This window comes from Janthinobacterium lividum, from assembly GCF_011601275.1.
GTDB lineage: Bacteria > Pseudomonadota > Gammaproteobacteria > Burkholderiales > Burkholderiaceae_D > Janthinobacterium > Janthinobacterium lividum_E.
Genome location: NZ_JAAOLY010000006.1, coordinates 171,942 through 334,466 on the forward strand (window position 1 = coordinate 171,942; position 162,525 = coordinate 334,466).

The 162,525-nt window shown below is 62.5% G+C and carries 162 protein-coding genes and 1 other RNA gene (1 of these 163 cut by a window edge); 66 read left to right on the plus strand and 97 right to left on the minus strand.

All coding sequences use genetic code 11. From position 1 onward, the window contains the following. The 3 genes from GYK42_RS11420 to GYK42_RS11430 all read left to right on the plus strand — a co-directional run. A protein-coding gene (locus tag GYK42_RS11420) for a transglutaminase TgpA family protein (protein ID WP_166447608.1) crosses the window boundary here: on the plus strand, window positions 1-873 show its 3' end. Its footprint begins 1,149 nt before the window's first position; only the last 873 of its 2,022 coding nucleotides appear in the window; its start codon lies beyond the left edge, outside the window; the stop codon is at window positions 871-873. After that, the gene (gene mltB / locus GYK42_RS11425) at window positions 864-2,027 is read left to right on the plus strand and encodes a lytic murein transglycosylase B (RefSeq protein WP_431190169.1); all 1,164 of its coding nucleotides are present in this window, start codon (window positions 864-866) and stop codon (window positions 2,025-2,027) included. The genes GYK42_RS11420 and mltB overlap by 10 nt, the downstream gene beginning before the upstream one ends. 438 nt (window positions 2,028-2,465) lie before the next feature. Further along, window positions 2,466-2,798: a hypothetical protein gene (locus GYK42_RS11430; protein ID WP_034751784.1), complete on the plus strand. Its 333-nt coding sequence runs from the start codon at window positions 2,466-2,468 to the stop codon at window positions 2,796-2,798. 88 nt (window positions 2,799-2,886) lie between these two features. On the opposite strand, the gene cysM is transcribed toward GYK42_RS11430, so the two are convergent. Further along, a complete protein-coding gene (gene cysM / locus GYK42_RS11435) occupies window positions 2,887-3,789 on the minus strand; it encodes a cysteine synthase CysM (RefSeq protein WP_034751785.1) in 903 nt (300 codons plus the stop codon). A 252-nt stretch (window positions 3,790-4,041) separates the two neighbouring features. On the opposite strand from cysM, the gene GYK42_RS11440 reads away from it, so the two are divergent. After that, the gene (locus tag GYK42_RS11440; RefSeq protein WP_166447610.1) at window positions 4,042-5,799 is read left to right on the plus strand and encodes an FAD-dependent oxidoreductase; all 1,758 of its coding nucleotides are present in this window, start codon (window positions 4,042-4,044) and stop codon (window positions 5,797-5,799) included. Here the strand turns inward: GYK42_RS11440 and GYK42_RS11445 are convergent. Further along, window positions 5,796-7,151 (minus strand): M20/M25/M40 family metallo-hydrolase, encoded by a 1,356-nt coding sequence (locus GYK42_RS11445; RefSeq protein ID WP_166447611.1) that lies wholly within the window; start codon window positions 7,149-7,151, stop codon window positions 5,796-5,798. The genes GYK42_RS11440 and GYK42_RS11445 overlap by 4 nt on opposite strands. 206 nt (window positions 7,152-7,357) lie before the next feature. Here GYK42_RS11445 and GYK42_RS11450 point away from each other — a divergent pair, with 206 nt between their 5' ends. The 3 genes from GYK42_RS11450 to GYK42_RS11460 all read left to right on the plus strand — a co-directional run bounded on the left by GYK42_RS11450 (window position 7,358) and on the right by GYK42_RS11460 (window position 10,792). Further along, the gene (locus tag GYK42_RS11450; protein ID WP_166447612.1) at window positions 7,358-8,923 is read left to right on the plus strand and encodes a phospholipase D family protein; all 1,566 of its coding nucleotides are present in this window, start codon (window positions 7,358-7,360) and stop codon (window positions 8,921-8,923) included. Window positions 8,924-9,153: 230 nt separating this feature from the next. Beyond that, a complete protein-coding gene (locus tag GYK42_RS11455; RefSeq protein ID WP_166447613.1) occupies window positions 9,154-9,912 on the plus strand; it encodes a PEPxxWA-CTERM sorting domain-containing protein in 759 nt (252 codons plus the stop codon). Between the two features lie 34 nt (window positions 9,913-9,946). Continuing rightward, entirely contained in the window at window positions 9,947-10,792 is an 846-nt protein-coding gene (locus GYK42_RS11460; RefSeq protein ID WP_166447614.1) for a sterol desaturase family protein, read from the plus strand. 86 nt (window positions 10,793-10,878) lie between these two features. Here GYK42_RS11460 and GYK42_RS11465 read toward each other — a convergent pair whose 3' ends face one another. The 15 genes from GYK42_RS11465 to gyrA form a co-directional block, all read right to left on the minus strand. Then, window positions 10,879-11,583: a ComEA family DNA-binding protein gene (locus tag GYK42_RS11465; protein WP_166447615.1), complete on the minus strand. Its 705-nt coding sequence runs from the start codon at window positions 11,581-11,583 to the stop codon at window positions 10,879-10,881. Window positions 11,584-11,761: 178 nt separating this feature from the next. Next, window positions 11,762-12,715 (minus strand): D-glycero-beta-D-manno-heptose-7-phosphate kinase, encoded by a 954-nt coding sequence (gene rfaE1 / locus GYK42_RS11470; protein ID WP_166447616.1) that lies wholly within the window; start codon window positions 12,713-12,715, stop codon window positions 11,762-11,764. Then, window positions 12,712-14,079, minus strand: a complete 1,368-nt coding sequence (locus GYK42_RS11475; protein ID WP_166447617.1) for a UDP-glucose dehydrogenase family protein — start codon at window positions 14,077-14,079, stop codon at window positions 12,712-12,714. The genes rfaE1 and GYK42_RS11475 overlap by 4 nt, the downstream gene beginning before the upstream one ends. A 79-nt stretch (window positions 14,080-14,158) precedes the next feature. Next, window positions 14,159-15,334 carry a lipopolysaccharide assembly protein LapB gene (gene lapB / locus GYK42_RS11480; RefSeq protein WP_034751794.1) on the minus strand — a complete coding sequence of 392 codons (1,176 nt, stop codon included), beginning with the start codon at window positions 15,332-15,334 and terminating at the stop codon, window positions 14,159-14,161. Between the two features lie 46 nt (window positions 15,335-15,380). Continuing rightward, window positions 15,381-15,683 (minus strand): LapA family protein, encoded by a 303-nt coding sequence (locus GYK42_RS11485; RefSeq protein ID WP_034751796.1) that lies wholly within the window; start codon window positions 15,681-15,683, stop codon window positions 15,381-15,383. A 247-nt stretch (window positions 15,684-15,930) separates the two neighbouring features. Continuing rightward, window positions 15,931-16,236, minus strand: a complete 306-nt coding sequence (locus tag GYK42_RS11490; protein ID WP_008446215.1) for an integration host factor subunit beta — start codon at window positions 16,234-16,236, stop codon at window positions 15,931-15,933. A 17-nt stretch (window positions 16,237-16,253) separates the two neighbouring features. After that, entirely contained in the window at window positions 16,254-17,966 is a 1,713-nt protein-coding gene (gene rpsA, locus GYK42_RS11495; RefSeq protein ID WP_071650172.1) for a 30S ribosomal protein S1, read from the minus strand. Window positions 17,967-18,085: 119 nt separating this feature from the next. Continuing rightward, the gene (gene cmk / locus GYK42_RS11500) at window positions 18,086-18,754 is read right to left on the minus strand and encodes a (d)CMP kinase (protein WP_046682679.1); all 669 of its coding nucleotides are present in this window, start codon (window positions 18,752-18,754) and stop codon (window positions 18,086-18,088) included. 83 nt (window positions 18,755-18,837) lie between these two features. After that, entirely contained in the window at window positions 18,838-20,193 is a 1,356-nt protein-coding gene (aroA, locus tag GYK42_RS11505; RefSeq protein WP_166447618.1) for a 3-phosphoshikimate 1-carboxyvinyltransferase, read from the minus strand. A gap of 18 nt (window positions 20,194-20,211) precedes the next feature. Further along, window positions 20,212-21,120 (minus strand): prephenate dehydrogenase, encoded by a 909-nt coding sequence (locus tag GYK42_RS11510; RefSeq protein WP_205711362.1) that lies wholly within the window; start codon window positions 21,118-21,120, stop codon window positions 20,212-20,214. Window positions 21,121-21,124: 4 nt separating this feature from the next. Next, entirely contained in the window at window positions 21,125-22,231 is a 1,107-nt protein-coding gene (hisC, locus tag GYK42_RS11515; protein ID WP_166447619.1) for a histidinol-phosphate transaminase, read from the minus strand. A gap of 143 nt (window positions 22,232-22,374) precedes the next feature. Next, complete coding sequence (pheA, locus tag GYK42_RS11520) at window positions 22,375-23,445, minus strand: prephenate dehydratase (protein ID WP_072454545.1); 1,071 nt, start codon at window positions 23,443-23,445, stop codon at window positions 22,375-22,377. An 82-nt stretch (window positions 23,446-23,527) separates the two neighbouring features. Continuing rightward, window positions 23,528-24,619: a 3-phosphoserine/phosphohydroxythreonine transaminase gene (gene serC, locus GYK42_RS11525; protein ID WP_166447620.1), complete on the minus strand. Its 1,092-nt coding sequence runs from the start codon at window positions 24,617-24,619 to the stop codon at window positions 23,528-23,530. Window positions 24,620-24,646: 27 nt separating this feature from the next. Beyond that, window positions 24,647-25,231, minus strand: a complete 585-nt coding sequence (locus GYK42_RS11530) for a DUF2059 domain-containing protein (protein ID WP_070219422.1) — start codon at window positions 25,229-25,231, stop codon at window positions 24,647-24,649. Window positions 25,232-25,336: 105 nt separating this feature from the next. Continuing rightward, window positions 25,337-28,015 (minus strand): DNA gyrase subunit A, encoded by a 2,679-nt coding sequence (gene gyrA, locus GYK42_RS11535; protein ID WP_166447621.1) that lies wholly within the window; start codon window positions 28,013-28,015, stop codon window positions 25,337-25,339. A gap of 51 nt (window positions 28,016-28,066) precedes the next feature. On the opposite strand from gyrA, the gene GYK42_RS11540 reads away from it, so the two are divergent. From GYK42_RS11540 to ssrA, 5 genes are all read left to right on the plus strand, one after another. Next, a complete protein-coding gene (locus tag GYK42_RS11540) occupies window positions 28,067-28,507 on the plus strand; it encodes a hypothetical protein (RefSeq protein WP_166447622.1) in 441 nt (146 codons plus the stop codon). Window positions 28,508-28,671: 164 nt separating this feature from the next. Next, the gene (gene ompA / locus GYK42_RS11545) at window positions 28,672-29,382 is read left to right on the plus strand and encodes an outer membrane protein OmpA (protein ID WP_046682685.1); all 711 of its coding nucleotides are present in this window, start codon (window positions 28,672-28,674) and stop codon (window positions 29,380-29,382) included. Between the two features lie 127 nt (window positions 29,383-29,509). Beyond that, window positions 29,510-30,205, plus strand: a complete 696-nt coding sequence (ubiG, locus tag GYK42_RS11550) for a bifunctional 2-polyprenyl-6-hydroxyphenol methylase/3-demethylubiquinol 3-O-methyltransferase UbiG (RefSeq protein WP_166447623.1) — start codon at window positions 29,510-29,512, stop codon at window positions 30,203-30,205. Window positions 30,206-30,273: 68 nt separating this feature from the next. After that, entirely contained in the window at window positions 30,274-30,978 is a 705-nt protein-coding gene (locus tag GYK42_RS11555) for an HAD family hydrolase (RefSeq protein WP_166447624.1), read from the plus strand. 91 nt (window positions 30,979-31,069) lie between these two features. After that, window positions 31,070-31,430, plus strand: a transfer-messenger RNA (tmRNA) gene (ssrA, locus tag GYK42_RS11560). A gap of 308 nt (window positions 31,431-31,738) precedes the next feature. Here ssrA and GYK42_RS11565 read toward each other — a convergent pair. From GYK42_RS11565 to GYK42_RS11580, 4 genes are all read right to left on the minus strand, one after another. Then, window positions 31,739-33,382: a DUF6119 family protein gene (locus tag GYK42_RS11565; RefSeq protein ID WP_240943559.1), complete on the minus strand. Its 1,644-nt coding sequence runs from the start codon at window positions 33,380-33,382 to the stop codon at window positions 31,739-31,741. 426 nt (window positions 33,383-33,808) lie between these two features. After that, window positions 33,809-34,252, minus strand: coding sequence for a GTP pyrophosphokinase (locus GYK42_RS29560; protein ID WP_166447625.1), 444 nt, complete (start codon window positions 34,250-34,252; stop codon window positions 33,809-33,811). 2 nt (window positions 34,253-34,254) lie between these two features. Beyond that, on the minus strand, window positions 34,255-35,094 hold the full coding sequence (locus tag GYK42_RS11575) for a hypothetical protein (protein ID WP_166447626.1): 840 nt from the start codon (window positions 35,092-35,094) through the stop codon (window positions 34,255-34,257). A gap of 134 nt (window positions 35,095-35,228) precedes the next feature. Next, window positions 35,229-36,830: a sensor domain-containing diguanylate cyclase gene (locus GYK42_RS11580; protein WP_166447627.1), complete on the minus strand. Its 1,602-nt coding sequence runs from the start codon at window positions 36,828-36,830 to the stop codon at window positions 35,229-35,231. A 330-nt stretch (window positions 36,831-37,160) separates the two neighbouring features. On the opposite strand from GYK42_RS11580, the gene GYK42_RS11585 reads away from it, so the two are divergent. Further along, on the plus strand, window positions 37,161-38,315 hold the full coding sequence (locus GYK42_RS11585) for a sensor histidine kinase (RefSeq protein ID WP_092714925.1): 1,155 nt from the start codon (window positions 37,161-37,163) through the stop codon (window positions 38,313-38,315). Between the two features lie 47 nt (window positions 38,316-38,362). On the opposite strand, the gene GYK42_RS11590 is transcribed toward GYK42_RS11585, so the two are convergent. Then, window positions 38,363-38,605 carry a hypothetical protein gene (locus tag GYK42_RS11590; protein ID WP_034759639.1) on the minus strand — a complete coding sequence of 81 codons (243 nt, stop codon included), beginning with the start codon at window positions 38,603-38,605 and terminating at the stop codon, window positions 38,363-38,365. A 249-nt stretch (window positions 38,606-38,854) separates the two neighbouring features. On the opposite strand from GYK42_RS11590, the gene GYK42_RS11595 reads away from it, so the two are divergent. The 3 genes from GYK42_RS11595 to GYK42_RS11605 all read left to right on the plus strand — a co-directional run bounded on the left by GYK42_RS11595 (window position 38,855) and on the right by GYK42_RS11605 (window position 40,916). Next, window positions 38,855-39,604 (plus strand): hypothetical protein, encoded by a 750-nt coding sequence (locus tag GYK42_RS11595; protein ID WP_166447628.1) that lies wholly within the window; start codon window positions 38,855-38,857, stop codon window positions 39,602-39,604. Between the two features lie 5 nt (window positions 39,605-39,609). Then, a complete protein-coding gene (locus GYK42_RS11600; protein ID WP_166447629.1) occupies window positions 39,610-39,852 on the plus strand; it encodes an Imm32 family immunity protein in 243 nt (80 codons plus the stop codon). 119 nt (window positions 39,853-39,971) lie between these two features. After that, window positions 39,972-40,916, plus strand: coding sequence for an SMP-30/gluconolactonase/LRE family protein (locus tag GYK42_RS11605; RefSeq protein ID WP_205711363.1), 945 nt, complete (start codon window positions 39,972-39,974; stop codon window positions 40,914-40,916). A gap of 88 nt (window positions 40,917-41,004) precedes the next feature. Here the strand turns inward: GYK42_RS11605 and GYK42_RS11610 are convergent, their stop codons facing one another. Further along, window positions 41,005-42,072, minus strand: coding sequence for an SDR family oxidoreductase (locus GYK42_RS11610; protein WP_166447630.1), 1,068 nt, complete (start codon window positions 42,070-42,072; stop codon window positions 41,005-41,007). 98 nt (window positions 42,073-42,170) lie between these two features. Between GYK42_RS11610 and GYK42_RS11615 the strand changes: the two genes are divergently transcribed. After that, on the plus strand, window positions 42,171-43,070 hold the full coding sequence (locus GYK42_RS11615; protein ID WP_166447631.1) for a LysR family transcriptional regulator: 900 nt from the start codon (window positions 42,171-42,173) through the stop codon (window positions 43,068-43,070). Window positions 43,071-43,074: 4 nt separating this feature from the next. Here GYK42_RS11615 and GYK42_RS11620 read toward each other — a convergent pair whose 3' ends face one another. From GYK42_RS11620 to GYK42_RS11680, 13 genes are all read right to left on the minus strand, one after another. Next, window positions 43,075-44,028, minus strand: a complete 954-nt coding sequence (locus GYK42_RS11620) for an ABC transporter substrate-binding protein (protein ID WP_166447632.1) — start codon at window positions 44,026-44,028, stop codon at window positions 43,075-43,077. Between the two features lie 62 nt (window positions 44,029-44,090). Continuing rightward, on the minus strand, window positions 44,091-45,065 hold the full coding sequence (locus GYK42_RS11625) for an ABC transporter permease (RefSeq protein ID WP_092714916.1): 975 nt from the start codon (window positions 45,063-45,065) through the stop codon (window positions 44,091-44,093). Window positions 45,066-45,085: 20 nt separating this feature from the next. After that, complete coding sequence (locus GYK42_RS11630; protein ID WP_166447633.1) at window positions 45,086-46,624, minus strand: sugar ABC transporter ATP-binding protein; 1,539 nt, start codon at window positions 46,622-46,624, stop codon at window positions 45,086-45,088. Between the two features lie 54 nt (window positions 46,625-46,678). Further along, entirely contained in the window at window positions 46,679-47,545 is an 867-nt protein-coding gene (locus tag GYK42_RS11635) for a fumarylacetoacetate hydrolase family protein (protein WP_166447634.1), read from the minus strand. A gap of 21 nt (window positions 47,546-47,566) precedes the next feature. After that, the gene (locus GYK42_RS11640) at window positions 47,567-48,322 is read right to left on the minus strand and encodes an SDR family oxidoreductase (RefSeq protein ID WP_166447635.1); all 756 of its coding nucleotides are present in this window, start codon (window positions 48,320-48,322) and stop codon (window positions 47,567-47,569) included. 97 nt (window positions 48,323-48,419) lie between these two features. Continuing rightward, window positions 48,420-48,749 (minus strand): L-rhamnose mutarotase, encoded by a 330-nt coding sequence (locus tag GYK42_RS11645; protein ID WP_166447636.1) that lies wholly within the window; start codon window positions 48,747-48,749, stop codon window positions 48,420-48,422. An 89-nt stretch (window positions 48,750-48,838) separates the two neighbouring features. Further along, complete coding sequence (locus tag GYK42_RS11650) at window positions 48,839-49,669, minus strand: amidohydrolase family protein (protein WP_205711364.1); 831 nt, start codon at window positions 49,667-49,669, stop codon at window positions 48,839-48,841. After that, a complete protein-coding gene (locus GYK42_RS11655; protein WP_166447637.1) occupies window positions 49,666-50,685 on the minus strand; it encodes an aldo/keto reductase in 1,020 nt (339 codons plus the stop codon). Before GYK42_RS11655 ends, GYK42_RS11650 begins: the two co-directional genes overlap by 4 nt. A gap of 11 nt (window positions 50,686-50,696) precedes the next feature. Further along, window positions 50,697-51,926 carry a UxaA family hydrolase gene (locus GYK42_RS11660; RefSeq protein ID WP_166447638.1) on the minus strand — a complete coding sequence of 410 codons (1,230 nt, stop codon included), beginning with the start codon at window positions 51,924-51,926 and terminating at the stop codon, window positions 50,697-50,699. Next, window positions 51,923-52,258, minus strand: coding sequence for a UxaA family hydrolase (locus GYK42_RS11665; protein WP_166447639.1), 336 nt, complete (start codon window positions 52,256-52,258; stop codon window positions 51,923-51,925). The genes GYK42_RS11660 and GYK42_RS11665 overlap by 4 nt, the downstream gene beginning before the upstream one ends. Window positions 52,259-52,283: 25 nt before the next feature. Continuing rightward, the gene (locus GYK42_RS11670) at window positions 52,284-53,201 is read right to left on the minus strand and encodes a GntR family transcriptional regulator (protein WP_166447640.1); all 918 of its coding nucleotides are present in this window, start codon (window positions 53,199-53,201) and stop codon (window positions 52,284-52,286) included. A 114-nt stretch (window positions 53,202-53,315) separates the two neighbouring features. Further along, complete coding sequence (locus GYK42_RS11675) at window positions 53,316-54,452, minus strand: mannitol dehydrogenase family protein (protein ID WP_166447641.1); 1,137 nt, start codon at window positions 54,450-54,452, stop codon at window positions 53,316-53,318. 1 nt (window position 54,453) lies between these two features. After that, on the minus strand, window positions 54,454-55,464 hold the full coding sequence (locus GYK42_RS11680) for a zinc-binding alcohol dehydrogenase family protein (RefSeq protein ID WP_166447726.1): 1,011 nt from the start codon (window positions 55,462-55,464) through the stop codon (window positions 54,454-54,456). 339 nt (window positions 55,465-55,803) lie between these two features. Between GYK42_RS11680 and GYK42_RS11685 the strand changes: the two genes are divergently transcribed. After that, window positions 55,804-56,838, plus strand: coding sequence for a MerR family transcriptional regulator (locus tag GYK42_RS11685; protein WP_166447642.1), 1,035 nt, complete (start codon window positions 55,804-55,806; stop codon window positions 56,836-56,838). Window positions 56,839-56,903: 65 nt separating this feature from the next. Further along, window positions 56,904-57,983 carry a hypothetical protein gene (locus GYK42_RS11690; RefSeq protein WP_166447643.1) on the plus strand — a complete coding sequence of 360 codons (1,080 nt, stop codon included), beginning with the start codon at window positions 56,904-56,906 and terminating at the stop codon, window positions 57,981-57,983. On the opposite strand, the gene GYK42_RS11695 is transcribed toward GYK42_RS11690, so the two are convergent. Next, on the minus strand, window positions 57,980-59,188 hold the full coding sequence (locus GYK42_RS11695) for a D-amino acid dehydrogenase (protein WP_166447644.1): 1,209 nt from the start codon (window positions 59,186-59,188) through the stop codon (window positions 57,980-57,982). The genes GYK42_RS11690 and GYK42_RS11695 overlap by 4 nt on opposite strands. Next, on the minus strand, window positions 59,185-59,637 hold the full coding sequence (locus tag GYK42_RS11700; RefSeq protein WP_166447645.1) for a winged helix-turn-helix transcriptional regulator: 453 nt from the start codon (window positions 59,635-59,637) through the stop codon (window positions 59,185-59,187). Before GYK42_RS11700 ends, GYK42_RS11695 begins: the two co-directional genes overlap by 4 nt. A 91-nt stretch (window positions 59,638-59,728) precedes the next feature. On the opposite strand from GYK42_RS11700, the gene GYK42_RS11705 reads away from it, so the two are divergent. Next, window positions 59,729-60,919: an MFS transporter gene (locus tag GYK42_RS11705; protein ID WP_166447646.1), complete on the plus strand. Its 1,191-nt coding sequence runs from the start codon at window positions 59,729-59,731 to the stop codon at window positions 60,917-60,919. Between the two features lie 10 nt (window positions 60,920-60,929). Here the strand turns inward: GYK42_RS11705 and GYK42_RS11710 are convergent, their stop codons facing one another. From GYK42_RS11710 to GYK42_RS11725, 4 genes are all read right to left on the minus strand, one after another. Beyond that, window positions 60,930-61,628, minus strand: coding sequence for a Crp/Fnr family transcriptional regulator (locus tag GYK42_RS11710; protein WP_046685278.1), 699 nt, complete (start codon window positions 61,626-61,628; stop codon window positions 60,930-60,932). A 155-nt stretch (window positions 61,629-61,783) separates the two neighbouring features. Next, a complete protein-coding gene (locus tag GYK42_RS11715; RefSeq protein WP_166447647.1) occupies window positions 61,784-62,431 on the minus strand; it encodes a response regulator in 648 nt (215 codons plus the stop codon). 32 nt (window positions 62,432-62,463) lie between these two features. After that, on the minus strand, window positions 62,464-63,696 hold the full coding sequence (locus GYK42_RS11720; protein ID WP_166447648.1) for a GAF domain-containing sensor histidine kinase: 1,233 nt from the start codon (window positions 63,694-63,696) through the stop codon (window positions 62,464-62,466). Window positions 63,697-63,760: 64 nt separating this feature from the next. Then, a complete protein-coding gene (locus GYK42_RS11725; protein WP_166447649.1) occupies window positions 63,761-64,342 on the minus strand; it encodes a DJ-1/PfpI family protein in 582 nt (193 codons plus the stop codon). A 171-nt stretch (window positions 64,343-64,513) separates the two neighbouring features. Here GYK42_RS11725 and GYK42_RS11730 point away from each other — a divergent pair, with 171 nt between their 5' ends. The 3 genes from GYK42_RS11730 (at window position 64,514) to GYK42_RS11740 (ending at window position 65,816) form a co-directional block, all read left to right on the plus strand. Next, the gene (locus tag GYK42_RS11730) at window positions 64,514-64,933 is read left to right on the plus strand and encodes a hypothetical protein (RefSeq protein ID WP_166447650.1); all 420 of its coding nucleotides are present in this window, start codon (window positions 64,514-64,516) and stop codon (window positions 64,931-64,933) included. 26 nt (window positions 64,934-64,959) lie between these two features. Next, window positions 64,960-65,433: a host attachment protein gene (locus GYK42_RS11735; protein ID WP_166447651.1), complete on the plus strand. Its 474-nt coding sequence runs from the start codon at window positions 64,960-64,962 to the stop codon at window positions 65,431-65,433. 83 nt (window positions 65,434-65,516) lie between these two features. Further along, entirely contained in the window at window positions 65,517-65,816 is a 300-nt protein-coding gene (locus GYK42_RS11740; RefSeq protein ID WP_166447652.1) for an antibiotic biosynthesis monooxygenase family protein, read from the plus strand. 42 nt (window positions 65,817-65,858) lie between these two features. Here the strand turns inward: GYK42_RS11740 and pncB are convergent, their stop codons facing one another. Beyond that, on the minus strand, window positions 65,859-67,049 hold the full coding sequence (pncB, locus tag GYK42_RS11745; protein WP_166447653.1) for a nicotinate phosphoribosyltransferase: 1,191 nt from the start codon (window positions 67,047-67,049) through the stop codon (window positions 65,859-65,861). 79 nt (window positions 67,050-67,128) lie between these two features. Further along, window positions 67,129-67,992, minus strand: coding sequence for a cysteine hydrolase (locus GYK42_RS11750; protein WP_166447654.1), 864 nt, complete (start codon window positions 67,990-67,992; stop codon window positions 67,129-67,131). A 72-nt stretch (window positions 67,993-68,064) separates the two neighbouring features. On the opposite strand from GYK42_RS11750, the gene GYK42_RS11755 reads away from it, so the two are divergent. After that, the gene (locus tag GYK42_RS11755) at window positions 68,065-68,304 is read left to right on the plus strand and encodes a TIGR02450 family Trp-rich protein (protein WP_046685287.1); all 240 of its coding nucleotides are present in this window, start codon (window positions 68,065-68,067) and stop codon (window positions 68,302-68,304) included. Here GYK42_RS11755 and GYK42_RS11760 read toward each other — a convergent pair. The 3 genes from GYK42_RS11760 to GYK42_RS11770 form a co-directional block, all read right to left on the minus strand. Beyond that, window positions 68,286-68,489 (minus strand): hypothetical protein, encoded by a 204-nt coding sequence (locus GYK42_RS11760; RefSeq protein WP_205711366.1) that lies wholly within the window; start codon window positions 68,487-68,489, stop codon window positions 68,286-68,288. The two genes, GYK42_RS11755 and GYK42_RS11760, sit on opposite strands and share 19 nt — an antisense overlap. Before the next feature lie 300 nt (window positions 68,490-68,789). Next, window positions 68,790-69,296: a nuclear transport factor 2 family protein gene (locus tag GYK42_RS11765; RefSeq protein ID WP_166447655.1), complete on the minus strand. Its 507-nt coding sequence runs from the start codon at window positions 69,294-69,296 to the stop codon at window positions 68,790-68,792. A 141-nt stretch (window positions 69,297-69,437) separates the two neighbouring features. Continuing rightward, window positions 69,438-70,043 (minus strand): FMN-dependent NADH-azoreductase, encoded by a 606-nt coding sequence (locus GYK42_RS11770; RefSeq protein WP_166447656.1) that lies wholly within the window; start codon window positions 70,041-70,043, stop codon window positions 69,438-69,440. A 134-nt stretch (window positions 70,044-70,177) separates the two neighbouring features. Between GYK42_RS11770 and GYK42_RS11775 the strand changes: the two genes are divergently transcribed. Both GYK42_RS11775 and GYK42_RS11780 read left to right on the plus strand, forming a co-directional pair. Beyond that, window positions 70,178-71,095: a LysR family transcriptional regulator gene (locus tag GYK42_RS11775; RefSeq protein WP_099410583.1), complete on the plus strand. Its 918-nt coding sequence runs from the start codon at window positions 70,178-70,180 to the stop codon at window positions 71,093-71,095. A 188-nt stretch (window positions 71,096-71,283) separates the two neighbouring features. Then, a complete protein-coding gene (locus GYK42_RS11780; RefSeq protein WP_034759733.1) occupies window positions 71,284-71,511 on the plus strand; it encodes a hypothetical protein in 228 nt (75 codons plus the stop codon). A 3-nt stretch (window positions 71,512-71,514) separates the two neighbouring features. Here GYK42_RS11780 and GYK42_RS11785 read toward each other — a convergent pair whose 3' ends face one another. From GYK42_RS11785 to GYK42_RS11805, 5 genes are all read right to left on the minus strand, one after another. Beyond that, a complete protein-coding gene (locus GYK42_RS11785) occupies window positions 71,515-71,826 on the minus strand; it encodes a MerR family transcriptional regulator (protein WP_102121661.1) in 312 nt (103 codons plus the stop codon). Between the two features lie 3 nt (window positions 71,827-71,829). Then, window positions 71,830-72,750, minus strand: a complete 921-nt coding sequence (locus GYK42_RS11790; protein ID WP_166447657.1) for a DnaJ C-terminal domain-containing protein — start codon at window positions 72,748-72,750, stop codon at window positions 71,830-71,832. A gap of 97 nt (window positions 72,751-72,847) precedes the next feature. After that, entirely contained in the window at window positions 72,848-73,528 is a 681-nt protein-coding gene (locus tag GYK42_RS11795; RefSeq protein ID WP_166447658.1) for a beta/gamma crystallin-related protein, read from the minus strand. Window positions 73,529-73,688: 160 nt separating this feature from the next. Then, window positions 73,689-74,681: a beta/gamma crystallin-related protein gene (locus GYK42_RS11800; RefSeq protein ID WP_052755878.1), complete on the minus strand. Its 993-nt coding sequence runs from the start codon at window positions 74,679-74,681 to the stop codon at window positions 73,689-73,691. Window positions 74,682-74,957: 276 nt separating this feature from the next. Then, a complete protein-coding gene (locus tag GYK42_RS11805) occupies window positions 74,958-75,623 on the minus strand; it encodes a beta/gamma crystallin family protein (RefSeq protein ID WP_166447659.1) in 666 nt (221 codons plus the stop codon). Window positions 75,624-75,811: 188 nt separating this feature from the next. Between GYK42_RS11805 and GYK42_RS11810 the strand changes: the two genes are divergently transcribed. From GYK42_RS11810 to GYK42_RS11820, 3 genes are all read left to right on the plus strand, one after another. Beyond that, entirely contained in the window at window positions 75,812-77,206 is a 1,395-nt protein-coding gene (locus tag GYK42_RS11810) for an MATE family efflux transporter (RefSeq protein ID WP_166447660.1), read from the plus strand. 18 nt (window positions 77,207-77,224) lie between these two features. Further along, window positions 77,225-78,064 carry a PhzF family phenazine biosynthesis protein gene (locus tag GYK42_RS11815; protein WP_166447661.1) on the plus strand — a complete coding sequence of 280 codons (840 nt, stop codon included), beginning with the start codon at window positions 77,225-77,227 and terminating at the stop codon, window positions 78,062-78,064. 191 nt (window positions 78,065-78,255) lie between these two features. Continuing rightward, a complete protein-coding gene (locus tag GYK42_RS11820) occupies window positions 78,256-80,463 on the plus strand; it encodes a S9 family peptidase (RefSeq protein WP_166447662.1) in 2,208 nt (735 codons plus the stop codon). Window positions 80,464-80,532: 69 nt separating this feature from the next. On the opposite strand, the gene GYK42_RS11825 is transcribed toward GYK42_RS11820, so the two are convergent. From GYK42_RS11825 to GYK42_RS11835, 3 genes are all read right to left on the minus strand, one after another. Next, window positions 80,533-80,718 carry a CsbD family protein gene (locus GYK42_RS11825; protein ID WP_034759763.1) on the minus strand — a complete coding sequence of 62 codons (186 nt, stop codon included), beginning with the start codon at window positions 80,716-80,718 and terminating at the stop codon, window positions 80,533-80,535. Between the two features lie 175 nt (window positions 80,719-80,893). After that, window positions 80,894-81,538, minus strand: a complete 645-nt coding sequence (locus tag GYK42_RS11830) for a class I SAM-dependent methyltransferase (protein WP_166447663.1) — start codon at window positions 81,536-81,538, stop codon at window positions 80,894-80,896. A gap of 70 nt (window positions 81,539-81,608) precedes the next feature. Next, window positions 81,609-83,684: a M13 family metallopeptidase gene (locus GYK42_RS11835; RefSeq protein ID WP_166447664.1), complete on the minus strand. Its 2,076-nt coding sequence runs from the start codon at window positions 83,682-83,684 to the stop codon at window positions 81,609-81,611. A 138-nt stretch (window positions 83,685-83,822) separates the two neighbouring features. Between GYK42_RS11835 and GYK42_RS11840 the strand changes: the two genes are divergently transcribed. The 3 genes from GYK42_RS11840 (at window position 83,823) to GYK42_RS11850 (ending at window position 85,364) form a co-directional block, all read left to right on the plus strand. Then, window positions 83,823-84,650: an HDOD domain-containing protein gene (locus GYK42_RS11840; RefSeq protein ID WP_166447665.1), complete on the plus strand. Its 828-nt coding sequence runs from the start codon at window positions 83,823-83,825 to the stop codon at window positions 84,648-84,650. Window positions 84,651-84,874: 224 nt separating this feature from the next. Beyond that, window positions 84,875-85,126 carry a flagellar protein FliT gene (locus tag GYK42_RS11845; RefSeq protein WP_240943561.1) on the plus strand — a complete coding sequence of 84 codons (252 nt, stop codon included), beginning with the start codon at window positions 84,875-84,877 and terminating at the stop codon, window positions 85,124-85,126. A gap of 85 nt (window positions 85,127-85,211) precedes the next feature. Then, entirely contained in the window at window positions 85,212-85,364 is a 153-nt protein-coding gene (locus GYK42_RS11850; protein WP_161911801.1) for a hypothetical protein, read from the plus strand. Window positions 85,365-85,519: 155 nt separating this feature from the next. On the opposite strand, the gene GYK42_RS11855 is transcribed toward GYK42_RS11850, so the two are convergent. Further along, window positions 85,520-86,650 (minus strand): type IV pilus assembly protein FimV, encoded by a 1,131-nt coding sequence (locus GYK42_RS11855; RefSeq protein WP_166447667.1) that lies wholly within the window; start codon window positions 86,648-86,650, stop codon window positions 85,520-85,522. A 172-nt stretch (window positions 86,651-86,822) separates the two neighbouring features. Here GYK42_RS11855 and fumC point away from each other — a divergent pair, with 172 nt between their 5' ends. The 3 genes from fumC (at window position 86,823) to GYK42_RS11870 (ending at window position 88,924) form a co-directional block, all read left to right on the plus strand. Continuing rightward, a complete protein-coding gene (gene fumC, locus GYK42_RS11860; protein ID WP_058051170.1) occupies window positions 86,823-88,217 on the plus strand; it encodes a class II fumarate hydratase in 1,395 nt (464 codons plus the stop codon). 95 nt (window positions 88,218-88,312) lie between these two features. Further along, window positions 88,313-88,534 carry an RNA-binding S4 domain-containing protein gene (locus GYK42_RS11865; protein ID WP_166447668.1) on the plus strand — a complete coding sequence of 74 codons (222 nt, stop codon included), beginning with the start codon at window positions 88,313-88,315 and terminating at the stop codon, window positions 88,532-88,534. A 105-nt stretch (window positions 88,535-88,639) separates the two neighbouring features. Continuing rightward, entirely contained in the window at window positions 88,640-88,924 is a 285-nt protein-coding gene (locus tag GYK42_RS11870; RefSeq protein ID WP_034759786.1) for a hypothetical protein, read from the plus strand. Window positions 88,925-88,928: 4 nt separating this feature from the next. Here the strand turns inward: GYK42_RS11870 and bufB are convergent, their stop codons facing one another. The 8 genes from bufB to GYK42_RS11910 form a co-directional block, all read right to left on the minus strand. Beyond that, window positions 88,929-90,566, minus strand: a complete 1,638-nt coding sequence (gene bufB, locus GYK42_RS11875; RefSeq protein WP_166447669.1) for an MNIO family bufferin maturase — start codon at window positions 90,564-90,566, stop codon at window positions 88,929-88,931. Window positions 90,567-90,583: 17 nt separating this feature from the next. Further along, window positions 90,584-90,886: a BufA1 family periplasmic bufferin-type metallophore gene (locus GYK42_RS11880; RefSeq protein ID WP_166447670.1), complete on the minus strand. Its 303-nt coding sequence runs from the start codon at window positions 90,884-90,886 to the stop codon at window positions 90,584-90,586. Between the two features lie 255 nt (window positions 90,887-91,141). Further along, the gene (locus GYK42_RS11885) at window positions 91,142-91,342 is read right to left on the minus strand and encodes a YjfB family protein (RefSeq protein WP_034781856.1); all 201 of its coding nucleotides are present in this window, start codon (window positions 91,340-91,342) and stop codon (window positions 91,142-91,144) included. A 57-nt stretch (window positions 91,343-91,399) separates the two neighbouring features. Further along, window positions 91,400-91,936, minus strand: coding sequence for a molybdopterin-guanine dinucleotide biosynthesis protein B (gene mobB / locus GYK42_RS11890; protein WP_166447671.1), 537 nt, complete (start codon window positions 91,934-91,936; stop codon window positions 91,400-91,402). 83 nt (window positions 91,937-92,019) lie between these two features. Further along, window positions 92,020-93,492 carry an alkaline phosphatase family protein gene (locus GYK42_RS11895; protein WP_166447672.1) on the minus strand — a complete coding sequence of 491 codons (1,473 nt, stop codon included), beginning with the start codon at window positions 93,490-93,492 and terminating at the stop codon, window positions 92,020-92,022. Between the two features lie 100 nt (window positions 93,493-93,592). After that, window positions 93,593-94,267 (minus strand): general secretion pathway protein GspB, encoded by a 675-nt coding sequence (locus GYK42_RS29565; protein WP_166447673.1) that lies wholly within the window; start codon window positions 94,265-94,267, stop codon window positions 93,593-93,595. 1 nt (window position 94,268) lies between these two features. After that, the gene (locus GYK42_RS11905) at window positions 94,269-95,912 is read right to left on the minus strand and encodes an ExeA family protein (RefSeq protein ID WP_166447674.1); all 1,644 of its coding nucleotides are present in this window, start codon (window positions 95,910-95,912) and stop codon (window positions 94,269-94,271) included. Window positions 95,913-95,963: 51 nt separating this feature from the next. Continuing rightward, window positions 95,964-96,488 carry a hypothetical protein gene (locus GYK42_RS11910; protein ID WP_166447675.1) on the minus strand — a complete coding sequence of 175 codons (525 nt, stop codon included), beginning with the start codon at window positions 96,486-96,488 and terminating at the stop codon, window positions 95,964-95,966. 413 nt (window positions 96,489-96,901) lie between these two features. Between GYK42_RS11910 and GYK42_RS11915 the strand changes: the two genes are divergently transcribed. Further along, the gene (locus GYK42_RS11915) at window positions 96,902-97,180 is read left to right on the plus strand and encodes a hypothetical protein (protein WP_166447676.1); all 279 of its coding nucleotides are present in this window, start codon (window positions 96,902-96,904) and stop codon (window positions 97,178-97,180) included. Window positions 97,181-97,231: 51 nt separating this feature from the next. Here the strand turns inward: GYK42_RS11915 and GYK42_RS11920 are convergent, their stop codons facing one another. Continuing rightward, entirely contained in the window at window positions 97,232-97,519 is a 288-nt protein-coding gene (locus tag GYK42_RS11920) for a hypothetical protein (protein ID WP_230492017.1), read from the minus strand. A 348-nt stretch (window positions 97,520-97,867) separates the two neighbouring features. Here GYK42_RS11920 and GYK42_RS11925 point away from each other — a divergent pair, with 348 nt between their 5' ends. The 11 genes from GYK42_RS11925 (at window position 97,868) to GYK42_RS11975 (ending at window position 109,979) form a co-directional block, all read left to right on the plus strand. After that, the gene (locus GYK42_RS11925; RefSeq protein ID WP_166447677.1) at window positions 97,868-98,740 is read left to right on the plus strand and encodes a BadF/BadG/BcrA/BcrD ATPase family protein; all 873 of its coding nucleotides are present in this window, start codon (window positions 97,868-97,870) and stop codon (window positions 98,738-98,740) included. Window positions 98,741-98,742: 2 nt separating this feature from the next. Continuing rightward, window positions 98,743-99,477 (plus strand): GntR family transcriptional regulator, encoded by a 735-nt coding sequence (locus GYK42_RS11930; RefSeq protein WP_046685618.1) that lies wholly within the window; start codon window positions 98,743-98,745, stop codon window positions 99,475-99,477. Next, window positions 99,474-100,586 (plus strand): N-acetylglucosamine-6-phosphate deacetylase, encoded by a 1,113-nt coding sequence (nagA, locus tag GYK42_RS11935; protein WP_166447678.1) that lies wholly within the window; start codon window positions 99,474-99,476, stop codon window positions 100,584-100,586. The genes GYK42_RS11930 and nagA overlap by 4 nt, the downstream gene beginning before the upstream one ends. Then, complete coding sequence (locus GYK42_RS11940) at window positions 100,576-101,589, plus strand: SIS domain-containing protein (protein WP_046685311.1); 1,014 nt, start codon at window positions 100,576-100,578, stop codon at window positions 101,587-101,589. Before nagA ends, GYK42_RS11940 begins: the two co-directional genes overlap by 11 nt. 132 nt (window positions 101,590-101,721) lie before the next feature. Continuing rightward, the gene (locus GYK42_RS11945) at window positions 101,722-102,981 is read left to right on the plus strand and encodes an ABC transporter substrate-binding protein (protein WP_166447679.1); all 1,260 of its coding nucleotides are present in this window, start codon (window positions 101,722-101,724) and stop codon (window positions 102,979-102,981) included. A 15-nt stretch (window positions 102,982-102,996) separates the two neighbouring features. Then, window positions 102,997-103,866 carry a carbohydrate ABC transporter permease gene (locus GYK42_RS11950; RefSeq protein ID WP_166447680.1) on the plus strand — a complete coding sequence of 290 codons (870 nt, stop codon included), beginning with the start codon at window positions 102,997-102,999 and terminating at the stop codon, window positions 103,864-103,866. A gap of 13 nt (window positions 103,867-103,879) precedes the next feature. Next, window positions 103,880-104,716, plus strand: a complete 837-nt coding sequence (locus GYK42_RS11955; RefSeq protein ID WP_166447681.1) for a carbohydrate ABC transporter permease — start codon at window positions 103,880-103,882, stop codon at window positions 104,714-104,716. Between the two features lie 26 nt (window positions 104,717-104,742). After that, entirely contained in the window at window positions 104,743-106,071 is a 1,329-nt protein-coding gene (locus GYK42_RS11960; RefSeq protein ID WP_166447682.1) for an MFS transporter, read from the plus strand. Between the two features lie 14 nt (window positions 106,072-106,085). Continuing rightward, window positions 106,086-107,219, plus strand: coding sequence for an ABC transporter ATP-binding protein (locus tag GYK42_RS11965; protein ID WP_166447683.1), 1,134 nt, complete (start codon window positions 106,086-106,088; stop codon window positions 107,217-107,219). A 160-nt stretch (window positions 107,220-107,379) separates the two neighbouring features. Then, window positions 107,380-108,696, plus strand: coding sequence for a tetratricopeptide repeat protein (locus GYK42_RS11970; protein WP_046685317.1), 1,317 nt, complete (start codon window positions 107,380-107,382; stop codon window positions 108,694-108,696). 80 nt (window positions 108,697-108,776) lie between these two features. Beyond that, window positions 108,777-109,979 (plus strand): DUF5009 domain-containing protein, encoded by a 1,203-nt coding sequence (locus tag GYK42_RS11975; protein WP_166447684.1) that lies wholly within the window; start codon window positions 108,777-108,779, stop codon window positions 109,977-109,979. On the opposite strand, the gene GYK42_RS11980 is transcribed toward GYK42_RS11975, so the two are convergent. From GYK42_RS11980 to GYK42_RS11990, 3 genes are all read right to left on the minus strand, one after another. Continuing rightward, window positions 109,976-111,097, minus strand: a complete 1,122-nt coding sequence (locus GYK42_RS11980) for an acyltransferase family protein (RefSeq protein WP_166447685.1) — start codon at window positions 111,095-111,097, stop codon at window positions 109,976-109,978. The genes GYK42_RS11975 and GYK42_RS11980 overlap by 4 nt on opposite strands. Window positions 111,098-111,160: 63 nt before the next feature. Then, on the minus strand, window positions 111,161-113,875 hold the full coding sequence (locus GYK42_RS11985) for a TonB-dependent receptor (RefSeq protein WP_166447686.1): 2,715 nt from the start codon (window positions 113,873-113,875) through the stop codon (window positions 111,161-111,163). A gap of 177 nt (window positions 113,876-114,052) precedes the next feature. Beyond that, entirely contained in the window at window positions 114,053-116,737 is a 2,685-nt protein-coding gene (locus tag GYK42_RS11990) for a TonB-dependent receptor (protein WP_052755880.1), read from the minus strand. A gap of 387 nt (window positions 116,738-117,124) precedes the next feature. On the opposite strand from GYK42_RS11990, the gene GYK42_RS11995 reads away from it, so the two are divergent. Beyond that, window positions 117,125-117,865 (plus strand): GntR family transcriptional regulator, encoded by a 741-nt coding sequence (locus GYK42_RS11995; RefSeq protein WP_046685321.1) that lies wholly within the window; start codon window positions 117,125-117,127, stop codon window positions 117,863-117,865. A 167-nt stretch (window positions 117,866-118,032) separates the two neighbouring features. Here GYK42_RS11995 and GYK42_RS12000 read toward each other — a convergent pair whose 3' ends face one another. The 10 genes from GYK42_RS12000 to rpsP all read right to left on the minus strand — a co-directional run bounded on the left by GYK42_RS12000 (window position 118,033) and on the right by rpsP (window position 125,421). Then, the gene (locus GYK42_RS12000) at window positions 118,033-119,493 is read right to left on the minus strand and encodes a carbon-nitrogen hydrolase family protein (RefSeq protein WP_166447687.1); all 1,461 of its coding nucleotides are present in this window, start codon (window positions 119,491-119,493) and stop codon (window positions 118,033-118,035) included. Further along, the gene (locus tag GYK42_RS12005) at window positions 119,490-120,308 is read right to left on the minus strand and encodes an AraC family transcriptional regulator (protein ID WP_166447688.1); all 819 of its coding nucleotides are present in this window, start codon (window positions 120,306-120,308) and stop codon (window positions 119,490-119,492) included. Before GYK42_RS12005 ends, GYK42_RS12000 begins: the two co-directional genes overlap by 4 nt. A gap of 87 nt (window positions 120,309-120,395) precedes the next feature. Beyond that, window positions 120,396-120,845 carry a CBS domain-containing protein gene (locus GYK42_RS12010; protein WP_166447689.1) on the minus strand — a complete coding sequence of 150 codons (450 nt, stop codon included), beginning with the start codon at window positions 120,843-120,845 and terminating at the stop codon, window positions 120,396-120,398. Window positions 120,846-120,926: 81 nt separating this feature from the next. Next, the gene (locus tag GYK42_RS12015; RefSeq protein WP_029496213.1) at window positions 120,927-121,262 is read right to left on the minus strand and encodes a DUF3579 domain-containing protein; all 336 of its coding nucleotides are present in this window, start codon (window positions 121,260-121,262) and stop codon (window positions 120,927-120,929) included. 224 nt (window positions 121,263-121,486) lie between these two features. Then, complete coding sequence (locus GYK42_RS12020; RefSeq protein ID WP_166447690.1) at window positions 121,487-122,446, minus strand: CobD/CbiB family protein; 960 nt, start codon at window positions 122,444-122,446, stop codon at window positions 121,487-121,489. 97 nt (window positions 122,447-122,543) lie between these two features. Beyond that, entirely contained in the window at window positions 122,544-123,203 is a 660-nt protein-coding gene (locus tag GYK42_RS12025; RefSeq protein ID WP_034759862.1) for a CoA pyrophosphatase, read from the minus strand. Between the two features lie 81 nt (window positions 123,204-123,284). Continuing rightward, window positions 123,285-123,668, minus strand: coding sequence for a 50S ribosomal protein L19 (gene rplS, locus GYK42_RS12030; RefSeq protein ID WP_010395528.1), 384 nt, complete (start codon window positions 123,666-123,668; stop codon window positions 123,285-123,287). Window positions 123,669-123,801: 133 nt separating this feature from the next. Further along, a complete protein-coding gene (gene trmD, locus GYK42_RS12035; RefSeq protein ID WP_166447691.1) occupies window positions 123,802-124,548 on the minus strand; it encodes a tRNA (guanosine(37)-N1)-methyltransferase TrmD in 747 nt (248 codons plus the stop codon). Between the two features lie 50 nt (window positions 124,549-124,598). After that, the gene (rimM, locus tag GYK42_RS12040; protein WP_058051091.1) at window positions 124,599-125,156 is read right to left on the minus strand and encodes a ribosome maturation factor RimM; all 558 of its coding nucleotides are present in this window, start codon (window positions 125,154-125,156) and stop codon (window positions 124,599-124,601) included. Between the two features lie 13 nt (window positions 125,157-125,169). After that, complete coding sequence (gene rpsP / locus GYK42_RS12045) at window positions 125,170-125,421, minus strand: 30S ribosomal protein S16 (protein WP_010395524.1); 252 nt, start codon at window positions 125,419-125,421, stop codon at window positions 125,170-125,172. 278 nt (window positions 125,422-125,699) lie between these two features. On the opposite strand from rpsP, the gene GYK42_RS12050 reads away from it, so the two are divergent. Continuing rightward, the gene (locus GYK42_RS12050; protein ID WP_046685328.1) at window positions 125,700-126,134 is read left to right on the plus strand and encodes an NINE protein; all 435 of its coding nucleotides are present in this window, start codon (window positions 125,700-125,702) and stop codon (window positions 126,132-126,134) included. A 137-nt stretch (window positions 126,135-126,271) separates the two neighbouring features. Then, window positions 126,272-126,898 carry a glycine zipper 2TM domain-containing protein gene (locus GYK42_RS12055; protein ID WP_138828906.1) on the plus strand — a complete coding sequence of 209 codons (627 nt, stop codon included), beginning with the start codon at window positions 126,272-126,274 and terminating at the stop codon, window positions 126,896-126,898. A gap of 86 nt (window positions 126,899-126,984) precedes the next feature. Here GYK42_RS12055 and GYK42_RS12060 read toward each other — a convergent pair whose 3' ends face one another. From GYK42_RS12060 to GYK42_RS12085, 6 genes are all read right to left on the minus strand, one after another. Beyond that, entirely contained in the window at window positions 126,985-128,775 is a 1,791-nt protein-coding gene (locus GYK42_RS12060; RefSeq protein WP_166447692.1) for an acyl-CoA dehydrogenase, read from the minus strand. A gap of 92 nt (window positions 128,776-128,867) precedes the next feature. After that, on the minus strand, window positions 128,868-129,800 hold the full coding sequence (locus tag GYK42_RS12065) for an electron transfer flavoprotein subunit alpha/FixB family protein (protein ID WP_034781780.1): 933 nt from the start codon (window positions 129,798-129,800) through the stop codon (window positions 128,868-128,870). 42 nt (window positions 129,801-129,842) lie between these two features. Continuing rightward, window positions 129,843-130,592, minus strand: coding sequence for an electron transfer flavoprotein subunit beta/FixA family protein (locus GYK42_RS12070; RefSeq protein ID WP_034759884.1), 750 nt, complete (start codon window positions 130,590-130,592; stop codon window positions 129,843-129,845). 243 nt (window positions 130,593-130,835) lie between these two features. Next, window positions 130,836-131,063, minus strand: coding sequence for a sulfurtransferase TusA family protein (locus GYK42_RS12075; protein ID WP_010395510.1), 228 nt, complete (start codon window positions 131,061-131,063; stop codon window positions 130,836-130,838). A 237-nt stretch (window positions 131,064-131,300) separates the two neighbouring features. Further along, window positions 131,301-133,913: an alanine--tRNA ligase gene (gene alaS / locus GYK42_RS12080; protein ID WP_166447693.1), complete on the minus strand. Its 2,613-nt coding sequence runs from the start codon at window positions 133,911-133,913 to the stop codon at window positions 131,301-131,303. A gap of 119 nt (window positions 133,914-134,032) precedes the next feature. Next, window positions 134,033-134,473 (minus strand): Fur family transcriptional regulator, encoded by a 441-nt coding sequence (locus GYK42_RS12085; RefSeq protein WP_046685331.1) that lies wholly within the window; start codon window positions 134,471-134,473, stop codon window positions 134,033-134,035. A 157-nt stretch (window positions 134,474-134,630) separates the two neighbouring features. Between GYK42_RS12085 and GYK42_RS12090 the strand changes: the two genes are divergently transcribed. Continuing rightward, window positions 134,631-136,688 (plus strand): TonB-dependent receptor domain-containing protein, encoded by a 2,058-nt coding sequence (locus GYK42_RS12090; RefSeq protein WP_166447694.1) that lies wholly within the window; start codon window positions 134,631-134,633, stop codon window positions 136,686-136,688. A gap of 103 nt (window positions 136,689-136,791) precedes the next feature. On the opposite strand, the gene ugpQ is transcribed toward GYK42_RS12090, so the two are convergent. Further along, the gene (gene ugpQ, locus GYK42_RS12095; RefSeq protein ID WP_166447695.1) at window positions 136,792-137,535 is read right to left on the minus strand and encodes a glycerophosphodiester phosphodiesterase; all 744 of its coding nucleotides are present in this window, start codon (window positions 137,533-137,535) and stop codon (window positions 136,792-136,794) included. A 196-nt stretch (window positions 137,536-137,731) separates the two neighbouring features. Between ugpQ and GYK42_RS12100 the strand changes: the two genes are divergently transcribed. Beyond that, window positions 137,732-138,847 carry a sensor histidine kinase gene (locus tag GYK42_RS12100; protein ID WP_166447696.1) on the plus strand — a complete coding sequence of 372 codons (1,116 nt, stop codon included), beginning with the start codon at window positions 137,732-137,734 and terminating at the stop codon, window positions 138,845-138,847. Next, complete coding sequence (locus GYK42_RS12105; protein ID WP_205711367.1) at window positions 138,844-139,731, plus strand: LytR/AlgR family response regulator transcription factor; 888 nt, start codon at window positions 138,844-138,846, stop codon at window positions 139,729-139,731. Before GYK42_RS12100 ends, GYK42_RS12105 begins: the two co-directional genes overlap by 4 nt. 19 nt (window positions 139,732-139,750) lie before the next feature. Here the strand turns inward: GYK42_RS12105 and GYK42_RS12110 are convergent, their stop codons facing one another. After that, window positions 139,751-140,077: a hypothetical protein gene (locus GYK42_RS12110; protein ID WP_166447697.1), complete on the minus strand. Its 327-nt coding sequence runs from the start codon at window positions 140,075-140,077 to the stop codon at window positions 139,751-139,753. Between the two features lie 173 nt (window positions 140,078-140,250). Here GYK42_RS12110 and GYK42_RS12115 point away from each other — a divergent pair, with 173 nt between their 5' ends. Next, window positions 140,251-140,889 carry a hypothetical protein gene (locus GYK42_RS12115; protein WP_166447698.1) on the plus strand — a complete coding sequence of 213 codons (639 nt, stop codon included), beginning with the start codon at window positions 140,251-140,253 and terminating at the stop codon, window positions 140,887-140,889. Between the two features lie 6 nt (window positions 140,890-140,895). Here the strand turns inward: GYK42_RS12115 and GYK42_RS12120 are convergent, their stop codons facing one another. Then, window positions 140,896-142,185, minus strand: coding sequence for an MFS transporter (locus GYK42_RS12120; RefSeq protein WP_166447699.1), 1,290 nt, complete (start codon window positions 142,183-142,185; stop codon window positions 140,896-140,898). Window positions 142,186-142,288: 103 nt separating this feature from the next. On the opposite strand from GYK42_RS12120, the gene GYK42_RS12125 reads away from it, so the two are divergent. Further along, complete coding sequence (locus GYK42_RS12125; RefSeq protein ID WP_166447700.1) at window positions 142,289-143,191, plus strand: LysR substrate-binding domain-containing protein; 903 nt, start codon at window positions 142,289-142,291, stop codon at window positions 143,189-143,191. A gap of 67 nt (window positions 143,192-143,258) precedes the next feature. Here GYK42_RS12125 and GYK42_RS12130 read toward each other — a convergent pair whose 3' ends face one another. From GYK42_RS12130 to GYK42_RS12145, 4 genes are all read right to left on the minus strand, one after another. Then, complete coding sequence (locus GYK42_RS12130; RefSeq protein WP_166447701.1) at window positions 143,259-144,131, minus strand: hypothetical protein; 873 nt, start codon at window positions 144,129-144,131, stop codon at window positions 143,259-143,261. A 19-nt stretch (window positions 144,132-144,150) separates the two neighbouring features. Then, window positions 144,151-144,939, minus strand: coding sequence for a hypothetical protein (locus GYK42_RS12135; RefSeq protein WP_046685338.1), 789 nt, complete (start codon window positions 144,937-144,939; stop codon window positions 144,151-144,153). Next, a complete protein-coding gene (locus GYK42_RS12140; RefSeq protein WP_035828715.1) occupies window positions 144,929-145,441 on the minus strand; it encodes a hypothetical protein in 513 nt (170 codons plus the stop codon). The genes GYK42_RS12135 and GYK42_RS12140 overlap by 11 nt, the downstream gene beginning before the upstream one ends. Before the next feature lie 94 nt (window positions 145,442-145,535). Then, window positions 145,536-145,829 carry a DnaJ domain-containing protein gene (locus GYK42_RS12145; protein ID WP_010395442.1) on the minus strand — a complete coding sequence of 98 codons (294 nt, stop codon included), beginning with the start codon at window positions 145,827-145,829 and terminating at the stop codon, window positions 145,536-145,538. Between the two features lie 161 nt (window positions 145,830-145,990). On the opposite strand from GYK42_RS12145, the gene GYK42_RS12150 reads away from it, so the two are divergent. The 3 genes from GYK42_RS12150 (at window position 145,991) to GYK42_RS12160 (ending at window position 150,695) form a co-directional block, all read left to right on the plus strand. After that, on the plus strand, window positions 145,991-147,757 hold the full coding sequence (locus GYK42_RS12150; protein WP_166447702.1) for a glutamine--tRNA ligase/YqeY domain fusion protein: 1,767 nt from the start codon (window positions 145,991-145,993) through the stop codon (window positions 147,755-147,757). A gap of 189 nt (window positions 147,758-147,946) precedes the next feature. After that, window positions 147,947-149,794, plus strand: a complete 1,848-nt coding sequence (locus GYK42_RS12155; protein WP_240943562.1) for a CHASE domain-containing protein — start codon at window positions 147,947-147,949, stop codon at window positions 149,792-149,794. A 187-nt stretch (window positions 149,795-149,981) separates the two neighbouring features. Then, the gene (locus GYK42_RS12160) at window positions 149,982-150,695 is read left to right on the plus strand and encodes a glycine-rich domain-containing protein (RefSeq protein ID WP_099410537.1); all 714 of its coding nucleotides are present in this window, start codon (window positions 149,982-149,984) and stop codon (window positions 150,693-150,695) included. A gap of 87 nt (window positions 150,696-150,782) precedes the next feature. On the opposite strand, the gene GYK42_RS12165 is transcribed toward GYK42_RS12160, so the two are convergent. The 4 genes from GYK42_RS12165 to GYK42_RS12180 all read right to left on the minus strand — a co-directional run bounded on the left by GYK42_RS12165 (window position 150,783) and on the right by GYK42_RS12180 (window position 152,983). Continuing rightward, a complete protein-coding gene (locus tag GYK42_RS12165; RefSeq protein ID WP_029496207.1) occupies window positions 150,783-151,022 on the minus strand; it encodes a hypothetical protein in 240 nt (79 codons plus the stop codon). Between the two features lie 242 nt (window positions 151,023-151,264). Further along, window positions 151,265-151,534: a hypothetical protein gene (locus GYK42_RS12170; RefSeq protein WP_166447499.1), complete on the minus strand. Its 270-nt coding sequence runs from the start codon at window positions 151,532-151,534 to the stop codon at window positions 151,265-151,267. A gap of 187 nt (window positions 151,535-151,721) precedes the next feature. Continuing rightward, window positions 151,722-151,982 (minus strand): hypothetical protein, encoded by a 261-nt coding sequence (locus tag GYK42_RS12175; protein WP_046685342.1) that lies wholly within the window; start codon window positions 151,980-151,982, stop codon window positions 151,722-151,724. A gap of 83 nt (window positions 151,983-152,065) precedes the next feature. After that, window positions 152,066-152,983, minus strand: a complete 918-nt coding sequence (locus tag GYK42_RS12180) for an SDR family oxidoreductase (protein WP_166447703.1) — start codon at window positions 152,981-152,983, stop codon at window positions 152,066-152,068. Window positions 152,984-152,995: 12 nt separating this feature from the next. Here GYK42_RS12180 and GYK42_RS12185 point away from each other — a divergent pair, with 12 nt between their 5' ends. The 5 genes from GYK42_RS12185 to GYK42_RS12205 all read left to right on the plus strand — a co-directional run bounded on the left by GYK42_RS12185 (window position 152,996) and on the right by GYK42_RS12205 (window position 157,850). Continuing rightward, the gene (locus GYK42_RS12185) at window positions 152,996-154,021 is read left to right on the plus strand and encodes a CDP-6-deoxy-delta-3,4-glucoseen reductase (RefSeq protein WP_166447704.1); all 1,026 of its coding nucleotides are present in this window, start codon (window positions 152,996-152,998) and stop codon (window positions 154,019-154,021) included. Between the two features lie 80 nt (window positions 154,022-154,101). Beyond that, on the plus strand, window positions 154,102-155,352 hold the full coding sequence (locus tag GYK42_RS12190; RefSeq protein WP_058050631.1) for an MFS transporter: 1,251 nt from the start codon (window positions 154,102-154,104) through the stop codon (window positions 155,350-155,352). A gap of 40 nt (window positions 155,353-155,392) precedes the next feature. Continuing rightward, window positions 155,393-156,058: a DUF1345 domain-containing protein gene (locus GYK42_RS12195; RefSeq protein ID WP_166447705.1), complete on the plus strand. Its 666-nt coding sequence runs from the start codon at window positions 155,393-155,395 to the stop codon at window positions 156,056-156,058. A gap of 187 nt (window positions 156,059-156,245) precedes the next feature. Then, complete coding sequence (locus GYK42_RS12200; RefSeq protein WP_166447706.1) at window positions 156,246-156,623, plus strand: HPF/RaiA family ribosome-associated protein; 378 nt, start codon at window positions 156,246-156,248, stop codon at window positions 156,621-156,623. A 261-nt stretch (window positions 156,624-156,884) separates the two neighbouring features. After that, on the plus strand, window positions 156,885-157,850 hold the full coding sequence (locus GYK42_RS12205) for a diguanylate cyclase (RefSeq protein ID WP_166447707.1): 966 nt from the start codon (window positions 156,885-156,887) through the stop codon (window positions 157,848-157,850). 1 nt (window position 157,851) lies between these two features. Here GYK42_RS12205 and GYK42_RS12210 read toward each other — a convergent pair whose 3' ends face one another. Beyond that, window positions 157,852-158,466 carry a DUF5610 domain-containing protein gene (locus GYK42_RS12210; RefSeq protein ID WP_346768084.1) on the minus strand — a complete coding sequence of 205 codons (615 nt, stop codon included), beginning with the start codon at window positions 158,464-158,466 and terminating at the stop codon, window positions 157,852-157,854. 156 nt (window positions 158,467-158,622) lie between these two features. Here GYK42_RS12210 and sbcB point away from each other — a divergent pair, with 156 nt between their 5' ends. Continuing rightward, complete coding sequence (gene sbcB / locus GYK42_RS12215) at window positions 158,623-160,071, plus strand: exodeoxyribonuclease I (protein ID WP_166447709.1); 1,449 nt, start codon at window positions 158,623-158,625, stop codon at window positions 160,069-160,071. Window positions 160,072-160,182: 111 nt separating this feature from the next. Here the strand turns inward: sbcB and pyrF are convergent, their stop codons facing one another. Continuing rightward, on the minus strand, window positions 160,183-161,007 hold the full coding sequence (gene pyrF / locus GYK42_RS12220; protein ID WP_166447710.1) for an orotidine-5'-phosphate decarboxylase: 825 nt from the start codon (window positions 161,005-161,007) through the stop codon (window positions 160,183-160,185). A 157-nt stretch (window positions 161,008-161,164) separates the two neighbouring features. Here pyrF and GYK42_RS12225 point away from each other — a divergent pair, with 157 nt between their 5' ends. Both GYK42_RS12225 and GYK42_RS12230 read left to right on the plus strand, forming a co-directional pair. Then, the gene (locus tag GYK42_RS12225) at window positions 161,165-161,779 is read left to right on the plus strand and encodes a LemA family protein (RefSeq protein ID WP_034759964.1); all 615 of its coding nucleotides are present in this window, start codon (window positions 161,165-161,167) and stop codon (window positions 161,777-161,779) included. A gap of 1 nt (window position 161,780) precedes the next feature. Next, window positions 161,781-162,525 (plus strand): TPM domain-containing protein (locus GYK42_RS12230; RefSeq protein ID WP_166447711.1); only part of this gene is annotated, 745 nt, incomplete at its 3' end.

The window sequence follows — 162,525 nt, forward strand, 5'->3', positions numbered from 1 at the left end:
ATCGCCGCCGTGCTTGAGCACTTCCGCCACGCGCCGTTCCGCTACACCCTGCAGCCCCCGTTGCTGGGCAAGCAGGGCGTCGACGACTTCCTGTTCACCACGCAAGCGGGTTTTTGCGAACATTACGCGGGCAGCTTTGTCGTGCTGATGCGCGCCATGGGCATACCCGCGCGCGTCGTCACCGGTTACCAGGGCGGCTTGCGCAACGGTACGGACAACAGCTTGACGGTGCGCCAGTCCGACGCCCATGCCTGGAGCGAAGTGTGGCTGGCGGGCCGGGGCTGGGTGCGCGTCGATCCCACCAGCGCCGTTGCGCCCCTGCGCACGCAGCGCAACCTCGACGCCGCCCTGCCGCCGGCCCCGTCGCCGCTGACGGCGTGGCGCGCCCTGGCCGGCCTCGATGGCGGCGCGCAAGGGGCGGTTGCCGCTTGGCGCCAGCAATGGCAGCAGGCCGAGCACGCCTGGAGCAGCTGGGTACTCGACGCCACGCCGCAGCGCCAGCGCGCCATGCTCGACGGCTTGAAAAACGTGCCAGCGACAAAGCTGGCAATCGCTTGCGCCGTGCTGGCCCTGCTGTCGGGCGTGGCCGGTGGACTTGTCTGGTGGCGGCAAGCGCGGCGAGGCGATCCGCTCGACCGCCTGTACGCGCGGTTTTGCCAGCTACAGGCGCGGCGCGGCTACAGCCGTGCGCCGCACGAAGGCCCGCACGGTTATGCTGCCCGGTTGGCCGCAGGCAAGGCCACACAAGAGGCGCACGCCGCCATCGCACAGTTTCTGGCAATCTATGCCGCGATGAAGTATGGTAATGCCAACCCAGATGAACAATTCCGCGCGCGGCGCAGCTTGCGCCGCCTGTTAACCCAATGCCGATGAGACGCTCCTTGTTACCGATCAAATACCCCGCCCTGTCCCTGCTCCTCTCCCTCCCCCTGTGCCTGGCCACGGCGCACGCTGGCGAAAACAGCAACATTTCCGCTGCCGACCGCGCCCGTGCCGTGCGCGCGGCCAAGGCGCCTCCCGCCAAGACAGCAGCAAAAAAAGCACCGGCGAAATTCGACTTCGAAGGCGAATTTGTCGACTATGCCAACTGGAAAGAAGTACGCGCCTTCCTCGATGACATGTCTGCCAAACACGGCTTTGACCGCGCCGAGCTCGACACCCTGATCGGCAAGGTGCGCTATGTCGAATCGACCGTGCAACTGATGAAGCCGGCGCCACCGGGCAAGCCGAAGAACTGGCAAGCGTACAGCTCCCGCTTCATCGAGCCGGTGCGCATCAATGCGGGCGTGAAATTCTGGGATGAGAATGCGGAAGCGCTGGCGCGCGCCGAACGCGAATATGGCGTGCCGGCCGAGATCATCGTCGGCATCATCGGCGTGGAAACCGTGTACGGACGCAACACAGGCCGCTTCCGCGTGCTCGACGCGCTGACGACTCTGGCGTTTTCCTATCCGGAAAGCCCGACCCGCGCCGCGCGCATGGAGTTTTTCAAGGGAGAACTGGAAAACGCGCTGTTGTATGCACGCAAGGATGGCATCGATCCCTTGACCCTTCTCGGCTCGTATGCGGGCGCCATCGGCCTGCCCCAGTTCATGCCCAGCAGCATCATGAAATATGCGGTGGACTTCGATGGCGATAGTCACATCGACCTGCGCAATTCCACGGCCGACGCCATCGGCAGCGTCGCGCATTTCCTCGTCGAGCACGGCTGGCGGCGCGATGACCCGGCCGTCAGCACCTACCCCGTCACCGTGTCGGCCAGCCGCACGTGGGAAAAATTCATCGGCCAGGGCTTGCAAGCCAAGTACCGGCTGGCGGAATTGCAGGAAGCCGGCGTCAGTGCCGCGCCATCCACGCCCCAGAACATATTGTTCGGCCTGATCGACTTGCAAAATGGTTCAGAAGCAACTGAGTATCACTTGGCAACCAATAACTTCTTTGCTATAACTCAGTACAACAGAAGTTATTTTTATGCCATGTCAGTGCTTGACTTGGGCAAGGCCATCAGTCAAGTGCGCGCACGCTAACCGAAAGTCAGTGTAAAGTTATAATATTACTTGTAAGAAAGCGTAAGCGATATTGAATCGACCAGCAAACAGGTCTATGGTAGGGCCGATAACATGTGCCAGCCTCGCTCGCCAGCCTTTGTGCGGCACGGAATGCAGTAATGGTTTTATACTTAACTTTTGTCAAAGTACAATTTTTGTTCTATCATAGAGCATAATAAAGAATAAATAGGTGTTGCAGCTAGACAACACCGATTCTGTACCAAGCAAGATTATCGGGCTTTCCAGCTTGAAATTGAATCCTGTTGTACAATTGTGTATATATCATGAAAAACTGTATCCCGGATCGTACCGTGTGTGAATTCGTTCCTTTTAGTAAAGAATGAACATGAACGCAGCAAGAGCGAGCTCCGAGTGTTTTTTACTTTGCAGTGCAACTACAGAAGGAACAATAACATCATGACAAACCAAGTCGGCATTGATATGAACAGCGATTCGGACTCCGACGATCTGCTTCAGTACAACCCAAACAGACTGCTCGATACCCTGATCGAAAACCTGCGCCTGAAAAACGACGCAGCCTTGTCCCGCGCGCTGGAAGTGGCGCCACCGGTCATCAGTAAAATCCGCCACCATCGCCTGCCGGTCGGCGCATCGCTGCTGATCCGCATGCACGAAGTCAGCGACCTGAGCATCCGCGACCTGCGTTACCTGATGGGTGACCGTCGTAACAAATTCCGCATCAGCGACAAGCAATTCAAGCCAAAAGAAGGCGAAACGCCACAAGGCTGATCCTGCCAGTTTCGCAGGTTTTCCCTCCCCGCCATGGGGAGGGGGTATTTCCAGCAGTTCTCAGGCCGTTCTGGTCGACATTAAACTATCAAGCAGGAAACACACCAGTAGATAAGTAGCGGTCGCCACGGTCGCACACGACGAACACGATCGTCGCGTTTTCCACCGTTTGCGAGATGCGCAGCGCGATTTCGCAGGCGCCGGCAGCCGAGATGCCGCAGAACAAGCCTTCTTCCGCCGCCAGGCTGCGCGCCATGCGTTCGGCCACGCCCTGGCTCACATATTCCACCTGGTCCACGCGCGACTTGTCGTATATTTTCGGCAAGTACGCTTCCGGCCACTTGCGAATGCCGGGAATCTGCGAACCTTCCTCGGGCTGGGCGCCGATGATCTGGATGGCGGGATTCTGTTCCTTCAAATAGCGCGACACGCCCATGATGGTGCCCGTCGTGCCCATGGCGCTGACGAAATGCGTGACGCGCCCTTCCGTGTCGCGCCAGATTTCCGGTCCCGTGCTTTCATAGTGGGCGCGCGAATTGTCTTCGTTGGCGAACTGGTCGAGGATCACGCCGCGGCCATCCTTCTGCATCTGCTCGGCCAGGTCGCGCGCATATTCCATGCCGCCCGTCTTCGGCGTCAATAAAATGTCGGCGCCGTAAGCGGCCATGCTCTGGCGGCGCTCCACGCTGAGGTTGTCGGGCATCAGCAGCAGCATCTTGTAGCCGCGCAAGGCGGCCGCCATGGCCAGCGCGATGCCCGTATTGCCACTGGTCGCCTCGATCAGGGTATCGCCCGGCTTGATGACGCCGCGCTCTTCAGCGCGCTTGAGCATCGACATGGCCGCGCGGTCCTTCACGGAGCCAGCCGGATTATTGCCCTCCAGCTTGCCCAGGATGACGTTGTTGCGCGCAAGCGCATCGGCACCCGGCAAGCGCGTCAGCTGCACCAGCGGGGTATTGCCTATCGTATCTTCAAGTGTCTTGTAAGCCATCGTGTCTGTTTGAGTAGATTCAACAAAGACCCATTCTAATATGAGATGCTGGACGGCGTATCGCCGATCGGCGGCGGCATCCGGGCTTGCGTGCGCGTCCGGCTGCGCCGCCCCATGCCGCATGGCGCCTGCCGCGCCGCCATTTCCGGGCGTGCACAAGGGGTATTGCGGCAGGCGCGCGCCGCATGCGCTAGACTCGTCACTGTTAGTTATTTTTGTTATTTGCTTATTCAGCCTCCGAACGGACTCGCCATGGCCAGCAGCACACCTGAATTCATTCCCGAAACGACGCAGGACGATCCCGTCCAGTTCGCCACGCTCGACTTGCATGGCCGCAGCCACCAGATCTCGCCCGTCTTCAATGCGCCCGAACTGCAGCGCTTGCAGCGCTATGGCACGCGCCATCACTTTGCCGATGGCGAGACGCTGTTCGAGGCGGGCAGCAGCAGCTTCGGCATGCTGGTGATACTGTCCGGACGGGTCAGCATCAAGCGCCACGAGGTCATGGGACAGGCGTCCGTACTGCGTGAAGTGGGCGTCGGCCACTTCATTGCCGAGGTAGCGCAATTGTCCGGCCGCCCCACCCTCGTCAACGGCAGCGCCGTGGGCGCCGTGGAGTTGCTCGACATCAGCTCGGAATCCTTGCGCGCGCTGATCGTGGCCGAGGCGGAAATGGGCGAACGCATCGTGCGCGCCCTGATCCTGCGCCGCGTGGCGCTGATCGAATCGAATTCGGGCGGCCCCGTGCTGGTGGGGCCGCGCGGCAATGGCAATCTGTTCCACTTGCAAAGTTTTCTGTCGAGCAATGGCCACCCGCACACGGTGCTCGATCCGGCCACCGATGCGGCCGCCGCCGCGCTGGCCGAGCGCTACCGGCCCACGCCGCAGGAATGGCCGCTGGTCGTCTGCCCTGACGGCAAGATCATGAAAAATCCCGGCAATGCGGAACTGGGACGCTGCCTGGGCATGCTGCCCGATTTGTCCGGCGACAAGATCTTCGACGTGCTGGTGGTGGGCGCCGGACCGGCCGGACTGGCCACGGCCGTGTATGCGGCATCCGAAGGTTTATCGGTCCTGGCGCTGGAGCAACGCGCGTACGGCGGCCAGGCGGGCGCCAGTGCGCGCATCGAAAATTACCTGGGCTTTCCTACCGGGATTTCCGGCCGCGCCCTGGCGGGGCGCGCCTATGTGCAGGCGCAAAAGTTCGGCGTCGAGATCGCCACCCCGGCCAGCGCCGCCAACCTGCTGTGCGATACGTGGCCGCTGCGCGTCAATCTGTGCGACGGCACGCAGGTGCGCGCCCGCACGGTGGTACTGTCGTGCGGCGCGCGCTACCGCCGCCCGTCGCTGGCCAACCTGAAAACGTATGAGGGACGGGGCGTGTATTACTGGGCCTCGCCCATCGAAGCCAAGCTGTGCCGGCAGGAAGAGATCATCCTCGTTGGCGGCGGCAATTCGGCCGGCCAGGCGGCCGTGTTTCTGTCCGGCCACGCCGCAAAAGTCCACATGGTGATCCGCGGCGACGGACTGGCGGCCAGCATGTCGAGCTACCTGATCGAACGCATCGCCGCCACGCCCAACATCACCTTGCACACGCACACGGAAATCATCGCCCTCGAAGGCGACGACGATGGCTTGACGGAAGTGCGCTGGCGTAACAACCGCACGGGCGAGGAAGCCGATTGCGCCGTGCGCCGCGTGTTTCTTTTCGTCGGCGCCGATCCGAACACGGACTGGCTGCACGACTGCGCCGTGGCGGTCGACGAACAGGGCTTTATCCGCACGGGCTTCGAGGTCACGCGCGCCGAATGCCGCGCCCATGGCCACGGAGTGTATCCACCCGACTTGCCCGACCGGGCCGCGCTGGAAACGAGCGTGCCGGGCGTGTTCGCCATCGGCGACGTGCGGGCCGGCTCCACCAAGCGCGTGGCCGCCGCCGTCGGCGAAGGGGCGGCCGTCGTTTCCCAGATTCACGGCTTTCTTGCGCGCCTGCCCGTCAACAGCGCCTAACGCAAGGGCATGGGATACGTGGCCACGCTGACATTGCCGTCACGGTCGATGGCCTGGACGCCAAAGAAATAGTTGTCTTTCGACAGCTTGACCCTGGCTTCGGTGACATTGCCCACGTCTTGCGCGCCCTGCCACTGGTCGGCCGTCGTGGCGCGCCAGACGATGCGGTAGCCGGCCAGGTCCGGTTCCGTATTCGGCTGCCACACCAGTGAGGTGGCGTTTTCCAGCTGGGCCGTGCGCACCTGCACGCCGGCGGGCGCGGCCGGCGCCAGGGCCAGCGACGCGAGCGCCGCCGCATTCACACGCGCCACTTTCGCCACATACTCATAGTCGACGAATTGCGGCAGGTCGCCATACTGCACGCCATTCTCCACGCGCACGTCCTGGTGCTGATGGGCAAAATCCTCGTGCGGCTCCGTGAAGCGCAGCGCCGCATAGCCTTGCGCGAGGAAGGGCATGTGGTCGCCGCCGCGCAGGTAGCGGTCGGCGCGCTGGATGACGTTGACCGTAAAGCCGGGCACATAGCGCTCGCCCACCTGTTTCACGTGACGCGCCAGCTGGCGCGAGATGGAATCGTTTTCGCCGCCCGTCGCCACCAGGGCGCGCACGCCGTCGCTCATTTCCTTCACGGCCGGGATGCCTTCGGCAAACAGGCGCACCTGGCCGCCATCGACCGTGCCGTCTTCCGCGCGCGAACTGCCGATGATGTCGTTGTTGAGCATGCCGGCGATGTTGAGCTTGTTCAACTTAGCCTGCTGCGCCCAGTGACCGGAACCCAGCAAACCCTGCTCCTCGGCCGCCACGGCCATGAAAACGATGGTGGCGTCGAAGCGGTGGCGCGCCATCGCGCAAGCCATTTCGATCACGGCCGCCGTGCCGGACGCGTCGTCGTTGGCGCCGGGCGCGTCGCCCTGCGCATCCATCACGTCGGTGGCGCGCGAATCGTAATGGCCGCTGACGACATAGATGCGCCCGGCCGACTGCGGCTGGCTGCCCGGCAAGGTCGCCACCACGTTGACGATGTCCGTCGGCCGCGCAATGCGCTTCGACACAGGCGCGACATGGCTGTCGAACGCCACTTGCAGACGCCCGCCCGCCTGCGCGCCGCAGCGCTCCAGCTCGGCCTTGATCCAGCGCCGGGCCGCGCCGATGCCGCGCGTGTCGGACACGGTATCGGACATCGTGTGGCGCGTCTGAAAGCCCACCAGCTTGCGCACATACGCCTCGATGCGCTGCGGCGAAATATCAGCCAGCACCTGCCGTATCTGCTGCTGCGCCGGTTCGGCGCCGGGCGCCGCCGCCACGCTCGCCGACAGCATGGCTGCCGTCATTGCCGTCAAAATCCGTACCATGCCTGCATCCCCCGATGAGTGATTGAGCTGGCCATTCTCGCATTTTTGACGACGGGCAAGGATGTTCCAGGATGAAAATCGTGCATTATAGAAACTGCTACAATCGGCCACTGCCCCGCTCACGAAAGACACCGCATGCGCCTGACCGCCCTTCATCCCGTACGCCGCAGCCTCAACCTGCGCGCGGTCCGCTGACGGTGCGCCGCATGCTCGTCAAATTGCTGTTGCTGGCCACCTTGTTTGCCGTGCTCAGCATTGCCGCCCTGTACAGCTACGGGCGTTTCGCCGAACGCTCGCTGGGGGCGCCAGGCACGGCCTTGCCCGTGGCGCTGGACGCCACCCTGCTCGACCGCGTACTGGCGCCGCAACTGGCGCAACGTCCCGGCCACAGCGGCACGGCCCTGATCGATGACAATCTGGAAGCGTTCGCCCTGCGCGCCCTGAGCGCGCGCGAAGCGGGCCGCAGCCTCGACCTGCAATACTACATCTGGCATAACGACGTGACGGGACGCCTGCTGGTGCGCGAATTGCTGCGCGCGGCCGACCGCGGCGTACGCGTGCGCGTGCTGCTCGACGATATCAACGCGCGCGGCCAAGACGCCGCCATCCTCGCGCTCGACAGCCATCCGCTGATCGACGTGCGCATCTTCAATCCGGGCCGCAACCGCGACGGCATCTGGATGCGCGCCGTGGAAATGGCCTTGCGCGCCGTCAGCCTGAACCGGCGCATGCACAACAAGGCCTGGATCGTCGACGGCCGGGTCGCCCTCGTCGGCGGGCGCAATATCGGCGATGAATACTTCGATGCCGCCGAGCAAGTCAATTTCCAGGATGCCGACCTGCTGCTGGTGGGTCCGGCCGTGCGGCAGACGAGCGACATCTTCGACCGCTTCTGGAACAGCCGCGCCGTCATCCCCATCGGCGCCTTGCACGAAGGCAAGGACGCGGGCGCGGCTGAACTGCAGGCCGTGCGCGCCCGCCTCGACGCGCTCACGGGCGAACTGGGCGCCTCGCCCTACCTGCGCCAGCTGACCGATGCGGGCCAGCTGCAGGCCCACCTCGATGGCCGCGTGCGCCTGCACTGGAGCGACCAGGTGCAGGTGCTGTCGGACCCGCCGGAAAAAGCCGCGCCCGTGGCCAGTTTGCAGCGCAGCGAGCACTGGCTGATGCACAGCTTGCTGCCCCTGCTGACGGACGCCCGCGCGGAAGCGCTGCTGACCTCACCCTATTTTGTTCCCGGCACGGAACTGACACACACCCTGGGCGACAAGGTCGCGGCCGGCGTCAAGGTCCAGGTGCTGACCAACTCGCTGGCCGCCACCGACGTGGCCCTCGTGCATGCGGGCTACGCGCGCTACCGCGAGGCGCTGCTGGGCGGCGGTGTCGAACTGTTTGAATTGAAGACCCAGCACCGCAAGCGCATCAGCCTGATGGGGTCGAGCCGCGCCAGCCTGCACACCAAGGCCGTAGTGGTGGATGGCAAGCGGGGCTTCGTTGGCTCTTTCAACCTCGACCCGCGCTCGGCCCAGCTGAACACGGAAATGGGCGTGCTGTTCGACGACGCCGCGCTGGCGGCCGACATGCGCACGCTATTCCTGCACTCGACGGCGAGCGACACCAGCTACCGCTTGTTCCTCGATAATGGCGCCCTGCGCTGGTCCGACGCCACTGAAGTACCCGCCAAAGTGTGGACGCAAGACCCGGAAACGGGCTTCTGGCGCCGCATGCTGGTGTCCGTGATGCGCCGGCTGCCGATCGAGTCGCAGCTGTAAGCGTGCATGGCATATAAAAACTTTAATCCTGACAAGATTACCATTTAAAAATATTTGTTGTTTTCGAGACATGTTAGATGCCGTTTTGCCAAACGCTGCTATAATCGCGTCAACAAGACACCACCGCTGTCTCTGAAGTACCTTCTCGCCCCTTCCGCGATTGAATCGAACGTTGGCCAAAAGCTCGCCGACAGACTGCAACACTACCCTGTCACTTTTGGAGCTTTATCATGCGTAAAACATCTGCATTGCTGGCGCTGGCCGCCGCTTCCCTGTGCGTCACTGCCGCCCAGGCCGCCACCACCAACCTGGTCAAGAATGGCGATTTCGAACTGACCAGCAATGGCACTTCGAAACAGCTGAACGAAGGCAACTACGCCCGCGACGACCGCACCTACCTGACCGACTGGTCCAGCAAGGGCTACAACTTCGTCTTGAACGGCAACAACATCGACGACACCAACGCCAAGACGGCGCTGGCCTTGTGGGGCCCGAACTCCTACAGCGGCCGCGGCCCGCAAAACGGCCTGGGCGTCAGTCCCACGGGCGGCAATGTGCTGGCGGCCGACTGGGATTATTTCCCGGGTCCCGTCACGCAACTGGTCAGCGGCCTCGTCGCAGGCCAGGCGTACACCCTGAGCTTTTCGTATGGCGCAGGCCAGCAAGTGGGCTTCCGCGGCGACAACCTGGTCAATTACTGGGACGTTGCGCTGGGCAACAGCAAGCAGCAAACGGCCTCGCTCGCCAACGTCAGCCAGGGTTTCACGGGCTGGCACCAGACCAGCATGACCTTCACGGCCGCGAACAGCAGCGAATTGCTGTCGTTCATGGCCAAGGGCAGCCCGACGGGCGCGCCACCGTTCATGCTGCTCGATGGCGTGTCGCTGGTGTCGGCCGTGCCGGAACCGTCGACCTGGGGCATGCTGATCGGCGGCCTGGGCTTGCTGGGCTTTATGGCGCGCCGTCGCAAGGCTGCCGTCGCGGCCTGAGACAGCAACACTGCTTACTGCTTGATGGAATAAAATGAGCCTGCTGCACACCTTGCAAACCCAGCTGCCCGGCATCGTCATCGACGTGCTGCGCCTGAGCCTGTGGCTGGTGTTGCTGGCTGTGCTCTTCGTACCGCTCGAGCGCTTCTTTGGCAAACGCCATGCGGGGCGCTCGCGTGCGGAACTGTTCAGCGACCTGGGCTTTTATTTCATCAGCAGCCTGCTGCCGGCCGCCTTGCTGGCCGTGCCGCTGGCCCTGGTCGCCATCGCTGGCCAGCGCTTGCTGCCGGACGCCATACCCGCCACCCTGTCTGCCCTGCCCCTTTGGGGCAAGCTGCTGCTGGGCTTGCTGATCGGCGAAGTCGGCACTTACTGGGGACATCGACTCAGCCATGAAATTCCATGGCTGTGGCGCTACCACGCAGTACACCACAGCACGGAACAGCTGTATTTCCTCGCCAATACCCGCACCCATCCGGTCGACATGGTCGTCACGCGCCTGTTCGGCCTGACACCTTTGTATCTGCTGGGCCTGGCAGGACCCGGTGCGGCGGGCAGCGCCGCACCCGTGCTGCTGTTGCTGATCGCTACCTTCTGGGGCTTCTTCATCCACGCCAACCTGCGCTGGCGCTTCGGCCCGCTGGAATGGCTGGTGGCCACGCCCGCCTTCCACCACTGGCACCACAGCAAGTTCGAGCACATCAACCGCAACTACGCTTCCACCTTACCCGTGCTGGACCGGCTGTTCGGCACCTATCACCTGCCGCGCGCCTGGCCGGCCGCCTGCGGCATCGAAGCGCCCATGCCGAAGACGCTGACGGGCCAACTGGCGGCGCCGTTCCGGCGTACCGGCAAGCGGGAAGTCCAGGCTGCAGAATAAAAAAAAACCCGCGCGGCCGGTACCGCGCGGGGTTTTCTTCTCGTGCTGCGCGGCACCACCACGCAGTACACCTTACAGCAACACGTTTACTTTTTCTCGGCTTCGGCCTTCTTCGCATCGGCCGCAGCCAGCTTGGCTTCCTTCTTCGCAGCCGCTTCCGCAGCCTTGGCTTCTTTCTTGGCGGCCGTTGCCGCTTTCTTTGCAGCAGCGGCTTCCTTCTTCGTTTCGGCCGCCGTTTTCACGGGGACGGCATCGGCGGCGGCTGGCGCGGTAGCGGCGGCAGGCACGACCTTGGCGGCTGCTGCTTCTTTCTTGGCGGCGGCAGCGGCGGCCTTGGCTTCTTTCTTGGCAGCAGCAGCTTCTTTCTTCGTTTCAGCGGCTGTCTTGGCTGGCGCCGCAGCGGTGTCGGTCACAGCAGCTGGCTTCGGTGCGGCTTCTTTCGCTGCAACTTCCTTCACAGCAGCTTCCTTTTTTGCCGGAGCGGCTTTCGGCGCCGGAGCGGGCGCCGCCGGCGCGCCGGACTTGGCCTGGCCGTTCACTTGCAAGCCCGCTTCCGACAGCTTCACGGAACTTTTCGGACCGATGCCCTTCACGCGGGTTTCGAAATCGGCCCAATCCTTGAAGGCGCCGCCCTTGGCACGTTCATCGATGATGGCTTTCGACGTGACGGGGCCGATGCCCTTGACGCTGTCGAGTGCCGCCTGGTCCGCCTTGTTGACGTCGACCTGGGCAAAGGCAAAGCCCATCGTCGCGATCAAGGTGGCGATGGCCAGCAGTATTTTTTTGAACATGGGTATCTCTCCGTGATGTGGTTTCAAGATGACTCGAACGCAAGGGAAGAGCAGCGCCTTAACGGCTTTAACGGCTGTGGCGTGATACGGTTGACAAGACTGGACAGCGGAAGAACGGGAAGACCTGCGCCAGATCAAACGTTCTGACGCAGGTGAGATGCGGAATACAACGGCATAGTTACTGCGGGAACAGCTCGTCGCGGGTGACGGTGGCCGTGCCCAGCTTGCCGACGACGATGCCGCCGGCCCGGTTGGCCGTGCGCACGGCTTCGCCCAGGCCCATGCCGGCGCCCAGCATGGCCGCCATGGTGGCGATCACCGTGTCGCCGGCGCCCGAGACGTCGAACACTTCGCGCGCATCGGTGGGCATGTGCAGCACTTCATCGGCAGTGTACAAGCTCATGCCTTCTTCGGAACGGGTCAGCAGCAAGGCATCGAGGCCCAGCTGGGCACGCATCTGCTGCGCGCGTTCCGTGAGTTGCTCTTCCGTGTTCCAGTTACCGATCACGCGGCGCAGTTCCGATTTATTCGGAGTGAGCACTGACGCGCCCGTATAGCGGCTGAAATCATCGCCTTTCGGATCGACCATGACGATCTTGCCGGCGGCACGGGCCGCCTTGATCATCTCGGCCACGTTCACCAGGCTGCCCTTGGCGTAATCCGACAGGATCACCACATCGTAGTGCGGCAACAGGGCATTGAATTGCTTGAGCTTGTCGCGCAGCACCGTATCGCTGGGCGCATCCTCGAAATCGATGCGCAGCATCTGCTGCTGGCGGCCGATCACGCGCAACTTGATGATGGTGGAAATGGCCGCATCGCGCTGCAGATAGCTGTGAATGCCGCCGCCCTCGAGCAGGCGTTCGACCTGGCTGCCGGCCTCGTCGTCGCCGACCACGCCCAGCAAGCTCGTCTTCGCTCCCAGCGCGGCCGCGTTGCGCGCCACGTTGGCCGCGCCGCCCAGGCGCTCCTCGCGCTTCTCGATGCGCACGATGGGCACGGGCGCTTCCGGCGAAATACGGCTGACGTCGCCGAACCAGTAGCGGTCCAGCATCACATCGCCCACCACCAGCAGGCGTACCTGGGCCAATGCGGCCGGCGCCGTCAAGGCGACCACCTCTTGGGCGCTCATGCGCGCGTCAGGATCGAGCGACCGATCCCGTGGTATTCGATGCCGTTCTCGGCCATGACGGCCGGCTCGAACAAATTGCGTCCGTCAAAGATCACGGCCTGCTTCAGGCGCGCCTTGACCTGTTCGAAGTCGGGGCTGCGGAAGGCTTTCCATTCGGTCACAATGACCAGTGCGTCGGCGTCCTGCAGCGCATCCTTCGAACTGTCGGCAAAACGCACCTTCGCCAATTGCTCCGGCGTCAAGTCCAGCTGCAGCACCCGCTTGGCTTCAGGCATGGCGACGGGATCGTACACGGCCACCGTGGCGCCGCGCGCCAGCAAGTCGGCCAGCAGCACGCGGGCCGACGCTTCGCGCATGTCGTCCGTATTCGGCTTGAAGGCCAGTCCCCACACGGCGAAATGCCGGCCCGTCAGATCTTCGCCGAAGCGAGTGACCACTTTGCGTCCCAGCACCTGCTTCTGCTGGTCGTTGACGGCTTCGACGGCGCGCAGGATCAGCAATTCCTGGCCGTGGCCGCGCGCGGTGCGCTCGAGCGCCTGCACGTCTTTCGGGAAACATGAACCGCCATAGCCGCAACCGGCGTACAGGAAGCTGTAGCCGATGCGCGGGTCGGAGCCGATGCCGTGGCGCACGGCTTCGATGTCGACGCCGACCTTGTCGGCCAGGTTCGCCAGTTCATTCATGAACGAGATGCGCGTGGCCAGCATGGCGTTCGCCGCATACTTCGTGAATTCGGCCGAGCGCACGTCCATCCAGTAAGTGCGTTCGTGGTTGCGGTTGAACGGCGCGTACAGGCTTTTCAGCAGTTCGCGCGCGCGCTCGCCATCCGGCGTGGCGTCGACGCCGATGACGATGCGGTCGGGGCGCATGAAGTCTTCGACGGCCGCGCCTTCCTTGAGGAATTCCGGGTTCGACGCGACCGAGAACGTGGCGGCCACGCCGCGCGCATCGAGTTCGCCCTGGATGGCGGCGCGCACTTTTTCAGCCGTGCCGACGGGCACGGTGGACTTGTCGACGATGACCTTGAAGTCCGTCATGTACTTGCCGATGCCGCGCGCGGCGGCCAGCACGTATTGCAGGTCGGCCGAGCCGTCTTCATCGGGCGGCGTGCCGACGGCGATGAATTGCATCACGCCGTGCGCGGCCGCCGCTTCAATGTCGGTGGAAAAGGTCATGCGCCCGGCGGCGCGGTTGCGCGCCACGACTTCTTCCAGGCCCGGTTCATGGATGGGAATGCCGCCGCTGTTGAGCAAGGCGACCTTCTGTGCGTCCAGGTCGAGGCAAAAGACGTCGTTGCCCAGTTCCGCCAGGCAGGCGCCGGTCACGAGGCCAACATAGCCGGTGCCGATAATAGTGATTTTCATGGATGTACCGTATGGATAAAAAGCAGGTCTTACATAGAAGTACACGCCACATTGCTCAGGACAAGGTGACGTGTACGAATCAGTTCATGACATTGAGTTCTTCTGTGCGGCGTGGTGGGTAAGTCTCCCACTTGTTGCAGCCAGGGCAGTGCCAGTAGAACTGGCGCGCCTTGAAGCCGCAGTGGCTGCACTGGTAGCGGGCCAGCTTCTGCGTGTAGCCGTGCACGAGGTTTTTCACCATCGACAGCTCCGACCAGATGGCGGCCGGCGCATCCATCATGCGCGCTTCCAGCAGTTTATCGAGGCCCAGCAGGGTCGGCGTGCGGCGCAGCTCGGCGCTGACCAGCTGCTTAGCCGCTTCCACGCCGTCGAGTTCGATGACGGCCTTGAAGACGACCTCGATCAGGTCGATCGACGACGCCTCTTCCAGGTAGGAGCGCAGCAGGTTGACGCCTTCCTGTGGACGGCCCAGCTTGGTGTAGCCATCCATCAGGCGCTGCGCCACCAGGGCCACGTGGGGCACGCTTTGCTGCTCCACGCGGCGCCACGTGGTCAGCGCGCCTTCCACGTCGCCGCGCGCCAGCAGCACGTCGCCCGTCAGGATGGTGGCGCGCACGCTCTTGCGGTCCGTCTGCAGGGCTTTTTCCAGCAGCGGCATGGCGTCGTCCGGCTTCATGTGCACCAGCGCGTCATGCGCCAGTTCGCAATAGAACTGGGCGATTTCCTTCTGGCGCGCGCCGGCGCCCGACTCCTGCAAGCCCACTGCCGCTTCGATGGCGCGTGGCCATTCCTTTTCGCGCTGGTAGATTTCCAGCAGCGCGCGGCGCGCCTGGGCCGCATATTGTGTGTCGATCAGGCTGTTGAAGGTTTCTTCGGCGCGGTCCAGCAAGCCCGCCTTCAGGTAATCCATGCCCAGCTCATAGGCGGCGTGGCCCTGCTGCTCCAGCGGCAGGTCCGGGCGCGCCAGCAAGTTCTGGTGCACGCGGATGGCACGCTCCGTTTCGCCGCGGCGGCGGAACAAATTGCCCAGCGCAAAGTGCATATCGGCCGATTCCGGGTCCAGCTTGACGACTTCGATGAAGGCGTCGATGGCCTTGTCATGCTGCTCATTGAGCAGAAAATTCAAGCCCTTGAAATAATTGCGCGGCAGGCTGCGCGATTCGGACACCAGTTGATGAATGTCCACACGCGCGGCAATCCAGCCCAGCGCGAAAAACATCGGGATACCCAAGAGCCACCAGAGTTCAAAATCCATGCGATTGTTTTTATTCGAGTAAGAGAGATAGGAGCGACGGCGGCGCTTACTGCGCGCTCACGCTGTCCGGTTGCGGCTGGACATTGCTGGCCACGCCAACGGTCTGCAGCGCGGCAATGGTGGTTTTTTGCTTGGTCGCTTCGCGGCGGTGACGGAACACGGTCGGCGTCAGGGCCAATACGCCCAGGCTTGCGCCAGCGACAAAAAAGCCCAGCAGCATCAGGACCAGGGGGCCGCGAATTTCATAATTGAGGAAAACATGCAGGTCGACAACCTGCGCATTCTTCAGCGCAAAACTGAAGAACAGGACGAAAAGAACACAGCCAACGATGGTGGAGATGATTTTCATCGATACGCCCAGAAAGTACAAAAAATGCCGTATGGCACAACCTCGGAATGCCTGGCAGAAGCGTAGCGAGCGTCAGTGAGGCTCGGCGCCCCCTTGTGGCCAAGAAGCGCAACCGTACTGAAGTACGGTGAGCATCGCAGGCCGCAAAGCGCGACGCGCAGTAGCTTATGTCAGGTATTCTCAGCATATTAACAAAAAAAAGCGGCATCCAAGGACGCCGCTTTCTATGTCGCCTTCCAGCAGACGATTAATCCTCGATGATCGGTTGCCCGACCATCGCGTCCACGCGCTCGCGCAACTGTTTGCCCGGTTTGAAGTGGGGCACCCGTTTTTCGGGAACCATCACCTTGTCGCCGGATTTCGGGTTGCGGCCGATGCGCGGGGGCCTGCTGTTCAGGGCAAAACTGCCAAAACCGCGGATCTCGATACGCTGACCGGTCGCCAGGGCGTTGGTCATCGCATCGAGAATGGTCTTGACGGCATACTCCGCATCTTTCGCCACCAGCTGAGAATAACGCTCAGCGAGGCGGTTGATCAGCTCGGACTTTGTCATCTGCCGTATCCGCAGTCTTAGTTCTTGTTATCGAACTTGGCTTTCAACAAGGCGCCCAGGCTGGTGGTGCCCGAAGCTGCGTTGTTGTCGGTAGCTGCCATCTTCTGCATGGCTTCCTGGGTTTCAACGTTGTCTTTCGCTTTGATCGACAGTTGGATGCCACGGGCTTTGCGGTCGATGTTCAGCACCATTGCTTCAACGGTGTCGCCGACTTTCAGGTGCGTACCAGCATCTTCAACGCGGTCGCGCGAGATTTCGGAAGCGCGCAGGTAGCCTTCAACTTCTTCGGACAGTTGGATCACGGCGCCTTTAGGCTCAACCGATTTAACGGTACCGGTTACCAGCGAGCCTTTGTCGTTCATGGCTGCGAAGTTGTTGAATGGGTCACCTTCCAGTTGCTTGACGCCCAGGGAAACGCGCTCGCGCTCAACGTCGATGGCCAGAACGATGGCTTCCAGTTCGTCACCTTTCTTGAAGCGACGCACGGCTTCTTCGCCGGTTTCGGTCCAGGACAGGTCGGACAGGTGCACCAGACCGTCGATGTTGCCGGCCAGGCCGATGAACACGCCGAAGTCGGTGATCGATTTGATCGCGCCGCGGACTTTATCGCCCTTCTTGTGGGTAACGCCAAAGTCATCCCAAGGGTTGGCTTTGCACTGTTTCATACCCAGCGAGATACGACGACGCTCTTCGTCGATTTCCAGAACCATTACTTCTACTTCGTCGCCCAGTTGGACAACTTTGTTAGGAGCAACGTTTTTGTTCGTCCAGTCCATTTCGGAAACGTGTACCAGACCTTCGATACCCTGTTCCACTTCAACGAACGCGCCGTAGTCGGTCAGGTTCGTTACTTTACCGAACAGACGGGTGCTTTGTGGGTAACGACGGGACAGACCGGTCCAAGGATCGTCGCCCAGTTGTTTCACGCCCAGCGAAACACGGTTTTTCTCTTGATCGTATTTCAAGACTTTGGCGGTGATTTCCTGGCCAACCGTCAGTACTTCCGACGGGTGACGTACACGGCGCCATGCCAGGTCGGTGATGTGCAGCAGGCCATCGATACCGCCCAGATCCACGAACGCGCCGTAGTCGGTGATATTTTTGACGACGCCGGTCACGACCGTGCCTTCTTTCAGCGTTTCCATCAGTTTCTGACGCTCTTCGCCCATCGAAGCTTCGATGACGGCGCGGCGGGACAGAACCACGTTGTTACGCTTGCGATCCAGCTTGATCACTTTGAATTCGAGGGTTTTGCCTTCGAATGGGGTCGTGTCTTTGACAGGACGGGTATCAACCAGCGAGCCCGGCAGGAATGCGCGGATGCCGTTGGTCAACACGGTCAGACCGCCTTTGACTTTACCATTGACGGTACCGACGACGATTTCGCCCGATTCCATCGCTTTTTCCAGAGCCAGCCACGAAGCCAGACGCTTGGCTTTATCGCGCGACAGGATGGTATCGCCGAAACCGTTTTCCAGCGATTCGATCGCCACGGAAACGAAGTCACCAACTTTGACTTCCAGTTCGCCGTGGTCGTTCTTGAATTCTTCGACAGGGATGAATGCTTCGGATTTGAGGCCAGCGTTCACGATCACGAAATTGTGGTCGAGGCGCACGACTTCAGCGGAAATAACTTCGCCGGAGCGCATATCTTGACGCGACAACGATTCCTCGAAGAGCGCAGCAAAACTTTCCATACCGGTAGATTCGTTAGTTGTAACAGTAGACATAGGGTTCACACAGGTTATCCAGCAGAGATCGCACGATGCGACTTAAACTGGGTTAGGTTTTTGACACACCCGGACAGGCCAGGAGCCGTCAACGGGCACCACATAGCATAGAAATCACACTATTTTGCTGCGGCGGCATACCATTTCAACACGGTTTCGACGGCAACATCTGCCGTCATTTCCGACGTATCGAGGACATGCGCCCCTTCCGCAGGGACCAGCGGCGCAATCGCACGGTGAGTATCACGTTCGTCCCGCGCCTGCAAATCCATCAGAAGGTCTTCCATATTAGCAGAAAAACCCTTGTCTATCAATTGCTTGTAGCGCCGTTGCGCGCGCGCCTCGACACTGGCCGTCAGGAACACCTTCAATTGGGCGTGCGGGAAGATCACCGTGCCCATGTCGCGCCCGTCGGCCACCAGGCCCGGCGTCTTGCGAAAGCCCAGCTGCAAGCTGACCAGGGCCTGGCGCACCGTTGGCAACACGGCAATTTTCGACGCCGTATTGCCCACTTCTTCGGCACGGATCTGCTCGGTGACGTTTTCCTGCGCCAGCAGAATCTCGCCATTGGCAAAGTGGCAAGGCAAGTGTTCGGCCAGCTTGGCCAGCGCGTGCTCGTCGCGCAAGTCCGTGCCGCGGCGCAGCGCGCTCAAGGCCGTCAGGCGGTACAGCGCGCCCGAGTCCAGGTAATGAAAGCCCAGCTTGTCGGCCACGCGGTGCGCCACCGTGCCCTTGCCGGAAGCGGTGGGGCCGTCGATGGCGATGACTGGGATGTGGGAGGTCGGCATTATTTTGTCACTTTAAAAAAACTAAACCCAAAAACAAGAGCTGGGGTCAGACCCGACGGGTCTGACCCCAAATTTGCCTTCGGTCAAATAAGACTATCTTTGGCAATCCCCGCAAACGCGGCGAAATACTCGGGGAAGGTCTTGGCCACGCATTTCGGGTCGTTGATGCGCATTTCGTTGCCGCGGCGCGCGGCGCCGTCCAGCGAGGCCAGCGAGAAGCACATGGCCATGCGGTGGTCGTCATACGTGTCGATGGTGGCGGCGGCAATTTCGGCCGGCGGCGTCACGCGCAGGTAATCCGCGCCCTCTTCCACTTCGGCGCCGAGTTTGCGCAGCTCCGTCGCCATGGCAGCCAGGCGGTCCGTTTCCTTCACACGCCAGCTGGCGATATTGCGCAAGGTCGAGGTGCCGTCCGCGTACAGGGCGGCGACGGCGATCGTCATGGCCGCGTCGGGAATGTGATTGAAATCCATGTCGACGGCCTTCAGGACGCCGTTCGACCGCGCCTCGATCCAGTTCTCGCCCATGGTGATGGTCGCGCCCATCTGCTGCAAGGCTTCGACGAAGCGCACGTCGCCCTGGATGCTGTCGCGCCCCACGCCTTCCACGCGCACGGGACCGCCGCCGATGGCGCCGGCCGCCAGGAAGTACGAGGCCGACGACGCATCGCCTTCCACGTGGATCGTGCCCGGGCTTTGATATTGCTGGCCCGGCTGCACGGTGAACGACTGCCAGCCGTCATGCTCGACCGTCACGCCGAAGCGGCGCATCAGGTTCAGGGTGATCTCGATGTACGGCTTCGAAATCAGCTCGCCCGTCACGTCGATGGTGACCGCATGGTCGCGCGCCATCAGCGGCGCCACCATCAGGAGGGCCGTCAAGAACTGGCTCGACACGTTGCCGCGCACGGCGATGCGCTGCGCGTGGATGTGGCCGCGGCGGATGCGCAGCGGCGGGAAGCCCTGCTCGCCCGTGTATTCGATCTGCGTGCCGACGGCGTTCAGCGCGTCGACCAGGTCGCCGATCGGACGCTCGTGCATGCGCGACACACCGTGCAGGGTGTAGTCGCCGCCGATGACGGCCAGGGCCGCCGTCAGCGGACGGATGGCCGTGCCGGCGTTGCCCATGAACAGGTCCGCCTCGTGGTGCGGGAACACGCCGCCGCAGCCTTCCACATGGTGCACCTGGTGGGCCGTGGCCGGGTCGCCCGTCAATTCATCCTGCGTCCATTTCACGCCCAGCGACGTCAAGGCCGTCAGCATGACGAAGGTGTCGTCGGAGGCAAGCAGGTCGATGATCTTCGTCGTGCCCTTGGCCAGCGCGGCCAGCAGCAGCACGCGGTTGGAAATGCTTTTCGAGCCGGGCAGGCGCACCGTGCCCTGGGCGTGCATCACCGGCTTCAGATCGATATGGTGGGGGTAGTGCTTGGTCTGGGTCATGCTGGAATCCTTGAGTATTTATCGTGTGGGCGCGGCCGGTATTTCCGCCGTTTCAATCGCCTCGATCCATTGCTGCCGCGCGTGCTGGGCGTTCGCGTACACGCCTTCGATGGCGGCGCCGTCGTTCGCGGCCAGGTGGGCGCGCAAGGTCGTCAACTGCGCCAGGTAGGCGTCCAGTTCGTGCAGCAGCGCCGGCTGGTTGGCCAGGCTGATGTCGCGCCACATTTCCGGCGATGAGCCGGCGATGCGCGTAAAGTCGCGAAAGCCGCTGGCCGCGTATTGGAACAGCAGGCCCGCGTGCGGTTTGTTGGCGATGTCGTCGACCAGCGCAAAGGCCAGCAGATGCGGCAGATGGCTGACGGCGGCAAACACCTTGTCATGTTCTTCGGGGTTCAAGGTATGCAGGATGGCGCCGCAGGCGCGCCACGCGTCCGCCACCCGTTCCACATCAGCCGCGGCGTTTTCCGCCAGCGGCGTGAGCACCACTTTCTTGCCTTGATACAGGTCGATGATGGCGGCGTCGGGACCATTCGTCTCGCGCCCCGCGATCGGGTGGCCGGGCACGAATTGCGCCACCTTGCCACCGAGCGCCGCGCGCGCGGCCGCCACCACGTCGCTTTTCGTGCTGCCCGCATCGGTGACGATGGTGCCCGGCTGCAGATGCGGCGCGATGGACGCCAGGATGGCGCCCGTCTGCGCCACGGGGGCGGCCAGCAGCACCAGGTCGGCGCCATGCAAGGCTTGCGCCAGGTCGCCGCCGATCTCGTCGATGATGCCCAATTCGAGCGCACGCGCCATCGAGGCCGGCGAGCGGCCCATGCCGACCACGGCTCGAACCGCGCCCGCATGTTTCAGGGCGCGCGCGAACGAGCCCCCGATCAGGCCCACGCCAAAGATCACTACCTTGTTCAGTGCAGGCGTCGTCATATCGTCAGGCCAGCGCTTTCGTCAGCGCGGCGATGAAGATGGCGTTTTCCTGCGGCAGACCGATGGAAATGCGCAGCCATTGCGGCAAGCCATAGCTGCCGACGGGACGCACGATCACGCCCTGTTTCAGCAGCGCCAGGTTCACGCGCGCGCCTGCTTCATCGTCGTCGCCCACCTTGACCAGCACGAAATTGCCGTGCGATGGCACGTATTCCAGGCCCAGTTGCGCAAACGCTTCCGTGAACTGCTGGTAGCCGGCCGCGTTGTTGCGCGCGCTTTGCTCGAGGAAGGCCTTGTCGTTCAGGGCGGCAATCGCGGCGGCCTGCGCCAGCGAATTGACGTTGAACGGCTGGCGGATGCGGTTCATCAGGTCCGTCAGCACGGGCTGGGCGATGGCAAAGCCGATGCGCAGGCCGGCCAGGCCGTAGGCCTTCGACAAGGTGCGCGACACCACCAGGTTCGGATACTGGCGCACCCATGCCGTCGACTCGTACTGGTCGTCGGCCGACAGGAATTCGTTGTACGCTTCATCCAGCACGACGACGACGTGCGCCGGCACTTTTTGCAGGAACGCCTCCAGCTGCGCGGCCGTCAGGAAGGTGCCGGTCGGGTTGTTCGGGTTGGCGATGAAGACCAGGCGCGTATCTTCGGCAATCGCCGCCGCCATGGCGTCCAGGTCATGGCCGTAGGCTTGCGCCGGCACGACGATGTGGCGCGCGCCCAGGCCTTGCGTGGCCAGCGCGTACACGGCGAACGAATACTGCGAGTAGACGACGGATTGGCCATGCTGCACGAAGGCGTGCGCGGCGATTTCCAGGATGTCGTTGCTGCCATTGCCCAGGGTGATCCAGTCGGCCGGCACGTCGTAGCGCTTGGACAGCACGGCTTTCAAGTCGAAGCCATTGGCGTCCGGATAGCGGCCCAGGTCGTCGATGGCGGCGATCATCGCCTGCTTCGCCGATTCCGGCATGCCGTACGGGTTTTCATTCGACGCCAGCTTGACGATGGCTGCCTCGTCGAGGCCAAATTCGCGCGCGACTTCCGCGATCGGTTTGCCGCTCTGGTAAGGGGCGATGGAGCGGACGTATTCTGGACCGATATTTTTAGACATGGTGTTCTTTAAAAGTTGGTGAATGATTAGGCTGGTGGCTGTTGTTGGGTTACGCTGCGCTAACCCAAGCTACAGCTTACCGTATGTCGGGTAGGTCGGATTAGCGCAGCGTAATCCGACACCACCACAGGCATCAATCGAAGTCACAGACTGACCGGATACGATCCCAGCACCTTGAAAAACGCCGCATTGCTCTGCAGCTCGGCCAGCGCCTGGGCGACGGCGGCGTCGTGCACGTGGCCCTCCACGTCGACATAGAAATAATACTCCCAGCTGCCCATGCGCGCCGGGCGCGACTCGAAGCGCGTCATCGACACGCCGTGCTTGGCCAGGGGCGCCAGCAACTGGTACACGGCGCCCGCCTTGTTCGGCACGGCCAGCACCAGCGATGTCTGGTCCTTGCCCGACGGCGCCGTCTGCAAGGTGCCCACGACGGCAAAGCGCGTGCGGTTGTGCGGGTCGTCCTGGATATGGCCCTTGACCACGCCCAGCTTGTACTGCGCGCCGGCCAGTTCGCTGGCAATCGCCGCCACCGTGCCATCTTCGCCGGCCATGCGGGCCGCTTCCGCGTTCGAAGCGACGGCATGGCGCGCGATGTGCGGGTAATTCTGGTTCAGCCACACCTGGCATTGGGCCAGCGCCTGAGAATGGGCGCAGATGGACGTGACGCCCTCCATGTTGCCGCTCTTTGTCATCAGGCTGTGGTGCACGGCAATGGCCACCTCGCCGCTGATGATGAGGCTAGTCTGCAGCATCATGTCGAGCGTGCGGTTGACGGCGCCTTCCGAGGAATTCTCGATCGGCACGACGCCGAAGTCCGCCGTGCCCGCCTCGGCGGAACGGAATACTTCATCGATGGACGCGCACGGCAAGCCTTCGACGGCGCTGCCGAACTGCTGATACACGGCTTGTTCGCTGAAAGTGCCGGCCGGGCCCAGATACGCCACGGTCACGCGCTTTTCCAGCGAGCGGCACGACGACATGATTTCGCGGAAGATGGTCTGCACTTCGCGGTCGCCCATGGGGCCGGGATTGCGCTCGGCCACGCCGCGCAGCACTTGCGCTTCGCGCTCGGGGCGGAACACGGGCGCCTGCGTTTCGGCCTTCACATGGCCCACCTGCTGGGCGATTTGCGCGCGGCGGTTCAGCAGCTCGAGGATTTGCGCGTCGATCGCATCGATCTGTTCGCGCAGCGGTTTCAATTTATCGGTCATGGTGGTTTGTTTCGTCAGCTGTACTTCAATCATGGCCGCGCGGCCTGCGCCGGCGGCGGGCCGGCGCGGTCGGTTAAGCGACTCAGCGTCCGGCAAACTCGTTCAGATAATTCACAAGGGCTTGCACGCCCTCGATCGGCATCGCGTTATAGATCGATGCACGCATGCCGCCGACGGACTTGTGGCCCTTCAGTTGCAGCAGGCCGCGCTGCTTGGCGCCGGCCAGGAATGCGTCGTTCAGACTTTCATCGCGCAGATAGAACGGGATGGTCATGCGCGAGCGGTATGCGGGCTCGACCCGGTTCTGGTAGAAATCGTCCGCATCGAGCGCTGCGTACAGCAGAGCCGCTTTCTCAATATTACGCTGTTCCATGGCCGCAACGCCACCCTGGCGTTTGAGCCACTGGAAAACCAGGCCGGCGATATAGATGCCATAGGTGGGCGGCGTGTTGTACATCGACTCATGTTCGGCCACGATGGTCCAGTCGAAAGCGGACGGGCAGATCGGCAGCGCCTTGCCCAGCAAGTCTTCGCGCACGATGACGAGGGTCAGGCCGGCCGGGCCGATATTTTTCTGCGCGCCGCCAAAGATCACGCCGTATTGCGACACGTCGATCACGCGCGACAGAATGTGCGAGGACATGTCGGCCACGATGGTGGTCCCTGCCGGCACGTTCGGCGCCTGCTGGAATTCCACGCCGTCGATGGTTTCATTGGTGCAGATGTGCAGGTAGGCGGCGCCTGGCGTCAGCTTCCATTCGGAGACGGGCGGCACGCCCGTGAAATGGGCGGCCTTCGACGACGCGGCCACGTTGACATTGGCGTACTTGGCCGCTTCCTGGATCGACTTTCCCGACCACGAACCCGTGTGCACGAAGTCGACGGTGGCCGGCTGCTGCGCGGCCAGGCCCGCCAGGTTCATCGGGATGATGGCGTTCTCGCCCAGGCCACCGCCCTGCAGGAACAGGATCTTGTAGTTGTCGGGCACGGCCAGCAGTTCGCGCAGATCGGCCACGGCTTGCTTGTAGATGGACATGAATTCGGGACCACGGTGGCTCATTTCCATCACCGACATGCCGCTGCCATGCCAGTCCTGCATCTCGGCGGCCGCTTGCGCCAGCACTTCCTTGGGCAGGACGGCGGGGCCGGCTGAAAAATTGTAGATATGGGTCACGATATGGTCCTTGGCAAAATGGGAATCTTATTGGGGCGACTGCGTGGCCGCCCGCATGACCTGGTCAAGCACGGCATTCACGCGGGGGATCAGCACGCGCTGGCTGATGGCCATCGATTCGGCCGACAGTTGCGGCATGGTGGCCAGCATCTTGCGGCCCAGCGGCGTCTTGTAGAAGGCCGTCAGCTGCTCGACTTCCGGCACCGTGTAAAAACGCGCGTACAGGGGGACCATTTCGTCGCCCAGCTCGTCGATCAGGGTCGGGTCGGCCAGTACCTGCGTCAGGGTGGCGATGGCCAGGGGGATTTCTTCCTCGGCGCTGGCCAGCGCGCGCGCCTTGCGCTGCTCGTCCAGTTTCGGGTTGCTGTTGATTTGCTGCTGCGCCGACTGGCGGATCATGGCGGGCACCGATTGCAGCATCTGGTCGAAGATGCTGCGCGTCAGTTGCGGGAACTGCATCGCGTCGAGCATGCGCCGCACGGCCACTTTCATGGCGGGGCTGGGCGCCGCCTGGCGGGCCGGCGTGGCTTGCGTGCTCTGGGCCAGAGCCGGCAGGGTCGCGAGAAAGGCCAGCGAAAACGCGGCGAAGAAGGTGGCGACGATTTTTCTCATGGCATGCGGGACTTTATAAAAGCGGGGAACAAGTGGGACATGCAGGCTGGCGCCGCAACTGGCGCGCCAATAGCAATTGGGGCTCCCGAAAGAGCCCCAATCATCTTACTCCGGCTGGGCCGGATCGACAGGATCGGCCGGTTCAGCCGCCGCCGGCGCAGGCGCGGCGTCCGCCTCCGTCGTCAGCTCGACTTCGTCGATATCCGTTTCCACCACGCGCTGCAGGCCGGACAGCTTGGTGCCGTCTTCCACGGCGATCAGGGTCACGCCCTGCGTCGCGCGGCCCATCTCGCGGATTTCCGACACGCGGGTGCGGATCAATACGCCACCGGTGGTGATCAGCATGATTTCATCGCTGGTATCGACCAGGGTCGCGGCAACCACTTTACCGTTGCGCTCGCTGGTCTGGATGGCGATCATGCCTTTCGTGCCACGGCCATGGCGCGTGTACTCGGTGATCGGCGTACGCTTGCCGTAGCCGTTTTCCGTGGCCGTCAGCACCGACTGCTGCTCGTTCTCGGCCACCAGCAGCGCGATCACGTGCTGGCCTTCTTCCAGGTTCATGCCGCGCACGCCGCGCGCCGTACGGCCCATCGGACGCACGTCGTTTTCGTCGAAGCGCACTGCCTTGCCCGAATCGGAGAACAGCATCACGTCGTGCTGGCCGTCGGTCAGCGCCGCGCCGATCAGGAAGTCGCCGTCGTCCAGGTCGACCGCGATGATGCCGGCCTTGCGTGGATTGCTGAAGTCCTTCAGCGGCGTCTTTTTCACGGTACCGAGGCTGGTCGACATGAAGACGTAATGGTCTTCCGGGAACGTGCGGTTCTCGCCCGACAGCGGCAGGATCACGGTGATCTTTTCGTTGTCCTGCAGCGGGAACATGTTGACGATCGGCTTGCCGCGCGAATTGCGCGAGCCTTGCGGCACTTCCCACACCTTCAGCCAGTACATGCGGCCACGATCCGAGAAGCACAGGATGTAGTCGTGCGTGTTGGCAATGAACAGCTGGTCGATCCAGTCTTCCTCTTTCGTCGCCATCGCCTGCTTGCCGCGGCCGCCGCGCTTCTGCGCGCGGTATTCGGTGATCGGCTGGGCCTTCATGTAGCCGGTGTGCGACAGGGTCACGACCATGTCCTGCGGCGTGATCAGGTCTTCCGTTTCCAGGTCGGTGGCGTTCAACTCGATCTGCGAGCGGCGCACGTCCTTATTGCCGGCGCCGTATTCGTTCTTCGCCGCCGTCATTTCATCGGTGATGATGACGGTGACGCGTTCCGGCTTGGCCAGGATGTCGAGCAAGTCGGCGATATGTTCCATCACGTCCTTGTACTCGTTGACGATCTTGTCCTGTTCCAGGCCGGTCAGGCGCTGCAGGCGCATCTGCAGAATTTCCTGCGCCTGGTCGTCCGACAGCTTGTACAGGCCATCCGTCTGCATGCCGTAGTGCTTCGGCAGGTTTTCCGGACGGTAGGCGTCCACGCCGCCCGGCGTCGTGCCGTCGCCCGTGCGGGCTAGCATTTCACGCACGACGGACGAATCCCAGGCCTTGGCCATCAGCTCGACCTTGGCGATCGGCGGCGTCGGCGCGGCCTTGATGATGGCGATGAAGTCATCGATGTTGGCCAGCGCGACCGCCAGGCCTTCGAGCACGTGGCCGCGTTCGCGCGCCTTGCGCAGTTCGAACACGGTACGGCGCGTAACCACTTCGCGGCGGTGCGACAGGAAGCATTGCAGCATCTGCTTGAGGTTCAGCAGCTTGGGCTGGCCATCGACCAGGGCCACCATGTTCATGCCGAAGGTGTCTTGCAACTGGGTCTGCTTGTACAGGTTGTTGAGCACCACTTCCGGCACTTCGCCCCGCTTCAGCTCGATCACAACGCGCATGCCCGACTTGTCGGACTCGTCGCGGATGTCGGAAATGCCGTCGAGCTTCTTGTCGCGCACGTTTTCAGCGATGCGTTCCAGCAAGGATTTCTTGTTGACCTGGAATGGCAGCTCGTCGACGATGATGGCGATGCGGCCGCCATCCTTGCCGTATTCTTCGAAGTGGGTCTTGGCGCGCATGACGACGCGGCCGCGGCCCGTGCGGTAGCCGTCGCGCACGCCGGACACGCCATAGATGATGCCGGCCGTCGGGAAGTCCGGCGCCGGAATCAGCTCGATCAATTCATCGATCGTGCAATCGGGATTGCGCAGCACGTGCAGCGCGCCGTCGATGACTTCGGTGATGTTATGTGGCGGAATGTTCGTCGCCATGCCGACGGCGATACCGGACGAGCCATTGATCAGCAGGTTCGGGATACGCGTCGGCAAGACCGTCGGTTCCTTTTCCTTGCCGTCGTAGTTGGGCTGGAAGTCGACGGTATCCTTGTCGATATCGGCCAGCAGCTCGCTGGCGATCTTGTCCAGGCGGCACTCGGTGTAACGCATCGCCGCGGCGCCGTCGCCGTCGACGGAACCGAAGTTGCCCTGGCCATCGACGAGCATGTAGCGCAGCGAAAAATCCTGCGCCATGCGCACCAGCGTGTCGTAGATCGAGGCATCGCCGTGGGGATGGTATTTACCCATGGTTTCGCCGACCACGCGGGCGCACTTGACGTAAGGGCGGTTCCACACGTTATTCATTTCATGCATCGCGAACAAGACGCGGCGGTGCACTGGCTTCAAGCCATCGCGCGCATCGGGCAAGGCGCGACCGACGATCACGCTCATGGCGTAATCGAGGTAGCTCTTGCGCATCTCTTCTTCGAGGGAAATAGGAATTGTTTCTTTTGCGAATTGATCCATTGGCGGTTCGACTGATCTCAGGCTGTGGTTAACTTATCTGTTACGCAATGTATGACGCAATACTGCATATCCTGGGTGGCTGTCGGCGTGGACGCCGCGCCGCGCGCTGCTGGCGTGGCCCGGCTTCCATGTCGCAGAGTGCCTGAACAAATCGGCGGGCTGGCGGCGCGGCCAGTACGGGTACCGCAAGGGTACGTGCTGGCCATGCCGTGCCGCCGTGCGCATTTGCTCGACACTCTTAACAGTCAAGCGCACGATTTTAGCATGCGCGCCCAGCTACCTGTACAAATTGGCCATACCGGCAAGATTGGCAGTTTGCACCGGAGCCGTGCATGTTGCACTGTCGATAATGCACAATGGCAATGTCAGTTCAAGACACCTGCCCTTAAAAGAGGCAAAAAAAGCGATCAATTGTTACAGACGCGTTACAAATGGGCATTTTCGTTGCGCAAAAACAACGCACGGTCTAAAATCGGGCAAGCTTTGATTTAACCACGGTCGTGTGCCCCTGATGCGTGTGGCAAAATGACTGGGAAGTTAATTGCTAGTTTCGCAATCTGAAACGAGCGCATATGGTCTACATGATAAAATCTTGGCACGTAGCACCAGTAGCGCAGTGTTGTTCTGCGGATATCACCCCCCGAAAGGAAAAAAGAATGAATAAATTTGTAACGCTGTTTTTCGCTGCATCCGCAGTGATTGCTGGCTCGGCTTCGGCCCAAACCCCAACCTCCCCACCATTCGCGCCAGTTACCACTGACATCAAAGCACCAAGCCCAAAAAGCGCTTACGTGCAAGATGCCCGCGGCGTCATCGTGCGTGACCCATTCGGCCTGTGCTGGCGTACCGGCTACTGGACACCTGCTGACGCAGTGCCAGGTTGCGACGTACCACTGTGCGTAGAGCCAGAAACCCTGCAAGACGGCAAATGCGTGGCTCCTCCAGCACCAGTCGTACCTGCTCCAGCACCAGCACCAGTCGTGCCAGTGCCAGTCGTAGTTGCTCCTACCTCGGAAAAAGTCAGCTTCGCTGCTGATGCATTCTTCGATTTCGACAAAGCTACGCTGAAGCCAGAAGGCAAAGCCAAGCTGGACGAGCTGGCCGCGCAACTGGGTGGCATCAACCTGGAAGTCATCATCGCTGTGGGTCACACCGACTCCGTCGGCACCGATGCTTACAACCAAAAACTGTCGGTACGTCGTGCTGATGCTGTCAAAGCCTACCTGGTCAACAAAGGCGTTGAAAGCAACCGCGTGTACACCGAAGGCAAAGGCGAAAAACAACCTGTTGCTGATAACAAAACTGCCGAAGGCCGTGCGAAAAACCGTCGCGTGGAAATCGAAGTTGTTGGTACCCGCAACAAGTAATTGCTGAACCCCTGGACTTGCCGCAAGTCATCGCGCAAGTCAAGACCAGCATGAAAAACCCCGCCACGGCGGGGTTTTTTTTCGTCCGTGGCTGCCCAATTGTAAAATTGCCGCTATTATTCGACCTATGAACGCCGACCCTCTCGAAATCCAAAAATTCAGTGAGCTGGCCCACCGCTGGTGGGACCCCACTTCCGAGTTTCGTCCCCTGCACGAAATTAACCCCCTGCGCCTGGAATGGATCAATGCGAAAGTGCCGCTGGCCGGCAAGCGCGTGATCGACATCGGCTGCGGCGGCGGCATCCTGGCCGAGTCGATGGCCCGCAAGGGCGCCGACGTGACGGGCATCGACCTGTCCGACAAGGCCTTGAAAGTTGCCGACCTGCACAGTCTGGAATCAGGTGCCAAGGTGCGCTACAAGCTGATCGCCGCCGAAGCCATGGCCGAGGAAGAGCCGGGCCAGTACGACGTCGTGACCTGCATGGAAATGCTCGAGCACGTGCCGGACCCCGCCGCCATCGTCAAGGCTTGCGCCGCGCTGGTCAAACCGGGCGGACACGTGTTCCTGTCGACCCTGAACCGCAATCCGAAAGCGTATCTGTTCGCCATCCTGGGCGCCGAATACCTGTTGCGTCTGTTGCCGAAAGGCACGCACGACTATGACAAATTCATTACCCCGGCCGAACTGTCGCAATACCTGCGCAGCGCTGGCCTGGACATCAACGGCATGCGCGGCATGGGCTACAATCCGCTGACCAAGATTTACTCACTTAATAGCGATACCAGCGTCAATTACCTGGTGGCCTGCACCCGGCCGCTGTAACCATCACGCACAATACAAGGCGGCTGCGGCCGCCATTTTTCATTCCCACTTGACACACTTTGCCCGCCATGATCACTGACCATCTGCCAGCCCCGCGCGCCATCCTGTTCGACCTCGACGGCACCCTGGCCGACACCGCGCCCGACCTGGCAGCGGCCATCAACCTGCTGCGCGCGCGCGCCGGCCTGGCGCCGACCCCGTATGAAGTGCTGCGCCCCACGGCCTCGGCCGGCGCGCGCGGCATGATAGGCGCGTCGTATGGGATAGCTCCTGGCGAAAGCGGTTACGAAGCCCTGAAAGACGGTTTCCTGAACAATTACGAAGCGGCCCTGGCCGTGGAAAGTCGCTTGTTCGACGGCATCCCCGCCATGCTGGAAGGCCTGCAAGCTCTGGGCCTGGCCTGGGGCGTCGTCACCAACAAAGCCGCCCGCTTCACCGACCCGCTGGTCGGCCAGATCGGCCTGGGCGCCGCCGGCTGCGTGATCTCGGGCGACACCATGTCCCACCCGAAACCGCACCCCGCCCCCCTGCTGGAAGCGGCACGCCGCCTGGACCTGGCGCCGGAAGACTGCTGGTACGTGGGCGACGACCTGCGCGACATCCAGGCCGGCCGCGCCGCCGGCATGCGCACGGTCGCCTGCGCCTGGGGCTACTGCGGCCCCGTCGAACCGCAGCACTGGAACGCGGACCATTTGCTCGATACGCCTCTGGCGTTGCTGGAACTGGTGACCGGCGCGGTGAAGGCGGCACAGGAGCGGCAGTTGGCGGCTTGATGGCTTGAAACTGCGTCTGACAGGCTGTATATCCATTACTGCGAATGCATCATGCAAGAGTAGGCAGATTGCGCTACAATGAAGGTTCTGTGGGGACGACCTGGTTTCGACGTGGGTTGCAAAGCAGCGCAGGGCATACCGAGGGCGGGCTACCTCGTAAATACAACCTGAAAAAACTTAACTGCAAACGATAACTCGTACGCACTGGCAGCTTAATCGCTGTTAGCTCTAGAACACCTCGTCCCTGGGGTGGGCCGTCAAAAGCTCTAGAGTCATTTACAGGGACTCGTCGTATGCTGGGTTACTTAGCGTCCGACTAAATAATAGGTAACTCGCTTGCCCATAACGTGCACATCCGTGCTGGCTGAGTTAAATTAAATGATAGTGCTAAGTATGTAGAACTGTCTGTAGAGTGCTTGCGGACGCGGGTTCGATTCCCGCCGTCTCCACCACCGAATAAATAAAAAGGGCTTCCCCGTTTTGGCGGGGAGGCCCTTTTTATTTATTCAACGTATGCAGAGCGCGGGCGTCGTATCCGCGTCCGGTACGGGCGCGGGGGTTTTGCGGGGCCTTCGGCGAGCGCAGCTCGACACCGCAAAACCGGGTTGCGCTTGCAAGCGCAACCCTCTCCGATTCGTCTGACTGGCTCTTGCGCCGCAGGCGGTTTTCCTAACAACAACATTAGCTGATCAAGCTGTGTGCGAATGCTGGACCAGCCCCCGCCCTATGCCCCTCGCCCTGATAGCTGTCAATATTTTGGCTACGCGGGAATATGCTTTGATATATAAATCTTCGGCTTTAATCCGAAGCTTTTTACAAGTGCTTGCCAAGACTCAATTGCCAATAAAAATTGAATTGAATTCACATCAATTATCTCTTTGACATTATTATCAAAAACAAACCATAATGCTGCCCCAGTCAACTCATGGGGAAATTCTATTTCATTTCTCTTAATAAGAATAAGAGAATCTTTAGATTGCTCTATATTATAAATCAACTCATGATTTGCCTCTGATATTTTTACTGATATTATCTCATTATCCTTATATAAGTCTGCTATTTCTACCTTATACTTAGATTTTCCTGCTTTCAATGTTTTAATTTGTGTAAGCTGACGATCCAATAATAAATAACCATGATCTTCGCATAGCTTCTTATTGAAGTAGCTCTCCCTATAAAGCAGCTTATCATCGACATCTACACCAGCAGCAATTGCTAATTCCTTATCAGATTTCCACTTTATAAAATCTTTCTCAATTAAATTTTGCTGCAAAGATATCTCTATACTACCAATAGAACGTTTCAAATAATCCATAAAAGTCTGATTAAACCTATACCAACTTCCATTTCGCAAGAAATAATGTGATTTATTGTAATCTATTGGCGAATCTATTACTTCCTTTATCCCCTTAGTAAATGAACCTCTTTCCTCATTAGAAAATTGAATTCGAATAGAATTGACGTTATCAACTCCTGGATTTTCAACAAGGAATTCAGTGATATCACTAATATCAAAGCTATTCCCAAGATTTTTACTACACGAAAAACCTTTTCCGGGTAATCTAGCAGAAATACGATAACTGTAGTCATGAAATGCAAAGCAAATTGCGATGCCGTAAACTGTAAATTCGTCTATTACTACTTTCCCGCCTTTATTTTTAAGAGAATTAAATAGTATAACATCAAGATCATCAACGATATTATCATCGACTTTTTCGAGTTTTGGGAGCTGTATTATTTCATTTTGCTTTAGATGTGCTTCAATATTATCAAAAATCTCTGCCAAATCCTTGGGAGACTTATCGATATCCATTTGAATGGAATCTGCAAAAATAATGTTTCGACTCCCCCAAATTTTTTCATTAGATGCTTTTAACTTAAGATGATCTACCGACTCTCCAGGTTCGTAACTATTAATTTGAAAATTCTCATACGATGATACGTCTTGACGCTTTATCCCAGAAAAGTGGCGGCTTTTCTTTAAAAGAATAGTTTTTTCTTTTGCCATTCGCACAGCCAACGTAATTCCAAAATCTGGCTGTATAAATTTTGATAAATAAAAGTGTGACTTCCCCAAACTAACTGCATATATAGTATTTTTATTTTTTTTATTGCAGCAAAGCAAAACTGCGAAATGGAAGAAATTTTCAGGTTCTTTTATCTCTCCCAAGAAAAAATCCTTATAAGTCTGCCACCACCAAATCTTATTCCCTTCGACTTTTGATGAAAAATAAAAAGTCATAATGTAATTTCCTGAAGTGCAAGTTTTTTGCTCTTTCAATCCAACATTTTCAAGTTTTATTTTTAATAAATCTATTTTTGATTCTTGGATTTTATATATGTTGTACGTATTAGACATAGCTTCCTTATTTTTAAATACTGATTTTTTATTGTGCATTCTCATGACGGAGTATTAGTCGCAATAAATCCCCAGCAAATCCTGCTTAAAAAATTTTATTTTCTAGCAAAACAAACTTTACATTGAGAACTGAAGCTTAAAATACACCAATTGTCACAGAACACACTTTCAGAAATAGCTGTGTCTATTTTTCTACAATTTTAGGGGAATAAATGAAATTATCAGTATGGGAGATGCTTTCGCAAAGATTGAGTTTTACGTAACTTGAACTGAGATAATTTGTCACATACAATGTTGTATTACGCTTAAGAACCTGCGGAAAAGGGATCAAGTCTGCCATTTGGGACACGAATCTAGGCCTTTATCTGCCATCAAACATGCAGCGGCATAAAGTACAAATTAGGGTGGCGTTTGGGTACTGCGAGGATCAAGTCCGCCATTCGGACACGATTCACCACTCAAGAATCATTCCTACGACATTAGCCGTTTAACAGCCCTCCGATACTTCTCTATCCTCTCCAGATCCTTCTGCGTCGGCTCCCCTATCCTCGACAAATCGCTATTCTCAGCCAGATCAGCCAGCTTGACGGCCTTGCCCACCGGATTCAAGGCCGCGCGGGCGATGAACGCCTCATACGACTCGCCTTCGATCTTGGTCACGGCGCGCACGCCGTCGATGACTTCCTGGGAAAATCCTTCACTCGCCAGGTCGTCGAAGGTGACTTTGCCGTCGCTGTCTTCCACCACGTCATGCAGTACGGCGACGATCTGCTGGGCGCCGGGGGCGACGCGCAGCATGACGCGCAAGGGGTGCAATATGTATGGCGCGCCGCCCTTGTCCGACTGGCCGGCATGGGTGGCGGCGGCGATTTCAATCGCGCGCTCGAGGGTGCCGCGTCTTGCGTGTTGACTCATGTTCACTCCACTTTGATTAATGCATGCGTTGCGCGCCAGCCGCGGCGCTGCAAATGGCAAACGCTGGTGCACAGCAGGGCTGGCAACAGTAAATTGAGGACCGGTACGAGCATCAGCAAGCACAGCAGCAGGCCCAGAGCAAAAATCGCCGGGCGCTGTTCGCGGCGCAACGCCGCTTGCTGTTCCGCGCCGAGCCCCTCTTCGGCCGCCGCGCCGTAGACCATCTGGACGTTCCAGGCCAGCAAGTACGAGATCAGCACGCACATGGCCCACACCGGAATCAAGAGGGAAAGCAGCAGCAACAGATGACGCCGCCAGGCGGGGCGCGCGGAGGATGCATCCAGGCCGGCCGGAGGCTGCCACGCGGCATAGCGTCGCGCCGCCACCGCCTTGGCGCGATCCAGCAGCAGCCAGCGCAGCGGCAGGCGCGCCGTGCCGATGGCGCCGACGATAAAGACCATCACATAGAAAAAAGCAGCCAGCGCCAGCAACGCCAGGGCAATCTGGCCGATCGACAGCATGGCTTTGGCTGCGCTGCCCAGGCCGCCGGCGATATTGCCCATCTGCGACACGGTGGCCGGCCCGCTGGCCAGTGTCCCGACGCCATCCATCACGCCCAGGCCCAGCAAGCCGGTGACGGACACCAGCGCCAGCATGGCGCTCAGCTCGACAAAAAAACGGCCGAAGTAACCATACAGTCCCAGCCACAGCGCCACGACCGCCATGCACCACAGCGCGGAACGCCACCACAGCCCCGCATGACGCGCATCGCGCAGCCCCAGGCCGACGCATGTGAAGGCTTCCCGCCAGGCCAGCAGCCAGGTTTGCAATGTTTGTGTCACGCTTGAACGTACTCCGCAATGAAGGGGCGGATACGCCGATCCGTATGTTGCCGATTGTACATGGACAGGGCTGGCGCACGCGCCACCGAGAACGCAGCACAAAGCCGCCCCGGCTCATGCACCGTCAACAACGGTTATCGAAACGCCAAAGCAGTCGCGGCCTGCTCGGCACTTTTGCCAGAAGATTCATAACAAACCTGATTTCTCCCCGATGCCTTGGCCTTGTACAGTGCCTTATCAGCAAGCTCAACCAACTCGACCGGCAGGTTTTCCAGGTGCATCGGCATAAAAGCCGCCACGCCGACGCTGGCCGTCACCACGCCGAGAGGATTGCCACTATGCTCGATTCCCAGCGATTGCACGGCCTGGCGAACGCCTTCCGCCACCGCCAGTGCCCCCGGCAACTCCGTACCGGGCAATAAAACGACCATTTCCTCGCCGCCGTAGCGCGCCGCAAGGTCGCCCGGCCTGCGCATGCTGTAGCCGACCACTTTGCCGATTTTTCTCAGGCACTCGTCGCCGGCCACATGGCCATAGATATCGTTGTATTGCTTGAAGAAGTCGACATCGATCAACACCAGCCCAAGTGAGCTGTCCTCACGCTGCGCACGGCTGAACTCGGCAAGCAGCGACTGATCGAAGTGGCGCCGGTTCGCCAGCCCCGTCAATCCATCCTGGTTGGCAAGGCGGGCCAGGGTTTCATTGATCATTTCCAGTTCATTGCGCGCCTCGACCAGTCCCGCCTCGCTCTTGACCCGCAAATCGATCTGCCGCACCACGCGGTATCCGATGAAGGCGATCAGCAATACCAGCACGCCGCCCACCGCATTTTGCATCACCGCATCGACACGCCACGCCGCGAGCACTTCATCCTGCGACAGCGCGGCGGAGACCACCAGCGGGTATTCCTCGACTCTACGATAGCTATTGATACGCGTCACGCCATCGACTCGCGACTTGATCACAGCCGTCCCAACGGGACTTTTGGGCAAATAATCATGAAATAAGGGAAACTGCGAAAGATCGCGTCCCAGCAAACTTTCGTCGAACGGCCGTCTCAATAACAGAATACCGTTTCCATTTGCAATGAAAATGGCGCCTTTTTTTCCTATCGAAAAGCGCTCATAAAACAGCCTGAAATAATTCATATCGATGGTCGCCAGCGCCACGCCGCCGAAACTGCCGTCAGGCATATTGATACGCCGCGACACGGTGACTATCCAGTGTCCAGTCGATTTGCTGCGCACGGGAGGCCCGACATAGGGACCTCGATCTGCATGCGTTCGATGGTAGTTGAAGTAATCGCGATCGGAATTATTCAGATTGCTCAACAGCGTTTGCTGCGAGTTCACGAGCCAGCTGCCATCCCTGGCATAGATGAAGATGCCATGCAACTGGCGCAGCTCGGCGACACGCGTGACCAGCAACTTGTGCATGCGGGCCAGTTCAGGATCGGAAACACCGTCTGTTTGCACCCGCTCCACCAGTCCGACCAGCACCGTATCGGCTTCCTTGATGGTGTCATAGGCATGCTGCGCAACAGATTGCGCCAGGTTGGCGCTTTCGCGCCCCGCTTCATCGAGTTGCACTTCGCGGGCGCGCAAGGTCATCCATAGCTGGATCGCCAGCAGCGACAGGCATACCAGCACGACAAATGAAATGGCCAGCGGCAGCAGGGAAAAGCCACGGAAGCGTGCTCCCAGCAATCGTGGCGGCAAGCTGCGTGACCTGGTCATGGCGGCACTCCCGGATTTATATCCGGCAAAGTGTGCACCAAATAGGCGGCAACATACTCACACATCGTCACAAACACGATATAAAAAAGTCACTACCATGGCATCGATGAATCCGATTCATGCTTGCCATTGTTTGCGATACCGCAATTCCAGCCACCTGCACAGCATGAACGCAAGATTTCTTTCATGGTCAAGGGGCCGTTGGCAAGGACATGTTTGACGCCATGGCGCCGGGTTACACGTAGATAACACCCGGCACAGGGAAGCAATCCCCCATCCCCGCCTCGACAGCGTACACTGGCTCCTCTTCCATCAACGCATTGGTCCTCCGTGAAACTATCGCGCTTTATTACCGGCCATCTGGAGCCGATCCTGGAAGAGTGGGAACTCTTCGCCAGGTCGCTGCCCATTCCGGGAGCCGCCATCTCGAAAGTGGAGTTGCGCGATCATGCCAAGCAGATGCTGCAAACCATCGTGCGCGACATGGACGTCATCGAGAACGCGGCGCAGCGAAAAAAGAAATCGACCACGGGCGTATCAGAAATAACGGGCAAGGAAACGGCAGCCGCCACGCATGGCTCGCTGCGCCAGCAGATCGGCTTCACGCTGCCGCAACTGACGGCGGAATTTCGCGCGATGCGGGCCAGCGTGCTGCGCCTGTGGATGGCACAGGTGCCGGTAACGTCGAAAACGGCAACGGACGACATCTTGCGCTTCAATGAAGCGATAGACCAGGCGCTGCAGGAATCGGCCATACGCTACTCGCAGCAGAGCGACCGCACCCGCAATACCTTTCTCGCCATCCTCAGCCACGATCTGCGCAGTCCGCTGAGCACGATGACGATGGCCGGTGCGCTGCTGAGCAGGCCAAGCGCGACCTCCGCTTCCACGGTGCAGATAGGTGCGCGGGTCGCCCGCAGCGCGGCCACCATGACAACCATGGTGAACGATTTGCTGGAATTTGCCAGGACGCAGCTGGGGGGACACATGCCCATTTCACCCGCCTTGGGCGACCTGGGGGAAATCTGCAAGACGGCCGTCGAGGATGCATCGGCCGCTCACCCGCAATGCAAGTTTGAACTGAGCACCACGGGCGAGATGATTGGCGACTTCGATGCGGCCCGCCTGTCCCAGCTTTTTTCCAATTTGCTCAACAATGCCGCGCAATACCGCACCGACGACCAGCCGGTGACCATCACGGCTTTCGGCGATGCCGATACGACCGTGGTGCAAGTGAAGAATTTCGGCCGCCAGATCCCGGAAGCGTCGCTGAAAAGCATTTTCGATCCGCTGGTCCAGCTGGCCATTTCCGACGATCACAAAGCGCCCAATGCCACCAGCATCGGCCTGGGTCTGTTTATCGCGCGTGAGATCGCCAGCGCGCACGGCGGCACCATCGGCGCCGAGTCCAGCCTGGAAAGCGGCACGATATTTACCGTGCGCCTGCCCAGGGTATCGCTGAACGACAGAGGGAACGGCGGCTAGGGACTATCCCGGCAGATATCTGCGTCCCCTGCCGGGACAGGCTCGCCCTACCTGCGGTTGAGCGGCACATATTCCCCCGGCAAGCTGGCCGCTTCCAGCGCATCGGCAAAGGCCAATAAAAACTTTGCAGGCCCATGCTCGGACACGAGCAGGGAGGCGCCCTTGTGGCGCAGCAGTTTCAGCACTTCCTGCTGGTGCGCCTGGTATTCGCTGGAGTGGCCGTAAAACGTTTGATACATTTCCAGCGTTTCCATGGCCTTGGCGGCCAGGATGAATTCGGGTTTGTCCATGATGTCTCCTCGTTGTCATTGCTGCCAAAAACACGAAAAAAACCTGCAAGATGTGCGGCCCATGCCGGTCGCACTGCCTTGCGGCAACCACATCCGTATTTCCATCATACGCCTCAAGCCTGCCATTGCGCCGTCCTGCAGTGGATCTTTTTCTCTCCCGCCCGTCCGGCGCCATCCCTGCGGTGCGCACGCTAGCCGTGTGGTCCCGCGCATGGCATCATGCGCGTTGCCCATCCCTAATAACGACATATGGACCAATATCACTTCCTCGTTGGCGAATTCAAGAAAAATAGCCCCTTTATTCCCGCCACGGCCAGCGCGCAGCTGTTCGCCTGGTTCGCGCACATCGGCGAACCCGTCGAGCGTTACGGCAGCAAGACCGGCAAGGTCGTCAAGTTCTCGCTGAGAAACTACGAGAAGTCCCTGTTTGCGCCCGATGCCACCGGCATCGAGCTGTTTTCACCGCGCATCGTGCCGGCCGACGAGGCCGACGAGATCACAAACTGCGATGCGCTGGCCGTGTATGAACCGAGCGTTTCGCTGCTGCTGGCGATGCGCGCCAGCAAGTTGCCGTTACAACAGCTGTTCGACGGCGCGCAGACCATTCCTGGCCTGTTTGAACATTGCGATTATATGTACGGCTACAGCGAAACCCTGGGCTATGGCAGCGGCTACGCACGCGCCTACCGGCAGCTCGATGCGGCCCATCCGATAACCTTTGGCACGCCTTGCCCGGCAAATAACTGGGCCGCCATCAAGCGGCGCGGGCTGCAAGATGCGCACCTGCGCGATGTATATGCCATCAATGGTTTCACGCAAGCCAGACTGGATGCGCTGCCGCCAGAGCGCCGGCAAGCGCTGCGCGGTGCGATGCAAGCCCATGGCCGCTGCGAAGAACATGCCGGCTGGATCTTCTGGTACCTGCAGCCCGGGGAACTGGAGACGGCCCGCGCCGTACTGAACACGCATGCCATGCTCGGTGCGTACATCAACAATTGATATCCATGAACCCACACCTTTCCCTGCACTGCTATCTGCAAGACGCGCCGTCCGAACGTCCGCAACGCTGCTCCGACGTGACCATCCAGGCCGACCCGGCCACCCTGCGCGCCATCGCCCATTTTCTGCTGGCCAGCGCGGACACCTTCGATCAGGCGCAAGAGCGCGCCGGCATGCACGCCCATCTGCAAGACGAGTGGGACGGCTGGCAGGACGACTTCCCCGACCTGGTCGTCGTGGCGGCCTAGCCAGGCGCCCCGGCTGGCAGGACGACTTCCCCGACCTGGTCGTCGTGGCGGCCTAGCCAGGCGCCCCGGCTGGCGCGCGTCGGGTAACATACGCCACCTTTGCCATACAGAGAACACCGATGCACCAATCCCGATATGCCCTGCCGTCGCTGCGCACGGCCGTAATGGCCGCCGCGCTGGCCAGCCTGTCCGCCTGCGCCAGCCAGCCCGCGCACGAGGCGCTGTTCCTCGCCACCACGCTCACGCCTGCGCATTCCTTCACCAAGGGCATCGAAGGCCCGGCCGTGGATGCGGATGGCAATATCTATGCCGTCAACTTTGCGCGCCAGCAAACAATCGGCAAGGTCAGCCCCGGCGGCGCCGGCGAGGTGTACCTGACCCTGCCCGGCACCAGCATCGCCAACGGCATCCGCTTCGGCAGCCGGGGCCAGATGTATCTGGCCGACTACATGGAACACACGATCTACCTGGTCGACCCGGCCACGCGCGCGCTGACCATCCACGCGCGCGAGCCGCGCATGACGCAGCCGAACGACATCGCCATCACGGCCGACGACGTGCTGTATGCGAGCGACCCGAACTGGAAGGAAAACACGGGCCGCGTGTGGCGCATCGCGACCGACGGCACGGTGACCCTGGCGCTCGACACCATGGGCACGGCCAACGGCATCGAGGTCAGCCCCGACGGCAAGATTTTGTACGTGAATGAAAGCGTGCAGCGCAATATCTGGATGTACGACATCGCCGCTGACGGCAGCCTGAGCGGCAAGCGATTGCTGATCAAGTTCGACGATTTCGGCATGGACGGCATGCGCGTGGACGTGGACGGCAACCTGTACGTGACGCGCTACGGCAAGGGCACGGTGGTCAAATTGTCGCCGCAAGGGCGCATCCTGCGCGAAATCAGCGTGCCCGGTGCCAAGCCCAGCAACATCACCTTCGGCGGCCCCGATGGCCGCACGGCCTACGTGACGGAAGTGGTGCAGGGACGGCTGCTGCAGTTTCGCGTCGACCGCCCGGGCCTCGAATGGCAGCGGGCGCAAGAGCGGCGCAAGCCCGAATAGCGTGTGGGGATGTCGGCTTACCACGATGGCCCGGTAGGTCGGCTTAGCCGGAACGGCGTAAGCCGACAACATGGTTAGCGCGACCGGGTCAGCGGGGAATGACGCGCTCCGCCTTCAGCCTGTCGAACAGATTGACGAAGGCATCCTGCGTATCCTGGTAGTTGAGAAAGCCCGCCTTGCGGCTCTTGCCCATGTCCGTCATCACTTCCATCGGCCGCCCCAGGTCCGCATCCGTATGCCACCAGGAAGCAAGGCGGCTGATGTCCGCCTCCACCAGGCCATGCTGCTCGGCGATGGCGCGCCACTGCGCAGGCGCATCCTGCATGCGGCCGGCCAGCGGTGCCATAACCTCCGGCAGATCCGCCGCCTCGACGCCGAAGTAGGCGGCCAGGCGCGGCCACAGCCACTTCCAGCGGAACACGTCGCCGTTGACGATATTGAAGTCCTCGTTGCGCGCGGCGGGGCTGTCGGCCGCCCACGCCAGGTGGCGCGCGATCTGGCCCGCGTCCGTCATGTCGGAGAGGCCGTGCCATTGCGCGGGCGAGCCCGGAAAGACGAAGGGCTGGCCGCTGGCCTTGCACAAATTCGCATACACGGCCAGGGTCAGGCCCATGTTCATGGCATTGCCCAGCGCGTAGCCAATGATGGTGTGCGGGCGGTGCACGCTCCACGTAAAACCGTGCCGCGCGGCCGCGTCGAACAGCCGGTCTTCCTGCTCATAATAAAAATTCTCGACGTCCTGGCGACCCTGCTCTTCGCGGAACGGCGTGACGGGCACGCTGCCCTTGCCATAGGCGTCGAACGGCCCCAGGTAATGCTTGAGACCAGTGACCAGCGCAGCATGGCGCAAGTGGCCGGTGGGGCCCAGCGCGGCCAGCACATTGGCGACCATGGCGCCATTGACGCGGATGTTTTCCCGCTCGTTTTCCTGGCGTGCCCAGGCCGTGAAGAAGACGTGGCTGGCGTCCAGGCCAGCTAGCGCGGCGGCGACGGCAGTGCCATCCGTCGCGTCGAGCCGCAGGGCCGCGCAGCCGGCAGGCACGAGGGTGCGGCCGCGCGAGACGCCCGTCACCTGCCAGCCCTGCGCCAGCAAGTGCGTGGCCAGGTTACTGCCGATAACGCCGCTGGCGCCGATAATCAATGCGTGCTTGTTCATGGATGCTCCAGTGCCTGTGTAAAAAGCCATGATATAGCGGACAGGAATTCTTATCTGCGATAGTATTTCACCTTATTCGTGAAAAATATTCTGCAATCATGTCCGAACATTTGAAAGGCATCGCGCCCTTTCTTGCCACCGCCGACGCCGGCAGTTTCACCAAAGCTGCCGCGCGGCTGCACCTGAGCAGCTCGGCCGTGAGCAAGAGCGTGGCGCGACTGGAAGCGCGCCTGGGCGTGATTCTGTTCGAGCGCAGCACGCGGCGTTTGCAGTTGAGCAGCGCCGGGCATGCTTATTACGCCACCTGCAAGCGCGTGCTGCAGGAACTGGTCGATGCGGAAAACGTGCTGGCCGAGCAAGATGGGGAACTGGCAGGCAAGGTGCGCATCGGCGTGCCCGCTTCGTATGGCCGCATGCGCGTGATGCCGGCGCTGATTGCACTGTGCGAAAAGTATCCGCAGCTGCAGCCGTCGATCAGCTTCAGCGACCGCTTTGCCGACCTGTTCGAAGAGCGCATCGATATCGCCGTGCGCATCGGCGCGCCGGGCAGCTGGCCTCCAACGCTGGGACAGATGCCCTTGGGCGAAGAGCGCCTGATCTTTTGCGCGGCGCCCGCCTACCTGGCGCGGCGCGGCACGCCGCTCGCCATCGCGGACCTCGATGGCCACGACTGCATCGCCTACGGCCGCGGCGACGGCACGGCGGCGCCATGGCTGTCTGCCGGCGAGGACGGAGTGCAACGGAGGGCCGTCCATCCGCGCCTGACCGTGGGGGACGCCGAAGCGCAGACGGCCGCCGTGCTGGCCGGCCTGGGCATCGCGCAGCAGGCGACCTGGCTGGTGCACGAGCACCTGGCCAGCGGCGCCATCGTCGAAGTACTGCCGGCCTGCGCCACGCCAGGCTTGCCGCTCTCGCTGGCCTGGCCGCTGGCGCGCCAGCTCACCGCCAAGACGGGCACGCTGCTCAAGGAATTGAAGCAGCGCCTGACGATCAGCTGATCACTCAATACAAAACGTTCTTCGCTTCCGGCAGGTCGACATTGGCCTTGGTGACAATCACCACGCCCGTGTTGACGAACGGTGCGACCTTCTTGCCTTCGATCAGGCTGACGAGGGTTTTCACGCCCAGCGCGCCCATCGAGTACGAACCCTGCACGGCGGTCGCATACAGGGTGCCGTCCTTGACGAAGTTTTTCAGGTCTTCATTGCCGTCGAAGCCCACGGCGATCACCTTGCCGGCCTTGCCCGCCTGCGCGATGGCGCGGCCCATGCCCACGGCCGTCGGCTCATTGGCGCCGAAGATGCCCTTCAGGTCCGGATTCGAGGCCAGCACGTCGGTCGTCTGGTTCAGCGCCGTGGCCATCTGCGACTGCGAGTAATACGTGCCGACGATCTGCAGCTGCGAGTTCTTTTCGATATAGCGCTTGAAGCCGCCCACCCTGCCCGTCTCGGAACCGGCGCCCGCCACGTACGACATCACGGCGATCTTGCCCGTCTTGCCCACTTGCGAGATCAGCGCCTTGGCGCTTTGCTCGCCGGCCGCTTCATTGTCGGTCGACAGGAAGGACTGGTAATAGCGCTTGCCGCTGTCGGCCACCAGGGAATCGATCAGCACGACGGGAATCTTCGCCTCCCACGCTTTTTTCAGCGCCGGCACCAGCGCGTCCGGGTCCGAGGCGGCCAGCACGATGCCAGCCACCTTGCGCGTGACGGCGTTTTCCACCATGCTGACCTGATCGGCGATGGCCGATTCCGAGGCCGGTCCCTGGAAGGTCAGGCTGTAGCCCTTGGCGTCTGCCGCGCTGGCCGTGGCGCCTTTTTTTACGTTTTGCCAGTAGTTGGAATTGGTCGTCTTGACGATCACGGCGATTTCGCCCGGGGCGGCGAAGGCGGCGCTGGAGCTCAGGGCAAATGCTGCGGTCAACAGACCCAGCGACATGGCTTTGATGGTGTTCATTGTCGTCCTCATTTAATAATTATAGATTTGGTGGATTGACTTCATGCGTGCTGCTTGCTGCTTCAGGCGCGGTTGCGCTTCTGATCGATCCAGACGGTCAGCAAGATGACCAGTCCGATAATGATTTGCTGGATAAAGCTCGATACCCCGTTCATGTTCAAGCCGTTGCGCAGGATGCCGATGACGAAGGAGCCGATGACGGTACCGGAAATGGTGCCGATGCCGCCGATCAGCGAAGCGCCGCCGATCACGGCGCTGGCGATCGCATCAAGTTCGTACATCACGCCTTCGTTCGGCTGCGCCGTCACCAGGCGCGACATCAGCACGCAGCCCGTCAGGCCCGACAAGGCGCCGGACAGGGTGTACACGAGCAGGGTCACGCGGCCCACCTTCACGCCCGACAGGCGCGCCGCTTCCGCATTCGAGCCCACGGCATAGATATGCCGGCCAAAGGTGGTGCGACTGAGCATGATGGAGACGGCCACGGCGATCACCACCATCAACACCACCGGATACGGAATGCCGGGAAACACGACTTCGGGAAAGGTGCCGCCCGTGTCGCGCTCGATGCGCCACAACACGCCGTTACCGAGTTCGCCGAACGATTCGCCCAGGCCGGAAATGGCGCGCGCGCCCGTCACCTGCAGCGCCAGGCCACGTGCGATCAGCATCATGCCCAAGGTGGCGATGAAGGGCGGCAGCTTCAGTTGCGTGATGCAAAAGCCGTTGACGGCGCCACACATGGCGCCCACCACGACGCCGCCCAGCATGGCGGCCGGCACGGGCACGCCGCTTTTCACCAGCAGCGCGGCGGCCACGCCGGCCAGCGCCAGCACGGAGCCGGAACTCAAGTCAATGCCGCCCGTGATGATGACGCAGGTGGCGGCAATGCCCAGGTAGGCGATCGACGTCACTTGCAAGGCCACGCTCATGCCGTTGCTGACGGAGAAAAAGGCGTTGCTGGTCAGCGAAAACACGAGCAGCAACAGCGACAGGCTGCCCAGCGCGGCGAATTTTTGTATCAGTTCTTTATTCATTTTCTTGTGGCTTTCTGATGTTAATGCATTGCTGCCTGGCGGCCCGATGCGAGCTGCATGATCTCTTCCTGCGACGACTCGCGCGTGTTGACGATGCCGCTGATGCGCCCTTCATGAAACACGGCCACCCGGTCCGTCATGCCCATGATCTCGGGCAGCTCGGACGTGATCAGCACCACGCCGATGCCTTCCGACGCCAGCTTGTCGAGCAGCTGGTAGATGGCGAACTTGGCGCCCACGTCGATGCCGCGCGTGGGTTCGTCGAAGAAGATGATTTTCGATTCGCGGTACAGCCATTTGCTGATGACGATCTTTTGCTGGTTGCCGCCCGACAGATTGCGCGCGATCTGCTTCGACGTCGGCGTCTTGATGCCCAGCGTCGCAATGTACTGCTGCGCCACCGCCTCTTCCCTGGCGAAGTCGATGAAGCCGAAACGGTTCGCCAGCCCCGATACATTCGTCAAGGTGAGATTGGCCGCCACCGACATGCGGATCGCCAGCCCGTGGCTCTTGCGGTCTTCCGACAGGTAGGCGATGCCGTGGCCGATGGCGTCGATGGGGCTGTCGATCGTCACCGCCACGTCGCCCAGGTGGATGGCGCCGCTGGTAAGCGGATCGGCGCCGAAGATGGCGCGCGCCACTTCCGTGCGCCCCGCCCCCATCAGGCCGGAAAAGCCGAGGATTTCACCGCGCCGCAAATCAAAGCTCAGCGGGCCGAAGACATCCTTGCGGTGCAAATCGGTCACGCGCAGCAGCACGTCAGCCGTTGGCTTTGATACGCGGTCGGGGAATTTTTCATCGAGGGTGCGGCCCACCATCTTCGCCACGATGGCGTCCAGGCTCGTGCTGGCAAAATCGTCGGTGCAGACGAATTTACCGTCGCGCAGCACCGTCACTCTGTCGATGATGTGCTGCATCTCTTCGAGCCGGTGCGAAATGTAGACCACGCTCACGCCGTTGCGCTTGAGTTCATTGATGATGTCGAACAGCTGGCCTGTCTCGCTTTCCGTCAGCGACGACGTGGGCTCGTCCATGATCAGCACTTCCGTATTGAGCGACAGCGCCTTGGCGATTTCCACCATTTGCTGCTGCGCGCAGGACAGGTTTTTCACCAACTGGCGCGGGTCGATGCGCAGCTTCAACCGGTCCAGCAGCGCCTGCGCATCGGCGCGCATTTTCTTGCGGTCGATGAAGATGCCGCGCACCGGTTCGCGTGCGAGAAAAATATTCTCGGCCACGCTCAGGTGCGGGATCAGGTTCAGTTCCTGGTGGATGATGGCGATGCCGGCCGCCTCCGCATCCACGCTGCAGGAAAAACTGCACACCTTGCCCTTGTAGACGAGTTCTCCCTCGTCGGCCTGGTACACGCCGCTCATCACCTTCATCAGGGTGGACTTGCCGGCGCCGTTTTCGCCGCACAGCGCATGCGCTTCGCCGCGGCGCAAACTGAAACTGACGTTGTCCAGCGCCAGCACGCCGGGAAAGCGCTTGCTGACCTTGTTCAGCGCCAGTATCTCTTCGGATTGATTCATGGTGTGTCTCCTCCACTCCGCTGCCATAGGCCGGCGCGCCGATGTCTGAGCATCTTGGCGGCGCGCCGGTCTGCTACTGGTTTAACCGTCGATCAGTTCCGGATTCCAGGCATGCACGGTCTGCCGCTGTTCACCAAGTCCGCTGATCCCCAGGCGCATGGTGTCGCCCGGCTTCAGATACACGGCCGATGGCTTCTGCCCCATGCCCACGCCCGGCGGCGTGCCGGTGCTGATGATGTCGCCCGGGTACAAGGTCATGAAGCGGCTGATGTAGCTGACCAGATTGGCCACGCCGAAGACCATGGTTCTGGTATTGCCATCCTGGACGCGCTTGCCGTTCACTTCCAGCCACAGGCCCAGGTTTTGCGGGTCCGCCACTTCGTCGCTTGTGACCAGCCAGGGGCCGATCGGGCCGAAGGTGTCGCAGCCCTTGCCCTTGTCCCACTGGCCGCCGCGTTCAAGCTGGTATTCGCGTTCGGACAAATCGTTCACCACGCAGTAGCCAGCCACGTGCGACAGCGCATCGGCTTCGCTCACATAGCGCGCGGTGGTGCCGATCACCACGCCCAGTTCCACTTCCCAGTCGCTTTTCTTCGAATCCTGCGGCATCACCACGGCGTCGTTGGCGCCGATGATGGCGCTGGTCGCTTTCATGAACAGCACCGGTTCAGCCGGCACGGCCATACCCGATTCGGCAGCATGGTCGGCATAGTTCAAGCCCACGCACAAAAACTTGCCCACGCCCTTCCACGGCGGCGCGATGCGGCCAGGATTCGCCACCACCGGCAGGCTGGCGATATCGAGGGCGGCCAGGGTCGCCAGGCCATCCTTGCCCAAGGTCGCGCCCGTGATATCGGGCAGTACGCCGGACAGGTCGCGCACGGCGCCGTCAGCATCGATCAGTGCAGGTTTTTCAGCGCCCTTGGCGCCATAACGCATCAGTTTCATGTGTGTCTCTCGTTGTTGTAATTAATTTGACCAACCGCCATCGATGACGTGGACCATACCGGTGGTGAAGGCGGATTCGTCGGAAGCCAGGTAGACGGCCAGGGCGGCGATTTCCTCTGCCCTGCCCACTCTGCCCATCGGCTGGCGGGCGACAAACGCCGCCAGCACTTCATCGATGCTCACGCCCGTCGCTGCCGCCTGGGCCGCAATGCGTTCCTTCAGCGACGGCGACTCGATGGTGCCGGGGCAGATCGCATTGCAGCGGATGCCGCGCGTGACGAAGTCCGCCGCCACCGATTTGGTCATGCCCACCACGGCCGCCTTCGAGGTGCCGTAGATAAAGCGGTTCGGCGCGCCCTTCACGCTCGACGCCACCGACGACATATTGACGATGGAGCCGGCGCCCCTGGCCAGCATGCCGGGCAGGACGGCGCGCATCAGCCGGTACATGGAGCGCGCGTTGATGTCGAAGGAACGGTCCCAGGCCGCATCGTCACAGTCGAGGATGGTGCCGCCATCGACGAAGCCGGCGCAATTGAACAGGATATCGACGGGGCCGATCTCGTCGGCCAGCGCGGTGATGGCGGCGCCATCGGTCACGTCGAGCCGGCGGATGGCGCAGCCCGTCGCCTCTTTCAACGCGTCGAGCTGGGCCTGGTTGATATCGGTGGCGATCACGGTGGCGCCTTCGCGCACGAACGCTTCGGCCGTGGCCCGGCCGATGCCCTGGCCGGCGGCGGTGAGCAGGGCGATTTTGCCTTGTAGTCTGGCGGTCATTTTTTGTCTCCTGGTTTTATATTTTTTAACCCAACACCTTAACGGCTGGGGTCAGACGGGGACGCCGAGTTCCGGCGGGTCTGACCCCGGATTTTTGCTAACTCACGTGGAAGACCTGTTCCATCATCGCCCAGTGCTCACCCTCGGCGCGCGAAGCCAGGGGTTCCTGGCACGGTGCGCAAAAAGTCCACCAGCGCTGCGTTTCCGGGTCGGCGGCAATGGCCGCCATGTCGGCTGAAAAATCCTCGCCGTGGTATTCCCAGTAGCCGAACAGCAGGTTTTCCGGCTCGCGCAGGAAGATCGAATAATTGCGGACATGCGCGGCCGCCAGCCTTGCCAGCACCTGCGGCCAGACGTCGGCGTGCAGGGCTTTGTATTCAACGATGTGGTCCGGCGCGATGCCGATGACCATGCCCATTCTTTGCATTGCGACTCCTTTTTGTTGGCATCGCGGTGATCCGTAGGTTGGCTTAGACGGCCTTGGCCGACGTAAGCCAACAAGCGCACCACCAGCGTTTAATCAAAACCATAAAACCGGCAGGCATTGCGTCCGAAAATATCGTCCCTATCCTCTTGCCCCAGATGCGCCAGCAACGCCTCGCTGGCGGCCAGCCACGCCGCATAGCCGCCGGCCAGGTTCACCACGGGCCAGTCGCTGCCCCAGATCACGCGCCGGGGGCCGAACACGTCCAGCACATATGCGGCATAAGGGCGCAGGTCGTCCACGTTCCAGCCGGGCCGCGCTTCCGTCACCAGCCCGGACAGCTTGCAGTGCACGTTCGGCAGCGCGGCCAGCAGCGCCATGTCTGCACGCCAGGTGCCGAAGCCGGCATCGGCGATCGGCGGCTTGGCCGCATGGTCGATCACGATGGGGAGCAGCGGATAGTCGCGGGCACAATGCAGCAGCGCGGGCAAGTGGCGCGGCAGCACCAGCGCGTCCAGCCGCAAGCCGTGTTCCACCATGGCGGCCAGGGCTGGCGCCAGCGCGGGATTGGCGATCCACTGATCGTCGTCGATATCCTGCAGCATGGGCCGCAAGCCTTTGAGCTTGCCGTGCGACGCCAGACGGGCGATAGTGGCCGGCGCGTCAGGCGCCAGCAGATCGGTCCAGCCCACGACGGCCCGAATAAAGCTGTTCTGTTCCGCCAGCGCCAGCAGGTAGTCGGTATCGGCAGCCGACGGCAGCGACTGCACCAGCACGGTGCCGGCGATGCCGTGCGCGGCCAGCAGCGGCGCCAGGTCGGCGGGCGCAAAATCGCGGTGGATGGCGGCCAGCGATGGCGGTGGCCAGCTGCCGGTGCGCGCCGCCAGTTGCCAGAAGTGCTGGTGGGCGTCGATGCGCATCATGCGGCCACTCCCGCAGGCAGCGGTGCGCGCGCATCGATCAAGTCCGCGTCCCGCAGCGCCAGCCACAGGGCGTCAGGCAGCGGCGTGGCGAACCAGTCCAGGTTTTGCCGCAGCTGCGCCACGTCCTCGCCGCCCGGAATGCAGGACACCACGGCCGGATGGGCGAGCGGAAACTGCAGGGCCGCGGCCTGCAGCGGCACGCCGAATTCACGGCAGACGGCGTCCAGGCGCGCCACGCGCTGGAGTATCGCGGCTGGTGCATCGGCGTAGTTGAACTTGCCGTTCCCGGCCAGCACGCCCGAGTTGAACGGGCCGCCAATCACGATGGCGTTGCCGCGTTCCACGCAGGCGTCCAGCAATGGCGACAGCGAAGCCTGCTCCAGCAAGGTATAGCGGCCGGCCAGCAAGGTGCAATCGAGATCGAATTCCGCCATTGCCCGCAGCACGATTTCGCATTCGTTGACGCCGAGGCCTACGGCTTTCACCTGGCCGCTGGCGCGCAATTGGTCCAGCGCGCGAAAACCGCCGCCGGCCGTCAGCTGGCGCCAGTAGTGCTGATCCTGTTCGCCATGCGTGGCCTTGCCGATATCGTGCACGAACAGGATATCGATGCGCTCGAGTCCCAGCCGCTGCAGGCTGTCCTCGTGCGAACGCAGCACGCCGTCATACGTGTAGTCGTAATGGGGGCGGAACGGCAGCGGCGCGGCAAAGCCGTCGTCGCCGGGGCGCACGGAGGCATCGGGCCGCATCAGCCGTCCCACCTTGGTGCTGACAACAAAATGTTCGCGGGGCCGCTCGCGCAGCGCCGCACCGAGACGGCGTTCGGACTGGGTATAGCCATAGAACGGCGCCGTATCGAAGAAACGCACGCCGGCATCCCAGGCGCCATCGAGCGTGGCGCGCGCCTGCGCGTCGCTGACGGGCTGGTACAAGCCGCCTACCGGGGCGCAACCCATGCCGATGCAGGGCAGCGACAGGCCGCCACGCGGCAGGGTGCGCAATTGTGTGACATCCATGAACCCGGTCCTCAAGCAGCGCGCAAGGGGAAACAGCCTGGCCCCACCGCGTCGAATTGTTTATAGGTGAGCACGAATTCCTGGTGGCCCAGGTCTTCCGAGCGGCTCAGTTCTCCGTTGGCGACGTTCAGCACCGCGGCGACGATTTCCGCGCCTACTTCTTCCAGGGTGGCTTCGCCCGTGAGGATCTTGCCGGCATTGATATCCATGTCGTCGGCCAGGCGCTCGAAGGTTTGCGGATTGGCGCACACCTTGATGACGGGCGAAATCGCCGAGCCGACGACGGAACCGCGTCCGGTCGTGAACAAGGTGATATGGGCGCCGCAGGAAATGAGTTCGACGATTTCCGCGTTGTCCGACACGTTCGGGAAACCGAAGCGCGGCTCGCCGTCCGGCACCACGTCGAGCAGGTACAGGCCGCCGCCGGCCGGCTGGTCGCCCGGCTTCAAAATGCCGACGATGGGCGAGGAACCGCTCTTGGCGTAGGCGCCCAGCGACTTTTCTTCCTGCGTGGTGAGGCCGCCATCGGCGTTGCCCGGCGAGAAACTGCCATGGCCCATGATGGTGTAGTAGCGCGCCGCCTTGGCCACGGTTTCGACGATGGCATTGCCCAGGTCCGGACTGACGGCGCGCCGCTGCATGTGGTATTCGCAGCCCACCAGTTCGCCCGTCTCTTCGAAGATGCAGGGGCTGCCGGCCGCGATCAGGGTGTCGAACGCCACGCCGACGGCCGGGTTGGCGCTGATGCCGCTGGTGCTGTCGGAGCCGCCGCAGATGGTGGCCACCACCAGTTCGTCGATCCCCATCGGCACACGTACCTGCTGCGCCAGGTGTTCCAGCGCCCAGCCGATCCACTCGACGCCGCTGCTCACGCTGGGGCGGGTGCCGCTGTTTTCCTGGATGGTAATCGTGTGCACGGGACGGTCGCTGTCGGCCACGGCGCTGGAGAGGCCATATTTGTTGAAACCTTCGCAGCCCAGGGACACCAGCAGCACGGCGCCCACGTTCGGGTGCGTCAGCAGGCGGCGCATCACCTGGTCCGCGTATTCGTTGGGGAAGCAGCCCGTAAAGCCGATCAGGTGCACGGGCTGGCCGGGAAAGGCGTTGACCATCAGGCGCGCCACGTGGTGCGCGCATTCGACCATATAGGCCACCACCACGATATTGCGGATGCCCTTGCGGCCATCGGCGCGCAGATAGCCCGAGAGGGCCGAGGCCGGTGTCGTTACGGGAGCGTTCATGCTTGGTCGTCCTTGTCCAGGAAATGGTGGCCGTCCTGGCCCAGGGTAAACGTGGGGATGTAATCGCTTGCCAGGTTGTGCGTATGGATATGCTCGCCGATGGCGACGGGGGCCGTGATGCTGCCGATCAGGGCGCCGTAGCGCAGCACCTTGTCGCCCACGGCCAGCGCGCGGCGCGCCACCTTGTGGCCGATCTGGATGTTTTGCGCCAGGATGACGGGCACGCCGTCGATGGCGACCACGTCGCCGCAGGCCAATTCCGTCCTGGCGATCAGGCAGTTATCCTCGGGCGACATCAGCAGCAGGCTGCTAGGCTGGGAAGCGAGGCTCATGGCGCGCCCTCCCCGGCAAAGACGGCTAGGCGCCCGGCTGGCTCAGTTTTTCCCGCGTGCCGATCGACGACAGCATGGTGCTGCGCGAGGAATCGAGGTGCGAGCGCATGGCACCGAGCGCCTTCGGCACGTCGTGCTCGGCCAGCGCGCGCAGGATCGCCAAATGCTCCTGCAGCGCGTACTGGTTGCGGCCCTTTTCCTCGCCCTTGTCCCACTGGTAGTGATAGTGGAACACGAACGAGACGATATCGTAGAAACCCTGCGCGAAGCGGTTGTTCAAGAGGCCGATCAGGAAGGTGTGGAACTCGCGGTCCAGCGCCGGAAACGCATTGTGGCGCGTGTCTATCCTGGCGGCCAGCTTCTCGTGCTGCTTGATCAGCCGCGCCAGTTCCGCATACGCCGGATCGCCATGCGGCAGGCGCGCAAACTGCTCCACGGCCGCCATCTCGAACATGCGCCGCATGTCCGCCAGCTCGGTGGCGAACGAGCGGTCGAACGCGCACAGGCGCCAGCCGCCGCGCGGCTTCTTTTCGATCAGGCCGAAGCGCGAAAAGCCGATCAGGAATTCGCGCACGCTGACGGTACTGGCGCCCGCCTCGCGCGCCAGCTCCGCTTCCGAAAACTCCGCGCCGGGCGGCATGTCGCGCTGGTACACGCGTTCCATCAGCACTTGCTGGATGCGCTCCGCCCCCGACTGCAATTCGGAGATATCGAAGTAGTCGCCCGGTATGGGTTTGCGCAGCAGGCGCCGGTCCGCCGGACTGGCGATCAGCCGCCGCGTCGACAGATACGCGATCGCGCTGCGGATGGCAGTACGGCTGCCCTGGCAGATCGTGGTCAGGAACTGCTCCGTCGGCAGCATCTCGCCCACTGCGACATTCTCGGCGAGAAATTGCAACAGCAGATTGGTACTGCGCTTGAAGACGGTGGCGGGTTTGGACATGGATGAATGAACGCGCTATGCCAGCGAAAGGGAAAGTGGATGAGTGGGCCATTTTAGTCGATATCGGATTGGATCGGCATGCCAGAAAAGAAACAACTGCGCTGAGCGGGGCGTTCACGGCTGCGCTCCCGGTGCCAGCATGGCGTCCAGGCGCGGCTGCGCCAGGGCGGGACAAAGCTGCCGCGCCAGCGCCGCCACGGGCGCCATGCGGCGCTCGATCTTGCCGGCGTGGTGCTGGGCGATGTCGGCCAGGCGGTGCGCGAGAAAGGGATTGCCAAAGCGCTCCCTGACCTGCCCCACGTAGGCCAGCGCGGCGTCGCCGTGCCGCGCGCCCATGGCGGCAAACACGGGCAGCACTTCCTCGTGCCACAGGGCTTCCAGCGCGGCGCGCATGGCGCCATCGTCCATCGCCTCGCGCACCGTCATGCCGGCCGGGCTGCCCCGTTCCATCCACAGCTGCGCCAGATAGGTGTGGCCCAGGTTGAGCAGGAACAGCTTGCGCTGCTCATACTCGCGCAGATTGCCCGTCACCACCAGCTGCGGGTGGCGGCACGGCAGCAGCATGCCTTCCTGCGCCTCGACGGCCCACAGCGCATAGGGTTCGGCCACCGCGCCCACCGGTTCGATCGGTTCGGAAACGATGCGGTCGACGAGGGAATTGATCCACAGGCAGCCCGTTTGCAGGTAGGCGATGAACGCGGCATCGCAGCGCCACTGCCGCGCCAGGGTCACGACCACCTGGCGCAGTACATGACCGTTGTCGGCCACCAGTTCGCATGGAAAAATCGAGATGGGCGCGGCGCCGGCCAGGAAGCGGTCGTGCAGCAGCACCAGCAGCTTGGCGGGAAAGCTGGCGGGGACAAGCGCGCCACCGAGCATGCCGGCGTGGTCGGCGTCATCGAGCTGGTAGCCCGTGTCGCCCGTATTCGAGACGATCACGCGCGCGGCCACGGCCGCATCGCGCACCTGCCGCCAGTCGCTGCCGACCTGCCACGCTTGCGTGACGGCGTCGGCGCGGCGCTCTTCATCGACTTGCGCGCCGTCCTGCCAGCCGCGGATGCGCACGGGGTAGCCGCCGGCCTGGCGAAACGCCGCCACCCGCGCCGCGCCCTGCGCGCTGCCGGTCGTTTGCACGATGGTGATATGGCCGAGCGCCTGGCCTGCCTTGGCCGCTTCGCTGACGAACAGGTCGGCGTGCGCCTGCAGGAAGCGGCTGGTGCCGAACTGCAGTATGGGATTGAGATCGCTCATCTCAGACCTCGACGATGGCCTTGATGACACCGGCCTCGGGCTGCATCCAGCGATCGAGCACGCCCGTAAATTCATCGAGCGTGGTGCGGTGGGTATTGAGCAGCGCGGTGGGGACTTTGCCCGCCTTCATGGCCGCCACCACTTCCTCGAAATCATCGGCGGTGGCGTTGCGGCTGCCCAGCAAGGTCGTTTCGCGCTTGTGGAATTCCGGGTCGGAAAAGGACAGGCGGTCGCGCACGATGGAGACCAGCACATAGGAGCCGCCGTGGGCGACGAAATCGAGGCCCCGTTCCATGGCGGCGATATTGCCAGTGGCGTCAAACACCACGTCGAAGAACTCGCCGCCGGTGGCGTCCGACAACTGCTCCTTGTCGCCGTCGCCCAGCTGCACCGTGCGGGTGATACCCAGCGCGTCGCGGCAGAACTGCAAACGGTCGGCGCGGCCGTCGAGCACCGTCACGTCGGCGCCTTTCAAGGACGCGAACAGCATCACGGCCATGCCGATCGGACCGGCGCCCACCACCAGCACGCGCTTGCCGGCGTCCACCGCGCCGCGCTTGACGGCGTGCGCGCCGATGGCGAGAAATTCGATCATGGCCGCGTCGTCGAGCGAGATGCCTTCCGTCTTGAAGACGAAGCGTTCGGGCAGCGCCAGGTATTCCGTCATGCCGCCGTCGCGGTGCACGCCCAGCACTTCGATGCGGGTGCAGCAGTTGGTCTTGCCCTGGCGGCAGGCCACGCAAGTACCGCACGACAGGTAGGGCATCACGTAGACCTGATCGCCCGCGGCCAGGCGCGAGCCGGCTGGCGCGCTGTGGATATGACCGGACAATTCATGGCCCATCACGCGCGGATAGCTGAGGAAAGGCTGGGTGCCGCGGAAGATATGCATGTCGGTGCCGCAGATGCCGACGCGGCGTATGCGCAGCAGCACTTCGCCCTCGGCGGGCACAGGCACGGGGCGCTGCTCCATGCGCAAACTGCCGGGTGTATCGCAAACGATACTTTTCATCATGGTTGTCTCTCTCGCCGCCCGGGTCTTGCCGGTGGCATATTATATTTAACGTACAAACCAACTGTGAAAAAAATCCGTCTGCGCGGATTGTCTTTCCAGTCCTGCCAACGGCGCGTCTTGCTGCGCCACACAACGATTTTGTCGTCATTCCATGTGGCTCGAACGCGCTGCTCATGCTGCAATCGTCGTTCGGTTTTATAAATATACCGTACAAAAAAATGAAGGTCAACGGATTCTTTTACAGGTTTTTTCGAGGCCTCTGCTACATTCCTGCTTGACCCTGACGTTACGTCAGGCGCCATCGTGGCGACACGCACTGAAGATAAGGAGAAGACGATGCTGTTGAAAATCGGGGAACTGGCCAGGCTCACGGGCCTGACTGTCCGCACCCTGCACCACTACGACAGCATCGGCCTGCTCTCGCCTTCGGCGCGCACGCAAGCTGGCTACCGCCTGTACCAGCACGGCGACATGGACCGGCTGCACCGGATCATGGCGCTGCGCAAGTTCGGGCTGTCGCTGGCCGATATCGCCAACGCCCTCGCCGGCCCGGACCTGCCGCTCTCCTCCATCGTGGCGCGGCAGATCGCCATGCTGGAGCGCCAGATCGCGCAGGCTTCCACCCTGCGTGACCGCCTGCGCAGCCTGCAAACGCAGCTGACGCAGGGGCAGGCGCCGGAACTGGCCGAGTGGCTCACCACTATGGAGTTGATGACCATGTACGACAAATACTTTAGTCACGAAGAACTGCAACAGCTGCCGCTGCTGACGGATAGCGGCGTGGAACAGGAATGGAAAGCACTGGTAATGAGAGTGCGCGCTGCCAAAGACGCGGGCGCGGGCCCCGCCGATGCGCCAGCACAGGCGCTGGCCACGGAATGGATGGTCAAGCTGGTGCGCGACACGGGCGCCCACCCTGGCCTGTTCGCGCGCCTGAACGACATGCATGCGCAGGAACCATCGATGCAGGCGACGACCAGCATCGATGCGGACCTGATGCAATTCATTCTCGCCGCCTTCAACGCCTCGCGCATGGCGCTGTACAAACCTTTCCTCGATGAGCAGGAATACGCGCACCTGGTGGCCAACTACGGCAAGCGCTCGGGCGAGTGGCCGGCCCTGATCGCCGCCGTGCGCGCCGCCATCGATGCGCGCACGCCGCCCACCGATCCGGCCGTGCTGCAACTGGCGCGGCAGTGGCTGGAACTGTTCCGCTCCTATGCGGGCACGGACCCGGCCACGCAGCTGAAATTCCGCCAGGCGCACCAGCAGGAACCGCGTCTGATGGAGGGCAGCTTCGTCGACGCGGCCATGCTGCAGTATCTGGGCGCGGCGATGGCGATCGTGGCGCAGGAGCGTCCCGGCGCATAGCAGAGTGTGGCATCTCGTGGGCGGGGCCATGTAGAATCGGCCTTCGCCCACGAAAGGATTAACCGATGCGCCGCTTTCTGTTTGCTTGCCTGACCCTGCCCGCCCTGAACCTCGCCATGGCTGGCGATGCGCCCGTGCAAGGGGTGTGGCAGGGCACCGTGGGCAAGGCCAATATCGTGGCGTGCTTCAACCAGCCCAGCCCCACGCAAGGGTCTGACCGCAGCGGCAGCTATTACTACACGCGCTACAAGACGCCGATCATGCTGGCCAAGCCGAACGGCAAGACCTTGTGGCAGGAACTCGACGCCAAAGGCAATACGACGGGCACGTGGTCGCTGAACGCGCCGCAAGGCGGAAAACTCGTCGGCACCTGGACGGACCCGAAAAGCGGCAAGACCCTGCCCCTGGCCTTGACCCTGCTGGAAGCGGCGGGCGACCGCGAACACCCGTCATGCGCCAGCGACGCCTACAACCTGGCGCTGGAAGACTTTCCCGCCACCAAGGTGAGCAAACCCGTCACCTTCGAAGGCAAGCAATACCGCAACCTGCAAGTGGGCGACACCATCACCGTGGAATTGATGGCGCCCGGCGATGGCGTCGCGAAAATCAATGCGCAGCTGCGCGGCGTGCTGGCGAAGAACAAGAAGGATTTGGAAGACTTCTATGCCACGCGCCGCGAATACCTGGGCCGCAACGGTTTCACGACGGAAGATGAAGTGTATGCGGATCCCACCTACTGGTCGCCGCGCTGGGTGACGGTCAAGTTCTACCGCTGGGCGGCCGGCTATGGCGCCAGCGGCATCTCCATCAAGTTCCGCACCTGGGACGTGAAAACGGGCCAGGAAACGGACGTATGGAACTGGTTTGGCGCCAGCGCCAGCGATGGCGACGACAAGGCCGCATTGCCGGACCGCCTGCGCCAGGCCCTGTTCAAGGACGTCAAGATCGACGCCGAATGCAAGGGCACGGATTACGACGGCCGCGGCCGCTTCCACCTGTCATTGAAGCCGGAAGGCGTATCGTTCTGGGAAGACCCGAACGGCAGCGGCTGCGAAAACGACTTCCTGCTGCCCTACAGCAAGGTCGGCCCCTTCCTCACCGTCAAGGGCCGCGCCGCACTCAGCGATTTGCTGCCGAAGAACTAGCCACCCGCCTTGTCCACCGCCTCTGCCACCATCTCCGCCGTGGCGGCCGCCAGGGTCCAGCCCAGGTGGCCGTGGCCCGTGTTGTAGTACACGCCCGGCGCCTTGCCCGGCCCCACTTTCGGCAGCATGTCGGGCAGCATGGGGCGCAAGCCCGCCCACGGGATCACCTTGCGCGTATTCACGCCAGGAAAACACTGCTCCACCCATTGCAACAGGGGGCGGATGCGGTCGGCGCGGATATCGTGGTTGACGCCGTTGAATTCCGCCGTGCCCGCCACCCTGAGCCGGTCTTCACCGAGGCGACTGCTGACCAGCTTGGTCGCGTCGTCGAGCAGGCTGACGCACGGTGCGGCCGCGCGGCTGGCGGCATCGTCGAGCTGCACGGTAATCGAATAGCCTTTCACGGGATACACGTTGACATGGTCGCCCAGGCTGGCCGCCATGGCCCGGCTGGCCGTGCCCGCGCAGATGACGACGGCGTCGAACAGGCTGCTGTCTTCGCCCATGGCGACGCGCACCTTGCCGTGCTCGCGCGCCAGCGCCGCGACTTCCTCGCCATAGCGGCAGGCCACGCCCAGGCGGGCGCAGGCGTCGGCCAGGGCGCTGGTGAATTTGTGGATGTCGCCCGTGGAGTCGCTGTCCGTGTAGTAGCCGCCGTAAAAGTGGCCGGCCAGGGCCGGTTCGATGGCGCGCATTTCCTGCGGCGTGACGGCGCGCCGCTGCAAGCCGCCCTGCGCCAGCAGGCGCGACACCTCGGCCGCCCGCTCGAAGCCGCGCTGGTCGCGGTAGACGTGCAGGATGCCGGCGCGGCGGTGATCGAAGTCGATGTTTTCCGCTTCGGCCCACGCAAACAGATGTTCACGCGCGGCGATCGCCATACGGGCCGTGGCGATGGTGTTGCGCTCGTAACCCGGCATGGCGGCGAGAAACTGCGCAAACCAGCTCAGCTTGTGCCAGCTGGGCCAGGGATGCAGCAGCAGAGGCGCATCGCGCCGCGCCATCCATTTCAGGGCGTTCAAAATCGTTGCCTTGTGGTTCCACACTTCCGCGTGCGAGGCCGACAATTGCCCGCCGTTCGCATACGACGTTTCCATGGCCGCGTAGCGGTGGCGCTCGATCAGGGTCACGTCCACGCCCCGTTTCGCCAATGCATAGGCTGTCGTCACGCCCGTGATCCCTGCGCCCAGCACGGCCACGCGCTTCATTGCGGCAACACCTTGTGCACGACCGTATCGCCCGCCTGCAAGACGCGGCCATCGGGCGCCAGCACGTCCATCCTGCGCACGGGCAAGCCTGAGCCACGCTGCAGCAAGGTCGAATGCGCCTCGCCCGCTTCAAACAATTGCGCCTCGCTCCACTGGCGCAAGCCGACGACGACGGGAAACAGCGCCAGCCCCTTTTGCGTCAGCACGTATTCCTGGTAAGCCGTGCCGTCCGAGGCGGGCGCAACCGTGAAGATGCCCTCTTCCACCAGGGTGTGCAGGCGGTCGGCCAGGATGTTCTTCGCCACGCCCAGGCTTTTCTGGAATTCGCCGAACCTGCGCATGCCGTCGAAGGCGTCGCGCACGATCAGGAGCGACCAGCGCTCGCCGATCACGTCGAGCGCGCGCGCCACGGGACAGGAATCGGTTTTCAGGCTCTTGCGCTTGGCCACGGGCATTCTCCAGGATTGAGTGGTTGCATTTTAAAACTTCTCGGCGTAGACTCCAACTGGTTTTAATTTGAAACCACTTACATACAAGCCCATGCGCGACACAACGACTCCCATCACGACAGCACTTCCCCCCACCCTCGTCTGGCTGTTTGCCACGGCGGCCGGCCTCAGCGTGGCCAATGTGTATTACGCCCAGCCCTTGCTCGCCACCCTGGCGCACGAGTTCGGCATGACGGAGGCGGCCAGCGGCATGGTCATCACGGCCACGCAGATCGGCTGCGCGCTGGCCCTGCTGCTGCTCGTTCCCCTCGGCGACATGCTGAACCGGCGACGTTTGACCCTGTTCCAGCTGGGCATGCTGGTCATCACCCTGGCGGCGCTGGCTTGCGCCCGTTCCACGGCCGCCTTGCTGGGCGGCATGCTGCTGGTGGGTTTGCTGGGCACTGCCATGACGCAGGGCTTGATCGCCTACGCGGCCAGCGCGGCGGCCAGCCATGAGCGGGGGAGAGTCGTCGGCATGGCGCAAGGCGGCGTGGTGATCGGCTTGCTGCTGGCGCGCACCCTGTCAGGCGTGGTGGCCGATGTGGCTGACTGGCGCGCCGTGTATTTTGTTTCGGCGGCCATCGCTTGCGCCCTGTTGCTGCTGCTGTGGCGCATGCTGCCGCCGCCGGCGCTGTCGAGCAAAAAGCTCGCGTATGGCGCCCTGCTCGCCTCGATGCTGGACATGCTGCTGCACAACAAGGTGCTGCGCGTGCGGGGCATGCTGGCCTTGCTGATGTTTGCCGTCTTCAATATTTTCTGGAGCGCCCTGGTGCTGCCCTTGACGGCGCAAGGTTATTCCCACGCGGCCATCGGCGCGTTTGGCCTGGTAGGCGTGATCGGCGCGCTGGGCGCGGCGCGCGCGGGCGCCATGGCGGACAAGGGGCGCGCGCAGTGGACGACGGGCGCGGCCCTGCTGCTGCTGCTGGCCGCATGGCTGCCGCTCAGTTTTGCGGGCGCGGCCCTGTGGCCGTTAATCGTTGGCATCATCGCGCTGGACCTGGCGGGCCAGGCCATCCACGTGACGAATCAGAGCCTGATTTTCAAGCAGGACAGCGACGCGCACAGCCGCCTGGTGGCGTGCTACATGCTGTTTTATGCGGTGGGAAGCGGACTCGGTGCGATTGCCGCCACCAGCGTGTATGCGCTGGCGGGCTGGCATGGGGTATGCGCGCTGGGCGCGGCGGTCAGCTTGCTCGCCCTGCTGTTCTGGCGGCTGACCTTGCCTGCTGAAAAAACCTAGCGATAAACGCTTAGTTCAACATGGCCGCGGTGGCGGAACCATGGCGGTAGGTTTTCAAGGCATCGGGCTGGATCTGGATCAGCGAGCCGCTGACTTTAATCAGATGCAAGTCCGTCAGTTGGTGCAGCACGCGCGACAGGGTGGCGGGCGCCAGGTTCAGGAACGATGCCAACAGACTTTTCTTCAGGTCCAGCTTGACCTCGTTCGAGCGCTGCTGGTCCGATGCCTGCAGCAAATACTCGACCACGCGCTGGGTGGCGTTCTGCACGGAGCAGCGCTCCACGTTGCGGATGAAACCCATCAGGTGGTGCGACAGGCTGTTCATCATCTGGCGCGCGATGCGGGGCGACTGGTCCAGCAGGCGCAGCAGCGCGTGCGGCGGGATGCGCAGCAGCAAACAGTGCTCAAGCGCTTCGGCGCAGAATGGATACGGTTCATCGAGGAAAATCATGGCTTCGCCGAAACTCTGGCCCGGACGAATCAGTTCCAGTACCTTGTCGGTCCCTTCCATGGAAAACACGCTCAGCTTGACGAGGCCGAAGACCACCACATAGGCGCCTTCCGCCACTTCGCCCTTGCGGAACAGCACTTTGCCTTTTTCCACTTCGACACGCACGACATCCTGGCGCAATTGCTCTAATTGCGAAGGGGAAATATGGCGGAACAGAGCCTGGCTCGATAGCAAGCCATCGACGTTGACCTTATGCATGACACTCTCTTATTAGATTAGCGAATGACTAAGAGTGTAATGGGCCGGCACGGTCAAGGCCATACGTCAAAGGAACTAGGGTTGTCTAGGCCGGAACGCCATGCAGATCAAACAATCGCGGATTCCTTGCGCACTAATTTCGCTTTGTTTGATCTTTATTTGCTCAACTCGCGCTCGACGGCGTAGACGGCAATCTGCACGCGGCTGCTGAGCTTAAGCTTTTTGAGGATGTTTTGCACGTGGATTTTCACCGTGCTTTCGGCAACGTCGAGCTGGCGCGCGATTTCCTTGTTGCTCAGCCCTTGCGCCAGGCAAGCCATGGCTTCGCGTTCGCGCGGCGTCAGTTTGTCATAGTCTTGCTGGGGCGCGTTCTGCCCTGCGCGGAACTGCGACACGAGCTTGGCCGTCATGGCGTCGGCAATCACGGATTCGCCGGCGGCGGCGCGGCAAATGGCCTGGCCCAGCTGCTCGGCCTCGATATTTTTCAGTAAATAGCCGCGTGCGCCCGCGCGCAAAGCCGCACCCAGGTCGGCCGCGTTTTCCGACACGGTCAGCATCAGCACCACCATCTGCGGCAGGTCCTGCAAGATCAGCTGCAGCGCCTCGACACCGGACACGCCGGGCATGTTCAAGTCCATCAGCACCACGTCGGGCTGCAGTTCGGCCGTCAGGCGTACGCCGTCCAGCCCGTTCGATGCCTCGCCCACCACCTGGAATTGAGGATTGCGCTGCAGCAGCAGCTTGACGCCGCTGCGCAGCAAGGTGTGGTCGTCGACCAGCAGGATTTTGATTGGTGCGTTCACGTGTTTGTTGCCTGATAGAGATGATTCATTTGTTACGCGGCCTGGCGCCGGGCTGACGGCAAGGCCAGCGAGATCGTCGTGCCGCCGCCGGGCGTGCTGTCGATGGCAAATTGCGCACCTAGCCGCTCGGCCCGTTCCTGCATGATACGCAAGCCGATCTGCAATTCCGTTTTCTTGTCGCGCAGGTTGGCGGCGAAACCTTCGCCATCGTCGCGCACTTGCAGCGCAAAATCGCGCCCATTGTCCACGCGCAGCGCCACGTTGCTCGCCTGCGCGTGCTTGCGGATATTCGACAGCGCTTCCTGCACGATGAACAGGATCTGCAACTGCTGCTCGGGCGCCAGCGGCGCGCCGTTGCCGCTCATCTCCAGCATGCCCACCACGCCCGTCTGCAGCTCGAACTTGGCCAGCACTTCCGACAGCTTGCTTTCCAGGTCGCTGCCATGCCAGCGCGTGCGGAAATTGACGAGCAATTCACGCACGTCCTGGTAGCTTTGCTCGACGCCCATGCGCATCAGCGGCAACACTTCAGCCGCTTCGTCGAGCTGGCCTCGGCGCACGGAATCGTCGAGCATCTGCACTTGCAGGCTGATGAAGTTCAAGCTTTGCGCGATGCTGTCGTGCAAGCCTTCGGCCAGCAGGCTGCGTTCGCGCGCCACGGCGAATTCCTTTTCGCGCGCGATCAGGCGCTGGTTTTCAATGGCGATGCCCAGGCTCTGGCCCAGGGTTTCCAGCCAGCCCTGCTGCTGCGCATGCACGGCTTGCGGACGCGCAAAGTGCAGCGAAAAACTGCCGACCACCTGCTCGCGCGCAAGGATGGGAAAGACGGCGATGGCGATGAACCCTTCTTCCTGGCAACGGTAGCGCTGCAGGGCATCGACCTGGCGAAAATCGCGGATCTGGATCACGCCCTGCGCCACGGCCGCGCCGCACAGGCAATCGTTGTTGCGGATGCAGTGCTCCTCTTCCACCATGGCATCGGAAATGCCTTCATGCACGATGATATGCACGGTGTCCTGCTGCGGGTCGAGGATGCGCACGGTGCCGCCTTCGGCCTGCGCGAACTCCATCACGTGGCGCAAAAAGCCGCGGCACAGCGCATCGATGGCGTGCTGTCCCGCCAGCAAGGTGGAAATCTCGTGCAGGGTGGCCAGCTGGCGTTCCTGCGCGGCGCTCAGGCCCGATGCGGCTTGCGCCAGGCGGCGCTGGCGCCAGCGCGACGCTGGTAGTTGTTTGCGGGAAGGTTGACTGCGCGGCGCATGCATGAAGAACTCGAATCTGAAAAGTGATGCGCCCGGCAAGCGCTGCGGCTTGCCGGGCTGGTGAAAGTTACAAATGAATCTCGGTACCGAGCAGCTTGACGAACTGCGCCAGCCAGGCCGGATGCGCGGGCCAGGCGGGCGCCGTGACCAACTGGCCATCCGTGACGGCGTCCGTGACGGCGATGTCGGCATACGTGCCGCCCGCCAGTGTCACTTCCGGCGCGCAGGCGGAATAGGCGGAAATGCGCTTGCCGCGGATGACGTCGGCGGCAGCCAGCAATTGCGCGCCGTGGCAGACGGCAGCGACGGGCTTGCCCGCTTCGGCGAAATGGCGCACGGCGGCGATGACTTTCTCGTTCAGGCGCAGGTATTCGGGGGCACGGCCGCCGGCGATCATCACGGCGTCATAGTCGGCCGGGTCGATCTCGTCGAAGCTGGCGTTCAGGGTGAACAGATGGCCCGGCTTTTCCGTGTAGGTCTGGTCGCCCTCGAAATCGTGGATGGCCGTCTTGATCGTCTCGCCGCTTTTCTTGCCGGGACAAACTGCATGCACGGTATGGCCGAGCATCAGCAGGGCCTGGAACGGCACCATCGTTTCATAATCTTCCGCAAAATCGCCGGTCAAAAACAGAATTTTTTTCGCTGCCATTTGATTCTCCTATGAAAGATTGATTCCCCAAGACGTATCTTAGCGCGACTTGGCAGCCATACTGGATATTTATCAAACTTTTACCTCTTGATCGAGGATTTTACAGGCTGAGGCAGAATTATTTACAGCCTCGCCGGTCCAATCAGGCATACCTACTTGAAAGGCCGGGCCATGGACAGCAACAGCGGCAGCACCCTGATACGTATCTTCGACCATTTGCCCGATGCCGAGCGCGCCCGCAACAGGCTGCTGGCCGAGGGCCTTCCCCCTCACGCCGTGCAGCTGGACGCGGGCGACGACGAGGCCGGCCCCGCGCAGGGCAATTTCACGGTCGGCAATCGCGACACCCTCAGCGGCTGGCTGGAACGGGCCGTCCATGCTTTGTTTGGCGGCGACAACGATCCGTACCGGCGCAACTACGGCAAGACGGCGTTTCGCGGCATGGTCCGCCTGGTGGTGGCCACGCGCCACGCCAATGAACAGGAGCGCGCACACGCCATCGTGCAAGCTTGCGGCGGCAGCGATATCGAACAGCGCACGGCCCGCTGCGGACAGGACAGGCACTGCGGCGTGGCGGCCCTGTCCCACTAGCCGGGGCGCACAGCAAGGAGAACGAGATGGACGTCACGTGGGTGGTAGTGGCCGACAGTAGCCGGGCGCGGCTGTTTGCGCTGGGACAGCAAAACCAGCTGGGCGAGCTGCAAGATTTTGTCAACCCGGCGGGCCGCGAAACGGAGAACGCCTTGAACAGCGACGCCAGCGGACGCTTCGGCAGCGGCATGCGCGCCGGTACCCAGGCGGGCACGCAGGCGCACACGACCGAGCCCAGGGTGACGCCGGTCGAGCATACGAACGAACAGTTTGCCCGGCAGATCGCGCAAGTGCTGCAGCAGGGCTTGCAGCAACGGCGCTACAACAAGCTGTGCCTCGTCGCCGCGCCCAAGTTCCTGGGGCAGTTGCGTCTAAGCCTGGACGCCCAGGTGGAAAAGCGGCTCAGCCATGCCCTGGCCAGAGATGTCGCCAGCATGAACGTGCCCCAGCTGGAAGCCTATTTGCAGCAAGCGCTGGACAGGGACGGCGGAGGCAACTGAACGGCAGGTGGCCCGGCGCCACCCGCAAGCGGGCACAATCTGTGGCAAGATCTGCGTTCTTTCTTTCAAAACCGGAACTTGCCATGATTTTTGAAATTGCCCACATCCAGATCAAATCGGCCACGCACAGTGCCTTCGAAGCGGCCGTGGCGAAAGCCGTCCCCCTGTTCCAGCGCGCGCGCGGCTGCGAGTCGATGCGCCTGGAGCGCTCGATCGAAAACGGCGATGCCTACCGCCTGGTCGTGGGCTGGACAACCCTGGAAGACCATACCGTGCATTTCCGCGGCAGCGACGACTTCCAGGCATGGCGCGGCCTGGTCGGTGAATTTTTCGCCGCACCGCCGCAGGTGGAGCACATGGATACGGTGGTGACGGGGTTTTAATACGCAGTGGCAGCACGGGCGTCAGACGCCCGCGCCAGCGCCTTACACGGCAGGATGGTGAAACACTTGCCGCAAGTAAGCGAGGAAGGTCTCATCCTTGCACAAGGTCTTGCCCGGCGAATCGGACAGTTTCGCCACGGACTGGCCATTGCAGCGCACCAGTTTCATGACGATGTTGAGCGGCGTCAAGCCGACGTCGTTGGTGAGATTGGTGCCGATGCCAAAGCCTGTCATGATGCGGTCGGCGAAGTGCTGGTACAGGGCAAACGCCTTGTCCAGGTCCAGGCCGTCGGAAAACACGAGGCGCTTGGTATTGGCGTCGATGCGCAAGGCCGCGTAGTGGGCCAGCGCCTTCTCTCCCCACTCGACAGGATCGCCCGAATCGTGGCGCAAGCCGTCGAACAGCTTGGCGAAATACAGGTCGAAGTCGGCCAGGAAAGCATCCATGCCAACCACGTCCGTCAGGGCGATACCCAGGTCGCCCCGGTATTCCTGCACCCAGTCTTCCAATGCCGCCTTTTGAAAATCGCGCAAGCGCACGCCGAAGGACTGGAACGATTGCATGTATTCATGCGCCATGGTGCCGATCGGCACGATGCCCAGCTTTTTCGCCAGGTAGACATTCGACGTGCCCTTGAAATACTCGGGCACCTCGCGCGCCAGGCGCAGCACCACCTCGTCGTGCCAGGCGCCGGAAAAACGCCGGCGCACGCCGAAGTCGGAAAATTCAAACGGGTGCTTGCGCCGCGGCAGCTTGCCGAATTCCTTGACGGCTTCCACTTTCAAGCCCAGGCGGTGGCGTCCTTCGCGCATGGCCGCGTCCAGGTCGAAGCGGCGGAAATACAGTTCGTTGATGATGTACAGCACGAAAATCTCGAAGCCCATCACGTGCACCTGCGGCCCGGCCGCGTGCACGAGCAAGGTGTCGCCATCCGTGCTGACGTCGATGAACTTGCGTTGGAAACGGAACACCGTCAGAAAGTCGACAAAGTCGCTCTTCATGAAGCGCAGGGTGCGCAGATAAGCCAGCTCGTCGTCCGCAAACGACATCGAGCACAGGTGGTCGAGCTGTTCTTCCAGCTCGCCCTTCAGTTCGGCCAGGGGAAAGGCCGTGGCGTTGCGGCAGACAAATTCGTATTCGGTATGGGTATTCGGATGACCGTGCAGCAAGGCTTGCCACATTGTAAATTTATACAGATCGGTTTCCAGCAAACTGCGCACTATCGGGGTCATGTGTGTTTTCTCCAACTTCCTGAAGCCAGAATAGTACGCCACTGCAAGCATTTCAGCAGAGTCCGCTTGCAGGACAGCCTCAATCGCCTGCGTTGGCCAGCAATTCAGGCAAGACGTCGGCCGACGTGGCCAGCCGCGCGCCGCGCTCGTGCATGGCGGCAAGGAAGTCGCGCTGCTGCGTTGCAAAGCCCGTGACGGGGCTCATGCAGTCCGTCAGCAGGACGAGGCGCGACAGGGCCTGCTTGCCTTGCTGCCCTTCCAGGTAATCAGCGATGTGCTCGGTGCTGGCTTTCACGCAATGACTGCCCGCTTCGCCGGTGACGTAAATCTGCTGCGCCGGCAGCAGGGTGGCGAGGAAATCCAGGTTGAGCTGGGTGGCCGCATCCTGCGCGTCGGGCACTTCCGCCATGACGGCCGAATAATGCTCGGTCCACGGATTGGAACCCTTGCTCAGCTTGGTCACCACTTGCAGATGATCCACTTCCCAGGCGTTGTAGGCGGCGCGCACGGCCGCGTGGATATTCTGGCCCCAGCTGCCGATCTCGCAATGCACGGGCCACACCATCAATTGATAGCGCCCCGCTTGCTCCAGCGCGTCGAGGTAGGCCAGCGCGCGCGGCAAGGCGCCGCTGGCGGCGGGCAGGAACAATCGGTCGCGCACTTGCCGGGCGCTGATCTGCGTAAATGGCGCGACCGGGCCGCCGTCGCCCGTGCGCCAGAAGGCGGGGTGGGCAATGTCGTAGCGATGGTGGGCGTCAAGGGTCACGCTGATCTGCGTCAAGCCGTTGCCCCCTTCGCGTATCAGCTGGGCCACGCGCAGCATGTCGGCGTGGGCGCCGGGCACGGGCAGGGCCGGTGCGGCACTTGGCGGCAGCCATTCGGCGGGCAGGTCGCAAAAATCATTTTGCGGGTCGATGACAAGCAGGTGCAGCTGGCGTTTCATGGCGGTCCTCGTGCGTGGCGGTAACTTGCATGATAATGGCAAGATCGCCATCACGCCAATCCGGGGCCTGCCATGCACCTTCCACATCGCAATAACTTGCGCCCAAACAAATTACTCAACAGCAAATGGACGGCGGTGACACCGGCCAACAAGGAAAAGCATTTTCTCGTCATCAAGGTGTGCGCCGCGGCCACACCGGATGAACCCGTCACGCACGTGGAACTGGAAGCCGTGCATTCCGGCCGCGTGCAAATCCTGCCCTGGCGCGCGCTGCAGGACGCGGCGCAGTGGCATCAGGGGTGGAAGACGTAACGGCGCTGGCGCCGCTCGACCAGCTTCAATGCTACCTCGGCCGCCTCGCTGACGGCTTCGGCTTCCGTCGCGAACGGATGGTCGGCCAGCACGCGGTGCTTTTTGACGATATTGTTCCTGTGCATGGGGTTGCTCGATGGGGTGTACAGGGACACATAAGCGCCCCACAGTTTGCAACCGCGCAAGGGTTCCGCCGTGTAATTTATTTCATACGTATCAACGTACTTTATCGGCACGATGTTTGCTCCAAAAATGACATCCCCGGGTAGCCTGTCTCAACGGCCCTGCCCGGCGTAGGGTTGGAATACATGCAATCGCGCTTGCTCAGGATACTGACTCACTTATCTGCTTTTTATTACGCGGCACAGGGAAAAACTTGAACACCTGCCTGATTTCCAGGCATGGCGGCACGCCCACTGAAAGTATAGACGATGCGAAAAAATTATGAGAAGGCAACTCTGTACTGAACGCCGCTGGCGCCTGCCCTATTTCACCGCCTCGGCTGCGGCATGCATGGACCAGACGACGCTGAGGATTCTCCACTGACCATCGCGCTTGACCATCTGCCACGCTTCGACGCCATAGTTCGACAGTTTGTCGCCGACGAGGAATTCGTAGTCGAAGTTGACCCACGCCACATGGCGGTCCTGGGTGATCTTGACGTTGTAGAATTTTTCTTCCGTGCGCAGGGGTTCGCGCTTGATGTAGTTGGCAAAACCGACGTAGCCGGCCGCCGGGACGCCGTCGAAGTGGACGTCCGTCGTGTCGCGCATTTTCTCGATGAAAGCGTCATCGGCCGGCGAGGCGAACAGGATGTTCGTGTGCAGCATCAGCGACGACAGCAGCTTGACATCCTTGGCGATCAGGGCCGCCTGGAAGTCGGCGACGACTTTTTCAATGGCGCGGATATCCTCGGGCGTGGAGGCGTGGCGGCCTACGTGGGACGGCGCCGGGGGCACAGTCTGCGCCGGCGCAATGCCTGCTGAAAACAAGGAACATCCGAACAATACTGCGCTGGCCAACTTGTGCATGAGGGACTTTCATGGCGAACGGCTCGCCGGGCTGGCACGCGGCGTGCCGCCGGCAAGCTTATGCCAAGCATGCCAGCTTGGCAATCCCTCGAAAGGCGTATATCAGGCAGCCAGGGCCTCGATCGACGCGCGACCCTTGGCGATCGCGCTGGTGACGGCGTCCTCGCCCATGGCCACGCCTTCCGCTTGCACGAACTCGATGTCGGTGATGCCGATAAAGCCCAGCGCCGTGCGCAGATAGGTGCTCAGGTAGTCATACGAAGCGCCCGGGCCTTCGCTGTAGACGCCGCCGCTGGCCGTGAAAATAACGGCTTTCTTGCCCGTGGCCAGGCCAACGGGGCCATTGGCCGTGTACTGGAAAGTGCGGCCAGCACGCGCCACGTGGTCGATCCACGCCTTTAGGGTCGAAGGCACGGAAAAATTGTACATGGGCGCGGCCAGCACCAGCACGTCGGCGGCCAGCAATTCATCGACCAGGGTATCGGACAATTGCACGGCCGCTGCCGCCTGCGCGCTGCGCTGTTCCGCCGGCGTGAAGAACGCGCCCATGACTTCTTCCGTCAGGTGCGGCACCGGTTGCGCCGCCAGGTCGCGCACGACGATCGCGTCGCCTTGCGCGGCCAGTTTGGCGACGAATTCGCCCGACAACTGGCGCGACAGGGAACCGTTGTTGCGTACGCTGCTATTGATGTGTAGTACGTTTGCCATGATGCACTCCTTCAAGAACGATAGATGGGGGTGCGGCGTTTGCTGCACTTGCACACATCATAGTTCGGGTCTACTATCGATGAAACCGTGTAAAAATAAATGGTTAGCATCGAATTTTTAGATAGGAAATCATCATGAGAGAACCGGGCCAGCCTTCGCTCGACCAGTTGCGCGTCTTTGTCGCCGTCATCGACGCGGGCGGCTTCGCCCACGCGGCGCGCCAGCTGCACCGCACGCAATCGGTGATCAGCTACACCATCGCCAACCTGGAAGAACAACTGAACGTCGTGCTGCTCGACCGCGGCAAGCGCAAGCCCACCCTGACGGATGCGGGCAAGGCCCTGCTGGCCGACGCGCGCGCCGTGGCCCTGAAGGTCGACGGCATGCGCGCGCGGGCCAAGGCGCTGGCCGGCGGGCTGGAGGCGGAAGTATCGGTGGTGGTCGACGTGATGTTTCCCACCTGCGTGCTGGTGCGCGTGCTCGAAGCGTTCCAGGCGCAGTTCCCCACCGTCGCCCTGCGCCTGCGCATCGAAGCCATGGGCGCCGTGGCGCAGCTGGTGATGGATGGCAGCTGCCACATCGGCCTCGGCGGCTGGATGACGGCCACGGCCAGCGTCTTCGAGCGCCTGGCCGTCGGCCACGTGCGCCTGATTCCCGTGGCCGCGCCCAGCCACGCGCTGGCGCAGCTGGCCGGCCCGATTCCTTCCAGCGTGGCGCGCGAACACGTGCAGCTGGTGCTCAGCGACCGCAGCGTGCTGACGGAGGGGCAGGATTTCGGCGTGCTGGGATTGCGCAACTGGCGCCTGGGCGACCTCGGTTCCAAGCACGCGCTGCTGCGCGCCGGCCTGGGCTGGGGCAACATGCCCGAAGCGATGGTGCGCGAGGATTTGACGGAGGGACGGCTGGTGCACCTGCCGCTGGCCGTCGACAACGGCGAGAATTACCCGATTTATTTGATCCAGCGCGCCGACACGCCGCCGGGGCAGGCGGGCAAGTGGTTGACGGAGCGGTTTGCGGAGCAGTTGCCGCTGCTGCCAGAAGCGGGGTTCTAGATAAGTGAGCGCGAAGGTATGATAGTGGCCCGCGGCGGAAGTCTGGGGTCAGACGGGGACGCCGAGTCCCTCAACACCGCCAACGCAAGGCTCAGTGCCAACGTATCCGGGGGTCTGACCCCGGCCGTTAACGGGGTCAACCCGAAGTGGGGTCAACCCGGAGTCAACTTTCAATTACAAGGATTCATATGGCCGGCATCGACGACTTCGTCAACAAACAGAAACCTGGCGCGCGCTTCGTCATCACGGCGCAGATGCTGCGCATGACGCCGCAGCAGTTCGACTCGCTGGCGCAGGAATGGATGGAAGACGGCGGCCCCGGCTTCGACGTGGCCGGCATCCCGCACCGCGTGGTCGTGGACGGGCAGTTTTATATTGGCAGGATCACCGTGCAGCGGCACGGCGACCCTGCTTGAGGGTTACTCGACGCCCAGCACGTGCAGGCGCCGGCGCAGGCGCGCCACTTCTTCCGATAAATCGACCACCAGCGCGGCCAGTTCGGCGTTCGCGTCGAACACGGATTCGATTTCATGCAGGCGGCGCGCGCGCACCAGATCCAGGCTGGTGAAGCGCCAGGCCGTCAGCTGGCCCGCCGGCGGACCATTTTGCAGCAGCACGCCCGTCTGCACATGCTGCACCACCCAGTCCGGTTCCACGGCGCAGGCGCGCGCCAGTTCTTCCAGGCTCAGGGCACGGTCTTCGAGCAATTCGCCAATGATCTTGTTTGTCATGATTTACCCTCCCAGCTTCTGGCGCGGATTGAAAGCCATCTCGCGCGCCATGGTTGCATACAGTTCGCGCGCCTTGTCATCGTTCGCCGGCGGCAGCACCACTTCCAGCAGCAGATACAGATCGCCCGGCTGGGCGGCGGGAATGCCGCGCCCCTTCAAGCGCAGCTTGCGCCCTGTCTGCGAATTGGGCGGCACCGTGACGGACACCGTGCCCGATGGCGTGGGCACGTCGATGTCGCCGCCCAGCGCCGCCTCCCACGGCGTGACGGGCACCGTCTCGAACACGTCGCGCCCTTCCACCTTGTAGCGCGCATCGGCCCGGAAGCGGATTTCCAGGTACAAGTCGCCGGCGGGCGCGCCGCCGCTGCCGGGATTGCCCTGTCCCTTCATGCGCAGCTGCTGTCCTTCCGTGACGCCTTTCGGTATCGTCACTTCCAAGGTGCGCTCGCGCGTCACCACGTGGCCTTGCGCATCCGCTTCGGGCACGCGCATGACAATGTGGCGCCTGGCGCCCTGGTAGCTGTCCTGCAGGTCGATGGTGATGGCGGCGTGGCTATCCTCGCCCTGCATCTGGAATGTGCTGTTGGTGCGGCGACGCCCGCCCACGTGGGCGAACAGGTCGGCAAAGAAGTCGCTGTCGTCGACGCCCGAGGATTCGTAGCCGGAACCCCAGTCCGGCGGTGGCCTGAACGGCTGGCCCTGCGCGCCCTGGTTACGGCCCAGTTCATCGTAGGCGGCGCGCTTTTCCGCGTCGCCCAGCACGCCATAGGCCTCGTTGAGGGCCTTGGTGCGCTTGTCGGCGTCAGGCTCCTTGCTCACGTCGGGATGGTATTTGCGCACCAGCTTGCGGTACGCCTTCTTGATATCGGCCTCGGACGCCGTCTTCTCGACGCCAAGCTCCTTGTAGTAGTCCTTGTATTCCACCGTGCCTGCTCCCCATAGTTGAAGTGCCTATGGGAAGAGTACACGAATTGGTCAAAGGACAGCGTGCGCACAATACGGCGCCCGCCCGACGGCGCGATCAGCGCACGCGGCGCACCGAAGAAATGCGGCGGTCGAGCCCACCGTGCAAACGGCCATAGCTGCCGGGTCCCATCACCACGCAGCGGCCGCGGAAGTTGGCGTCGACGCAGAATTCCCAGCGGCCGTAATTGACGACGACCGATTCGGCGCGGTCATTGAAGCCATAGCGGCTCAAGTCGTGCACTTCGCGGTCCAGGCGCACGGGGCGGCCGCGCATGCCGGCGTCGGGAAACAGCAGCACGGCGCCATTCGCGTCGGGACGGTGGCCGCCGCCGTGGCCGGGATAGCCGGGATAAGGACGCTCCGGCTCCGGACGCGGCGGGCGCGGTGGATACGGGCGGTGATCGCCGCCGCCATGGCCCGGACGGCCCACTTCGCGCACGGAGGAAACGGCGTCGTTCATGCCCGGCATGCTGCCGTAGCGGCCAGGTCCGAAGGTACGGCAGTTGCCACGGTAATTGGCGTCCTTGCACACTTCCCAAGTGCCCGAGCGCACGATGATGCTTGAGGTCTTGTCGTTAAATCCGATGCGCGACAGGTCGCCCGTGTCGGAACGCAGGGTCACGGGACGGCCGCGGAAACCGGCGTCCTCGAACAGGGTGATTTCGCCCGCGGATGCGGCAAGGGGGGCGAGGAAGGTGGCGGCGCACAACAGCGCGGGCCGGAAAGATCGAACCATGACAACTCCAATACTGATGACATTTTCGCCAGTGTAGACCAGGCGGCAGGCGGCGAGTGTAACAAAGGGCAAGCAAATGTCAGCGCACGGCAGCGAATGTAAAAACCGCCTGGCGGGATCAACCCGGCAGGCGGCCTGTCAACACTGGGTCAGGAAGGAATCAGCGTACGCGTCGCAGCGAGGAAATCTGGTTTTCCATGGCGTTCAGGCGGCCGTATTCGCCCGGCCCGATCACTTCGCAGCGGCCATGGAAGTTCGAATCGCTGCACACTTCCCACTGGCCCTCGTTGACGACGATGGACGAGGCGCGGTCGTTGAAGTTATAGCGCACCAGGTCTTCGGCATTGCGGTCCAGCGCCAGCGGTTCGCCGCGCATGCCCGCTTCGGGGAACAGCAGCACGGCGCCGCGCTGCTGGTACTGCGGCTGCTGGTATTGCGGATATTGCGGCTGGTCGTATTGCGGCCTCTGGTACTGGTTATCGTACTGCTGCTGGCGGCGTGCTTCGCGCTCGTCGACCATGCGCGCCGACGAGACGCGCCCATCGAGGCCGCGTCCCAGGTCATCGTGGCGGCCAGGGCCGAAGATGCGGCACACGCCGTTGTAGTTCGAATCGCTGCACAGCTGCCAGTAGCCGTTATAGACGACGATGCTGCTGGTGCGGTCGTTGAAACCGATATTGACGAAATCGTCCGTGTCGCGGTTCAGGCGCGCCGAGCCGCCATTCTGGCCTGCTCCCGAATACACTTCCAGGGTGCCGCCACGGCCATAGCCGCCATGACCCCGGTCGGGATCGCGCCCAGGGCGTCCCGGATTGTTGCCATCGCCGCGGCCCGACTCCCGCACCGAACTGATGGCGTCGTTCATGCCGGGCATCGAACGGTATTCGCCTGGCCCCAGGGTGCGGCAATTGCCGCGAAAACCGGCATCGGTACACACATCCCACGTGCCCGAGCGCACCAGGATGCTCGACACCTTGTCGTTGAAGCCCATGCGCGACAGATCATCCGTCGTCTCGCGCAGGTTCACTGCGCGGCCACGCAGATCAACGTCTTCGAACAAGGTGATATCGCCCGCATGGGCGGCCGCATGGGCCCCCAGCGAGAGCAGCAAGGTGGCCGCGCATGCCAGCGTATGTTTGAAAGGGCCCGTCATGATTAACTCCATTCTTCATTCTTTGGTGATGATTTGCCTGGCCAAAACGCCAGGATGCCATTGTAACAAGTGCCAGCCCGCGCGAAAGGTCGTCAACGCTATCCAAGGTCGGTCAAGGTAAATGCATGATCGACATGACAACTGATGTCAGTGTAGCCATCCGCAGAAAAAACGGTGTAACAAAGTATGGGAAAAGCACAATAAATTGTTACTAAAAGCAATAAGCGGCTCCTGCGGGAGCCGCTTATTGCCACTTGGCGTACTAGCTGCCCCGCATCAGCGCACTTCGCGCACCGACGAGATGCGGTTGCTCATGCGCTCCAGGCTCGCGTACTCGCCCGGTTGCAAGGTGCGGCAACGGCCGCGGAAGCCCACGTCCTCGCACACTTCCCAATAGCCGGAGCGCACGCGCACGCTTTGCACCGTGTCGTTGAAGTCGCGCTCGCGCAAGTCGGCTGAAGCGTTGCGCACGCTCAAGCTGCGGCCGGCGAAATCGTCGCGCGTATAGAAGGTCAGTTCGCCGCCCAGCGAGCGCCCTGGCAAATGGCCGTGCTCCCGGTCACGGTCCCAGTGACGATCCCGATCCCTATCCCGGTCACGATCGCGGCCCGGATGACCATCCCAGCCGCCGCGTACTTCGCGCAGCGATGTGATTTTGTTGGCATGGCCATCGAGCGACGGGTACTCTCCCGTCGAGAGCAGGAAGCAATCGCCGCGGAAATCGGCTTCCTCGCACGCTTCCCAGCGGCCCGAGCGCACGCGGATGCTTTGCGTCGTGTCGTTGAAATTGACGTCTTCCAGGTCGGCGACGGCATCGCGCACGGTGTGCGAGCGGCCGTGATAATCGTCGCGCGAATACAGGGTCAGTTCGCCGGCGCCGGCCAGTTCGGCCGTCATGGCGGCGCCCAGCAACAGGGCGCAGTTCAAGGCTTTCTTCAACATGGTCTTACTCCATAGTCAGGGTACTGCGGTTGACTATTTGGTCATTTTGCCAAATAGAACGCGCAGTCTATCCGCGACTGGCCCACTTAGCTGTAACAAATGATTACCGTGCCCGAGCGCCCTGGGCGCCACGGCGGACAAGCACGGCGAATGCCGGTAGAATCTTGTGTTTAGTCAAGCTTGCCGCCATGCCACACACTACCTCGTTCACCCTGCCCGCCATCCGCACTGAAGTCTCGTCGCTGTGGAAGCTGGCCTGGCCCATTCTGATCGGCCAGCTGGCCACCGTCGGCATGGGCGCGGCCGACGTGGCGATGACGGGCCACACGAACCCCGAGGAACTGGCGGCCGTGTCGCTGGGCGCGGCCATCTGGTCCATCGTGCTCGTCACCGTGAGCGGCATCATGATGGCGATCAATACCCTGGTGGCGCATGAAATCGGCGCCGCGCGCCACGACAAGGTGCCGCACATCGTGCGCCAGTCGCTGTGGAAGGCGCTGCTCGTGGGCCTGGTGGCCTGCCTGCTGACGAACATGGCGGCGCTGGTGTTCGACCACCTGATGCTCGAACCCGCTGTAGCGGCCAAGGCCAAGCTCTTCGTGCACATCATCAGCTGCGCGCTGCCGCCGTTCGCCGCCTACCGCGCGCTGTACGGCTACAGCACCAGCATCAACCAGACCAAGCCCGTGATGGTGATCGCGCTGGCCGCGCTGGCGCTGAATATTTTCGTCAACTACCTGCTGATCTACGGCCACTGGGGCATGCCGAAACTGGGCGGCGTGGGCTGCGCCGTAGCCACCACCTGCTGCGTGTGGATGATGCTGCTGGCCATGCTGGCCTGGATCAAGATCGCGCCCGTCTACCGCGCCACGTATCCGTTCACGCACTGGGAATGGCCGCAGCGCTCGTCCATCGGTCCCATGCTGCGCCTGGGCCTGCCCATCGGCGTCACCTACTTTGCCGAAGTGAGCGCCTTTGGCGTCATCAGCCTGCTGGTAGCCCGCTTCGGCGTGATCCAGGTGTCGGCGCACCAGATCGCCCTGAACTTCTCGTCCGTCGTCTTCATGGTGCCGCTCACGTTCGGCATCGCGCTCGTCACGCGCGTGGGCCACGCCGTGGGCGAAGCCAATCTGCGCCGCGCGCGCTTCATCTCGTGGGTGGGCGTGGCCATGTCGCTGACGGCGGCCATCGTCTCGGCCGCCGTCATCACCATCTTCCGCCACCAGATCGCGCAAGCCTACACGTCCGACCCGCAGGTGCAGGCGCTGTGCGCGCAGCTGCTGCTGTTCGCCGCCCTGTTCCAGCTGTCCGACGCGACGCAGGTGGCCACGTCCTGCGCCATCCGCGGCTACAAGGTGACGCGCCAGCCGATGCTGATACAGCTGCTGGCGTTCTGGGGCTTCTCGCTGCCGATCGGCTATGTGCTGGGCCTCGCGCCGGCTGGCTTCATCTGGTCGCCGGCCGAGCCGATGGCCGCCGCCGGTTTCTGGATCGGCCTCGTCACGGGCTTGACGGTGGCCGCTGTACTGCTGACCTGGTATTTGAACCGGCTGTCGCTGCAGCGCCTGCGCGCGGCCCGATAAGCCAACAAGGAAGCCACCATGCCGCAACAACGCCCCTTCAGGCAAGTCGATGTCTTCAGCACGGTGCCCTTCTCGGGCAATCCGCTGGCCGTGGTGCTCGACGCCGACGGTCTCGATACCGCGCAGATGCAGGCGATTGCGCGCTGGACGGGCCTGTCGGAAACCACCTTCGTGCTGGCGCCGCGCGACCGGGCAGCCGACTACCGCGTGCGGATCTTTTCGCCCGAGATGGAATTCCCGTTCGCCGGCCATCCGACCCTGGGCACGGCGCACGCCCTGCTCGATGCGGGCATGCAGCCGAAAGGCGCACGCATCGTGCAGGAATGCGGCGTCGGCCTGGTGCAGATCGAGCGGCAGGCGGGCGGCGTGCTGGCGTTCCAGGCGCCGCCGTGCACCACGCACGCGCTCGAACCCACTCTGCTGCCGCTGCTGCAAACCGCGCTGGGCGGCACGCCCGCCGCTGCCGGCACCGTCGTCGAAATGGGCATACGCTGGCTGTGCGTGCCGCTGGCGAGCGCCGCCGACTGCCTGGCCGTGCATGCCGATATCGCCGCGCTGACGGCCTTGCTGGCCGCAGCCGGAGCGGACGGCCTGGCGCTGTATGGCCCGCACGCCGGGGGCAGGCCAGCCGATTACGAAGTGCGCGCGCTGCTCAGCGAGCATGGCGCGCTGGTGGAAGATCCCGTCACGGGCAGCGCCAACGCCTGCATCGCGCAGTTGCTGGCGGGCGGCGACTACACGGTGCGGCAGGGCACTTGTCTGCAGCGCGACGGCCGCGTGTCCATCAGCTTCCGCGATGGCCACGCCTGGATAGGCGGCGCGTGCCTGACCGTCATCGCAGGGTCGATATTAGCCTGAACTAGGTATAGCGCCATGGAATGGGTGGCTGTTAGATACTTTTGACGAAGGAAATGCGGCCAGAAACGTTTTATTCCGTGGCAGGAGCTATCGCATAAAGAGGCACGCTCTGGTATCGTCTTACGCTTAGGCAACGCTCAAGTTCGCCTATGCATGCAGTGCCCTTCACTCTTCCAACTACCGAGACATCCATGCGTTTTATTCTTTGTTTTCTGGCCGCGATGGCCAGCGTTCCCGCATCGGCTGAAAAGCTGACCCTGGAACGCATCCACGCCGATCCGGCGCTGGCCGGCCCCGGCGTGCGCAACCTGAAGGTCTCGCCCGATGGCGAGCGCGTCACGTTCCTGCGCGGCCGCGCCGACAACCAGTTCCAGCTCGACCTGTGGGAATTCAAGCTGAAGGACAAGAGCACGCACCGCCTGGTCGACTCGAAGGCGCTGGTGCCGAATGAAACGATTTCGCCCGAAGAGCAGGCGCGCCGCGAACGCGAGCGCACGGCCAGCCTGAACGGCATTCTCAGCTACAGCTGGTCGCCCGATGGCAAGCAGCTGCTGGTGCCGCTGGCCGGCAATCTGTACCTGGTCGACGCGGCCCACCCGGACAAGGCGCGCCTGGTCGCCAAGGGCAATGTGCTCGATCCGAAAATCTCGCCGAAAGGCCGCTACGTGTCCTTCGTGCGCGATCAAAACATCTATGTGATCGACCTGAAGTCGGGCCAGGAACGCCAGCTGACGACCGATGGCAAGGGCACGATCCGCAACGGCGAAGCCGAATTCGTGGCGCAGGAAGAAATGGGCCAGCGCACCGGCTACTACTGGGCGCCCGACGATTCCGCCATCGCCTATAAACGCTATGACGAAGCGCCCGTGCCCGTCGTGCGCCGCTTTGAAATCTTCGCCGACCGCACCGACGTCGTCGAGCAGCGCTACCCTGCCGCCGGCGACCCGAACGTGCTGGTGCAGCTGCTGATCGTCTCGCCGGAAACGGGCGCGCAGCGCCAGGTGGACCTGGGTGCGAACCCGGACATCTACCTGGTGCGCGCCGACTGGAGCGCGGACAGCAAGTCCCTGGTGTACCAGCGCCAATCGCGCGACCAGAAGACCCTCGACCTGGTCGCCGTCGATGCCGGTACTTTGGCGCAGCGCACCTTGCTGACGGAAACGTCAAAGACCTGGGTCAGCATTCATGACGACCTGCGCTTCCTGTCGAACGGCACCTTCCTGTGGTCGTCCGAGCGCACGGGCCGCAATCATCTGTATTTGTACGACATGAGTGGCAAGCTGCTGCACCCGGTCACTTCCGGCGAATGGGGCATCGACAGCGTGCTGGCCGTGAACCAGAAAACCGGTAAAGTGTTTGTCGCGTCGAACCGCGACGCCGTGATCGACAAGCAGACCTACGCCCTGGCGCTGGACGGCAGCACGGCCGACAAGCCGCAGCGCGTGACGAAAGCCGACGGCTGGCACGACACGACGTTCTCGCGCAATGGCGAAGTCTTCGTTGACACATATTCCGACCCTGCCACGCCGCCGCAAGTGAGCATCCGCCGCCCGGACGGCGCCATGGTGGGCTGGCTGGAAGAAAACGCGCTGAACGCCAGCCACCCGTATTTCAAGTACAAGGCGGACCACCTGCCGACCGAGTACGGCACACTGAAGGCCAACGATGGTCAGACCTTGCATTACTCGCTGGTGAAACCGTCGAACTTCGACGCGGGCAAACGCTATCCCGTCTACCTGTCGACGTATGGCGGCCCGCACTCGCAGCACGTGGCTCGCCGCTGGGGCAACAACTTCGACCAGTACATGGCGCAGCAGGGCTTTGTCGTCTTCCGCCTCGATAACCGCGGTTCGTCGCGCCGCGAGCGCGCGTTCACGGACGCCATCTATCACAACCTGGGCGCGGCCGAAGTGGCCGACCAGCTGGTGGGCATCGACTGGTTGGGCAAGCAAAGCTTCGTCGATGCCAAACGCATCGGCGTATTCGGCTGGAGCTACGGCGGTTTCATGACCCTGCGTTTGCTGTCGGCAGCATCGGACAAGATCGCCATGGGCGTCTCGGTGGCGCCCGTGACCGACTGGTCGCTGTACGACACCCACTACACGGAGCAATTCCTCGGCATGCCGAAGGAAAACGTGGAAGGCTACAAGGCCAGCACCGTGTTCGCCCACCTCGACGGCTTGAAGTCGCCGCTGCTGCTGGTGCACGGCATGGCCGACGACAACGTCTTGTTCAGCAACAGCACGCGCTTGATCGACGCGCTGGTGAACCGCGGCGTGCAGTTCGACCTGATGACTTACCCGGGCGCCAAACACGGCATCTCGTCGCGCGCAGGCCAGCGCCACGTGTACAAGAAAATCGAGATGTTCTTCAAGCAGAACCTGGGCGCAGCGAAGTAAAGCGCGCCCGCAAATAAAAACCGCCGCCTGTCTCGCGACAGGCGGCGGTTTTTATTTGCGTGCGTCAGATTACGGCTTGCGCGTGACGGTTTCCACCGCGTCTTTCACATCGCCAACCTTCTTCTGCACTTTGCCTTCGACCTGGTTTGCCAGGCCCTTGGCTTGCTGTTCTTCGCTGCCGACGACCTTGCCAGCGGCTTCCTGGATTTTACCGCCGACTTCCTTCAGTTTACCTTCGACTTGATCTTTGTTCATGATAAATCCTCACTGTAGTTGGTACATCTGTTGTCCTGCCCCGAAGGGCCGGTACTGCGGCTCACACGCTGTTGCAAACTGCTTGCTGCGTGTCGATGTATCCATACTACGCTTGAGGTTGCAAAAACTATGTACGGTCCCTAACACATGCCAAAAATCAGCTAATTACGCGCAATCAACCCGCTTTGCGCCATACCGTCGCCAGCCACGGCTGCTGCTCGCGCGGCAAGCCGGGGGGACGATAGTATTGCTCGACCAGGGTAAAACCGGCCGCCTGCACGTACGCGGCCCACCTCGCTTCGTCGTGGTAGCTGCCGTAGCGCGCGCCGTTCCAGCCCTCCTGGTTCTGCCCGCGCGGATTCGAGCTGAACAACACGCCGCCCGGCTTCAGACAGGCATACAAGGCGCGCAGCACGCCGGGCAGAACGGCGCTGGGCACGTGGAACAGCACGGCATTGGCGAACACGCCGTCGAAGTGGGCGGCGGGCAAATCGAGGTTGACGAAATCCTGCTGCCATACGCTGCAGCCGCTGTAGGCGCGCGCCATCTCGACGAAGCGGGGGCAGCCATCGACACCGGTGGCGTGGTGGCCCATGGCCGTGAACGCCTTCAGATCGCGGCCAGGGCCGCAACCGAGGTCGAGAATCGCCAAAGGCGCCGGCTTGCCGATGGCGTTCAGCAGCGCGCTGATGTTCTGGCTGACGTCGTGGTCGCGCGTGCCTTCGAAAAACTGCTCGGCGCTGGCGTCGTAATGGGCCAGGGTGCGCCCGGTGATGGCGTGGATGGGGTCTTGCTGATCTTGCGGTGGGGTCGGCTTCATGGCGGTCCTGTCGATATGTTCCGCCATTTTACGGTGCCGGCGCGCTGCGTGCCGGCACCGTCATCATCTGCTACCAGACGCGCACGCGCTGTTCCGGCGCCAGGTACAGCTGCTGCCCCGGCTTGACGTCGAAGGCCGGGTACCAGGCGTCGAGGTTGCGCACGGTGGCGGCGCGGTATTGCGCCGGCGCGTGGCCATCCGTGAGGATTTGCTGGCGCGCCGCCGCTTCGCGCGCCTTGCTGCGCCAGCTGACGCCGTAACCGATGAAGAAATCGCGGTCCACGCCCGGCTGCGCCGGCTTGCCCTGCTGCGACAGGGTGAACGCGTCATGCGCGGCCGCCACGCCAGCCAGGTCGGCCAGATTTTCACTCAGGGTCAGCTGGCCACTCACGGCCAGATCGGGAAATGGTTTGTAGGCCGCGAACTGCGCCACCAGTTGCTTGGAGGCGGCCTGGAAATGCGCCAGGTCGGCTGGCGTCCACCAGTCGCGCAGCTTGCCCTGGGCGTCGAACTGCGCGCCCTGGTCGTCAAAACTATGGCTGATCTCGTGGCCGATGGTGGCGCCGATGCCGCCATAGTTGGCCGCGTCGGACGCTGTAGGATCGAAGAACGGCGGCTGCAGGATGGCGGCCGGGAAATTCAGCGCATTTTGCAGCGGCAGGTTGACGGCATTGACCAGCTGCGCCGGCATGGCCCAGGCCTTGCGGTCGGGAGACTGGCCCAGCTTGGCCAGTTCCTGCTGGTAATGGAACTGCTCCGCCCGCTGCACATTGCCCAGCGCGTCGCCGCGCACGACGCGCAAGCCCGCATAATTTTCCCAGCGTTCCGGATAGCCGACACCCACGTACAGGGTCTTGAGTTTTTCCTGCGCCTGCGCTTTGGTGGCCGGCGCCATCCAGTCCAGCTTGTCGATGCGGCGCGAGAAGGCGGCGACGATATTCGTCACCATGTCTTGCACGCGGGCCTTCGACTCAGGCGGGAAATAGCGCTCCACGTACAGCTTGCCGACGGCGTCGCTCAAGGCCGCATTCGTCGCGGCCAGCGCGCGCTTGCTGCGGAGCGACTGCTGCGGCGTGCCGCTCAGGGCGCTGCCATAGAAAGCAAAGCGCAGGTCGGCGGCCGCCTTCGGCAAGGTAGTGCTGAAATGGTTGATCGCGTGGAAAGCCAGGAAATCCTTCCACGTGGCCAGCGGCACGCTAACCACCAGTGCGGCGCTGCCCGTCATGGCGGACGGATGCCAGACGATGAAATCCGTCTGCTTGCCGAGGCCGGCCGCCTGGAAGAAGGCTTTCCAGTCCAGCCCAGGCGCCTTGCTGGCGAAGTCGGCGGCGCGCCACGCGTTATTGCCCTTGGCGACATCGGCCGAATCCTCGCGGCTGGCGTGGCTGGCGGCAATTTGCTGCTCCAGCGCAAACACGCGCGCGGCGCGGGCCGGCGCATCGCTGTAGCCGGCCTGCTTGAGCATGGCGGCGATATGCCCCTGGTAGCCCGTGCGCAAGCCCTGCATGCGGGCGCTGTCGCTCTGGTAAAAGGCGCGGTCGGGCAAGCCCAGTCCGCCCTGCAGCAGATAGGCCACATTGCGCGTGGTGTCGTTCAAGTCTTGCGCCACCCATAGGCCGAACAGGTTTTCCGTATAAAAATTGGTGGCGTTGAGCGGATCGACATCGGCGCGCAGGCTCTCGCCCAGCGCGCGGGCCAGTCCAGCCTGGTCGCGTATGCCATCGATCTTCTTCAGCAGCGGCTTGATCGGCGTCCAGCCTTTCGCTTCGATAGCCGCTTCATCCATCCAGGAACGGTAAAAATCGCTGACCTGGCGCGCCGAGGCATCGGCCTGCGGCGCCGCCGCCAGGCCTTCGACGAGAGCAATGATGCGCTCGTTGGTGGCGTTGGCGAGGATGGCAAACGAGCCCCAGCTGCTGCGGTCGGCGGGAATCTCCGTATTACGCAGCCAGTCGCCATTCACGTAATCATAGAAATCGTCGCCAGGCAAGACCGTGGCGGCAGCGGGGACAGCAGGCACAGCGGCGGCCGCCGCTTGCTGGCCATGCGCCTGGACTGGCAAACCGGTCAGCGAGACGCCGGCCAGGGCGAGGACGATGGCAGCCTGGACTGGTGTCCGGGCCCAGGAAAAACGCAAACCGTGCATGGCGATCCTTTCGATGGAATAGTCAAAATCATAGCCTGTTTCCCATGAAAAGAGCGTCCCGCAATTTTTTTGCATGCACACAAAAAATCGGCATATAGTTTCACGACCCCATGCCGCGCGAACGCCAAGGAGATTGCCATGCAACTGGAAGCGCTGTTCCAGCAACCCCATGCCCTGCCTGCCGCCCCGAAGATCGTCGATGAACTGGTGCGCAGTTTCGACAACCCCGCCAGCTCCACCGAAGACATCGCGCGCCAGCTGGGAGCGGACCCGGCCTTGAGCGCCAAGCTGCTGCGGCTGGCCAACTCGGCCTATTACCACGTCTCGCGCAGCATCGGCACGGTGGAAGACGCCGTGCTGATGCTCGGCTTTGTAACCGTGCGCACGCTCGTCATCAGTTCGGGCCTGGTCAGCGGCTACAAGACCGTGCCCGGATTGAACCTGCCCCAGTTCTGGCGCTACAGCCTGCACAGCGCCGTGTCGGCCCGCTGGATCGCCAGACAGACGGGCGACAACCAGGACCTGGCGTTCACCATCGGCATGATGCATGCGATCGGACAACTGGTGATCCATGCCGCCATGCCCGAGCAAGCCATGCAGCTTGACAAGATCGCCCCGCCGCTTGACGCGCGCCGGCTCGACGCGGAGCGGGTATCGCTGGGCTATGACTTTGCGCAAGTGGGCGCCGAACTGGCGCGCCGGTGGAAGTTCCCTGCCGTCTTTGCCGACGCCATCGCCGCCTTTCCCGATCCGCTGGCCAAGGCGCCGTTGAACCGCCTGGCCGCCATCATCCACCTGGCCGCCTGGCGCGCCCGCATCGAAGAAAACGCGCTGAGCCATGAAGAAATCATCGCCTGCTACCCCGGCAACGTGGCCGAAGCGCTCGGTTTGCCGCCCTCGGTGCTGGTCGACAAGATGCCCCCGCCAGCCGAACTGAGCGCTGGACTGGAAGAACTCGTCAAATAAGTCCACCGCTGCCGGAATCGTCAACCCGGCATCCATGCGGCTTGGCGGGCGATTCCGGCAGCAGCTAAGCAATCATCTAAATTATTTTCACTTTTTTTTCAAAAACACCCTCAAGTTCCCCTAGGACCTGCCGTTAATCTGGACAAGCGGTAATCCATTCACTAGTTACGGGTGTGCTCATGACTTCCAACGACGTTCTTTCGATGTATGAAAATATTGCAGGAATGACCAATAAAATGGTCGTGGCCGCACGTTCGAATGATTGGGATGGCTTGGATACCCTGGAAAACCAGTGCGCCAGCGCCGCCAGCGCGACCATGACAGGCAAGGTGCCCGCCCTGGCCGGCGCCTCGCGCCTGCGCAAGATCGAATTGCTCAAGCAAATCCTGGCCAATGACCGCGAAATTCGCGCCATCACGGAACCATGGATGACGCAGCTGCCGAACGCCATGCAGGGTTCGCGCGCACGCATGTAAAGCTTGCCGCGCCAGAAACGACAAAAGCACCCGCGGGTGCTTTTTTTACGTCTGCCGCCATGCCCGGAAGCAAGGAGGCGGGAATGTGGAAGGCGAGCCCCAGGTATCTCCTGGCGTCGCCTCGCTGCCGGTTGCATCCGGCGTTCGCGAGCACATCGTCGGCATCGCGAACCGCTTCCAGACCCAGGCGTTTATGCAACGCTACACCTGGTTTGCCGCGCCACACTATCGTTGGTGACTGCGCCAGGCTGGGGCTGTTTTGTCGTAGAGCAAGTCCACTGAATTAATCATATCACCATCTTTAAGAAATAGGCAACGCGATTGGCCAGCGTTTCCATGTATTTTTTCAATATCTTTTTTTATATCAAATTTCGGCGCCGCCTTGCCATCTCTTTAACGCGAGAACGGCTCCGGTTCCGGCTCGGCCGCCCCTCCCTCTTCCACGGCCTCCGTCAGCACGGGCACATCCTTCTTCTTGCGGCCGAATGGTTTTCGCAGCAAGACCCAGTATTTCGACGGCGCGCCAGGACCCGTCGCCTGCCTGCGTTTGCGCACGACATACACGATGACTGCCGTCAACAGCAGGAAGAGCAAGGTGCCGATACCGAGCCACAACAGGCCGTTGCCGCCCGCCTTCTTGTCCTTGTCAGCGGCGGGCGCCGCGTGCAGAGGCTTGGGCTTGGCATGGGGCGCCTGCGCTTCGGCCGGCGCGGCGGCTGGCGCAATGGCGGCGGCAGCCGGCAGCGCCAGCGCCTTTTGCAAGGCGCCGATCTTGCCTTCCAATTCGCCGAGCTTTGCATTGAGGGCCGTGTTTTTCTCATCGAGCGCCACGCACGCTTGCGCCTGCTCCATATCAGCTTGCGGCGCACAGGCGGCCACGGGCGCCGTGGCGCGGTGCACCGGCGCCGGACGCAACACGGGAGCCGCCGGCGCGGGCGCGGCGGGCGGCGGCACGAACACGCGCGCCGGACGCACGAGGCCCTCGGCCCGCGCGCGGGCCGCCAGTGCGGCGGCGTCGGGCGACGGCGCCAAGGGGACAGGACGTGGTAACGGCAACGACGTTGGCACGGGCGTCTGAACGGCAGCCCGGACTGGCGCACTGACGGGAACGGCGGCGGGCGGCGCCGGTGTCAGCCACAAGGTAGCCAGGCGCACGACGGCGCCATTGCCATTGCCCAACAATAAGTACAAATGCACGTGACCCGCCTGGATCGCTTGCCGCGTAGCCACACGCACATACTGGCGTCCACCGCGCTCCAGCGGACTGATCGTCAAGGTTTGCAAGGCCTGGTCCATGCCGATGCCGCCGCCCCGGTACACATCGGGCGAAGCCAGGCGCACGGCCACGCCCTTAACTTCCTCGGGCGCCAGGGCCGTCAGTTCGATCTCGGCCAGCAGGGGCTGGCCCACATGCGACAGCACGGCCATCTCACCCAGTTCGGCCGCGCCCACCACAGGCGGCAAGGCCAGGCTGGCGGCGGCGCACGCGATCACGGACCAACGGGGAAAGATGCTGCTCTGCATGGACTGATCGCTTTGATAACAGGATAGATAATCGGGACTCGTCTGTCTTTAACGGCAGGAAATCGCAAAAATATAGATGGGCCAGGGCAAAAATGATGCAATACAGCATCATCCTGTGTCTTTTTGACGCCTGGAGTACACTCGATCCACCTCTATCGATGAAAGGGATGTCATGAGTAGCAGAATCGAACGCGACAGTTTCGGCCCGATCGACGTACCCGCCGACCGGCTGTGGGGAGCGCAAACGCAGCGCTCGCTTGAGCACTTCCATATCTCCACGGAAAAGATGCCGCCTGAACTGATCGCCGCCCTGGCCACCGTCAAGCGCGCGGCCGCCCACGTCAACCTGGACCTGGGCCTATTGGATGGCAAGAAAGCCGTGGCCATCACGCAGGCGGCCGACGAAGTACTGGCCGGCAAACACGACGCGGAATTCCCGCTGGCGGTCTGGCAGACGGGCTCTGGCACGCAAAGCAATATGAACATGAACGAAGTGCTGGCCAACCGCGGCTCCGAGCTGATCGGCGGCTTGCGCGGCGCCGAGCGCCTGCTGCACCCGAACGACGACGTCAACCTGGGCCAGTCCTCGAACGACATCTTTCCGACCGCAATCCACGTGGCGGCCGCCCTGGCCGTCGCCAACACGGTCTTGCCGCCGCTGCGCCAGCTGCGCGCCACCCTGGACGCGAAGGCGACGGAATTTGCCGACATCGTCAAGATCGGCCGCACCCATTTGCAGGATGCGACGCCGCTGACCCTGGGCCAGGAGTTTTCCGGCTACGTGGCGCAGCTGGACTTTGCCGAGCACATCATCACGGCATCGTTGCCGCCGCTGCTGCAGCTGGCCGCAGGCGGCACGGCCGTCGGCACGGGATTGAATGCCCACGTGGAATTTGCCGGCCGCATCGCGCAAGAACTGGCGCGCCTGACGGGCCAGCCGTTCGAAACGGCAAGCAACAAGTTTGCCGCGCTGGCCGCCCACGATGCCCTCGTCGCCGCCCATGGGGCGCTGAAAACCCTGGCCACGGCCCTGATGAAGATCGCCAACGACGTGCGCTGGATGGCGTCCGGCCCCCGCTCCGGCCTCGGTGAAATCACGATCCCCGAAAACGAGCCGGGCAGCTCCATCATGCCGGGCAAGGTCAACCCCACCCAGTGCGAAGCGCTGACCATGCTGTGCTGCCAGGTCTTCGGCAACGACGTGGCCATCACGGTGGGGGGCGCCTCGGGCAATTTCGAGCTGAACGTCTTCAAGCCTTTGATTGCACACAACTTCCTGCAAAGCGCGCGCCTGCTGGGCGACGGCATGCGCAGCTTCGACGAGCATTGCGCCCACGGCATCGCGCCGAACCGTGAGCGCATCGCCGAACTGATGGAGCGTTCCTTAATGCTGGTCACGGCGCTGGCGCCGCACATCGGCTACGACAAGGCGGCGCAAATCGCCAAGCAGGCCCAGCACGAAGGCACGACCTTGAAGGAAGCGGCGCTGGCCCTGGGCTTTGTAACGGAGGAGCAATTCAGCGCGTGGATCGTGCCTCTGGAGATGACGCGGCCCAACAAAAGCTGACTTCCACCCTGCATTGCTGGCGGCTTCAGGTAAACTACGAGTTAGTTGAGGTCGTCATCAAGTGTTGAAAACACATCATTGCAATAAGGGATACAATGCAAAAAGTAAGCTTTGATTTAACATCCGAGTTCGTCGAGCTGAACCAGCTGTTGAAGCTGGTCGGCCTGTGCGACAGCGGTGGCGCAGGCAAGGTCATGGTCGATAGCGGCGTGGTGAAGGTCGATGCCAAGAAGGAATTGCGCAAGACCGCCAAGATCCGCGCCGGCCAGGTCGTCAGCGTGGGCGATATCCGTATCACGGTCGTCGCTCCAGTGTGACCCCGGCATGGGGCGCGAAAGCAGCCCCATGCCAGCCGGGTGTCTGGATCAAGCTGCAACACGTCGTTATTGCCAGATGAATATCGATTGCAGAAGGGAAGCGCCATGGACCATCCCGAACAAGGTACGCGCAGCCAGGAACGCCTGATTGGCGACTTGCGCCAGGTAATAGAAAACGCGGAAGAATTGCTGCGTAACACAGACAAATACACCAGCAGTCTGTACCAGAGCGCGCGCGCCAGGCTGGAACTGGCCCTCGTCGCGGCCACGGCCGAGCTGGCCCGCTTTGAAGAAGAGCAAGTGACGCGCATGATGGACGCCACCCTGGCCGCGAATGCCCTGTACCGCGATCAGACGGGCGAAGCGCGCCTGCTGCGGGCCTTCGAATAAACAGTCACGCCGTCAACACCGCATGCGCCAGCCACTGGCGCAAGTGTGCGGCCAGGTCGAATGCCGGGTCCAGTTCGAACGCCGCATCGAGCGCGGCGCCAAACGCCTGTCCCTGCTGCAGCATTACCAAGGCTGCATGCGCAGCCGCATCCAGTATCAGCACCTGCGCTTTCCAGCGCGGCCGGCATACCAGCGCATAGCTGGCCACCTGCATATCCTGCGGAAACATTCCCTGCCCTTCACCATCCTGATGCGCCTGCCACAGGGGCGCCACTTGCCAGTTGGAGGCCAGCAAGACGCAAGCAGGATGCAAGGTAAAACAGCGCGCTTCCAGTTGATCGGGATGCAGGGCGGCCAGCGACTCGGCCGCCAGGCCCTGCGCATCGGCCGCGTAATGGGCCAGGTGCACGGCCCATTCCAGGCGCGCCATGTCCGGCAGATAAGGCAACTGCGTCACGGGCGGGAATATAGCGAGAAAATCGGCGAAACGCTCGCCAAACTGATTCAAATCGGCGCTATCTGACGGATACTGGCGGCCATACGCGCGCGCCAGGCCGCCAAAGAATGCCTCGCCCACCAGCGCCAGCACGACGGGGTAGGCGTGGCCCAGGGTACGGCGCCACGTGGCGCCCAAGTTGCCGCGGTATAGTGAAAAACGCTGCGCCACCGATTCTCCCGCGAACGATGGCAGGGGCACCACGGTATCGAGCAAGGCCGTGGCAAACGATTGCTGGCAGGCCGCCAGCGCAGCATGGGGCGCAGGCGGCGACACGGGTGGTGGCGGGGACGGCGGCGCTGCTGCCTGCCATGATGGCGTTTGCGGCGCATGGCGCGCCAGCATGGCCTGCGCCCTGTCCGCTTCGCCCAGCAGGATATCGAGCGGCGGCAAATCCGTGTCCCATTCGACCAGGGTGGGAATGGCGCCAAAGCGCAGCAAGGCGGCCGCATATAACTCCCAGACGGGCTCGGCAACGGTAGCGCCATGGTGGTCGATCACGGCGTGCGGCGTCAGCAAATGGCCACCCAGGTGCAGCTCGCCCACGCTGCCCGGCGCGATGGACTGCATGGCAAGCATGGCGTCCTCGCCGTGATTGCACTGGTTCACATACAGGTTGTTGATATCGAGCAGCAACCCACAGCCGCTGCGGCGCGCCAGCTCGGCCAGGAATTGTGCCTCGCTCATGGCATCGTCGGCAAAACGCAGGCAAGTGGAGACATTCTCCAGCAAGATCGGCCTTTTCAGCACATCCTGCACTCGCCCCACCCGCGCGCACAGTAAATCGAGGGCGGCGCCATTCAAGGCCAGCGGCAACAGATCGTTGAGTTGCTGCTGCGCCACCGCGCTCCAGCACAGGTGTTCCGACACGAGGACCGGCTCGATGCGCTCGACCACGGCGCGCACGCGCTGCAAATGGGCTTCCGAAAAGCCGCGCGCGGAACCCAGGCCCAGGCCTACTCCATGCAGGCTGATCGGGTAATCCTCGCGCAGGGTCCGCAGCACGTGACTATCCCAGCCCGACGGCTGCAGATAATTTTCAGTGTGCACTTCGAGCCAGCCGACCTTGGGCCGGCGCGTCAGGAAGTCGCGGTAATGCGCGGCGCGCAGGCCGACGCCGGCAAGGGCCTGGATGGGCGGCGGCATGGGCAGGCGGCGGACGCTTAGGGCTGGGTGGCCGGTTTGGCAGCCTTGCCGGCCTTGATGGGTTTGACGGAACCGCCCGCCTGTTCGCACGTGCCCTTGGCAACATAGGTCCATTCCGTGGGCAGCTTGTCCGCCTCGGCCTGGCCAGCGCAGGAATGCGCGCCATCGGACGAGGCGCAATCGTTCTGCCCCGCCTTGGCCACGCCATAGCATTTTTCCTTGTCACCGGGAGCGGGGCCATCATGCGCGGCCGCGTTGATGGTGGTGCCGGCACAGATGCCAGCGAGGGCGGCGGCGATGAGAGCTTGACGTTTATTCATGTGGATTCCTCTTGCTTGGGTCAAAGTAATCGTAAATCACGGCACGGCACGGGCTGCACGATGAGCAACGCGAGACGATGGACGTCATTCTACTGAATCGGCCGTGTCATGGCGAACCATGTTCAATCAGTCAAGCTGGCAGTGATGGGAAGGAAGGCGGAAGGAAGACAGACAAAAACGCCCACGCGCCACCGCCGATGACGGTAGTGTGGGCATCGATATAGCGGGCGCCAGGCTGGCGCCGCGGGACTGCGCTCAGGCTGTCGTATTGATGCGGTTACCGAGGTGAGCAGGCAGGCTTGGCGCCGACTGTACCGGTGGCAACGCTGCCAGCAAGGCAGTGGCAGTCGAGCTTTGGATATCCTGGGCTTTTTTCAGGACAGTCAAGCCGACGGCTTGCCGCGTGCCTGTCTCCGCCATCGTGGTTGACAGTTGAGCAATGCTTCCGACGTCCATACGTTTCTCCAATGAGGTTCTACCCTTGTTAACGGATGCCGCCGGCAAACCTTTAGCTTATTTTTCCAGCTTATTTTCCATCTGCAGCAGCAACCAGGCCAGCAAGTGCTCGCGCGCATTCAAGTCCAGCCATTGCACGCCCTCGCGCAGGTCGGCCGGCGCCGGGCTGTCGGAGGCGACGGCGATCACATGCGGGTCATGCGGATACAGGGGCGCCTGCCCCACTTCCGGGCGGAACACTTCCAGCTTGGGGATGGGGTCCGTCTTGAAACCTTCAACCAGGGTCAGGTCTGCCGGCCCCATGCGGGCCAATTGCTGCGCCAGGCTCGGCTCGGGCGCGCCACGCAGCTCATGCACGATGGCAAAACGATACGGCGACGCCACCAGCACTTCCGCCGCCCCGGCCATGCGCAGGCGGGCACTGTCCTTTTGCGGCGGTTCCAGCGCCAGGTCATGGTGGCTGTGCTTGACCAGGTTGACGCGCAAGCCGCGCGCCGCCAGTTCCTTCACCACAAATTCCAGCAGGGTCGTCTTGCCGCTACCGGAACGGCCGATCACACCGAGTACAGGGTGTGCGGGCATCGCATCGTGCATGGTCACTCCTTGATTGAGAAGGAATGATTATACGCAGCCATACGGACGCGACCGCCGGCGCATCGTCCAGCGCCTCACCCAAGTCAAGCGCCCGTGGATTTCCCGCCATCCCTGGCGCCGGCGGGCGCCGGCTTGCCGCCCTGCCGCCGGCGCCTGCCCGCCGGCTTCGGCGCTGCCGCGCCCGCCGTTTTGCCCGCCGTTTTACTATTCGCCGCTTGCGCATTCCTGGCCGTGCGCGACAATTGCCGGTGGGCGGCGATCGCGCCCGCCTCGGCATCGGACTGGAACGGTACGGCGGCAACGGCGGCCACCTCGCCATCAGGCTGGCAAGCGGGCGCCAGCGGAGTAAAATCCCGCGCCCGCACATCCGCCTCCCATGCGGCGCGCTGCGCCAGCACAGCAGCGGGCACGGCAGGCGCCGCGCGCGCTTGCGCCAGGGTCAGCACGGCGCCCAGGCCGCTGGCGGCCGCCACGCGCGCGCCCATCTGGGGCAAGGCGCCATCGGCGGCGCGGCAAAAGCGCTGCAGGATGGTTTTGATGATCGACGTGTGGTCGACCACCACGTGGCTGACGCTGCCTGGCGCAATCAGCGGCGACACGAGCAGCATGGGCACGCGCACGCCGTACTGGCGAAACGCGGGGTCGTCGTCGATGGCGGGGCCAGGCGGTACATGGTCGAAAAAGCCACCGTGCTCGTCATAACTGAGGATCAGCAAGGTGCGTGCCCAGGCCGGTCCGCGCGACAGGGCCTGATAGACCTGCGCCACCAGCGCCTGGCCGGCGCGGATATCGGCCGGCGGGTGGTCGTCATTCTCAAAAAAATGCGGATCGATCCAGCTGACCGAGGGCAAGGCGCCCGCCAGCGCATCGCCGATGAAACCATAGCGGCGCGCACTGGAGCCGAACGGTTCGTACAGCTCGGATGAACGATAATGGTCGTCCGTCAGCGCCAGGCTCCAGGGCTTCCAGGCAGAATAAAATTTCCAACTGACTTGGGCGCGGTCCAAGTGGCGCACGAAGGATTTGTTCGTATACAGGGGCACGCGCTTGCTGTCTCGGCTGCCGGCCGCCTTGCCGCTGACCGCATACAGGCGGTTGGGCCAGGTGGCGCCCGGAACGGAGCTGTAGCAGCGGTCGCAGACGCAAAACTGCTGCGCCAGGAAATCGTACATGGGCAAGTCGGATGCATTGTAATAACCCATCACCAGATCGATGTCGGAGTCACCTGGATGCGTTTGCGCATAGTCGTCGACAAAGCCGCCATTATTGTTTTGCAATTGCTGCGCCACCGACATGCCCGTATGCGACGGGTCTTGCTGTGGGCCAAAGGCCGTGCGCCGCAAATGATGCACGGGATAGCTCACGCCCGCATGCACGTTCGCATGGCTGGCCTGCAAGCCATCGATGTCGGTGCGCCCGCCTTCCAGGCTCAGGTAGCCGAGCATGTGATCAAATGAACGGTTTTCCATCATCAGCACGACGATATGGTCGATGCGCGCCAGGTTTCCCAAGCCATGCACATCAAGGACACCCTCACCAGCTGCGGCAGCAATCATCAGAACTCCCCGGCCGCGCACACGGTCGCAGCGACCCTGGTTCGACCAGGCCAGGCCAGTATGGTTCAGCTATGGCGGCCCGGCCTTGATGCGCAACAACTCAATACGGCACGCGGTAGCGATAGCCCTTGAAACTGAAGATGGCCGCCTTCGGCTGCAACTTTTCCAGCACCAGGCCGGGCGCCAGTTCCTCGCCTTCGTGGCGCAGGACCTTGTCGATCAGCAGCAAGCGGTCGGCCGGATTCTTCGAATAGATATAGCCGCCGATGGCGACGGGGGGAATTTGACGCTGTATCGGCTCGGGCAAGTCGCGCATGCCGGGCACGGTCTCTTCGGCTGCGGCCGCCGGCGCGGGTACGGGCACGGCCGGCGCCGGAGCGGGGATTGGCGACTCCTGCCTGGGTTCCGGCACGGGCCTGGCATGGTGCACGGGCGCGGCGATGGCCGCCGGCGGCACGGCCACGGCCACAGGCGCCGGCACAGGAACTGCTGGCGGGACGACTACCTGCACAGGCGCGGGCGCGGGCATGGCCTGGGCCGGCACGGCAGGAGCGGCCGCAGGCGCAGTAGCTGCCGCCTGCCAAGGCTGCCACAGCAGCAGTGCGGCAGCCACGGCCACCGCCACGCCGCCCAGCGCCAGCCAGACGGGAGTGCGCCGCGCCGCGCCGGACGCTGCGCCATCGTGCAGTTGCACTTGCGGTGCGTGGATCGACGGCAACTCACCCAGTTGGCGCTCGGCTTGCGATTTTTTCAGTGCTTCAAGTATGTAGGACATCTTATTTCCCCGCCACCATCGCCGTCGCAGCGGGCGCTGCCACGACAGGAGCCGCGCTGCTCAGGCGCGGCTCCGCGTTATCGCCCAGCTGCATCAGGCGTATGTACGTTTTCGGGCCCGCCAGACCATCGGCCCGCAGCTTCTGGCTTAGCTGGAACGCGCGCAACTGGCCTTGCATCTCGGCATCGAGCGGCAGATTGGCGACCGGCGCCGGCAAACCCCGCTGTTGCGCCAGACGCTGCGCCAGCCAGTCCACGTCGGCGCCGCGCGCGCCCAGCGGCACTTCGTCGCGCCAGCTGCGCGGAGCGCGCCAGAAGGTCGTGAAACTGCCATCGCTGCGCTGCGCCAGCTGGGCCAACGGCAGGCTTTGCTGTTTTCCATCGAGCATCAAGGTAGCGCTCTCGTCCTGCACGCGCGTCAGCAGCGCCAGCTGTTCCGTACCATCCGCATCGCGCAAGGCCAGCATGGCGGGACGGTCCAGCACGCGCAGCTCGGCGATGCCGCCCCGGCTGTGCAGGCAGCGCAGGCCGGCGCGGGCGCCCGCCTGACAAGCATCGCCGGCCGGCAACTGCTCGCCCCACAGGCTGGCCAGCTGGCGCAGCACGGCGTTGCGGTCCGGCACCTTGGCGGGCGCGGGCGTGGATGCGGATGCGGCGGCAGCCGCCACGGCGGAGGCGGAGGCCGGCACAGAGGCGGCCACGGCAGGTACAGCGGGCACAGCGGACGGGCGCGGCATGAAATGCCAGGCCAGCGCGGCCGTGACGACGGCGCCGGCCAAGACGCCGCCCGCCACATGGGGCCAGCGCAGGCCCCGTCCAGTAGCCGGCTTGCCCTCTTCCGCAAACACTTCCTCGGCGGCACGGCGCAATATCTGGCGCGTCACCTGCGGCTGGTTTTCCACGTAGGCGCCCAGCAGCGCGCGGTCGCACAGCAGGTTGATGCGGCGCGGCACTCCCTTGCTCAAGCCATGGATTTGCGCCATCAGGCGAGGCGCGAACGGCGTCTGCGCCGTGCTGCCCGCCACGGCCAGGCGGTGGCGGATGTAGCTGGCCGTCTCGTCCGCCGTCAGCGACCCCAGATGATAGCGGGCGATCACGCGCTGCGCCAGCTGCTCGAGTTCCGGCCGAGCCAGCATGGCGCGCAATTCCGGCTGGCCGATGAGGATGATCTGCAGCAACTTGCGCTCGCTCGTTTCCAGGTTCGTCAGCAAGCGCAACTGTTCCAGCACGGCGGCGGACAGGTTTTGCGCTTCGTCGATGATCAGCACATTGTTCTTGCCCTGCGCATGGCTGGCCAGCAGGTGCGCATTGATGGCGTCGACATAGCCTTTCACGCTGGCCACGCCGGGCGCCAGGGCGATGCGGAATTCCTCGCAGATCGACAGCAGCAATTCCTCGACGGACAGTTTCGGATTGAAGATGTAGGCCAGCTGGCAATTTTCCGGAATCTGTTCCATGAAGCAGCGGCACACGGTGGTCTTGCCGGCGCCGATTTCTCCCGTCAGCAGCACAAAGCCGCCGCCGCTGCCCACGCCATACAGCAGGTGCGCCAGCGCTTCGCGGTGGCGTTCGCTCATGAACAGGTAGCGCGGATCGGGGGCGATCGAAAACGGCGATTGCTTGAGCTGGAAATAATGCGTGTACATGGAGACCCTGCGGATGAAACGATCAAAATGCGCGGCGGCAAGCCGATACCCTCACCGGGTGCGGGCGGGCGGCAACGGCTTGTATTTGGCGCAATAGACTTTCGCCTTGCTGCGGAAGTAGACGATTTTACTGCCAGGCACGGAACCACGGACAGGAAAAGCGGAATTGTCGAGTTTATTGAAGCGCAGGCCCGAGACGCCACGAATGGCCGGCTCCAGCTTTTCCGGTGTCGAGTCCGCCACCACGCCCATGAAGACGAGGGGGCTGGTATCGTCGCTGACGATCACGTCGCTAATCGGCGCGCCCCACAAGGTGGCGTCCGTGCGGAACCAGTACGCGCCCCCTTCATGTTTGTAGGCGGGGCCGAAGGCCGTCAGCAGATACGCATAAAAAGCCTTGTTGTCGATCTGGTCGATGCACAGCACGGCATTGCCCACCACTTGCCCGAACGTGGACGGCGGCGGTTTTTGCTGCGCCAGCACGCCGGACACGGGCACGCCGCAGGCCAGCAGGGCGAACGCCGCCAGCAGGGCCGGCGCACGCCACGAGCACATCGATGAACGGCGCATGCGCATGATCAGCGCTTGCGCTCTTCTTTCTTGACCTTCTTGGCTTCCTTCTTTTCCTTCATGGTCTTGGCCGGTTCCTTCTTGGCTTCCTTCTTGCTGTCCTGTGCCTTGCTCATCATCTACTCCATGCATGGGCGGAAATGCCTGGGCCATTATGACACTCCCCCATGAAAATGCCACGTCATTTCCCCCATGCAATAGATCCCGCCCGGCAAGCACAGGCAGCGCATGCGCTTATTTGCAAAAAGACGTTTGCATTTTCATTCTATTATGTTTTAATACACGGACTTTATAAATAGATATCATTTCGGTGTGGCGCGACCAGCACTGAAACAAGCATACAAACTGGGGACAGGACATGGCCGGCATACGGCTGACCATGTGTAATCGACTTGCAGCCCTCGGCGGAAATAGACAACATGATGAGAAGAATGATCTTGCTGGGCGCGGCCCTGTCGTTCTGGGCCGTTGGCAACACTTATGCGGCGGATACACAGCCGATGCAGGCGGCAACCTACCAGGCGGCGCCGGCCACCCCAGCCACGCGGCTGGCCAGTTTCCAGTCGCAGGACGCCAACCGGCGCGCTCCTGGTTCGCATGAACCGGGCACGCATTCGCTGCTGCTGGTCGCTGTCATGCTGCTGAGCCTGCGCATGCGCACCAGCACCACCACCAGCAGCGAAAAATTCAGCACCTGACGTGAAAACGGCCGCGCAAGGCGGCCGTTCCAGTCACACGTCAGCGCACGATCAGTGCAGGCACAGACGGCGGCGCGTCTTTTCGATCAGCGCCGCATCGTAGGGATACAGGTTCTCGATAAAGAACAATTCCGTTTCCGCCTCATCTTCCAGGCACATTTCGATCATGACCGGGCCATCGCTTTCGCGGCCCAGGAAATCCTTCGGCCAGCGGTTCTTGCGGTGCGTGCGCATCATTTCCATGCCCAGCGCGGCCAGCGGCGCCGACACACCGGCGGCCAGCGCCTCTTGCTGCCAGTCGTCCCAGTACTCGCTCTTTGCTGCCTTGTCGCTCATCATGCTCTTCCAACTCAGGTGTAAAAAGCGGACTTTACTCTTCATGGCGCCCCTTGCCAAGCATGCATACAAGCAATAGCGCACGCCCGACCACAGACCAGTTGGAAAAAATTGGCATTAAACAAGGCCAATTTCAATACCATTCGGCATCCATAAAAAATCCTTCATTAACAATGACTTGCAATCAATCCGTCGGGCATGGCGGGACGCCGCGCAACGCATTTATTAATACCACTTAAATACCTGTTGACAAGCCATCTGGGCGACAATATAGTGCCTTCAGCTTTTTCGCCGCCCGACAAATAAAAGAACCAAGACAGGCGCACTCAACCAAACGCGGGACTGCATAACATGATCGAATACATAATCGGCGTCGACGGCGGGGGAAGCGGTACCCGCGTACGCCTGGCGCGCCTCGACGGCCAGGAACTGGCGCAGGGACAAAGCGGCCCTTCCGGCCTGGGACTGGGCATCGAACGGGCCTGGACCTCCGTGGCGCAGGCCGTCACCCTGGCTTTCCGCGCGGCCGGCCTGGAACAGCCATCCTTGCAGCGCATGGCCATCGGCCTGGGCCTGGCCGGCGTGCACAACAAGCAGTGGGCCGTCAGCTTCGTCGAACACAATCCCGGCTATGCCTTTGTGGCACTCGAATCGGATGCCCTGACCACCCTGCTGGGCGCGCATGCGGGCCAGCCGGGCGCCATTGTTGCCATCGGCACGGGCAGCGTGGGCGAAGTGCTGCACGCGGACGGCAGCCGCCATGAGGTGGGCGGCTGGGGCTTCCCTTCCGGCGACGAGGCCGGCGGCGCCTGGATCGGCATGCGCGCCATCAACCATGCGCAGCAAGTAGTCGACGGTCGCGTGCCCGGCAGCGCCTTCGCCACGGCCGTCATCGACGCCTGCGGCGGCCAGCGCGACGCCATGCAGGTGTGGCTGGCGGCCGCCAGCCAGACCAATTTCGCGCAACTGGCGCGCCTGGTGCTCGAACACGCGGCCAGCAATGCCGTGGCGCGCACTATCCTGGTCGATGCGGGCCGGCAGATCGCGCTGATCGCCAGGGCGCTCGACCCGGCCGGCGCCTTGCCCGTGGCCCTGTGCGGCGGCCTGGCGGCCCCCTTGTCGGGCTACCTGCCGGCGGAACTGTTGCAACTGGTCGTGCCGGCACAGGGCGACTCGGCCGCAGGCGGTCTGCGCCTGATACGCAAGCACTTGCAGGAGCAATGACCATGCTGGCCAAACTGTCCACCTTCAAACCCAATCCGGCCAGCGACACGCCGCTCTACATGCAGCTGGCGAACATGCTGTCGGACGGCATCGCCAGCGGCGACTGGCGCGCCAACCAGGCCCTGCCGTCCGAACGCGTGCTGTCGGACATCCTGGAAATCTCGCGTGTCACGGCGCGCAAGGCCATCGACATGCTGTGCGACCGGGGCATGCTGACGCGCAAGCGCGGCTCGGGCACCTACATCACGCCCAAGCTGGAACAGCCGCTGTCGCGCCTGACGAGTTTTTCGGAAGAATTGCGCCAACGGGGCTTTACGGCCGGCTCGCGCTGGCTGCAGCGCGACATCGGCTCGGCCGCGCCGCTGGAACTGCTGTCGCTGGGCCTGTCGCCGCACATGCCGGTGGCGCGCTTGCGCCGCTTGCGCACGGCCGATGAAGTGGTGATGGCGATCGAAACGACCACCATCCCCGCCCTGTACATGCCGGACCCGCAGCAGGTGACCGATTCGCTGTACGGCTACCTGGAGTCGCGCGGCACCATCCCGATGCGCGCGCTGCAGCATATCCGCGCCGTCAACGCCACGGCGGAACAGGCCAAGCTGGCCAATATCAAGACGGGTGAAGCCATGCTGCACATCACCCGTGTCAGTTATCTCGACAACGGCGCAGCGGTGGAACTGACCCACTCGTATTGCCGCAGTGATTATTATGAATTCGTAGCGGAGTCGCGCAGATGAGCAGCACTATCAAAGGCAATATCCTTACCCCCGGCGGCTGGATCCACGGCGCCATCGCCTTCGGCGAGCGGGTCGACAGCATCACGGGCGATTCCCTTCACCCGTCGAACAACAGCGACGACTATATTCTGCCCGGCTTTATCGACCTGCACGTGCATGGCGGCGCCGGCAAGGACATCATGGAAGGCGGCGAAGCCGTCTACACCATCGCGGCCATCCACGCGCGCCACGGCACCACCAGCCTGCTGGCCACCACCATGACGGCGCCGCCGGAAGACATCGACATGGCTCTGACGGCCATCGGCATCGCCGCCAACCACCGCCGCCCGAACACGGCGCGCGTGCTGGGCGCCCACCTGGAAGGCCCGTACATCAATTCGGGCAAGCTCGGTGCGCAGCCGAACTTCGCGCGCGCCGCCACCCTGGCTGAAATCGAGCGCCTGCAAACGCTGGCCAAGCTGCGCGTCATCACCGTGGCGCCGGAAATCGCCGGTCACCTGGACCTGGTGCGCGCCCTGGCCGACGCCGGCGTGCGCGTGCAGATCGGCCACACGCTCGGTTCGTACGAAGACGGCGTGGCCGCGCTGGAGCACGGCGCCATGGGTTTCACGCACCTGTTCAACGCCATGAGCGGCCTGCACCACCGCGAGCCGGGCATGGTCGGCGCCGCCCTGGCGCACGCCGAATACGCGGAACTGATCCCCGACCTGCTGCACGTGCATCCGGGCGCCATCAAGGTGGCCCTGCGCGCCATCCCGCGCCTGTACTGCGTTACCGATTCGACGGCCGCCACCGGCATGCCGGACGGCGAATACATGCTGGGCCGCCACGCCGTGCAGAAATGCATGGGCGGCGTGCGCCTGCCCGACGGCACACTGGCGGGCAGCACCCTGACCCTGGACCAGGCGCTGCGCAACCTGGTGGGACTGGGACTGGACCTGGCCGACGCGTCCAAGCGCGTGTCGACCAATGCCGCCGATTACCTGGGCCTGGAAGAACGCGGCCGGCTGGCCCCCGGCACTTACGCCGATCTGGTGGTACTCGATCGCGATCTCAAACTCAAAGCTGTGTATATAGAAGGAGAAATCTGTGACCTCAATGATGCTTAAAGAAGCCATTTCCGCCGCCGAATGCGTCGCCCTGCAACTGGCCAGCGACACGGAACGCTACGCGGAACTGGGCCGCAAATTGAGGAGCACCTCGTTCTCGACCGCGCTGACCATCGCGCGCGGCAGCTCCGACCACGCCTGCAATTACGTCGCCTACCTGATCATGGCGCGCCTGGGCCGTGTCGTGGCCTCGCTGCCGATGTCGCTGGTCACCCTGAACAAATCGCCGCTGGTGACGCGCGACACCCTGGCCATCTCGATCTCGCAATCGGGCCAGAGCCCGGACGTGGTCGAGCCGATCCGCTATTTCCGCGACGGCGGCGCCACCACCGTGGCCCTCGTCAACGACATCGATTCGCCGCTGGCGCACGCCGCCGAATGGGCCATGCCCCTGCGCGCCGGCAAGGAACAAAGCGTCGCCGCCACGAAAAGCTTCATCACCAGCCTCGTCGCCGGTGCGCGCATGGTGGCCCAGTGGCAGAACGACCCCGAACTGCTGGGCGGCCTGGAAGCGCTGCCGGAGGCGCTGCTCGAAGCGACACGCGTCGACTGGTCGCCGGCCATCGACGTGCTGGCCCCGGCCCGCAACATCATGGTCGTCGGGCGCGGCATCAGCTTCCCCGTGGCGCTGGAGTCGGCCTTGAAATTCAAGGAAACCTCGGCCCTGCAGGCGGAAGCGTTCAGCGGCGCCGAAATCAAGCACGGCCCGATGGCCCTCATCGAAGACGGCTACCCGCTGCTGATTTTTGCCACCCGCGGCCCGACCCAGGCCGGCCTGCTGCAACTGGCCAGCGAAATGCGCGGCCGCGGCGCCAAGGTCTTGCTGGCGGCCCCCGCCGACGTGGCCGAGCGCGACCTGACCCTGCCCGTGGCGGCCACGCCGGACCTCGATCCGATCGTCGCCATCCAGTCCTTCTACGTGATGGCGGCCAAGCTGTCGGCCGCGCGCGGCATGGACCCGGATGCGCCGCGTCACTTGAGCAAGGTAACAAAAACAAACTAAGCACTCCCCGGCAGCTGCGCCCCCGGCACGGGGCGCGGCTGCCGGCAGAAGCACCCGAATATAAGCGACGGCAAGGGCATGTACCCGCGCCGCGGACTCATGGACATTGGAGCGCCACGCTCCAGGATAAAAATGACGATCAAGAGACTGTTGGCGGTTGTTGCCTGCGCGGGCCTGCTCGCGCCGCAGGCATGGGCTGCCGAGAAAATCGAATTCTGGACCTTCAGCATGAAGCCCAAGTTCACGCCGTATTTCAATACGGTGGTGGCGCGCTATGAGGCGCAGAATCCCGGCGTCAAGATCGAATGGATCGACTTCCCGTGGGACGTCATCCAGACCAAGCTGGTCACGCGCATCGTGGCCGGCACGCCGCCCGCACTGGTCAGCCTGAACGTGCCATGGGCCGACGAATTTGCGCGCGACGGCTTGCTCACGCCAGTCGATGGCCTGATCCAGGAAGCGCGCGCCAGCTTCATTCCCAGCGCCCTGGACGACTTGCGCTTCAAGGGCCGCACCTACGGTTTTCCCATGTACAGCAATGTCGCGGTGATCGCCTTCAATAGCGCCATCTTCAAGCAGGCGGGTCTCACGCGCGGCCCCGCCAGCCTCGATGAACAGCTGGCGTACGCGCGCCAGATCGCGCAACGCACGGGCAAGGCCGGCATCGCCCCCGCCCTGTCAAAAATCGACGGCCTGTTCATGCAGCAGGGCCTGGCCGTCATCACAGACAACCGCGCCGTCTTCAATTCGCCGCAGCACGTGGCGCTGGTACAAAAGCTGGCCGACACCTACAAGGCCGGTGGCCTGCTGAAGGAAAGCCTGTTCGCCGAAGACAATTTCCCGGCCGTGATCGACGCCTACAAGGGCGGTCGCCTGGGCATGCTGCTGGCGCCGCCGACAGCCATGCAGCGCATCCGCGGCGACGCGAAAGACATCTACGCCATCACCGACGTGGCGCCCGCGCCGCTGGGCCCCACCGGCATCGCCGACGGCGGCTGGCTCGTGCATTTCGCCATTCCGAAAGGCGTGCCGGCGCGCCAGCTGCCATCGGTGGGCAAGTTCGCGCGCTTCCTGACGAACGACGCCAACCAGCTGGAATTCGCGCGCCAGGCCAGCGTCTTTCCCACCACCGTCAAGGCGGCGGCAGATCCATTCTTCCTGTCCACGCCGGCAAACGCGGGCGCGGCTGAAAAGGCGGTGGCCGCCGGCGCCCTGTCGATGGGCCACTCGCGCACCCTGTACGTGGCCGGCATCGACGACTACGACGAGCTGCGCCGCTCGCTCGTGAAAGCCGTCGAAGCAGGCGTGACGGGCAAGCAGGATGTCAAGCAGGCGCTGGACCAGGCCGTCGCCATCTGGAACCGCAAGCTGGCCACCCTGCCGCGCCATTAAGGCAACAAGGACACCATGAAACTCGCCCATCGCCATACCTTGCAAGCCTGGCTGTTCCTCGCCCCGGCCCTGCTGCTGCTGGCCGCCTTTTCCTTCTGGCCCGTCGGCTATGGCTCCGTGCTGGCGTTTACCGATTACAGCCTGATACGCGAGACGCGCTTCGTCGGCCTCGATAACTTCCGCTACATCTTCAACAACGAGATGTTCGTCTCGGGCCTGAAAAATTCGCTGATGTTCTTGCTGATGGTGCCCTTCGTGCAGGTCGGCGCCATCGTGCTTGCCGTCCTGGTGAACAACCGCCTGCCCGGCATCCGCCTGTTCCGCGCCGCCTTCTACGTGCCCGTGGTGACCACCGTCTCCGTGGTCGGCATCATGTGGGGCTTCATGTTCCACGAACAGGGCGCGCTGAACTACGTGATGATGACGTTAAGGCTGGTGAACGCGCCCGTGGGCTGGCTGACGAACGACAGCCTGGCCCTGTTTGCCGTCATGTTCGTCACCCTGTGGCGCGGCCTGGGCTGGTACATGGTGATGTACCTGGCGGCCTTGCAATCGATCCCGTCGGACATGCAGGAGGCGGCCATGCTCGATGGCGCCAACCGCTGGCAGCGCTTCTGGAAGATCACCGTGCCGATGCTTCGCCCGACCATCATGCTGTGCTCCATCCTGTCCGTGCTGGCGGCCCTGAAGGCGTACCAGGAAGTCGACGTGCTGACCCAGGGCGGGCCGATGAATTCCACCTTCACGGCGCTGTACTACGCGTATGACCAGGGGCTGAAGCACTTGAAACTGCCGCGTGCGCTGGCGGCCAGCTTCGTCGTCTCGCTGTTCTGCATCGGCATCGCCCTGCTGTGCCTGCGCTATCTGAAACCGAAGCACCGCTGACACGGGAATGACCATGAAAAACCGCTCCCGCCCCCTGACAACGCGCCTGCACATCCTGGGCCACTACGCCGTGCTGTGCGCGATCGCCGTCGTCTGCGTCTTCCCGTTCTGGTGGACCCTGGTGACGGCCATTTCCACGGAAGGCAATATCTTCGCCTTCCCGCCCACCTTCTGGCCGAAGGCGCCGTCCTTGGCCAACTTCATCGAAGTGTTCAAGGCGATCCCGATCTGGTCGTTCTTCAAGAATTCCGTGCTGATCGCCGTGTTTACCGTGTTCTGGAAACTGCTGCTGTGTTCACTGGCCGCGTATCCGCTGGCGCGCCTGAAATTCCGCGGCCGCAAACTCGTGTTCGGCCTGATCCTCGCTACCCTGGTGCTGCCGTCGGAAGTGAACTTCCTCGTCAACTTCATCACCATCACGCAAATGAGCCTGGTCGACACCTACACGGGCGTGATCCTGCCCAACGTGGTGACGGCCGTGGCCATCTTGCTGCTCAAGCAGGCGTTCGAGGAAGTGCCGCAAGACCTGATCGACGCGGCGCGTGTCGATGGCGCGTCCGAGTGGGTCATCTTCAGCCGCATCATGCTGCCCCTGATCACGCCATGGCTGGCCACCGTCGGCATCCTGACGGCCGTCGAATCGTGGAATGAATACATCTGGCCGTCCATCGTCATGAGCAAGCCCGATGAATTCCCCCTGTCGGTGGGCGTGCTGTACTTGCGCGGCACGTTCGGCAGCAGCACGCGCGTGATCGCCGCCGGCACCCTGATCACCATCGTGCCGACCCTGCTCGCCTTCCTGTTTACCCAACGCTTCTTCATGCGCGGCATGGACGGCGCAGTCAAATGAAAACGTCTCTCGATAAGGAAGCCTCCATGCACGACCAGCGCATCAGCATCAGCAAGAAAGTCCGCAGCCCGATCACCTGGGTACCCACCTTGTACTTCGCCCAGGGCCTGCCGTTTTACGCCGTGGCCCTGGTGGCCGGCCTGATGTTCAAGAGCATGGGCGTGCCGAACGACCAGATCGCCCGCTGGACGGGCCTGATCGGCTTTGCCTGGGTCTTCAAGTCGCTATGGAGTCCCTTCCTGGAACTGGCGTCGAGCAAGAAGACCATGGTGGTCCTGTTCCAGTTTCTCGGTGGCCTGAGCCTGGGCCTGATCGCGCTGGCGCTGCAAACGCCGCTGTGGTTCGCCGCCTGCATCGCCGTGCTGTTCGTCGCCGCCCTGGCCTCGTCCACGCACGATATCGTCTGCGACGGCTTGTACATCGCCAGCCTGTCGGACAAGCAGCAGGCCGCCTACGCGGGCTGGCAAGGGGCCTTCTTCAACGCCGGCAAATTCATTTCGCTGGGCGGCCTGGTGATCCTGGCCGGCTACCTGGAGAAAAAAATCGGCATCAAGCCGGCATGGTCGGTGATCTTCCTGATCATCGGCGCCATGATGCTGTCGCTGGCCGCGTACCACTTGTGGGCGCTGCCGCAGGTGCGCAACGCGGCCGTGACCGACAAGAGCGTGGCCGGCATCAGCCGCACCTTGTGGGACGTACTGGTCGACTTCCTGAAAAAACCGGGCATCTGGGGCATGATCGCCTTCATCATCCTGTTTCGCGCCGGCGAGGCGCAAGTGCAGACCATCGGCCCGCTGTTCCTGCGCGAAGCGCGCGAACTGGGCGGCCTGGGCCTGTCGACGACGGAAGTGGGCGCCGTCTACGGTACGGCCGGCACGGTCGCTTTTCTGCTCGGCAGCATCGGCGGCGGCTATTTCACTTCCTGGCTGGGCCTGAAACGCGCCATGTTCTTCCTGATCCTGGCCATGAACTTGCCCAACCTGGTGTTCTACTACCTGAGCCACAGCATGCCGACCGACCTGACCCTGATCACCGCCGCGCTCAGCGTGGAAATGTTCGGCTATGGCTTCGGCTTCGTCGGCCTGATCCTGTTCATGATGCAGGTCGTCTCGGTCGGCAAGTACCAGACGGCCCACTATGCATTCGCCACCGGCGTGATGCAGCTCGGTTCCGTGCTGTTCAAGATGATCAGCGGCGACATCCAGACGGCGCTCGGCTACAAGACCTTTTTCCTGTGGGTGCTGATATCGGCCATCCCCGTACTGGTGCTGTCGCGCTTCATGCGCATCGGCCCGAAGGATACCTCCAACCCATCTGACGCCGGCGCCACCTCTGCACCGGCCAGCGCAAGCTAGGATAGAAGCATTTCATGGCACATATCGCTTTAAAGAACATCGTCAAGCTGTACGACGACAAGCACCCCGTCATCCACGGCATCGACCTCGATATCCGCGACGGCGAATTCGTCGTCTTCGTGGGGCCATCGGGCTGCGGCAAATCGACCCTGCTGCGCATGATCGCCGGGCTGGAAGACATCACGGATGGCGAGCTGCATATCGGCGGCCAGCTGGCCAACGATATCGCGCCGGCCGAGCGGGGCCTGGCCATGGTGTTCCAGAGCTACGCCCTGTATCCGCACATGACGGTGTTCGAGAACATGGCCTTCGCCCTCTCCCTGGCCGGGCATAAAAAGGCCGAGGTGCGCGCCGCCGTCGAGCGTGCGGCCGACATCCTGCAGATCACGCCTTTATTGAAACGCAAGCCGAAGGACCTGTCGGGCGGCCAGCGCCAGCGCGTGGCCATCGGCCGCGCCATCGTGCGCAAACCCAAGGTCTTCCTGTTCGACGAACCGCTGTCGAACCTCGACGCCTCGCTGCGCGTGCAGATGCGCGTGGAAATCTCGCGCCTGCACCAGGAATTGAAGACGACCATGATCTACGTCACGCACGACCAGGTCGAGGCCATGACCCTGGGCGAGCGCATCGTCGTCTTCAACGGCGGACGCATCGAGCAGGTGGGCAGTCCGCACGAACTGTATAACAATCCCGGCAACCTGTTCGTGGCCGGCTTCCTCGGCGCGCCGAAGATGAACTTCGTCGCTTGCGAGGCCGTCGCCTCTGGCCCCGGCTCCGTGGCCGTACGCCTGCCTGGCGGCGCCGTCATCGACGTCGAAGCGCAGGGTGAGACCGTGGCGCCGGGCGACCAGCTGACCCTGGGCGTGCGCGCCGAACATGTCAGCCTGCAGCAAGGCAGCAATGCGGGCGACAACGTGGTCGACGCGGCCGTCAGCCATGTGGAATACCTGGGCGACGTGGCCATCGTTTACGCCAGCATGCCGGGGGTGAACGATATGCTGGCCGTCAAGCTGCCGGCCGAGGAAGGCTTGCGCCACGCGGGCGACGCCATGCGCCTGCACCTGCCGCCGCAGCGCTGCCTGCTGTTCGATGCCAAAGGGCAAGCCCTGGCGCGCACGTTTGCCGCACCCGCTCAGCCGTTTATGTGACAATAGCCGTTTTGTATCATGCCGCTTCTGTTTGACTTGTGCAGGCAGACCGGCATAAATGTGTTTTTTCGAGCTTCCTTGCCCCTCTGGCAATGCTACTACACGATGTTGCGGCTGCCAGTGCCGGTGCGTATTTTTGTTATTGATTGAAGGATTGACCATGTCCCAATTCCGTCTTGCACGCCTTAGCCTGCTCCTGGCCGCCATCGGCCTGAATGTCTTGCCAGCCCTGTCGCACGCGCAGGAGGCCAAGCCGGCCGCCGCTGCCGGTGCACCTGCCGCCGCGCCTGCCGATACGGTGCGCCCTGAAGTGTTCAAGCTGCTCGATCCGGACGCCGTGAAGGCGTCGATGGATGCGAAAAACTACGCCGACGTGCAAAGCCGCATCGACCAGGCTGCCGCCATTCCCGCCCTGACGCCGTACGAATTGTTCGTGCTGAACCGCCTGCGCGTGGCGCTGGCGTCGACCACCAACAATGCGCCTATGGCCATGACGGCGCTGGAAGCGGTCATCGAATCGGGCAAGCTGGAAAAAAAGGTACAAGGCGATTTCATCCAGGCGCTGGCCAACTACCACTACAACGCCAAGGATTATCCGAACGCCATCAAATGGTTCACCCGCTACCAGACGGAAACCGGCGATGTGGCTGGCGTGCGCCAGTACATCATCCGCGCCTACTACTTCAGCAATGATTTCGCGCGCGCGAAACAGGAACTGATGGCCGACCTGACGGCCAAGCAGCAAGCGGGCAAGACCCCGACAATCGAAGAACTGCAATTGCTGGCCAACACGGGTTCGAAAAGCAAGGATCCAGCCACCTACCTGGTCGCCATGGAAAACCTGGTGCGCTACTACCCGTCGGATGACTACTGGAGCGATTTGCTGAGCCGCACGCAAGGCAAGGCCGGCTATTCCGACCGTTTCGCGCTCGACGTGCTGCGCCTGCAATTCAAGGCCGTGGGCACCATGCCGCCGCAAGATTACAGCGACATGGCTGAAATCGCCTTGCAGAACGCCTTCCCGACGGAAGCGAAAAAAGTCCTCGACGCGGGCTTTGCCAAAGGCGTGCTGGGCACGGGCGCAAATGCCGCCAAGCACAAGAAACTGCGCGACCAGGCCAACAAGGCTGCCGCAGACGACGCGAAAAACATCGCCAGCGGTGAAGCATCGGCCATGAAGAGCAAGGATGGCACGGGCTTGATCAACCTCGGCTACGCCTTCGTGACGATGGACCAGTTCGACAAAGGTATCGACCTGATCCAGAAAGGCATCGCCAAGGGCGGCCTGAAGCGTCCGGAAGATGCCAAGCTGCGCCTCGGTTACTCCTACGCGATGGCCGGCAAGAAAGACGACGCCATCAAGGTACTGGAAACGGTCAAGGGTGGCGATGGCGTGGGCGACCTGGCCCGCTACTGGATCCTGTGGCTGAACCGTCCTGCCACCGCAGCGGCGGCGCCGGCAGCAGCGGCACAGTAATTCCCGCTCCCAGCAATATGCGCAAGGCAGTTCCCGGTTCACGCCGGGGCTGCTTTTTTTTCGACCTTTTTCCTCCTTCCATGCCGCCAGCCACCGTCGCCACTGCCACCGTCGCCGAACGATTGATCAGCCTGGACGCGTTCCGCGGCTTCGTGATCGTCATCATGATCTGGGTTAATTACCTGGCCGGCATGCCCCGCATCGCCTGGTGGCTCGAGCATGCGGGTCCCCGCGCCGATGGCATCACCATGCCCGACCTGGTCTTTCCCGGTTTCCTGTTCATGGTCGGCATGGCCATACCGCTGGCCTTGCAGCGCCATTGCGGCCACGTCACGCCAGCCCTGCTGGGGCGCCTGCTGTGGCGCTCCGCCAGCCTGATGCTGGCCGGCGTCGTGCTGGCCAACGCCTACCGCTACGATGCGCAGGCGGCGCCGCTGCCGCACGCTGTGTACTTCCTGCTGTTTTACGTGGCCATGATGCTGCTGTGGCGCCAGGGCGCGGGCAAGCTGGAGCTGGCTGCAGGCGGCGTCCTGATGCTGTTCCTGCTGGCAACGTTCCGCGGCGAACTGAACGCGGAGTTTTCCAGCACCTGGCTGCAACCGTCGTGGTGGGGCATCCTCGGCATGATAGGCTGGTCCTATTTGCTGTGCAGCCTGCTGTACCTGGCGTGCCGGGGCAGCGGCACGGCGCTGATGGGCGTATTTTCCCTGCTGCTCGTGCTGTACATGGGCGGCATGGCGGGCAGCCTCGATTTCCTGCCTGCAGGCATCAACGCCTTCGTCAACGTGCCGCAAGTACTCGGTTCGACGGCGGCCAATGTACTGGCCGGCACCCTGGTGGGCCAGCTGTTTCTGCGCGGCGCCGCCCTGAGCCATGGGCAGCGCATCCGTTTCATGGCGTGGTTCGCGCTGGGCCTGTTCGCGGCCGGCATGCTGCTGCGGCCATATCACCACATCAACAAGATCGCGGCAACGGAATCCTACACGCTCGTGTGCAGCGCCCTCATCCTGGCCCTGTTCCTCGTGTTTTATGTCGTCATCGACGTGTGGCGCTGGCGCGCCTGGGCCGTGGTGCTCTTGCCCGCTGGCACCAATGCCCTGTTCGCCTACATCGTGCCCGACCTGTGGCAGCAACTGGCGGCCGTGCTGCACTTGCCGCCAGTCTGGTGGCCGTATCTGGCGACGGGCGGCGCGGCCGGCCTGTGGAACGCGGCCGCCGTCACCGCCCTGATGCTGCTCTTCACCGCACTGGCCACGCGCTACGGCCTGAAATTGAAATTCTAGACCTTGATGTAGATCTTGCGCTTGTCCATCGCATACGCGATCAGCCAGCACAGCAGCATGAAGCTGACGGCAAACAGCAAGGAGCCCACGCGGGCCGGCGCCCAGCCCGTAAACCAGTGCTGGTACAGCCACTGGTACAGGTTGCCGCCGCCGATGCGCACGGTAAAGGCGATGATCACCAGCACTTCCGACACCAGGTAAATGAATAGCGTGTTCTTGCCGAAGACTTCAAAAAAGTAGGTCCAGCCCGTGACCTTGCGCAGGTCGATGACGAACATCAGCAGCGCCAGCAGCAGCAAGTCGAGGCCGATACCGAGCATCACATAAGAGCTGGTCCACAGTTTCTTGTTGATCGGGAACACCTCATTCCAGCACAGGGCCACGGCCACGCAGATGACGCCAGCCACCACCAGCCGATACAGCGCGGCACGCAGATGCGCCGGCGCCGTCTGGCGCACGAAGCTGCCCGCCAGGTAGCCGGCAATCACGTTGACGATAGCGGGCAAGGTGCCGAGGATGCCTTCCGGATCGAAGGCGATGCCTTCGCCGTGGTACAGGTGGCTGTCACCCAGCAAGATCAGGTCCAGCTTGGCCGGCGCGTTGCCGTGCAAGCTGTAGTCGCCCCAGGTCGCCAGGATGGCCCAGTAGCCGAGCAAGGCGCAGGCGCTGAAGACGAGCGCGCCGCGCGTCTTCCAGTAATGCAGGATCAGGGAAGCGGCCAGGTAGCACACGGCGATGCGCTGCAGCACGCCGGGAATGCGCGTGTGCGACAGCGGCGACCAGGCGAACTGGCCCGCATCGTCGATCTTGAAGAAGGGGAACCAGTACAGCAGGAAGCCCAGTAAAAAGATCAGCACGCTGCGCTGGCACAGCTTGGCCAGCACGGTGCCATGGCCGAGATTTTCATACTTTCCCAGGGCAAAGGCCAGCGCATTGCCGACGACAAACAAAAAGCTGGGAAACACCAGGTCCGTGAGGGTAAAGCCATGCCATTCGGCATGCAGGAACGGCGCATACACGCTGCCCCAGTCGCCCGGAGTATTGACGACGATCATCAGGGCGACGGTCAGGCCCCGCAGGACGTCGAGGGCGAGGTAGCGTTGGGAAGCAATAGTCATGGTCAAACAATTCCAAAAGAAAAAAGCCGGCTCCCCGCTTGTGGCGGAAAGCCGGTAAAAAAACTATAACTTGGCGCGCAGGCCAAAGTAAAACTGCCGGCCGTTCGAGTACAGGGCCGTCGGCTGGTCCTGGTTGGCGCCGTAATACTTGAGCACCGGGTTATTCAGGTTCAGCACATCGAAGGTCAGCGAATAGCGCTCGTCGATCTTGTAGTTGAGCGACGCGGCCAAGTTGCCCACGCCGTGCACGTACTGGGGCGAGCTGCTGAACAGGCCGGCCAGGAAGCTGGAGCGGTAGGTATAGGCCAGGCGCGCGCTCAGGCGCTCATCCTCGTAATAGCCTTCCAGGTTGTAAGTGCCGCGCGAACTACCCACCACGGCGGCCCCATCGTCGGCCTTGCCATTCGTATAGGTGTAATTGCCCACCACGCCGAAACCGCCCCACAAGCCTTGCTGGTAACTGAGTTCCACACCCTTGTTCTTGGCGCCGATATTCGTCGGCGACTGGATCACATAGGTGTTGAATTTCTTGAAGGTATTATTGTAGTAGCTCACGGGCGCCGTACCAAACGTCACGTACGATTTCATGTCCATGTAGAAGGCGCCCACCGACAACATGGCCTTCGGCGCGAAATACCATTCCAGGGTGGCGTCGTAGTTGGTCGAGCGTATCGGTTTCAAGTCCGGATTGCCGCCCGTGCCCGTCAGCAGCTGGTCGTTCAGGTTGACGGCGCCCACCAGCGCGCTGTAGTCGGCGCGCGCCATGGTTTTCGCCACGGCCGCGCGGGCCACCAGGTCCTTGCTCAAGTCAAACTTGATGTTCGCGCTGGGCAGGACATCCGTGTAGCTGTGCTTGACGACGGTGGGCGTGTAGGTGCCGAAAATATTTTCCTGGCCGATCGGATTTTCGCCGCCCGGCACGTTCGTCACCGTCGTCTGCTGCGTGCGCACGACGCGCACACCGACGTTGCCGCGCCACTTGTTGCCGGCCAGGTTGGCCATGATATAGGCCGCGCTATCCTTTTCCTTCACGTCCAGCTCGGCCGGCCAGTTGCGCGAATTCGGCCCGCCCGAATTGTCGTATTTGTTGGCCCACGCCACCAGGTCGGCCGGATCGAGCTGCCAGTAGCGGCCCTGCGCGCTGCCGCCCAGGCCCTTGCCGTAATCGCCGGGATAGGTGCCGCCATTCCACTTAGGCAAGGGCGCATTCGTCGTACCATCGCACACGGCGCAACTGCGGTTTTCCGGCCAGGACACATTGCGGTGGTGTTCCGCGTAGCGCGCGCCGAACTTCAGCGATTCCAGCACGCCATAATCCATGCTCAGCTCGCCATCGGCCTGGCCATATTTTTCCGTATCCAGGGTTTCCACATGCGAACCCCAGGCCGATGCCGTAACCGCGTTGGAGAATTTGGAAATGTCGAGGCCCGGAAAATTCAGCCTGGCCGGCGACAGGCCGTTCAGCTGGTAGGACACGCCCACGCCCGTCAAGCCCGCCTCATAGCCGAGGTCGACTGGCGTCTCGCCAATGCCGCGCGTGTAGCCGAGGCTGCCCGTGATGCGCAGGCGCTCGCTGGCGCGGTAGCTGCCATTGAAGTCGATATAGGCGGTCGAGGAGTTCGAACCGGGACGGTAGATCTGGTCGACCAGGGCCGGATACAGCTGGCCGTTGTACGGCGTGGTGGCGTTAGCCAAAGGAAATTGCGACGCGGGAAAATCGGCCGCCACCAGGGTATTGTTCTTGACCGTAAACCTACTGGGAATCACGCCCACGTGCTTGCCGTCATTGTCGACGGCATTCAGGTTGGCGCCCGGCTGGTTATAAAAGCTGCGGTTGTAATTGGCCGCGTCCAGCTTGGAATAGAAGCCGTTAACGTCCAGCATAAGATCGGAAGTAGGCTTGAATTGCAGGTCGACGCTGCCGCCCTGGCGCTTGCGTACCTGTTCGAACAGGGCCGAGTTGATGCCCAGCGGCGCCAGCACGCCGGCCAGTTCCGGATATTTCTGCGCGGCCGGGCTGTTGGCGTCGATGGCGCCATAGCCGAAGAATTCCTGGCCGTCACGGCGCTCGTGGCGCTTTTCGGAAAACACCTGGAACAGCACGCCCATGGTCTTCGCTTCGTTCTTCCAGTTGAACAGGGCATTCATCTGCGGATCGGTCTTGCCCGGCAAGTCCGCATAGATGGCCTGCACGGCCAATTCCGCCGTGAACGGCTGCTTGAAACTGAGCGGCTTGCGCGTCTCGATATTGATGGAGCCGGCCACCCCCCCTTCCACCAGGTCGGCCTGCGCGCTCTTTTGCACGGTGACGCGGCTGACGATTTCCGACGGCAGCAAGGCAAAGCTGACGCTGCGCCCCACGGTGCCCACCTGGTCGGTGACGAACCAGTCGCCCGTACCCACGGCGTGGCCGTTGATCAGGGTTTGCGTCAGGCTGGGACTGGTGCCGCGGATGCTGACCCGGTCATTTTCCGAGAAGCCGCCCTCGCCGCCGGCCGACGAGGAAATATTCACGCCCGGCACGCGCTGCACGGCGTCGGCCACGTTCTTGTCGGGCAGCTTGCCGATGTCTTCCGCGCTGACGACGTCGATCACGGAATCGCTGTTGCGCTTCTGGCTCAGCGACTGTTCCAGCGAGGCGCGGATGCCGGTGACGACGACTTCCTGCATGGCCGGAGTGGTGAACTGGGCTTGCTGCGCCTGGGCCGCCATGCTCATGGACAGCAAGGCGGCAGCGGCGGCGATGGGGTGTAGTACGGGGTGCAAACGACTGTTCATAGACTCCTCGTTATAGATGTCCGCCACGGTGGCGGGACGGTTTTATATGAGTACAGACGGCAGGCGCCCAGCCAGCGGGCGTCGAAAAAAAAGGCAAGCTCCCGAAACAGGAACTTGCCTTGAAAAGACCGAGGAAGAGCGGGCCTGACGCGGGTGCATCAGGCCAGATCGTCTTGCTTACAGCTTGGCGCGCAGGCCCAGGTAGAAGGTACGGCCGTTGCTATAGAAAGCGCGTGGCTGATCCTTGTTTTCCGCATACATCTTGATGGTCGTGTTCGTCAAGTTAAGCGCATCGAACGTGATCGTGAAGTGTTCGTTGATCTTGTAGTTGAGCGAACCGGCCAGGCCGCCCGCGCCGGCAACGTGCTGGCTGGCGCCACGGTCCACGCCCGCCTTGTAGGCGGAACGGTAGTTGTAGGCCAGGCGTGCGCTGAGGGCGTTGGCTTCGTAGAAGGCCGTCAGGTTGTACGTGCTGCGCGATGCATTGACCAATTCATCACCATTGTCCAGCTTGCCGTCGGCATAGGTGTAGTTGGCCAGGATGCCGAAGTCGCCGAACAGCGGTTGCTGGTAGCTGAATTCCGCGCCCTTGTTCTTGCCGCTGGTATTGAATGGCGACGTGATCTGGTACACGGCATTGGCATTGCGCTTGCTGTTGAAGTACGTGGCGTTGACGGTACCGTTCGACACGACCGATTTCAGGTCCATGTAGAACAGGCCCACCGAGAAAGCCGACCTCGGTGCGAAATACCATTCGGCGCTGACTTCGGCGTTGTCCGACTTAACCGGGTTCAGGTTGACGTTGCCGCCGCTGCCGCTCAGGGCATCGTCGTTCAGCGATACCGAACCGCCCAGCGCGCTGTAGTCGGGACGGGCGATGGTGCGGGCCACGGCGGCGCGCACGACCAGGTCGTTGCGCACATCGAACTTGATGTTGGCGCTCGGCAGGTAGTCGTTGTAGCTGCGCTCATACAGGTGCTGCGAGTATGCGCCCCAGTCGGAACCGGTGATCGGGCCGCCGGCCTGGTTTACCAGGGTCGACTGCTTGGTGTGGACGGCGCGCAGGCCGAAGTTACCGCTCCAGTTGTCGCCCGTCAGGTTGGCCATGGCGTAGACAGCCGAGGTTTTTTCCTTCAGCTTGAACTCGTCGGTCCAGTTATGGCGGCGCACGTAGTCGAACAGGCGGTTGCCAGGTGCGGCGCCCCACGCGCCCAGTGCCGAACCGTCGTACTTGAAGTAGTTGCTCGACAGATTGCCGCCCAGGTTGTTGGCGAAGTCGCTCGGGTACATCGAGCCATTCCACGCCGGACCTGGATTGGAGAAGCCCAGGGCGCCCGGACGGGTTTCAAACGGATGCTCGGCATCGCGCTTGTGATCGGTCAAACGGCCGCCGAACTTGACCGAATCCCAGATACCGGAAGACAGGCGCAGCTCTGCATCGATCTGGGCATATTTTTCCTGGTCGACGGAACGCGATTCGCCGCCGCCGGCCCATGCCGTCGAGCCTGGCTTATTGGTGGTGCCACCAGGATAGGAAACGCTGGCCGGGCTCAAGCCGTTCAATTGATACACCATGCCGCCATCGACGTTGTTCTGGTAGTACACATCGTCACGGTCATAGCCGACGCCGTGGGTCTTGCCCAGTTTACCCGTCAGTGTCAGGTCCTTGGTGGCGCGGTACTTGAAGTTGAAATCGAGATAGTACGATTCGCCGCCAGCGTCAGGACGGTAGATATTGTCGACTTCGCCCGAGTTCCTGGCGAAGGTGGCGCCTGTCAGCGTGCCATTCTTGACCGTGTAGTTGGTCGGCACCTGGCCGGTCGACACGCCTTTGTCGTCGGTGCTGTTGATCGAGTTGGCAGGCGCGGCCAGCCAGTTGGTGTTTTGATGCGGCGCCTTCAGTTGCGAGTAGAAGCCGTTCACATCCAGGGTCAAGTCCTTGCTGGGCTTGAATTCGATGTCGAATGCGCCGCCTTCGCGGGTTTTCTTTTGCTCGAACAGGCTGGCGCCGATAAAGGTCGGCACTTTCACGCCAGCCAGTTCAGGATGGGCCTTGGCCGCGTTGCTGCCTGCGGCGATCGGCGTGTAGCCGAGGATTTCCTGGCCATCGCGGCGCACGGTCGATTTTTGCGAAAAGCCTTGCAGCATGATGCCCAGGGTATTCGTGTCATTCTTCCAGTTCACCAGCCCGGAGAACTGCGGGTCGGTCTTGCCGGCCAGGTCATTGTGGAAAGCCTGGATCGAGCCTTCCGCCGTGATCTGGTTCTTGAATTCCAGCGGACGGCGAGTGATCACGTCGATCACGCCGGAGACGCCGCCTTCAGGCAGGTCCGCCGTGGCGCTCTTGTGCACGACAACGGAGCTCACCAGTTCCGATGGCAGCAGGGAGAAGCTGCTGCTGCGGCCGACGTTGCCGCCAAATTGATTCAAGACAAACCAGTCGCCCGTGCTGATGGCATGGCCGTTGAACAGGGTTTGCTGGAAGCTGGGGCTGGTGCCGCGCAGGCTGACGCGGTCGTTTTCGCCGAAGCCGCCTTCGCCACCGGCCGATGATTGGGTATTCACACCTGGCAGGCGCTGGATCGCGTCGGCCACGTTACGGTCTGGCATCTTGCCGATATCTTCGGCGGTGACCACTTCCACCACGGAATCCGCATTACGTTTTTGCTTCAGCGATTTTTCCAGCGAGGCACGCACGCCGGTCACCGTCACCACGGTGGCCACGTCTTCGGCTGGCGCTTCCTGCGCCTGTGCCGAAAAGGACAGGCCGGCGACCATCACGGCAACGGCCGCAGCGATCGGCGTACGGCTGCGCGAGCCGGATTTCACGACGGCAGCTGCAGGTGTCAAATTGCGTTTCATGTACTCCCCCTTGATTTAGGCTCCAGGATTGGAACCTTTTCATTTTTAACGTAGGTCTTCTTTCCAGCCCGCCACTCTCACCGGCATGCTGCAGACCCTTCGGCACAACCACTTACAAAACCAATTCAACGCCAATATACTACTATCCAATACCAGAATACTACCAGTTGCAACTTTTTTTTTATAACGTTGTTTGAATCACACAGACCACTTCAGCTGAATCAATCTGTAGCCCGTAAGACCGGGGAAAGTACCAGTGAGGGCACGTATAAATTGCCGGCCTGATAATTCAAATTGGTTTTACAACGGTCTTTTTTGGTATTATCCAGCGACACAAAACAGATACAGAGCGCGTCTGCAACGCGCCGTAACGGAGACCCTCAGCGTATGACAACCCTGGCTCACATCATGCAAGGCCTGGGGCAGACGAGCAGCCTGCCCCTGTACCAGCAACTGCAGCGCGCGCTGCGCGAAGCGATCGACAAGCGCATCCTCGGTCCCGACGAAGCCCTGCCGGCCGAGCGCCAGCTGGCCAGCGACCTGGCCGTCTCGCGCATCACCGTGCGCAAGGCCATCGATGGCCTCGTCAACGAGGGCTTGCTGGTGCGCCGTCCCGGCTCGGGCAATTTCATCAATACGCGCATCGAGAAAAACTTCGCCAAGCTGACTTCGTTTTCCGAGGACATGCGGGCGCGCGGGCGCACGCCGCGCAGCGTGTGGCTCAAGCGCGCAGAAGGCACCGTGACGCCGGAAGAGGCCTTGCGCCTGCGGCTGTCGCCGGGCGCGCCCGTGTACCGCTTCCACCGCATCCGCTATGCGGACGAGGTGCCGATGTGCCTGGAATACGCGACCATCGTCGCCAGTTGCCTGCCGGCGCTCGACGCCGTCGATATCTCCATGTATGACGCGCTGGAACAGGCGGGCAACCGGCCCGTGCGCGCCTTGCAGCGCCTGAGCGCGCTTTTATTGACGGGAGAGCAGGCCAGCCTGCTGCAGGCGGAGGAAGGCGACGCGGGCTTGTCGGTGGAAAGGCTGGGCTTTTTGCGCGATGGCCGCGCCGTGGAATTTTGCCGTTCCTACTTCCGCGGCGATATGTATGACTTCGTGGCGGAATTAAGTACCAATTAATATCAGCTGCCCCATTTCGCCAATACCAGATAACACCACTTATTGCAGTGCAATATATATACCGGCAAAGCGCGGATATATGCACGGCAATGGTGCAATCATAGTCGGCGATTATGTAGCCGCGTACGTGGAATATAAAGGAAGGCTGCGCAATGCGGTTTTGCGCGTCAGAGTGCCGGCGCGGCGCGGCGCACGCACAGCAACATCACGCCCAGCGCCACGCACAGCCAGCCGAACAGCGGCCCCATCCAGCCAGCCCAGGTAACGACGGACGGGTGCGCCGGCAGCGGCGCCAGCAAGGTGCTGCCCGGCATGGCGCTGCTGGACCGCTCCTCCAGCACGCGGCCATACGCATCGCTGACCGTCAGCTTGCCTTCGCGCGCCGCGCGCAGCACGGCATAACCGTTTTCCACGCCGCGCACGACCGTCATGCGTGCGCCCATCCAAGCGTCGAGCTGGAAATCCCAGGCCGGCACCAGCATCGTTTGCGCCCCGGCCGCGCCATACGCGTGCCCCAGGGGCGCGAAATGCATGTCCTTGCAGATGGCCAGGCCCATGGCCTGGCCCGCCACCGGCTGCACGGCATACGCGCCGCCAGCAAGAAACTCGCGCTCGGGCGGCGCCAGATGATGTTTTTGATAGCTGACGGGCGCGCTCCCATCGGGCGCGAACAGCCAGGCCAGGTTGCGCCGGCCGCCAGCATCCTGCACGCCGATCCCCACGGTGATCCACGCTCCCGTGCCACGCGCCAGCGCCTGGAAACGCTGCCGCACGGCGTCCGCCTGCGCGGGCGCCAGCACGGCTATCTTTTCCGGCAACAGCACCAGCTGGGCGCCCTGCCCGGCCAGTTCTTCGACGTGGCGCGCGTACTGCTCCCAGACGGCTTGCGCGCGCGCCGGCGGCGTGGCCGGGCCGATAAAGTCATCGATGGCCACCAGGCCTGCCAGCGGCCCGGCTGGCGCCGGCGCACCGTGCACGCGCCAGGCGCCGCCGGCGAACGCGGCCAGCAGTACCAGCGCAGTGGCGAACGCCGCTGGCGCATACGCGCGGCCGCCCGCCAGCAGCAAGGCCAGCGCGGACGGCGCCAGGCACAGCAAAAACAGCAGGCCAGGCACGCCCGCCAGGGCCGCCACCTGCAGCACGGTAATATTATCCGCCTGCGAATACGCGAGGCTGCCCCAGTTACCATCCGGCAGCAAGGCCGCCATCACCGTATCGATGGCAACCCACAGCACGGGATACGCCAGCACCGTCCAGCTTGCCCGGTAGCGCAGCACGAGACGCCGCGTGGCCAGCACCACCAGCAGCCACAGCAGTGCCTTGACGGCGATCATGGCCAGCACGGCCGACAAAGGCATGAGCAGGCGGAAATAGACGACGTTGGATGACAGCCCCAGCGCGGCGGCCAGCAACGTCATCCAGGCCGCATCGCGGCGCGACGAGCGCAGGGCCAGCCACAGCACGGGCAGCGGCGCGCACCAGGCCAGCCAGCCCAGCGGCTGCGGCCCCAGCACCCAGTACAGGGGCAGGCCCGCCGCCAGCGCGGCGGCAATTTGCAACAGGCGCTGGCGCAGCGCAGTGCCGCCGGCAAACAGGGCCGGCGCAGACAAGGTATTGGAGATCATCATGTTTTCAAGGGAAGCCAGATTTCCACGCCGCCGTTGCCGCTGGCGGGATCGAAATTCTGGTTGTAGCGTTCAAAATCGGGCGCGTCGGCCACTTCCAGGCCCGACTGGGGCAGCCACTCGTTCCACACCGCATGCCAGGTGGTGCGGATGGTGGAAATATGCCCACGGTGATGGAACACGGCATAGCGCTGCGGGGCGATGCGCAGCCGTATCCAGCCATCGGGGGCCTGGGAAAAGTCGCTCACCGGCATGGCGCACAGGTAATCGAAATTGCCCGCGTCGTCATTGTTGCAGCACACGCCATACACCAACTGGCCGGGCGCCACATGGGGCAGGAAGCGCTGCCACAGGGCGGGAATGCCGGCAGCCGTCTCTGCGCGATAGCGTTCGACGAGACCCGCCACCAGCAAGGCGGGGCCCTGCTCGAAACGGGGCGCTTCCAGGGGCACACCCGGCACCACATCCATTTTGATGGCGTCGACCAGCGCGAGGTTGGCGACGTGGCGCTGGGCCCGTACCTTTTCCGGCGTGACATGGAACTGGTCGCGGAAGGCCCGCGTAAATGCTTCATGGGAACCGTAGCCGGCCTGCAGCGCGACGGCGAGGATGTCTTGCGCGCCCTGGGCCAGCACACGGGCAGCCTCGCTGAGCCGGCGCGCCCGCACATAGCGCATCACGGAGTGGCCCGTGGCCAGGCCAAACGCGCGCGTCAGGTGGCACGGCGAAGCGCCGCCCACATGGGCGATGTCACCGAGCGAGAGATTCTCCGCATAATGCGATTCGATATACCAGAGTGCCTTGGCCAGAGTGTGCATGGACGCTTCCCGTTGAACGAGCAGCGACTGTAGCATTTTCAGGGGGCCGCGACTTGACCGGAATTGCGCAATGCGGGCGAGCGGCTCCTATTTTCGCGTGCGCTTTTCGTATACCAACTGGCCGCTGCTGATCCGCGCCAGCTCCGCCATTTCCTGGGCCAGGAAGGCGAGCAGGTCGTCGATGCTGACGACGCCGGAGAGCGCGCCCAGGCTGTTGACCACGGGCAAGCGGCGGATGCCGTTGACGCGCATGCGTTCAATGATGTCGTAGACGTCTTCGTCTTCGCTGGCCGTGAGCAATTGCGGGCTCATGATGTCGCCCACCAGCAGGCTGGCGGGGTCGAGGCCCAGAGCGATGACGGAAATGACGATGTCGCGGTCGGTGAGGATACCGATGGGGACGCGCTCGCCATTCGGCTGTTCGGCCACGATCAGGTCGCCCACGTGATGCTGACGCATCAGCAGCGCAGCGTCTTGCACGCTGGTGTCACGCTGGCAATGGATGGTGTGCAGGGTACAGATGTCGCCGATGCGCATGTCGCCACTCCGTTTGAGGCAGAGTGTCCACGCTACGCCATCCCGCCGTGGCGGGTTTGAGGCACATCAATGAAACAGGTCTTACTTTTCTTCGGGCGGCGGCAGGAAGCAGGCTTCGACGATTTGCAGGTCGTTATCCTTGGCAAATTCGCGCACGAAGTGAAACGCCATCGGCTCGATCTCGCGCAGCTTGGTGTTGACCACCACCGACTTGACGCCATTGACGACGGTCGGGCGCACGTAGGGCGAATACTGGAGGTGCGCATTGCGCCCGCCACCTTCGGGATTGAAACAGGACATCACTCCACAAAGGCGCTCGGCCCAATCGCTGGGTCGGAATTGCTTGCCATTGCTGGTGAGACCAAGGATGAAGAACTCGTCTGAGAGTTCCCCTGTTTTTTGAGATAACTCGGCCATGTGGCTTGTCGGGACTGGATTGCGTGAATGGCCCCGGCGGGTAGGCCGGGATGGTAGTCAACTACGTTTGCTGCGGTAAGCCAGTATTATATCTTATAGAAGACTTGGGTTCTACCTCGATCTGCCCTGACGATGCAAACAGGGGCCGGCACGCGTAACGCGCCAGCCCCTATTTTAACCCTGTTCCACGCGCAAGGCGCATGGATGGCGCGTGTGCGCCCGCGTCAGCCGAGGAAAACGGCGCCCGACATCAGCAACAGCAGCAGCATCCACAGCAGCAAGGCGCGCCATACCAGGCCCACCGTGCTCTGCAAGGCGCGCGCGCCCGGCTCTTCGCCTGGCAGAATATCGCTTTCGCTGTCGCTGTCATCGACGGCCATGTCCGGCGTGACAAGCACGCGGGCCGCCGTTTCCGCTGGCGTGCCCAGGCGTACGCCCATGGCGCCGCCGCCGGCCGTCAGGATGATGCCGATGGCCTCGTCCTGCCAGCGCTGGGCGAAATTGCGCCAGGCGTAGATGGCGTCCTCGAAATTGCCGACCACGGCAAACGCCACGGCCGTCAGGCGCACGGGAATCCAGTCGATCCAGTAAAAGGCGCGCGCGGCGAACTGGCCGAACGCTTCATTGCGCATGTGCTCGGGTTCGTTCCAGGCTCGCGCCAGGTATTCGGCCACGCGGTACATTACGGCGCAGGCAGGGCCCAGCGGCATGAGGAACCAGAAAAACACGCCAAAGACATTGCGGTGCGTGGTGACCAGGGCTTTTTCCACGGCGATGCGGGCGATTTCGCTCGCTTCCATGCCCACCGTGTCGAGCTTGGTCCAGTCGGCCAGCAAGGTGCGCGCGGTCGCTTCGTCGCCGGCGCTCTGGGCCAGCTGGATGGAGGTAAAGTAATGGCTGTAGTGACGGAAGCCCAGGGTCAGGTAGACGATGAGGACGTTCCAGGCAAAGGCCAGCAGGGTCAATTGGTAGTGGAGCAAAATCCAGTACACGCCTGCCGTCGGCACCATCAGTACGCCGATCATGAGGAACCAGCCCATGCGGCCATGGTTGGCGTGGCCGGCATTGAACCACGTCTCCATGCGCATTGCCAGGCTCTTGATTTCGGCGTAGATCGGATTGTCCGCGCGCAAAGGTTTGAGCTGCTCGATCAGCAATGCGCAAAGTATGGAGAGAAATGTCATCAAACGTCCTTTTTGTCTTTTTCAGCAATACCGCAATGCCCGCTACGATAGCGCAGTGCAGTGCTGGAATCAAACTTATTACGTGCGGGACGCCATTTTACGCGCGCAAGAGGTGAAACAGATTGCGCAGCATGCCGGCCGTGGCGCCCCAGATGTAGAAGCGCTCGTACGGCATGGCGTAGAACGAGCGCCGTCCTCCCGGCAACTCCACCGACAGGCGCTGATGGTTGAGGCCATCCATGAGGAAAGCCAGCGGCACTTCGAAGATTTCCGCCACTTCGGACGGGTCGGCGCGCAGCTCGAACGGCGGCGTCACCAGGCCCACCACGGGCGTGACCTGGTAGCCGGTGCCGGTCAGGTAGTCGGGCAAACAACCGAGCACTTCGATGTGTTCGCGCGCCAGGCCCACTTCTTCTTCCGTTTCACGCAAGGCCGTGGCGATGGGCGACGCATCGAAAGCTTCGCTGCGCCCGCCGGGAAAGCTGACCTGCCCCGCATGGCTGCTCAGGTGGTCCGTGCGCATGGTCAGCAAGATGGTCAAGCCTTGCGGGCGTTGCACCAGGGGAATCAGCACGGCGGCGCGCACGGGCACGGCGCGGGCGGAAAGAAAATCCTGGGTAATCTCGGGCTGCCAGTCGGGCTGTTCGGCCAGGCGCTGGCGCAGCCAGTCCGGCGTCAGGCGCACGGCGTCCAGCGCCGCCTCGCCGGCGATCGAATCGATGGCAAGTTGTTTGGGATCAAATGCGATGGTGGCCATGGCAGCTTGCCTCAATAGCAATTTAGAATAAAAAAAGGGGCACCATAACCGGCACCCCTTTTCCCAACGCAGACGCTGATATTACGCGCTTGCTTTCGCCACAACGCGGCGATTTGGCAATTTTTCTTTGATACGCGCCGATTTACCCGAACGCTCACGCAGATAGTACAGCTTGGCGCGGCGAACATCACCACGGCGTTTCACTTCGATCGAAGCGATCAACGGCGAGTACAGTTGGAACGTACGCTCGACGCCTTCGCCGGACGAGATCTTGCGAACGATGAAGTTCGAGTTCAGGCCACGGTTACGACGGGAGATAACGACGCCTTCGTAAGCCTGGGCGCGCTTGCGCGTACCTTCGACTACGTTGACGCTGACGATAACGGTATCGCCTGGTGCGAATTCAGGAATGGTTTTACCCAGACGAGCAATTTCTTCCTGCTCTAATTGTTGAATCAAGTCCATTTTTAACACTCCGAAAACCATCATGCCGGCGCACTGTGGATAGCGATGTATCCGCCCGGTAGAGGATGGGTATTACCAATTTGGGCAACATGCCCGGCACTACTGGCCACCCTGCCGGCCGTCCGGAGACGGCTTACAGGCTGGCCAAGAATTTTTCGTCGGTCTTGCTGAGCAAGCCGGCGGCGCGCGCACTGACCAAGAGGTCAGGCCGCTTTGTCGCGGTCGCTTCCAGCATGCGCTGGCGGCGCCACTTGACGATCTCGGCATGATTACCACCCATCAAGACGGGCGGCACGGCCATGCCTTCATACGTTTCCGGCCGCGTGTAGTGCGGCGAATCGAGCAAGCCATTGACGAAGCTGTCCTCGATGGCCGATGCCTCGGTGTTCAAGACACCCGGCAACAAACGGATCACCGCGTCCATCAGCGCCATGGCAGGCAATTCACCGCCCGACAAAACGAAGTCGCCGACGCTGATTTCCTCGTCGACGCAACGATCCAGCAAACGCTGGTCCACGGCTTCATAGCGGCCACACAGGATCACCAAACCAGCTTCGGCTTTCAACTGTGTGACGCGCTCATGCGTCAACGGACGGCCTTGCGGCGACATGAACACCACGCGGGGCGCCGCCAGTCCCAATGCGGTCTGGCGTTGCTTCGCGGCGTTAATTGTCGCTTCGAGGGGACGGGCCATCATCACCATGCCGGGGCCGCCGCCATACGGGCGGTCATCCACGGTACGGTGATTGTCGGTGGTGAAATCACGGGGATTCCACAGCGACAAGCCACATTTCCCCTGCTCGAAGGCGCGCCGGGTCACACCCGACTGCGTCAGCGCGGCAAACATTTCCGGGAACAGGGTCACGACATCAAATTGCATCGCTCACCATCCTGCAAAGTTTGCCCGGCGCATTGTTAAGCGCAGGCGGTTTAATAATCGAGGCCCCAGTCGACCGTGATCTTGTTGGCAGCCTTGTCAACGTTAATGACAAACTGGCCAACAAACGGGATCAGGCGCTCAGGCGCCTTTTCAACGGTCTCATCGGCAGTGGCGACGGGCGTAACGCGCAAGATCGACTGCGGACCATTGCTCATCATGTCGTGCACTGTGCCGAGGCACTCGCCTTGCAAATTCTCGACTGTCAGTCCGATCAGATCGGACCAATAAAATTCATCGGCCGTCAGCGTCGGGAAATGGCTACGCGGAATTTGCACAGAGACGCCTTTCAGCGCTTCTGCGGCATCCCGCCCGACCACACCCACCAGCTGGGCCACGACGTCGCCGCCGTGTAACTTCGCTTGCCTGACTTGAACATCATGCAAGGTCGGTTTATCAAACCACCAGGTTTTGACGCTTAATAATGCATCCGCATCGTCGGAGAAAGGAGTGATCCTGACTCCGCCAGCAATGCCATAAGCACCGGAGACATAGCCTACCTGTACCAGGTCATCGGGGACTTTCACCCCGGATGCAGTCTTGACCGTCAAACCAGTGATCTAATTAAGCTGCTGCTTTGTTGTTGCTAGCTACCAGGCGAGCAACGGTTGGCGACAATTGTGCGCCAACGCCTTGCCAGTAGGCCAGACGGTCTGCGGTGATACGCAGTGGAACTTCGCCACCTTGCGCCATCGGGTTGTAAAAACCGATACGCTCAATGAAGCGACCATCGCGGCGATTGCGCGAATCAGTAGCGACGATGTTGAAGAACGGGCGCTTCTTGGCGCCTCCACGAGCTAAACGAATAACGACCATAATATTTCCAAAAAGTGTGCTGAGGCGGAAAAAGCCGCAAATTATAGCGCGCTTTACCGCCAGGCAGCAAGCGTTATGATGACGGGCGTGTAATTTGGGCTAATCAAACATTATGACCAGTCATGGCCGAAGACGCAATAGGCGCGTGCGTCTATCGTGCCGCCGATGCCACGTCCAGGCGGCGCCGGCATCGCCTGAACACGGCACGAAAGTGCTATCGTTGCAGCAGCGAATGACCGATACTGGCAATCTTTACCGATGAGCAACTCTGGAGTCCCATGACCACCGCCACCATTTTGCAACAGTCGCACAAGAACAAGGCCTTCACGGCACTGCTGGCCTTCCTGCTGGGCATGCTGGGCGCCCACCGCTTCTACCTGCACGGCGCCAAGGACCGCTGGGGCTGGCTGCACCTGGCCGCACTGCCAGCCTCCCTGCTGCTGCGCCAGCTGTTTCCCGATGCCGACTGGTTTTACCAGATCCTGCCGCTGACCCTGTCCGCCCTGGGCGGCTTCCTGGAAGCGCTGGTGCTGGGCCTGATGCCGGACGACAAGTGGGATGCCCGCTACAACGCCGCATCAAGCCGCCTGTCGGACACGGGCTGGCCCCTGGCCGTCGTGCTGGTCGCTACCTTGATGCTAGGCGCGGGCGTGCTGATCGCCACCATGGCGCGCCTGTTCGACTTGCTGTACACAGGCGGCGCCTACGGTTAATTTCCATGCGGAAAATGGCTTCGGATAGGGCGCGTCGCACGCACATGTAAGTGTTGGTAAGCAATCATGATTTTCCTCTATACTGCATTCACAATGCCGACATTACTGGCTCATTTAACACCCCCTAGGAGAAGATCATGATTCGTCGCCCACTCATCCTCGCAGTCGCCATCACGGCCCTGTTCAGCACTTCCGCATTCGCGCAAAACCTGTCGCCGAAGGCGCAATACGCCTACGACACGAAGCAGGCCAGCACCCGCTATGCGGATGACAAGAAACTGTGCGCAGAAGAAACCAGCTCGAAAGCCCGCATGCAATGCCTGCGCGACGCCAAGGGCGAATACGACCAGGCCATCATCAACGCCAAGGCCGCGCAAAAGGCCGGCAACTCGTATGCAGGCCAGAACAGCAAGCCAGCACAGCACCAGATCTGCGCAGATTGCGGCAAGGTGCTGGCAGTCAACGTCACTGAAAAAGCGGGCGAAGGCGGCGCGCTGGGCATGATCGGCGGCGGCGTGGCCGGCGCCCTGCTGGGCCGCCAGGTCGGCGGCGGACGCGGCAAGGACCTGGCCACCCTGGCCGGCGCCGCTGGCGGCGCTTACGCTGGCAAACAAGTCGAAGGCCACATGAAGAACGCCAAGACGTGGACCGTCACCGTGCAATACGAAACGGGCGCCAAGGCTGACTTCGCATTTGACCAGGATCCGGGACTGGCTGCTGGCGACCTCGTGCGTAATTCCGGCAACGGCATCGCCCGCCGCTAAGAACGCAGCAATAAATAAAAAAGCGCTGGAGAGCAATCTCCAGCGCTTTTTTGCATTCAGCCGGCAGTCACCGGCAAGGATGCAACTTAAAACTGCTCTTCCGACAGCGCCATCACGCCGGCGCTGCCGTCGATGATGGTGGCGCGCAAGCCTGGCGCTTGCGACAGGATATGGTCGGCAAAGAAGCGGGCCGTGGCGATTTTCGCCTTGTAGAACGCCGCGTCGCCGCTGCCTTCACCCAGCTTTTGCTGCGCCACCACGGCCGCGCGGGCCATTTGCCAGCCGCCCAGCACGATGCCGGCCAGTTTCAGATACGGCACGCTGCCCGCAAACACGGCCTTGATGTCCGTCTTCATGTTCGCCACCACGTATTCCACGACCGCTTCGAGCGCGGCGCTGCCTTCGGCCAGGTGACGCTGCATGGCCTGGAAGTCGGCGCCCGTCAGCTCGCCCAACTGAGCTTCCGTGGCGCGCACCTGGGCGATGATGGCTTTCGCCACGGCGCCGCCGTCACGCACCGTCTTGCGGCCCACGAGGTCGTTCGCCTGGATGGCCGTCGTGCCTTCGTAGATGGTGAGAATCTTGGCGTCGCGGTAATGCTGGGCGGCGCCCGTTTCCTCGATGAAACCCATGCCGCCATGCACTTGCACGCCATCGCGTGCGACGTCCTGCGACATTTCCGTGGCCCAGCCCTTGATGACGGGCACCAGATATTCGTACGTCGCCAGGCTTTCCGCGCGCACTTCCGCGTCCGGATGGTGGTGCGCCACGTCGCTGATGGCCGCGCCCACGTAGGCCAGCGCGCGCGCCGCCTCCGTTTGCGAACGCATGGACATCAGCATGCGGCGCACGTCCGGGTGGTGAATGATGGAGACCGGACCGGCGGAACCAGCCAGGTCGCGCGACTGCACGCGGTCCTTGGCGAACGCCACGGCCTGCTGGTAGGCGCGCTCGGCCAGGCCGATGCCTTGCAGGCCCACGCCGAAGCGGGCCGCGTTCATCATGATGAACATGTACTCGAGGCCGCGGTTTTCCTCGCCCACCAGGGTGCCGATGGCGCCGCCGCAGTCGCCAAACTGCAGTACCGCCGTCGGGCTGGCCTTGATGCCCAGCTTGTGTTCGATCGACACACAATGGGCGTCGTTGCGCGCGCCCAGGCTGCCGTCCGCGTTGACGAGGAATTTCGGCACGATGAACAGCGAAATGCCTTTCACGCCAGCGGGCGCGTCCGGCGTGCGGGCCAGCACCAGGTGGACGATGTTTTCGGCCATGTCGTGCTCGCCGTACGTGATGAAAATCTTCGTGCCGAATACTTTATAGGTGCCATCTTCCTGCGGCACGGCGCGCGTGCGCACGGCGGCCAGGTCGGAACCGGCCTGCGGCTCGGTCAGATTCATGGTGCCCGTCCACTTGCCCGACACCAGGTTTTCCAGGTAGGTGGCTTTTTGCGCGTCGCTGCCGGCCGTCAAGAGCGCTTCGATGGCGCCGTCCGACAGCAGGGCCACCAGGGCGAACGAGATGCTGGCCGAGTTGAGCATTTCGATGCACGGCGTGGCCAGGAGCTTGGGCAAGCCTTGGCCGCCGAACTCGGTCGGATGCTGCACGCCCTGCCAGCCCGCTTCGCCGTAGGCCTTGAACGCTTCCTTGAAGCCTTTCGAGGTGGTCACTTGCCCGTCGTGCCAGAAGCTCGGCTCCTTGTCGCTGGGGCCGTTCAAGGGGGCCACCACGCCGCCGCAGAACTTGGCGTTCTCTTCCAGCACGGCTTCGGCCGTGTCGGGCGTGGCGTCTTCGCAGCCCGGCAAGGTGTGGATTTCGGCCAGGCCGGCCAGTTCGTTCATCACGAACAACATGTCTTTCAGCGGGGCTTGATAGCTCATCTTCTTTTCTCCAAGAAAAAAGCCACGCGCGGCTCGCCGTGTGGGGCGGGCCGGCGTGGCTTTGTCAGTAACAAAACCGGAAGGGGTGTGACTTAACCCAGTTCTTTGACCAGTTGCGGCACGATCTCGAACAGATCGCCCACGATGCCGTAGTCGGCCACGGCAAAGATCGGCGCTTCCGGATCCTTGTTGATGGCGACGATGGTTTTCGAGTCTTTCATGCCGGCCAGATGCTGAATCGCGCCCGAGATGCCGACGGCGATGTACAGCGATGGCGCGACGATCTTGCCCGTCTGGCCCACTTGCCAGTCGTTCGGCACGAAGCCGGCGTCGACGGCGGCGCGCGAAGCACCCATGGCGGCGCCCAGCTTGTCGGCCAGCGGTTCCAGAATGTGGAAGTTCTCTGCCGAACCCATGCCACGGCCGCCCGACACGATGATTTTCGCGGCGGTCAGTTCAGGACGGTCGGACTTGGCCAGTTCGCGGCCCACGAAGGCGGACTTGCCATTGTCGGCAACGGCGGCGACGGTTTCCGTGGCAGCCGAACCGCCGGTGGCGGCAGCCGCGTCGAAACCCGTGGTGCGCACGGTGATGACCTTGATCTTGTCGCCAGATTGCACGGTGGCAATCGCGTTACCGGCGTAGATCGGACGCTCGAAGGTGTCGGGGGAATCGACCTTGGTGATTTCCGAGATTTGCGCCACGTCCAGCTTGGCGGCCACGCGCGGCAGGATGTTCTTGCCGTAGGCCGTGGCTGGCGCCAGGATGTGGCTGTAGTTTCCGGCGATGGCCAGCACTTGCTCGGCCACGTTTTCGGCCAGGCCGTCGGCAAAGTATGGCGCGTCGGCCACGATGACTTTCGTCACGCCGGCGATCTGCGCGGCGGCAGCGGCGGCAGCCGATGCGTTCGAACCTGCGACCAGTACGTGCACGTCGCCGCCGCACTGGGCAGCCGCGGTCACGGTGTGGTGGGTGCTGCCCTTTAAGGTAGCGTTGTCGTGTTCAGCAATAACTAATGCGACCATGATGTGTCCTGTAATTGTTCTGGATAAACGGCGAGGCCGCGCTTAGATGACTTTGGCTTCGGTACGCAGCTTGGCGACCAGGGTAGCGACGTCCGGGACCTTGATGCCGGCCGAGCGCTTGGCTGGCTCGACGACTTTCAGGGTCTTCAGGCGTGGCGCAACGTCGACGCCCAGGTCTTCCGGCTTGACGGTCTCGAGCGGCTTTTTCTTTGCCTTCATGATGTTCGGCAAGGTCACATAGCGTGGCTCGTTCAAACGCAGGTCGGTGGTGATGATCGCTGGCAAGGTCAATGCCAGTGTTTCCAGGCCGCCGTCGACTTCGCGGGTGACGGTGACTTTGCCGTCTTCCAGCACGACTTTCGAAGCGAACGTGGCTTGCGGCCAACCCAGCAGGGCTGCCAGCATCTGGCCGGTCTGGTTGCTGTCGTCATCGATGGCTTGCTTGCCCAGGATGATCAGTTGCGGCTGTTCTTTCTCGGCCAGGGATTTCACCAGCTTGGCCACGGCCAGCGGTTCCAGTTCGGTCGTCGTTTCCACCAGGATGCCGCGGTCGGCGCCGATGGCCATGGCCGTGCGCAGGGTTTCCTGGCACTGCGTCACGCCGCAGGAGATGGCGACCACTTCAGTGACCTTGCCGGCTTCTTTCAGGCGCATCGCTTCTTCCAGCGCGATCTCATCGAAAGGGTTCATCGACATTTTGACGTTGGCGGTATCGACGCCAGTGCCGTCACTCTTGACGCGGACTTTGACGTTATAGTCGACCACGCGTTTGACGGGTACCAAGACTTTCATAGCTATGCCTTTGGGAAATTATAAAAATGACGGATCAAGTGCTGATTGTGCGTTCGATTATAAGAGAAATTTGAATCCTGAACCGAATTTAAGCACGATCGTGCGATTTTTTGTTAGAGCAATCCATCTAAACTGTCCAGCTTCGGGGATTTCAAGGGTGTCCGCCGCTACGCTGCAGGGCAGCAAAAGGGCTGGCTCGGGAAGGAAAACCAGGCCGCGCCACTGCAGCCCCGGCGGGCAGAATTATTTGCGTTGCATCAGGAAGACGAATTCGGTACCCGTCTGCACATGCGACAGCAAGGCATTGCCCGTTTGCTTGGCGAAAGCCTGGAAGTCGCGCACGGAACCGGGATCGGTTGCCATGATGCGCAGCACTTCCCCGCTCTGCAGCTCTGACAAAGCCTTTTTCGCCTTCAGAATCGGCAACGGGCAATTCAAGCCCCGCGCGTCGAGTTCTTTGTGAAATTCCATAATCTCGGTATCAAGTAGTGTGTCGCTCATCATCAATATCCCACCATTGTTTTGTTGTACTGATTTTCGACATACTACTCTAAATCAGGGGCATTGACGCGCTGCACCAAAATAGTTCATCGGCTGTTGTGGTGTCACAACGAGATTCCACACGGCAAAACGGCCCGCAAACAGTGTCTGCGGGCCGTTTTCAAGGGGCTGTGGGGCGAAAACCCCGCATGCCTGCTAGCTTACGCTTTATTTTGCTCGCTCGCCGACCCAGGCCGGCACGCCAGCCAGGGCGTTCGCCAAACCGCTAGGATCGGTGCCGCCAGCCTGCGCCATATCGGGGCGTCCGCCGCCTTTTCCGCCCACTTGCTGTGCAACGAAGTTCACCAGCTCGCCCGCTTTGACCTTGGAAGTCGCGTCCGCCGTCACGCCGGCGATCAGGCTGACCTTGCCGTCCGCCACGCTGGCCAGCACGATGGCGGCCGTTTTCAGCTTGTCCTTCAGCTTGTCCATGGTTTCGCGCAAACGGGCCACGTCGGCGCCGTCCAGCACGGCCGCCAGCACCTTGATGCCATTGACGTCGACGGCTTGCGTGACCAGTTCATCGCCCTGGCCCGAAGCCAGTTTCGATTTCAGCGCGGCCAGTTCCTTCTCCAGCGCCTTCACATGGTCCTGCACCTGGCCGATGCGGGCAGTCAGTTCTTCCGGCTGCGCCTTCAGGGCGTTGGCCGCTTCGACCAGGCGGCGGTTGATGGTTTGCACCAGCGCCAGCGCGCCCTCGCCCGTCACGGCTTCCACGCGGCGGATGCCGGCGGCAACACCGCTTTCGCCGATGATCTTGAACAGGCCGATGTCGCCCGTGCGCTGCACGTGGACGCCGCCGCACAGCTCTTTCGAGCTGCCGATGTCCAGCACGCGCACTTCGTCGCCGTATTTCTCGCCGAACAGGGCCATCGCGCCATGCTTGACGGCATCGTCAAACGACATCAAATGGGCTTGCGTGGCGCGGTTTTCCAGGATCTCTTTATTGACGATGGTTTCCACGGCGGCGATCTGCTCGGCAGTCATCGGCGCATTGTGGCTGAAGTCGAAACGGGTTTTGTCCGGGTCGACCAGCGAACCTTTTTGCGCCACGTGGCTGCCCAGCACTTCGCGCAAGGCCTTGTGCATCAAGTGCGTGGCCGAGTGGTTGCGGATCGTGCGCGCACGCTTGGCCGTATCGACTTGCGCCGAGACGGCGTCGCCCACCTTCAGCACGCCCGACTCGAGCACGCCGTGATGACCGAACACGTCAGCCTGGATTTTCAGCGTGTCGCTGACGGCAAAGCTGCCCGCGCCCGAGGCGATCACGCCCTGGTCGCCCACCTGGCCGCCAGATTCCGCGTAGAACGGCGTGGTGTCGAGCACGACGATGCCTTCCTGGCCCGCTTTCAGTTCAGCTACCTGCGTGCCGGCCGCATACAGCGCGACGACCTTGCCGCTGAACGTCAATTGATCGTAACCGACGAACTTGTTTTTCTCGCCCGTGTACTCGACCTTGCTGTCCTTGTGCGTCTTGCCGCCCTTGCGCGACAGTTCCTGGCTTTCCTTGAGGGCCGCGTCATAGCCGGCCTGGTCGAACGTGATATTGCGTTCGCGGCAGATATCGGCCGTCAGGTCCGGCGGGAAGCCGTAGGTTTCGTACAAGGTAAAAGCGGTGGCGCCGTCGATGCCGGTGGCATCCTTGGCCAGCTGCGCTTCCAGCACTTTCATGCCCGTTTCCAGGGTTTCGCCGAAACGCTCTTCCTCGGCTTTGAGCATGTTGGCGACGTTGTCTTTCGCTTCTTCCAGCTCGGGATAGGCGCCGCCCATCTCGATGGCCAGATCGGCCACCAGCTTGTAGAAGAACGGTTTCGTCTGGCCCAGCTTGTGACCATGGCGCAAGGCGCGGCGGATGATGCGGCGCAGCACATACGCCCGGCCTTCGCTGCCCGGAATGATGCCGTCGACGATCATGAAGGCGGCGGCGCGGATGTGGTCGGCGATCACGCGCAGCGACTTGTTTTCCAGGTCCGTGGCGCCCGTTTCGCGCGCGGCGGCGCGGATCAAATGCTGGAACAGGTCGATTTCATAGTTCGAATGCACGTGCTGCAGCACGGCGGCCAGGCGCTCCATGCCCATGCCCGTGTCGACGCAAGGCTTCGGCAGCTTGTGCATGACACCGGCTTCGTCGCGGTTGAACTGCATGAACACGAGGTTCCAGATTTCAATGAAGCGGTCGCCGTCTTCGTCTGGCGAACCCGGCGGGCCGCCAGGAATGTCGGCGCCGTGGTCGTAGAAGATTTCCGTGCATGGACCGCATGGGCCCGTGTCAGCCATCTGCCAGAAATTGTCCGATGCGTAGCGCGAGCCCTTGTTGTCGCCGATGCGGATGATGCGCTCGGTCGGCACGCCGATTTCTTTCGCCCAGATATCGTACGCTTCGTCATCTTCGATGTACACGGTGACGGTCAGCTTGTCGGCCGGCAAGCCATATACCTTGGTCAGCAGTTCCCACGCGTATTGAATCGCGTCGCGCTTGAAATAGTCGCCGAAGCTGAAGTTGCCCAGCATTTCAAAGAAGGTGTGGTGGCGCGCCGTGTAGCCGACGTTTTCCAGATCGTTGTGCTTGCCGCCGGCGCGCACGCAGCGCTGCACGGAGGTGGCGCGCGTGTACGGACGGCTGTCCGTGCCTGTAAACACATCCTTGAATTGCACCATGCCGCTGTTCGTCAACAGCAAGGTCGGATCGTTGCCTGGCACCAAGGAGCTGGAACGGACGATGGAATGGCCCTTGGACTCGAAGAATTTGAGGAACTTGTCGCGGATTTCAGTTGATTTCATGTTTTTTTGGCAAAGAGTGGCGGCAGCTTTAAAGGGAAGATTATACGTGATATGGGGTGCGGCAATGACGGCTGGCCAGGGCATTGTTGCGCCCGTGCCAACATCGACGGCCTGCCCGCTCAGGCCGGGTCGTGGTGGCTGGCGCAGGCGTGCGGTGCTGTGCCAGCCACACTGGCGCCGGCGGCCGCATTGCAATCGGCGCAGCGGCCGTACAGGGTCAGCTCGTGGCGCTCGACGACAAAGCCTTGCGGCGCCATGCGCTTCAAGTCGCCCGGGCAATCATGCACGTCGAACACGCGCTGGCACGTGGTGCACTGGAAATGGTGGTGGTGGTGATTGGCGGCCGTGTTCGACTCGTAGCGCGGGTTTTCACCCGGCAAGGTCACCACGTGCACTTTTTCTTCCAGCACCAGCGATTTTAAATTGCGGTAAACGGTGGCAATGCCCAGCTGCGTCACCTGCAAGCTGGCCTGTTCGAGAATTTCCTGCGCCGACAAGGGGCGCTGGGCCGACTCGATGGCGGCTTGAATAGCGGTTTTTTGACGTGTTGTGCGTTCCATAGCCAACAGAATACACCATCCGCCTGTATCTACCGCCCGGAAAAACCGTCACACAGTAATGATAATGGGTTATCATTATCATCTTAGGGCAGGCTATTTCCTTTCACGCGCTGCCCCAACCCTGCCAACACCGATAGCCGATAAGGAACTTTTGCCCATGTCCGTCCGTCCTCACCAACCCACTCCCCTCGCGCTGGCCATCATGCTGGCATTTGCCGCTCCCGCCAGCGCACTGGCGCAGCAGGCGACAACCTTGCCCGCCGTCACCGTCTCGGCCAGCGCGCTGGCCCTGGGCAGCGACGACATGAGCACGCCCGTCACCGTACTGGAAGGCGAGGCACTGGTGCTGGCAAGGGCGGCGACCCTCGGCGAAACCCTCGCTGGCCAGCCCGGCATCACATCCAGCCATTTCGGCGCCGGCGCCAGCCGTCCCATCATCCGCGGCATGGATGGCCCGCGCGTCAAGGTGCTGTCCGATGGCGCCGAAGTGCAGGATGCGTCGACCATCAGCCCCGACCATGCCGTCGCGGCCGAACCGATGCTGTCGGAACAGATTGAAGTCTTGCGCGGCCCGTCCGCGCTGGCCTATGGCGGCGGCGCCGTCGGCGGCGTGGTCAATGTGATCGACAAGAAAATCCCCACGCGCGTGCCAGCCAAGGGCTTCGAGGGCAGCGCGGAAGTGCGCGCCAACTCGGCTGCGCGCGAAAAGGCGGGCGCCTTTGAAGTGACCGGCGGCTCCGGCAACATCGCCTTCCACGCGGAAGGCGTCAAGCGCGACGCGAAAGAATACAAGGTCGGCAGCGGCTGGGAAGGCGGCTCGAAAGTAGGCGGCAGCTACAACAAGACGGACACGGGCAGCGTGGGCGTGTCGTGGGTGGGACAACGGGGCTTCCTGGGCCTGGCCTTCACCAGCCAGCATGCGGAATACGGCTTGCCCGGCCACAACCACGAATTCGAAAGTTGCCACCCGCACGGCACGCACCTGCATTGCGGCGGCCACGAAGGCCACGGCCACGGTGATGAAGAGGAACATGAGCACGACCACGAAGAGGGTGCCGTTCCCTACGTGAAACTGAAGAGCGAACGCTGGGATGTGCGCGGCGAATTGCGCGATCCCGTGCCGGGCTTCGCCAAGCTGCGCCTGCGCGCTTCGTTCACCGATTACAAGCACGATGAAATCGAAGGCACGGAAATCGCTACCACCTTCAAGAACAAGGGCCACGATGCGCGCCTGGAAATGGAACACCATCCCGTCTTCGGCTGGCGCGGCGTGGTTGGCCTGCAAACGTTGAAGCGCGACTTCTCGGCCCTGGGAGAGGAAGCCTACGTGGCGCCGACGGTAACGAAGAAACACGCGGCCTTCCTTGTCGAGGAATACAAGCTCGACCAATGGCGCTTCGAAGCGGGCTTGCGCCACGAATGGCAAGACATCGCTGTCGACAGCGCCACCTTGCAAGACCGCAGCGCCAAGGGCACGTCGGTCTCCTTGGGCGCCGTGTGGAAATTCGCGCCGCAGTATTCGCTCGGCTCGACCATTTCGCGCACGCACCGCCTGCCCAGCGCCGAGGAACTGTATGCGCACGGCGTGCACATGGCAACGGCCACGTATGAGCTGGGCAATCAAAACCTGGGCAAGGAAACGTCGAACAATATCGACTTGACCTTGCGCAAATATGCGGGTGCCACGACCTTCTCGGCCAGCGCCTACCGCAACAAGGTGGATAACTACATCTTCGGCTCCACCCTCGACAACCACGAAGGCTTCCAGCTGATCCAGTACGCCCAGCGCGACGCCACGTTTACGGGCGTCGAAGGCCAGATCCGCCAGCAACTGAACCCCATGTTCGGCGCCAGCGTGTTCGGCGACTATGTGCGGGCCAAGCTGGCCGACGGTGGGGGCAACCTGCCACGCATCCCGGCCCAGCGGGTCGGCGTGAAGTTCGACGCCAACTGGCAGGCATGGAGCGGCGTGGCCGAGTTCTACCGCGTGGGCAAGCAGGATAAAGTGGCAGCGTTCGAAACGGCAACGCCGGGCTACAACATGCTCAACCTCTCCGCCAACTACGACACGCGCATCGGCACGACGCCGGCCCAGTTCTACATCAAGGCGAACAACCTGACGAATGAACTGGCGTACAGCCACACCTCGTTCATCAAGAATGCGGCGCCGTTGATGGGGCGCAATGTGACCATCGGTATGCGCGTGACTTTCTAAGCTGCTTGAAACGTAGGTCGGCTTAGCGCGCAAGCGCGTAAGCCGACAACACCAGCGGCGCCAACAATGTTGTCGGATTACGGCGCTGCGCGCCCAATCCGACCTACGCCATGGATGGAATAATATCTATCCTGTCCGTACAAAACCCATCCACGCCCCAGGCCAGCAATTCGCTGGCCCGCTCGGGTGTGTTGACGGTGTAGCAGAACAGCCCGTATCCCGCCTCCTTGACTTCTCGCGCCAGTTCCGGCGTCAGTTGCTGGTGGTCGCAATGGATCGCCACCACGCCCAATTCCTTTGCTTTTTTCGCCCAATCAGAAGGTATCGCTTCGACCAGCCAGCCGCGCGCCAATTGCGGCGCCGCCTGGCGCGCCGCTTCCAGCGCGTCGATGCTGAACGACGACAGCAGCGGCAGTAATTCGCCAGCCGCGATTTCCTGCGCAAAGTAATCGCGCGTGGCCCGCGCCACCGTCTCGCCCGTGGGCACATCGAAGCCGGGGGCCGGCTTGATCTCGATATTCATCCAGATGCGCTGGGCCTTGCAATACGCCGCCACGGCCTCGAACGTGGGCACGCCTTCGCCGGAAAATGCGGGGCCGAACCAGGCGCCCGCCTCCATCGTGCCCAGTTGCGCGGCCGTGTAATCATTGATATGGCCGCTGCCGACCACGGTGCGGCCCAGCTCGGGGTCGTGCACGACGACGGGTACGCCGTCGGACGCCAGCATGACGTCGAATTCCACGGCGCGGTAGCCGTAGGCCAGACCGCAGCGCAGGGCGGCCAGGGTGTTTTCAGGCGCCAGGGTGCCGCCGCCGCGGTGCGCGAGGGTGCGTGGATAGGGCCACATGGGATTTCCTTTAGCAATTCTATGGGTGCACGACTGTCTTGCCATACTATCGCGTGCCCGTCCTGAAAAGTAAAGCGGCCCCGTTTGGCGACGCACCGGTGAGAATGACGGCGCGCCAGGCCCGTTTCGTCGCAGCCCTGTTGCGCGCTGACCTGCGCTGGCACACAATGCCCCATCGCTACCAGCAGACACTTCCATGAAATCCGACGCCCCTTTCGCCGATGCCCCCGCCAGGCGCCGCTTCCCCTACTACCGCATGCTGCTCGACGCGCGCTATGCGATGGTGCTGAACGTGATCTGCGCGCTGGTCATCACGTTCATGCTCAATCCGGGCAGCCATTTTGGACAAAACCTGGTCGCCTCGATGTGCATCGGCACGATCGCCTTCCTGCTAATCGACGGCATGCGCCTGACCTTATGGGGTGAAGGGCAGCGGCCCAGATTCCTGCCCTTCATGCTCATCATCCTGCTGTCCGTGCCCGTGGCACAAATGCTGGGCCTGCTCCTGTTCGGCTGGCTGACGGGCGTGGACGTAGGCGGCTTCGAAAACCTGCTGCCCACGCAAATGATGGGCACGCTCGTATTCACCCTGCTGGCCACGGGCGGCGCCGTGCTGTTTTTCTCCAGCCGCGAAAAGATTGCCCGCCTGCAAATGGCGGCAGCCGAGGAAAAAGCCCGCGCCGAATCCGTGGCGCGCCAGGCCATGCAGGCGCAACTGCAGTTGCTGCAGGCGCAGATCGAACCGCACATGCTGTTCAACACCCTGGCCAACCTGCAGGGCCTGATCAGCTTTGACCCGGACCGTGCCCAGCTGCTGCTCGACCAGCTGATCCAGTACTTGCGCGCCACCCTCTCGTCCTCGCGCGCCGAGTCCACCACCCTGGCGCAGGAGTTTTCCCTGATGCAAGCCTACCTGGGCCTGATGTCGATACGCATGGGTGCGCGCCTGCGCTTTACGCTGGACTTGCCCGAAGCCTTGCGCCAAATCAAGGTGCCGCCCATGCTGCTGCAGCCGCTGGTGGAAAACGCCATCCAGCACGGCCTGGAACCGAAGATCGAAGGCGGCCATATCCACGTGCACGCGTCCACGGATGGCGGCGTGCTGCTGCTCACCGTCAGCGACGATGGCCTGGGTCTCGACCATCCGGGCCAGACCAAGGGTACGCAGCTGGGCGTGGCGAATATCCGCGAGCGCCTGCGCGGCATGCATGGCGATGCCGCCAGCCTGTCGCTGGCCGCCAATACGCCGGCAGGCGTCGTCGCCCGCCTTCAATTCCCCATTCACTCCACCACCGCGAGCCCTACGCCATGACCATCCACACCCCGCGCGCCCTGATCGCCGAAGATGAACCCATACTCGCCGCCGCCCTCGCGCACGCCTTGCAGCGGCTGTGGCCGGAACTCGACATCGTTGCCACCTGCCCCAACGGCGTGGAAGCCTTGCGCCAAGGCCTGGCGCTGCAGCCCGACATCCTCTTTCTCGACATCAAGATGCCAGGCAAGACGGGCCTGGAAGCGGCCGAGGAACTTGCGGAACAGTGGCCGGACGGCGTGCCTTTTCCCCACATCGTATTCGTGACCGCCTACGATGAATATGCGCTGGCCGCCTTCGAACACGCAGCCGCCGACTACGTCTTAAAACCCGTCAACGATGCGCGCCTGGGCAAGACGGTGGAACGCCTGCAGCAACGCTTGCGCGACAGCGGTATTGGCAAAGGCGGCGGTAACGGCACCGCTACAGCAACAGCAACATCAACAGCAACCTCAGCGCCAGCGACGACCGCCACGGCGGCGCCAGCAGCCGGAACCGCCAGCGACGACAACATGGCCCGCCTGCTGAGCCAACTGCAAGCCATGCTGCCGCCCGCGCCGCGCCTGCAGATGATACGGGCGGCCGTCGGCAACAGCGTGCGCATGATCGCGCTGGCCGACGTCGTGTATTTCGAAGCGCTGGACAAATACATCAACGTCGTGTGCCAGGACAGCGAAGCGCTGATACGCACGAGCCTGAAGGAGTTGCTGCCCCAGCTGGACCCGCAACAGTTCTGGCAAATCCACCGGGGCACCATCGTCAACGCCAGCGCCATCGCCACGGCCGTGCGCGACGAAGCGGGCAAGCTGTCGCTCACCCTGCACCAGCATCCGGCGCAACTGCGCGTCAGCCCTTTATATGCGCATTTGTTCCGCCAGATGTAAAACGTTCAAGAGCCAAGGCTTAGTGCATCTGGTGCTTTAAATCAGACAACTCATCGTGCACCTTGAGCACGGCGCTCTTCATTTCCGGCGTCACGCTGGTCGCCGTGCCGCACGCCCGCTTGGCACGGTCGCCCAAGGATTCCATCTGGTCGACAGCTTGCCGGATGCGTGCATCGTCTTGCGTGTCGATGGCTTGCCGTACGGCGCTCTTTTGCTGGTCCAGCTGGTTGATGCAATCCTTCAAGTCCATCGGCATGCCCTGCTGCTTGCCGCACAGCTGGGCCGCCTGGCCGATTGCGTGTTCGATGGCGCCAAAGCGCCGTGCCACTTCCTTTACCTGCATCATGATGTGTCCTCCCACAGTGTAGGGAGTTGGATCGTCAAGCCGGCACAGGGTTCCCCGCCAATGGCCATGGCGTCGAAATTTCCACGCGGCACTTTTTTGTAAGCGCTTGTGACATTTTAAATAATTATCAAATCCTTCAGATACATTGGCGTACCTGAACCATCACGCCACCCATGACCTCGTTGCCGTCCCTGCCCCGCCGCGCTCCAGGCCTGTTGCTGATCGTCCTGCTGCACCTGGGCTTTGCGTATATCGTCTTGCAGTCGCGGCCCCGCGCCGTCGTGGACGATAACTTGCCGCAGGGCCCGGCCATCACCTGGCTGCGCTACAGCGCTCCTGCGCCGTCCAAGCCCGTACCCGTAGCGTTGCCCAGCACCAAACCAGCCACCGCAAGAGTGCCGCGCCTGCCGGCACCCATCAGCCGTCCCCTGCCGCCAGCAGCCGCCGAGCCGGCGCCAGCGACAGCAACGCCGGAAGCGATTACGGTCGTCGCGCCGCCCAGCGCGGCCGATATCCTGGCGCAAGCCAAGCGCGACGTGGGCAAGATCGACAAGGATTTACGCAAGGAATTCCCGCAGCGGGGCGGAGAGAAATTCGAGGACACGGGCTACAAGCGCATGCAGCAGGGCTTTGCCGAAGCCTACGCGGCCGTGCCGCCGAAATGGTACGAGGCGTCAAAAATCGAGGAAATCGGTGCCAATGAGGCCAGGGGCAGCCGCACGTATAAAATCACCAGCGCGCTGGGCACCTTATGCGTGACCACGCGCGCGGGCAAGCAGGGGGAAACGATGATCGGCATGTGCCCCAAATAGCCGGACTCAGCCCACCGCTTCGCGCGCGCCCAGCGGCTGCAAATGACGCAGGCGCAAGGCGATCAGCACGCCGCCGCCCAGGCACAGGCCCAGCATGATGATGACGCCCGTCCACCCGTCGAAGCCCCACATCATGCCCGAGGCGGAGCCGATCAGGCTCGATCCCAGGTAATAGAACAGCAGGTAAAAGGCCGAGGCCAGCGCCTGCGGCGCGCGGGCCCGGCGGCTGACCCAGCTGCTGGCGATCGAATGCGAGGCAAAGAAGCCGAAGGTGGCCAGCGCCATGCCGATGACGATCAGCGGCAGCGAGTCGAACAGGGTCAATAAAATACCGGATAGCATCACCGACAGCATGATCCACAGCACTCCCCGGCGCCCCAGACGGTCCACCAGGCGACCGGCCCAGACGGAGCTGAAGATGCCGATCAGATACAAAAAGGCCAGCAATCCGACCGTGCTCTGGCGCAAGCCGAATGGCGCGGCCAGCAAACGGTAGCCGATGTAGTTATACAGGCTGACGAAACAGCCCATCAACACGAATGCGAGGCAGAACAGCCACGGCAAGCCCCGGTCGGAAAAATGCTGTTTGATGGCGTGCGGCAAGGCGTTCCAGCCTTTTGTACTGGGCACGAAATTTTTAGATGCAGGCAGGCTGCGCCAGAATTCCGCCGCCGCCAGCACGCCGGCCCCCCCCAGCACGCCCAAAGCCCAGCGCCACGAGAGGAAGTCGCTGAGCATGGAAGCGATCAACCGCCCCGACATGCCGCCAAACGCGCTGCCCGCAATATACAGCCCCATCGACAGGCCCAGCGACGGACCCTCGATTTCCTCGCCCAGATAAGCCATTGCCACGGCCGGCATGCCGCCCAAGGCCACTCCCAGCGCCGCACGGATGGCCAGCAACTGCGCATAATCCTGCGCGAACGCGGACAAGATGGTCAAAATCGCGGCGGAAAACATCGACGCCACCATCAGCGGCTTGCGGCCCACCCGGTCCGACACGGCGCTCAGCAGCACCAGCGAGATGGCCAGCAAGCCGCTCGACACGGACAAGGACCAGCTGCTTTGCGCCGGCGTCAGATGGAATTGGTGCGACAGCAAGGGGAACAGGGGCTGGATGCAGTACAGCAAGCTGAAGGTGGAAAAGCCGCCAAAGAACAGGGCGCGGTTGCTGCGCTTGAATTCCGCCGTACCTTTGGCGATGGCCGAACGGGGAGCGGGAGCGGCTGGAGCGGCGGGAGGAACAGGAGACAGCGCCGGGGTGGCGGCGGCAAAAGCAAGCGATGAATCAGACATGGCCATGTTTCGGATAGGAAGCGAGTCTTCATCTTAGGATTGCCAACTCATATCGTCCAATATATATTCAAGGCCCAACTCATACTTTTAAAATATTACTGATATGGAACTGCGCCACCTGCGTTACTTTGTCGCCGTCGCCGAGGAGCTGCACTTCACGCGCGCGGCCGAACGCCTGCACATCGGCCAGCCGCCGCTGAGTCAGCAAATCCAGGCACTGGAAGCGGAATTGGGCGCGCAGTTGTTCGAGCGCAACAAGCGCTCCGTGCGGCTGACGCAAGCAGGTGCACTGTTTCTCGACGATGCGCGGCGCATCCTGGCCCTGTCGGAACAGGCGGCCGTCACGGCGCGCCGGGCCCAGCGGGGCGAAGCGGGCGAATTGCGCATTGGCTTTACCTTTTCCACGCCGTTCACGCCGTATTTTGCCACCGTCATCAACCGCTACCGCCAGCAATTCCCGCACGTCACCTTGACCCTGCACGAAATGGCGACCTTGCATCAGCTCGAAGCGATCAGTGGCCGCACAATGGACCTAGGGTTTGTTCGCCCGCCGGAAACGACGTATCCATCCGATATCAAGCTGACGCAACTGCGCCAGGATCCGCTGTTCCTCGTGCTGCCTGTCGCCCATGCCCTGGCGGCCAAGGACGCCATCGCCATTGCCGACATGGCGGGCGAAGGTTTTGTCATGTATCCCAAGGATGCGGGCACGGGGATTTATCCGCAGATATTCCGCCTGTGCAAGGCGGCCGGCTTCGTGCCCCAGGTGGCGCAGGAAGCGGGCGAGGCGTCGACCATCATCGGCCTGGTGGCGGCCGGCTGCGGCATTTCCGTGCTGCCCTCTTCGTTCGACCGCATCCGCATGGATGGCGTGTGCTACCGCCCGATCGCCGACCCGCAGGCGACCACCAGTTTATTACTTGCACAACGGGAAGAAGAGACGTCGCCGCTGGTGGCGGCGTTTGTGAAACTGGCCGAGGAAGCGGCCATGGAAGGGGGGGCATAAGCCGACCGACAGGACGCGCGCCGGCGTAGGTCGGATTAGGCCGCAGGCCGTAATCCGACACTAGCGGTCAAGAATAATCCGCGTCCAGCTCCGAACCCGCATAATTTTCCAGGTCCTCGAACAGGCTCTTCATGCTGGCCCGCGTGAGGATTTTATGCACGACGGTGCAGCTGCGGCGGTAGGAATCGATGCGGTCGAGCAACACAGGATGGTGCTGCACGGGCACCCTGGCCACCAGGGCGGCCCAGCCTTCTTCGAAGTCGGGCTTGTTCTTGCGCACGGAGCGCACGAAGCGTTCAAACTCCTTTTGGCCCGTGCGCGCGATGATGCGCCCGCCGCCTTCGATGGCGAAGATGATGGCCAGGGCGATGACGCCCTCGGCATTCAAGTCGCTGTCGCTGACGGGACCGTTGTCATGGTGGCGGCGCAGCCAGCCGGCCAGGCGCACGACGGCTTGCACTTCCTTGCGCTGTTGCAACTGCACTGCATACTTTTCATAGCCGGCCCAGTTCTGGTTCGGGTCGGCCTGGCAAATATCGATGAACAGTTCGCGCAAACGGCGCTGCAGGTAGACGGGGTCCTGGTCGTATTCGCCGACGAGGGCGTCTTCCGGCAGTTGCGACAATTCCTTGATCAGGCGGAAACCCACCTGGAACGCGTGCTCGGCGCCGTGCTCGACGAGGAAATCGAGGGCGGCCTGGTCGCCTTCATGCGTGACGGCCTGTTCCAGGCCCAGGGACACGCCGCCCACCGTCAGGTACAGCGCTTTCTGGATGCCGTCGGCCGTGCGTTCATTCGTGAACTTCTCGGCCACCATGGCCGTGATGCCCGTCAATTCGTCGGCCAGGTTCAGGGCCGCGTCCTCGCGCGGGTCGCCCGGCAACAGTTTGATGGCGCGTACGAGACGCGGAAGATTCTCTACAACAATTGCTGGCAGCATTAGACGTTCCCTGCTTTCATTACGAGAAAATGCCCGTGCCCAGGCTGCGGCGCGTGCTGGAACGCGGCGCGCTGCGCGTGCTCGGCACTTGCTTGCGCAGGCGGTACAGCAATTCCTTGGTGCTCCGCTGCAACATGGTCGGTTCTTCGTCCGGGTCGTCCGAATATTCCGCGTCGGCCAGGTCGGCGCTGTGGCGGAAGTCGGGGAACAGCTCGAACAGCGAGCGGTCCCAGCCGTCTTCATTGGCTTGCGCCAGCTCGATGGCCAGCGGCACGACGTCGTTGTCGGACGAGGTCACGCCCGTCACATACGGTCCCTTGATGACGATCTCGCCCGCCACTTCGAGGATTTCCTTCGGCGCCATCGAGAACAGGATGGCGAACGCCGTGGCGCCCCAGTCGGTGGCGGACGCTTCCAGCAGCAGCTCGCGGCGGCGCTCGGCGTCGTCGGTGGAAAACACCACGCCGTGGATGTGCGCGAACAGGGCTTCGGCGATGCGTTCCGGATCATCCTCGATCTGGTCGTCGCTCCAGGTGGCGGCGATGAAGGCCAGGCTGTCGGCCCACGCCTTTGGCGGCACCAGCAAGGTGGCCAGCGACATCTTGCCGCCGTCGAAACCGGCCAGGTGCAGGGCCGTTACCTGTGGCGGGATGGCGCTCAGCACTTCCACCACAGCCAGGTCGCCGTACTGGTCGGCCGCATCGGCAAACGCCTGCTCGGCGTGGCCCAGCGAACCGGACAGCACCAATTCCGTGACCTGTTTCGTCAGCGCGGGAAGGTTACTCTTTTGTTCCGTGTTATCGGCCATGGTCATCTCCATCCTGGTCAAACATCTGGGCGAAATCGTCGGTGGCTTCGTCTTCGTCGTGATCGTCGTCGCCGTCGTCATTGGCGGCCAGCTGGTCGAGCGACTGGTCGTCGTCGTCCCACAGGCGCGGATTCTTGTGCAGGAAAGCCGTGATGATGGCCTGGCGCGCCAGGTCGGGGAAGCTCTCTTCGATGGCGGCGTACATCTTGGCCGCTTCCGGCGCGGCGCACGCGGCCATGGAAAACACGCGGGCCGTATCGCCGAATTCGTAGTCTTCGCTTTCGGCCAGCAAGCCTTTCGGGTCGCTGAAGGTGATGTGATCGACCAGCGCGAAGGCCAGCATGTTCACGTCTTCGATGCCGCCGCCACTCGCGTATTCGCCCACCAGCGCGTCGACCATGCTTTTGTAATTCTTGCGGTTCGGCGGGTCGCCGAGGATGCCTTCGATCTGGCCTTCCAGCTCGCGCGACTGGTACGCGAATTCAGGGTGTACTCTTCTCATGCTGTGCTTTCCAATGTGATGCGCGGCGCTGATAAAAGCGCCGTTGTTGTTGTTTTTCAAATAATTCGGGCCGACTGATGCGGGCCGCATCGTTTTAGTCGGCAGGTAATACTGTGCCATGTAAACGAAACACGCCGCACCACAAGGCATAGGCTTCCGCTTCCGGATCGATGATGATGCGGTGGTTCACGCTCTGGTCATATTCGGCGCGCTTGGCCGGGTCGGCTAGGATTTCATAGGCTTTGGTGACGCTCTTGAAGCGCGCCTCGGCGCCAGGGGCCTGGTTGCGGTCGGGGTGGAAGCGCATGGCCAGCGAACGGTAAACCTTCTTGATTTCATCGTCGCTGGCATTGGGCGCGACACCGAGGACGTTATATAAATTTTCCATAAAAGGCTCCGGGGTCACGTTTTTCTACTAATTAAAGGCGAATTATCCTATAGAACGGCGTCGGCGTCGCTTGCATGCCGGGAAATGGGGGTAAATACGTGCTTATAAAGCGCTTGCGGTACGGTAAAATGCTTTTTACTGTCACTCTTCCGCATTGATCAATGAGCAACGATAAACCGAATACCGCCGCGCCAGCGCTGGCGCCCAATTTCTTGCGTAACATCATCGAAGCCGACCTGGCTGCCGGCGCCCACGTGCGTCCCGGCCTGCCCCAGGTGATCACGCGTTTCCCGCCGGAGCCGAACGGCTACCTGCACGTGGGCCACGCCAAGTCGATCTGCGTCAACTTCGGCCTGGCGCGCGACTACGCCGGCCAGTGCAACCTGCGCTTCGACGATACCAATCCGGCGAAGGAAGAGCAGGAATACGTCGACACCATCATGGACAGCGTGAAATGGCTGGGCTTTGACTGGGAACCGAAGCATGCCGATGGCCAGAGCCACCTGCACTACGCGAGCGACTATTTCGACCAGCTGTACGCGATGGCCGAGTACCTGATCACGGCAGGCTTTGCCTATGTGGACAGCCAGAGCGCCGAAGACATGGCCGCCAACCGCGGCAATTTCGGCCAGGCCGGCAAGAATTCGCCATTCCGCGACCGTCCGCGCGACGAATCGCTGGCCCTGTTCCGCGCCATGAAGGCGGGCCAGTTCAAGGATGGCGAGCACATCCTGCGCGCGAAGATGAGCGAAGATGCCATGAGTTCGCCGAACATGAACTTGCGCGACCCGGCCATCTACCGCATCCGTCATGCGCACCACCACCGCACGGGCGACGCCTGGTGCATCTATCCGATGTACGACTACACGCACCCGATCTCGGACGCGCTGGAAAACATCACGCATTCGATCTGCACCCTGGAATTCCAGGATCATCGCCCGTTCTACGACTGGCTGCTGGAAACCCTGTCGGCCGGCGGCTTCTTCGCCAAGCCGGTGCCGCACCAGTATGAATTCTCGCGCCTGAACCTGACCTACATCGTCACCAGCAAGCGCAAGCTGCGCCAGCTGGTGGAAGAAAAAATCGTCGACGGCTGGGACGACCCCCGCATGCCGACCCTGGTGGGCATGCGCCGCCGCGGCTACACGCCCGAAGCGATTCAATTGATGTGCGAACGCACGGGCGTGACGAAATCCGACGGCTGGATCGACTACAGCGTGCTGGAAGGCTGTCTGCGCGAAGACCTCGACCCGAAGGCGCCGCGTACGGTGGCCGTGCTGCGTCCGTTGAAACTGATCATCGACAATTTCCCCGAAGGCGAAAGCGTGGAATGCACGGCGCCCGTGCACCCGCACTTCCCCGAGCGCGGCTTGCGCACCTTCCCCATCTCGCGCGAGCTGTGGATCGAGGAAGACGACTTCATGGAAGTGCCGAACAAGGGCTATTTCCGCCTGTATCCGCCGATTGACGACAAGCCGGGCAGCAAGGTTCGCCTGCGCTATGGCTACGTGATCGAGTGCACGGGCTTTGACAAGGATGCGGACGGCAAGGTCATCGCCGTGCATTGCACCTATTTCCCGGACAGCAAGTCGGGCACGGAAGGCAGCGCCAACTACAAGGTCAAGGGCAATATGCACTGGGTCAGCGCGCCGACGGCGATTCCCGCCGAAGTGCGCCTGTACGACCGCCTGTTTACGGACCCGCAGCCGGACGCGGGCGGCAAGGACTTCAAGCTGGCCTTGAATCCGCTGGCCAAGGAAGTGGTGCAAGCGTGGCTGGAACCGGGCGCGGAACTGGCCCAGCCGGAACAGCGCTTCCAGTTCGAGCGCCACGGCTACTTCGCGGCCGACCGCGTCGACAGCCAGCCTGGCAAGCCCGTCTTCAACCGCATCGTCACCCTGAAAGACAGCTGGCAGCCTGCCAAGTAAGGCGCCGGACGACTCAAAAAAAACCGCTGCGGCGGTTTTTTTTCGTTTCAACGAGAAATATTGCCTGTTGACTATATTCACGATAATTTTGTATATTAGGCAGCTATTGAGCAATTTGCAATTTCAATAGCGCTTGTACAACACAGTCGCCCAGGCGGCACTCGATTCCTCTTCCTGATGCGGATGGCGATGTCTTCTACTGCCGGCGAACACCCCTTATCTGCTGAAAAAAGACCGCTGTGGCTGCTCGGCTTTGTGATGTCGACGATGGTGGGCCTGCTGTTTTACATGGCCGCCTCGCTGTCGATCGAAAACGATGCCAGCGAGCTGTTCGACAATCTGGCCCGCAATACCCAGAAAAACATCGAATCGCGCGTCAAATCGTATGCCAACCTGCTGCGCGGCACGGCCAGCCTGTTCCACGCCAACGACCACGTGAGCCGCGAGCAATTCCACCGCTACGTGAAAAACATCGCCCTGCAACAGAACTACCCGGGGGTGATGAACCTCAATTACAGCCAGGAACTCGACGAGTCGCAGCGCGCCGCCTTCGAAGCGGCCATGCAGCGCGGCTATCCGCCGGGGCGCGACGGCTATCCGGCGTTTGCCATCCATCCGCCCGCCCCGCGCGAGCGCTACTCCGTGCTGGTGTACATCGAGCCGATTGCCAGCGCCCCGGAAAAATATGGCTATGACATCGCTTCGCGCCCCCTGATCGCCGAAGCGCTGGCGCTGTCGCGCGATTCCGGCCACATCAGCAATTCTGGCGTGCCCGTGCCGATGGAAGGCCGTCCCCAATTGACGGGCATGGCCATGCGCCTGCCCGTGTACCGCTACGGCATGCCGGTCGATACGGTGGAGCAGCGGCGCGCGGCTTACCAGGGGTCCGTCGGCATCGGCTACGACCTGGTGACGATGATGCGCAGCGCGCTGGCCGACATGCCGGTGCGCAACGTCCGCCTGACCCTGTTCGATATCGGCCCGCAGGCGCGCGCACCGCTGCAACTGCCGCACGATATGCGCCCCATTTTCGACAGCACGACGGCGGGCATGCATGCGCCTTGGTGGCTGCCCGGCAACTCGGGACGCTACCTGAGCAGCACGATGCTGATCGAACACAACAGCCGCGTGTGGCAAGCGCTGTTCAGCGTGCGCAAGAGCGACCTGTATACGCGCTTCGACGCCTTTTTGCCATGGCTGGCCCTGCTGATCGGCTTTGCCAGCACCATGCTGCTGTATATGCTGTTCCACACCCTGGCGTCGTCGCGCCGGCGCGCCATCCAGATGGCCAATGGCATGACGGAGGAATTACGCGCCAGCCAGATCCGTCTGCAGCTGTCGCACCAAAAACTGCGCCGCCTGGCGGCCCATGCCGACCAGATCAAGGAAGAAGAGCGCAAGCGCATCGCGCGCGAAATCCACGACGACCTGGGACAGAACCTGCTGGTCTTGCGCATCGACGCCGACATGCTGGCCTCGCGCACGCATCGCCGCCACCCGCGCCTGAACGCCCGCGCCCGCTCGACCCTGGAGCAGATCGACGCCACCATCAAGAGCGTGCGGCAGATCATCAACGACTTGCGCCCTACCGTACTGGACCTGGGCGTGAATGCGGCCGTCGAATGGCAGGTGGCGCAATTTCGCCAGCGCACGGGCATCGCCTGCGAAGTGAGCGAAAGCCATGACGACATTTGCCTCAGCGATCAATGCGCGACGGCCCTGTTTCGCATCCTGCAAGAGTCGCTCAGCAATATTTCCCAGCATGCGAATGCCAGCCGCGTGCAAGTCAAGCTGGAAAAGTGCCGCGATACGGTGTCGATGAGCATCAGCGACAACGGCGTAGGCGCGGCCATCGACGGGCGCAACAAGCTGGGCTCGTTTGGCCTGGTGGGCATCGAGGAGCGCATAAAATTGCTGGGCGGCACTTTTTACATCGAAAGCAGCCCCGGCGCCGGCATGAGCGTGCACGTCAGCGTGCCGCTGGGCGCGGACGCCACCGCGTTTCCCTACCAGGAAGAAAGCCGGGTCAGCAGTTGACAGGCGTACGCACGCATGAAGCAAGCTCAGCTTGCATATTTCGTAATTAGATGCAATATTGATGTAGAACAACTCAGCGCCCGCCCGCCATGGGCCAGGCATTCCTCGACCACTTGCCAGGAGTACGCACCCGCCGCTTTCCCTTGTTTCACCGTATTTCCCACAACGCTCTTACCAAAGGACATTCATGGATACGAACGACAGTTTCAAGGCAATTGCCGATTTGAATTTGGACGCGATCAAGGTCAAGCTGATGCACCGCGAGTCAGGCGAGGGATGGAGCCTGGAGAAGGCGAATGCGGTGGAATTCGAATACCGCCGCTTCCTGATCCTGATGAAACAGTTTCCGGAAGAAGAAACGGCGCCGCTGATGGACGTCGATACCTTCTGGCACTACCACATCCTCGACACCCTGAAATATGCGGCCGATTGCGAACAGGTGTTCGGCTACTTCCTCCATCATTTCCCATACATCGGCTTGCGCGGCGAAGACGACGAAGCGGCGCACCATCGCGTGGGCGAGCGCATGAAGCAGCTGTATGAACAAACGTTCGGGGAAGATTATATTCGCGCAGAAACGGCGTATTCGGGGCGCGCCGTACAGGCGGCGTATTCGGGACGGGCTGTGCAGGCTGCGTATTCAGGACGGGCTGTGCAAACAGCATTTTCCAGTGCGGCGGTACAGGCAACGGCCTACTCGGGCCGGGCCGTGCAAACGGCGTTTTCCAGCGCGGCGGTGCAGGCGACGGCGTATTCGGGCCGCGCAACCGGGGCTGCCAGCACCGCATTTTCCAGCGCGCCCGCCTCACTGGCTGCAGCGGTGGTCAAGTCGTCTTCGACTGGCCTGGAAATGGGGCGTTTCTATGTCGATCGTCCGGTACTGAACCGCGACCCGCAATAGAAAAGCGGAAAACAGATGTGGCTGCCGCACGCGGCAAGCCTGACTTACCCAGACGGCACCTCTCAGTTTGCCGTCTGTCAGGCGCTCTTAGGCAGCCATCAACTCGCGCAGTTCACGAATGCTGAAATCGCTGATTTCATGCATGCGGATGAGGATCGTGGCGCCGATCGGCAAGGTGTTGTGACGAATCTTGCTGATAACAGGTGGCGCCACTTCCAGAGCTCGCGACAAGGCGGCATCGTTTTTCAGTTGCAGCTTGTCGATGATCGCATCGAGGACGCGATTCGGGTTGTACGTAGGCAAAGAGGTAATTTGTTTGAGAGACATGATCAAAAATCCGTACTTGTTGTATTAGAGCGAAAAGAAACCGAATGCCTCTTTCACAATAATTCAGGGTAAACACACTAAAAAGCGCCATCACTTATGCGGCTTTTACGCCGCAAACAATATAATACACGCTATTGTTGATTTTTGCGTAACTTAAAGCAAAATTGTGATAATTGAAGAGAATTGACGCACTTGGAATGTGCTAGAGGATAACTCAAATCGGAAAAATTTGCTGCACGTCATCAATTTTTACGATGGGCAACACCGCTATGCATGAGCCAGGCTATGGCCATGAGGGTGCCCAGGCGGGCCATTTCAGCGGATAGATGCCAGCCTTGCGCGGCCACGCCGGCCGGGGAGGCAAGCGGGCAAGTGCATGGGAAATCGTCGACGCGGCACCAGGCCAGTTGCCGGCGAATTTCATCGGGCGGCGGCGGCGGCTGCAGCGCACGTTCGCGGCGGCGCATATAGGCGCGCACCTGCTCCTTGCTGGGGTGATTCGTAGCTCGCATGGCTCGCTCCTGCTGACGGGAAACAACGTCACGCTAGTTGTAGATGCAGAGCCCGTCACAAGAGCCCAGACGCGTGACGACATTGCTCACCATATCGCCAGCGCGCCGTGACGCGTTTGCGCTGCATCAAATGGCACGGCCCCGGTGTTGCGCCGAAGCCCGTACTGCCCCACGGCCTGCTTCCGTCTTATTTCTTTTGCTGGCGCACGCGCTGTTGCTGCTTTTCCTGCGTTTGCTGGCGGTTCTGCTTGCGCTCGAACAGGGCGACCGCATCCTTCTTGGCTTGCTCGACGGTGCGCATTTCTTCATGCGCATCGTGCGGGACGAAAAATTCGGCGTCCTGCGCCGCCACGACCAGCTTGATGGCGGCCTCGTCGTCGAGGTCGTACAGTTCCGTCAGGACGGTGGTGACCTCGTCCAGGTATGCTTCGTAAGTGAGGGTGCTCATGCTGTATTCCTTAAGTGAGTGGCGCAGCGCGGGAACGGCGCGCTGCGCGCCGGCCCAGCAAAGTGCGCAGATAACCGGCCATTTTACCCGATGCCGGCCCCGCCGGCTGCCATCGCCTGCAAGGCATCGGCCACGCGCGCGTAGCGCAGGCGCACGCCCAGCTCGCACTTGATGCGGGTATTGTGCAGCCGGCGCGATTCGGACATGAACGACAGCAGCATCGGCGTGACCACTTGCCGCAGTTCGGCACGCGGCAGGCGCGGCGGGCGCGGCAGGCCGAACGTGTCGGCCACGGCATCGAAATACTCGGCCATTTTGAGTTCGCTGTCATCGCTGGCGTGATACACGCGTCCCGGCTTGCCCCGCCACAAGGCCCGTTCGATGATGCGCGCCAGGTCGTCGGCATGAATATGATTGGTGTACACATCGTCATCCGCGGCCAGGGCCGGCGTGCCTTCGCGCAAGCGCTTCAACGGCAGACGGTTGTCCGCATAAATGCCGGGCACGCGCAGGATGGCCACCTTGGCGCCGCAGCGCGCGCCCCAGCCGCGCAGAACCTGTTCGGCGTCCACGCGCCGCTTCGCCCGCGCATTCGCCGGCGCCGTCGGCCGCGTTTCATCGACCCGGGCGCCAGCGCAATCGCCATATACGCCGCTGGTGCTCACATACACCATGCGTGCATGCTCGGGTAAAATGGCGGCCAGATTGCGCGTGCGCCGGTCCAGCAAGCCCGACGACAGGGGCGGCGCCAGGTGCACGACCCTCGACGCCAGTCCCGCCAGCCGTTTCAGGCTGGCGCGGTCGTCGAGGTTGGCCACGATGGGCACGGCGCCGGCTTCCCGCAACTGCGCGCAGCGCGCCGGCTGGCTGGTGACGGCAAAGACGCGAAAGCGCGTGCGCAGCAGGGGCAGCAGCCGCATGCCGACGTCGCCGCAACCGAGGATCAGCAAGCGCGGCAAGCCTGACGGCTTGCGCAAAGAGTGCATTAACATATTTTTCATCTCAAGGATTGTATGACTTTTCAAGTTACTGTTCAGCCCAGCGGCCACCAGTTCAGCTGCGAAGCGGACGAAACCGTGCTGGCGGCGGCGATACGCGCCGGCGTGGGCTTGCCGTATGGCTGTAAAAATGGCGCCTGCGGTTCCTGCAAGGGCAAAGTGGTTTCCGGTACCGTCCAGCACAAGGCGCACCAGCAGCGCGCCCTGACGCCGGAAGAGGCAGCGGCCGGCTTTTCCCTGTTCTGCTGCGCCACCACGAACGCCGACCTCGTCATCGAAGCGCGCGAAGTGGCGGGCAGCAGCGACTACCCGATCAAGAAAATGCCGTCGCGCGTGACCACCATCGAGAAAGTCGCCCCCGACGTCGTCGTGCTGACCCTGCAGTTGCCAGCCAGCGAGCGCCTCAACTACCGCGCCGGACAGTATATCGAAATCTTGTTGCGCGACAACAAGCGCCGCAGCTACAGCATGGCCAGCGCGCCCGCCGACGGCGGCCCCGTGACCCTGCACATCCGCCACCTGCCGGGCGGCCTGTTCACGGACCAGGTATTTGGCACCATGAAAGAGCGCGACATCCTGCGCTTCGAAGGCCCGATGGGCACCTTCTTCCTGCGCGAAGATTCCGACAAGCCCGTGGTGCTGCTGGCCTCGGGCACGGGCTTTGCCCCGCTGAAAGCCATCGTCGAGCACATGATCAACGAGCGCTCCACGCGCCCGATCACCCTGTACTGGGGCGGCCGCCGTCCGCACGACCTGTACATGGATGCGCTGTGCCGCCAGTGGGCCGCCGACTTGCCGCAGTTCACCTATGTGCCCGTCGTCTCGGACGCCCTGCCGGAAGACGGCTGGAGCGGCCGCACGGGCTTCGTGCACCAGGCCGTCATCGCCGATATTCCGGATATGTCCGCGTATCAGGTGTATGCCTGCGGCGCGCCCGTGATGGTCGATTCGGCTCACCGCGATTTCGTGCAGCTGTGCCAGCTTCCAGCCGACGAGTTTTACGCGGACGCCTTCACCACGGAAGCCGACCTGGCCAAGTAAGCATCCAGACAGCGGGATGCTGCAGGTGCGGCATCCGCTGCCGCCACCCGCCTCATCCCGCCGCTCCCTGGAAAGTGTTCATGTCTTTCGCCATCCTGCGTCACCGCAACTTCGCTTTTTACCTTTCCGCCCGCGTGCTGGGCACAGTGGCCGTGCAGATGCAAAGCGTGGCCATCGGCTGGCAGGTGTACCAGATCACGGGCAGCCTGTTCGACCTGGGCCTGATCGGCCTGGCGCAATTCGCCCCCTTCCTCGTCTTGATTTTGCCGGCCGGCCACGTGGCCGACCGCTACAACCGCCGCAACATCATCGCCTGGTGCCTGGCGGCGCAGCTCGCTTGCGCGCTGGCCCTGCTGGCCTTTACGCTCAGCGGACTTGCCATCGTCTGGCCCGTGTTTGCCGTGCTGGTGCTGTTCGGCAGCGCGCGCGCCTTCATGATGCCGGCCACGCAAGCCGTGCTGGTCAACATGGTGCCCACGCAACACTTCAGCCGTGCCGTCGCGCTCAGCTCGTCGAGTTCGCACGTGGCCATCATCCTGGGGCCCACCTTGGGCGGCTTGCTGTATTACTTCGGCCCCAAGGTGGTGTATTTGATCTCGTCCGCGCTGCTGGTCGTGTCCGTCCTGCTGATGCGCGCCACCACGCCCGCGCCGCAAGTGGTCAAGCGCGAACCCGTCAGCTGGCATACCCTGCTCGAAGGCTTGCGCTTCGTCTGGTCGAAACCCATCGTGCTGGGCGCCATTTCGCTCGACCTGTTTGCCGTCCTGTTCGGCGGCGCCACGGCCCTGCTGCCGGCGCTCGCGCACGACGTGCTGCATATCGGCCCCAGCGGCCTGGGCTTGCTGCGCACGGCGCCCGGGGCCGGCGCGGCCCTGTGCTCGATTGCGCTGGCCATCTTCCCCATCACGCGCCGCGTGGGCGCGTGGATGTTCGGCGGCGTGGCCGTCTTCGGCCTGGGCACCTTGGTGCTGGGCAGCACCAGCTATTTCCCGCTGGCGCTGGCGGCGCTGTTCCTGATGGGCGCCGGCGACATGGTCAGCGTCTACATCCGCCACCTGCTGGTGCAGTTCGAGACGCCCGACGAGATCCGCGGCCGGGTCAGCGCCGTGAACGCCGTCTTCATCGGCGCCTCGAACGAGCTGGGTGAATTCGAATCGGGCTTGACGGCCGGCTGGTTCGGCCTGGTGCGCGCCGTGCTCTTCGGCGGCGCCGCCACCCTGGCCGTGACGGGCATCTGGGCCGTGCTGTTCCCCGTGCTGTCGCGCATGGACCGCTTCCCCCACCACGAGAAGGAAACGGCGGCGAAGGCAGCCACCACGGCGGCAACTTAAGCGCTAAGATGCGCTATCCCAACTGATGCATCCTGGCACCATGAAAATCACGCTTCCATTCCGCAGCTTCATCCGCAGCCGCCCCCACCTGAGCATGGCCACGGTCATCGGCGTGGTGGTCGGCCTGCTGCTGCCTTCGTCCTGGCAACAGATGACGCGTTTGCTCACGGCATGGAACGTGGCCGTCTGGTTCTACCTGGCAACGATGGCCTGGATGATGATGCGCGCCAACCATCACAAAGTAAAAGCCATGGCGGCGCGCCAGGACGAGCGGGCGGCCACGGTGCTGTCGGCCCTGTCCGTCGCATCCGTGATGAGCCTGGTGGCCATCGTCTCGCAGCTGTCCTCGATGAAGGACATGGCGCCGGACGAGCGCGCGCTGCATTACGGCCTGACGATACTCACCCTGGTCGGTTCCTGGTTCCTCGTCGGCACCCTGTTCTGCTTCCACTACGCCCACCTGTATTACCAGGCCGATCCCGCGCTGCGCCCGCTGAAGTTTCCCGACGACGAGCAAAATCCCGATTACTGGGATTTTCTGTATTTCGCCATCACCATCGCCGTGGCCGTGCAAACGTCGGACGTTTCCGTGCAGACGCGCATGATGCGGCAGATCGTGCTGGGACAATCCGTGCTGAGCTTTTTCTTCAACTTGGTCGTGCTGGGACTGTCGATCAATATCGCCGCCGGTCTCATCAATGGCTGAAAAATAATTTCGTATTGGAAACTTGACCTGGCTGAAGGGTTAAGCTCATCTTAATCGTGCGCACCCTCTTGAAATACTGGAAAGAGGAGTAAGATAAGTTCCATGCACAGAGGTCATGTGCATGGGGCAGCAACCAGGCCGCAGCACGCCTGAGATGGGTTTTTTTTGAATTGACAGGAGTAAGCATATGCAAATCAATATTCATACCGACAGCACCATCGCCAACACCGCTGGACTGAACGAACATGTGCAATCCGTACTTGAAAGCGCACTGAACCGCTTCCGCGACAACCTGACCCGCATCGAAGTCCACATCAGCGACACGAATGGCCCGAAAGGCGGCGCCGACGATATTCGCTGCGTCATGGAAGCACGGGTTGCTGGCTATCAACCGATCGCCGTGACCGAACAGAACGCCACCGTGCATCAATCCGTCGCCGGCGCCACCGACAAACTGAAACGCGCCATCGATAGCGCCCTGGGCCGCCTGCACGACAGCAAGCGCCACGCCACCGGCAAAAATGCCGTGATCGATACGGCCGAAGCGGAAGAAACCGCCGAGTAATTCCCCACCTGCAGGATTTCCAGAGACTGAGGCAGCCGTTCAAGGCTGCCTTTGCACATCTGGACCCGCCTTCCTGCGCGACAATATCAATAGTAAAACAGCAAGCATTCCAGCGTATTAACACGACAATGAAATAATTGTCGTATTTCTCACAGTAAGTGACATCAAGCAAGCCTTTGCCGTTACAGCCAAGGCCGCTTTACGCTATCATGAAGCTACCGGCCCTCTGCTCGCGCGCGCCGGCTTTTTGAAAGTGTGATTGTGGAACAGATCGGCAACTTTGGCGCTTCAGGCTGCAACATCGGCGATTTACAGCTATTTCGCGATGGAGCGGATAGCCAGACGGCCGCCATGCTGGCGCCCTGCCCCGTCATGCGCCTCGAAGCGGGCGAAGCGATTGCCGACACACAAGGCACCAGCCTGTACATCGTCCTGCGCGGTTCGCTGGCCGTGGCCGCCGACATCCACACGGGCATGGACGACGGCACCGTCAGCAAGGTCTTGCCCGGCGAAAGCGTGGGCGAACAATCGGTGCTCGATGAAGCGAGCAACCTGGCCGCTATTTCCGCCCTGGAAGAAACCGATTTGCTGGTGATCGACGCGGCCGTCGTCTGGGAATTGATCGAGCAATCGAACGGCCTCGCGCGCAACCTGTTGCGGCTGCTGTCCTTCCGCATCCGCGCCGCGAACGCCCTGCTGCGCCGGCGCCAGAAACTGGGCGAGTTCTACCGCCAGCTGTCGATGGTCGACAGCCTGACGGGTTTGTACAACCGCGCCTGGCTCACCGACTTGCTGCCAAACATGATCGTCACGGCCCATGCCAGCGCCTCGCCGCTGTCGCTGGTGATGATCGACCTCGACCATTTCAAGCGTTTCAACGACACGCATGGCCACCAGGCGGGTGACCAGGCGCTGCGCATCGCCGCGCAAGTGCTGGGCGCGGCCCTGCGGCCGACGGATTTTGCCGTGCGTTATGGTGGCGAGGAAATGATGGTGATCTTGCCCGATACGAGCGAGCACGTGGCCCTGCGGGTGGCCGAACGCTTGTGCGAGCGCATGCAGCAAGCCGTCATCTTCGCCGACATGCGCAGCGCGCTGCCGCACATCACGGGCTCCTTCGGCGTGGCCAGCCTGGCGGCCGAACAGGATGACGAAGCGCTGATCGCGGCGGCCGACGCGGCTTTGTATCGCGCGAAGGCCGGCGGCCGCAACCGGGTCATGCTGTAGCTCAGGCAGCCTTGCTGTCGGCCGGCTTGGCGGCGTCATCCTTCTTGCTGCTGTGCGCGGCGATGAAATCCGCATAGCCCTTCTGCACCAGCTCGTACGTCTTGTCGATATTGCCGGCGATATCGCCTTTCAACACTTTCAAGCCGCCCAGAATGTCGCGCGCTTCCTTGAAGCCTTTTTCCATGCCGCCGCTGATGGTGTCCATGAACTTGGTCAGGGCCGTATCATCATCCAGGTCGGGATTCTGTTTCTTGAAGGCATCAAAAAAACCCGTCGACAGCGATACAATGCGGCTCGCCGTCGCTTCGGCGCTATTGTCCTGCGAAGCGGCGTTCTGGATCGCATCCTCGCCGTACTGGCCCTTCAGCGCTTCATTGATGTTGGTGATGGCCGTCTTGTACAGCAGCGCCAGCGGCTCGTTCTCGGAACCGATCGACACGTTCAGCGAGGCCTGCATGATGGAGGCGTTAAATTGCAGCTTGGTACGGTCGTTGACGCTCATTTCAGCGTTGACGCCGTCCTTTTGCTGGACTTTATCGTCCTTGCCAGCAACGCCCGTACTGACGGAAGTCACGGAAGGGTTGGAATTGCCGCTTGCGGCGATGGGAATTGACACGATAGACCTCCTTGAACGGGCAATGTATGCCACCATGCGGGAAACGCGATGATGACCATCCTCTCGTGTAGTATCGGCAGGTTTTCAGAAAACTGTAGCAGCGGCGCTCTTTTACCGGCCCGGATAACCAATCAAGTAACCAAGTAATGACCATCAATGACTAACCAGACCTTTCTTTGGCACGATTACGAAACCTTTGGCGCCCAGCCGCGCCGCGACCGCCCGGCCCAGTTCGCCGCCATCCGCACGGATGCCGAACTCAACGAGATCGGTGAGCCGATCATGCTGTATTGCCAGCCTGCCAATGATTTCCTGCCCGACCCGCAATCGTGCCTGATCACCGGCATCACGCCGCAGCAGTGTCTGCAACTGGGCGTGCCCGAGCACCAGTTCGCCGCCACCATCGAAGCGGCCTTTTCGGAGCCGGGCACCATCGGCGTGGGCTACAACACCATCCGTTTCGACGATGAAGTCACGCGCTTCCTGTTCTGGCGCAACCTGATCGACCCGTATGCGCGCGAATGGAAAAACCATTGCGGCCGCTGGGATATCCTCGACGTGGTGCGCATGACGCACGCGCTGCGCCCGGAAGGCATTCAATGGCCGAAGCGCGACGATGGTCAGACCAGTTTTAGACTGGAACACCTGAGCAAGGCCAATGGCCTCATCCACGAAGCGGCCCACGATGCGCTGTCCGACGTGCGCGCCACCATCGCCCTGGCCCGCCTGATCAAGCAGAAACAGCCGAAACTGTTCGAATTCTGCCTGGCCCTGCACAAAAAGGACCGGGTCGCCAGCGAAATGGGCATGCACCTGGCCGCCGGCGAGCGCCAGCCTTTCCTGCACGTGTCGGGCATGTTCCCCGCCGAACGGGGTTGCGTGGGCGTCGTCTGGCCGCTGGCCACGCACCCGAGCAACAAGAACGAGATCCTCGTCTGGGATTGCGCCTACGACCCGCGCGAACTGTTCGAACTGGACGCCGACACCATCCGCACGCGGCTGTTCACGCGCAAGGACGCCATGCCCGAAGGCATGACGCGCCTGCCCGTGAAGAGCGTGCACCTGAACAAGTCGCCCATGTTGGTCGGCAACCTGAAAACCCTGTCGCCGGCCATGGCGGCGCAATGGGGCATCGACGTGGACGCGGCGAAGGTCAACGCGCAATTCGCCGCCACGGCGCCAAACATGGATGCGATCTGGGCCGAAGTGTTCCAGCGCCCGGGCGCGAATGCCGCGCTGGACGTGGATGAGGATTTGTACAACGGTTTCGTCAGCAACGATGACCGCCGCCTGCTCGAATCCTTGCGCCGCGAAACGCCGGCCAAGCTGGCCACGGCCCGCCCCTCGTTTGCCGACGAGCGCCTGCAGGAACTGCTGTTCCGCTACCGCGCCCGCAATTTCCCGCAAACGCTGAGCGAAGCGGAAAGCCTGCGCTGGGAACAACACCGGGCCGCCCGCCTGTTCGACGGCGACGGCGGCGCCCGCACCATCGAAATGCTGTTTACGGAGATCGACGTACTGTCGGAATCCGTGGATGAGCGGGGAGAGGAAATTCTGGGAGAACTCTACGATTACGCGGAGATGGTGGCGCCAATGCGCGACTGAAGGACCAGGCCGGGTAGGTCGGATTAGCGGGGCAAGGCCCCGCGTAATCCGACAACATTGTTGACCCGAGCGTGGTGGTGTCGGATTACGCGGCGTCGCCGCTAATCCGACCTACGTTGCGCGGTGTTGATTGATCGCATCGCGCGTTTCGATCGCCACGCGGCGCGCGGCGTCGGCCCAGTCTTCGCCATCCTGCGGCTTGGCGTAGATGATGGCCCGCGACGAGCTGATCATCATGCCCATGCCGTTCGCCGTCTGGCCCGCGCCAACTGTCGCCGCGATGTCGCCGCCCTGGGCGCCGATGCCTGGCACCAGCAGCGGCATGTCCCCGACGATGGCACGCACTTGCGCCAGCTCTTCAGGGAAAGTGGCGCCGACGACGAGCGCGCACTGGCCATTCTTGTTCCATTTGTCGGCCACCAGGCGTGCCACGCGCTGGTACAGCGGTTCGCCGTCCGTATTCAGGAATTGCAGGTCCGAGCCGCCCGGGTTCGAGGTGCGGCACAGGATGATCACGCCGCGGTCTTTCCACGCCAGGTAGGGGTCGAGCGAATCCTCGCCCATGTAGGGGTTCACGGTGACGGCGTCGGCGCCGTAGCGCTCGAACGCTTCGCGCGCGTATTGCGTGGCGGTCGCGCCGATGTCGCCCCGTTTTGCGTCGAGGATCAGCGGGATGTGCGGGTAGTTTTCACGCACGTAGCGGCAGATGTCTTCCAGCTGCTTTTCCGCGCCCAGCGCGGCAAAATAGGCGATCTGCGGCTTGAAGGCGCAGGCCAGGTCGGCAGTGGCGTCGATGATGCGCGTGCAAAAGGTGGTGATTCCATCAGGCAAGTCGCGCAGTTCGGCCGGCAGTTTCACCAGGTCCGGGTCCAGGCCCACGCACAGCAGGGAATTATTGGCCGTCCACGCGGCGGATAATTTATTGATGAAATTCACGGCACACCTTCTCTATATTCAGTTGCAAACCCCGTATTGTAACGCGGCGCAGGCCAGTGAAGGCAGGCTGAGGCGGCTACCGGCGCTTATTAAACCGACATGGCGGGCCGTTTCAGGTATATTTGCCCCACCTCCTTTACTCTGCACGGAACCCATCATGCAAATCACCAATCAATTCACCAAATGGCTGCGCCTGGCCCTGAGCGTTACCGTCCTGGCCGGCATCCTGACGGGCTGCGGCTATAACGACTTCCAGAGCAAGGACGAAGCCACCAAGGCCGCCTGGGGCGAAGTGGTCAACCAGTACCAGCGCCGCGCCGACCTGATCCCCAACCTGGTCAACACCGTCAAGGGCTATGCCACGCACGAGCGCGAAACACTGGAAGCGGTGACCAAGGCGCGCGCCGCCGCCACCAGTTTTCAGATCACGCCCGAAGTGCTGAACGACCCGGCCGCGTTCGAGAAATTCCAGCAAGTGCAGGGGCAGCTGTCGTCGGCCCTGTCGCGCCTGATGGTGGTGTCCGAGAAATATCCTGACCTGAAAGCCGATACCAGCTTCCGCGATTTGCAGTCGCAGCTGGAAGGCACGGAAAACCGCATCACGGTGGCGCGCCAGCGCTACATCGTTGCCGTGCAGGATTACAACGTGCATGCGCGCAGCTTCCCGAACAACCTGACGGCCATGGTCTTCGGCTACAAGGTCAAGCCATCGTTCACGGTGGAAAACGAAAAAGCCATCTCGACCGCACCGACCGTCAACTTTGGCAAATAAGATGAAAGCCTGGTCTTATCTGGCGGCGCTGGCGACGGCGCTGCTGCTGTGGACGATGGCGCCGGCCGGCGCGCAGGGCTTGCAGCCCGTGCCGCCGCTGGCGGCGCGCGTGACGGACAACGCCAGCATGCTCGACGCCAAGCAAAAGGCGGCGCTGGAAGGCGTGCTGGCCGACTACGAAGCCAAGACGGGCAGCCAGATCGCCGTGCTGCTGGTCAAGAGCACGGAACCGGAAGCCATCGAGCAATACAGCATCCGCGTGGCGGATGCCTGGAAGCTGGGCCGCAAGGGCGTCGATGACGGCGTGCTGCTGATGGTGGCGAAAGACAACCCATCGTCGTTGCGTCGCCTGCGCATCGAGGCTGGCCGCGGCGTACAGGGCGTGCTGACGGATGCGCAATCGAAACGCATCCTGCAAGACGTGATCGCCCCCCATTTCAAGCAGAACGACTATTACGGCGGTCTGGTGGCCGGCGTAGGATCGATTGCCACCCTGCTGAACCAGGAGCAATTCCCCGCCCCGGCCCAGCAGAAAGCGCCGGCCACGGTGGACGCGGGCGGCATGACCTTCTGGCTGCCGCTGCTGTTCTTCGGCTTCCTCGTCGTGCTGACCCTGTTCCGCTCGCGCGGCGGGCCAACTCGGCTGCAGCGGGGCAGCAACTGGTCCAGCGGCGCCACCGGTGTCGTGCTGGGCAGCATTCTCAGCCAGGCGCTGAACAACCGCGGCGGCGGGGGCGGCTTCGGCG

Coding starts and splice junctions, on each gene's coding strand:
- GYK42_RS12195 (WP_166447705.1), top strand. CDS start 155,393: ATGAAAATCACGCTTCCATTCCGCAGCTTCATCCGCAGCCGCCCCCAC.
- GYK42_RS11710 (WP_046685278.1), bottom strand. CDS start 61,628: ATGCATAAGGTCAACGTCGATGGCTTGCTATCGAGCCAGGCTCTGTTC.
- GYK42_RS11565 (WP_240943559.1), bottom strand. CDS start 33,382: ATGAGAATGCACAATAAAAAATCAGTATTTAAAAATAAGGAAGCTATG.
- GYK42_RS12190 (WP_058050631.1), top strand. CDS start 154,102: ATGTCTTTCGCCATCCTGCGTCACCGCAACTTCGCTTTTTACCTTTCC.
- GYK42_RS12130 (WP_166447701.1), bottom strand. CDS start 144,131: ATGCTGCCAGCAATTGTTGTAGAGAATCTTCCGCGTCTCGTACGCGCC.
- GYK42_RS12115 (WP_166447698.1), top strand. CDS start 140,251: ATGACCTCGTTGCCGTCCCTGCCCCGCCGCGCTCCAGGCCTGTTGCTG.
- GYK42_RS12165 (WP_029496207.1), bottom strand. CDS start 151,022: ATGTCTCTCAAACAAATTACCTCTTTGCCTACGTACAACCCGAATCGC.
- GYK42_RS11695 (WP_166447644.1), bottom strand. CDS start 59,188: ATGAAGCGCGTGGCCGTGCTGGGCGCAGGGATCACGGGCGTGACGACA.
- GYK42_RS12145 (WP_010395442.1), bottom strand. CDS start 145,829: ATGGAAAATTTATATAACGTCCTCGGTGTCGCGCCCAATGCCAGCGAC.
- GYK42_RS12065 (WP_034781780.1), bottom strand. CDS start 129,800: ATGGTCGCATTAGTTATTGCTGAACACGACAACGCTACCTTAAAGGGC.
- GYK42_RS11735 (WP_166447651.1), top strand. CDS start 64,960: ATGGACGTCACGTGGGTGGTAGTGGCCGACAGTAGCCGGGCGCGGCTG.
- GYK42_RS11940 (WP_046685311.1), top strand. CDS start 100,576: ATGATGCTTAAAGAAGCCATTTCCGCCGCCGAATGCGTCGCCCTGCAA.
- GYK42_RS11910 (WP_166447675.1), bottom strand. CDS start 96,488: ATGCGCATGCGCCGTTCATCGATGTGCTCGTGGCGTGCGCCGGCCCTG.
- GYK42_RS12200 (WP_166447706.1), top strand. CDS start 156,246: ATGCAAATCAATATTCATACCGACAGCACCATCGCCAACACCGCTGGA.
- GYK42_RS11540 (WP_166447622.1), top strand. CDS start 28,067: ATGACGCAATACTGCATATCCTGGGTGGCTGTCGGCGTGGACGCCGCG.
- GYK42_RS11970 (WP_046685317.1), top strand. CDS start 107,380: ATGTCCCAATTCCGTCTTGCACGCCTTAGCCTGCTCCTGGCCGCCATC.
- rpsP (WP_010395524.1), bottom strand. CDS start 125,421: ATGGTCGTTATTCGTTTAGCTCGTGGAGGCGCCAAGAAGCGCCCGTTC.
- GYK42_RS11825 (WP_034759763.1), bottom strand. CDS start 80,718: ATGAACAAAGATCAAGTCGAAGGTAAACTGAAGGAAGTCGGCGGTAAA.
- rpsA (WP_071650172.1), bottom strand. CDS start 17,966: ATGTCTACTGTTACAACTAACGAATCTACCGGTATGGAAAGTTTTGCT.
- GYK42_RS12025 (WP_034759862.1), bottom strand. CDS start 123,203: ATGGCCACCATCGCATTTGATCCCAAACAACTTGCCATCGATTCGATC.
- GYK42_RS11635 (WP_166447634.1), bottom strand. CDS start 47,545: ATGAAACTGATGCGTTATGGCGCCAAGGGCGCTGAAAAACCTGCACTG.
- GYK42_RS12170 (WP_166447499.1), bottom strand. CDS start 151,534: ATGCGAGCTACGAATCACCCCAGCAAGGAGCAGGTGCGCGCCTATATG.
- GYK42_RS11885 (WP_034781856.1), bottom strand. CDS start 91,342: ATGGACGTCGGAAGCATTGCTCAACTGTCAACCACGATGGCGGAGACA.
- GYK42_RS11530 (WP_070219422.1), bottom strand. CDS start 25,231: ATGAGAAAAATCGTCGCCACCTTCTTCGCCGCGTTTTCGCTGGCCTTT.
- gyrA (WP_166447621.1), bottom strand. CDS start 28,015: ATGGATCAATTCGCAAAAGAAACAATTCCTATTTCCCTCGAAGAAGAG.
- GYK42_RS11610 (WP_166447630.1), bottom strand. CDS start 42,072: ATGAACAAGCACGCATTGATTATCGGCGCCAGCGGCGTTATCGGCAGT.
- GYK42_RS11640 (WP_166447635.1), bottom strand. CDS start 48,322: ATGACCGCCAGACTACAAGGCAAAATCGCCCTGCTCACCGCCGCCGGC.
- GYK42_RS11965 (WP_166447683.1), top strand. CDS start 106,086: ATGGCACATATCGCTTTAAAGAACATCGTCAAGCTGTACGACGACAAG.
- GYK42_RS11920 (WP_230492017.1), bottom strand. CDS start 97,519: ATGATGAGCGACAAGGCAGCAAAGAGCGAGTACTGGGACGACTGGCAG.
- fumC (WP_058051170.1), top strand. CDS start 86,823: ATGAGTAGCAGAATCGAACGCGACAGTTTCGGCCCGATCGACGTACCC.
- GYK42_RS11950 (WP_166447680.1), top strand. CDS start 102,997: ATGAAACTCGCCCATCGCCATACCTTGCAAGCCTGGCTGTTCCTCGCC.
- GYK42_RS11675 (WP_166447641.1), bottom strand. CDS start 54,452: ATGAGCGATCTCAATCCCATACTGCAGTTCGGCACCAGCCGCTTCCTG.
- GYK42_RS11580 (WP_166447627.1), bottom strand. CDS start 36,830: ATGACCAGGTCACGCAGCTTGCCGCCACGATTGCTGGGAGCACGCTTC.
- GYK42_RS11625 (WP_092714916.1), bottom strand. CDS start 45,065: ATGAATAAAGAACTGATACAAAAATTCGCCGCGCTGGGCAGCCTGTCG.
- ugpQ (WP_166447695.1), bottom strand. CDS start 137,535: ATGTGGCCCTATCCACGCACCCTCGCGCACCGCGGCGGCGGCACCCTG.
- GYK42_RS12135 (WP_046685338.1), bottom strand. CDS start 144,939: ATGGCCGATAACACGGAACAAAAGAGTAACCTTCCCGCGCTGACGAAA.
- lapB (WP_034751794.1), bottom strand. CDS start 15,334: ATGGATTTTGAACTCTGGTGGCTCTTGGGTATCCCGATGTTTTTCGCG.
- GYK42_RS12110 (WP_166447697.1), bottom strand. CDS start 140,077: ATGATGCAGGTAAAGGAAGTGGCACGGCGCTTTGGCGCCATCGAACAC.
- GYK42_RS11980 (WP_166447685.1), bottom strand. CDS start 111,097: ATGACTATTGCTTCCCAACGCTACCTCGCCCTCGACGTCCTGCGGGGC.
- GYK42_RS11665 (WP_166447639.1), bottom strand. CDS start 52,258: ATGAGCCTCGCTTCCCAGCCTAGCAGCCTGCTGCTGATGTCGCCCGAG.
- GYK42_RS11720 (WP_166447648.1), bottom strand. CDS start 63,696: ATGCATGCGCCGCGCAGTCAACCTTCCCGCAAACAACTACCAGCGTCG.
- pncB (WP_166447653.1), bottom strand. CDS start 67,049: ATGACCCCGATAGTGCGCAGTTTGCTGGAAACCGATCTGTATAAATTT.
- GYK42_RS29560 (WP_166447625.1), bottom strand. CDS start 34,252: ATGAGTCAACACGCAAGACGCGGCACCCTCGAGCGCGCGATTGAAATC.
- GYK42_RS11595 (WP_166447628.1), top strand. CDS start 38,855: ATGGACCAATATCACTTCCTCGTTGGCGAATTCAAGAAAAATAGCCCC.
- GYK42_RS11770 (WP_166447656.1), bottom strand. CDS start 70,043: ATGGCAAACGTACTACACATCAATAGCAGCGTACGCAACAACGGTTCC.
- GYK42_RS12175 (WP_046685342.1), bottom strand. CDS start 151,982: ATGAGCACCCTCACTTACGAAGCATACCTGGACGAGGTCACCACCGTC.
- GYK42_RS12060 (WP_166447692.1), bottom strand. CDS start 128,775: ATGAGCTATCAAGCCCCGCTGAAAGACATGTTGTTCGTGATGAACGAA.
- GYK42_RS12180 (WP_166447703.1), bottom strand. CDS start 152,983: ATGAAAAATATGTTAATGCACTCTTTGCGCAAGCCGTCAGGCTTGCCG.
- GYK42_RS12050 (WP_046685328.1), top strand. CDS start 125,700: ATGACCACCGCCACCATTTTGCAACAGTCGCACAAGAACAAGGCCTTC.
- GYK42_RS11755 (WP_046685287.1), top strand. CDS start 68,065: ATGCACCTTCCACATCGCAATAACTTGCGCCCAAACAAATTACTCAAC.
- GYK42_RS11895 (WP_166447672.1), bottom strand. CDS start 93,492: ATGATTGCTGCCGCAGCTGGTGAGGGTGTCCTTGATGTGCATGGCTTG.
- GYK42_RS11800 (WP_052755878.1), bottom strand. CDS start 74,681: ATGACGGGCCCTTTCAAACATACGCTGGCATGCGCGGCCACCTTGCTG.
- GYK42_RS11925 (WP_166447677.1), top strand. CDS start 97,868: ATGATCGAATACATAATCGGCGTCGACGGCGGGGGAAGCGGTACCCGC.
- GYK42_RS29565 (WP_166447673.1), bottom strand. CDS start 94,267: ATGTCCTACATACTTGAAGCACTGAAAAAATCGCAAGCCGAGCGCCAA.
- GYK42_RS11590 (WP_034759639.1), bottom strand. CDS start 38,605: ATGGACAAACCCGAATTCATCCTGGCCGCCAAGGCCATGGAAACGCTG.
- GYK42_RS11445 (WP_166447611.1), bottom strand. CDS start 7,151: ATGGTACGGATTTTGACGGCAATGACGGCAGCCATGCTGTCGGCGAGC.
- GYK42_RS11775 (WP_099410583.1), top strand. CDS start 70,178: ATGAGAGAACCGGGCCAGCCTTCGCTCGACCAGTTGCGCGTCTTTGTC.
- alaS (WP_166447693.1), bottom strand. CDS start 133,913: ATGAAATCAACTGAAATCCGCGACAAGTTCCTCAAATTCTTCGAGTCC.
- GYK42_RS11430 (WP_034751784.1), top strand. CDS start 2,466: ATGACAAACCAAGTCGGCATTGATATGAACAGCGATTCGGACTCCGAC.
- GYK42_RS11960 (WP_166447682.1), top strand. CDS start 104,743: ATGCACGACCAGCGCATCAGCATCAGCAAGAAAGTCCGCAGCCCGATC.
- GYK42_RS11510 (WP_205711362.1), bottom strand. CDS start 21,120: ATGACGACGCCTGCACTGAACAAGGTAGTGATCTTTGGCGTGGGCCTG.
- GYK42_RS12155 (WP_240943562.1), top strand. CDS start 147,947: ATGTCTTCTACTGCCGGCGAACACCCCTTATCTGCTGAAAAAAGACCG.
- cysM (WP_034751785.1), bottom strand. CDS start 3,789: ATGGCTTACAAGACACTTGAAGATACGATAGGCAATACCCCGCTGGTG.
- GYK42_RS11990 (WP_052755880.1), bottom strand. CDS start 116,737: ATGAAACGCAATTTGACACCTGCAGCTGCCGTCGTGAAATCCGGCTCG.
- GYK42_RS12125 (WP_166447700.1), top strand. CDS start 142,289: ATGGAACTGCGCCACCTGCGTTACTTTGTCGCCGTCGCCGAGGAGCTG.
- GYK42_RS12000 (WP_166447687.1), bottom strand. CDS start 119,493: ATGATGATCTCCAATACCTTGTCTGCGCCGGCCCTGTTTGCCGGCGGC.
- GYK42_RS11630 (WP_166447633.1), bottom strand. CDS start 46,624: ATGGCAGCGGAGTGGAGGAGACACACCATGAATCAATCCGAAGAGATA.
- GYK42_RS12160 (WP_099410537.1), top strand. CDS start 149,982: ATGGATACGAACGACAGTTTCAAGGCAATTGCCGATTTGAATTTGGAC.
- GYK42_RS11460 (WP_166447614.1), top strand. CDS start 9,947: ATGAGCCTGCTGCACACCTTGCAAACCCAGCTGCCCGGCATCGTCATC.
- GYK42_RS11465 (WP_166447615.1), bottom strand. CDS start 11,583: ATGTTCAAAAAAATACTGCTGGCCATCGCCACCTTGATCGCGACGATG.
- GYK42_RS11750 (WP_166447654.1), bottom strand. CDS start 67,992: ATGAAACGCCAGCTGCACCTGCTTGTCATCGACCCGCAAAATGATTTT.
- GYK42_RS12015 (WP_029496213.1), bottom strand. CDS start 121,262: ATGGCCGAGTTATCTCAAAAAACAGGGGAACTCTCAGACGAGTTCTTC.
- pheA (WP_072454545.1), bottom strand. CDS start 23,445: ATGACCGATAAATTGAAACCGCTGCGCGAACAGATCGATGCGATCGAC.
- GYK42_RS11680 (WP_166447726.1), bottom strand. CDS start 55,464: ATGAAAAGTATCGTTTGCGATACACCCGGCAGTTTGCGCATGGAGCAG.
- GYK42_RS12090 (WP_166447694.1), top strand. CDS start 134,631: ATGTCCGTCCGTCCTCACCAACCCACTCCCCTCGCGCTGGCCATCATG.
- nagA (WP_166447678.1), top strand. CDS start 99,474: ATGAGCAGCACTATCAAAGGCAATATCCTTACCCCCGGCGGCTGGATC.
- GYK42_RS11795 (WP_166447658.1), bottom strand. CDS start 73,528: ATGGTTCGATCTTTCCGGCCCGCGCTGTTGTGCGCCGCCACCTTCCTC.
- rplS (WP_010395528.1), bottom strand. CDS start 123,668: ATGGACTTGATTCAACAATTAGAGCAGGAAGAAATTGCTCGTCTGGGT.
- GYK42_RS11650 (WP_205711364.1), bottom strand. CDS start 49,669: ATGATGCGCATCGACGCCCACCAGCACTTCTGGCAACTGGCGGCGCGC.
- GYK42_RS11600 (WP_166447629.1), top strand. CDS start 39,610: ATGAACCCACACCTTTCCCTGCACTGCTATCTGCAAGACGCGCCGTCC.
- GYK42_RS11975 (WP_166447684.1), top strand. CDS start 108,777: ATGCCGCCAGCCACCGTCGCCACTGCCACCGTCGCCGAACGATTGATC.
- GYK42_RS12185 (WP_166447704.1), top strand. CDS start 152,996: ATGACTTTTCAAGTTACTGTTCAGCCCAGCGGCCACCAGTTCAGCTGC.
- GYK42_RS11780 (WP_034759733.1), top strand. CDS start 71,284: ATGGCCGGCATCGACGACTTCGTCAACAAACAGAAACCTGGCGCGCGC.
- GYK42_RS11645 (WP_166447636.1), bottom strand. CDS start 48,749: ATGCAAAGAATGGGCATGGTCATCGGCATCGCGCCGGACCACATCGTT.
- GYK42_RS11835 (WP_166447664.1), bottom strand. CDS start 83,684: ATGCACGGTTTGCGTTTTTCCTGGGCCCGGACACCAGTCCAGGCTGCC.
- GYK42_RS12020 (WP_166447690.1), bottom strand. CDS start 122,446: ATGACATTTCTCTCCATACTTTGCGCATTGCTGATCGAGCAGCTCAAA.
- GYK42_RS11865 (WP_166447668.1), top strand. CDS start 88,313: ATGCAAAAAGTAAGCTTTGATTTAACATCCGAGTTCGTCGAGCTGAAC.
- trmD (WP_166447691.1), bottom strand. CDS start 124,548: ATGCAATTTGATGTCGTGACCCTGTTCCCGGAAATGTTTGCCGCGCTG.
- ubiG (WP_166447623.1), top strand. CDS start 29,510: ATGAACGCCGACCCTCTCGAAATCCAAAAATTCAGTGAGCTGGCCCAC.
- GYK42_RS11810 (WP_166447660.1), top strand. CDS start 75,812: ATGCCACACACTACCTCGTTCACCCTGCCCGCCATCCGCACTGAAGTC.
- GYK42_RS11605 (WP_205711363.1), top strand. CDS start 39,972: ATGCACCAATCCCGATATGCCCTGCCGTCGCTGCGCACGGCCGTAATG.
- GYK42_RS12055 (WP_138828906.1), top strand. CDS start 126,272: ATGATTCGTCGCCCACTCATCCTCGCAGTCGCCATCACGGCCCTGTTC.
- rfaE1 (WP_166447616.1), bottom strand. CDS start 12,715: ATGAGCGCCCAAGAGGTGGTCGCCTTGACGGCGCCGGCCGCATTGGCC.
- ompA (WP_046682685.1), top strand. CDS start 28,672: ATGAATAAATTTGTAACGCTGTTTTTCGCTGCATCCGCAGTGATTGCT.
- GYK42_RS11555 (WP_166447624.1), top strand. CDS start 30,274: ATGATCACTGACCATCTGCCAGCCCCGCGCGCCATCCTGTTCGACCTC.
- GYK42_RS11855 (WP_166447667.1), bottom strand. CDS start 86,650: ATGCAGAGCAGCATCTTTCCCCGTTGGTCCGTGATCGCGTGCGCCGCC.
- GYK42_RS11880 (WP_166447670.1), bottom strand. CDS start 90,886: ATGAATAAACGTCAAGCTCTCATCGCCGCCGCCCTCGCTGGCATCTGT.
- aroA (WP_166447618.1), bottom strand. CDS start 20,193: ATGACCCAGACCAAGCACTACCCCCACCATATCGATCTGAAGCCGGTG.
- GYK42_RS12100 (WP_166447696.1), top strand. CDS start 137,732: ATGAAATCCGACGCCCCTTTCGCCGATGCCCCCGCCAGGCGCCGCTTC.
- GYK42_RS12105 (WP_205711367.1), top strand. CDS start 138,844: ATGACCATCCACACCCCGCGCGCCCTGATCGCCGAAGATGAACCCATA.
- GYK42_RS11820 (WP_166447662.1), top strand. CDS start 78,256: ATGCGTTTTATTCTTTGTTTTCTGGCCGCGATGGCCAGCGTTCCCGCA.
- GYK42_RS11655 (WP_166447637.1), bottom strand. CDS start 50,685: ATGGATGTCACACAATTGCGCACCCTGCCGCGTGGCGGCCTGTCGCTG.
- GYK42_RS12070 (WP_034759884.1), bottom strand. CDS start 130,592: ATGAAAGTCTTGGTACCCGTCAAACGCGTGGTCGACTATAACGTCAAA.
- GYK42_RS12010 (WP_166447689.1), bottom strand. CDS start 120,845: ATGCGCATCGGCGACATCTGTACCCTGCACACCATCCATTGCCAGCGT.
- hisC (WP_166447619.1), bottom strand. CDS start 22,231: ATGTCTAAAAATATCGGTCCAGAATACGTCCGCTCCATCGCCCCTTAC.
- GYK42_RS11730 (WP_166447650.1), top strand. CDS start 64,514: ATGGACAGCAACAGCGGCAGCACCCTGATACGTATCTTCGACCATTTG.
- GYK42_RS11955 (WP_166447681.1), top strand. CDS start 103,880: ATGAAAAACCGCTCCCGCCCCCTGACAACGCGCCTGCACATCCTGGGC.
- bufB (WP_166447669.1), bottom strand. CDS start 90,566: ATGCCGCCGCCCATCCAGGCCCTTGCCGGCGTCGGCCTGCGCGCCGCG.
- GYK42_RS12075 (WP_010395510.1), bottom strand. CDS start 131,063: ATGGAATTTCACAAAGAACTCGACGCGCGGGGCTTGAATTGCCCGTTG.
- GYK42_RS11490 (WP_008446215.1), bottom strand. CDS start 16,236: ATGACAAAGTCCGAGCTGATCAACCGCCTCGCTGAGCGTTATTCTCAG.
- GYK42_RS12085 (WP_046685331.1), bottom strand. CDS start 134,473: ATGGAACGCACAACACGTCAAAAAACCGCTATTCAAGCCGCCATCGAG.
- GYK42_RS11915 (WP_166447676.1), top strand. CDS start 96,902: ATGATGAGAAGAATGATCTTGCTGGGCGCGGCCCTGTCGTTCTGGGCC.
- GYK42_RS11740 (WP_166447652.1), top strand. CDS start 65,517: ATGATTTTTGAAATTGCCCACATCCAGATCAAATCGGCCACGCACAGT.
- GYK42_RS12005 (WP_166447688.1), bottom strand. CDS start 120,308: ATGCACACTCTGGCCAAGGCACTCTGGTATATCGAATCGCATTATGCG.
- cmk (WP_046682679.1), bottom strand. CDS start 18,754: ATGCCGACCTCCCACATCCCAGTCATCGCCATCGACGGCCCCACCGCT.
- GYK42_RS12150 (WP_166447702.1), top strand. CDS start 145,991: ATGAGCAACGATAAACCGAATACCGCCGCGCCAGCGCTGGCGCCCAAT.
- GYK42_RS11995 (WP_046685321.1), top strand. CDS start 117,125: ATGACAACCCTGGCTCACATCATGCAAGGCCTGGGGCAGACGAGCAGC.
- GYK42_RS11485 (WP_034751796.1), bottom strand. CDS start 15,683: ATGAAAATCATCTCCACCATCGTTGGCTGTGTTCTTTTCGTCCTGTTC.
- GYK42_RS12225 (WP_034759964.1), top strand. CDS start 161,165: ATGCAAATCACCAATCAATTCACCAAATGGCTGCGCCTGGCCCTGAGC.
- GYK42_RS11830 (WP_166447663.1), bottom strand. CDS start 81,538: ATGAAGCCGACCCCACCGCAAGATCAGCAAGACCCCATCCACGCCATC.
- GYK42_RS11930 (WP_046685618.1), top strand. CDS start 98,743: ATGCTGGCCAAACTGTCCACCTTCAAACCCAATCCGGCCAGCGACACG.
- GYK42_RS11660 (WP_166447638.1), bottom strand. CDS start 51,926: ATGAACGCTCCCGTAACGACACCGGCCTCGGCCCTCTCGGGCTATCTG.
- GYK42_RS11685 (WP_166447642.1), top strand. CDS start 55,804: ATGCTGTTGAAAATCGGGGAACTGGCCAGGCTCACGGGCCTGACTGTC.
- GYK42_RS11870 (WP_034759786.1), top strand. CDS start 88,640: ATGGACCATCCCGAACAAGGTACGCGCAGCCAGGAACGCCTGATTGGC.
- GYK42_RS11440 (WP_166447610.1), top strand. CDS start 4,042: ATGGCCAGCAGCACACCTGAATTCATTCCCGAAACGACGCAGGACGAT.
- GYK42_RS11475 (WP_166447617.1), bottom strand. CDS start 14,079: ATGAAAATCACTATTATCGGCACCGGCTATGTTGGCCTCGTGACCGGC.
- GYK42_RS12140 (WP_035828715.1), bottom strand. CDS start 145,441: ATGAGAAGAGTACACCCTGAATTCGCGTACCAGTCGCGCGAGCTGGAA.
- GYK42_RS11725 (WP_166447649.1), bottom strand. CDS start 64,342: ATGGCAGCGAAAAAAATTCTGTTTTTGACCGGCGATTTTGCGGAAGAT.
- GYK42_RS11670 (WP_166447640.1), bottom strand. CDS start 53,201: ATGTCCAAACCCGCCACCGTCTTCAAGCGCAGTACCAATCTGCTGTTG.
- GYK42_RS11705 (WP_166447646.1), top strand. CDS start 59,729: ATGCGCGACACAACGACTCCCATCACGACAGCACTTCCCCCCACCCTC.
- GYK42_RS12120 (WP_166447699.1), bottom strand. CDS start 142,185: ATGTCTGATTCATCGCTTGCTTTTGCCGCCGCCACCCCGGCGCTGTCT.
- GYK42_RS11985 (WP_166447686.1), bottom strand. CDS start 113,875: ATGAACAGTCGTTTGCACCCCGTACTACACCCCATCGCCGCCGCTGCC.
- GYK42_RS11815 (WP_166447661.1), top strand. CDS start 77,225: ATGCCGCAACAACGCCCCTTCAGGCAAGTCGATGTCTTCAGCACGGTG.
- GYK42_RS11455 (WP_166447613.1), top strand. CDS start 9,154: ATGCGTAAAACATCTGCATTGCTGGCGCTGGCCGCCGCTTCCCTGTGC.
- GYK42_RS11615 (WP_166447631.1), top strand. CDS start 42,171: ATGTCCGAACATTTGAAAGGCATCGCGCCCTTTCTTGCCACCGCCGAC.
- sbcB (WP_166447709.1), top strand. CDS start 158,623: ATGACTAACCAGACCTTTCTTTGGCACGATTACGAAACCTTTGGCGCC.
- mltB (WP_431190169.1), top strand. CDS start 864: ATGCCGATGAGACGCTCCTTGTTACCGATCAAATACCCCGCCCTGTCC.
- GYK42_RS11450 (WP_166447612.1), top strand. CDS start 7,358: ATGCTCGTCAAATTGCTGTTGCTGGCCACCTTGTTTGCCGTGCTCAGC.
- GYK42_RS11845 (WP_240943561.1), top strand. CDS start 84,875: ATGACCAATAAAATGGTCGTGGCCGCACGTTCGAATGATTGGGATGGC.
- GYK42_RS11805 (WP_166447659.1), bottom strand. CDS start 75,623: ATGTTGAAGAAAGCCTTGAACTGCGCCCTGTTGCTGGGCGCCGCCATG.
- GYK42_RS11945 (WP_166447679.1), top strand. CDS start 101,722: ATGACGATCAAGAGACTGTTGGCGGTTGTTGCCTGCGCGGGCCTGCTC.
- GYK42_RS11840 (WP_166447665.1), top strand. CDS start 83,823: ATGCAACTGGAAGCGCTGTTCCAGCAACCCCATGCCCTGCCTGCCGCC.
- GYK42_RS11620 (WP_166447632.1), bottom strand. CDS start 44,028: ATGAACACCATCAAAGCCATGTCGCTGGGTCTGTTGACCGCAGCATTT.
- GYK42_RS11690 (WP_166447643.1), top strand. CDS start 56,904: ATGCGCCGCTTTCTGTTTGCTTGCCTGACCCTGCCCGCCCTGAACCTC.
- mobB (WP_166447671.1), bottom strand. CDS start 91,936: ATGCACGATGCGATGCCCGCACACCCTGTACTCGGTGTGATCGGCCGT.
- GYK42_RS11785 (WP_102121661.1), bottom strand. CDS start 71,826: ATGACAAACAAGATCATTGGCGAATTGCTCGAAGACCGTGCCCTGAGC.
- GYK42_RS11905 (WP_166447674.1), bottom strand. CDS start 95,912: ATGTACACGCATTATTTCCAGCTCAAGCAATCGCCGTTTTCGATCGCC.